Below are 228871 nucleotides of genomic sequence, written 5' to 3' on the forward strand. Positions count from 1 at the left end.
GATCACGTGGGTCACCGCGTTGATCAGCGCCAGATGGGTGAAAGCCTGGGGGAAATTGCCCAGGTGCCGACCGGTGCGTGAGTCGATCTCCTCGGCGTAGAGCCGCAGCGGGCTGGCCAGGCCGAGCAGTCGCTCGCACAGATTCGTGGCCCGTTCGAGTTCGCCGATCTCCACCAGCGCCGAGACCAGCCAGAACGAGCAGATCGTGAAGGTGCCCTCCTCGCCGTCGAGGCCGTCGTCGGTGGTGTCGGTGTGGTAGCGCAGCACCAGCCCGTTGACGGTGAGATGGTTGGCGATGGCGAGCACCGTCGCCCGGATGCGCGGGTCTTCCGGCGGTAGGAACCGGGTCAGCACCACCAGCAGCAGCGAGGCGTCGAGGGTGTCGCCGCCGTAGGTCTGGGTGAAGATGCCCTCCTTGTTGACGCCGAATTCGAGGACGTCCTCGCGGATCTCCTCGGCGATCGCGAACCACTCGGCCGCGCGCTCGTGCTGGCCGTGCAGCTGTGCCAGTCGGGCACCACGATCCAGCGCCACCCAGCACATCACCTTCGACGAGGTGAAGTTCTGTGGTTCGCCGCGCACCTCCCAGATCCCGCGATCGGGTCGGCGCCAGTTGGCGATGGCCGCGTGCACGGTGCGTTCGAGCAGTGGCCACAGCGATTCCGGCACCTGCCCACGCGATTTCACGTGCAGGTACACCGCGTCGAGCATGGTGCCCCAGATGTCGTGCTGGTCCTGGTCGTAGGCGGCGTTGCCGATGCGGACCGGACGCGCGCCGTCGTAGCCGGCCAGATTCGGCAGCTCGTATTCGGTGATGTGGCGTTCGCCGCCGATCCCGTAGAGCACCTGCAGGGGGACCGCGTCCCCGTTTTCACCGGTGGTGACGTCGTCGAGGAACGCGAAGAAGTCGTTGGCCTCGCGGTCGAGACCGAGGGTGTACAGGCCCCACAGCGCGAAACTCGCGTCGCGCACCCAGGTGTAGCGGTAGTCCCAGTTGCGTTGTCCGCCAGGGGTTTCCGGCAGTGAGGTGGTGGAGGCGGCGAGGAGCGCACCCGTCGGCGCGTAGGTGAGGCCCTTGAGCGTGAGCGCGCTGCGCTGCAGGAAGCTGCGCCACGGATGGTCGGGGAAATCGCCCTGGGTGATCCAGCGTCGCCAGCACTCGGTGGTCGCCCACATCTTCTGCGCGGCCTCGTCGTAGGTGGCGGGCGCGGGCAGTTCCGACCAGGTGAGCGCGACGAACACCTGGTCGCCCTCGGCCATCCTGGTGCGGGCGCGCGCCTCCCTGCCCTCCAAGCCGAGGCGCAGATCTGTGGTGAGAACCAGTGACGGCCCGCTCTCGGGATCGCTCGACGCCCGTGCGGTCGCCTGCTCGTAGACCTTGCCCGTGTACTCCCACTTGGCTCCGCCCCGGTGATAGTCGAACGAGGGCTGGCAGCTCATTTCGAGCTCGACGGTGCCGCTCACGCACTTGACCGTGCGCAACAGGACGTGTTCGGCGTCCCAGTCCATCGGGGTGCGGCGGTGGGTCTTGGATCGGGCGATGTTGTTGTGCCACGGGCCGAGTACCAGTGTGTCTCGCACGATCAGCCAGCCGGTTTCGGTCTGCCAGGTGGTTTCCAGGATCATCCCGCCGGGCAGATACCGCCGTGCCGCGGGCACATTCTTTCCGTAGGGGCCGATCCGGAAATGCCCGGCGCTGCGGTCCAGGATCGCGCCGAAAACGCTGGGGGAGTCGGGACGTGGCACACACATCCACTCCACCGAGCCGCTGCTGGAGATCAGGCAGCTGGTTTCGCAGTCGGACAGGAAGGCGTAGTCGTCGATCGGTGGAAACGCGCCACGGCGGCCGATGGCGGAGACCGGACTCAGAATCGGCAGGCTGTCAGCGCTGGAAGACTCCATACCCCATCATCACGGCGGTACGGTCGCCCGTCCACCGCTGCGAACGGCGATCTCGGTGGAACGGCTGGTTGTGGCCCGGAATTCCCTCCGCACCCTATGCGGAGGGCGAGGGCGTTCACGGTGACCGACTAGGCTGGTCGACGTGCAACGCATCGCAGGTTGGTGGGACGGCTTCGAACTCTGGGTAGCCGGGCTGCCCTTCATTCCCCAGTTTCTCGTGGTGCTGGTCGGCATGGTCCCGATCAGCTTCGCCATCGCCTTCCTGCTCGATCGCGGCTTGCGTATGGCCTTCCGCGTATTGCGCCGCGACGATCGCACCGAACCGCCGATGCCGGTCACCCTCGCCGAACGCCCGGCCGTCGGCAGCGGTGCCCGCTGATGCCACGTTCTCGCGTTCAGCTCGCGCTCATCGCCCTGCTCGTTCTCGTCGTCATCGCCTGGTTCTTCACGCGGTAACCGGCGCGGGCGATCGCCCGCGCCGACCCAGCGACTAGTTCTTACGCCAGTCGTCGAACCGTTTGCCCAGGTCCGATACCGTCCGGCCGAATTCCTGGCCGACCGTGTTCACCGCCGAGCCCACGTCGCGACCGAGATCACGGACCGTGCGAACCAGCATGTCCTCGGACTGATCGAAGGTCTCGCGATAGTGCCGCGCGGCCTCCTTGGCCTCGTCACCGATGCTCGCGTTCTTGTCCTGCCCACGACGCGGGTAGCTGCCGCCGAGCACCCGCTCGTAGTCGCCGGACTGGATCCAGCGGCGCAGCTCGGCCGCGCGCAGCACCGAGAACGGGTGGGACTGCAGCTCCAGGTTGAGCAGCTTGAGCACGCCGTCACGCAGGTCGCCCGAGCGCATGTAATCGTCGGCCTGGTCGAGGAACGCGCCGTGGTTCATCTCGTGCAGCCACGCACCACCAGCGGTTTTCATGTGCACCCGGACCGAGGCCTCCACGTCCTGGCAGCACAGCAGCCCCGCCCGGTCGCCGGACAGCTCCGACTTGCGGCTCCACTCCATCAGCGCCGCCACGATCGCCCGCAGCGCCCAACCGCCGACCGGCATCCAGCCGACCGAGGCCGACAGCCGCATCAGGTGCATGAGCATCGTGCGGTACACCGCGTGCCCCGACAGCGCGTGGCCGAGTTCGTGGCCGACGACGAACCGCAGTTCCTCGGTGTCCATCAGTTCGAGCAGGCCGGTGGTGAGCACAATGAACGGCTTGTCCATCCCGATGGTGAACGCGTTCACCGACGGGTTCTGCAGTACGAACATCTCCGGGGTCGACTGCGCGTCGAGCACGCCGACGCAGTCCGCGCGCAACTGGTGCAGCGTGCGGAACTGTCGATCGTCGACCCGCACGGCGGTGGCCAGATACATCAACCGGTGCTGACGCTCGCGCAGCAATCCCGACAGCGTCCGCAGCACCGTGTCGAAGCCGCTGAGCGAGCGCAGCGCCACGAGCGCGGTGCGGTCGGCCGGGTGTTCCCAAGCGCGCGTGCTGATCTCCGGCAAACGCGTGCGAACCCGGTCTGGAGCCATGGTCATAGGATGAAATCCCCCCTGGTTAGAGAACTCTCGTCGATTGCGATCATCATGGCGCAATCTGCTACAGTCTGCCTGTGTCGTCGAGTGTCGCCCCGCAGATCCGCCATGAGTTGGCGTTGATCGCTGTCGGCAACCTCGCGGTCGCAGACATCCTCTGTCGATGATCGGCTACCGGACTCGTCTGCGCGTTTCTGCCCAGTAGACTGGCGCGCGCTTTCCTTTCGCAGTCGTTGTCCGTAACTCCGGGGGCCGATGGGCCCGAGTCGCGCCAACTGTCGTGTATCCATACGCGGCAGGTCTACCGATCGACATGAGCACTCCCTGCAGCCACGAAAATCGATGTGCCGCAGGTCCTTTCCCGAAAGGTTCACCCCGATGTCTCGCAACACCTGGATCGGCTCGCGCCGCCGCGCCGCCGCCATCGCTGTCACTGCTGTCGCCGCGGTCGCCCTGACCGCCTGCGGCGGTGGCGCCAGCGACTCGACCGACAGCGGCGCTACCGTGGCCGACGGCAGCGGGGGCACCCTCAACCTCTACGCCTACGCGGTCCCGAAGCCGGGCTTCGACAAGGTGGTGCCCGAGTTCAACAAGACCGACGCGGGCAAGGGTGTGCAGGTCCAGGCCTCCTACGGCGCCTCGGGCGACCAGTCGCGCAAGGTCAAGGACGGCGCCGAGGCCGACGTCGTGAACTTCTCGGTCGAGCCCGACATCACCCGCCTGGTCGACGCCGGCTTGGTCGAGTCCACCTGGAACGCCGACGCCACCAAGGGCATCCCCTTCGGCTCGGTCGTCACCCTGGTGGTCCGCAAGGGCAACCCCAAGGGCATCAAGGACTGGGACGACCTGCTGAAGCCGGGTGTCGAGGTCGTCACCCCGAACCCGTTCAGCTCGGGCTCGGCCAAGTGGAACCTGCTCGCGCCCTACGCCGCCAAGAGCGACGGCGGCAAGAACCAGCAGGCCGGTCTGGACTACCTGTCGCAGCTGGTCTCGCCCGAACACGTGAAGGTGCAGCCCAAGTCGGGCCGCGAAGCCACGGAGACCTTCCTCCAGGGCACCGGCGACGTGCTGCTGAGCTACGAGAACGAGGCCATCTTCTCCGAGCGCAACGGCGACCCGATCGAGCACATCAACCCGCCGACCACCTTCAAGATCGAGAACCCGGTCGCCGTGCTGAAGAACTCCAAGAACCTGGCCAAGGCCACCGCGTTCCGCGACTTCCTGTTCACCGCCGAAGGCCAGAAGGCGTGGGCGCAGGCCGGCTTCCGCCCGGTGGATCCGAAGGTCGCCGCCGAGTTCGCCAAGGACTTCCCGACCCCGGCCAAGCTGTGGACCATCGATGACCTCGGTGGCTGGAAGGCCGTCGACAAGGATCTGTTCGCGCAGGGCACCGGCAAGGTCGCTGTCATCTACGACAAGGCCACCAAGTAGTCGGTGACCCGGCTCACACGTGATACTGGAAAACTGTGACTGACAGCAGTGGGCCCGCCGGGACCGGGGAAACCCCCGATCCCGGCGTGGCCGTGAAACTGGACAAAAAGCCGCCGACCCCGCGCGGACCCCGCTGGTCGTGGCTGCGCGTCACCGGCTCGGTTGGCCCGTTCGGGATCGGTGTCGCCGTGATGTGGCTCAGCATCATCGTGCTGTTGCCGCTGGCGGCACTCACCGTCAGCTCCTTCGAAGACGGCTGGTCGGGCTTCTGGGACGCGGTCACCGCGCCCTCGGCGCTCGACTCGCTGCGCATCACAGTCGGCGTCTCGGTGATCGTCGCCGTGATCAATGTCGTGATGGGCACCCTGATCGCCTGGGTGCTGGTGCGCGACGAGTTCCCCGGCAAGGGCATCGTCAACGGGCTGATCGACCTCCCCTTCGCGCTGCCCACGATCGTCGCCTCGATCGTGCTGCTCTCGCTCTACGGCCCGAACAGCCCGGTCGACATCCACCTCAACGCAACCCAGGCCGGTCTGGTGGTGGCGCTGGCCTTCGTCACGCTGCCGTTCGTCGTGCGGTCGGTGCAGCCGGTGCTGATCGAGGTCGACAAGGAAGTGGAGCAGGCTTCGCTTTCCCTCGGCGCGAGCAACTGGGTCACCTTCCGCCGCATCGTGCTGCCCACCCTGGCTCCGGCGATCATCTCCGGCGGCGGCCTCGCCTTCGCCAGGGCGATCGGGGAATACGGCTCGGTGGTGCTGATCGGTGGCAACATCCCGCGCGAGACCCAGATGACCTCGCAGTACATCCAGCAGCAGATCGAAGTCGACCGGCCGGTCAACGCGGCCGCGGTGTCGGTGGTGCTACTGGCGATCTCGTTCATCAGCCTGCTCGTGCTGCGCATCCTCGCCGAACGCACGTCGCGCAAGGAAGAGGCGGCTCGATGAAACTGTCCGCGTTCACCAGGATCTCGCTGCGTACGGTCGCGCTGGGCTACCTGCTGATCCTGCTGGTGCTGCCGCTGGTGATCATCCTGCTGCGCACGTTCGAGCGGGGGATCGGCGCGTTCATCGAGTCGATCACCACGCCCGCGGCCATCTCGGCGTTCCAGCTGTCGATGATCATCGTGATCATCGTGGTGCCGTTGAACGTGGTCTTCGGTGTGGTGACGGCGCTGGCGCTGGTCCGGAGCAAATTCCCCGGCCGCAGCCTGATGCAGGGCATCGTCGACCTGCCGTTCGCGGTGTCGCCGGTTGTCGTCGGTGTATCGCTGATCCTGCTGTGGGGTGCGGGCGGCTGGTTCGGTGGCTTGGAATCACTCGGGTTCAAGGTGATCTTCAGCCTGCCCGGCATGGTGATCGCGACCATCTTCGTCACGCTGCCGTTCGTGGTGCGCGAGGTGGAGCCGGTGCTACACGAGATCGGTGACGATCAGGAACAGGCCGCGGCCACCCTCGGCGCCTCGCGCTGGCAGACGTTCTGGCGCATCACCCTGCCCGCCATCCGCTGGGGTCTGACCTACGGCGTCGTGCTCACCGTGGCCCGCGCGCTGGGCGAATTCGGCGCGGTGATCATGGTCTCCACCGCGCTGCCCGGAAAATCCCAGACGCTGACCCTGCTGGTGCACGGCCGCTATATCAACGACCACAACACCTTCGGCGCCTACAGCGCGGCCACCCTGCTGATGGGTATGGCGCTGATCGTCCTTCTCCTGATGACTCTCCTCGAACGCAAGCGGGGCACCGAATGATCACCGTGACCAACGGGCGCAAGAACTACGGTTCCTTCGCCGCCCTCGACGATGTCAGTATCGATATCCCCGCAGGCCAGCTCACCGCGCTGCTCGGCCCTTCGGGCTCGGGCAAGTCGACGCTGCTGCGCTCGATCGCCGGACTCGAGGCCCTCGACTCGGGTGTGGTGGTGATCGCGGGCAACGACGTCACTCATGTGGCGCCGCAGAAGCGCGATATCGGCTTCGTGTTCCAGCACTACGCCGCGTTCAAGCACATGACCGTGCGCGACAACGTGGCCTTCGGCCTGACCATCCGCAAGCGGCCGAAGAAGGAGATCGACAAGCGCGTCGACGAACTGCTCGGCATCGTCGGCCTCGACGGTTTCCAGCACCGTTACCCGGCACAGCTCTCCGGCGGTCAGCGTCAGCGCATGGCGCTGGCCCGTGCGCTGGCCGTTGACCCGCAGGTGCTGCTGCTCGACGAGCCGTTCGGCGCGCTCGACGCCAAGGTGCGCACCGATCTGCGGCAGTGGCTGCGCAGGTTGCACGACGAGGTCCACGTGACCACCGTGCTGGTCACCCACGACCAGGAGGAGGCCCTGGATGTGGCCGACCGGATCGCGGTGATGAACAAGGGCCGTATCGAGCAGGTCGGTTCGCCCGAGGAGGTCTACGACCGGCCTGCCAACGAGTTCGTGATGTCGTTCCTCGGCGCGGTCGCCCGGCTCAACGGTCATCTGGTCCGCCCGCACGACATCCGTGTCGGCCGCGACCCGAGCATGGCGCTGGCCGAACACGAAGGCACCGCCGAATCGGCGGGCGTCACCAGGGCCACGGTCGAGCGGATCGTGCGCCTCGGTTTCGAGGTGCGCCTGGAACTGCGTAATGCCGCGACCGGCGACCAGTTCGCCGCCCAGGTGACCCGTGGCGACGCGGCGGCGTTGCGCCTGGCCGAGGGGGAGACGGTCTATGCCCGTGCCACCCGGATCCCGGACCTTCCCCACGCCTGATCCACCCTGCTGCGATCGGGGCCCCGCGACAGACGTCGCGGGGCCCCGATCGCGTTGTCGAGGGATTCGCCGACGGTCCGCGATCCGTCGCTGGACGCGGATCGGCGCAGGTTAACCGGTACCGGCGGTCCGTCGGCCGACACGCCGCGCTCGGCGGACAACTATTTTCCGCGTCTCACAACAGACCTTCGCAGATTGTGCATGACGCAGTGTCACAGGTAGAAGCGCTTTTACTGGCCAGTAGCTTTCTCAACAGGGCTTTCGGCGCGCCGAACACGCAAAATCGGGCACTGCACGGAGTTGACGTGACTCGCTGTAGGTGTAACCATTGGAAACAGTAAACGTCCCTAGAGGAGAGGCAGTGACGACGATGTCTGCGCCCACCACCCCTGACGTCGATCCTGTAGTCGCGGAGGCTCAGGCGTACGCCGAGAAGTTGCTGATGCTGTCCGAGGCATCGGTCGATCGCCACTTCGACCCGTTCGAGGACATCGACTGGGACGCCCCCGACTTCGATCCGAACTGCAAGCCCGAGCGCTGGGTCCTGGTGACTTCGGCCGACCCCATCGGTCGCCACCCCTGGTACCAGGCGCTGCCGCTGGAGCAGAAGATCGAGATCGGCAAGGTCCGTCAGGCCAACGTCGCCAAGGTCGGCCTGCAGTTCGAGGCCATCCTGATCATCGGCATGATGCAGCACATCTTCAACCTGGACAACAACGACCCGGAGTTCCGGTACTGCTCGCACGAGATGATCGAAGAGCACAACCACACTCTGATGTTCCAGGAGATGGTGAACCGCGTCGCCGACGTGCCGGGCATGAACCCGCTCGTGCGTCAGCTGCGTCACCTGGCCGCCCCGGCCGGTGCGCTGTTCCCGAACTTCTTCTTCATGGCCGTGCTCGCCGGCGAAGAGCCGATCGATCACATCCAGAAGGACATCCTGCGCTCGGGTGACGACATCCATCCGATCATGCGCGGCGTGATGGCGATCCATGTGGCCGAGGAAGCTCGCCACATCTCCTTCGCCCACGAGTTCCTGAAGAAGAACGTGCCTGCCCAGCCCGCGCTGAACAAGGCTGTGCTCTCGATCGCCATGCCGATCGTGATGTTCATCCTCGGCCGCGCCATCGCCACGCCGCCGAAGACCTTCTTCAAGCAGTTCGACATGCCCGCCGAGGTTCGCAAGGACCTGTTCTACGGTTCCAAGGAATCCAAGCGGACCTTCGCCGACTACTACGTCGACGTGCGCGCGCTCGCCGAGGAGATCGGGTTGATGAACCCGGTCGCCCGCAAGGTGTGGAAGCTGCTCGGCATCGACGGCCCGTCCAGCCGGTACCGCTCGGAGCCCAAGCGCTCCGCGAAGCACGCTGCCTGAGCCGGTAGATCGATGCCATACGTTGTCACCCAGTCGTGCTGTAGTGACGCCTCGTGCGTCTACGCGTGCCCGGTCAACTGCATTCATCCCACCCCCGATGAGCCGGATTTCCGTACCGCGGACATGCTCTACGTCGATCCGGCGTCCTGCGTGGACTGTGGTGCCTGCGCCACCGCGTGCCCCGTCGATGCCATCACCTCGTCGAAGAAGCTGACCGACGAACAGAAGCCGTTCATCGAGATCAACGCCGACTTCTACCGCGTGCAGCGGGACCGGCCGACGTTGGCCGTACCGGTGATGCCGCCCGCGATCGACACCCAGCGCTCGCCGCTGCGTGTCGCGATCGTGGGGTCGGGTCCGTCGGCGATGTACGCCGCCGACGAGCTGCTCACCCAGCCCGGCGTCGCGGTCACGATGTTCGACCGCCTGCCGCAGGCCTACGGTCTGGCCCGCCTCGGCGTCGCGCCCGATCACAAGCACACCCGCAAGGTCGCGGATCTGTTCGACATCATGTCGAAGCAGGACGACTTCGGTACCTACCTCGATGTCGAGATCGGCAAGCACATCAGCCATGCCGAGCTGCTCGAGCACTTCCACGGGGTGATCTACGCCGTCGGCGCGTCCTCGGATCGCAAGCTCGACATCCCGGGCGAGGGTCTGGCGGGCAATGTGTCGGCCACCGACTTCGTCGCCTGGTACAACGGCCATCCCGACCACGTCGAGGACCGTTTCGATCTGGACCAGAAGCGGGTCGTCATCGTCGGCAACGGCAACGTCGCCCTCGACGTCGCCCGCATCCTGACCGTCGATCCGGCTCTGCTCGCCGACACCGACATCGCGCCGTACGCGCTGAAGGCATTGCGCGAGAGCAAGATCGAAGAGGTCGTGATCCTGGGCCGTCGTGGTCCGGCCGAGTCGGCGTTCACGGTGCCCGAGTTCGTCGGCCTGCTGGCCGCCGACATCGACATCGCGATCGAGGGTGAACTGCCCGCGGTCACGTCCGATCTGCCCTACAAGGTCGAGCAGAAGCTGCGCCTGCTGCACAGCGTCGCGAATCGCCCGTTCGGTGCGCGCAAGCGCATCGTGTTCCGCTACCTGTCCTCGCCGGTGGAGATCGTCGGCACCGACACGGTGACCGGGGTGCGGGTGGAGCGCAACGAGCTCGTCACCGACGCCGAAGGTCGCGTGGCCGCCAGGCCGACCGGCGATACCACGCTCCTCGAGGCCGGTGTCGTGCTCACCTCGGTGGGTTATCGAGGCGTGCCGACCGTGGATCTGCCGTTCGACGACGCCCGCGCGGTGATCCCGAACGACGCGGGCCGGGTGCTCACCGCGCCCGGGGGCGAGATCTTCCCCGGCACCTATGTGACCGGCTGGATCAAGCGTGGCCCGACCGGCTTCATCGGTACCAACAAGTCGTGTGCGCAGGAGACCGTGCAGCAGCTCGCCGACGATTTCAACGGTGGCACGCTGCGCGAGCCCACTCGTGACGCGCAGGAGTTCGACCGACTCGTGCGCGCCCGTCGCCCGCAGGCGGTCGCCGGTGGCGCCGCGGTGCCGCGCGAGCGCTCGGTGCGGCGACTGTTCGCTCGCAGCTGATCATCTGAAACAGAAGGCCCGCAACGTCACTGGACGCTGCGGGCCTTCGGTTTTCTACTGCGCCGTGAAGCCGCCGTCCGCGGCGATGGCCGCGCCGGTGACGAACGATGCCTCGCGGCTGAGCAGGAAGGCGCACAGCGCGGCGATCTCGTCGGGCTGTGCGATCCGGCCCAGCGGGTGCAGCGCCGCGATGGCGGCCTCGCCCTCCGGTGTCGCGCCCATCGACGCGCGGAACGCCGGGGTGTCGACCGCGCCGGAGACCAGGGCGTTGACCCGCACGCCTGTCGCCGCGGTCTCGAGCGCCACCGATTTCGTCAGTCCGACAACGGCGTGCTTGGCCGCCACATATGGCGCCACCTGTGCCATCCCGACCACGCCCAGGTTGGAGGCGTTGTTCAGGATCGCGCCGCCGCCGGAGGCGGTGATGGCCGGAACCTGGTGGCGCAGACCGTAGAAGACGCCGTCGAGGTTCAGATCCATGTCGGCGCGCCATGAGGCGTCGTCGATCTCGGCGATCGGCCCGAAGGCATTCACCGCGCCCGCGTTGTTGAAGGCCGCGTCGAGGCGGCCGTACTCGGTGAGCGCGGCCTGGGTGAGCCGTTCGGCATCGGCGTCGACGGTGACATCGGTCGCGACGAACAGCGCGCGTCCGCCGGTCGCTCTGATCTGCTCGGCAACCTGCTCGCCCTGGTCCTTGCCGCGAGAGCCGAGGACAACGGCCGCACCTTCGGACGCGACCCGCAGTGCGACCGCCTTGCCGATGCCGGAGCCGGCCCCGGTGATGAGTACGACCTGGTCGGCGAATCGAGTGGACATGCGTAGTGCCTGCTTTCCCTTGGTGTTTCGAAGAAACGGTCGGTATCTGTCCGCTCTTTCAGTCAACCGGCGGGCGCTGGGCCGTGCTGGCGGGAATCGGTCGCTGCGTTGACGCGTCACCTACTAAGGGGTCTATTTCGATGTGAGGGAATGTGATTCGTCGTCAGGGAAATCATCCGGGTAGTAAACGAATTGGTTACCGGTCGGTAAGTGCACGTATTGGCGGGGATAACAAACCCTAGGAATGTATTAATTGGGCGCTCTGTCCGATTACTCACAGGTAGCTGCCTCTCGGAGTATGCACATTGCTGGTGGTGTGTTCAGGGGGGTGGATATCTAACCTTCAACCATCTCACCTGCATGAATCACCTTGTGGCGGCGCGTGGTTGCGAATTCCGTATCAATCTGGCAGCAATTCGCGGACGTGCCAGTTAATCTAGGCGAGCTGTTTGGAAAACGACCGCGGCCACATGGTGCGCTCGCGTGCTGGACGTGGTCACGGTGCGTTGACGGGATAGCAAAAACATGACCAGAGGTCTGGGCTTGAGTATCGGTGCGGTCAATGCGATTTCGGCGGTCGTCGCCGATGATCCGGCCAAACCGGCGGTGCGCACACGACGCACCGCACTGACGTTCGACGACGCGGGCAGGCCCCGCATCGGCGCGATCAACGAATTCGCCTCGGCGATCACGGATTTCGCGGATCTGACCCGCGAGCCGGAGCCGATGGTGATGGGTGGGCGGTTCTACTCGGCGACCAACCTGATCGCCGCGGTGGTCACCGGTCTGATCGAGCTGGCCGAGACGCCGGCCGGGATCGTCTTGACCTATCCGGCGGTCTACACCGATAAGCAGGTCTCGTTACTCGGCCAGGCGCTGCATCTCGCGGGCGCCGGCGAGGTCCTGCTGGTGCCCGAACCGGTCGCCGCCGCGGAATGGCTGGAGATCGATCGCGGCCCCTTGGCGCCGGGGTTCGTGCTCGTCTACGACCTGGGTGCCACCAGCCTCGACCTCACGGTGTTGCGTGTCGGTCCCGACTGGCCGCACCACCCGATGGTCGGAACTCCTACGCGGTCAACCGATTTCGGTGGCAAGCCGCTCGGCGAGATGGTCGCCCGTTACGCGGGCGAACCAGGGCTCGGCCGCGCGACCCAGACCCTCACCTCCATGGTGAACATCGACGCGCTGCGGGCCGAACACATCCGCGACACCTTCCCGCTGGTCAGCAAGAGCGTCGCCGCGGCAGGCCTGCGGCTGGCCGACCTGTCGCGCATCCTCGTCGTCGGCGGGGCCTCGCGCCCACCCGAAGTCGCTCGCACCCTCGCCGAACTCGGCGTTCCGCTGGTCACCGTGGCCGACCCCGGCCAGGTGATCGCCTCAGGCGCAGCGGGTTTGGCGGCTCGCACCTTCGCGCCCGAGCAGCAGAGCGGTGGTCCGGTGCCGCACGTCGCGGTGTTCTCCAGCGCGGCAGTCGTTTCCGCGCTCGCCATGTCGGCGATGACGGTGTTCGGCAGCCCCTTCGATCCCGGCCTGATGCCGGTCCTCGACCGGTTCCCTGTTCTCGGCGCCCCGGTCGACGCGCTGCTCTACGACATGAGCGCCGACCTCCTCGCCGCTCGAACCGCAGGCCTGGTCAGTGAGGTCGACCCGGTCACCGGCCGCATCCAGGTCGCGGGCGTGGCCGCGGCCCGCAGCGCCTATGAGAACTTCATCGCGCCCGCGACAGCGCCCGTCGGTAAGTCACGCCCCGGCGCGCACAACGGTAGTGGCGCCGACCGTAGCGGTCTCGGGCGTCCGGACGTCCGCGACGACTGCAAGTCGCCGTTCCTGGCCCGCGCCACCTATGGCGACCCGGCCCGCTTCATCAACCCCCTACCCTTCGGTCAGCAGGCCGCCCAACCCAAGAACACCCCGACCGAATCCGGCGCGCCCGAACTTCCCCACAGCGGGCCGATCTCGACTCCCGGCACGCCGGAATCCCCGAGCACTCCGACCGCACCCGGTGCGACAGACCCTGGCACTGTTCCGGCGGCCGGTACCGCGCACGCGCCGGGCACCGCTCCGACGGACGGCACGTCCGCATCGACCGGCGGGCCATCGACGCCGAGTACGGGTGGTGCCTCCGGCGAAGTCGGAGGATCTGCGTCGACGGGTGGAACGAATACCGGCACACCAGCTTCCCATCCAGGTGGATCGGGCGGAAGCACCTCGGGAGGAACTGCGACCGGCGGAACCACTGACGGCGGTGCCTCAGGAGGCTCGACCGGCGGTGGAACCACCGGCGGCACAAGTCCTTCCGGCGGTGCTGCCGGTGGTGGCGCATCCGGTGGGGGTGCGTCGACCGGTGGCGAATCTGATGGAGGTGGCTCCGGTGGCGGCGCATCAGGTGGTGCCGGGGCCGGTGGTGCGTCCGGCGGTGGAGCCGGCGGCGGTGCGTCCTCCGGCGGTGCGTCGGGTGGTGGTGCGTCCGGTGGTGGCGCATCGGGTGGCGGTGCTTCCGGAGGCGGTGCGTCCGGTGGTGGTGCCTCGGGTGGTGGTGCGTCCGGTGGTGGCGCATCGGGCGGCGGTGTGTCCGGTGGCGGATCGGACAGTGGTGCGTCCTCCGGCGGTGCCTCCTCGAGCGGTGCGTCTTCTGGTGGAGCCTCCTCGGGCGGCTCCAAGGGTGGAGCTTCTTCGGGCGGCTCCGCAGGCGGTGGCGGTGGCGGTGGCGGTGGCGGCGGTTCTCGCCGCTGACTAGCCGGTCACGCTGGCACATCGGTGTTGCCACGACGGAACATGCTGGCGCGCAACGGCAGTTGTTGTGTCACTGCGAGTCGGTCTCAGGTCTTCGGTCATGACCAGAGGCTGACAGCAGTAGTGCGTTGATGGAGTGCCGCCGATCAGCGATCAGGCGCTTGCCTCCATCGTCGTGACGAACGTGCTTGTCTGATTCCCGAGCCAGTAACGATGTGTCGTCAGGGTCGACGAGACGAGCCCTTCCAGCGTCAGGCCCGGTGCACCAGGCCCGCATCAGAGAGATAATGCGGGCACTGGGCACTTCACCTGCGGCCCGGCAACTACCGGTGCCGCGGCGAGTACCGTCGCGCGCGTCCTCGGTTCGGGTCCGCGCTAGGCAATCGCCGAGGCCCGCGACGGCAAGTGCCGCACCGGATGCCGAGTTGTCCGCATCGTGGCGGTGGTGAATCGGCGGTGAGTGTCGGTGGGGGCGGGCACAATAGGACAGTGGCTGAACTCGGGGGAGCGCCGAAGCTGATCGCGCTCGATGTGGATGGGACTCTGCTGGCAACAGGGTTCGAGATCAGCGCGCGGGTGGGGGCGGCTGTGCGTGCGGCGGTGTCGGCGGGGGCGCATGTGGTGGTCACCACCGGGCGAACTCTGCTCACCACACGTCCGGTGCTGAGCGAGCTCGGGCTCGCCGAGGGTCATGCGTTGTGTTCCAACGGTGCTGTGCACATCGACGTGGCGCGGGGCGAGCCGGTCGCGGTCCAATCCTTCGATCCGGGACCGGCGGTGCTCGCTCTGCGTGCGTTGTTCCCGGAGATGGTCTTCGCCGCGGAACGGGTCGGCATCGGGATCTGGGCGACCGGGCACGGGCCGGGGGAGTTCTCGATCGGCGACTTCCAGCTCGTCGACCACCGCGAGCTCAGCAGTGTGCCGACGCCGCGCCTCAACGGCTGGTGGCCCGACGGCAGCCCCGATGAAATGCTGCGCCTGCTGCAGGCCTTCGACGTTCCCGATGCGTCCTGGGTGCACGGTGAGTACGGCCCCTGGCTCACCGTCTCCCGCCGTGGGGTGTCCAAAGGCTGGGCGCTGGAACAACTTCGGCTACTTCTCGGCATCGAGGCCGAGGCGACCTTGGCCATCGGCGACGGCTTCAACGACCGCGAGATGCTGCGCTGGGCAGCACATTCGGTGGCCATGGCCGGATCGCCCGATGCCGTGCTGGCCCTGGCCGACGAAGTGACCGGTCACGTCAGCGAGGACGGTGTCGCCACCGTCCTCGAACGCTGGTTCGTCTGAGTTCCTAGGTCGTCATCGCCACGAAGTGCGGGTTGGCCATGATCCCGAGCACATTGCCGAACGGATCGAGTACCGCCGCGGTCGCGAAACCCGTGCCCTCCCCGCGTTCGGTGATCGGCTCGTACTCGGTGGCGCCCAGCTCGAGTAGCCGGGCGAAGGTGGCAGCGAGATCGTCGACCTGCCAGAACACCACTCCACCCCCGCCTGGTGCATTGCGCGCGCCCGCCGGGGCGTACGCGCGATTGATGATTCCCAGCTCGGCCTGCAACGGCCCGAGCCGGAACTCGTAGTACCCACCGGGAACCTCGTAATACGGCGCGATGCCGAGGAATGCGCTGTACCAGTCCTTGGCGGCGGTGAGGTCGTCGGCGTAGTAGGTGGTGGTGGCCATTCCGCGCAGCATGTCTGCTCCATTCGGTTGTCGCTTCGGTGTGACAACGACTTTGCCAGGCAAAGTGCTCACCGAATGAGCACTTTGTTCGGCAGAATTACCGAGTATGCGAGCCGATAGATTGGTAGCGACCCTGTTGTTGATGCAGGCGCGCGGGCGGGTGACAGCCGCCCAGGTCGCCGCCGAGCTCGAAGTCTCGGTGGCGACAGCCCGGCGTGACCTGGAGGCCTTGTCGGCCGCGGGCATCCCGGTCTACCCGCAATCTGGTCGCGGGGGTGGTTGGTCGCTGATCGGCGGCGCACGCACAGACCTGTCCGGACTCACGGCGGGGGAGACCAGGGCGCTGTTCCTGCTCGCGGGTCCGGCGGCCCAGGCCGCGCCCGAGCTGAAGTCGGCGCTTCGCAAATTGGTTCGGGCCCTCCCGCACACCTTCCGTGCCGATGCGGCCGCCGCGGCCGACGCCGTCGTCGTCGATCCGGCCCGCTGGGGGCGCCCCGACCCGCAAGCACCCGCGGTGCTCGAGACTGTGCAACGGGCGGTGGTAGAACGCCGCCGCGTCCGCATCGACTATCTGAGCAAGGGCGAACGCACGGTCCGCACGATCGATCCATGGGGCCTGGTCGAGAAGGAAACGGTCTGGTACCTAGTCGCGGGCACCGAACGCGGGCAGCGCACCTTCCGGCTGGACCGTGTCGTCGAGGTGATCACCCTCGATGAAACAGCTGACCGCCCAGCAGATTTCGATCTTCAGGCGCAGTGGTCGCGGATTGTCGAGCGGATGGAGGGCCGCCGCGCCGCCGTCGCCGCGACGGTCCTCGTCTCCGCCGGTCTCGCCCCCATCCTGGCCGACCAACAGGGCCGCAATTGCACCCTGCTCGGCCCGGCCCCGGACGGCCGGGTGCGAGCGCGGATCACCGCCGACACCGCGAAAATGCTCGCCCGCCAGCTGGCGGGCTGGGCCGGGGACATCGAGGTCGTCGGCCCCGCCGAGGTAAGATCAGAACTGGTAGCACTCGGCACTCGATTGGTGCGCGACAACAGGTGAGTGTCCCGCGTGGTGCGTCCACTACGCCCTGTCGATGCGCGCGGCAAGCGACCTGGCCACCTCACCGGCCACGACCGCGTGCCCGCTCGTGGTGAAGTGGATGAGATCGGCGCTCATCAACTCGGGTCGCGACCGCAGTGGATGCGTCCAGAATTCGGTGAGTATCGCATCGAATTCGTCGGCCACCGCCCGCAGCACCTCGTTGAGCACCATCATCTGTGACCGCATGGGTCGCATCGGCGCCATCCGTTCGACGTCCCACACGTCGGCCATCGTGAAAATCGACAGCTGTGCCCCCGTGGCGGCCAGCGCGGTGAAAATCGTCGACAGATTCTCCCGCAGCTGATCGACATTGCCGCAGACCGTGAACAGATCGTTGCCGCCGCAGCTGACATGCACGAGGTCCGGTGCGAAATCCAGGATTTCGGACAGTTGCCGGTCGATGACCTGACCGCTGGTCGCACCGATCCGACCCGTATTGCGGTAGGCCAGTGTGGGATTGACCGAGGTGAGATTCGCCGCGACCCGGTCGGCCCAGCCGGTCGGGGCGTAACCGGGGCTCCGATCCCCGGTCCCCGCGGCGATGGAATCGCCGAGCACCGCGAAACGCTGCCACGGTGCCCCTGCGAGGAGTGCGGTGATCTGCTCCGGCGCCGTCACCAGCGGGTCCTCGGCCTCGACGGTGAATTCTACGGACAGTGGTGTGCTGGTAGACATGTCGATCTCCTGGTTCAGTCGGTCGAACGGGCCTGCGAAGGCAAGGCGAGTACCACGGCGACGGCGATATTGATCCCCGCGCACACGGCGAACAGGATGTGGAAACCGCTGAGTGGGTCGTCGGAGGTCGCCGAGAAGATCGCCGCCAGTACGGCGATGCCGAGCGCGCCGCCCACCTGGCGAGCGGTGACGTTCATCCCGATGCCCGCCGCGAACTGCTGCGGTGGAACAGAATTCGCCGCCGCTGTGCCGAGCACCGTCACGACGATGCCGATCCCGCCGCCACCGAGCACGCCGGCGGGAATCCACGCCGTCCACAGCGCGGGTTCGGGCCCGAAGGCGTCGGTGCTCATCCAGGCCAGCGCGGCCGTCGACATCAGTCCACCGAGCACTCCCACCCACCGTTGGCCACGCGGTGTCGTGATCCGTCCGGTGACAACGGCGGTCACCATCGATGCCACGGCGCCGACGGTCAGCGCCGCCGCCGACTCGAGTACGGAGTAGCCCCAGATCGCGTTCAGGAAGAGCGGCCCGGCCAGCAGCCACGCGAACATCGACGCGCCGAACAGGAACGAACCCGCGTTCGCGAGCGCGAATTGCCGCTCACGCCAGAGCTGGACGGCGACTGCGGGGTTGGTATGTCGACGCGAGCGAACCAGTGCGAACACCGTCAACGCGCTACCGCCGAGCAAGGCGACGAGCGTGCCGGGAGCGGTCCAACCCCATGACTGACCTTCGGTGACGGCGGCGACGATCGCGCCGAGTCCGATCGCGATGGCGAGCGTGCCGAGCGGATCGGGCAGTGCCGCCTCGCCCGCAGCCTTGTCGCCGCCGGGCAGTCGCAGCCCCGGCACGATCAACGTCACGGCGATCGGCACGTTGATCAGGAAGACCGCACGCCAGCCGAACACCTCGACCAACGCGCCACCGAGCGCCGGACCGACCACCGCCGCGAACCCGCCGGCCGCCGACCAGGCGCCGATGGCGGCGCCGATCTTTGCCCGAGGCGTGGCCTCCAAGACCAGTCCGAGTGCCGCGGGCACCATGAATGCCGCTGCGATGCCCTGCAGAACTCGTCCCGCGATGAGCCAGTTCGCGCCGGGCGCGAGCCCGCACAGCAGTGAGGTGACGGCGAATCCGGCCAGTGCCAGGGCGAACAGACGCCGACGGCCGAGGGCGTCGGCGATGCGACCGGCCGGGGTGAGCAGGGCGGCGAACCCGATCGCGTAGCCGCTGACGATCCAGGTCAGCGTGCCGGTGGAGGTGCCGGGATAACTCAGGGCGATCGTCGGGAACGCGATATTGACGACGGAGAGATCGAGGAAGGCGATGAATGCGGCACCTGTCGCGACTGCGAGGGTGCGGCCCGCGGCGCTGGAGTCGGGAGTCACGGTGTCGAGCGGATCTTCGGGCCGAGCTGACACGTCGGTCATGCGGAGTCCTTCGAGTGGGAGAAATAAGAACGTACGATCGTTCGTAAATAAAAGTACGACCGATCGTTCGCCTTTGCAACCCCGTGGTGGAACAATGATTCCTATGACCCAGCTGACGGAACCGAGCGACCAGCGGTTGGCCAAGGGCGCCCGCGCCCGCGCCACCATCGCCCGCCGCGCCGCCGAACTCGCTTCTGTCGAAGGCCTCGACGGCCTCAGCATCGGCCGACTCGCCATCGACCTCGGCATCAGTAAAAGCGGCATCGCCACCCTCTTCGGCACCAAGGAGGCCCTGCAACTCGCCGCCGTCCAGGCAGGCCGCGACATCTTCATCGAACGAGTCGTCGCCCCCGGCCTGCGCACCCCGCGCGGCGGAACCCGGGTCCGCGCGATGATCGACGGTTGGTTCGCCCACATCGAGGATCCCCCTTTCCCCGGCGGCTGTTTCCGGGTGGCCACCCTCACCGAATTCAGCAGCAAGCCCGGCCCCGTGCGCGACGCCGTCGTGGCCGACCACGACAGCTGGCTGTCCTTCCTTGCCGACGAGGTCCGCAAGGCCCAAGCCATGGGCGACCTCGCCGCCGTCGATCCCGACCTGCTGGTCTTCGAGCTGGATGCGATCGTGAGCGCCGCCAATATCGCTCGCCAGACCGGTGACTCGGTCCGCGTCGATGCGGCCCGCACCATCGCGACGCGCTTGTTGTCGGACGCGTCGAGTGGGGCCTAGCCGGGCGCCCTCGCGGTATGTCGGCGCGCGTATTCAGCTCTGACGCGACGGGAAACGCTGCTTCGTCGACCCGCTTCGGTCAGTGATTCCGGAGAGCATCGGCCACTCGCCGGGAACTGGCGAGCTCGCCTGTGTTGCCGAGGTAACGCCTGATTCCGGCCGGAATATGCGGCGCGGAATTCTGCGATGGTGGTGGCTGGGGATTTCAGGGTGGTCGGGCCGCAGCGGGAGATGGCACTGTTCCGACGGGGAGGCGGAACAGAACGGCGCCGCCACCGGTGAGGGTAGCGGCGCCGCCTGTGCTCCGTGCGATGAGCCCGTGTGGTGCGTGGGTACGGCCGGGGTCACTGGTGGTGGTTGTGCTCGGGGGCGTGCTGGGGAGCGGTGGTGAGAGTGAAGGCGGCGGTGCGGACGACGTCGTCGTGTTCGAAATCGAGGAACAGTCGATAGGCGCCGGGGCCGGGAACTGCTGTGTGGAAGGTGATTTCGGGGCCCGAGGGGGTGACGCCGTCGCCGGGTTCGCCGTTGGGGTGCACGTGGACGTAGGCGAGGTCTCCCGCGCGAAGGATGACGAGGTGGCCGAAAGCCGCCAGGTAGGGCTGTAGATCGGTGACCGGCTCGCCGTTCTTGCGCACGGTGAGCGTCAACAGATCGCCTTCGGCGCGCAATTCGCCGTCTACGGTCACCTCGTAGCCGTCGACCTCGGTGACGCGAGCTACCGCTGGAACAGGTTGCGGCGCATAGTGTCCGGCGATGGCCAGGTCCGCGCCGATCGTGATCGTCCGGCCGAGTGCCCGCGGGGCGATATCGGTGAATACCCGGTAGGCGCCCGCCTCTGGCAGTTCCAGCTGGATCGCCCAGGTGCCGTCCGCTTCCCGCTGCGGATGCACGTGCCAGAACCCGGTCAACTCCCGTCGCGCCACGATCAAGTGCAGTTCCCGATCGTGAATCGTGTCGAACTCGGTCACGGCTGCTCCGTCCGGTCCGAGAATCCGAAACCGGAAGTCGATCCTGCCTGGTTCGGCGATCGCGGTATCGAGATCGAGCGTGTATCCGTCCTGCGTGATCTGAAGTCCGCCGGGTGAGCCTGCATCGTGCCCGGCGTGGCCGGCTGTATGTCCTGCGTGCGCGTGCGTGGCTTGCTCGGCGGCCGCATGTCGGCCGTGGTCGTGGTTGTCGGTAGGGGTTCCGTGAGCGGCGTGGTTCAGGTGATCGCCGTGCGCGGGCTCGGCTGCGGTAGCGGCGTGGTCGGTGTGTCCGGCGTTGGCGTGGGTGGTCATTGTTTCGCCTCTCTCGGTTCGCTGTGCGTTGACTCGAACATATACCCCCAGGGGGTATTCAGTAAAGAGGTGGAGGCGTGTGAGCTGCGGCACTGGAGTGCCGAACGCTCGGAGCTATAGATCAGCCGCGCTACAAGCTGCTCTGCGAATGGTGGCCTCGGTACGAGCGGCCCTGCTGCCGACGGTGTCCATCAGAGGGGCGAAGCGGGTCGTGGGAGGACTTGGATGGCCTCGCACTCGCCTCCGCGGTTCGGCGTAGAACACGGTCGAGCTACGACTCGTGGGGAAGTCGGCAGCCGGGATCGCGCTGGAATCAGGCGGAGAGATCGAGATCGGCGGCGACGCCGTCGTCGTAACGGGTCCAGATCACGTCGACCAGCGCGGTGTGCGCGCCGATGACGTCGGCATGTACGACCTCGGGCGCGGCGGCGACCAGCCGATCGGTCAGCAGCCCTGGCGCCAAGAACCACGGCGCGACGACAATGCGTTCCGCGCCGCGGGCGCGCAGTCGATCTACGGCCGGGGCGAGGCCGGGTTCGACTGTCGCGAAGCAGATTTCGGTGGAGCAGCCGGTGACGGCCGCCAGTCGGCGCGCCACGACGGCGGTCCGCCGATTGGCCGCGGCATCGCGCGATCCGACAGCGGCGACGGCGATCCCCAGCGAAGGTTCACCTCTCGGTCCGGTCGCGGGAGTCACCACGCTGAGCGGCGCGAGCCACGATGGTCCCACCGAGGCATGAAGTGTGGTCGCCGTCGAGCCATGGTCCGCTGAGAGCTGCACCGCCGGTTGCGAATCCGCCGCCATCGGGGCAGTAAGTGACGGGAGCCGGCACGCCGTCGCGACCCGATCGGCGAGTGCCGAGATGAGGAGCGGATCGGGGCCGAGAACAGGTGCCTGGATGAGTTGTAGCCGGGAGTGCCGACGGGTGGCATCGGCCAGTAGCGCCGGGAGGTCGACACGCGCGTGAAAAGCGTTGCCCAGTAAGAGAGGAACGACGATCACGTCGGTGTGCCCCCGCGCGGCGAGATCGTCGACAACCTCGTCCACCGACGGGGCGCTGAGATCGAGGAAAGCCAGCCGAACCGGGATATCGGGCCGGGCGGCGGCGACTTCGGCGATCACGGCCGCCATGGTCGCCGCCGAACGCGGATCACGGCTGCCGTGGGCGACCGCGATCAACGCGGGCCCGCCTGCGCCGCGTGGCGCCGAAACGGCACCACGCGGCGGGGCGGACAGGCGATACATCAGACCGCGGTACCGACCTCGACCGAAGCCAGCACGTCGCCGACCAGGCCGGCGGCGAGGGTGTTGCCACCGGCCGGGTCGATCAGCAGGAACGATCCGGTGTGCCGGTTGGTGCGGTAGTCGTCGGCCGGGATCGGCTCGGCCAGCCGCAGCGAGACACGACCGATGTCGTTGAGCTCCAGCGATTCCGGGTTCGGCTGCGCGGTGAGCGTCTGCTCGTCGAACCGCTCCACGAGCGCGCCGACGATGGCCTGCGTGGTCTTGGCGCCGTGCTTGAGCAGCAGCCGAGCGCCGGGACGCAGACCCTTGTCGCCGAGCCAGCACACGGTCGCGTCGAAGGCGTCGATGGGCTCCGGCGCGTCGTGCGCCGACGCGATGATGTCGCCACGCGAGATGTCGACCTCGTCGGCCAGGATCAGCGTCACGCTGCGTCCGACCTGCGCCACGGCCAGTTCGCCGTCGGGGGTGTCGATGCGCTCGACGGTGGTCTTCTTGCCCGAGGGCAGCACCACGATCTCGTCACCGGGCGAGACCGAACCCGCCGCGATCTGACCCGCGTAGCCCCGGTAGTCGGGGTACTCGGCGGTGCGCGGGCGAATCACGTACTGCACGGGGAAACGCAGACCCAGCGCGTGCGTTCCGGTCGAATCCGCGTCCACCGGAACCGATTCCAGGTGCTCGATCAGCGAGGGGCCGTCGTAGTACGGGGTGTTCTCGGAGCGGCTGGCGATATTGTCGCCGTGCAGCGCCGAGACCGGGATCTCGATGACGTCTTCGGTGGCCCAGCCCAGCTTCGAGGTGAGATCGTTGAACTCGGCGGAGATCTCGGCGAACACCTCGGCCGGGTTGTCGACGAGGTCGATCTTGTTCACCGCGAGCACCAGACGCGGCACACCGAGCAGCGCCAGCACGGCCGCGTGGCGACGGGTCTGCTCGATGACGCCCTTGCGGGCGTCGGTCAACAGAATCACCAGCTGCGCGGTGGACGCGCCCGAGACCGTGTTGCGCGTGTACTGCACGTGCCCCGGGGTATCGGCGAGCACGAAAGACCGCTTGGGCGTAGCGAAGTAGCGGTACGCCACGTCGATGGTGATGCCCTGCTCGCGCTCGGCGCGCAGGCCGTCGACGAGCAGCGACAGGTCAGGCGTGGACAGCCCACGGTCGACCGAGGCGCGCGTGACGGCGTCGATCTGATCGGCCAGCACGGACTTCGTGTCGTAGAGAAGGCGTCCGACCAGGGTGGACTTGCCGTCGTCGACAGAACCGGCGGTGGCCAGCCTCAATAGGTCGGACATCAGAAATAACCCTCTCGCTTGCGGTCTTCCATGGCGGCTTCCGACACGCGGTCGTCGCCGCGGGTCGCACCGCGTTCGGTCAGTCGGGACGCCGCGACCTCGGCCAGAATGGCCTGGTTGTCGGCGGCGTCGGAGATGATGGCGCCGGTGGTGGAACCGTCACCGACGGTGCGGTAGCGCACCGAACGGGTTTCCAGGACCTCGTTCTCGTTCGGGCCGCCCCACACGCCGGGGGTCATCCACATGCCGTCACGCGAGTACACCGGACGCTCGTGCGCGTAGTAGATCGACGCCAGGTCGATGTCCTCGCGGGCGATGTAGCGCCAGATATCGAGCTCGGTCCAGTTGCTCAGCGGGAACACGCGCACGTGCTCTCCCGCGGCGTGCTTGCCGTTGTACAGGTTCCACAGCTCGGGCCGCTGACGCTTCGGGTCCCACTGGCCGAAGGCGTTGCGCAGCGAGAAGATCCGCTCCTTGGCGCGCGAACGCTCCTCGTCGCGGCGCCCGCCGCCGAAGACCGCGTCGAAGCGGTGTTCGGTGATGGCGTCGAGCAGCGGCACGGTCTGCAGCGGGTTGCGGATGCCGTCGGGGCGTTCGGTCAGGCGGCCGTCAGCAAGGTACTCCTCGACCGAGGCGACGTGCAGGCGAAGGCCGTAGCGCTCGACCACCTTGTCGCGGAACTCGAGCACCTCGTCGAGGTTGTGCCCGGTGTCCACGTGCAGCAGCGTGAACGGCAGCGGCGCGGGCCAGAAGGCCTTGAGTGCCAGGTGCAACAGGACGGTGGAGTCCTTGCCGCCGGAGAACAGGATCACGGGGCGCTCGAATTCGCCCGCGACCTCACGGAAGATGTGGATCGCCTCGGATTCCAGCGCCGCGAGGGTGTCGAACTCGGTCAGGCCGAGTTCGCGTTCGGTGGTGTTGGTACTCACAGGCTCACTCCCAGTGGTGGTGATGGTCATGATTGGTGCAATCCGCATTCGGTCTTGGCGATACCGGCCCAACGGCCGCTGCGCGGATCGGATCCCGGCTCGGGCTTGCGCGTGCACGGTGCGCAGCCGATGGACGGGTAACCCTCCTCCACCAGGGGATTGACGAGAATGCCGTTGGCCTCGATGTAGGCCTGCATCTCGTCGTCGGACCACGGTGCGATCGGGTTGATCTTCACCAGGCCGAAAGCTTCGTCGAACGAGATCAGCGGCGCGTTGGCGCGGGTGGGCGCCTCGACGCGGCGGATGCCGGTGATCCACGCGTTGTAGCCGCTCAGCGACCTCTTCAGCGGGACGACCTTGCGCAGCCGGCAGCACTCGGCGGCGTCACGGGAGAACAGATCCTTGCCGAGCAGTTCGTCCTGCTCGGCGACACTGGCCTCGGGGCGCACGTTGACCACGTTCACCCCGTACACGGCCTCGACCGCGTCGCGGGTGCCCATGGTCTCGGCGAAGTGGTAGCCCGTGTCGAGAAACAACACGTCCACACCGGGTCGGGTCTGCGCGGCCAAATGGACCAGCACGCCGTCCTGCATATTCGAGGCGACGATGTAGCCGTTGCCGAAGTTGCGGTCGGTCCACGCGATCAGGTCGGCGGGCGAGGCATCGGGGCCCAGCTCGGCCGCGCCCTGCTCGGCGAGCGTACGCAGTTCTTCTTCGGACATTCTTGCCGCGAGATTCGTTGTCACAGTGGGGATCTCCTCATCGACTATCGGAGGTCGGCCTCGTCGGCGCGCACAGCCCACACCGCGAAGCGTTCCCCGGATTCCCGGTTCTTGACGAAGTTGCGGACGACGCGATCGATGTAGTCACCGAGCTCGACGCTGGTCACCTTGTGCTGACGCAACTTCCGGCCGAACGCGCTGTCCAGGCCGAGGCTGCCACCGAGATGAACCTGGAAACCCTCCACCTGATTCCCGGTGCCGTCGTCGACGAGCTGACCCTTGAAGCCGATATCGGCGATCTGGGACCGGCCGCACGAGTTCGGGCAGCCGTTGATGTTGATGGTGATCGGCACATCGAGTTCGGCGTTGATATCGGCGAGGCGCTGCTCGAGCTCCGGTGCGAGCACCTGCGAACGCTTGCGGGTCTCGACGAAGGAGAGCTTGCAGAACTCGATGCCGCTGCACGCCAGCAGGTTCCGCCGCCAGACCGAGGGGCGGGCCTGCAGACCGAGTGGTTCGAGCTCGTCGATCAGCGCGTCGACCTGGTCGTCGGGGATGTCGAGGACGATCAGCTTCTGATACGGGGTGAAGCGGATGCGGTCGGAGCCGTACTTCTCGGCGGCGTCGGCGACCTTGCTCAGGATGGTGCCCGAGACGCGACCGGCGATGGGGGAGAACCCCACGGAGTTCAGGCCGTTGCGCAGCTTCTGCACACCGACGTGGTCGATCGGCTTGGCAGGCTGCTCGGGGGCGGGGCCGTCGATGAGCTTGCGCTTCAGGTACTCGTCCTCGAGGACCTGACGGAACTTCTCGATGCCCCAGTCCTTGATCAGGAACTTCAGCCTGGCCTTGGTGCGCAGGCGGCGGTAGCCGTAGTCGCGGTAGAGCGCGACGACCGCTTCCCACACATCGGGCACCTCGTCGAGCGGCACGAACGCACCGACGCGCTGGGCCAGCATCGGGTTGGTCGACAAACCGCCACCGACCCACAGATCCAGACCGGGGCCGTGCTCGGGATGGTTCACGCCGACGAAGGCGATGTCGTTGATCTCGTGCACCACGTCCTGCTGGCCCGAGATCGCGGTCTTGAACTTGCGGGGAAGGTTGGAGTACTCCTTCTTCCCGATGTAGCGCTTGACGATCTCGTCGATCGCCGGGGTCGGGTCGATGATCTCGTCGAGCGACTCACCGGCCAGCGGCGAACCGAGGATCACGCGCGGGCAGTCGCCGCACGCCTCGGTGGTGTGCAGACCGACCGACTCGAGCCGACGCCAGATCTCCGGGACGTTCTCGACCTCGATCCAGTGGTACTGGACGTTCTCGCGGTCGGACAGGTCGGCGGTGTCGCGGCCGAACTCGGTGGAGATCTGCCCGACGGTGCGCAACTGGGCGGCGCTGAGCGCGCCCGCGTCGCAACGCACCCGCATCATGAAGTACTTGGCTTCGAGCAGGTCGATGTTGTCGTCGTCGGTGAAGGTGCCGTCGTAGCCCTCTTCACGCTGGGTGTAGAGACCCCACCAGCGGAAACGGCCACGCAGGTCGGCTTTGTCGATCGAGTCGAAGCCGCCCTTGGCGTAGATGTTCTCGATGCGCGCGCGCACGTTGAGCGGGTTGTCGTCCTTCTTGGACTGTTCGTTCGGGTTCAGGGGCTCGCGGTAGCCGAGGGCCCACTGGCCTTCGGAGCGGCGGCGGACCGGCTTTCCGGTGCGGGCGCGCGGTGCGACCGGGGCATCGGTGCTCGGGCGGGCCGGGCGCTTGGCAGCTGAACGCTCAGTGCGGGCCTGCGCCGTCGACTGTTCGGTCGAACCGGCGTCGGTGCTCGACGTCATGGTGGGGTCGCTCCTGCGGGGTGGTTGGACATCCGTGCTGAAGGCGCGAGGGGCTGGCTCGCGTCAGGCGGTCAGCGGGCCGATGAAAGTCGAAGGCACCGGGGGATACCCGGGCGTGGACGCCGCTGCGCTACCGGTGGAAACCGGGCCGACAACAGGCGCTACAGACACGCTGGAAGTCGACGTGGCGACGGGCCACGAGTCGTACTCCAGTTGCGTGCATGTGCCTATTGTGCCACGTCAGCCGGGTCGTTCCGACCGCAAGGAGATATTTCCCGCACTTTTGGGGGAAATTCCCTGGACGGCCGTCCTGTTCTGTGACGGGGGTCATAGCCCACCGCCCGGAACCGGCCTGTGATACGCCCGGGCGGGCGCGTGTGCGGTGTCGCACAGCTCGGTTGACCTGGAGCGTGCTCGAGGTTGCACAGTAGTCGCATGAGCAACGACGCCACTGCCACCGGTCAGACCCCCGCCGATCTCGACGCCGAACTCACGGCCATCCGCGCCGTCGTCGACACCATCGCGCACGCCCAGGCCAACGAACTGGCCGAGGAGTTCGTCGCCGTCTTCCGCGAAGACGCGATCTGGACCACCGGCCATGGCAAGCGCCTGTTCGGCCGCCCGGCCATCGCCGAGTTCACCGCTCAGGTGCTGCCCGGCGCGACGACGCACGGCTCCGCGACCTACGACGTCGAGCACGTGCTCTTCCTGAGGCCCGATGTCGCCGCCGTCAAGATCCGCCAGAGCTACTTCACCCTCGACGGCGAGCTGTCCGGTCAGGGCACGCCGATGTATGTGATGACGAAGGAGGACGGTGCCTGGGTGCTCACCGCCAACCAGAACACCCCTGTCGTGACGGACTGACGCGAGAGGGGTCGCGCGGGGCGCGGCACCAGGGCCCGGCAGACTGGAGGGGTGACTACCAGCGCTGCTTCCGGGGCTCCCGGCGTGACACCGGCCGATGCCGATCGGCCGGTGCTGCGCGATTTCGGGGGCGGCGCGTTCGGGGTGTACGTGCACGTGCCGTTCTGTGCCACGCGCTGCGGGTACTGCGACTTCAACACCTATACGGCGGGGGAGCTGGGTACTTCGGCTTCTCCGCAGTCGTGGCTGGAGGCGTTGCGCGGCGAGCTCGCGACCGCCGCGGCCGAGTTCGGTGCCCTGCCGAGCGCAACCCCCGAAGTATCGACGATCTTCGTCGGTGGCGGGACGCCGTCGCTGCTCGGTGGGGACGGTCTGGCCTTGGTGCTGGATGCGGTGCGGGCGAACTTCACCCTGGCCGCCGGCGCCGAGGTGACCACCGAATCCAACCCGGAATCCACCTCGCCCGAGTTCTTCGAGCGGCTCCGCGCGGCCGGATACACCCGGATCTCGCTCGGTATGCAGTCCGCCGCACAGCACGTGCTGAAGGTGCTCGACCGCACGCATACCCCGGGGCGCGCGGTCGCCGCGGCGAAAGAAGCGCGCGCGGCCGGGTTCGATCACGTGAACCTCGACCTGATCTACGGCACTCCCGGTGAGACCGACGCCGATCTGGACCTGAGTCTGGATGCGGTGCTGGCGGCCGGTGTCGATCATGTCTCTGCCTACTCCCTGATCGTCGAAGACGGGACCGCGCTGGCACGCAAGGTCCGCCGTGGTGAACTGCCCGCACCCGACGACGATGTCCTCGCCGCCCGCTACGAACGCATCGATGGCCGCCTCGCCGCCGCCGGTCTGACGTGGTACGAGGTATCCAATTGGGCCGCAAACGATTCCGCCCGCTGCCTGCACAACCTCGGCTACTGGGACGGTGGTGACTGGCTCGGCGCGGGCCCCGGCGCGCACAGCCACGTCGGCGGCGTTCGCTGGTGGAATGTCAAACACCCCGCCCGTTACGCCGACCGGGTAGCTCTGGGCGGCCTCCCCGCCGCGGGCTGGGAAGCCCTCACCGACGACGAGCGCTACACCGAACACCTCATGCTCACGGTCCGCCTGCGCACCGGCCTGCCCCTCGCCGACCTGGCCCCGTCCGCCGCCCCCGCCCTCGACCGCATCCTCGCTGACGGCCTCGCCCGCATCACCGGTGACAACCTGGTCCTCACCGACCGAGGTCGTCTCCTCGCTGACGGCATCGTCCGCGACCTTCTCGACTGATCATTTCGCCCGCTGAGGAATCGCCCGGCGGTGATGTCATCGTGATCTGAATTTCGAGATTTTTCACCCTTGGGATCGGTACCAGAGAAAGCCCGGTCATAGTGGGGGAACAATCCGATGCACACCTGATGAGGGGTCCGGAACAGTGGGGTGCTCTAAGGGTATGTTCGGTGGGTTCGGGGTGGAAGATAACGATTAGGGGCGTAGGCTTCAACTCGATCCTAGGGAGTTATATGTCCACCGAACGGCACATCACCCTCGTCCACGAGCAGAGCGAATTCGCTGAAGCGCGCTCCGCTGAGAAGGCGGAGAACGCGCGTCAGTGCGCGGTCGCCGCGAGGACGGTCGCGTCGCATTCCAACGACGCCGACGACTGCGGCTCGCTTCTGGCGATGCTCGGCCTGGATGCCCTCGCGGGCAAAGAGGTCGGCGCTCCCGACTCGGCCGCTCGCTGCGGCGCGGCTGCCCGAGTCTGATTCGGCATCGGCCGCCCGACCGGGCGGCCACTGCTGAAGAATCCCGTCGACTCGCTGACATCGCCGTCAGCCCCGAGTCGCCGGTGAGCGTTGCTCGCCGGGCACGAAGTCATCGCCACCCCCGATCACGCCACCTGCTACTGCCGGTCGTGGCTCGCCGAGCAGTTCCGCGGTGTTCGCCAGTGTGATCAAGTACTCCGGCAGGCCACGCGTGGTATCCACGCCTGGTGCTGTCGGCAGTGCTCTGCCGCATTGGAAGTAACGATCGCCCGACCTGGTTGGGGTATGCCCTGGCGGCGGGTTGGCGCCGATTACGGGGCCGGTGGAACCGGGGATGCTGTTCCCGATCCCTGGCCTGGAAAAGTCACGCTGACCGGGCAGTCGATACTGCGCGGAGCTACCCGGCGTTCGGCCGCGGGCCCCGCTCGGGTTGACGTTCGGCCACGCACGCCCAGCCACTGAGTCAGCCGATGGACCGCGCCCTGTCGAAACGACCGCGGGGTCGATGGCTGGGGCGGAAGTCCCTGTAGGCGCGGTGAGTAATCCGGAGCCGCCAGGTGTTGTCAACGCAGGCGTACCGCCCGGCTGAGTCATGCCGGTGGCAGCAGTCGATGTCGAGGTCACTGTCGTAACGGTGCCGGAACCCACCGCCCCGTCATCGGATTTCGCCGACAGGTTGTCGAACCCATCCGAACCATCGTTCGGAACGTCCGTTCCGCGACCATCGCGTCCCATCGTTTCCGAATCCCCGATCACCTCGTGCAGCGCAGAGCCCGTCCCGGTCGCTGTGGTCTCGTTCTCTGCGCCGCCGGTCGAAATCTCGTCCGGCGGCTGTATACGTCTCTCGGCCCGCGACTGCCCGGCGGTGCCGATCAGCAACTGTCGATCACCTGTCGCGTCGGAGTCGAAGGACCGAAGCGGCATGGGCAGCAAGGGAATGCGAGTGACCAACTCGGCGAACGGCAACACATACCGCTGCCGCATCGCGGCTCGCGCATCCTCCTCCGCGGCCGAAGCCGCACCGTGCGCCGCTGCTGATCCCGTGGCATGAACCGCCTCGCTCACCGACCACGCCGCAGCGTCGGATTCCTCGACATCCGGCGACCCGACCGCGTATCTGGTCGCCGCGATCGCCTCGGCCGCCGCCCGAACCACGCCCGGCAACTCCTCCAAAGCGAGCGTCAGATCGTGCGCTCGCGCGACATAGCCTGCGACCGCGGAACCTGCCGCGGCGGCGCCCACGCCCGACCAAGCCAGTGCGAGCGATCCCTCCGCCGCGTGCCGGAAGGCGCGTAAGCCGTCGTCCCACCATCGCGCGATCTGCTCGAACCTGTCCGCTTGCGTCAACGCGTCGGTCACCTCGAGGGCCGCGAATGCCGCGACGATCTCCCGGTGTCGCCAAGAATGTGTGTTCTCTCCTCCGCCGGGAACACCCGATTCCATGGCGTCGCTCGAATAATTCGAATACGTGTTCCCGTCGCCCCGAATACCGCTCGGCGCGTGGCCGGTCACACTGGCTCCGTGGAAATCTGGTGTCCGGCAAAGGTTTCCGCCGACCGAAGTCGATAAGCCCACTCTTTGTCGGCAACCACCATCACATCGCGCGCATCCCGGAACGACTGGCGAATATCGCTGACGACCCGCGAATGCGCATCCGAGACGGCAACGATGCTGTTCTCCTTCGCCGCTGCCACGGAACGCAATCGCGCCACCAGAGCGGAACCGGATATCAACCGCGCCTGCCCCTCGCCCAATCCCCACTGCGTCTGATCGCCGACTTCCACGGCAAGTGCCCGAATCCGCGCGATCACCCGCAGAAATTCCGCACACGCATCGTCGATCCGGGCGAACTCCGCCGGCCGCACCGCGACCGCGCTCGACCCGATATGCCACGCCTCGCCGATCCCACCCTGGTGCACCACAGTTCCCTCCCCGCGCCACGTGCCGATAGTTGAAAATCGCTGGTATATCCCCTGATCCAGTCCCGAAACTACGCCCGCCCCCCGACCCCGACAACCCCCGGAACCGCATCTGTGGACAACTAGGGCCTGTGGATAACTCGCCGCCGCGCTCGACCGAGTCGGCGGGCCGGACGCCGCCCCCGCAGCCGGATATCCCCGTGTGACAGTTCGATGCCGGACAGCCGTTGGGTCCGGGGATCGAGAACAAGACAATTAGACTGGAGAACAAGACGCTGCGAGCGTCGACGTGCGACCCTGTGCGAACGCAGCACGGCAGGCGTGACGTACCAGGCACGAGCGAGGAAGGTGGGGTCGATGGCGTCGAGTACCGAGGATCGACGTTTCGAGGTCCTGCGAGCGATCGTCGCGGATTACGTCGCCACCAAGGAACCGATCGGCTCCAAGTCCCTCGTGGAACGGCACAACCTGGGTGTTTCCAGCGCCACCATCCGCAACGACATGGCGGTGCTCGAGGCCGAGGGCTACATCACCCAGCCGCATACGAGCTCGGGGCGTATCCCCACCGACAAGGGCTACCGCGAATTCGTCGACCGGATCGCCGAAGTGAAACCGCTCTCCGGCGCCGAACGCCGGGCGATCATGGAGTTCCTCGAATCCGGTGTCGACCTCGACGACGTCCTGCGTCGCGGCGTGCGCCTGCTGGCCCAGCTCACCCGCCAGGTCGCCGTCGTGCAGTACCCCACCGTCTCGGCCGCGATCGTGCGCCACATCGAGGTCGTCGCACTCAACCCGGCTCGTCTGCTGCTGGTGGTGATCACCGACACCGGCCGCGTCGACCAACGCATCGTCGACCTGGGCGCGGTGATCTCCGACGAGGACCTCGTCGCCGTGCGCGGTCTGCTCGGCGGCGCCATGGACGGAAAACTGCTCTCGGTGGCCAGCGCCTCGGTGGCCGGGGTGCCGGAACGCGCACCGGCCAAGATTCGCGACGTGCTGATCCGGGTCTCCACCGTCCTGGTGGAGACGCTGGTCGAGCATCCCGAAGAACGGCTGGTCCTCGGCGGTACCGCCAACCTCACCCGCAATGTCGCCGATTTCGGCTTCCCCGGCTCCCTACGCACCGTGCTGGAAGCCCTGGAAGAACAGGTCATCGTGCTCAAACTGCTCGCCGCCGCGCAGCAGCCGGGTCAGGTGATGGTGCAGATCGGCGAGGAGACCCAGGTCGAGCAGATGCGCGGCACCTCGGTGGTCTCCACCGGCTACGGCGCCGCCGGTGCCGTACTGGGCGGTATGGGCGTGCTCGGCCCCACCCGCATGGACTACCCGGGCACCATGGCATCGGTGGCGACCGTCGCCCGCTACATCGGCGAGGTGCTCGCCGAAAGGTGAAGCCAGCGCGGGAACGACAACAACCGGACTGTTAAGGTCGATACTTCGGCCGGTAAAGTTGAGTGGATTCGACTAAAGGATGCGCCCGGCGCTCGGCCGGCCCACACCGACCAAGGACTAGAGAACTCACGTGGCACGGGATTACTACGGACTGCTCGGCGTCGGCAAGAATGCCACCGACCAGGAGCTCAAGCGCGCTTACCGCAAACTGGCCCGCGAACTGCACCCCGACGTGAACCCGGACGAGGGCGCGCAGGCCCGCTTCAAGGAAGTCTCCACCGCCTACGAGGTGCTGACCGACCCCGAGAAGCGCCGGATCGTCGACCTCGGCGGTGACCCGCTCGAAAACGGCGGCGGCGGAGCAGGATTCAACGGTGCCGGCTTCGGCGGTCTCGGCGACGTCTTCGAAGCCTTCTTCGGCGGGATGAGCGGCCAGGGCGGTGGCCAGCGCAAGCCGCGTGGCCGCGTGCAGCCCGGCGCCGACTCGCTGATCCGCACCAGGCTGAGTCTGGCCGAATGCGCGGTCGGCGTCACCAAGCATCTGACCGTCGACACCGCGATCCTGTGTGATGTCTGCGTGGGCTCCGGCACCAACGGCAACTCCAAGCCGATCCGCTGTGAGACCTGCGACGGCGCGGGCGAGGTGCAGTCGGTGCAGCGCTCGTTCCTCGGCCAGGTGCTCACTTCGCGTCCCTGCCCCACCTGCCGTGGCGCGGGCGAGACCATCCCCGACCCCTGCAACAAGTGCGGTGGCGACGGCCGAGTGCGCGCTCGTCGCGAGATCGCCGCGCCCATCCCGGCCGGTGTCGCCAGCGGTATGCGGGTTCGCCTGGCCGCTCAGGGCGAGGTCGGCCCCGGTGGCGGCCACGCCGGTGACCTCTACGTCGAGGTCGTCGAGCAGCCCCACGACACCTTCGTCCGCGACGGCGACGACCTGCACTGCACCGTCCGGGTGCCGATGGTCGACGCGATCCTCGGCACCACCGTGGTCGTCGACACCATCCTCGACGGCCCCACCGAGCTCACCATCGCGGCGGGCACCCAGCCCGGCGAGGTCATCCAGCTGCGTGCCCACGGCATGCCGCGCCTGCGTTCGGGCGCGCGTGGCGACCTGCTCGCCCACCTCGACATCGTGGTGCCGAACAAGCTCGACGGCAGGCAGACCGATCTGCTGCGCAAGTTCAAGGGCATGCGGGACAAGGATCGCGCCGAGGTGATGTCGACCCAGTCCGAGCACAACAGCGGCCTGTTCGCCCGGCTGCGCGCGTCGTTCAGCGGACGCTGAGGCCGTGGCCGCGACGGTCTTCTACCTCGACGAAGTGCCCGAACCGGGGGCCGTCGCGGTGCTGGACGGTCCGGAGGGTCGCCATGCGGCGACCGTGCGCCGGATCAAGGTCGGCGAGCCGATCACCCTGTCCGACGGGCACGGTGTGCTCGCCGACTCCGAAGTCGTCGCGGCCCAGAAGGATCGCCTGGAGCTGGCGGTCCGTGACCGTCGACTGGCCACCCCGCCCACCCCGCAGGTGACCGTGGTGCAGGCCCTACCCAAGTCCGATCGCTCCGAGCTGGCCGTCGAGTTGATGACCGAGGCGGGCGCGGACCTGATCGTCCCCTGGCAGGCCTCGCGCTGCGTCGCGAACTGGGAGGCCAAGGCCGGCAAGGGAATCGACAAGTGGCGCGCGGCCGCCAAGTCCGCGGCCCGGCAGTCCCGTCGCGCCTACATTCCCGAGATCGCAGGCCTGCACCGCACCCGCGATCTGGTCGAGTTGGTGCGAAAAGTGAAGGCGGACGGCGCGATCGTCGCGGCCCTGCACGAATCCGGCGCGGGCAAGTTCACCGAGCTTCCGCTGGCGCAGGCGCGCGAAGTGGTCCTGATCGTCGGCCCCGAAGGCGGCCTCGACAACGCCGAACTGGCAGCGCTGGAAGAGGCCGGTGCCGACATCGTGCTACTCGGCCCCACCGTGCTGCGCACCTCCACCGCGGCGGCCGTCGCGCTCGGTGCGCTGGGAGCGTTGACTTCGCGTTGGTGAGCAGGAATGGGCCGCCGCATACCACGGGCACCTTTAACCACTGTGCGGTGTCAGTGCTCGGCGGTAAACTGATCTCATCGAACACCAGGTCGAAACCGGAAGCAGGCTGTAGCCACTTTTGAAGAACTCAGGCGAGATCGGCAACCCCACCAACCCCGTATCAGACATCGGCGCAGGCGGTAACAATGCTGGTCCCGCGGCGCGGACCGTGCGTTCCAGCATCGAGCTCGCCCCGGAGTCGGTTTTCGGTTTCCTCGGCTCGGCCGACCAGAACCTGCGTCAGCTGGAGAAACTGCTCCCGGCCGATATCCATGTCCGCGGCAACACCGTCACCATCACCGGTAAAGCCGGCGACGTGGCGCTGGCCGAGCGGGTTATCGAGCAGCTCGTGGCGCTGACCGGCCGCAACCGGGTGATCACCCCCGAGGCGGTTCGCCACACCATCTCGATGCTCACCGACGAGGGCGTGTCCGAATCGCCCGCCGAGGTGCTGAGTCTGGACATCCTGTCGCGGCGCGGCAAGATCATCCGCCCCAAGACGCTCAACCAGAAGCGGTATGTCGACGCGATCGATGACAACACCATCGTGTTCGGCATCGGCCCCGCGGGCACCGGCAAGACCTACCTGGCCATGGCCAAGGCAGTGCAGGCCCTGCAGTCCAAGCAGGTCACGCGCATCATCCTGACCAGGCCCGCGGTCGAGGCGGGCGAGCGGCTCGGCTTCCTGCCCGGCACGCTCAACGACAAGATCGACCCGTATCTGCGTCCGCTCTACGACGCTCTACACGACATGATGGACCCCGAAGCGATTCCCAAGCTGATGGCGTCCGGTGTCATCGAAGTCGCGCCGTTGGCGTACATGCGTGGCCGCAGCCTCAATGATTCGTTCATCATTCTCGACGAGGCGCAGAACACCACGGCCGAGCAGATGAAGATGTTCCTCACCCGCCTCGGCTTCGGTTCGCGGATGGTGGTCACCGGTGACATCTCGCAGGTCGACCTGCCCAACGGGCAGCGCTCGGGTCTGCGGGCGGCCGCGGAGATCCTCACCGATATCGACGACATCCACTTCTCGGAGCTCACCAGCGCCGACGTGGTGCGCCACCGACTTGTCTCCGACATCGTCGACGCCTACGACCGCTTCGAATCCGAGACCCGCGCGGTCCCTGGCCCGCACTACCCGGGCAATCGAGCCCAGCGCCGGGCAGCGGGCCGCACCGACCGTCGCTAACCGGCGGAACCGGGGCGGGACACGATCAAGCTGGCCCGATGCCGCTCCCGGCGGCGTCGGGCAGGCACCGTACCCTGAACAGGTGAGCATCGAGATCGCCAACGAATCGGGTATGGACGTTCCCGAAGAAGACCTGGTCAGCGTCGCGCGTTTCGTGATCGCTCGGATGGACGTCCATCCGGCTGCCGAGCTGTCGATGGTGCTCGTCGATCTCGACACCATGGCCGACCTGCACGTGCGCTGGATGGACCTGCCCGGTCCCACCGACGTGATGTCGTTCCCGATGGACGAGCTCGAGCCCGGCGGTCGTCCCGACAGCCCCGAGCCCGGCCCGTCCATGCTCGGCGACATCGTGCTGTGCCCGGAGTTCGCGATGGGTCAGGCGCAGAAGGCCGACCATTCGCTCGACCACGAGCTGGCCCTGCTCACCGTGCACGGGGTGCTCCACCTGCTCGGCTACGACCATGCCGAGCCGGAGGAGGAGAAGGAGATGTTCGCGCTGCAGGCCCAGCTGCTCGAGGAGTGGTACGTGAGCCTGCGTGAGGAACAACGCCGTGCGGAACTGGCCGAGCGTGACGACCGACTACTCGGCAAGGCAGGTTTCACCGCACCCGGTGAAGGCCCCGCGTGACAGTACTGACCCTGATTTCGCTGGCGATCGTATTGATCGGCATCGGCGGGGTGTTTGCGGGCGTCGACTCGGCGCTGAACACGGTGTCGCGGGCCAGGCTCGACGACATGGTGCGCGAGGAGCGCTCCGGTGCCGCCCGGCTGCGCACGATCGTCGACGACCGTCCGCGCTATGTGAACCTCGTTGTCCTGCTGCGTATTCTGTGCGAGATCACCGCCACCGTGCTGCTGGCCGCGGCGACCTTGGAACTGTGGAACGAGACCACCGCACTGCTGGTCACCGCCACGTTGATGGTGGTGGTTTCCTACGTCGTGATCGGCGTCGGCCCGCGTACGCTCGGCCGCCAGCACGCCTACTCGATCGCGTTGGCCGCCGCCGTGCCGTTGCAGATCATCGGCGCGGTGCTCAGCCCGGTCAGTCGTCTGCTGATTCTGCTCGGCAACGCGATCACCCCGGGTAAGGGATTTCGCAACGGCCCCTTCGCTTCCGAGATCGAGTTGCGCGAGGTGGTCGATATGGCCCGTGAGCGCGGCGTGGTGGCCGACGACGAACGCCGGATGATCCAGTCGGTCTTCGAACTCGGCGACACTCCAGCTCGCGCGGTGATGGTGCCGCGCACCGAGATGGTGTGGATCGAGGACGACAAGACCGCCGCCCAGGCGATGTCGCTGGCCGTGCGCTCCGGCCACTCCCGGATCCCGGTGATCGGTGAGAACGTCGACGACGTGCGTGGCGTGGTCTACCTGAAAGACCTGGTGCCCTATGCCGATCGCGCGCGCAAGGTATCGGTGCGCGACGTCATGCGGCCCGCGATCTTCGTCCCTGATTCCAAGCCGCTCGACGCACTCCTCGACGAGATGCAGCGGCGGCGCAATCACATGGCGCTGCTGGTCGACGAGTACGGCGGCATCGCGGGGCTGGTAACCATCGAGGACGTGCTGGAAGAGATCGTCGGCGAGATCAACGACGAATACGACACCGATGAGACTCCGCCCGTGGAGGACCTCGGTGACGGCCGCTACCGCATCTCGTCGCGGCTGTCGGTAGAGGACCTGGGGGAGCTGTACGGCCTCGACATCGAGGACGACGACGTCGACACCGTCGGCGGGCTGCTCGCGCACGAGCTGGGCCGCGTCCCGCTGCCCGGCTCCAAGGTGACCGTCTACGGGCTGGTGCTGCGCGGCGAGGGCGGCGCCGACGCGCGCGGGCGCATGCGCGTCAACACCGTGCTGGTGCGCCGGGCCGCCGACAAAGTCGACAAAGCAGAGAAGAAGACCGACAAGCCCCGCAAGGGCGCTACCGACGAGGCAACCGCCGACACCGACCAGGTGCGCGTGCCCGACGACAACGGAGAAAACCATGAGTGAACTCGACGCCGAGGACAATAAACTGCTGGTACTGGCGCGTGGCGCGCTGGGCCGCACCGGAGGTGCGAGCGGCGCCGCGGTGCGCGACACCGACGGGCGCACCTACGCCGCGGGCGAGGTAACGCTGACAGCCCTGCGCCTGACCGCGTTGCAGGCCGCTGTGGCCGCCGCGATCTCGAGTGGCGCGGAGGGATTCGAAGCGGCGGTCGTCGTCGCGGGTGACGCCGACGACGCGGGTATCGACGCGGTCCGTGAGGTCTCGCCTTCGGCCTCGATCGTCCGCACCGATCGCACCGGCGCCGTGCTGAGCGAGGTGCGCGGTGGCTGACTCCGGCAAGGAATTCCATTCCGGCTTCGTCTGTTTCGTCGGCCGCCCGAACACCGGCAAGTCGACGCTCACCAACGCGCTGGTCGGCACCAAGATCGCGATCACGTCCTCGCGCCCGCAGACCACCCGCCACACCATCCGCGGCATCGTGCACCGCGAGGACGCCCAGCTGATCCTGGTCGACACCCCCGGGCTGCACCGCCCGCGCACCCTGCTCGGCCAGCGCCTCAACGACCTGGTCCGCGACACCTATTCCGAGGTCGACCTGATCGCGCTGTGCATCCCGGCCGACGAGAAGATCGGCCCCGGTGACCGCTGGATCGTCGAGCAGATCAAGATGATGGCGCCCAAGACCAAGATCCTCGGCGTGGTCACCAAGATCGACAAGGTGGGCCGCGACGAGATCGCCCATCAGCTGATGGCGCTGGTGAAGCTGCTCGGCCCCGAGTCCGAGGTCATTCCGGTCTCGGCCGTGAAGGGCGAACAGGTCGAGGTGCTCGTCGACCTGATCGCCTCGCAGTTGCCCGAGGGCCCGGCGTTCTACCCGGACGGCGAGATCACCGACGAGCCGGAGGAAACCCTCATGGCCGAGCTGATCCGCGAGGCCGCGCTCGAGGGCGTGCGCGACGAGCTGCCGCACTCGCTGGCCGTGGTCATCGAAGACATCGAGCCCTACGCGGCGAACGAGGACATGCTCGAAGTGCATGCCCTGCTGTATGTCGAGCGGCCCAGCCAGAAGGCGATCATCATCGGCAAGAACGGCGCCCGCCTCAAAGAGGTCGGCACCAACGCACGCAAACAGATCGAGCACATTCTCGGTACTCGCATCTACCTGAACTTGCACGTGAAGGTCGCCAAGGATTGGCAGCGCGATCCGAAACAGCTGGGGAAGCTGGGCTTTTGACCGTTTGAGTGTCAGCGGTTCGGGGTATCGTTCGGCGAACACGCCGGTTCGTTCGGCGTGGTTCGCTGAACGTCCGGGGGAGGCCGTGGAAGTGCCAGATGCCAATGATGTCGGCAAGCTGCTCGAGCTGCTGCGGGCGCTGGAGATTCCCGACGCCCGCCCGCGCGTGCTGCGCACCCTGGTACGCAGGCGGCGTGCGCTACCCCGCCCGATCGTCGAAATCGTCGGCGTCACCGGGCATTCGGCGTTGGTCGGCGAAATCTACAGCTGGCTCAGTGAATCCGGTGGCAGGCGGGCGACCCCGCGCGTCAAGATCGACCTGCACGCGCCCGACCTGCCGCGTACCCAGCTCACCCCTGACCTCAATGCGATCGACGCGGGCCCGCACGCCAATGATCAGGAGATCCCGGGCCACTGCCTGCCGATCATCCAGCATTTGGTCGCCGGTTTCGCGGCCGACGACACCGCGATGGGTGCGATCAAGTTCCCGCGCTATCGCACCGCCGACTGGCTGACCCGCCAGCGGGTGACCTCCGACGAATCCGAGGCGCCCGACGAATTGCGCCGCAGGCTGCCCAAACTGCTGCGCAGCGGTTCGCCGACGAGCCGGTCCGACACCGCCGAAGGTGTTGCGGGCGACACGATTTCACGCGTGGTCTTCGGCGTGCTCGCCCTGTGGCCGGTGCTGCGGTTGTGGCTGTGGGTGTCCGGGCGCATCCCCGGTATGTCGAAGGTGACGCGGTGGTTCCTGCACCAGCGCTACCTGGCGCCCGAATTGTCGGGCAGCTTCCTGGGTTTCGCGTCCCGGCTCACCGCGTCGCACCGGGTCGACGAGAACGAGGAGCAGGTCGCCAAGCTCCTCGTGCACGCGTTTCTCGAGGACCTGCGCGACGCCTACCGGCGCCGGATCTGGCGCCCGTCGAGCTGGCGGCGCACCGCATACCCGGTGGCGCTGCTCGGCGGTCTCGCCGAGGGCAGCGACGGTGCGCGCATCCTCACCTGGATCAACGAAATCCGCAACGAGACGGGCCTTTTCGATCCGCTGGTGGTCGTGGCGTTGCGGGACGAGGGGCCGATCCGGGAGGTCGGCGAGCTCTCGCACATCAGTGATCTGCGCCCGCTGCGCACCCTGGAAAGTCTCGCCGACACGCCGTCCCCACAACCGCCCGATCCGCTGCAGGAGTGGGTGCGCGAGATCGACAACCGGCGCACTCATCGTCAGGCCGACGCGTGGTTCCTGCCGTTGCGCGCGATCCTGCCGCCCGACACCACCCCGCGCGTGAGCGACGCCCGATTCCGTGGTCTCGCACTGCCGCCCGCGCCGCCGCTCGCCGCGCGCAGCTGGTTCGTCGGTCTGTGCGTGCTGATCCCGATCGTGATCGCCGCGGCCGCGACGCTGGTCTATTTTCCGCCGTTACGCGGTGCGCAGTGTTCGCATTGGCCGTGGACCGGCGGTGTCTCGGTGAGTCTGCGCGGCGGCGAATGTGTCGGCTACAGCGACAACCCCCGGCAGACCTTCGCCGACGACCCCGAGTTGTCGGCGATGCAACGAGAGGTGTTCCGGCTCAACGCTGCCGCGTCCGACGCGCGCGCGAGCAATCCGAACCGCCCCTTGGTCTCACTGGTGTACTTCGCCGGCCTCAGCTACGTCGACACCAACGTGCGTTATCCGCACGCCCAGGTGGAGGAACTCGCCGGTCTGGCGGTGCAGCAGCGTCGCGCGTTATTGGCCTCCGACGAGTCGGAACCGTTGCTGCGCATCATCATCGCCAATGGCGGCTCCGATATGCGCCATGCGGGGTGGGTGGTCGACAATCCGCTGCGCGAGCTCGTGGCCGATGACTCCAGCGTGCTCGGCGTCGTCGGGATCGATCGCAGCAACGACGAAACCCGCAGAGCCATCACTCGTCTCGGCGAGCTGGGTGTGCCCGCAGTAGCGACAACGCTGTCCGCGGATGGTCTCGAAGAAGCCTCTCCGCTGTATTTCCAAGCGGCCCCGAGCAACAGGGTGCAGGCCCGCCTCGTCGCCGACTATGTGCAGGGCGCTCGCGATCTCAACGGCGCGCCCCGCTACGACAAGGTGGCGATCTATCACCCCGAGGCCGCCGGTGACCTGTACGTGACCACCTTGGTCGAGGACGTGCAGAAAGAACTCACCGACCGCGGGGTGGCGCAGGAGAGTATGAGCTGGCGCGAACAACAGCAGCTCTACCGTTTCCCCGCGCCGTGCGAAACCGCCGGATTCAACCGCCGCACCCTGCTGTTCTTCGCGGGCCGCAACGACGACTTCCCGACCTTCGCCAAATCGGTGAGTCGCGGCTGCCTCAGCGGCGCGGGTCCGGCGATCCTCGGCAACGACGCGGTGACCAGGCTGATCACCGATCCGAAAGCCACCGCCGCACTTCCCGCCAACCTCACCGTGCGCTACGTGTCCAAGGCCTCGCCGGTCATGCTCGGCGGGGCCGACTGTGTCAGCGGCATCGGCAAACTCGGCGGCCAGCCGGTGCCGTTCGAACACGAGCAGCTGTGTACCGAACTGGCCGGGTTGATCGAAGACCTCCGTGGCTATGCCGGGCTCACCGACTACCGGCCCACCTGGGCCGGCGACCGCACCGGTCTGGCTTTCGATGTGAGTGGCCTGTTCGTCCAGGCTGTGCGCAACAGCCGTGGCGTCCTCGCCGACCTTCCACCGAACCGAACCGCCATCGCGGTCCAGCTGCGCGAGTCCGACTATCGCGGCGTCACCGGCACGCTCGGCTTCTCGACCAGTCGCGTCGCCGACGGCTCGTCGATCGCGGTCTTGGTCACCACCGCGGTCGGCGGATCGGGCCCGCAGCGCTGCCTGGTGATGTTTCCTCGGCAGACCGGCCAGGACGGTTGTCCGTCGGGCACGAAGAGCGATCTCGAAGGGTGGATCGAACCAGGGCGTTAGAGCACCCGGTGGATCACCACCACCGCACGGGACGGTTGCGGTCCCAGTGCAGTTCTGATTCCAGCTGGGCCGCAAGCGAAATCAGCAGTGGTTCACTGTCTGCGGTGCCCATCAATTGCGCGCCGATCGGCAGCCCGGATTCGGTGAAGCCCGCCGGTACGTTCACGCTCGGCCAGCCGAGCACGTTCCACGGCCACGTATACGGGCACGCGGCGGTGATCAGGCTGTTGGTCGCGCCGACGCCGATGCCATCGATCTGTTCCACCTGCGGGGGAGGGGTCGCGGTGGTCGGCGCCAGCACGAGGTCGTAGTCGTCGAAGAACGAACCGATTCGTTTGTGCAGCAGCGGTTCCGCGAGTCGCGCCGCGGTGAGTGCGGGCCCGCTGAGTACTCGGCCGATGCGCGCATTGGCCGTGGTCCGTGGGTCGACAACGGCTCCGGGCATATCCCGGTGCACGCGGCTGATCCCCGCCAGCGAGCGCGGTAGGAAGGACGCGCCGATCATCAACCCGTAGTGCAGGTCCGTCACGGTGACGGTATGGCCGAGCGTGCGCAGAGTGCCCGCCAGCGCGTGCACGGCCGCCGCGATCTGCGGATCGAGCGCGGTCTTGGTCGCGGTGTACGGAATACTCAGGGAGAGAGCGATTCTGAGTCTGCCGGGATCGCGCCCGACCGCTGCGCTCGCATCGATCGGCGCGGGCCTGTGTCGATCGCCGTCGTGCGGTCCGGCGGCGATGTCGAGCAGCATCGCCGCGTCGCGCACGGTGCGTGCGAGCGGGCCGTTGACGGTGAGCCCGTTGAACGCCTCCGCCAGCGGCCAGGTGGAGATTCGCCCACGCTGCGGCTTGATCCCGACCAGGTTCGTCCACGAGGCCGGGATACGCACCGACCCCGCACCATCGGAACCCAGTGCCGCCGGGACCAATCCGGCCGCGACCGCCGCCGCCGATCCGCCCGATGACCCACCCGGCGTGCGCGTGCGATCCCACGGGTTACGGGTGTATCCGAACGCGTCACCACTGGTGAAGGGCAACTGCCCCAGCTCGCAGGTATTGGCCTTGCCGACGATCACCGCACCCGCCGCGCGCAACCGGCGCACCGATTCGGCGTCGGCGGTCTTCGGCGCGAATTCCCCACCGCACCCGAACGCGGTGACCTCGCCGCTGATGTCGGTGTCGTCCTTGACCGCGATCGGCACACCGAGCAGCGGCAGCCGCACACCCGCCGCCACGCGCGCGTCCGCCTCGGCCGCCTCCCGGAGCGCGGCGTCGCGACGCACGACCCGGAACGCGTTGAGCGTCGGCTGCGACGCCTCGATCCGCTCGAGCGCGTCGGCGACGGCCGCGACCGACGAGATGCTGCCCTCGGCGATGGCCGCGGACAGGTCGGTGAGACCGAGGTCGGCCGAGGAATTCGGCGCGATGTGGTCGGGCGCGGACATGTGAGCTCCATCTCTGCAGGTACTTGGCTCGACGGTAACCCGAAGCTGGTCACCCGTCCACATCCCCTAGGGTGGGTATAGACATACATACTGAATGTATGTAACAGTGGAGGAGTCCAGTATTCGACCAGGGGAGGACCCATGGGAATCAGCTCAGCACTCGGCCCGGCGCACGAGATCGCCCTGTCGTCCGGCCGTATCCGCTATCACGACACCGGCACCGGATCCCCGGTCGTCTTCGTCCACGGACTGCTCGTCAACGCCGATATCTGGCGCGGGGTGGTGCCCGGCCTCGCCGCCGCCGGACACCGCTGCCTCGCGCCCGACTGGCCACTCGGATCCCACACCATCCCGCTGCCCGACGCCGACCTGAGCCCCACCGGCATCGCGGACCTGATCGCCGAGTTCCTCGACGCCCTCGACCTCACCGATGTCACCGTCGTCGCCAACGACACCGGCGGCGCGCTCACCCAGATCCTGATGACCCGCCGACCGGAACGGATCGGTCGCGTCGTGCTGGCCGCCGTCGACTGCTACGAAATGTTCCCGCCGCAGCCTTTCCGTAGCTTGCTGAAGGTGGCGAAGATTCCCGGCGTGATCCGCCCGCTGCTGGCGCCGATGCGCTTCGAATTCATGCAGCGACTGCCGCTCGGATTCGGAATGGTCACCAAAAACGCACTGCCGCAGGAGATTGCGCAGTCCTATTTGGGGCCCGTCCGTCGCAACGCCGCTATCCGCGACGACCTGCGCCGCTTCGCCGCCGGTGTCGACAATCGATGCACCCTGGCCGCCGCCGAACACTTCGGCACGGTCGATGTCCCGGTGCTGGTGGTCTGGTCGACCGAGGACAAACTGTTCCCGATGGCGCTGGCCGAACGGCTGGTCGCCGACCTACCGCGGGCGAGCCTGCGCACCCTCGACAATTCCTACACTTTCGTCTCCGAGGACCGGCCGGAGTTGCTCACCGAACTGATCGTGGAGTTCACTCGGCTGCATGCAGCGCCGTAGTCAGGAGGATCGTTCCCGCACTACCCGAGCCGCGCTCGAGCAGGCAGGCCGCAGCCTGTTCGCCGAGCGCGGCTTCGCCGGTACGTCGGCCGAGCAGCTGGTGGCCGCCGCCGGCGTCACCCGTGGCGCCCTGCACCACCACTACGGCGACAAGCGCGGACTGTTCCTCGCCGTCCTCGAACAGGTCGAGACCGAGGCCACCGAGGAGATCGCGAGCGCCGTGGCCGCTGTCGACCGCGCCGACATCATCGGCGGCATGACCGCTGGTCTGGCGCGGTTCCTCGACATCTGTGCCCGCCCGGAGATGCTGCGCATCGTGTTGATGGACGCCCCGACCGTGCTCGGCTGGCCCGCCTTCCGTGAATTCGAAGCACGCCACGGACTCGGCCTCATCACCGCCGAACTGCAACGCGCCACCGACGCGGGCCTGATCCCGGTCGCCCCGGTCCCGGTACTCGCGCAACTACTGCTCAGCGCCATCACCGAAGCCTCGCTCATCGTCGCCCACGCCGATGACCCCGACCGCGCCCGCCTCGAAACCCAGCAATCGCTGCTGCTGCTCATCGCCGGCCTGCTCCGATCCTGATCCGTGTCCGTGACCGCGGTGTCGGGCCCGCGTGCAAGACTGGCCACGTGCGGTTGTATCGGGATGAGGCGGTAGTGGTTCGCCAGCACAAGCTGGGCGAGGCCGATCGCATCGTCACGCTCCTGACCAGGCAACACGGGCTCGTCAGGGCGGTGGCGAAGGGGGTGCGGCGCACCAAGTCGAAGTTCGGGGCGCGGCTGGAGCCGTTCTCCTACATCGACGTGCAGTTGCACCCGGGTCGCACACTCGACATCGTCACCCAGGTCATCACCGTCGAGGCGTTCGCCGCCGACATCATCGACGACTACGGCCGTTACACCACCGCGTGCGCGATCCTCGAAACCGCCGAACGTCTCGCGGGCGAAGAACGCGCACCCGCCCCGAAGCTGCACGTACTCACCGCGGGCGCCCTGCGCGCCATCGCCGCCAAGCAGCGCCCGCACGAACTGATCCTCGACGCATACCTGCTGCGCGCCATGGGCTTTGCCGGTTGGGCGCCCGCGCTCGACGAATGCGCCCGCTGCGCGACCCCCGGCCCGCACCGCGCCTTCCACGTGGCAGCGGGCGGCGCGGTCTGCGTGCACTGTCGCCCGCCGGGCGCGAGCACGCCTGTCACCGGGGTGCTCGATCTGCTCGTCGCCCTGTTGAAGGGGGAGTGGGCCTATGTCGACAGCGTCCCCGACAATGTCCGCCGCCAGGCCAGCGGTCTGGTCGCCGCCCACCTGCAGTGGCATCTGGAACGTCAGCTGCGCACGCTGCCGCTGATCGAGCGATCCCGCATCGAATCCCCGTCCACGGACCGGTCCGACGCCGCTGTCGTCGGCCGGGTCAGCTGACAGGTCGACGCTCCACACCCACCGCCGCGCTCCTCAATCCGGAGCCCGTGCAGCCCGCACCTGGCGATCAGGCAGGATGGATGCCGTGATCCTGCGTCGTGACTCTTCTCCCGCGAGCAAGCCGGACGGCGGCACCCGCACCGTGCGCCCGCCGTCCCAGCATCCCTCCGGCGCGCGCCCGCCCGCGATCCCGCCGGAGCTCGTGCCCAACCACGTCGCGCTGGTGATGGACGGCAACGGCCGCTGGGCCCAGGAACGTGGTCTGCCGCGCACCGCCGGACACGAACGCGGCGAGGCCGTGCTCATGGACTCCGTCGAAGGCTGCATCGAGATCGGCGTCAAGTGGCTGTCCGCCTACGCCTTCTCCACCGAGAACTGGCGGCGCAGTCCCGACGAGGTGCGCTTCCTGATGGGCTTCAACCGCGACGTGATCCGCCGCCGCCGTGACGAGATGCACGAGATGGGTGTGCGCGTGCGCTGGGCCGGTCGCCGACCTCGTCTGTGGCGCAGCGTGATCAAGGAACTCGAGGTGGCCGAAGAGCTCACCGAGGACAACGACGTGATGACGCTGACCATGTGCGTCAACTACGGTGGCCGTGCCGAAATCGCCGACGCCGCAAGGGAAATCGCGCGCCGGGTGGCTGCGGGCGAGATCGACCCGGAGAAGGTCGACGAGGCCACCGTCGCGAAATATCTCGACGAACCCGATATGCCCGACGTCGACCTGTTCCTTCGCCCCTCCGGCGAGTTCCGCAGCTCGAACTTCCTGATCTGGCAGGCCGCCTACGCCGAATTCGTCTACCAGGACACGCTTTTCCCCGACTTCGACCGGCGTAACCTGTGGGACGCGTGCCTGGAATACGCCAAGCGCGATCGTCGCTTCGGTGGCGCCAAATGAGCGACAGTCAAGACGGAGCCGACATGGATGCGCTACTCACCCCGGAACTCGACCTGCAGGCGCGGGCCGGTGCCTGCTTGCAGATGCAGGACATCGAAGTCCGCGTCGACGCCGACAGGTCGCTGGGTTTCGAATACGACGGCGCGCTGTGCTCGATCCGCGCCGTCACCCTCGCCCCCGGCCTCACCGTGCTGTCCCTGACCAGCGTCCTGGCCTGGGATCGTCCGCTCAAGGCGGCCCTGCACAAGCGTGTCGCCGAACGCAACAACGAGATCCAGTTCGGCTCGGTCACGCTGATCGCCCGTGGCCAACTGGGCGATGTCATCCTGCGCTACACCTTCCCCGCCGAAGGCCTGGACGACGGGGCACTCACCACCATGCTGCTGCTCGCGCTGTCCGGTGCGAGCCGAGCCCGTCAGGGGTTGCTCGCGCCCTAGCCCGTGACACCTGTCATGGGCGAAGGGTGACAGTCGGCTCAGGTTTCGCGGCCCCGTTCGCGCGAATCTTGAACCATGCCTTCACCACGAACGACCCGCGCGGCCATCGAGCTGCGTGACCTGCGCAAATCCTTTCCCGGAACGACGGATCCGGTCCGTGCCGTCGACGGTCTCGATCTGACCGTCGCGGCGGGGGAGATCGTCGCCTTCCTCGGCCCCAACGGCGCGGGTAAGTCGACCACGATCGACCTGCTCCTCGGCCTGGCCACCCCCGACTCCGGCACAGTCACGGTCTTCGGCGAAGCACCCGAGGATGCCGTGCAGGCCGGTCGGGTGGCCGCGGTGCTGCAGTCGGGCGGGCTGCTGCCCGACCTCACTGTCGGCGAAACCGTCCGTCTGGTCGCCGCCCTGCACGCCCGGCCGCGGCCGGTGGCGGAAGTCCTCGAGCGGGCAGGGATCGCCGATATCGCCGACCGCCTCGTCGGCAAGTGCTCGGGCGGCCAGCAGCAGCGGTTGCGGTTCGCGCTGGCACTGCTGCCCGACCCGGACCTGATCGTGCTGGACGAACCCACCACCGGCATGGACGTGTCGGGCAGGCGCGATTTCTGGGCGGCTATGCGCGAGGACGCCGGGAGCGGCCGCACCGTGCTGTTCGCCACCCACTATCTCGACGAAGCCGATGCCTATGCTGACCGGATCGTGCTGGTGCGCGCCGGTCGCATCGTCGCCGACGGCAGCGCCGCCCAGATCAAGAACCTGGCCGTCGGCCGCACCGTGGCGGCCACCCTGCCCGGCGCCGACCCGGCGCACCTGTCGGCGCTACCCGGTGTCGAGCAGGTGGAGCTGCGCGGCGATCGAATCCTGCTGCAGGCCAGAGACTCCGATGACATCGCCCGTTTCCTGCTCACCCACACCGCGGCCCACGACATCGAAATCACCACCCACAACCTGGAATCGGCGTTCCTCGCGCTGACCTCCGCACCCGAAGGCGAGCGCTGACATGATCGAGACAACCCGCACCGCGACGAAACCGATGAGCACACCTAGCCTCGGCGGCTTCAGCCCGGCCTTTCTCTCACTCGAACTCCGCCGCATGCTCCGCAACCGGCGCACCCTGATCTTCACCCTGATCATGCCGCCGGTCTTCTTCGTGATCTTCGGTCTGCAGGGCGGAAATCGGGACGAATCCTTCGGTTCGGGCAACATCACCGGCTACATCATGGTGTCGATGGCGCTCTACGGCGCCCTGCTCGCGACCACCAGCGGTGGCGCGATGGTGGCGGTCGAACGTGCCCACGGCTGGACCCGCCAGCTACGGCTGACGCCGCTGCGGCCGGTGGCCTACGTGGCGACGAAGGTCGCGGTCGCGATGTCGCTGGGACTGGTGGCGGTGGCGACGGTGTTCGTCGTCGGCGCGTTCTCCGGCGCCGTTCTGACGCCGGTGGCGTGGGTGGCCTGCTTCCTGCTCGCCTGGGTCTGCTCGCTGGTGTTCGCGGCCTTCGGTCTGCTCATGGGCTACCTGTTGCCCTCGGAGAACGTCATGCAACTGCTCGGCCCCGGACTGGCGATGCTGTCGTTCGCGGGTGGGCTGTTCTTCCCGATCCACGGGTGGTTCGCCACCGTGTCGAAGGTGCTGCCGACCAACGGGGTCGCCACGCTGGTGCGCACCCCGTTCGGTGGCACCGGTGCGGGCACCGTCGCGCTGGCCGTGGTGAATGTCATCGCGTGGACCGCGGTGTTCGTCGTGGGCGCGGCCGCTCTGTTCCGCCGGGACACCGCCCGTTGAACGAACGATCACGCGGGCCGATTCGTGGGTACCGTCGGTACTCGCCGGGTCGGCCCGCGTGGCTGCGCAAGTGCTGTGAGAAGGGGAATGCTCGTGAGTTCGGGTGACTTCGTCGACCGGGTGTTCGGCACCGGGGCGGCCGACGCCAGCGGCATGCGCCGCGGGTGGTTCGGTGCCGCGCTCGCGGCGGGATGGTTGCTGTACCTGGTGCCGCAGATCCACGACAGCTGGGTCGAGCACGGCACGGTGCGGGCGGTCGGTGCGACGGCAGCCGTGCTCGCGTTCGGCGGGCTGATCGTGACGGCGTTCGTCGTCTTCCGCAGACTCGACTGGGACGAGCAGGACGATCCGCGATCCGTCGATCCGCGGATCTGGCCAGTGCTGGCCGGCATGGCCGCGTTGTCGGTGGCCATGATGGCGCTGCTCGGCGCGTCCGCGCTCCCGACCGTTCTCTACATCGCCGTGGTCGCGATATTCTCGCTGCCCACCCGGCTCTCGTCGGCCGTGGTGGTGGCGGTCTCGGCGGCGATGGTGGCAGTACCCGTGTTCGCGCCGGGTTGGTGGCTCGGCGGCACAGCGCTGGTGCTCGCGGTGATTCCGCCGGTGATCTGGCTCGCCAGAGAGATCGGCCTGCGTGGCAGGCGACTCCAGGCGATTACCCGCAGTCAGCGCGCCGACCTGGCGATCGAGGCCGAGCGCAATCGGGTCGCCCGCGATGTGCACGATATCCTCGGCCATTCCCTCACGGTCATCACCATCAAAACCGAACTCGCACAACGCCTTATCGATGTCGACGTGGCGCGCGCCAAGGCCGAACTCGCCGACGTGGAACGACTGGCCCGCGAGGCGCTCGCCGGGGTACGCGACACCGTCGGTGGTCTGCGCGAGGTGAGTCTGCACCGAGAACTCGCCACCGCGCATACCGCGCTGACCGCCGCCGAAATCGTTGCTGTACTGCCTGATTCGACGATGGTGGACACGCAGCACGGCGAGCTGTTCGGCTGGGTACTGCGCGAAGCGGTGACCAACGTCGTGCGCCACAGTGCGGCCGAACACTGCACCGTCGTCGTCACCGAGAACAGCATCGAGATCATCGACGACGGCTGCGGCTTCGATGTCACCGCCTCGTCCGGCGCGGGTTTGCGCGGACTGGCCGAGCGACTGCGCGCGGCCGGTGGCACGCTGACCGTGTCCACGCCACCGGGCGGCGGCGTGGGCCTGCTGGCGGCGGTGCCCGCGGAAGGGAGTGCCCGATGATCCGGCTGCTGCTCGCCGACGACCAGGCACTGGTGCGCGGCGCGCTCGTCGCCCTGCTCGGTCTGGAATCCGACCTCGAGGTGGTCGCCGAGGTAGGCCGCGGCGACGAAGTCCTGGCCGCGGTGACCCGCACCAGCCCCGACGTGGCACTCCTCGACATCGACATGCCCGGCCTGGACGGCATCGAGGTCGCCGCCCGCCTGCACGCCGAACACCCGCGTGTGCGGATCCTCATGGTCACCACGTTCGGGCGCCCCGGCTACCTACGTCGCGCTATCGATGCCGGCGCGAGCGGCTTCGTCGTGAAGGACACTCCCGCAAGGGAATTGGCCGACGCGGTTCGCCGGGTACACCTGGGACTACGCGTCGTGGACCCGGCGCTGGCGACCGAGACCCTCACCGCCGGAACCTCTCCGCTCACGGCGAGGGAACGTCAAGTGCTGGCCGCGGCCGCCGACGGTTCGGCGGCCGGGGTCATCGCCCAGCGTTTACACCTCTCGGAAGGGACTGTGCGCAACCATCTTTCGGCCGCGATCGGCAAGACCGGCACCCGCAACCGCGCGGAGGCGATCTTGGCGGCGCAACGTCAGGGCTGGTTGTAGCTCAGCTCTCGGGCTTCCAGGTGATCTTGCCGCCCGTGAAATCCTGGGCCTTGCCGCCCTGGTAGTCGTATTCGTCGCTGGTGGGGTAGCCGTAGCGGCCGTTTTCGCCGCCCGCGCGGATCCAGTCGGCCTGGATGCTGCCCCACACCGCGTGCGCGCCGGTCTTCGCCGTCCAGTAGATGGCGCCGGTCGGGAACATGGTGAACTGGCCGTCGCCCTTGCCCGCCGCGGAGACGTCGGTGAGCGGGAAGCCCAGCGGGCTCGACTCCCAACCGAGTGCAGCCCACTTGTCGCGGATCGGGCCGCTGATCTGGTGCGCGCCGGTGCCGACGGACCAGTAGATCGAGCCCTTCTGGAAGTGGTTGTAGCGACCGCCGCCGACCGGGGTGCTCTGCTCGCGGGTGGTCGGGTAGCCGAGCTTGCCCGACTCGTTGCCCGTCTCGGCGAACTTGTCGCGGATCTGGCCCGCGACGGTGTTGGCGTTGGTGTCGGGGTGCCAGTAGATGGCGGCGTTGTTGGCGAAGGTCTGGTACTTGCCACCGGCCGCCGCGTCGGCTTCCGGGGAGGTCGGCTCGCCCAGCGAAGGTCCGCCCGCCTGGTCGTATTCGGCCTCGATCGCGCCGCCCACCTCGAATCCGCCGATCATCCTGGCCTGCGCGGTGCCTGCCATGGCCGCGGGCAGCGCGGCCGCGACGGTAACTGTCGCCAGTGCGGCCAGGCCGCGTGATCGAAGGGTTCGACGGTGCAATGTCACAGGAAACTCCCTGGTCGGATCGGTATTCAACGATGTCCGGCGCTCGGGACCCCCTCCGGTGCCGCACCCGAACCTACCCGTTGGGCGCCGGTGGCAACAGTGGCGTTGCTCACCTGGGGTGATGCGGTGGTCCCGGCAGCATGATCGCGAGCCCGCGGGCGAAATCGTCCGGTTCGACATCACCGAGCAGGAGGTGCTGCAGGATGAACCCCGGCAGCAAGCCGATGATCGTCTTGGCGATCACGTCGGAATCCGTGCCTGGGGGCAGCCAGCCTGTTTCGCACAACCGGTCCGCGTACTCGAACCACAGCTCGCGCATCGCCGCGATGGCCGCGCGCACCGGGACGGCCGCCTCGGGCGAGACCAGGGCCAGCGCCCACGCCTGCGGGGCCAGTCGCAGCGGCCCGTCGGGTCCACTCCGCTTGACGATCTCGGTGGTGAGCAGGCGGATGACTTCTGCCGGGGGAGGCAGGGTCTCGCCGCGGATGATCTCGGCGAGCCGCTCGCGCAACGGCCCCATCGTCCGGTTCACGAGCGCGCCGATGATCTCGTTCTTGCTGGTGAAGTACCGATAGACCGCACCCGCCGACATCTGTGATTCGGCGAATACGTCCTGCATCGAGGACTCGTGGAAGCCCTTGCGGGCGAAGCACAGCTGCGCGGCGTCGAGGATCTGCTGTCTGCGGCGTTCCAGGTGTTCTTCACTGACGCGGGGCATGGGTCAAACGTAAAACGAATGTCCGTTCTTGACAAGCGAGGTGGGCAGTGTCACGGTAGAAACACCAAAAAGAACGAACATTCGCTTTAACGGGAGAAACCGCATGACGATCACCCGCCGAGCCGTAGCTCTCGGCCTCGCGGCCACCGCGATCCAGGCCCTGATGCTGATCGCCTTCGCCTGGCCCGCCGTCAATATCAGCCCGCGCGATCTGCCGATCGCCGTCGCGGGCCCCGCCTCCGCTCAGGTCGCCCAGCAACTGCAGCAGCGCGATCCCGAAGCCTTCGAGATCACCACCGTCGCCGACGCGGAGCAGGCGCGAAAGGCAATGGTCGACAACGAGATCTACGGCGCCATCGTCACCGGCAACGGCGCACCGCAGGTCCTGGTCGCCTCCGCCGCCTCGCCGGCCGTCGCCCAGCAGCTCACCGCCGTCGCCCAGCAGCTCAGCGGTGTCCCCGCCGCTGCCGTTCAGGACGTGATCGCCATCGATCCCGACGACCAGCGCGGCGCCGGTTTCGGCTCGATGGTCTTGCCCCTGGTCATGTCCGGCATGGCCGCAGGAGTTCTGCTCACCCTGATGATCCCTGCCTTCGGGGCCCGCTTCGCCGGATTGGCCGCGTTCGGCATCGCAGGTGGGCTCCTGAGCACCCTCATCTTCCACACCTGGCTCTCGATCCTGCCCGGCTCCTACCTCGAACTGGCCGCCATCGCGGGCCTCGCCTCCTTCTCCGTCGCCGCCGTCATCGTCGGCCTGGCCGCTGTCATCGGCCGCCCCGGCATCGGCATCGGCGCCCTCACCATGCTGCTGATCGGCAACCCCTTCTCCGCCGCCACCTCGGCCCCCGAACTCCTACCCCAGCCCTGGGGCACCATCGGCCAGGTGCTCCCCCCTGGCGCCGCCGCCTCGCTCCTCCGCTCGGTCGCCTACTTCGACGGTGCGGGCGCCATCGCCCCGCTCGCCGTCCTACTCGCCTGGGCGGCAGGCGGTGTCGCCCTACTCGGCCTCGGCGCCTTGCGCTCCCGCCAGACGAGTGCCTCTACCGCAGCTCCTGAACCGGTGGCAGTTCCTGCCTGACCATGCCCGCGAAAACGCTCCACACGAACGACTTTCGTGCGGAGCGTTTCGCTGTTGAATCGTCACCGCGACAGCTATATCGCAAGTCTTCGTGGGCATCGGTATGCGGGGATGGTTCGATACGGTATTCGCCCGAACCGGCGGAGATGGTTGTTCGACAGAACTGAGAACACGGATGCTCACTCCTTCCTTGCTGGACACCTCAGTGCTGTTTCGGCTCGCCGACGCCGAGCGTGTCCTCGTGGTAGGTGCCGGTGGCGGCTTCGATCTGCTCAGCGGGTTGCCGATCGCCTTCGCTCTGCGGGAGCGGGGCAAGACCGTGTACCTGGCGAATCTCACATTCACCGCCGCCACGCGCACCACTGCACGCTCGGTCGCACCGGGTCTGTTCGAGGTGGATGCCCACACGGAGGGGCAATCGGAATATTTTCCGGAGAAGCATGTTGCGACTTGGCTTGCCGACCACGGTCACGCCGACACGGTGTTCATGATTCGTAAGGGTGGCACCGTCTCGGTTCGTGCAGCCTACGAATGGCTGGCGCGTGAGCTGGACCTCGACAGCATCGTGCTCGTCGATGGCGGTACCGATCTGCTGATGACCGGTGACGAGGCGGGACTCGGGACCCCGGTGGAAGATGTCACGAGTTTGCTGGCCGCCTCGGCGCTGGACTTGCCGGTCAAGCTCGCAGTCTGCGTCGGATTCGGTGTAGACACCTTCCACGGTGTCTGCCACGCCCACTTCTTGGAGAATGTGGCCGCCCTTGCCAAAGCTGGTGCCTACCATGGTGTTTTCGCGCTTATGCCGACGATCCCGGCCGTGGACGCTTGGCTGGACGTCGTCTCCTGGGTGCAGCGCCATACCCCTGGCCGCGAGAGCATCGTGTGCGCGTCGATCACCGATGCGTCTTGCGGAGAGTTCGGCAACCATCATTCGATCGCCCGCACGCGAGCCGACGGTGCTGAACTGTTCATCAACCCGCTGATGTCGATGGTGTGGGGATTCGATCTCGATGCTGTCGCCCAGCGCGTTCTGTACCGCAGCCATATCGAGCACGTTGCCACGCCGTTCGAAGTCGCCGCTGCCATAGAGGCCTTCCGGAGCGAGGTACCACTGCGCCCGTGGCGAAGCATCCCGGTGTGAGCCGAGCGGGCAGCGATGGTGCCTCTATTCGCTGCAGAATGTGCAGCGAATAATCGCGCATTCGCTGCACCGGACGCTGGCCGACTATCCGGTGCGGTAGTCGTCGGTGCCGAATTCCTGGTGGTAGCGCTGGGCTCGGGTGAGCATGCGGTGGACGCCGGCGATCATGCGGTCGGTGGGGAGGGGTTCGGCGATGATGGGATCGCCGGTTTTCACGTAGTAGCGGCCGTCGGGGTAGTCCATCCACCAGAAGGTGCGGGCGGGGGTGGGGCGGGAGTCCAGGGCGGGGCCGGAGAGGGCGGAGATTTCGCCGAAGGCTCGGCGGGGGCGGTGGAAGATGCGGTTGAGTTGGTCGACGGAGCTGAGGCGGCCTGCTCGGTATTCGAAGTGGTCTTCTTCGGCGGCCAGTTGGTCTCGGCGGACCTCGACCGGGGGTTTCTTGCCCGGTTTCGTGCGGGGGAGCGCTGCGACGGTGAGGGCGGCTACCTGGATGGGGGTGCAGTAGGTGAGGGTGACGTCGGCGCCGGTGTCCTCGGTGGTGCCCGGTGCTTGTTGCAGGGTGGCGCCGACCGTGCCGCGGACCGCGCCGTGGAAGCGGATGATGTTCGCGTTGTCCTGGCCCACATAGCCTTTGGACTCGACCCTGGCTTCGGGGTCGAGCAGGACGGACAGTGCGCGCTCCACCGCGGGGTCGTACTTGCGGAGCAGCGTGTCGACGGCCGCTTCTCGGTGCTGCTTCAGCTCGTCGAATGCGGCTATGTCGCTGCGGTATTGGAGGGGGTAGGGGAGGCGGTCGCGGCCGTAGCCGGACCACAGGATCTCGAACTCGATTCCGGTGAATTCAGTTCGGTGCACTGTCGCCGTCTCCGCCGAGCACGGGGGGTACGGTCCTGATCTCGTTCGTGCCGAGCAGGAGCTCACCGTTTTCCTGGGTGATCAGGTAGTCGGGGATGTCTTTGGTCCGGTCCTCGTCGGAGGTGCCACGCCTCGCGCCGGGGGCGCCCATGCCACCCATACCCGCCGCGCCGCGACCGCCGCCGGCAGTTGTGCCCGAGCGTGTTCCGGCTGCCGCTGCCGCTGCGGGGGACTGGCCGCCCGGTACTGCTTTGCCGGGGGACGCGTTGGTCGGGGTTCCGCTGCTGCTCCGGGGAGAGCCGCTCCCGCCCTGGCTGCTGCCACCAGGGCGGCCGACGGCCGAGCCGCCTACGCCGAGACTGCCGACCGGCGTCGCCGCGCCGGGGCTGGTCGGCGTTGTGGCGGTCGGCGCTGTCGTGGTTGGTGTGATGGATTGCGGTGTAGTGGTTGTGCTTTGGGGTGCGGTCGAGCCGGGGTCGGTCGAAGACGTTGTGGTGGTAGATGGTTCGGTGCCGAATTCCTCGGACGTCGCGCCGTCGCCGGGCGTTTCCGTTGCCGGGTCTTCGGCTTTGCTGCCGTCAGTGGTCGAATCACTTTGGTTACCAAAGGTGTTCGTGTCGCCATTGCTGCCGGGGCCGCCGTCATCGCCGGCGATGATCGGTGCTGTGGGCAGGAAGGGGACGCCGTTGTCGGTTTGACCGGCGACCTGGCCGTACACCGAGCGCAGGATCCGCCTGCCCTCCTGGGTGGCCTCGTCGCGATTGTGGTCGTCGACCTTCATCACGCCGTCGGCGGGCAGCGACTTGCCGGTGACGTTGGTGCGCTCGGTGAGGCCGGGCATCAACGCTTGGGTCTGTTCGATTCCGGTGCGCATCTCGCTCAGTTTAAGACTGATCGCGGTCGCGGCCTGAGACAGCGGAATCGATTGCTGTGCATAGTTGTTCACAGCGGCGACAGCGGCGGAAGCCGCCGCACCTGTCCACCCGCTGTGCCCATCGGCGCCGGTGACGGTGCGCGCGAACTGCTGGTTGAAACCGGCGAACGTGCCCATCAGCGCACCACCGATGTTGGCCCACGCGGTGACGGCGTCATCGACGAGTCGCGGTTTCATCGCCGCTACCGCCGCCTGCATCTGCTCGAGCGTCATGCTGTCGTAGTTGTCAGGGGTGGTGATATGCGGCGGTTGGATGTCGCCGTCGAAGATCGTGGAGTAGTTGCCCGCGATCTGTCGCTCGTAGATCTTGGCCCGTTCGGTATTCCACTGCTCCTGTGCGGCGATCACCTTGCTCTTGTAGTCCTCGTAGGTCACAGGTGTTCTCCCGTCGCGGAGATCTCGGCGCCGGTCGCTTCGTCTTGGGCGACGAAGTTCGCGATCGCCTTGGCGACAACCGCTTTCGCTGTTTTGACCGTTTCGATGTGCTGCCTGATCACTGTATCCAACGCACGATCACCTCCGGCCGCGGTGAGTGAGAACTTGTTCTCGAGGATCTTGCTCGAGTCGAACGAACCGAACCCGCCGACCCGCCGAACACTTTCGACCATCTCGTAGACCTCCTCGAGTCGGTCCAGGTGGTCGTCGCACACGCGATCCAAGCCTTTGCCAGTCTCGGGATCGAGTGACAGTTGACCGGCCTCTGCCTGGCCTCGCAACTGGCTCCATTGAGTCGGGTCTATGCCGCGAACCATTAGATGTCCCCTCAGCTTGCGGGCAGGTACTGAACCAGAGCAGTGCTCAGTCGCCGTGCCTCGCCGCAAGGCTCGCCGGCCCCTTCAGCACTAACACGGTTCTGCACCTTGAAATCGACCGACCCGGCTGGCACTTCGACACTGATGTAGCAAGCGACGTCGTTCGCGGAGCCGATGGGTCGGAACTCGAGCGCATTGTGGGACCCGACCTGCAGGTCAGCCCATCCGGTGTACTCGCTGGTTCGCTGCCTGGATTCGGCAAGCGTGTGCTCAGACGACATCACCGAGAAGGTGTATTTCTTGGCGGAATCCGTCCAGTTGCAGACCTTCCACCCAGTGAAGTCCACCCCAGCAACATCTTTCTTCTTACTTCCCAAATTCATCCCGACCGCGGCAACAGCCGAGTCCGGCAACGAACACGGATCCCACACCTTCGCCTCGGCATCCACCGAGGTAGGACTCGCCGCCACACTGCCACCGCTCGTCTGCGCGGTGGCAGTCCCTTGTTCGCCGTCCCCACACCCCGCGACAGCCAACCCCACCGCCACGACAACGCCGACCATCCTCGCCGCATGACCTCGAACTGCCATACCTTCGTCCCTCCCACAGAACCGGTCCTTGTTCATGACGCCCCCACTCCCGAGATCGTAGTCAGTCCGACGCGTATCGCGACAGGTCCTACTCCGCCGCACAGGGGGAAGACGCGGTCATCGAGAACCGCACGTCGGTGGGGTCCCCTCCCGGCAAGAGCCGAAACGACGAGACGGTGTAGCCGCGTGAGTCGCGATACACCCGATTCGCTGGGTCTTTGTCCGGCCGCTGGCTGGGTTCGAGGGTGAACCCGCGTGCGGTCATCGCTTCGAGATTGGACATCGCTCGGTCGATGAACTCTTGGGACGGGTTGACCTCCTCCATCACGTACCGTGGCCGCCACGGCGGGCCTTCGGAACGCAGCGAGTTCGGGTCGGTTCGACAGCCCGTGCCCACGGTGGTCACATCGCCGATGTCGACCGACACCGGTATCGGCCAGATGAGTCCGAAGTTGTGCGCGACTATCGGGCTCGCCTCGGCGACGGTCAGCCCTGTCCGGTCTTCGATCTGCTGATTGGTCGGACCTTCGTGAATGAAGGAGCCGCAACCGGCCAGCGTCGCAGCGGTCAGCGCAGCAAGAGCGGTTCTCGTCGCCGTTTTCATTTGATGTCGATCGTCGAGCCGAGGCCGGGGTTGTCGGTGATACGCGGGTTCGCGTACGGGTCGAGGTCTGGGTTGCCCAGGGCAGCTGCGAGTCGCGCGGCGGCGGCGGCTTTCGCGGCGTCGAAACCTTCCTTACCGCCATCGCCGTTGTCACCCAAACCGATATCGACATAACTTGTTTCGATCCCGCGCTCGACGTATCCGGTCGCCTCTGAGCCTTTGATGACCCCGACAATATTCTGGAACGCCGTCGACTTCGGGTCGTCCCAGTACTTGCCGTGCCCGTCGGTGCCGAAGACGACTTCGTTGCGGTGTGCCTGGGAACTGTCGCTGTAATAGCCGGTGTCGAGCCGAACAACTCCGGGCACTTCATCAGGATCGCCGCCCAACGACTCGGACGCATGGGGATTTCCGGGCAACGCCACTCCACCCGGAATACGCAGTCCCCCTTCGGGATACGACTGCACTACACCGATCAGATCGCCGGGTGCTGTCATCGAATAGCGTTGGACGTTCGGGTTGGCGTTGTTCCACCCGGTGTCGAACACCCCGGTGCCCGCCGATGAGGCGTGCAGGATGCGGTCGGCCCGCAGACCCAGCTGCTCGGCCGAGCCGACGATCGAACCTCCATAGGAGTGCCCTACATAGGAAACCGGCGTGCCAGGTGCGGACGCGGCTACCTCCCGGTCGATCTCGCGGCCGAAGTCGACGAGCCGAGGCGCCATGTCGGCCGCGAATTTCGGGCTGGGCGCACCATCGGAAAGGCTGGTCAGACTCTGCGGGAAGTCGCCCTCCATGTACAGAAAGATCGGGCCGCCGGTCTGATCGGCGAGATTCCATGCGGCTACGTGATTCGACCCCGAACCGTTGAGATTGGTACTGGTGCCGGGCACATACACCCCCACCCCGGGCGCACCCGACTTCATCTCACCGACCATCTCGATCATTCGACCGTTGCCTTCGGTGCTGAACATGACGAACTTGCGGTCGACCATGCCCAATTGTGGTGTCGCCCTGTCGCCGGTTGACGCCGCGGTGGTGTCGAGCGTGCTCGCACCTTCGGGATTCGGGACCGGCGCCAGCATCGCCTCCAACTGCTTGATCCGGGATTCGTCGCGGTTCGGCTTCGCCTTCTCCGATGTCAGCGCGTTGCGGACGTTGAGCTCGTTGGCCTCGATCCGCATCACGAACGGCACCCCGTTCAAATTGCCCAGCTTCTCCGGCGCCGCGATCGCCAGCTGGCGTTGCGCTTCGAGACTCAATCCGGCCAGGAAGGTCGCGCGTTCATCCGGCGACATCGCTGCCAACTGGATCGCCACGGCATCCGGATCCCGGACCGACCCGTCGGCGAGAGTGATGTCGGGTTGACCGTCGCGCATCGCGCCGAGGTCGCCCACGGACTCGCGCAGTCGCGCACCGAACAGATTGTCCAGGCGCTCGATTTCGTCCAAGCCGCTCAACAGGTTGAGCTGGAAAACCCCAGCGTCGCCTTCCTTGCCCGGATCGGGATGAGTCACCCGCCCGTCGGCGCCGACCGCGAAACCCTGCGCGACCGCGAGGTTCTTCTGTTCCAGCACATAGGTTTTGGAGTGTTTCAGGCCCAGATAGGCATCTTCGGCATCGTCGGCGACCCGCAGTAGCACGGTGCGCACCTCGTACCCGTGATCGACTTCCTCATCGATGCGTCGCGAGGCCGCGTCCTTGGTCTGGCCGTGCCAGCTACCTGCCGCCGAGACCGCGCGTGAGCAGTCGTCGACCGAGGTCGAGAGGACATCGGCATTGGCGCGGGCGGCTTCGGCCGCGCGGTGCAGGCCCTCGAGATTCCAGGTGTCGAGTTGGGGGATCGTGGGCCGCATCAGCGGGTACCGAGCTTCCCGATCTCGCCTGCGGTCTCGACGTCCTCGGCCTGGATGTCGGCCGAGAATTTGTCGACGAGGTCGGCCAGCGTCGTGTACCGGGTCGCGATCGAGTCCATCGCCTGCGAAGCCGGGTCGGACAGCCCCCGCACCGCGGCGAGCACGTCACTGCCGTCGCCGGTGGCCTCGGCCGAAGCCGCCCAGCTCAGCGCATCGACTTCGCCTGCCTCCCGACGCCAGGTCGTCGCCATGGTCTTCAACTGATCGGGCTCGACGCCCAGAATCGGACTCACGATGGCCCCTCCTTCGATGCCGAAGGACTACGCGCCCGTGCGGGCCGGTCCCTTCGTGAAGGTTGGACGGGGCACACGAAGCGAAGGTTCCATCATGTGAGGTGAGTCACACAGAGGCGGGCGCGTCCTCGTCCGCGTCGGTCCGGCTGTGCACGCACTCGCGGCAGGTGCCGAAGATCTCGAGCGTGTGGCTCACCTCGGTGAATCCGTGATCGCTCGCGATCTTCTCGGCCCACGCCTCGACCGTCGGACCCTCGACCTCGACGGTGCGCCCGCAATGGCGGCACACCAGGTGGTGATGGTGCCCGCTCGAGCACTGGCGGTAGACGGATTCGCCGGTGTCGGTGCGCAGCACGTCGACCATGTTCGCGTCGGCGAGGGACTGGAGGGTGCGGTAGACGGTGGTCAGGCCGATGCCCTCGCCGCGTTTACGGAGCTCGTCGTGCAATTCCTGTGCTGAGCGGAACTCGTCGGTATCGCTGAGCAGGGCCGAGATGGCACTGCGCTGGCGGGTGCTGCGAACCCCGACCTGCTTCGCGGAGGTGTTGTCTGCCAACGGTTTATCCTTCCTCGGCATGGGCGACGGCATCGACCACGATATGGGCCAGATGGTCGTCGACGAGTTCGTAGAGCACCTCGCGACCCGAGCGTTCGCCGTGTACGACGCCCGCCGATTTGAGAATGCGCAGATGCTGGCTGACCAGTGGCTGGGTGACGCCGAGTGTGTCGACCAGCTCGTGCACGCAGCGCGGCGACTCACGCAACTGCAGCACGATGGCGATGCGTACCGGCGCGGCCAGTGCCCGCAGCAGCTCGCCCGCGTCCTCGAGCACCGTGCGCGACGGTACGGCGGCGGGCGCGGGGGAGTGGTACGGGTTGTGCGGATGCGCGGGCGCGGCCTCGGTGGTCATGAACCAACTCCTTATTGGAAACAGATTCCATTTTGATATGCATAATTGCGCATGTCAAATGACGCGCCGCGCGGACACCTCGGCTGCTGCAAACCCACTGGACGGGTCCCGATACGCTGGACCCACTTACGTACGGTAGGCCGCATCGAACACCGGTACGGCATGCCGAACAATTCCGACTCGCAGTGGATGGAGAAATCTCGCGTGGCACCCAAGTCGAAGGTGGACACCGTTGCCAACCTCGCCAAGCGCCGGGGTCTGGTCTACCCGTGCGGTGAGATCTACGGAGGCACCAAGTCGGCGTGGGACTACGGTCCGCTCGGCGTCGAACTGAAGGACAACATCAAGCGGCAGTGGTGGCGGACCATGGTCACCAGCCGCGACGATGTCGTCGGCCTCGACTCCTCGGTGATCCTGCCGCGCCAGGTCTGGGAGGCCTCGGGCCACGTGGCCACCTTCTCCGATCCGCTGGTCGAGTCGCTGCACACGCACAAGCGTTACCGCGCCGACCATCTCATCGAGGCCTACGAGGCCAAGCACGGCCACCCGCCCGCCAACGGCCTGGCCGACATCAACGATCCCGACACCGGTCAGCCCGGCAAGTGGACCGAGCCGCGTAACTTCTCCGGCTTGCTCAAGACCTTCCTCGGCCCGGTCGACGACGAAGAGGGCATGCACTACCTGCGTCCGGAGACGGCACAGGGCATCTTCGTCAACTTCAAGAACGTCCAGGAGACCGCGCGCAAGAAGCCGCCGTTCGGCATCGCCCAGATCGGCAAGAGCTTCCGCAACGAGATCACGCCGGGCAACTTCATCTTCCGCACGCGTGAGTTCGAGCAGATGGAGATGGAATTCTTCGTCAAGCCGGGCGAGGACGTGGAGTGGCACAAGTACTGGATCGACACCCGTCTGTCCTGGTACACCGACCTCGGCATCGATCCGGAGAACCTGCGCCTGTTCGAGCACCCGAAGGAAAAGCTGTCGCATTACTCGGCGGGCACCACCGACATCGAGTACCGCTTCCGCTTCCAGGGCAGCGAATGGGGCGAGCTCGAGGGCATCGCCAACCGCACCGACTACGACCTCAAGACGCACTCGGAGCACTCCAACGTCGACCTGAGCTACCGCGACCAGGCCAGCGGTGACCGCTACACGCCCTACGTCATCGAGCCCGCGGCCGGTTTGACCCGTTCGCTGATGGCCTTCCTGGTCGACGCCTACACCGTCGATCAGGTGCCGACCGCGAAGGGCACCACCGAAGAGCGGATCAGCCTGCGTCTGGATCCGCGCCTCGCGCCGGTCAAGGCCGCGGTGCTGCCGCTCTCGCGCAACGCCGACCTGACTCCGAAGGCCAAGGATCTCGCCGCCCAGCTGCGTCGCAACTGGAACGTCGACTTCGACGACGCGGGCGCCATCGGTCGCCGCTACCGTCGTCAGGACGAGATCGGTACGCCGTTCTGCATCACCGTCGACTTCGACACCATCGACGACCAGGCGGTGACGATCCGCGAGCGCGACTCGATGGCCCAGGAGCGCATCGCCCTGGACAAGGTCGAGTCCTACCTGGCAGCCCGTCTGATCGGCGCCTGATTCTTCAGGTCGAACGAGCCCGCACCGGCAACTCGGTGCGGGCTCGTTCGCGTCCGCGGTGTGGGCGGTTGATCACACCGCGTCGCTGACGGTTTGCGTTGGCTGCGCGCTTGCCTCACGATCTTCGTTGTGCTGTGGGAACCGGAAGATGTGGTGCGGGTGCTCGACCCGTCGGAACAACGATTCGTGCGGCACGCCACCTTCACCGGACGGTCGGTCACGGTGCTCGGGGAACTGGACGCGGCCGGGCTCGGCGCGGCCTTCGCGGCCCTGCAGCGGAGGTTCCCGATTCTGGTGTGCCGGATCGTCGAGGATGCCGACGGGAACGGAATCCTGTTGCGTCCCGGGGACATCGAGGCCGTCGGGGCGTGGGTGAGTTTCGGTGATCCCGACGAGGTTCGGGTTCCGGCCGAGTCCATGGACCCCGGAGATCAGCTGGCCTATCTGGATGTTGTTCTCGCCGAAGAGGATCGGGCACGGGTCACGTTGTTCGTGCACCACAGCGTGGCCGACGCGGGGCACTGTGTGGAACTGTTCGCGCGGTTGTGGGGCTATTACACCGACTACGTGGAGACCGGGAAGATCGCGGTTCAAGCGGACTCGGCGACCGGCGGCGTGACAGGGGAGTATCCGGTGTCGCTCGAGGCGTTGCTGGCACAGCGCGATATCCGGCGTGCGCGGCGGTCGGGGCTCGAGCCGGTGACGCGTCCGCTCGTAGCCGCCGACTCGGTGAGCGGGGCCGAGCGGTCGGAAGCGGCTCCGGCCTCGCTGGCGCGGCCGGAGCGGATTCAGCTGGACACCGTCGCGACCGCGCGGGTGCTCGACCTGGCTCGTGCGCACGCGGTGAGCGTCAACGGATTGGTCACCGCGGCGGTGTTGCGAGCCTATGCCGATCTCTCCGGTGCGGACAGCGTCTCGTGCGTGTATCCGGTCGATCTGCGCAGGCGACTCGACCCGCCGGTCGAGGCGGTAGCGGGCACCAACCTGTCCGGCCTTGCCGCGTTCCGCGCTGACGCCGCCGACACCGAGAACCTCGTCGTCCTCGCTCGCCGGATCGGCACGAGCCTGCACGACGACCTGGCCGAGGGCGTGATCGAACAATCCGTCCTGCACTTCCCCGATTTCTTCGGACCCCACCGGATCCACTCCACCGCAGGCCACATCGCCCTCACCAACACCGGAACGGTGCCGACGTTCCGCGCCCCCGCCGGAGTGATCCTCGACGACTACGAGATCGTCTACCTCTCCGCACACCCCCGCCCGTCGACGGGGGCGTCCGCGGCCGTCACCTTCCTCGTTTACACCTATCTCGGCAGGCTGACCATCGGCCGTTTGGGCGGCGGCGCGCTCGCCTCCGAATTGCTGGATGCCGTGGCGTCAGAGCTGTCCTGGTCGTCTGCCGGTCAGGAAGCCGCGACTGCTTGAGTTCAGCGGTCGCTCGCCCGCGTCACCGCGGAGCGAGAGGCTCCTGCAGTTCGGTGACCCAGCCATCGGGATCGGGCGTCCATTGCAGGGTGACCTCGCGGACCGGTGCGCCGGTGCGATACCCGTTGTCCTCCACCCAGCGGCCGAGCGCCTGCCACGCCGAGCCGATTCCGCTCACATTCCCGTGATGGACGGTGGTCGCCACGTGTTCGAGCGCGGGCAGATCGACGATCGAGAAGTCCGGGGCCGCAGCGGGTTCCACGTTCACCGGCACACAGGCGTGCACCTCCACCGTTCCGTCGTCCCGCGCGTCGTAGTAGGCGATCGCGGGACCCGCGATCGTGATCCCGGCCTTCGCCAGCCGGTCGGACAGTTCGCTGAACAGCGGACCGATCACCGGGCTGATCGCCTGGGGTTCGAATCCCGAAGCCCAGCTGGACGATTCGGCCACCCTGACCGTGGGCACCGACTTGATCACCACATCCTGATCGGGCATGACGCCCTCCTTTTCGATGATTCGGAGTCTCGCTTCGACCTCGGTCAGCCGCGAACGGTCGGCCGCGATCCGCTGTTCCAACTCGGCTCGGCGCAAGGTGAGCATGCCGCGTAGTTCTGCCGCGTCGGGCCCCGGCTCGAGCATTCTGCCCACCTGCTCCAGGGTGAACCCGAGCTCTTTGAGCGCGATGAGCCGGTTGAGGCGAGCCAGTTGCGCCGCCGCGTAGAACCGGTACCCGGTGGCCGCGTCGACCCTGGCAGGCGGCAACAAACCCACCGCGTCGTAGTGGCGCAGCATGCGCACCGACACCTGACCGTGCCTGGCGAAATCTCCGATACTGAACATGACGCCTTCCGGTGTACGGCCTCACACAGTGAGAGAGTCAAGCGCTCAGAATCTGCCGCCCCGGCTGACCCGTCGTGATCCCGACGAGCCGCCGTAAGAGCCCGGGCGGTAGCCACCGCCGCCTCCGCCATAGCCACCACGGTGCGAACCGCCGCTCATCGCGCCGCGGAGTAGTTCGTTCAGGAGGATTCCGCCCAGCACCGCACCGGTCTGGGAGCCGCCGCCCGACATCGGCTGGCGCGTCTCCCATGCCTGCACACTGGCCTGCGCCTGCTGCATGGCCCGACCGCCGAGCTCGGCGGCGGTCTGTGCGCTGACGAGTGCCCGTTCGGGGTCACTGCCTGCGAGTCCGCGTGCCTCGGCGAGGTGGCGTTGCGCCTCGGAGAGCCGGGTGCGCGCCTCCGCGTCGACGCCGCCGCGCCGAGTGGTGATGAACGACGACGCCGCATCGATGCGTGCGGACGCGTCGGTGAGGGTGCGATCGAGTCGGCGTCGCAGATCCTCCACTGCCAGTTTGCGATCCGAGGCCGCCGCGATCGCATGGTCCAGTTCGGCATCAGCGGTGACCGCAGTGTGGAAGGTGCCGAGGGGATCGCTGTCAGCGTTCGGGGCATCGAGGGCTGCGGTGGCGGACGAGACCGCAGCGGCGAGGTCGGGGGCGCCGAATTCGGTGAGGCTCTTGGCCGTGCCCAAGTCGGTGCGCAGTTCCTCGAGGGCGGCTGGGAGACCATCGCGCGCTTGCTGGATATTCGTCGCGGCCTGGTCGACCGCATCGAGCAGAGCCCTGGCCTGCCCGATCGCACCCTCCGCCGCACGGATCGCCGCGACCGCACCACCCTGCTGCCCGACAGGCTGGGTGAGCGCTGTGCGAGCGGAATCGATGTTGTTCTCGGCGAAAGTGATCCGCTCCTGCGCCATCCGCACGTTGTCGTGAATCGGCGCGATCACCGAGGGCGGATAGGTCGAACCCAGGCGGGCGAGTTCGGCTTCGGAGTCCGGCATGCGCGCGGTCAGCTCGACGATGTCGCGGGTGAGCGTGTCCAGCCGAGCGGGCGCGTCGATGAGCAGATCGCGCATGGCGTCGAAATCGGCGACTTGCGAGTCGAGTTCGCGATCGGCCTTGCCCGCCGTGGCGATCAGCTCGATGAGCATGGCGCGCTGCTGGTCCGGCGTCTCCGGAATCGCGTCGTCGAGTTGCTGACGAATCGTGAACGCCTTCGCGGTGGCGGCGCGGGCGGCATCGAGCGCGGAGCGGAACGGCGTCACCGCGGTGTCGCCGAATTCGCTGGTGGCCAAGGTCAATTCCTCGGCGCTGGTCCGTACGGCATCGTCGATCTCGACCAGTCGCTCGCGGGAGAGCGCGTGCAGGGTCGGCAGCGACAATCTCGCCAGTGCTGCGGAGTCGGTCGGGTCCACCTCGCGCGCGGTGGTCAGCTCAGCGCGAGCCCTGTCGCCACGGCGCTTGCGCGAGAACAACATCAGGCCACCGGCCACCACGATCACAGCCAGTCCGATGAGGATCAGCACACCCCACGGGACCCCACCGCCCCGTATCGCCGAACCGATTCCCTCGGCGGTGTCGACCGCGGCCTGTGCCCACTTCTGTTCGCGCAGATCGGGTTCCACCGAACCCGCGAGCAGCGAGTCCAGTTCGGAATCGCTCACCCCTTCGGGGAGGGTGCCGTCGAGCCAGTAGCCGCGGTCGTCGACGGCCACTGCCAGCAGCAGATCGTGATCGCTGAAGCCGGAGAGGTCGGAAGTGCGGGCAGCCCAGTCGCGTGGCGCCATCGACCCGAAGGTACGCACATAGTTCACCCACAGCTTGACCTGGTGATCACGGTAGAGGGTGTCGACCGCGTCGAGCACGCGCTCCTCGTCGCCCGCGCCGAGCACGTTCGCGGTGTCGACCACCTGCGGACCCATCCGCGCGGGCGGTTCGGCGACGGCACTCGGCGCGCACAGCAGACTCAACACGGCGAACACCGCGCAGAGCACGGAAACCGAACGTGGGGCCGAACTCGACAGCGGCATGTGTCGAATCTAACCGTCGCGACCGACACGAGCGCGACATCGCAGCGCGTGGCTTCTACGATCGGACGCATGGTCACAGTCGCTCGCCAGTACACAGGTCACGTCACCGCGGGCGAGGACGCCCAGCAGCGCGACGTCCCCGGCGCCCGCATCGTGAAGATGTCCGTCGGTCCGATGGACAACAACACCTATCTGATCCAGAGCACCGCCACCGGCGCTGCCGTGCTGATCGACGCCGCCAACGACGCCGAGCGCATCATCGAACTCACCACGCTCGAGACCCCCGGCCAGATCGAACAGCTCGTCACCACCCACCGCCACCCCGATCACTGGCAGGCACTGACCGAGGTCACCAAGTCCCTCGACGTCCCCACCGCCGCCCACACCCTCGACGCCGACCACATCCCGGTCCGCCCCGACCGCCTGCTCGAGGACGGCGACACCCTCGAAATCGGCGACCTCGTCCTCCACGTCATCCACCTGCGCGGCCACACCCCGGGCTCGATCGCCCTCGCCCTCACCGACAACGCAGGCCACACCCACCTCTTCACCGGCGACTCACTTTTCCCAGGTGGAGTCGGGAAAACTCACAGTCCCGCCGACTTCGACACCCTCCTCACCGACGTCACCATCAAACTCTTCGACCGCTACCCCGACGAGACCGTCGTCTACCCGGGCCACGGCGACGACACCACTCTCGGCGCCGATCGCGCGAATCTGCCCGAATGGCGTGCGCGGGGTTGGTGAGGCTCTTCGGGAGTCAGCGCAGCGTGAGAGCCGGTCCGGTGAGAGTCAGGCCCAGGTCGGCGGTGTAGGCGAAGACCGCGAAGAAGGTCAGCGCGGCACCGGCTAGGGCGAGGTCCTTGTTGAAATGGACCATCTCGTGTTGCTTGGCCTCGGCATCGGTCTCCTTCCAGAAGGCGTGCATCAGGAAGGCCGTCGGCACCAGGAACACCACCAGGACAAGCGATCCGAGATCGCCCCACGCCCCGAGTAGCACGCTCGTTCCCGCGACCAGCATGGCCGCACCCGAGGCGTACACCGCCAGGGCGGGCGACGGCACTCCACGGCTCGCGGCATACTGCGCGGTGTCCTTCGCCGCACTCAGATGGCCGACAGCCGCGCCGATGAACAATGCGGAGAACAGGATTCGCCCGATCAGGACTATGACGCTCATGGCTTCCACCTGACCATCGGGAGACGGACCACGTCCAAGTCCGATCCGACGTGGCCGATACCGAGCGGGTATCGTCGCAGCTCATGGACCTCCGTCTCCTGCGATACTTCACGACGGTGGCCGAGGAACTCCACTTCGGTCGCGCCGCCGCTCGGCTGTATATGACCCAGCCGCCGCTGAGCAGGGCGATCAAGCAGCTCGAGGCCGACCTCGGCTACGAACTGCTGCGCCGCTCATCGACCGGCGTGGCCCTCACGCCCGCCGGCGCCGCGCTCTACGACGAGGCCCGCGACCTGCTGGTCCAGGCCGATCGAGTGCGCGCCAAGGTCGCAGTCGCCGCAGGGGCGGACACCACCATCACCATCGGCACCTTGGCCGAACAGGCAGGCGCCCGACTGGCGGCCGCTTACCGAGCCGCGCACCCGGACGTGCAGGTGCACATCAGAGAAGGTGACTTCGCCGACCCGACAGCGGGACTGCGCGCCGGACGCGTCGACGTAGCTCTCACCCGCACGCCCTTCGACGAAACAGGCATCACCACACAGGTTCTGCGCACCGACCCCGTCGGCGTCGTACTGCGCGTCGATGATCCGTTCGCCGACCGCCCGAACCTGCACCTGCGAGAGCTGGCAGATCGACACTGGTTCCAGCTGCCCCCCGACACCGACCCGATCTGGCGCGGCTACTGGTCGCACCCGACCGATCCCGACACCGGGCCGGTGGTGCGGACCGTCCACGAATGTCAGCAAACCGTCCTGTGGAACGGCACCGTGGGACTCACGCCGCTCGGTCATCCGGTTCCGGACGGCCTGGTGGTGGTCCCGCTCGTCGACAAGCCGCCCAGCAGCCTCGTGCTGGCCTGGAACAGCGCCGCACACACCCCGCTGATCCGCTCGTTCGTCGACGTCGCAGCGACGATCGCGTGGACACCGATCGGTAGTTCACCGGAACGGAATCCGCTGGTGACCGCTGACCACACGGCGCGTCGGACCGACCTGGCAGACTGACGAGGGTGAAATCGGGTTTCTCGCGAACGTCAGCGCCCGCCCCGGATGTCAGGCATCCGCGCGGGCTGGTGTCGACGGTCTCGGTGTGGTTCGTCCGGTTGATCGCCGGGGCGGTGCTGATGGGGTTGGCGTTGGTGGCCGGGACGGCGGTCCGGGTCTGGCAGGTCGCGCGGATCGACGACTACACCCCCGCGAACGCGATCGTGGTGCTCGGCGCGGCGCAGTATTCGGGGACGCCGTCGTCGGTGTTCGAAGCGCGGTTGTATCAGGCGTGGCGACTCTACGAAGCCGGTGTGGCGCCCACGGTGATCACCGTGGGCGGCAAGCAAGAGGGCGACCTCTACACCGAAGCCGCCTCGGGCAAACAGTATTTGGAGGACAAAGGCGTTCCGAGCGAGAACATCCTCGCAGTGGAGACCGGGTCCGACACCCTGCGCAGCATCGAAGCCGTCGCGACAGCGATGGGGGAGCGCGACATGTCATCAGCCGTACTCGTGAGCGATCCATGGCATTCACTGCGAACCAGGACGATGGCTCGCGACGCAGGCTTGGAGGCGTGGACCGCACCTACCCGCACCGGACCGGCCGTCTACACGAGGGAGTCGCAATTCCACGGCATCGCCCGCGAAACCGGCGCGCTGCTCTGGTACCAGCTCACTCATTTCTCGGCAGATTTCTCTTATGAGGCGGGACAGTGAGATGACACGGACCTATACCCCGCACGACCAGGAACGCATGGTCCACGAGCCGGGCAAGACCGCGTGGCCAGGTGCCGCGGACAAGGGCCATCGCAGTGAGTTCTCCCGTGATCGTGCCCGTGTGCTGCATTCCGCCGCGCTGCGTCGTCTCGCCGATAAGACCCAGGTCATGGGCCCGCGCGAGGGTGATACCCCGCGCACCCGCCTGACCCACTCCCTCGAAGTGGCCCAGATCGGGCGCAGTATCGCCGACGGTGTCGGCGCCGACCCCGACCTCGTCGACCTGGCGGGCCTTGCCCACGACATCGGCCACCCGCCCTACGGTCACAACGGTGAACGTGCGCTCGACGAATTCGCCGACGAATACGGCGGTTTCGAAGGCAACGCGCAGAACCTGCGCATCCTGACCCGCCTCGAACCCAAGATCCTCGACGCCGACGGCGAAAGCTTCGGGCTCAACCTGACCCGGGCAGCCCTGGACGCGACCCTCAAATACCCCTGGGGCAGAAGCGGTTCCGGCACCAAGTTCGGCGCCTACGACGACGACCTCGAGCGCCTGGCCTGGGTCCGCAAAGACGCGCCCGACCGCAAGCAGAGCCTGGAATGCCAGATCATGGACTGGTCCGACGACGTCGCCTACTCGGTGCACGACGTGGAGGACGGCGTGATCGTCGGCCGCATCGACCTGCGCGCCCTCGCCGACCCGGCCGAGCAGGCCGCGCTCGCCGAACAGGGCCACGGCCAGCACCCCGACCAGTCGATCGAAGCGCTCGCCGCCGCCGCCCAACGGCTCTCCGAACTCGACATCGTGGCCGACGCCGCGACCTACGACGGCAGCTTCGCCGCCTCGGTGGCGTTGAAGCGGCTCACCAGCGAACTGGTCGGCCGCTTCGCCACCGCCGCGATCTCGGCCACCCACGAGCGCTACGGCCAGGGCCCGCTCATCCGCTACGAGGCCGATCTGATCGTGCCGCCGATCGTGGCCGCCGAGGTCGCCGTCCTCAAGACCGTGGCGTTGCGCTACGTGCGCTCCGACCCCGGCCACCTCGCCCGCCAGCAGACCCAGCGCGACCGCGTACAGGCCGTCGCCGACCGCCTGCTCACCACCGCGCCCGCCCACCTCGACGATCAGATGCTGCCCTGGTTCAACGCCGCCGCCACCGAGGCCGCGCGCGTGCGCGTGGTGATCGACCAGATCGCCTCCTACACCGAGAGCCGGTTCGAACGCGTCGCCGCCTCGCTGGACTGCCGCTGAGCAGACCCGACTAGACTCGCTCATCGTGGCCGGACGAATCCCAGATCGCGATATCGCGGCGATCCGTGAACGTGTCCGGATCGAAGATGTAGTCGGTGAGTACGTGGCGCTCAAGCGCGCGGGCGCCGACTCGATCAAAGGTCTGTGCCCGTTCCACGACGAGAAGTCGCCGTCGTTCCATGTGCGTCCCAACCACGGGCTGTTCCACTGCTTCGGCTGTGGTGAGGGCGGGGACGTCTACAAGTTCCTGCAGCAGATGGAACACATCGGTTTCGTCGAGGCCGTCGAGCAGATGGCTGATCGCATCGGCTACCAGATCAACTACGAGGGTGGCGGCACTTCGGTGCAGCGCGACCGCGGTACCCGCTCGCGGTTGGTCGCCGCCAATGCCGCCGCGCACGAGTACTACATGGCCTTGCTGCACGAACCCGAGGCCGAGGCCGCCCGCACATATCTGACCGACCGCAACTTCGACAAGGCGTCCTGGCAGCAGTTCGGTTGCGGTTACGCGCCCGCGGGCTGGGACGGCCTGACCAAGCATCTGCAGCGCCTCGGTTTCGAGTTCAAGGAGTTGGAAGCGGCGGGGTTGTCCAAGCAGGGCAAGCGCGGTCCGATCGACCGGTTCCATCGGCGCCTGCTGTGGCCGATCCGCAATCTGGGCGGTGAGGTGATCGGGTTCGGCGCGCGCAAGCTGTTCGACGACGACACCATGCCCGGCAAGTACGTGAACACGCCGGAAACGTTGCTGTACAAGAAGTCTCAGGTACTGTTCGGACTCGACCACGCCAAACGCGACATCTCCAAGGGCCATCAGGCTGTGGTCGTCGAGGGCTACACCGACGTGATGGCCATGCACCTGGCCGGGGTGAAGACCGCGGTCGCGTCCTGCGGCACCGCTTTCGGCGAAGAGCATCTGCAGGTGCTGCGCAGGCTGCTGATGGACGACAACTTCTGGCGCGGCGAGATCATCTACACCTTCGACGGTGACGCGGCGGGCCAGGCTGCGGCGTTGAAGGCGTTCAGCGGTGATCAGCGGCTGGCCGGACAGACCTACATCGCGGTCGCGCCCGACGGGCAGGATCCGTGCGAGTTGCGTCAGCACTCCGGTGACAGTGCTGTGCGTGATCTGGTGGCACGGCGAACCCCGCTGTACGAGTTCGTGATTCGTGGTCTGCTCGCCGAACACAATCTCGACGATGTCGAGGGTCGCGTCGAAGCGTTGCGCCGTACGGTGCCCGTGGTGGCCCAGATCAAGGACAACGCCACCCGCAAGGGGTATGCCACCAAGCTGGCCGGCTGGGTCGGCTGGGACGACATCCAGCTGGTCGTGCGCCGGGTCGGTGAAGAGGCGAAGAAGAACCGGGCGGGCGGCAATGCCACGCCTGCCCTGAAGTCGGGCGCCGCGGCGCTTCCCGCGCCCCGCGTCGAGGAGAGTTCCTCGGTGCGGCCTGCCCCCAACGATCCGGTGCTGTTCGCGCAGCGCCAATCCCTCAGCGCCGCACTGCAATACCCAGGCATCGCGGGCGTCGCCTTCGACGCCATCGACGCCGCCGCCTTCACCCACCCCGCCTACGTGGCGGTGCGCATCATGATCGACCGAGCGGGCGGCACGGCGGCCGGGCTCAGCGGCGCGGAATGGGTCGCCGCCGTCGCCGACCACACCGACGACCTGATGATCCGCGCCCTGGTCTCCGAACTGGCCAACGAGCAGCTCCCGGTGCGCACCCAGAACGACACCCCGCGCTTCATCACCGGCATCCTCGCCCGCACCCAGGAAGCCTGGGTGGGCCGCCAGATCGCCGAGCTCAAATCGAAGCTGCAGCGGTTGTCCGCCAGCGAGGAGCCCGACACCTACATGGCGTTGTTCGGTGACCTGGTGGCGCTGGAGCAGTACCGCAAGAGCCTCGCGGCCCAGGCGATGGGCAACGAGGGCTACGCGGCCGGAGCCTGACAGCTCGGTGGGTCATGGTTTGGTGGCCTCGGTGAGTGTGCGGCTGGAATACGCGACGAACGGCCCCTCCTGCTGGATTCGATCATGGAGCCGACGCAACTGATCGCGGTAGCCCTCCACGGTGAACCCAGGGACCATCCAGATCACCTTGCGCAGGAAGTACACGACGGCACCGATGTCATCGAACTCTGTGCGCAGGCGCTCGGTCCGCTGGCTGATGATCTCCAGGCCGGCGGCGCGCGCGGCAGCGGCTTCGTCGTCGGGGTGGCGCCCTCGCCGGGCTTCCGGTTGCGGACCGAGAAAATACTCGACCAGTTCGAACACACTGGCAGGCCCGACGTGCTGCGCGAAATACGTTCCGCCCGTTTGCAGTACGCGGGCGATCTCGGTCCACCAGACGGTGGCCGGATGCCGACTGGTGACCAGGTCGAACGCGTTGTCGGCAAACGGCAACGGTGGCTCGTCGGGTGCGGCCACGACAACCACACCGCGCGGGTGCAGCAACGCCGTCGCCTTGGCGATATTCGGCGGCCACGACTCGGTGGCAACCATGGTCCGCGGAAACAACTCCGCCTCACCCAGAACCTCGCCACCACCGGTCTGAATGTCCAGAGCAGCGGAGGCGGTCTTCAGCCGACCACTCATCAGCCGCTGATAACCCCACGAAGGCCGCGCTTCGCTGGCCCGCCCATCGAGCCAGGAGAAGTCCCACCCCTCCACCGGCGCCGACGCTGCTTCATCGACCAGATCCTCGAAAGTCCGTCCCATGTGGAATCACTATGCCAGCGACGACCCCAGACCACGAATGCATAAACCGCGGGTCGAATTAGGACGTTTGCCCTGGTAGACGCATAGACGTCAATGGCCCGAGATAGCCTCGGGCCATTGATCTTCGGAGTGTTGGGAGCGGCCGCCGTGCGGGGACTTCGAGTACGTAGCTACTTGACCGAACTGGCCAACTGATCGGCATACGGGGCAATGAATTTCCCGACGATGGGAAGCTCTACGCGGGCACCGCCGCTGTTGTTTGCCCCGACCATCGCCATGATCCAGACCACGACCGCGAAGACCGCGAGCGCTAGTCCGGCGAGGCTGAAGATGATCCCCAGGACTCCGAGTAGCGAGCCGACGATGCTCAGAACAATATTGAGCACCGAGACCGCGCCGAAGAAGATGATCGATTGTGCGGCATGGAATTTCACATCGGGATCAGTCTTTCCCACGAAGAGGAAGATGATTCCGGTGAGCCAGCCCAGCGCGTACGACAGGATCGCGCTGGTCTTCTTGTCCAAGCCAGAGGGCTGTGTGTGGTTCGAGGGAGAAGATGTCATGGGGTAAGTAGATGCCGCACTCGCCCCCTACCGATCCCAACTTTCAGCACGAAATCGCAGGTCGCGCGCCAGCCGAGGAAGGTTCTGTTCTGGTTTGGAGTGGCAGACGGAGGACTGGCGGCGGTGTGAACGGTCAGGGCTCGGAGGCGGCAACGTGCGTGGGGCACGTCGCGGCCGCCGGTGGCTTGCTCGTGGCCGTGCCGGACGACCCCGAGGAGCCCGGCGCGGACAATGTCGCTCCGCGCACCAGAAACACCCAATAGCCCACAAGGACAGCGCAGTAGAACGACCGTGCCACGGCGGCGGTGACGCTGCTGTGGGGCGGCAACTCCACGGTGAAGGACACGGGGAAGACCGGCACCGCGAGCGCCATGGCGGTGATCTCGCCGCGGCCGAGCGTGATCAGCACAAGCACGCCCGGCCACAGCAGCATCAGGTAGTTGTGCCACGCGATGGGCGAGAACAGCAGGGCTGCGGCGAGTACCGCCCACAGAGCGGTGCCGCCCGGGTCGATGCGGTCGCGGTGACGCCCACACCACCACAGCGTGCCTGCCAGCACCGCCAGCCCGAGTGCCGTCCCGATCTCGGAGGGCAATCCGAAGCGCACCGCGAGCCCCGGCAGCGATGCGTTGTCCACCCAGCCCGGCACCGGCGCGGAGAAGGCGATGCGCAGCCAGCCCTCCGCGCTCGACGGTCCGGCGACGAGCACCCCGATCAGCGAGGCGACACCCGCGCCGGCGATTCCGGCCTTGAACGGCAACCACTGCCGCTGCACGGCCGCGAGCAGCAATATCGGTGCCAGCGACGGCTTGAGCGCCACCACGATGCCGAACAGAACGGACGCGAGCACCGCCCGCCCCCGCCGCTGCGCGATCCATCCGGCAACGAGCCCGACCAACAGCAGCGGGTAGATCTGGCCGAGCATCAGCGTTCCGTACAGCGGCGACGACGCGAGCACAGCCAGCGTGGCCAGCGCAGTGACAGCCGGGCGCAGCCGCAGTTCCGAGCACACCGCCAACACCGAGCCCACCATCATGAGCAGTGTCAGCACCGCGAAGACGCGATAGGCCATGACCACATCCAGCGCGGCGAACGGTGTGAGCAGCATCGAGACCAGCGGTGGGTTGAGATTGCTCAGCTTCGCCGGGGTCTCGTAGATATCGGTGCCGTGCGTGAGGGCAACGGCCGAGTTCCAGAAGGTGTCGAAGTCGACGTGCACCTCGTAGACATCACTGGATAACAGCGGCGCCACCAGCGGGTAGGGGTTCGATAAGCGCCGCACCACCTCGACGATCGACGCGAGTACGAGCAGACCTGCCATCACCCGTATGGAAGCGGTGAGATGGTTGGACTGCGCTACTTTTTCCGGTGACACGGCTCCCGACGCTATCCGTACCTGTCCGGTTTTGTAGAACTGCTCTTTTCCGCAAACGCGAGTAATGACCACCGCGATCACAGGTAAGACCCACGTCAATGCTGGAGTGCGGTTGCCGCCGTGCCACGATCAGGGAGTGACCTCCGGCGCCGGCACCACCGACCTCGCGGCCCTGCGCGTCCCGCTCACCGGCTACTGCTACCGCATGCTCGGCAGCTCCGCCGACGCCGAGGACGCTACCCAGGAAACGCTGCTGCGCGCCTACACCCGTCTAGACACCTTCGACCCCACCCGCGCCCGGTTGTCCACCTGGGTGCACGCAATCGCCACCAACATCTGCCTGGACATGCTGCGAGCCGCCCAACGTCGCATGCTGCACTGGGAGGGCCCCGCCGCCGCGTTCGACCCGGACGCCGTCCTCCCCGACCAGCACTGGATCAGCCCCGCCCCGGACAGCCACACCCTCGGCGCAGACCCGGCCGACATCGTCACCCGCCGCGACACCGTCCGCCTGGCCTTCCTCGCGGCCCTGCAACACCTGCCACCCACACAGCGCGCGGCCCTGGTCCTGCGCGAGGTACTCGCCTTCACTGCCGCCGAGACCGCAGACATCCTCGACACCACCCCCGCTGCGATCAACAGTGCCCTGCAACGCGCCCGTGCCACCCTGCGAACCACCCGCGACACTCCGACCGCGCTGGACCCCGACGCACCCCACGACCGTGACCTGCTCCAGCGCTACATCGCCGCGTTCGAAGCCCACGACATCACCGCACTCACCGCCGTCCTACACGAGGACGCGCGAGTGTCGATGCCGCCTTTCGGTTGGCGTCTGGACGGCGGCGCGTCCATCGCGGCCGTCATGTCCACCTCCGACGACTGTCGCGGCGACCGCCTCCTGCCGGTCACCTTCAACGGGGCAGCGGGCGCGGCGCAGTACCGGCTCGACGAGGACGGCGTGGCGCGCCCCTTCGCGCTGGTCGCATTCGAAACATTCGACGGTCGGATCGCCCGGCTGATCACCTTCTTCGGCAGTGGCCCGAGATTCCCCGAATTCGGGCTGCCGACCGTTCTGACCTGACCGATGAATTCCGGCGGCCGCGCACGTACCACTGGTGACACTGCCGATCGATCAAGGACAACTCATGCCCGACACCAGTATCCTCGACCACTCCGTCGCCGAACGTGCCCGCCTCGCCGACCTGCTCGCCGACCTGTCCGCCGACCAGTGGGGGACACCATCTCTGTGCGAGGGATGGGCGATCCGTGAAGTCGTCGCCCACATCACCGTCCCGTACCGCACCAGCGGGCCCCGGATGATGCTCGGTTTAGCCCGCGCCCGCTTCAACATCAACCGCTATTGCGACATCGCCGCCCGCGCCGACACCGCCCGCCTCAGCGACGCCGAACTACTCAACAGCCTGCGCGACAACATCACCCACCCCTGGCGACCCCCGGGCGGCGGCACCGCGGGCGCCCTGTCCCACTACGTCATCCACGGCCTCGACATCACCGAACCTCTCGGTCTGCCCGCCGCCCCGACCGACCGAATCGCCACGGTGTTGGCCCACGTCGAGCCCAAGGGCTTGTCCTTCTTCGGCGTCGACCTCACCGGAATCCGACTGCAGGCCACCGACGCCGATTACACCATCGGCGAGGGAGCCCCGATTACCTTGCCCGCCAAGGACATTCTGCTCACAATCACCGGACGACGCCTACTGCCGCAGTGAATGACACCATGGGATTCGCGCTCCAAGTTGAGACAGTCTGCCGGCTGCGGCACGTTCCGGCCCCGTTCGTTCCCATGGCGGCTCGGCCAGTAGATTCTGTCAGCTGGCCTGAGCTCGAATGCGCTGACCAACTGTCGGCTCGACGTCATGCGAGTACTCGTCCTGACAGTCCGGTGTTCACCGATCGAGACGGCGGGTGGATGAGCCTTGCACCATCTCGCGCTGACTGGGCTGATGGTTGTCGCCACGGTGGCGTTCGGCCGGGCGCCTATGGGTCGTCCTTCGTGCGTGACGGCAAGAGCATCGTCGCTGAAGTGGTCAACAGGTGGTCTTATCCACGGGGTCAAGCCAATTCGAGCGGTCGTCCAGCAAAAGTGTCGGTCGTTTGCGTTATGTTCCGGACTATGGCTCTCACGAATGTAACAAGAGCAGCAGTAATCGCGGCGATCCGCGAGTTCGATGACGTGGGCCAGACTGAGTTTCTGGACAAGTACGGGTTCGGTCGTGCGCGCTCGTACTTCATCCTCTTGGAGGGCCGCCGGTACGACTCGAAGGCCGTCCTCGGCGCGGCTCATGGGTTCCTGCCAGATCGTGATGCGTTGCGACCGAAGGACTTCAGCGGTGGCGCAGCGACCGTGGCGAAGCATTTGAGGTCGCTAGGATTTGAGGTATCGCGGGCTGAGGATGCACTCACCGCCAATGCGGTGCCGGTTCGGGTGCACGCCGAGCAGACGGAGCGGAAGAAGCGACCTCCGGTGTGGGCTTGGACTGAGCTGGTGCTCGCGTGTGATCTCACTGCTCGCAACAACTGGCACGAGATCGATGACAAGGATCGACGTGTCGTCGAGCTGTCCACACTGCTGCAGCAATTGCCGATCCACCCAGCGGCTGATCGCGGTGACAACTTTCGTAGCCCAGGCTCGGTTCGCTTGAAGATGGCGAACCTTGCCGACTGCCATCCTGACTCACGTCGGACGACGAGCAACGGAAGCGCGCTGGACAGGGAGGTAGTCGCTGCCTTCCTCGAACGGCCGGAGCAGATGAACGCGCTTGCTCTCGGGATTCGTGAACAACCGGGGGTGCATCGACGCGACGTCGAACGCGTCGATTCGACCGCGGATGAGCCGTTGCTCGATGACGTCGGTTCTGCTGCTTCCTCGGGAGATGTCCTAGCTCAGTTCAAGCCGAAGAGCGATAACGCGTATGTCGCTGCAGTCAAGGCGCAAGTCCAGGTCAAGAATCGCCACCACGAGACCCTGGTTCGTGACTACGGTCTGGCCGCTCAGAGATCTGGCTTCATCGCGGCAACCAACGTTCATCCGCGTGACCTCACGCTAACTCGAGGTGGTCGGCATTGGCTGGTGGAGGTGAAGATCGTCTACGGCGGCAACGCGACGGAGGCGGTGCGAGCGGTCCTAGGCCAGCTGTACCAGTACCGCCACTTCTTATACAAACGGGGGACTGCGGTCGATCTTGTCGCGGTGTTCAGCGAATCGATCGGTGATGCCTACGTTGAGTTCCTCGAATCGGTTGGCATACATGCGATCTGGCGTGTGAGCAGCGATGCGTGGGCCGGGTCGAGTGCTGCTGCTGGCAAGGGGCTCATCCCTAACGAAGCAAGCGAATAGCCACAGGCAGGCAGCGCGCCGCCGCACTGGACAACCGATTCCCGGCTAAGCAGCTACGGGCCATGACCGATCCGAGAGGGCACATTGCGGGACGTCACGACGGATGGTCCGCGGCCGAAACCGTGTCCTTTCCGTGTCGCCTCTCGCATGAGTCCAGACCCGGCGCGAACCTCCCAGCTCAGGGGCACTTTATTCGCCACCAGAGGGCTCGATCCTGAAACCCTGAGTGCACTGATCGGGTTCAGAAGGCCAGGTCGGACTGTCAACGTACTCGGCTCCACGCAAAATAAGGTCCCAACCTGGGTGAATAACCGCAGGTCGGAACCTCTTTTTACTGCTCCCCCATCTGGACTCGAACCAGAAACCTGCCGCTCTAGATATTCTGTGTCCCAACGGTTTTCAACATTGCTCAACGTAGCCTATGACCTGCAGATTTGGTGTTCGAGGTGTTCCCGCTGGATCCCGATAGGTCCTGGTGTTTCCCGTTGAATCCGTGTTGTTTCCGTGTTGTGGGTCAAGTCAGCGGTAGCCGCGACCGACCAACCGAGGTGAGATCACCGATGTCCTGGCGGGACACCACAGCCCAACCGGTCCAAGACGCTATGGACGACCTACTTGACGCCGCGCTGATCCTGGCAGGAGAGCAGACGACCCAACGTGGCGAGTTCTACCCCTTAGGTATGGTGATCGATGCTTCGAGCAAGATGTCGCCGACGGCCGCGCGGGTCCGTGGAACCCGCCAGCGAGCCCGCTGACCGGGCCATCCCGTCACACGGTTACACCGCCGGAACGGCCGTGAACTGGCAAGCTCGGACCCGCCGGGCCAGCACGCTAGATCAAAGAAATTTTTGAGCTAAATATCATCCTCGATCACCGGTATACAAGGAGACAGGTTTGTATCGCGTGTGGTCGTAACCTTTCCGCGTTTCATCACCATTACTTGAAATTCATTGTCACGCCCCGTTGAATCCTCGTCATCCCTGATATAAAGAAGCCCATACGATCCAGCTGCAACGCGGCCGACGCGCACAAAGCAGTCGATAACCTGCTGTCCCTCATCTCCCCGATGATTCAACAGCCCGGACAGGCTGAGCTGAGCGGCCCCATTCACCATCCGGGTGTCGATCAGCCCCGCACCACGTCGTAGTTCAGCGACAGCATCCTGAGCAGCGCGATACGCAGCTTCCAATTCAGAATCGGTCTCGTCGCCAGCAGAAGACTGAATGCTGACCCAACCATGATATTCGAACACAATTCCCTTTCATGACTAAAGCGGATCGGTGTCGATGACGACTTCTACACCATACTCATCCGAGTAGCGCCTCAGAGTTCGGATAACATCATCACTAGGCGGGCCATCGAAATGATAGTACACCTTCTTATCATTGGCCTCGGCGGCTTCGAAGGTGGCGCGAGCCTGAGAACGAAATTTCTTGTTACCGGCAAAGTTGGCAGGCTTGGCCTGCGCGACGTACTCGTCACTCACCGCATCGAACTCGCGCCCGCTTGGGTCGTTCTTATATTTCACTCGGGACTCGCCACCGATACGTTCGGCTAATTTGTCGGCGTCAGGGTCAGGCTTGTTGACCTTCACCAGACCGCCGGAGTACCGGTCCTTCGGCGGGATCTCCGACTTGCCTTCCTTAGTCGGAACTCTGCCTTGCTCAGGATCAGTGGTCAGTATCGGGAGTCCGATAATCGTTGGCAGTCCGCCCGTAGTGAGGACAGCCGTAGTAAAGGTGAAGCCGCTGAGCGCGGTGAGGAATGTGTTGGCGGGACCAGCCAAAGCTCCGGCGGCCTGGTTCAGGAAGTCGATGTCGTCTTGGTGTTCGCTGGGTGTCTGTTGCTTGCTCGGTGTCTTTTGCTTCGTTGGTGGCTCTTTGACCCGCACCATCGAAGTCCCGATCTGAATGGCGGTGACGACCACCACCATGGCGAACTGGGTGTTCATGTCCGAGCGCATCGTTGTCAAAGCGACCTTGTGGGCGTCGACTGCGGCCGCGATGTCGCGGGCAGCGGCTTCGATGTCGCCGATGCTGGTAGCCAGCGTGCGAAGGTGGACTGTGAGGTTCGGGATGTCGTCCGGGACGTCGGATCCGTAGCCACGCTCCAGTCCGGAGGCGACCATCAACAGTCGTGCCTTGCCGCCGTATACAGGGTCTGACTGGGCGAAGGTCCTCCATGCGGTCGCGGCGCGCGCGAGCTTGTCGGTGTCCCCGTCGGGAACTTCGCCACCAGCGACAAGCGCGGTGACCTTGTCTTGCAGTTCGGTCCAGTCCGTCTCGAGTCCGCGACTGTAAGTCCCCGATGACGCGACGCCGGTAACTGTGCCCGGGCCGTAGGGTAGTTCCGAGGGGAAACCGCCAGGCAACGATGGCGGGTCACCCTTGTTGGGGTCGCGGTTGGCTTTGTACTCCCCGCACTTCCAGTTGTAGCCAGCCGCAGTCAATATGTCCCCGAAGTGTTGCAGGGCCTGCGCGAAGTTGGTCGCTACCAGCGTCACTGCGGCGGCGCGGTCGTCGTAGGCTTTCGACCACGTCTTGACCGCCTGGTAGCCGCCGGCCATCGCGCTGGTTTCTAAAAGGACGGTTTGCAGTGAGTTGTAGACGGTTTGGAATTTCTCCGACAGGTCGTAGCATTCCTTGGCCGCGCTCTCATAGGACTGCGGGGAGATTGAGCCCACTGAGTTCAGCCACCGCTCATTCTCAAATTAATCTCCGCTGCCGCACTGTAGGCGTCGCGGGCAGTGACTGCGGCGTTGTACATCTCAGTGATTCCTTCAACCACTGCGGCTGCCCCGGTTGCCCATTCGCGGTAGGCTTCCTCCTGGGCGGTGGCAGCGGCTCCCTGCCAGTTTTGTTGGATGGTCGCGATTCGGTGGTTGAGTCCGTCGAGACTTTCGGTGAGGAACCCGATGAATCCATTGGTGCGGGTGACGAGCTGGTCCAACTCATCGATGTCGAACGTGAAGTCGCGGGAGTTGTCGACCATCACATGTTCAGTTCCGGTAGGTCGAGCGAACTCAGGTTGATGGAATTCGAGATGTCTTGGTTGGCAATGGTCTTGCTTGCGACACCCAAGAGTCCACCCATGGTGTTGAGGGCGTTCAACACGTCGGCGGCGCCCTTCTTGGTTCCAGTCCAGCCGTCCCCGAATGCATCTGCCGCCGCGCCACTCCAATTATCGAGGACGCTCGATACCTCGCGGTCAAGCGAATTCAGTCCGTTGATCAGAGAATCCGCGACTTGCTGGATGTAGACACCGGCATCAGTCACCTCGCCTGGAACCATCGCGAAATCTGTTCCGGGCGTACCGTTATCACTTGACACGCGAGCCCCCTCATCAAGACAACGGGTCCAGCCTAGTCACGACAGAGTTTGAAGCGCAACAACCGAGGTGCCAACCAAGTGGACTGCGGGATCTGCTGTTCTCCGACCTCGACGATCAACACTGGACCACGGGCAAATCGGGTGCGGGGTCGTAGCGCCAACGCCGGTCCCAGGTCCTCGACCACTCGTCCGGGGCCGGCGTCGAGACACGTTCAGCCCACGCCGGCCAATCACAGACGGCATTCGGGGCAAGCGTCACGTGCCGTGCTGGGCACACCGAAAGCTAGGTAGCAGCGCTTCGCTCTTTGTAGCGTTCTGACTGTGACCGTCGAAATCGATTGGGACGAAGTAGAAGTCGAGACAACAGTCAGCACACCAGTCAGGGATACCGGCCAGGCCGGACCAGGGATCTCCTCAGCATCACTCTCCGAGACGAGGTTGCCAGCGAGCTCGAAATGCCAGCGTCACGAGTAGTGCAGCGTGAAGTTCCTTGTCGACGCGCAACTCCCGGCGCGGCTCGCACGGTTCCTGCACGACGCTGGGCACGACGCGCGCCGCACAACGCAGTTGCCCGCAGGAAACCGCACCGCCGATGACAGGTAGCCAAGGTCGCAAACACTGAGGACCGTGTAGTGGTCTCCAAGGGCGCCGACTTCCGGATCTCACACCAACTACACGGCCAGCCCGCCGCCTTCTGGTCGTAGCCGTGGGCAACATCAGCAACAACGATCTGCTCGCCGTGTTTGAGACACACCGGGATGCCATCGTGGCAGCGTTCGACCATGTCGACCGAATCGAGGTCCGACCCACCCGAATTGCGGCCTGGCAGCGAAAGTCCCCGGAACAGGAGTAGCAACAAGCGGGACGCCCGCGAATCTGTGCTCAACGATCCGGATCAAGATGCGGCCACCAGGGTTGCGGTCGACCAGTGCAGGAACGTCACGGGCGCTCTTGCCGATGCTGAGAGCGGCAACACGCAATCCAAAACGTGTTGATTCCGTGTCGTCCTTCTCGGAAGACCTCTCACGTCGGAGCGATTCCGCAGATCAGAGGGCAGTTTCCCAAGCGCAATCAGACTTGACCCCGAAACCGTTCTTTTCAGCCCTGGTCTGGGCTATTGGCGGTGAGGCGGGTCTCGCCGGGCCTGAGCAAGCGCAAGACCGGTCGCTCCAGGCCGAGCTTCGCGCTCGACTGGGTGATGGACTCACGAAGATAGGGGTAGACCGCCATAACCCCGACCCTCGCTGCGAAGTCAGTAATGGCCTCCTCGGTGGCTTCGATCGGTTCTTGAAAGGCGAAAACCGCGGACGCATCAGCGATGTATTCGCCCCCAGCGCCAGAGATAGTCGCCCTGCATCGAACCTCCAGGCCGAGTTCTTCCCTACCCAGTGCGATCTGTATAGACAGCGGCGACTCTTCACCCCCCGGACTGCGTCGACCGCTGCATTCGTAGAACACGATGTCGACGAGTTCAGCAAGGGCGAGGAGCTCGCTCGCGTCTGTAGCCCTACCAGTCGGCGAGATGCTGTCGCTCATACGGCGAGGGCGTATTCCGCCTGGAAACTGACGTCCGCCCAGGCATGATGCGCATTGGCCTTAGATGGGGCGTACATCGTTTCCGCTCGTTCGCCGGTCATCTCGACATAGCCCATGATCGCGGGGGCAACGCCTGGAAGGCTCAAACTTGCAGGCAGATCGATGAGCGCACTGTCGATGCGGGTGTGATCACTCATCGAAGGAAACCCGAGGTCGTCCGTCTCGTGGCCTTGCCGCCGAAGCCAGGCAACAACGCTGCCCCACAGCCAGACACCTCCACCGACTAGATTTGCCGGGGCGGGGAAGGGATCCGTACGCATGCGGTCACCCCGAACCCAGTTCCCAACTGCTTGTCGGGTGACCTCGGCTCGGTCGGCGATGTCCTGGCGGGTGACTAGGTCCGGATGGGATCGCACAGGTCGGAGACCACATGCCGTTAGTACCCTTGCTGCATTGAGCGCTGCAGTGACTACTCCGGGCCCTTCTGCAGTGACGGTTGCCAGCGTGAGGCCGGAGTGAGACTGGACAACGATGTCTAGGTGCTCCGCGACCTTCTCGATCCGCAGGTCGCCTGGACCGGAGATCTCTGGAACTTCAAAAGTGAGCTCAAACTCGGTCGGGGACATGCCACCAGCATGAGGCTTTAGCCAGCTGTTGTCAATTGACAACAGCTGGCTACTTAATCAACTCGTGGCGGTCGGGGCACTTCAGCGCAGACCGTTTGACCCGCTTGGCGGCGTTTCCGGGGTTCTTCGAGGTTCCCGGGACTGTGACGAAGTCCCCCATCTCGCCGGCACAAGGACAGTAGATCGCGTAGCTGTGGCCTTGCTTACGAAGACGCCAGCCCACTTTCTTCACGAAGTGCTCGACCACCTTGTAGACCTCTGGGTCGACTGATCCACGGAGGTCTTTTAGGCGAGCCTCTGGCCATGCCTCACCCATTACTCTGCCTTGGAGACGCCACTGACGGGGCAATACGTCGGGCGTTCGCCTTCGAGTAGGCATATTCGCTGGATAGAAGCTTGATCGGGGCCTCCCCTCGTCGACGGCACGATGACCGAAAGATGAGCCGGTCATCGTGCAGCGGAACGAGTTTAGATGCCGGAGGCTCCACTGTAGTCCTGTCGAGCGAATACCTCGCGAGCATGCCTGGCGTTCGCTCACGCAGCACTTCCGCCTGCTCTGCAATTGATCGTCTTACAGCCTGGCCGGTGGCCGCCACGCCGACTAAGTACCGAGCTTTGCAGCAAGACCAACGCCGCCGCGCCGATAGGGCCACGGCGAGCACGCCCAACGAGATCGCCTGGCCTGCCAGGCAAGTGAGCCAGACGATCACCCCGCCGACGGAGGCTGCGACGATCGACAGGATCGAGCCGTGCAGGGTGGCCAACATCGCGACGTCGGGTGTACGAGCCTGGCGATGGTTCCAAGGAAGGCGATTGCTTGATGCCTGAGCCGCCCAAACACCGAACGATACGGACGGTTCTTGCCGGTGCTGAGAGCGGCAACGCGTAATCCAAACGCGTTGATTCCGTGTCTACCTTCTCGGTAGGCCTCGCATCTTCGGCGATTCCGCAGGTCACAGGCATTTTTCCAAGCGCCGTCAGAGTTGGCATGGAAAATCCTGAGCTATCCAAATGCCTTGCATCCCAATGAGTTTCAGCGCTTCCCGTAACGGCTTATCGCCTGCAGGGTTGCCGCGCAAGGTGTTCCCGTGATGTCCCGCCATTCCCGGTTGATTCCCGTTGAATCCATGTTGTTCAGTGTTGTCGGTCGAGTCGGGACCGGCCGTAGTGACCGCCTACGGGGGCGCACGAGCAGCAGTATCTCGTGGACGCAACGTAGCGTTGGCGTGGAAGTGTCGAACGGTTGGAGTGCCCAAGCGCGCCGCCGGATCGCATACCGCCGGGGAATGGGTCTCAGTGAACATGCACCCGAACGGCCATGTGCGCAGCAGCGTCGAGGTCGCCGTGGGTTTGTGAGCGATCGTGCACGGGTGGTCTTCAGCCAGGGCTGAACTCCACTACACCATCATCGAGAGATCGTTGGCTGCGGATGAGTACCCGCCAAGTCCGTCCCGTGGCACCGGGCCGACGATTTCGGGGCACGGAGTTCACTGGAGGTGCCGCTCAAACCGAGCTACCTCACGCAGTACCGCGATATCACCAGTTTTTCGCCACAGGCAGTAGGCCAGAACGTAAGCACGGGACTTGAGAACCAGAGTCACGAACGAACCAACCAGCATGAGAGCCATCGAAAACCACGTCAGCATGCACCCAAGATCGATCAAATCCTGTTCATCCACAATGTCGTCGCCCAACTTCGCGAACCTAGGCCGCACCTGACCGCTCTACCTGCAGTGATGCCTGATTAATCTAGTCAGGGAAACCTTGACAGGATGAGGCGATGCCACGCAAGTATCGCAACACCCTCAAGTCCCACGCTTACGCCCAAGCGAGCCTCGGACGGGCCCTCATCGACCTCGCATCGTCGCATCGTCGCATCGGGCCAGCGCCGCAGCAGCTGAACGCGACGGTGCGGCAGTTACGATCACTGGGCCAGCGCAATTCTCAGAGTGGATCGCTACCTCCTGCGAGATCGCGGCCGCGGCTGAGTGTCTGCTTGCACTAGAGGTCGAATTGGCACGTCGGTATGGCATGACCTGGGAAGGCGTCGCCGAAGTTCTGGGCGTGAGTAGGCAATCAGCATGGGAGCGGTTCCGGTCCCATGACCGCTGGTCTCAAGCTCGGAGCGTTTCCCAGCTTCGTCAGCGCTACAGCGCCTCCCTTTTCCGCAAAATGGCGGTGGGCAAGAGCGAGGAAGAGGTGGCCACTCTAAGGAGAATGCTGCTCCGTCGGCCACCGACCAAATGATTCGCCCAAAGATGAACCGTACAGGTCCAGGACCGCTTCGGCCCGACCTTCGGGCACGTACTAGCTGGAGATTTGCGGATTACTTGGCAAAGGATCGACGCCGTCAACTCCGTGGGCTGATCCCCACTGCGGGGCGACATCCGGTGGCTCGTACCATCTTTGACAGCCGCTACAGGTGGGGCGGTCGCGGATACCTGCGCACATCAGAGCGTAGGGCCGGTCACAGGGGAGCGCCGTTGTACTTGTCGTGCGTGCGTGCTGAAAACTTCCGAATCTTCGGTTCGGGCCCAGGAGAACGCGGTGGCGAAGACGGCCGCTTGGAGCTAGAGCTCGATCAGGGCACGAACGTCCTGGTCGGAGAGAACGACAGCGGAAAGTCCGCGATCATCGATGCGGTCCGAATATGCCTGCTCACCACCGCCGCGGACTACTACCGGGTCAGCCGCGACGACTTTCACGTCGATCCTGAAGGCAGAGCGACAGCATTTACCATCACCTGCGGCTTCGCCGAACTCACAATGGAGGAGCAGGCCACTTTCCTAGAGCTCGTCACAACCGACTCCGACGGCACTGTGAGACTGTTTGTCACCGTCCACGCCGAAGTAATGGACCCGACCCGCCCGCAGCGTATCTCGGTCACGACCAGAACCGGCCCGGATGGCAGCGGCCCGGCACTGGACGGCGCGGCGCGCGAGCTACTCAAAGCGACCTACCTGCGTCCGCTGCGAGATGCTGAAGCCGAATTGCGTTCGGGGCGGGGATCGCGGCTGTCGCAGATCCTGGCGGGTTACCCAGCTATGAGCGACCAGGGGGAGGATGACTTCGATGAAGAAGCCGATTCCGCGAGCACCTTGGTGGGGATCATGCGCCGTGCCCAGCACCATCTGGCCAGGAACACTTCGGTGGCGGCGGCGCTGGACGACATCAATGCCGAATATCTGAACAAATTCGCGATCGGTTCGGATAGTTTGCGAGGCCAGATCACGGTGTCTGGGGACGCCACGCTGGCGCGAGCGTTGGAGCGGTTGGAGCTGGTGTTGGCACCGGAAACCGGTGAGTGGACCCGGCGCGGATTGGGGTATAACAACGCTTTGTTCATGGCCGCCGAGCTGCTATTGCTCGGTAACAGCGACATCGCGCCCCTGCTATTGATCGAGGAGCCCGAAGCTCATCTGCACCCCCAACTGCAGGCGCGGATCATGGACCTCTTGCAAGACCGCACCAAGGCTGACCCGGGCAGCAAGCGCTCCTCTGGTCCGGTTCAGGTTCTCTTGAGCACCCATAGCCCGAACCTGGCGTCTGCGATTCCGGTGCAGCATCTGACGCTCGTGGCAAAGGGACGCACTTTTCGCCTCGCCTCGGGCCAAACCAAACTAGCCGACGGCGACTACGAGTTTTTGACCCGTTTCCTCGATGTCACCAAAGCTGGCCTGTTCTTTGCCCGTGCTGTTGCGATCGTTGAGGGCGACGCCGAAGCGATCCTTCTACCCGCGCTTGCCGCGGCGATAGGGCCCTCCTTCAACGCAAGCGGCGTCACCGTCGTGAACGTCGGCACAGTGGGCTTGTTCCGATACAGCCGCATCTTCCAGCGCGACGGCGAGCAGATCCCTGTGTCGGTCGCCTGCATCCGCGACCGCGACCTGGCGCCGGCTGGGACACCCGAAGACATGCGGAAAAAGTTGAAATCCGTCGAAGAGATGACACCGGACGCGATCGCCGCGTATGTAGATCGGTTGACTGCCCGCGACAGCGGTCATGTGCGAACCTTCGTCTCCGACCACTGGACCCTTGAGTACGATCTTGCCGCCGCGTCCTGGGAAATGGCAACGCTAATGCATCAGGCGGTGCGTGCAGCGGTCGCATCGAAGTCTGTCTGGCCCAAAGCGAACGTCCTCGAAGACTCCGATACGTCGGCGGCCAAGGAGGTCGCCCAGTGGCGGGCCGAACGAAAGTCGTTGGAGGCCGCTGCCATCGACATCTACAGGCCCCTACGCATGGAGGACGCGAGTAAGCCGATCGCCGCACAGCACGCCGCACGTCTCCTCAAGACCACTCCCATCACAGAGGAACAGCTACCCGAGTACCTGGTTCACGCCTTCGCCTACCTGTGCGCGGATGCCCCGCGATGACAACTCTGTACCGCGCTGACGCGTTCACCCGCGATCGCATTCAAGCGTGTGCCTCTGAACTAGGAATGCAGCTCTCCAACCAGGAACAATGGGACTTTCTTCAGAGTGTCGACACGTTGGACTTGCAGGCTGCCCCTGGCTCAGGGAAGACGAGCCTTGTCGGCCTCAAGCTCCTGCTACTCGCCGAACATTGGACGAGCACGACCCGCGGCGTCTGCGTGCTCTCGCACACCAATACCGCGAAGGACGAGATCCTCGCCCGCATCAGGAATTCCCCCTCCGGCGCTAGGTTGCAGCGGTATCCCCATTTCATCGGCACGATCCAGTCATTCACCAGCACGTTCCTCGCGATGCCCTACCTCCGTGGGATGCGCAAGCAGGTCCAGATCGTCGATGACGACACGTACGCGGACCGCGCCAAACGTACCGTTGCAAGCGACAAAGCCTTCAAAATATTGAGATCCTCGCTGGGCCGCCAGCAAGACGGCGACGAGTTGGTTGCGCGCGCCGAGTTCAAATTCGAGTCGGGCGAACTCATCGTTCAATCTACGCGGACGTTGCCGTTCGGCCTCGACAGCGCCAGCGGTACGCAGTTCACGGCCCTGAAGAAGAAGTTGGCTAACCAGGGCATCTTCCGCTTTGCGGACATGTTTGCCCTGGCCGAACTCCATCTCAACCGGCGTCCGGCCCTGGGGCGTGCAGTCGCGTATCGCTTCCCGTTTGTGCTCGTCGATGAAGTGCAGGACACAAGCGCGCTACAACAAAAACTGCTGGATCAAGTCTTCGGTGACCCGTCGACCAGAGTGCAGCGCGTCGGCGACGTCAACCAGCGAATATTCACCACCGAAACCACCACCACCACCGCCTCCTCCTTCCCGCGCCTGGACAGCCTCGAACTGCCCGTCAGTCGCCGATTCGGCAAGAGCATCGCCGAACTCGCCAGCTCACTCACAGTCCACCGCGACCAACGTATCCTTGGCACTGGTCCCACTGGAACGATCGCGATTCTGCTGTACGACGATTTATCCGTGACAGAAGTCGTTCCGGCCTTCGAACGCATCGCAGGAGAGGTCGTTCCATACCCGCTGCTCAAGGACCGTCCACCACGAGTCCTGGCCGCACGGCTGCGCCCCACCAATGCGAAAGCATTTCCCCAGTCTCTTGCCTGCTACGTACCGGAGTTCGCCGCAACTATCCCGGGCGATCGCCAAGGCTCACTGCTCGTCACTGCACGCGCGGCACGAATCCAGTGGCGATCTGGAGCAAGCGGCGCCGCGGTCGACATGCTTTGGGAAGCCGTGAGAGTCGCTACCGGGTCCGCCGCGAATGGAGTTCTACCAACACTACGTGCCCTGAGCCGAGGCATCGAGACCCCGGGCGGCCGAATGAGGGCCTTGCTCCTGACCATCCTGATCGCACAGAACGACGACGAGACCAGTTGGGACAGTCTGATGGTCCGTATGGCTAGCCTGCTGTCGGAACTCTTGAGCCAAGCCGGTCCAGTTCGAATAGTGCTAGGTGAATTCGCCTACTACGTTGCGCCGTCCGCAGCTACCGAGGCGGTGGGTGTTGGTGAACTGGACGAAGCCGCGGCGGCGACAGTGCATAGTGAGCTCGGATCCATTCAGCGTGCCAAAGGCGAAACGCACAGCGCGACACTAATTTTGGAGTGCTTGAACCGAACGGGAAAGAAGCACGACGTCCACGAGGTGCTTCGGCTTCTAGCAACGGAGGGGGACCTCGCCAGCGCATCGCAGACCGTTCGAGACATCGTCCAATTAGTATTCGTCGGAGCAACACGACCCACCCAGCTACTTGCATTCGCAGTTCACCGAGATCGAGCATCGTCATATCTGGACTTCTTCGTCTCAAACGACTGGGTCGTGCACGACCTCACCCTTCGAAGTGATCCCGGTTGAGAATCTACTGCTGACGGGGCTCGCAGTTCGGAGGGACCCCATGACCGACGCCGAGACACCTGAACTGGCTGATACCGCCGCTGTTTTGAACTTGGACTTATGCGGTACGCAGCTGACCCAGCTGACCTCGAGGTAGGCGTAGAGCCGGAAGTGGAAGTGACCTTGGCTGCTGGCGATGACGTTGTCAGCGCCGCCCAGATCCTCGTCAGCTATCTATGGAACAACGAATACGAGGGCAATGGCGAAACCCAGCGCGGCCATGTCTGAAGCGAACCCTGACGCGCTGGCTGACCTCCTCGCCTGAGGGCTGGCCTCAGTCCTAGAGCTTTGGTGGCCCAGGACCGGTGGCTCACTGTCAGCGAGGACTGCGGCCTCGGGGGCACGCACATCGTCGATGTTGGTTTAGGTGAAGTGTTAGCTCGCGGTTCATTTGCCTGAGGCCTCCGCACCGTTTCCAACAAAGAAAAGAACCGTGTAGTCACGTCCGCGCCAGTAATCTCCTACTACCATTTACCTCGGGGGGACGGCTCCTTATATCTGCGATCGGAGTTTTTCATTCAGCCAGAGCAGCGGCTCTAAGACATTGATCGGATGGACCTTGGCCCTTATTCTCGCACTCCCATCGTCCGGGCTACGCAGCACGTTGAATGGATCCTGCGCGCGGAACAGTCCATCAGGAGCATGGAAGCCGACAGCTGAAGTGGCAAAGAACTCGATGTTATCCGGGTAAAAATAAGTTGTGAGTCCTTCGTATACCAGCCCTGAAGATTCATGACCACCGCGGCACAGTTTACGGAAAAATTCGCGCGCTTGATCAGGGCGAACCACTGGCGCGAATGGTGGATTTACGTCGCGGCTCGCAAAACCACCGACATACGCCGCCTTGTAAACGGTGGGATTGTCGAACTTGGTAATGCATACCGCGACGTGATGAGGGAGCCGCGTCCCGGTGTAGCCACTCTCCATAACCCGCGCAGTCAACTGCTCCAACACCGGGTAGAGGTAGGAGAACGAATCACCATGACGTGTGTCACGGTCGGCGTCGAAGAAGTATATAATTCCCTGACAGCTCTGCAAATGGTCGAGCAGGCGTGTACGGTCGTCATCTGCCCCGTCCAGATAGCTGAAACTGCCCTCTTTCATCGGATCATCGTCGGAGAACTCGAGATCTAACAAATCGTCGTCTAGGCGGTCGGTGCGCGAATCGTAGTTGCCTCCGGGAGTATCGAGGACATCAATGTAAAACTGGTCGCGCTCCACCGTGGGAATCGGCATCTGTGATTCAGCACTCCGTCGGCGCCACCTTCGCTTCGGCGCAGGCGGTGGCGGCTCAATCAATCGCTCGCCGGTGAATTTAAACATCATGTGGTGCTGCCGATGGGTAGCGGCCGGGAAGATCTTCTGTTGGACCAGCTGGTGCGTCGACTCAGCGAGGAACTCGCTCGACGCTGGATCCGATCCGCTCATCACCCAGTTACCGGGCAGTTTGCTTCGGAGCGCTGCGATCTTTAGCGCAGCCAGAAAGGTTGTTTTACCACTACCCGGCGGACCCCAAAGGCCAAGTTTCACCTGCGTTGGCGCACGCGGCGGCGCGTACAGGACCGGACCATTCCTTAGATCAGAACTCACAGGTTTTGAAGCGGGTGTGTTTGGCGACGTCTCGTATCTCTTCGGTGGTTCAACAACGTGAAGTCGAATCGATTGCGTACCGTATTCCGTGAGAACCTCTTGGCGAGGAAAATTTCCAAACTCTCGCGTCACCCATTCGGGGGAAGAAGAGTGAATCGCACCAAATGCAGCATCGGTAATTGCGATCAACATCCCCCCGGTAGCAGACCGAGGTGCATGCAGTGTTGAAATGGAATTCAGAATCAATGCCGCATTTTTGATCGGTGTACCAAAAACGCCGTGAGCGCTTATATCGAGTCTGCCGAGGTGTACAACCAATCGCAAATCGAGCCGGTCTGCAAACTTTGAATTATGCTCAACGACCGTCGTTCGTACCCTTTCGATGAACGTCGGCAGTGTCGCAGCCAAACGAGGGACAGTAAAGGCTAGGGAGCGATTCCCAGGGGGGCGCTGATTAGTTGGAATTGGGGAAAATTCGGTTAGCCGATGATCGAAGGCGATACTCCCGATGTATTGATCCAGTATAGAAAACTCCTCCGGTCCATTACCGCACTCCAATACGACTACGAATCGCACGGCGCTGGTGACCACATCCACTTCGTGCATGTGCGGTTGCGCGGTGAGGAACGCAAGAAGCGCCGCTTCGTGGAGTCCGTCGAACTCAACTTCGGATTGTTCCGTCCACGCTCCGCCAATACGTAGTGCTTCCTCGCTGCTTGTCTGCATGTTTAGGCTGCGGATTTCTGCAGCCAATGCGTCGAGTTCGGCCTTCGCGATGTCGACGCAAACCAACACCGTCGGTGACGCGCGGTAGTTCCGGGATCGCCGACGTAGCGCATGCTCAATGACGTCGGCCCCCACCGCAGGATCGAACATCAGAAGTGCACGTCGATGGCTTCGTGCGCGCGCAAGCCAGTCGAGTGCTTCCTGTAGTTCGTTGGTCGCCTCGAAGCCTCCAGGTAGATGAGCGAGCAAGTCGCGAGCGACACGAGCGAACGGTGGAGCATCGTCGCCCCCCGCCGTTCCGATCAGTGCGCCAGCAGGGTCCGCGAGGACTGCTCGGAAATCGACGTGACCTCCAAGCATTTCGTTCACATACCTACCTACCCGCTGTTCAATGAGAAAGGCGTCAGCGCGTGTCATGTGGTCGCGCAGGGCGTCTCGCACGCCGGGGAGGAAATCGTACGCGAGGGAATCCGGATGGCGGTCCCCCTCCGGTGAGTACGGTTCAAGGACCCCGCTGAGCATCACCTCGGCGAGGTGCGCCACCTCCGACGTCGGCAGCATGGTGTGCTGGACCAAACGCATGATCGGCGGCGTAAGCGGAACTGTTGAGAAACAGCAGGCGAGGCGAAAGGCGGTCGGTGACACGGCGGCGCGGAAGTGTGCCACCGCTTCCATAGCCGTGCGGGTGATCTGAAGCGGCGCAACCGTTGACTGACGGCGGGCCGCAAGTACGCGCAAAGGATGTGTAGCCGGGCCGATAGTCGTCACTGCGGACCAATTCCGTAAACCCCACGGTGCGAGCTCGAACACTGGCACCGCTATCGTATCGAGGCTGCTCGACGCCCATATCCGCCATTTGAAGTTTGGTGCGCCGCGTTCGGGGACCGCTGCCTCGGCTCGCACGGTGTGCAGCCCTGTACCCGACCACATTCGGCGAGGAAGGACCGTCAGCACGGCAGTCGGCCTGAACTGCCCCCACCGCTGTAACGCCTGGCTCGCCTGCCCGTTGTGCCAGGGTGTATCGACACCGTCTGTCACGACCAAGATCAGCTGTCGATTAATCGGCCTGTCCGACAACGGATCACTGCTCGTCGCGCCGTCGAATGGGTGCCTGGTGACGACACGGAACAGACCGGTCCAGAGCAACATCCGATTGAATTCGGACACCGTGTCCTCCCACACCGCCATCGACGGGGCAGTGTCGACGAGCAGCGCCACGCTCAGCCACCGCTCTCGCTCTGGACGCAAGACCACAGTCCACAGATCTTCGTCTGCAATCTGTGCCGCAGTAGCCTCGTCGTCCACTTCAAAATAGTGGGCGCTGTCGGCACGACGGCCGAAGGCACGTAGTGCACGGGCCAGTTCGAGCGGATCACGAAGTGCGGGCACCGAGGGAGCACGAATGCCCTTGCCGCGGCGAAGCACTGCGGACTGGCCAGATCCGGCCGGGTATAACGGAGCATCGCTCGACGTCGATGCCGGCAGATCCTGAAGATTCGGAGCTGGAGCCGATCCGTCGGACTTGTTCACACGCTGCTGCGCCCTGGTAATGGGCGACTTAACAGGTCGGTTCGGAGGTCGGTGGGGTCGGGCAAAACTTGACGAGGGAAGATGCTCGACGAGCCAAAGCGCATCCAGCAGTTCGCTCGGTGTGGGATGGATACCGCCGACCGAGAGCCGCCGGATCAGATCATCAGTCATCGCGGTGATCCAAGTGGCCGCATCAACGCTTCGGCTACTTGGTCGACGGACCGGTATGCGCGTTGTGACGTTGCAATGTAAATCGCGTTGAGTAACTGGTCCGTGCTGACCTCCTCTCCCTGATTCTGTCGCTCGAGAAATGCCTCGATGCGATGTGCGGCGGCGGTGGCAGCCTGAGCTCCGAGATGGGAAGCGATAATCTCGGTAAGGGTTTCGATGTCGGGAGCGGCGAGATCAAGTTGCAGGCAGCGGCGTAGGAAGGCAGGCGGAAAGTCTCTCTCACCGTTGCTCGTGAGGACGACGAACGGGAATGCTCGACATCTAACCTTGCCGCGAAGCACTGGAACCGGAGCGCCGCCATCAGCGGTCCGCACATCAACTCGCCGAGTCTCGAGAGGTAACCGAACGAGTTCGTCGATTTCGAACTCCCCTTCTTCGAAGACATTGAGCAGATCGTTCGGCAGATCTATGTCGCTCTTGTCGATCTCATCGATCAACAGCACCCGAGGACGCTCATACGGCAACAATGCAGTTCCGAGGGGCCCGAGCCTGATGTGTCTGCCGATCTCGGCATCGCCGTCGATATCCGCATTATCGATCGCTGTGTCGGAACGGCGGCGCAGATTCTCTTCGCGCAGTCGCCCTATCGGGTCATAGTGATACAGCCCATCACGCAAGCGCGTCCGACTCGTGATCGGCCAGCGCAACACCTGCCCCAATTTAAGCTCCCACGCTACCCGATAAGCCAGTGTCGACTTGCCAGTGCCAGGCCTGCCGGTGATCAACAGCGGCCGCCGCAGAAATAGGGCCGCGTTGACCATCTGTTCCTCATCAGGAGTGGGGGTACGGTGGAAGGGCCCGGAGCCAAGGCGTCGAGAGAATGCCGCGCTATCGCTGTCAGACACAGATGGTCGCGTAATCACCGGTCCACCGTCGAATTTTCGCCAGTTTGGCGGTTCAGGCAAGTCATCTATACCGTCATGCGGGGAGTCGGCACCGTTGTAGATCGGCCATGCGGTCATTTGTAATCTCCGTTTGTGGATATCGGGTAGCGGTAAGTGATCCGTTCGGGCCGCGGCCTGCCCGGATCGTCCCACAAGAGAACTAGATCGGGATAGGCGAGTGCCGCGGAACGAGTAGCCGCGGCTCTCGCAGCACAGCGGTGTCGCAGTACAGCATGTGGCAATTCCGACATTATCGGCGTGCGACCGATGAGGGCGAGCAGCGCTTGCTTCGCTTCACCGGCAGTATACGAACAGGAGTGATGGATCCAGACCGCAGCGGGCACGCCGTAGTCCAACCACTGCTCCATCACCTTCGCCGACAGGATCTTCGGCTCGGTCACCGCAATCCATACATGGCGCCCGTTTGCTAGGACATTCTCGCTTGCACCTACTTCTGCGTAGTCCCCGCTCATCCAATGAATACGTTCGTCCTCGGGGCCACTGTGTCGGCTGCCGATATCGGCACCTCTACGCGTCCATCGTTGTATCCGCGCAGCGGTACGCAGATCTTCGTGGTGACGTTCAGCGGGGCTGATTGTAACTACCGCAATCTCTCCCAATGAACGGATGGAGCCATCTGGTCCCGGGACTTGAATCTTCTCAAACTGTTTGTCCCACTGCGAATGGTGGACCATGAATTCGACGACCGGAGGTTCGCCGAGTGGTCCCGCGTTCAGCACGCGCCCTAACTCCAAGGCGAATTTCGCACTCCAGACGCTGTCGCCCACTTCGTCGATCGGCTCACCTTTGCCGGTCCCTCGATAGACACTCGCGAACAATCCGAGTGGTTCACCGAAAGTTTCCAGAGATTCTACAATGTGAACAAGTATATACAGGGACTCCGGTGCTCGGATCGCCCGCTCTAAGATATCTTCTACTTCGGCCTTAGGAAGGTCCCAGTGTGCTCCTGCCTTTTTGATCCAGTTAAGCATCTGCAGTTTTATCTCACGATGCGTTCCCGGATTTGCAGCCACAAATCCAGAAAATCGTAGGATGGATCGAGAGTTAGAAGCAACATTCAGGTTCTGATACCATTCCTCGCCCAGAGCGGTAGGCAGGTCAGCCCGCGACAGAGCGGCATCCCGCGCTGATGGAGAGATTTTCGTCAGGATATCAAGTAACTCGCGAACGCACGAGTCATCAGAGATAGCGAGATTCTCAAAGAAGAATTCAACCTCACCCCTGCCGTCGAAACGACCGAGAACAAACGGCGTCTGGAGGGTGCCGTTTGCTCGCATTACGTCGAATGCGCCCCGCACATCACTTTCCAGGGACGCGAACCGAGGTGGCCAACTGCGCAGCTCGGAAAAATGCGTGAAAACAATGTTCGAGAATAGCCCCCGACCATTCTTCTCCATGGCGCGCTCACCCTGCGATGCCGCGAGTAGGGCAATTTGCTGCACTGGCGCACTAGTCCGGCCGGTTGGTGATGTGAAGAGCATCGGAGCTAAGGACTGCCTGGCGGAATCATTTGTCATGCATGCGTCGATCAGCAGGAGTTGGCGTGGGTGCTTGCTCGCGTAAGCATTCGACTTCATGCGACTTAATAGGGAATGTAGGTCGACCACATTTCTATTGGAAAATTTGTAATCTGCACACAAAAGAAATCGTTCGTGACTTCCCAACTGCAGCCCGTGCCCACCCCAATGGATGATCAGTAGGTCGCTCGCATGCGCGGGAATCTCGCTCTCGAATAGATCTTTGAGGACGCCGAACGTGGGGGAGCGGACATCGATCCCCCTACTTCTTGCCATCGCGACGTAGTCGACAGTCGCCGTTTCATTCTGTGCCGCCAGAAATATGATTCGATTCTCGGGCACCCCCTTGGTCAATAGCATATCGATGAACCGATATCCGTCAGGCACCGGCGCATCTAGCGTTCGCGGTCGACCATATTCATCGACAGCAGCGCCTGCGGGACCCGTGCCGTAGACATCGATGCTGACAACGACCGCAAAAGTATTGGCAGCATCGGCTATCACCGCAGGATGCCATCCAATACGTCGTAGAATCCCTTGTTGTCACGGGAGAAATAGGCGCTGTGTGCCGCGGGGAAGGGCACGCGGTTATCCACCTCGATATCGCGTATGCGGGCGCCAAAGAGACCCGAACCGCGGTAACCCAACAGGTCTCGGCGATCGTAGATATTGGTCCAGCGAGGGACCGACGCAGGTAGCGGGAGCGGGTAGGGCAGTGTCGGCAGCGCGTCGAGTTCGTAGAGGAACGGTGCCTGCGAACCAACCGTGATCAGGTGAGTCACCTGCCGCAATGGCCGCGCGGCCAGCAGCTCGAGTGCAGCGATGCCACCAAGGCTGTGCGCCAGCACTACCACGGGCCCGGTCAATGAAGTGATCCGGTCGGCGATGTAGTCGCGTATCCCAGCACCGCGGGCAAGGTACTTGAGCACATCACCAGCCGCAGGCGCGGCTGAGGTGGTCCAGCCCATCCGGTTGTGATCAACCCATCGGCTCCCGCCAGCGCGCATCGCCAATTCGATCAGCGCACGACTCATGATCGCTCCGCCGCTTCGTACGTTGCCACCGAGCGCGTCACGCACGGCGTCCAGGAGATCGTCGCGTATAGACCCGGGTAGACCGAATCCTGCTGAAGCACTCGCAGCATGCAAGGTCGCTGCAACGATCGCACGGACCAGCGGTTCCGAGTCGATGTGGTCGGGCGCGTCCGGAGGATCGAGGATTGCGTCGAACTCTGGCGCCTGACACACCATCGACAGCCCTGCAGTCAGCGCACTGGACAAACTGTAACGATCTAAAACCTCAGCCAACTCCGGTGTCGGCAGCGCAACGACCTTCGCCCGCAGGGCGTCCCCGTCGTGGATACCGAACGGGTTCGGCGGCACCGATCGGTTGCGGTCCGAGATCGCACGCAGTTCAACCAGAGGGTCGTACTCGAGTGCCCACCAAAGGGCCATCTCCAGATCGGCTTCTTCGAACGGTGTACCCGGCACGCTCACCCCCCCAGCCATCAGTGCCGCGCCGTGTTCACCTGCCCAATAGCACGGCTCGACTCGCCAATCAGGACGTATACGCGCGATGGCAGCAGACACCTCGGCCAGCCGGGAGTCGTAACTGGGCTGACGAACACCGGTGCCATGGACGAAGAGGATCGTCGTCCGACTGTCGCTTCCGGTCGCCGTCGGCAAGTCTTGCGCAGGCAAGATACCCCCTGTGTTGCGTTCGTCCTGATGATCGTAATCAATACTGCGCGAATGTACTTGACGAATGCCAGACGACCTGGAGGAGTCCGCGATGGGGCATACACCTAACGCAGATCATCGACACATCAACAGCGGCAGTGTCCTTCACCAGAGGTCTCCAGTAGATGGTGCAGCGACCAAACAGAACCGGAATACCGAGACCTCGTGGCCAGCGTAGCGGTGACGGGGCAGGCGGATCTGACTGACGCGCAGTGCCGAGCGTCTGCCGCCGTTGCTGAATCGTCAGCAAGCAGCCAAGGTCGACGTCGTTGTACCCGGCTCATCGTTGCGGGCACGGATGGATTACTCGAACTGTCTGGTGTCGCACCGGTGATCGACGAGCGCGGCGTCACCCTGACCGACGGGTCCTACCTGCCCACGGCGGTCGCTGACACGCAGTTGGCGACCAAGCTCAAGATCCCGGTCGGCTATCTGAAGTGGTTGCGCGAGCAGCAACGGACCGATCTCGACGACGCGAACGTCAACCAGCCTGTTGCATGGCCACGACGATCCCCGCTTGCGGGTTGATAGCCAGGATCGGTCGTTTCTGTTGCGGCTGTTTACTTCTGGCGAGGCCAGCGAGGCTGGGGTGCTGCGGGCATTCCTGTCTGATTGGTACGGCATCATCGACAACCTCGACGTGCTGACCGCGGTGCTGGACGGCATCACCGCCGCTGATGCCGAGGTCGTGGTGCGGTCGGCGGACTTGAGCGAGTCCACGATGCACTGCAAGGTGTATTCGCCGAAGATCTCCGCGTTGGCGCCAACGTTTCTGCGCAACTACGCAACCCGTTCGCCCACCCTGAGCTTGAGGCCGAACGGCGCAGAGTCGCAGGCGATCTGGACCGGGGACGGCGGATGGCGGCTCGTGATGGAAAAGGGTATCGGTCAGGGCGTGAGCCGGTGGTGTTCGCCGGGTTCCGTTTCTCCAATTCCGAGGTCGGTCATCACGCGGTGACGTTGAAACCGGAACTGGTCGTGAAGATCTGCAGCAACGGACTGACCCTCCCGTTGCTCGCTTACACCAAACGCCACCTCGGTGACCGCCTCGACATCGGCGCTGTCGACACCTGGTCGCACGACACCTACCGCAAACGGTTGGCGGTGATCACCGCCGAAACCCGCGACAAGGTCACCGAATGGTCTCGCCGACATTTCTCACCGCACAAGTAGGTGAGCTCGAACGCCACGCCGGGACCCCGGTGGGTCAACCGGACAAGGCGATCGAGGTCTTGGCGGGGAAATTGGGTTTCAGCGAGGACGAACGCGCCGGGATCTTGTCGCATTTCATTGCCGCCGGGCAGCTCACGGCGGCGGGGATCGCGAACGCGGTCACCAGCTTCTCCCAGACGATTCCTGACCCCGACCGCGCCGACGCACTCGATGACCTCGCCTTGAAAGCCATGACCCTCGTGTGACAAACCGGTGCGCTCCTTGACCGACCAGCCACTGCTGGTCTCCTCATCCACGCGTGGGCACCGCACTAGATCTGTCTACGCCCATGACTTTTCGGAGGTTTCTCTTATGACCGACTCAGTGACCCACCCCGCATTCGATCTGGCGGTCCATCACGGCGTCGCCGGCCCTGCGACCGACCTGACAGCCACCACGGTCGCGCAGTGGCGCGAGAGCGATCCGGGTTGGAAAGCCAAGCACTGGGCCTACACCGACCCCGACAACTACGGCGCCCGCAGGTTGCGCCCGATCAACGTGACCACTCGTGCCATGACCGCGGACTGACCCCACCGACCGGTCCCGCACCGAGACCATGCTCGCCATCGAAGGCAGGCACCGAACCGTGCAATCGGTCGGTGCCTGCCTTCCTCGCCATTCAGGAGGATTTTCGATGACCCCGATCCCACCAGCCTCGAACCCGACAACACCGCAGCGCAGCAGCAGAGTGCCCGCCCCGTGAACGTGGTCGCGGTATTCCGTGACCCTCACACTCTCATCATCGACAACAACGTGCGCGAAACGTTCAACCTCGACGACTTTCCTGAGCTCGCGGACTCGATCGCCGAACACGGGGTACTTACACCGATCACCGCCTACGGTCATCCCGAAGACCTCACCGCGACAGTCCGTGACGGGCAGCTGCGTACCTTGACCGCGATGGCTGTCGGGATCGAGCAGGTCCCGGTCTGGTTGATCGAACCCGACGAGGCCCTCGCCGCGAAAGATGCCGAGATCTCGCGGATCCTGACCCAGATCACGGTCAACGATCGTCGGATCGCGCTTACCGACGGTGACCGTGCCGCCGGAATCGCGCTCGCACTTGAACTCGGAGCGTCGGTTACCCGCGTCGGTAAAGCGCTGCAGACCAAACGCGATGAGATCAAGCAGGCCGGAAAGATCGGTGCCTCGGCTACCGCCCGCAAAGCTGTCGACGGCGGCCAGCTTGACTTCGAGCAGGCAGCGATCTTGGCCGAGTACGAAAACGTGGGCGACACCGACGCGGTGCGGCAGCTGCTCGACACCGACCGCGGGTACTTCAGCTACGAAGCGCGGCTGATCGCCAACGATTGCGCCGAACGGCGTACCTACTTCACCGCGGTGCTGCCCTGGGCTGAGGCCGGATTCGGCGTGCTGCACGACTACCCGGACTGCGATGGTTCCGACCCAGTACTGGTCCACGCGAACGATCTGGTCGACGCCAACGGTGACACGATCGACGTCGATCAACTGACGGCCGACGCGGGCTGGTTGGTGCGGATCGAGCTGTGCAGCACACCGTTGGCCGTCGAACGCGATACCGGCTCGATCGTCGATGCGGCCACTGTCGACTGGAACACCGAACACGATCCCGACCGCGAACCCGCAGACGGTTTACGCCACGCTCGCGAAGTCACCCAACACGATCGCTGGCAGGCCGACTACTTCCTGCCCACCGACCAACTCGACGCCGCGGGTCTGCGCCTGATCAGCGATCTGCCCGACGCCGAACCCACCGCCATCGGCATCAGCGACGACCCCGACAGAGAAGTCGACGATGTTCTGGCGCGTGAGGAGCTCGCCGCACGACGAGCCGAAGCTGAGGCCGAAGCTACAGTGCGACGCGAGCAGGAACGGTTGGCGGCACGGCGGGTACGTGAGCTCAACAAGCAGGGACTCGCCGCGATGGAGGTCCGTCGGGAGTTCGTCACCCGGCTCCTCGCTCGCAAGACGTTGCCGCCGGAGGCCTCGAAGTTCATTGCCGAAGCGTTGGTGGCAGAGCCTGCCCTGCTCGGTGAGTACAACGCCTTCGAGACCGCGGCCGAGTTGCTCGGCGGCAAGGGAACGTGGCGGCGCGAGCTCCAGCAGGTGGTCGAGACCGCGAAACCGGCGCGCTGCCAGGTCATCGTCCTCGGACTTGTTCTCGGCGCCCACGAAAAACGCGCCGTCAAAGATTCTTGGCGCTACGCCGATGCCGGTGTCAACCGCTACCTGCGGTTCCTGCAGCAGGTCGGCCACGAACTTGTCCCTGTCGAACTCGCCGCGGTCGGCGACCTCGACTACGAACGCATCGATATCGACGCCCCCATCAGCGAGCCCGACGCACACGCCGCATAGACGCACTCAAGGCGGGCCGAGTCCTTTGTCGCACCGGGGATCTCGGCCCGCCTTGTCCTGCCCGCCGAATACGAAAGGAACTCTGTTGTGGAAGCCAGCGACGAAATCAGCAGCCCGGCGTTTGGTGAGTCCGACGCCAACCCTGGCACTACCGAGAACAACGTCCCGCGCCTGCGCGTCGATGACGCTGGCGAGTTGATCGCGGCGATACCCGCGATGCTCGGATTCGTTCCCACCCGGTCGTTGGTCATGGCGTTGCTCCGCACCGACGCCACACCAGAAGGTGCTCAGTCGATTCGGGCGGTGATGCGGTTCGACATCGACGTCGCCGCCGACCCGGCCGGAGTTCACCACCTGGCGAACGTGGTCGAATCGGTATGTCTGCGCGAGAACCTGCCCTCGACCATGCTGATAGCCGTCGATGACCGGCCAAACGCGTCGACGGTTGCCGAGGAAGTCCTGCACCGCCTCAACCAGGTGGGGATCGAACCCAGTCACGCCTGGTGGGCCGCGGAGATCGCTACCGGCGCCGAATACCAGGACCTGTTGACGCCCGGTCGCGATGGTCGGGTCGATGACCCTCGCGCGTCGACGGTGGCGTTCGCTCACGTCCTCGAAGGCAACCAGATCTACGGGTCCCGCGACGAACTCGCCGACCTACTCACCCCGAACGCAGACCTCGCCGCCCAAATACAGCCCCACATCGGCGCTGCCGCTGCCCACTACCGCGACAACCTCGCCAAGGCGACCGACACAGAACACACCAACGCCTTCCGCCGCGGGGCCACCGAATGGATACTCGCCCAGATCAGCACTGCCAACCAAACGCCGCTCACAGCTGTGTCTCTCGCCACGATCGTCGCACTCGTGCGCGACAGGATGATCCGCGACATCATGTTCGGGCTCTCCGCTACCGAACACCGTGCTCCAGCGGAAGCACTGTGGCGGCAGATCGCGTCCGCGACCGAGGGACCGGACCGGGCTGAGGCCGCCAGCTTCTTCGGATACAGCGCGTACCACTACGGCGACACCGTCGTGGCCGGCATCGCGATCGCCGCGGCCCTGCACGCCGACCCCGACCACACGATCGCGAACCTGTTGGACCTCGCACTGCGCGAGTGCATTCGACCAGACCAGATCCGCAGGATGGCCAACACCGGACGCGAGATCGCGGCGGAGCTCGGCATCGACATCACCACGACCGCCTGACCCTGCGGCAGCGATAGCCGTCTATCGCGACATCGAGAGCCGGGCGGTGGGCCAGCAGCGGCCGCGGCGATTCCTCACCGATACACCGCGTGCGTCGCACCATCGCAGGTTCCGGGCGCACCGCCGTCGGATCCGTTCCAGCGAACACAGCAACCGCGCGGTCGCATTGCGCTGACACGTGCCCGTTCTGTCCCGACCTCCTCTCAACAACGGAAGGCTTTGTCATGTCCGGAGATACGAATCTGCAGATCGTAGGAAATCTCTGCTCCGACCTCGAGTTGACCTACACACCAGCAGGGGTGGCGGTAGCGCACTTCACCGTCGCGTCCACTCCCCGCTACCGCGACCCCAAGACCGGCGAGTGGCGTGACAAGGACCCGCTGTTCCTGCGCTGCAACCTGTGGCGCGAGGCCGCGGAAAACGCCGCAGCCTCGTTGTCCAGAGGCTCGCGGGTGATCCTGATCGCCCGGCTCAAACAGCGCAGCTACCAAACCCGCGAGGGCGAGCAACGCACCGTGTTCGAACTCGACATCGACGAGATCGGCCCGAGCCTGCGCTGGGCCCGCGCAACCCTCACCCGCACCTCTGGCAACCGCCAAAACAGCAGCAATGAAACCAGTTTCGATCATCGTGGCGGTACCCGCACCGGTGCCCAAGACAGTGACAGTGGTGGCACTTCCATTGACAGTTGCGAACAGGACGATCCGTGGTCGAAGCCCGGTCCGACAGGCTCTGAGGACTTCGGTGGCGACGAACCCTCGGCGACCCCGGTATTCGCCGTCGCCGCCGCCGGGGTGTTCAGCGGTGAACCCGACTTCTAGCGGTGTAGCCGGATTCTCCGAACCGCGGGTCGCCGATCGGGTCACCGGGACGGGGTCCGGGGTGACGGTCTGGGGTGGGCCCAGCCGCTCGAGGGCTACCAGGCCAGCGCGCGCCACGGCTACGGGCCCGCGCCCGGCGGAAACGAGCTCCCCGCGCCCGAACCAGCCGCAGCCACCGGTTCGGTCGGTCAGCGCGGGGAACTCGCCCCCGCACGCAGTGGCGCGTTCCCTCCGCCGTGTCGCCCACTGGCCTGGTCGGTAGCCCTCGGCTGGGCCCACCCCAGCCCGGCACCCCTCATTTGTGAAAAGTGTGGCAGTTCCAGCGCGCCCGGGGTGTTGCCGTCATCTCTCGACCACGTCAGGAGTTCCGCTGTGTCCACTACCGCTGTCATCGAATCGGTTGTGCCCGATACGAATCTGTTCATCGATGCGATCGCCGACATCAGAGATACGTTCCTCACCCTCGACCGCGACCACCGTGGCGCGCTCGAAGCGCTGCCCGCCGCGCTGGCGTTGGCGACCGAGCACGACTGGAAGCTGCTCGACTACATGGTCGAGGTCTTCACTCTCTTTCCGCTCGACGCCGCACTGAGCCGGCTCACCTCTCGGTTCAAGACCGCCGACGACCTCGAGCGGCTCCGGATGCTCGAGTTGGTGCCCGACACCGACCCCGGCCTCCACAGCCATGAAACCGCCGACCTGGCCGGAATCCTCGAAGCCCGAGCGCGCCGCAACAACTCCACGGTCGCCGACGAGTTCGCCAAGCTGCATGCCCAACTCCAGACCGCCGAGATGCCACGCCAGTCGATCCGACTGTGGCGTAACCCGTCCTCGCGCCTGGTCGTACCAGCAACCCGACGCATCGATGCCTCCCGCCTCACCCCGACCCAAGTACGCGCACGCGTGCTCGCCCGCGAGAAGCGCCGCCCGGTTGAAATCGAACCGTCGCAGGTAGCCGACTACGTCCGAGAGAACCTGTTCGTCGACACCGAAGTCGATGACCAAGCCCGCCTGCGTCGTCGACTCGCCGAGCTCGCCGCCCGCGGCATCGTCATCGGCAACCGCGCTCCCCGCGGTTGGACACCGCGCCGCCCCGGCGAGTTGCCGCCACGTCCCGCCGACCTTGCCTCCGCGATCTGGGATCACGAATACTGCCTCTACGTCGCCGATCAACGCGACCACGCCCACGCCGTCGCCGGGGGAGCGACAACGTCACAGGAAGACTCCATCTCCTGGGCCGCACAGCGCACCGGCCTACGCGGCCGGGCCGACCGCCGCGACACTTTCCTGTTCCAAGGCAACGGCCTCGACGACTTCCGAACCGCCATGGCGCCCACCTTGGGGTGGCGGTGCGTGTCCTGCTTCGTCGAACGCTCCCACACCGACCGCCATCCGATCCATGCCCGCGACAACACCTTCCGCAGCGACGATGGACTGTGCGACTACTGCCGCAGCGACAACCATCCCGGGCTACCCGCACTGGCGGCCGGGTTCACGTTCATCGATCTGGCGACCGCGTACTGCCGGTTCTTCGCCGAGCACTACCCAGACGCTGCGTGCGGGCTGCTCGCAGAAGTTCGGCGTCGCGCACCCAAGTGGCTCACCGCCACCATCGATGGGTTCCTGCTCGAACACCCAGAGTTGCCCGGTGCTCCGGAACCGGGCGCCGAACAACAGTCCGATACCGCGGCGGCGTCTGCGCGTCCGCGCCGCCGTCGTGAGCGTGTCCTGCCTACAGGCCTGCGTCAGGCCCGGTGTGAAGGGTGCACCGAATACAAGCCCATTCACGACGACGGCTTCTGCACGGTGTGCCGCGTCTGGCTCGAACTCGAGGTTCCCGCACCCCGGGTGCATCGCGTCCCGGCCTGACCGACCTGTCGTTGCTCGGTGCGCGGCTGGGGGATCGCTTGGCGCCCCAGCCGCGCAATCTCACCGACCGACCTCACCATCGCCCGCAATCTCACTGTGCCGCTAGCTCCCTGCGCTCTTACCCGCACCGCTCCCACGAAGCGCCTCGACGCACCTCGCCCTCCACCACCTCCCACAACCCCCTTTCTCATCGCCCCAATTTCATGCAAACGTCTGGCATCACGGAATTATGATTTGATTACGTTGCCCCCCAATGTTTCTCAACGTTTCCCAGCACTTCCCGCAGCGAAATTCTTCCCTTGCCACAAGCGATTTCATCGGCGACAAATGGATGCATGGTCGCAACAATTCACCGAGTCACTGCAGGCAACGGATACCTCTACTACTTACGCAATATCGCCGCCAACGACACCACCGCACGCGGGCGCTCGTCGCTGGCCGACTACTACTCAGCCCACGGCGAAGCACCCGGACGCTGGCAAGGCAGCGGCCTCGCCGCGCTCAACATCCCACCGGGCGCGGAAGTGACAGAGTCGCAGATGAAGTCACTGTTCGGACTGGGCATCCACCCGAACGCCGAACAGATCGAAGAGCAGGTCTACGCCCACCAGATCACCCTCGGCGCAAACGATCGCGAAGCCACCCAGGCCGCCGAGAAAGCATCGAAACTGGGCAATAAGTTCGCCGTCTACGGAGCCCACTCCCAGTACCGGCAACAGTGCTCAGATGCTTTTCGCACATACAACTCCGAACAGAACCTCCCACCCACAACCGCAATCCCGTACGACGAACGCGCAGGAATCCGCACTGGCGTCGCGACAGAAATGTTTACCTCCGAGTACGACCGCCCACCGTTGAATGCCCGGGAATTGTCGGGGTGGGTCGCGAAGAACTCGCGCCCGAAACACGCGGCAGTCGCCGGTTTCGACATCACCTTCAGCCCGGTCAAGAGCGTCTCAGTCCTATGGGCACTCGCGTCACCTGACGTTTCGCACCGGATCGAGGCCGCGCATCAGCGCGCGATCGAGGATGCGTTGACCTGGTTGGAGCACAACGCGATCTTCACCCGGTTGGGCCGCAACGGGATCCGGCAGGTCGACGTCGACGGAATCGTCGCCGCGGGGTTCACCCACCGCGACAGCCGCGCAGGCGATCCCGACCTGCACACCCATGTCCTGATCGCCAATCGCGTCCGCACCCTCGACGGCAAATGGCGCACCATCGACTCCAAAACCCTGCACGAAGCCGTTGTCACCGCCTCGGAAATCTTCGACTCCCGCATCGAGCACCACCTCGAAACCGACCTCAATCTGCAGTTCGAAGCCCGGCCCGGACGCACCCCCGACCAAGTCCAGATCCGTGAAATCGTCGGCATCCCCCTGGAACTGATCGAAGCCTGGTCACAGCGGGGCGCCGCGATCGTCGCCCGCCTCGACCAGCTCACCGCGGCATTCCAGGCAACGTTCGGGCGTGAACCATCGCCGAAAGGAGATCTATGACCTCTACGATCGCGCGACGCTGGAAACCCGCCCGACCAAACACCTCTCGACCTCACTCGCCGAGCAACGCGACACCTGGGCGGCACAGGCCGGGCAACTATTCGGAGGCCGTGACGGCGTCGAAGACATCGTGGCGCGCGCGGTGTCGGTATCGCCGACACCACGCCCGGAGCCCGATGCCGCGTTCATCTCCTCGGCTGCCGAACGTGCACTGGCCGGGGTCTCCGCCAGGCGTTCGACCTGGGGGATCTTCAACCTCCGTGCCGAGGTCGAACGCCAACTCCGCGGCCAGATCGCGTCCGCCGACTGGAACTGGATCCCGGAAAAGGTTGTCGCCGAGGCACTGTCACCGCCGTCCACAGTTGCGCGCGGAGACCCCGACCTCACCGAACAACCAGTATTGCGGGCCGTCCCGACATGGTTGCGTCGCAGCGACACCACCGGTGTCCACGTGCGCGCGAACTCGCAGGTCTACACCACCGAATCCACCCTGGACGTCGAAGCAGCGTTGATCGAGCTCTCGGTCGAACCTGGCGCCCGTGTCCTCGACGCCGAGTTGGTGGCCAAAGCGGTCTCGTACTACAACACCGCGAACCCGGATCGCCCGCTGAATGCCGGCCAGATCGGCGTCGTCTCGTCGTTCGCCACCTCCGGGCTGCGTGTCCATACAGCTAACGCCCCGGCCGGAACCGGCAAGACCACCGCGATGCAGGTCCTCACCACCGCATGGCATTCCGGTGGCGGAACTGTCCTCGGCATGGCGCCCACCGCTGCTGCGGCCGCTGTTCTGGGGGAGTCGATCGGCACCCGCGCCGAGACCGTCGACAAACTTCTCAACGTCATCAACCGCCACACCCCGAGCCCGAACAATCCCGTCATCGCCGGAGATCATCCGTCGTCGTTGCCCCAATGGGTACTCGACATCGACGACAGAACCTTGGTGATCGTCGACGAACACGTCAAACTCGGCAACACCAAACGCCTACAACTGCTGCGGTTCCTCTCCGCTCGCGGGGCGACGGTGCGTTGTATCGGCGACGACAAGCAGCTGCCGGCGATCGAAGCCGGTGGCGCCGACGCCGACATGAACGCCGCCTCGCCTGAACAAACCCTGACGCTCTCGCACGTCGTCCGGTTCGCATCCACGGGCGAAGCGACCGCCTCGATCGGGCTACGCGAGGGCGACCCGTCCGCGCTGGCCTGGTATCTGGACAACGATCGCATCCACGCCGGGCACACCGGATCGGTCTACGACGACACCTACCAAGCCTGGGCCACCGACGACCTCGAAGGTCGCGACGTGATCATGCTCGCTCCCACACACGATGTCGTGACAGCACTCAATGCTCGCGCCCGCGCTGACCGACTCGCTCGAACCGACACTGAAACCGGTCCAGAAGTGGTTCTCGCGGACGGTCTGTGCGCCTCGGTCGGTGACACCGTGCGCACGCGACGCAACAACCCGAAGCTGCGTTTCGGAGAACACGACTGGGTTCGCAACGGCTACTCCTGGACCGTCACCGACGTCCACAACGACGGTTCACTGACCGTTTCACACCGCCACCGTGGCACCGACAGCGACAAAACGGTGCGCCTCCCGTCCGAATATGTGCGCACGCACGTGCGCCTCGGATACGCGTCGACGATCGATTCCGCCCAAGGAATCACCGCCGACACCTGCCATGTCGCGTTGTCCGGACGCGAATCACGCCAACAGTTCTATGTCGCGATGACCCGCGGGATCCACGCCAACCACGTCCATATCGTCACCGCGCTCGACGGCGCCGAAGGCGCGATCTACACCGAACCCGCCACCTACCCGCGCACAGCAATCGAGATCCTGCACCGCGTAATGGCACGCGACGGAGCACAAAAGTCCGCGCACACCGCACTGCGTGATGCCCTGGACCCTGCCTTGCGGATCGGGCGCGCGGTCGATATTTACCTCGACACCCTCGGCCTGGCCGCCGAACACGCATTCGGCACCGACCGACTCGAAGCCCTCGACCACGCCGCCGACACCCTCCACCCGAACCTGACCGACCGCCCCGCCTACCCGATCCTGCGCCAACACCTCGCTCTGATCGCGCTCACCGGCACCGATCCCGTCACCGCGCTCCGCGCCGCAGCCGACAAACGAGAACTCGACACCGCCGATGATCCTGCCGCAGTTCTGGACTGGCGCCTGGACCCCACCGGTGCTCATTCCGCCGGCACCGGTCCGCTGGCCTGGACACCTGGACTCCCGGACCAGATAGTCGATCGTGCTGCCGCCGAACCCGTTGCGGCACGCGAAAAGATCGTGGTCGACCTCGCCGCACAGATCCGAGCCACTGCACAACAGTGGACACCGAGCACTGCACCCGCGTGGGTACGACCACTGCTGGGCACCGACCCAGCGTTGCTCGGCGAGCTTGCGGTGTGGCGAGCCGGACTACACGTACCCGACACCGATACCCGACCGACCGGACCACCCCGCCACACCCACCTCGAACGCCACCACCAACAGCGCCTCGAGCACCGCGTCATCGACGCCAACGGCGATCCGACGCTTCCGCGCAACAAGTGGGCCGAGATCGTCGACCAGATCGATCACCGCATCACAACCGATACCTACTGGCCCGTCATCGCTGACAAGATCGACCTCGCACACCGCGCCGGCATCGATATCGCCACGCTGCTCACCGATGCCGCCGCACACCACCCATTACCCGATGAGATGGCGGCCGCCGCTCTATGGGCACGCCTGGAACTCGAGCCCTCCGCTCTCGACACCACCGGCACCGACCTCCTCCGGCCCGAATGGCTACCTCACCTCGAAACAGTCCTCGGCACGGCCACGGCCGAACAAATCGTCACCGAACCGGCATGGCCACGCGTCGTCGCCGCAGTCGAACGCGCCACGAGTACCTGGTCCTCACACGATCTGCTCAGTACCGCCTACGAACTCCTGCAAGGCGCCCAACCCGATGACGCCGCGCCGCTGCGACCCGCTCAACTCGCCGCCGCGCTGGCCTGGCGCATCGACGCCCTCCATCACCACACTTCGTCGCCCCCGCCAGCCACACGACCCTCGACACCCACCGTCGCCAAAACAGGCACAACAACCGCCGATTACGAACAATCGTCGGCGCCCGACGCCGCCGAGAACCGCCGACCTCCGAGCACGGACGAGCCTGCCAGGTTGGACAACACCGGCCATCCCACCGACGGCGACCCGACGTCCGGGATCGAGGACATCGCAAGAATGTTCGCAGCAGGGCGGATTACCGATGCAGTCGAAACGTTCCGACGGTTCAGCAATGCGCTGTCGGAGGAAGAACGCGGCGTATTGACCACAGTCGCAGACACCCTGTACCAGTACAGCTTCCCCGTCGCGCAGGCTCGATTGCGATGGGCTGCGGACCAATCTCCGCACCATCGGGCCCTGATCCGAGCGTCCATACCGAAGACCGATCCACACACCTTCAACCGCGACACCGACCCGGATCGCGAACGATCGCACCCCGTCTACGACCATCGCGAGCACTCCGACCCCACCCTCACACCAACCGTGTTCGACCCGATCCAGGCAGCTGGCGACGACGCCTTCGATACCTATCTCGCTGACACGGAATCGTCCGATAGCCCTGAACGGGGGACAGTCGAGCGACCTCGGACAGCCGGTGTCGGGTTCCCGATCGACTACGACCTGGCCGCGATGCCCACCGTCGCGGGACTCGTGTGTGTCGACTGCAGCATCGAACGCCCCCGCAACGCGAGCATTCCTGTGCCGCCGCGGCACTCCGACGACGGTCTATGCCACTCCTGCCGCGACAACGCCCGACCGCCAATCCCCGACCACGACCCCGCCGACCACATCACGGCCCGATGCACTCACATCACCGAAACACACCCTGCACCTGCGGCATTAGCGATGCTGCGCCGAGATTGGCGGGCTCTCGACTTCACCCGGCGCGCGATCATCGAACAGTGGCTCCACGACCACCCGCTCCTCGAACAACCACTGCCTGTGCTCGATTCGCTGCAGCGCCTCACCGATCACGACCTCACCCAGGCGATCGAAGGCCTGCGTCAACGACTCGGAAACATCGCCACTGAGGCCGACTTCTTCGTACCCATCCGACACGCTGAAGTCGACGTCGAACCCGATCCGGCCGTGGCCGAACACCAGAAAGCCGCCGACCGTGCACAACAAACCGCCCGGCAGTGCGCTGACGAACTCGACACCGCCATTCGTCGACTCCACGCCACCTCTGTCGCACTTGACGCCGCGCGCGAGGAAATCGATGCGCTTTCGGTGACGCGGCGCCGCCAGCGCAAAACCTTGCAAGAACACATCAACACCCTGACCGATAAGCACCGCCAGCACACCGAAGCACACGAACAGGCCCGTGCCGCCGCGCGCGCTGCCAACCGCACCTCCAACGAACTGGCAGCCCGTGCCGAACACATCGCAATCGAAGGCGAACACCGCCGACTCGCAGATCAAGCCCAAGCCGCCGACAACGACGACGCAGCACGCGACGCAGCTGTCATAGCGCTACAGCAGGGCATCAGTTCAGAGCTCGCCGACCACCGTGCAGAACACCAGCGACGACAAGCGCTGACGCCCTCGCAACGACGTCGGGAAGAGCGTGCACGCCTCGAATGCACACTGGCGGCCGAGAATTTTGGTCCCGAGGAGTATTTCGAACCGGATACCAACCAACCGATTCGCCGAAGGGAATTGGGTCTATAGGCGATCGATCTGACAGGGATCCGGACCAAATGACCTGTATGTACACCAGTGGCATGGATCACCAAGACCGGACGGGGTCGGCGGTCTGGGCGCGATCGGTGAGCATTCTTATCATCGGGCTGCAGCCGATGCCCGCGGGAAGCAGCACCAGCGGGAGCGTCGTCGTGTAGCACGAGCAGTCCCCGGAGATCCGCCCGTCGAACGCGGACGTGGACGTGATCTCGTCGAATCCGTTAGTTTCTCTTGAAGGCGATTAGTCGCCGAGAGTATCGCCACGTGACGCTAGACCTCCGTCGGCCGGAACGGCGGGGTTTCTTGAGGCCATCTGCTCAGCAGGAACCCGATTCGGATGAGAAAGCCGGGCCGAAAGCCTGCCAGCGAGGCGGGGCGGAGCCGTTGTCAGGCGCCGCCCCGTAACGCGGGCCGGTCCCTTACCCTTCCGATGGAGACCCTTCCGGTAGAGCGAGGCGAGCCCGCGGACTTACAGGATCGGTCCGTATCCGGTGCAGGTGGGTTTGAAGTCGGGAGTGTTGGGGCCGAGTGCATTCAGGATGTTCTGCATCGTCGGGCTGTCGAGGAACAGCCCGATGTGTCCGACGGGGTTGTCGGGGCATTGGTCCTGGAGCAGGATGTTGGTGACGTCGTCACCATTGAGGAATGCCTGCGTGTACGGGGTGATGACAAGGTCTTTTCTCGTTTGGATAACGACATAACGCACCCCGGGGACAGTGTCGCCATCAGCATAGAGTTCGGTTGCGACCGGTGATCCGATGACCTGCTGTGTGAGAGCGGGCATTTGGAGGAATTGATAGAGATTCCCGGTCAGACCCATCAGGCCGAGCGCGTTCACCAGGTTGCCCAAACCGTGCGAGGTGGTGCCGTGGTTGCTGGGAGCCATTCCGACGAGTGTGCGCACCTTTGCCGCGCCACCGAGGCGCTTGATGTAGTAGTTGGGAAGCATGCCTCCGCCCTGGGAGTGTCCGACGACATCGACTTTGGCTGCTCCCGTGGTCTCCAGCACCTTGTCGACGAAGGTGGCCATGGTGCGAGCCGAGGTGGGGATGTCGCCGAGCCCATAGAACACGCCGGCGGAAATCATGGTCGCGCCGTATTCGAAAGAGAAAACACAGTAGCCCTCTCGGGCGAGCATGGGCGACAATGTCATCCAGTTGAGAGCGGCAGTGCCACCGGTGCCGTGTACCAGGACAACCGGGTTGGGGTGTGCGGCGCTGGGTTTGCAGGACCAGTCGTTCGCGCCGGGCGGTTGGGTTTCTGCGGCGGCGGGGGCGGCCGCGATTCCGGTCATCAACGTGACGGCGGCAACTGCGGTGAGCCAACGGTGGAGTGCGGGGTGTTTCATGTGTCTCCCACGAGATGGTGAATTCGGTGCCTCGATCAGGCATCGGGTCGAACACAACCTCGCCGCAGTTGCGGCATGTGTTCTGGGACACACATATGAAACACCTAAGTGATGTGTTACGCAAGGGCTGATCGAATCGCACCTCCGGTGCTACTCCTGCCGCGGCACCTGTAGGACGCCCTCCACCAGCTGTTGAATCAAGATCATGGCCTTGGGAAAATGCTCGGTGTGGCCGGCCATGACGTCGGAGTAGAAGATCGCGTCCCCCATGCGCACGACGGCGAACGCGAGAGTCTCGAGATCGACCAATGGCACGAGTCCGCCCTCGGCGACATCGCGCCTGAGCAGCGTGAGGTGCGCGGCGATCAAACGCGGCTCTACCGAGCCATCGGGATCGGTCAGGGCCCGCATCGCCACCGGCTGTTCGTTCTCGAGCAACCATGCCAAGCCGGGCTCACGCACTGCGGCGTTGCCGTAGTGCTCCAAAATTCGTAGGTATCGCAGCCAGCCCTTCTCGTCGCGGACCGCCGTACCGTACTGCTCCAACCAGTGGGTTTCCGCGCGCCGAAGCGCTCGGCTAGCCAGCCACCACACTGCCTCGCCCATGAGCTTCTCCCGGTTGCCCACACGCCGGAAAAGCGTGGTCCGCGACATTCCGAATCGGGTCGCGATTTCGCTGGTGTCCAGCCGTACTCGCTTGTGAATCAGTCCGGCGGCGTAATGGATGATCTCATCTGCGGGGGCATGCACAATCGCACCCTACGACGCGGCGCACCGTATCCGGCGAAGGGGTTCCGATCCCACTCCGAGGCTGGCCGCCGAACTGGCTGCGGGATGCTCGTGTTCAAACCGATCGCTCGGCTGTGTATGTGGAACTGGAACGTCGATGCTGTGTGGAACGGCTATCTCGCACGCAGCTGGCTGGCGCGTGGAAGCGCAGACGCTGTCACCGCGCCGAGGCCGCAGCTGCAGTGCCGGGTCCCTGCTCTACCTTGACGTCTGCGTCGACCTGTTTCACTCTATGCGCCATGCCTGTTGTCAGATCGGCTGCCTTGCGTGCGTTCCGCGCGACGATCGTCGAACTCGGCGGCGACCCCGAGCGCTATGCCTCCGATTCCGGATTGCCAGTACGTGCATTGGATGAGGACGATCTGCTGGTACCGGAGCTTGCGGTGGCTGCCACGCTGCAGGCTGCGGCAGTGAGCCTGGACTGTCCCGATCTTGGATTGAGAGTTGCGGCCAGGACCGACGTCGGGATGTTGGGGACGCTGGGGTTGGCTATGCGCAATTCCGCGACCCTGGGCGAAGCATTGGACTGCGCGTCGCGGTACGTATTGGTGCACAGCCGCTCCTTGCGTTTGTCGGTCGTCAGCGATCCATATGCAGCCAAGGGAGTGGTCGCGCTGCGATACGGTCCCATCGTGCAAGATCCGATGTTTGCGCAGGTCACAGACCTCGGTCTCGGGTGTCTGCACCGATTGACCCAGTCGCTGGTCGAAGGTGGCTACGGATTGCGGAGCGTGGAGTTGGCATATCCGGCTCCGGCTCCGCGGTTGGCCTACGAACAGTTCTTCGGGGCGCCGGTGCGTGATCGTCGGCCATCGGCACTGTTGCGGTTGCCAGCCGCCGTACAGGCGCGACCGGTCGTGGGCTGCAGCGATATCCAGGTCCAGCAACTCGCATTGGCGGTGCTCGCGCAGCAGATTCCGGGATCGGTCACCAGCACGACGCGCCAGGCGCGGTCCGCGGTGCTGAAACTGCTGGGTGTCACGCTTCCCGATGCTGCCGTGGTGGCCGACATGTTGACCATGCATCGCCGGACTTTGCAGCGCCGGCTCGAGCAGGAAGGGACCAGCCTGACCTCGATCATTGATGATGTGCGTCGCGTGGAGGCCCGGCGCTACCTGTGCTCGACCGATCTGTCGTTGCAGCGGATCGCCGGGATGTTGAGTCTGTCGCATCAGTCGGCGCTAACCCGCTGTAGCCGACGATGGTGGGGCGTGGCCCCAAGCGTGGTGCGCGCCGATGCCAGAGCTGCCCGCGAAGGTGTCGCCTGAGGGTAAAAAGTTGTCGCCTCGGGATCAATATCGGTGTGCTGGTTGCTCGACACTTATCACGATCCGCGTTCGGCAATCGAAGGGGTACCGATGGCACACCTGAGTTCATTCCCATCCAATGTGGCCCCCGCTCGCGGCAACAACAATTTCGGCGCTGAAGTTTCCGGTGCGGTATCGCCGATAACCGATCCGAAAGGCAGGGCGTTGCGCGGAATGAATCGCCGAACAGCTGTGGTGCACACCATTGGAAGAGCGGCGTTGGGGGCGGTCTTCCTGCTGACGACTCAAACTGGTGGCGGTATCGGGCATGCCACACCCGGCAATGACGATTGCCGCCCCTGGGCAGTGACGCCGATCGCACGAGACCTCGGCATGCTCGAGAATCTGGCCTTCGACGGCCGCGGCGGAATGTTGCTGTCGCGTCAGGGCATCACGCAACTGGGATCGCTGGATCGACTGACTCCTGACGGGAACGTGCAGACCCTCGCCTCCGATATCGATGCACCCGGTGGCATCGCGGTCCAAGGCCGCACGGCTTATGTGACCGTGGGCAATTCACCTACCGCCGCCGTGTTGGGGACCCGTGACGGCACCGTGGACAGCGTCAACCTCGACACCGGCGCCAGGCACACCGTCGCGACCGGTCTGACCATGCCCAACGGGCTTGCCATCCTGCCCGACGGAAATCTGGTGGTCAGCAGGAACACGGGCCAGGCGGGATTGAGCCTGATTCGCACAACCGATCCCAGCCCGATCCCTTACGCGGTGCAGGGACCAACCACCAACGGCCTCGCACTGGACCACACCGGACGATGGCTCTACACCGACACGAGTTTCGACAGCACCACCCAACTGCTCGCCATCGACACCCACAATCCGAGCTCACCGCCACGCTCGTGGGCCATTCCGGGGGCAGGCCCACTGAACATCGCGGACGACCTCACTGCCGACGATGCCGGAAACGTCTATGTCGCACTCAATCTCGCTGGTGAAGTAGTCCGAGTCGATACGATCAGCGACGCTACCTGCGTGGTGGCGCGCGGACTGGTGGGCATCTCCTCGGTTCGGATCGGCGACGGGACCGGATGGGATCCAACAGCGCTCTACACCACCGGATTCGACGGGACCGTCCACCGACTCGACCGACCTGTAGGTCGCTGAACCTCAATTCTGTTGCTCACTGACCTCTGGCGGATACGACTCCTCGGACAGGGCTCGCAACGGTTGCAGAGGTCCTTACTCTCTCGTCTTCCCATGTGTCAGATGCAGTAGCCGACTCACGCAGCGCACAAGCGGTTGATCCAGCGTGCCCGCGGGTCGGTTCGCACCACTGAGCCCCGGATGTCTCCCGACATGTCAACGCGAAACGGCTGGGCTCCGCGCCAGCACGAAGCCCGATGAATCCGCAGCACTGGGAGCGGCCCGGCGATTCATCCCCGAAACTGCCGAAACAAACGTCACCGACGATCCACTCATTCTGCGCTGACAGAGGCTGACAATTCACCGGGCACTTCGCAGTGCTCACGTTGCACAAAGGAGTCTTATGTATCTCACACAAGGCCTGCACCGGGCAATGCAGCAGAACCCCGACGGCATCATGACCATTTTCGGGAATCGCACCCGAACCTTCGCGCAGGTTATCGATCGCGTGGCACGTCTCGCTGACGGACTGCACCGACTCGGAGTGTCCAGCGGCAGTCGGGTGGGAATCCTGGCCCTGAACTCCGACCGGTATCACGAGTACCTGTTGGCGGTGCCGTGGGCCGACGCCGTCGTCAACCCTGTCAATATTCGTTGGAGCGCCGCGGAGATCGCCTACTCCCTGATGGATTCCGACACCACCGTCCTGTTCGTGGACGATGCGTTCGTGCCATTGGTACCTGCCATCCGCGAAGCCGCACCTACCCTTCACACGATCATCTATTGCGGCGACGGACCCGCACCGGTGGGGACGCACGCATACGAAGAACTCATCGCCACCGGGCTGTCGATACCCGACGCGAGTCGCAGCGACGACTCGATCGCAGGCATCTTTTACACCGGCGGCACTACCGGGCATCCTAAGGGCGTCGCCCTGAGCCACGCCAATCTCGCCACCTCCGCGCTCGGCGCATTGGCAGCCGGATTCGTACTCGAGCCCGGCGCGCGATTCTTGCATGCCGCACCCATGTTTCACCTGGCAGCCCTCGGTGGCTGGTACGGCCAGTTGATCCTCGGCGGCACACACGTGATCATCCCGGCCTTCGATCCGGTCGCCACTCTGCGCGCGATCGAACAGCACCAAACGACAGTCTCGCTGCTGGTGCCGGTGATGATTCAACTGCTCGTCGATCATCCCCAGGTAGCAGATCACGACCTGTCGAGCATGCAGACGATCGTGTACGGCGCTTCTCCGATCGCAGAGGCAGTCCTCAAGCGCGCGATGACCGTATTTCCGCAGGCCGGATTCGTGCAGGCATATGGAATGACGGAACTGTCACCTATTGCGACACTGCTCAGCCCCGACGACCATCGGGCAGGTCGGCTGCGGTCGGCCGGACGCGCAGCTCCCCACTCGGAGGTACGCATCGTCGACCCCGACGGCAACGATGTACCGCGTGGCACCGTCGGTGAGATCACGGTGCGAGGGGGAAACGTCATGCTCTTTTATTGGAACAAACCTGATGAAACCGCGGCAACCATCCGCAATGGGTGGTTGTACACCGGCGACGGCGGTTACATCGACGAGGACGGCTACCTCTACATCAGCGACCGCATCAAGGACATGATCGTCTCCGGAGGAGAGAACGTATACTCCGTCGAGGTCGAGAACGCCCTCGCTTCCCACCCTGCGGTTGCCGCTTGCGCGGTAATCGGGGTACCGGACCCGCACTGGGGTGAACGAGTACACGCGGTCGTGGCGTGCCGGGCCGGAGCCACTCTCGAACTCGCCGACGCTCGCGCACATCTCAAGGACCTCATCGCCGGATACAAGGCGCCACGCAGCCTCGACATCGTCGACGAGCTTCCGGTTTCGGGAGCAGGAAAAATCCTCAAACGTGAACTGCGCAGACGGTATTGGAGTGATACCGGCCGACAGGTCCATTAGGCAGTGGACCGGGTGACTTTATACGGATGGAAGTAGTCGTCGAGCTCGCCGCGATGCCGCAGAAGGATGAAGCCGACAGCGTTGCTCTTGGGTGGCTCGCTCAGTGAGGTTGTGGACGGAGCCAGGTCACCGCTAGATCTGCGTGCTGATTCGTCGCCTCGGCGTGGGTGGATTCAGGTCCAACGGAGCGGGCGCGCGCGAACCGTTGGGGGCGGTGGCAATCCCTATCTCCTCCACGAGGGTGCGGTATGCACTCACTTGTCCAGATACCGTGGTGCGGATCCTTCGGCGGACGTCCGCGCCCCACCTGGACGGTCGCGCGCGCCTCCGCTGGCCGCAGGGCTACCGCGGGTATCGTCCGGCGGACCTGCTGGCGAGATTCGATGAGATCAGGAGTGGGGATGGCAGCTTCGCTGACGCCGGACGAGGCGCGAAGCCTCGCGCACGACGGGTATGTGTGGGGTCTACCGCTGATCTATGTCGCGACGCAGTCCGATGTCCTGACCCACGTCACCTCCCCCACCGGCACGCGCTCGCCGATCAACCAGTTCGCCCATTACAGGGCGTTCCCGGATGCGTCCAACAAAACGGTCGTCGGTTTCAACGTCGACACGCTCTACTCGCTCGCGCAGACGGATCTCGCCGCTGAGCCGTTACTGCTGACAGTGCCGCCGATGGGCGACCGCTACTGGATCATGCAGATCATCGACGGCTGGAACAATGTCCCCGCCGCCCCGGGCTCACGCACGGTCGGCGGCACCGGTGGTGTGTTCGCACTGGTTGGGCCAGGTTGGGAAGGCACGCTGCCCGATGGGGTTATCGAGATCCGTGTCCCGACCAGCATCGCGATCATCGGTGGTCGTATCTACACCGCCGGCCCGGACGACTACTCGGTAGTCCACGCGATCCAGGACCAACTCTCGCTCGTGCCCTTGTCCGCATGGGGAACCCATTACACGCCGCCCGTCGAAGTTCCGCTCGTGCCCGGGGTGCAGGACACACCAGTTCCTGCACAGATCAACGCCCTGACCGCTGAGGAGTTTTTTGCCCGGCTCAACGAACTCCTCGTCACGAACCCACCCGAACCGGCGGATCCGGAAACGGTAAGGAGGCTGGCAGCTCTGGGCGTAGCACCAGGCGCCCCCTGTACGATCGACCAGCAACCCACCGATGTTCAGACCGCGATCGAGGAGGGGATCGCCTCCGCTCGGCGGGCGATCCTTTCGGAAGAGCCCGACCTCGGTGAGCATGTCAACGGGTGGGTAGTTGCGCGCGACCTCGGGCGATACGGTACCCGTTACCTGTACCGGGCGGCGTGGACCTACTTCGGTGTCGGCGGCAACCTCGCTAAGGACGCGATCTACCCGCTCGCTGTCGTCGACGGCGAAGGACAGTTCCTCGAGGGTGCGCACCGCTATGCCCTCCTCTTCTCCGGCGACGAGCTGCCGCCCGTGCACGCGTTCTGGTCAGTGACCATGTACGACGCCGACTCCTATCTCGTTCCGAACGCGGTCGGCATCTACGCGGTCGGCAGCCGAAGTGGGCTCCGCTACGCCGACGACGGATCCCTCACCATTGCCGTCCAAGCTGAACAACCCGACGGCTTGTCGTCGACCAACTGGCTGCCCGCCCCGGCGAACGGCCGATTCAAGCTGGCGCTGCGTCTCTACGGTCCCCGCGACGAAGCCGTAAAAGGTCTCTGGCAGCCCCCTGCTATTCACCGCCTCGGGTAGTCACACAGCTGCGTGCGCCCGAGCCGTGCCCTCACCAGCGGCGTACGTCGGCACTGTTCGACCCGCGAGAGTGCGTTCAGATGGCAAGTGTGCAGGTGAGTGCGCGTCAACGCGTATCGTTGGTGCCTTAATCGCCATTCACTTTGTCGAGAGGTGCGCATGTCCGGTCCTGAGGTTGCGGTTCGTCGTCGGCCGAAGGATCGAAAAGCGCAGATCCTGGAGGCGGCTCATACGCTGTTCGTCGAGCAGGGGTACCGAAATGTGTCAATGGCGCAGATCGCGGATCGCGTCGGGATCACCGCCGGCGCGCTGTACCGGCACTTCTCCAACAAAGCGATGCTGCTGAGCGCGGTGATCGGATCGAGTTTTAGTGAGGCCGTCCCGGCGTTCGATGCCTCCGCGTCGCTCCCGGAGGTCCTGGCAGACAGCTGCCGCTACGTCGCGGTCAGCCGAGACGGGGGAGTGTTGTGGTGGCGCGAGGCACGACACCTGCCGGGTGAGATGCGTAGTGAACTCTGGGACCGCCTGCGGGCGATCAACCGGCGGCATGCCGAGCTCATCCGATGCGAACGGCCGGAACTGGAGGAGTCGAGTGCCGAGGTTCTCGCGTGGGGTGTGCAGGCGGTACTCGGCACCCCGGGATTCCATTCCTCGCAGCTCCCACCACTAGAATTCGCGGCCCTGTTGACCAGGGTATGCATGGCGGTCTGCGCCGCAGAGGTGACAGCGTCACCGCATGTGGTGGCACGCCGCCGGTCCGGACTGTCGGCGGTGTCCAAACGGGAGGAGATGCTCAGGTACGCCGTTGTGTTGTTCGACGAGAAGGGTTACGAAGCCACCAGTTTGGACGATATCGGTGTCGCGGTTGGCGTATCCGGGCCGAATCTGTACAGCTACTTCGCGAGCAAGGCTGACCTTCTACAGGCCGCGGTCGAGCGTGGGGCGAATGCGCTCTGGTTGCTGCTGCACGCTGTGCTGCGGGAGAACGACGAGCCGCAGCGCGCCTTGGTGGAGCTGGTGCGGGGCTATACCAGGCTGGCTGTGGACCAGACGATCCTCACCTCGTTGTTGCTGACCGAGCAGGCGGCCTTGTCGAACGTCGCGCACGCTCGCCAGCGTGAATACGTCGCGGAGTGGACCGCCCTGCTCCGCGCGGCCCGGCCTGAGCTGGAGGAGATGTCGGCGCGAATTCTCGTGCACACGGCGCTGGGCGTCATAAACACGATGGCCAGGATCGAACATCTTCGGGCCCTTGAATCGTTCCAAACCGATCTTGCGGTGCTCGCCGTCGCGGTGTTGCTCTCCGCCTGACGTCGGCGGCAACGGAACCGCGCGAACCCTTCCCATGGAAGTGAATATGTATTAAGGTGAAATCACTCCCTTGGTGTTGAAGGGGCGGCATGACCCATCAACACTCATGTGTTCGGCGTAGGGAAAATTTCCGGAGCCTCGCGAAGCAATCGCCTGTCGGCGTGAGGATTCACCGCTGTAGCCGCGAAGACCCTCGTCGATCGTGGGACTGTGCGACCTGGCCGTGTGCTGTCTTCGGGGCATCTATGTATATGGCGATTCAATCTCTGCCCGGCCGATGTCGGCCAGGGCACGAAGAAAAAGGAGGAAGCGAATGACCGCAACGTCCACTTACACATCACCTTGGTGCGATTCGGAGACCATGGCACTCGGCAATCTGGCCGAGAAGTTCTTCGCTCGGGAGATCACCCCCCATCGCGAGCGATGGGAGCAGCAGCACTGTGTGGATCGGGTGGCCTGGACCAAAGCCGGCGAACTCGGTTTGCTGTGCTGTTCCATTCCTGATCAATACGGCGGTGGCGGTGGGACTTTCGCCCATGACCTCGCCGTCCTCGAGGCGCAGGCTCGCGCGCTGGACACCGGATTCGGCAACATGGTCCACAGCGGCATCGTGGCGCACTATGTTCTGGGGTACGGCACCGAGGAGCAGCGCCGACGTTGGCTACCGAAGATGGCGACCGGCGAGATGATCGGTGCCGTTGCCATGACCGAACCCGGTGCCGGTTCGGACCTGAAGAACATCAAGACCACAGCTGTGCGCGCTGGCGAGCACTATGTGATCAATGGGGCCAAGACGTTCATTTCCAACGGCGCGCTGGCCGACCTCATCGTGGTGGTGGCCAAGACTGATCCGGCGGCGGGCGCCAAGGGAATATCGCTCGTTGTGGTCGAGACCGCTGACTGTCCCGGATTCACCCGCGGGCGAATCCTCGACAAGGTGGGCCAGCCGACCGCCGACACCTCCGAACTGTTTTTCGAGAGTGTTCGGGTGCCCGCATCACACCTCCTCGGTGGCGAAGAGGGCCGCGGATTCGGTCAGCTGATGACCCAGCTCCCGCAGGAGCGGCTGTTGATCGGCATCAATGCGGTAGCGACGATGGAGGCCGCAGTCGCCGAGACCATCGCCTACACCAAGTCGCGCAACGCCTTCGGACAGTCCATCTTCGACTTCCAGAATACGAAGTTCGTCCTCGCAGAGTGTGAAACGGTTGCCCACGCGGCGCGGGTATTCATCGATTCGTGTATCGAGCGGCACCTCGCCGGAAACCTTGACACCACAACCGCCGCGATGGCGAAGTGGTGGCTCACCGAGCAGCAATGCCAGGTGATCGACCGATGCGTGCAACTCTTCGGCGGCTATGGATATATGCGCGAATACCCCATCGCCCGTATGTACGAGGATGCCCGGGTTCAGAAGATCTACGGCGGATCCAACGAAGTCATGAAAGACCTTATCGCGCGAGCCCTCTGAAACCGCGGCGTCTATTCGCCGCGCAATCCGGAAGCGGTAACCCCAAGACTTCGCCACAGCCAAAGGATCGGGAATGTATCTCACCCAATCGCTGCACCGGAATGTGCAGCAGCGCCCACACGCGATGGCCACCATCTGCGGCGACCGAACCGTCACCTATTCCCATAGTCTCGACCGGGTGAGTCGGCTGGCGGGCGCACTACGCCGCCACGGTGTCGCCTCGGGTGACCGGGTCGCCATCTTGGCGCTCAATTCGGACCGCTATCTCGAGACCATCCTCGCAACTGCCTGGGCCGACGCGGTCACCCTTCCCGTCAACACACGGTGGAGCGTCAAGGAGATCGCCTACTCGCTGAACGATGCGGGAGCACGGCACATTTTCCTCGACGACACGTTCGTCCCCCTTGCTGACGAACTCCGATCCGCATGTCCACAATTGGACGTGGTCGTGCACTGTGGAGACGGCCCAACACCGGTGGGCATGCTGTCGTACGAAGAACTGATCGCCGACGCGACCGGCGTACCTGACGCGCACCGGCGCGGCGACTCGCTCGCAGGCATTTTCTATACTGGCGGCACAACTGGGTTTCCCAAAGGCGTGATGCTCAGCCATCGGAACCTGCTGACGTCGGCCACCGCTTGCGCCGCGAACGACTCCTGGTCGACCGAAGGTCGAGTTCTTCACGCCGCACCGATGTTCCATCTCGCCGATCTGGCCTCGGCAATCGCGCATTCGCTGTTAGGTGGCACCCACGTCATGATCCCGGCGTTCGAACCGATCGCGACTCTCACCGCGATCGTCGAACACCGGATCACCGATACACTGCTCGTACCGACAATGATCCAGAGGGTCGCCGACCACCCGCGGCTCGGCGAGTTTGACACCTCGAGTCTATGTACCGTCATGTACGGAGCGTCGCCGATCTCGGAGGCCTTGCTCGAACGAGCCCGCTTTGCGTTTCCCTCCGCGTCGTTTATTCAAGGCTACGGAATGACCGAACTGTCGCCGGTGGCCACACTTCTTGACGACACGGACCACGATGACCCGGTGCGTCGTCGATCGGCAGGCCGGGCGGCGTTGCACGCCCTTGTCGCGATCCTCGATTCGGACGGACATGAGGTCCCCCGCGGTGTCGTCGGCGAAATCGTCGTCAGCGGCGAGCACGTGATGCTCGGGTATTGGAACAGGCCTGCCGAGACCGCGGAGGCGGTCCGCGACGGATGGATGCACACCGGCGACGGCGGATACATGGACGACGAGGGGTTCGTGTTCATCGCTGACCGCATCAAAGACATGATCATCTCCGGCGGCGAGAACGTGTATTCGATCGAAGTCGAGAACATCATCGCAAAGCTTCCAGGCGTGACCCAATGCGCGGTGATCGGTGTCCCGGACCAGCAGTGGGGAGAACGTGTGCACGCAATCGTGAGTCTGGCCCCCGGCGCCACACTCACACTCGACGAACTACGTGAACACAGCAAGAAGGAAATCGCCGGCTACAAGGTCCCCCGCAGCTTGGCCATCGTCGATTCATTCCCCACCTCCGCCGCAGGAAAGATCGTCAAACGCGACCTTCGGCAGCAGCACTTGTGACGTCGAACCCGAACGGCTATCCCATCCACCGGTCCGGGCAAGGACTCGGCTCCCATCACTCTGTAGAACAGGGACATCGACCCTTACAGGCACGTGCCAGATCCTGGTCCTGAACGGTACCGACCTCTCGTCACCGTTTCCGAGCTTCCCGGCTTGTGGCTGGCCACTCGGCAGCCGCACCGTGCTGATTCGACTCCCAGAACAGCCGAACACTCACTGGCCGTTGCGGCTGGCCGCTTCATCGCGTGCACCTGTGTACGTACTGGATGGGGGTGGGGTCATGGCGGACAGCTATCAGTGATAACTCGGGCGGTGGAGAACGCTGCCGGGTCCTGCTCGTGTAGTGAGCGCTACACGCGTTATCGTTGACTGCAGGAACACGAGTCTGGTCTGAAGAGAGGTCGACATGGGTAAGCGGGGTGCGCCGACGAAGCGCGAGGCGAGCCAGAAGACCATCGAGACCCGTCAACGAATCCGAGCCGTCGCTACGCAACTCTTTGCCGAGTGCGGATACCATGCGACGGGAGTAGCGGAACTCAGCACAGCGGTGGGACTGGGGGTGGGAGCTCTCTATTACCACATAGGATCGAAAGAGGAATTGCTTCTCGATATCTGCAGATCTCATATCGACGATATTGTTGCTGTGGGAGAGGATCTGCTGCGCCAAGATATGCTGGCCGCGGAAAAAATTCGACGCCTTGCACGGCGGCATATGTTTAATGTCGCGGAACGCACGTTGGAGTTGCGCGTGGTCATGCGTGAGATAGATTCGCTCACGGGAACTCCGCGAGCCGAGATGCAGCAACTGCGTGATCGAACCGAGGAAATATGGCAAGAAATCGTTCAGCAGGGTAAAAAATCGGGGGAGTTCGAGAACTTGGATCCGCTCTTCGTCAAGCTGATCTTGGGGGCACTGAATTACGCCGTTCTATGGTACCGCAGTAACGGGGAATTGTCTCCGGATGAGATCGCCGACCGCACCGTGGACCTTATGCTAGGAATCCGGAAAAAGGCACAGGTGTAGTTCGCGGTATCCGGCTTCGAATGTCCCGCAGAGACCACATGCGCCCCGATGATCAATGCCTTCTCGTGTGTACCATCGGCGAATGCTTCCTGTTCTTCGCCGATCCCAGGTAGCGCCGAGTCTCGTCCGAAACGCCGGCGCTCAGCAACGCACTGATGAGATCGGTCAGATGGCTGGCGAAAAGCTTGTCGTCGGTCCCGGTCCGGACGCTGGCCCGGCGTCCCAATTCGATGTATCCGAACCGGATGACCGCGAAGCGGCGGTGCAGCGGTGGTCCGACAGTCTCGGGTGGAAGGAAGGGCTGTACGAGCAGGCTCCACCGTTCGAGGCTTCCGTCGGAGTCGTAGACCAGCGCACCTGTCGGCTCAGCAGGATCGATGATTTCGGTGGTCCGATTGACCAGTTGGGCTGCGATCTGGAGGAACTCCGGGCCTCCGTGGTCGTCACGCAACTTGGGTATCAAAGGCAATAGGAACGCCGATGCGAGGTCGCGAAGGGTGCCTTCACCACGGACTTCGATCTGGTCGAGTATCGCGTGACGCCGTGTCGAGACGTCCGATTCGTGCTTCTCGAGCACTGCGCGGAGCAGGCCATCGCGGTTCTCGAAGTGGTATTGCAGGGAGGTGGTATTGCGCTGGCCTGCCTCGCGCATGATCTCGCGCAGTGATACGCCATCGATGCCCTGGGCGGCGAACAAACGCTCCGCCGCCGAAACGAGGGTCGCGCGTGCGTCTCGTGGGGTGTCGCGACTGCCTGATCGAGTCATGCACATGACTTTATCCGAGGGTCGCTATTGGTTGCCGACGACGAGTTCGATGCGTCGGGCAATGTGGGCTTCGGCAGCGACTCGACGGGTGGGCAGGTGCCCGGTGGGCCACAGTCCCGGAGTCGGGCTGTAGTGCTTCAAGATCTCACGAGCCACCATGATCTTGTGGACCTCGGTGGGACCGTCGGCAATCGCCATGATCTCGGACTCCACCATCATGTCGGAGAACGGCATTTCGTTCGAGATCCCGAGGGAGCCGTGTAAATGCATCGCCCGCTGGGCCACGTCGTGCAGCACCTTCGGCATCGCGGCCTTGATGGCAGAGATGTCCTTGCGCACTGCCCGGTAGTCCTGGTGCTTGTCGATCAGCCAGGCCGTGCGCAACACAAGTAGCCGGAACTGCTCCATTTCCACCCAGCTGTCGGCGATGCGCTCCTGGGTCATCTGCAGTGTTCCCAGAGTGCCGTTCTTGGTCTCGCGCGACACCGCCCGTTCGCACAGAAGGTCGAATGCCTTGCGGACGAGCGCGATGGTGCGCATTGCATGGTGGACCCGCCCGCCACCCAGTCGAGTCTGGGCGACTGCGAACGCCTGTCCCTGTCCACCGAGCATCGCGTCCGCCGGAATTCGGACGTCGGTGAAGCGGAGATATGCGTGGTGCCCGTCTCGGGTGCCCGTTCCGACGTTGCGCACGATCTCGACTCCAGGCGTCGTCGGGTCGACGATGAACATGGACATGCCGTGGTGCGCACTCGCGTCCGGGTCGGTCACGGCCATGACGATGAAGAAGCTCGCAAACGCGGCCTCGGAGGCGAACCATTTCTCGCCGTTGATGACCCAGTCGGTATCCGCTCGAGTCGCGGTGGTCGTGAACAGGGTCGGATCGGCACCGGCGTGTGGCTCTGTCATCACGAAACACGACCCGATATCGCCGTCGAGCAGGGGCTGGAGATACGCCGCCTTCTGCTCGACAGTGCCGTAGTGTGCGAGGATTTCGGCGTTCCCGGAGTCCGGCGCTTGGCATCCGAAGATGGAGGGCGCCCATTTGGAGCGCCCGAGGGTCTCGTTGAGCAGCGCGAGTTTGACCTGTCCGTACCCGGGGCCGCCGAGCTCGGGTCCGAGGTGGCATGCCCACAATCCGTGCGCCTTCACCTCGTCCTTGAGGGGTTGGGCCAGCGCCATCGCCCGCGCGTCACTCTTGTCGTACGGATTGTCCAGCACCAGGTCCAGCGGCTCGATCTCCTGACGGACGAAGGTGTCTGCCCAGTCGAGCTGCTTCTGATACTCCCGATCGGTCTCGAAATCCCATGCCATGAGCACTCCTCGCGCGTTGGCTCGATGTAAGCCAAGTGAATTAAATCAACATGCAGATGGTACATGTGCTCGGTCGCGTGCGCTAGACAGTTGTATTGAGTGATCGCTACAATTTTGGGGTGAGCAACATACCGAATACCCCAAGCCCCGCCGAAGCTGTTCATCCCGCTGCGGTCGACGTCGATTCTCTGCGGGAGTGGATGGACTCCGAGGGGCTCGGTCGCGGCGCGATCGAGCGGGTAGCGCCTATCGGTGGCGGCACGCAGAACATCATGTTGCGCTTCGAGCGCGGCGGACGCTGCTTCGTCCTGCGCCGGGGGCCGAAACATCTGCGACCCAACACCAACGACGTGTTGCGACGTGAGATTCGGGTGCTGGGTGCGTTGAGTGGCACCGAGGTCGCGCATCCGCGACTGATCGCGCCGTGCGTCGACGTCGATGTCCTCGACGGGGCCGTGTTCTATCTGATGGAGCCGATGGACGGATTCAATGCGTCGATCGGGTTGCCCACGCGGCATACGCACGACGCGGGCATCAGGCATCGAATGGGGCTGGAGATGGTCGACGCACTGGCTACGTTGGGGCAGGTGGACTACCTGGCCGCGGGCCTCGAAGATTTCGGGAAACCAGAAGGGTTTCTGGATCGGCAGGTAACACGGTGGCTGAGCGAACTCGAATCGTACGCAGCCTTCGCCGACTACCCCGGTCCAGGAATATCTCATATCGACGACATCGCGGACTGGCTCGAGCGAAACCGCCCCGGGGACTGGGCGCCGGGGATCTTGCACGGCGACTTCCACATCGCGAACGTGATGTTCTCACACGCCGGACCCGAGGTCGAGGCCATTGTCGACTGGGAGATGTGCACGATCGGTGACCCGTTGCTCGACCTGGGGTGGATGCTCGCAACGTGGCCGGAACCGGACGGCGCGCGGGACCCGATCGGCAGCGCTATAGCCCGCGCCGGCGGACTGCCGACGCCCTCCGAACTCGTCGCACGGTATGCGCGACGCAGCGACCGTGACCTGTCGGCTGTCGCCTGGTACACGGTGCTCGCCTGTTTCAAACTGGGCATCATCCTCGAAGGCACCTATGCGCGTTCCTTCGCGGGAAAGGCATCGAGGTCCACTGGTGAGCGCCTGCACGCCTCGGCATGTGAGCTGTTCGAAAGTGCGCGGCGAAGGATCGTGCAGGCATGAATGATGCCCCCGCCCAAGCGGATCGGGCTCCGATACCGCGCGGGCGGGTTGGCCGGTGACCCCGCCCGCAGCGACCCTTCTCCGCTTTCGCCTGTCGATGCGCGGTGCGCGTGTTCTTCCTCTACAGCCGCGGATCCAAAACCACTTTGCTGACGGCATCGGATCGCGAGCGGTAGATGTCGTAAGCCTTGACTCCAGCGGACATCGGAAGTCGATGGGAGACCACTGTTTCCGGATGCAAGCGGCCGCCTTGCGTGAGCGCGAGCAGCGCTGGAAGCTCGGCCTGGACCGAGCAGAGCCCGATCGCGAACTCGAGTTCCTTCACCTGTGCCAGCTCCATCGGAAAAGGGAACCGCCTGTTCTGACTCACACCGATGACGCTCACCCGGCCGCGCGGCCGTACCGCGCGCAGCGCAAGTGTGATCGTATTGTCGGCGCCTACCGCCTCGATGACCGCATCGGGGCCGATACCCTTGGTGAGGTCACGGATCTCGACCTTCGGATCGTCCGCGCTCTCGACTGTCCTCACCCCCATTCCCTGCGCAAGCTCACGACGCTCTCGTACCGGGTCGACGCCGATGACCTGCGCGGCGCCCATCGCGAAGGCGCACTGCGCCGACATCAGGCCGACCGGTCCGAGGCCGATCACCAATACCGATTCGCCTGGACCGATCCGAGCCCTGCGGCACCCATACCAGGCCGTTGGGGCGTTGTCGGTGAGCACCACGCCGGCCTCATCACTCACGTCGGAGGGCAGCGCGACCAAGTTTCCATCGGCCTGTGGAACGCGAACGAACTGCGCCTGGCTGCCCGGAAGTCCGCCACCGAGGCCATAACAGGACTCGAGCGCTGACGGCTTGTCGACGCAACTCAACACTCGTCCATTAACACAGGGAGGGCATTTCGAGCAGCCGACCGAGGCGGGAATCAAGACCCGATCACCGACAGAGAAGCGGGTGACGTCACGACCGACCTCGCGGACGACGCCGACCGCCTCATGCCCCATCGAGTATCCGGTGGTGGCACTGAATCCGTGACCATCGAAGATGTGCAGATCGCTTCCGCAGATGCCGGCGAGGCTGACCTCGATCAGGGCCTGATGGGACTCACGGATCTCGGGTGCGGGTATGTCGGAGTACCTAACCTCTGTCGGGCCCTCGTAGGTAAGGGTTTTCACGCCACGCCTCCGTCTATCCGCAGAGTTGCTCCCGTGCAGAACGAGGAGGCCGAGGTGGCGAAAAAGAGGGCGGCATCGACCACCTCGCTCGGCTCACCGCAACGTCGCAGGGCCAGTGTTTCGCCGAAGTGTTCGCGCGTTCCTGCAGGCCAACTCTCGGCTATATCGGTCAAAAACGGGCCACATTGAATCGTGTTGACCCGCACGGTGGGGCCGAAGGCACGGGCGAAGCCTTCGGTGAGAACGTTCAGTCCCGCCTTGGCGGCAGCGTAAGGCAGTGAGTGGACGCTCGGCCGGATCGCCTCGATCGAGCCGATGTTGATGATCGATCCGCCCGAACCCTCCGCCATGCGCGTTCCGATGAGTGCCGAAAGCCGGAAGGGACCACGCAAGTTGACCCCGATGACCTTGTCGAAAAGAGCTTCACCGACCTCCGCAAGACTCGGATACAGCGGTGAGATGCCAGCGTTGTTGACGAGAACATCGACCTGTCCGAACTCCGCGTACGCGGCCTCGGTGAGGGCCTCGCATTGATCCCACTCGCTCACGTTGCACGCGATCGGCAACGCGCGGACACCGTACTTCTCCTGCACTTCATCCGCCAAATCTTTACAGCTATCGAACTTTCGGCTCGCGACGACCACACGCGCACCGCGAGCGGCGAACCCCTCGACCATTGCCCTGCCCAAGCCCCGGCTGCCGCCGGTCACGACCACTACCTTGTTCTCCACTGACACTTGCTCCCCGTTCCCTCAGCTGTTGACCACTCTCGGCATCGGCACAGAACTTGGATGCACAGAGATTTGCGGACACGGTAGCAGTTTGTATTGAGTGATCGCTACAAGTTGAACGGAAGCCTGGACGACCGCACGTGGATCTATCGAGGCGCCAAGCGCTCGTAGTCGTCGGCGCACTCCGGCGAAGCCCGACGAGCTGGGCGAGCGCTCCCCTCGGAGCCTGAGGCGTGGACCAGCGGGCGTAGACGTCCGCACCCGGTTGCGTGCGGGCCGATGATTTCCGGCTGAGTCGGATCGGAGCCGACTCTTCCCAAGTAAGTAAATATCTATTAAGTTGATGTCGATCGCTTGATGCTTGGAGGATGGCAATGACGAACGAAGTTCGCGTGGCAGGCGTGGGGATGATTCCCTTCATGAAGCCCGGAAAAAGTGCTAGCTACAGTGATATGGGTGAGGTGGCTGCGCGAGCCGCGCTGACCGATGCCGGTCTTGACTACTCGGTGGTGCAGCAGGCCTACGTTGGCTATGTATATGGAGATTCAACTGCAGGTCAGGCTGCACTGTATGGGCTGGGCCAGACGGGCATCCCGATCGTCAATGTGAACAACAACTGCTCGACAGGATCTTCCGCGCTGTGGCTTGCTCGACAGGCGGTCGCGACCGGCGCGGTCGACTGCGCCTTGGCACTGGGCTTCGAGCAGATGGTGCCGGGTGCGCTGGGATCGGTGTTCGCCGACCGACCAGGGCCGATGGCACGGTTCGAGGAGGCCCTCGACAATGTGCAGGGTGTCGACCCGCACTCGCCGATGGCGGCCCAGTTCTTCGGTGGCGGCGGCCAAGCGTATGTCGATGAGTTCGGTATCGACCCGGCCGTCTTCGCCGAGATCTCGGTCAAAGCCCGCAAACATGCCGCCAACAACCCCAATGCTGTGTTCCGCGATCTCGTCACGGTCGAGGAGGTGCTCGCCTCACCGAAGATCTACGGACCGCTGACCCGACTGCAGTGCTGCCCACCCACGTGCGGCGCCGCCGCGGCGGTGATCTGCACTCCGGACTTCGCGAGAAAACACGGACTGACCGCCGACATCGCAATCCGGGCTCAGAGCCTGACCACTGATACTCCGAGCACCTTCCAAGCCCACGACATGCGCAAGGTCATCGGTTACGACATGTCGGTGGCTGCGGCGAACAACGTGTACGAAGCGTCGGGCATTGGTCCCGAAGACATCCGCGTCGTCGAACTCCACGATTGCTTCACCACCAACGAATTCATCACCTATGAGGCACTGGGCCTGACCCCGGTGGGCACTGCCGAAAGGTTCGTGCGCGACGGAGACAACACATACGGCGGGCGTGTGGTCACAAATCCATCCGGCGGCCTACTCTCCAAGGGGCACCCACTAGGCGCGACTGGTCTGGCCCAGTGTGCGGAACTGGTGTGGCAACTCCGCGGCCGAGCCGGAGCCCGGCAGGTCGAGGATGTCGAAGTGGCGCTCCAGCACAACCTCGGCTTGGGCGGCGCCTGCGTCGTCACTTTGTACCAGAAAGTGTTCGCCCGATGAGCTTGGACCGGTCGGTGATCGGCTGGAAATCGCCCCCTGTATCACTGTTGGTCACCCGCAGTCGGCTACGGAATTTCGCGAAGGCCACCGGACAGCCCGACCCTATATATATCGACGTCGATGCCGCGAAACAGGCGGGTCATCCTGACCTTCCGGTGCCGCCGACCTTCGTATTCGGAATTGAACTCGAATCGTCGAACCCGTTCGCCTTCCTCGAGGATCTCGGCGTGGATCTGCGCACCGTTCTGCACGGAGAGCAGCAGTTCTCCTACCACCGAATCGCATACGCCGGTGAGGAACTGATCGCCACCAGCACAATCATCGACGTCTACCAGAAGAAGGGTGGTCTGCTCGAGTTCCTAGTCCGGGAAACCACGGTCACCGACCAGGACGGTGGCACGGTCGCGGTGATGCGCGGCGTCACCGTTGTCCGGAACCGGCCAGGAGGGGCCGCAGAATGACAACTTTCGCACTTGAGGTCGGCGACGAAATATCACCCCTGCGAATCGACCCCATCTCTCGCACCACTCTCGCCCTGTTCGCCGGCGCCTCGGGCGACCACAACCCGATCCATATCGATTTCGACGTCGCTACGAGCGCAGGTATGGACGATGTTTTCGCGCACGGAATGCTCTCGATGGCATACCTCGGTCGCCTACTGACCACTCTCGCTCCGCAGCAACGACTTCGCTCCTACCGCGTGCGCTTCGCCGCGATCACCCCGGTGTACGGGCAACCGACCTGTACCGGCACCGTGACCGCGGTGGACCAGGTCGGCGGTGAACGTCTTGCCACGGTCGACCTGAAGGTCGCTCTCGCCGACGGCACCGTCACCCTGCTCGGTGACGCCGTCCTCGCACTCGACTGAGTAGGAGCAAACCTCATTAGCGGCTGTTGGCGCGGTGCTGCGTGCCCGCGTCCGACTCCGCTTGCGCCACACATCAGATCCCCACTCTCGACAAGGAATAACGAATCATTATGGGCAAATTGGACGGCAAAACAGCGATCGTGAGCGGATCTGGACGCGGCATCGGCCGATCCATCGCGCTCACCCTTGCCCGCGAAGGCGCCAACGTCGTGATCAACGACCTCGATCCCGCGCCCGCCGAGGCCGTGGTCCAGGAAATCACCGCTGTCGGCGGCAACGCCGTCATCTGCGCGGGCAACGTCACCGCGCCCGATTTCGGCGAGCGGTTTGTCGGCACCGCGACGGATTCGTTCGGCGGCCTGGACATCATCATCAACAATGCCGGCTACACCTGGGACACAGTCATCCAGAAAATGGGTGACGACCAATGGGACGCCATCCTCGATGTACATCTGAAGGCCCCCTTCCGGATCCTGCGCGCGGCACAGCCGGTGATCAGCAAGGCCGCCAAGGCGGAGGGGGAAGCCGGAACTCCAGTGCACCGAAAGGTTGTCAACATCTCTTCGATCGCAGGTCTTTACGGCAACGCCGGTCAGGTCAACTACTCCTCGGCCAAGGCGGGCATCACCGGGATGACCCGCACACTAGCCAAGGAGTGGGGCCGCTACAAGGTCAATGTCAACGCTGTGGCGTTCGGGTTCATAGAAACCCGACTCACCGAGGTCGCCGCTGATGGTGACGTCACGATCGATATCGAGGGCCGTGAGATCAAAGTCGGAGTCAATCCGCATCTTCTGAGCATGATGAAGGCGATGATCCCGCTCGGGCGCGCGGGCACCCCGGACGAGGCTGCAGGGTCGGTCGTGATGCTGACCTATCCCGAGTCCGACTATGTCAGTGGCCAGGTCATGACGGTCAGCGGCGGATACGAAGGCTAGGCAGACACGTCGACGTCAACCCGGTACCCGGTGCGATGGTGACGCTCGAACACCCTCGCGGAGAACAAGAAGTGGACCGCTGGCTGCGAAATGAGTTCTGTCTCAACAGTATTCAGGCGCAACCCTTCCTACCGTCCGACACCTCGCGCGCGGGTGTCGGCGGGCTGACATCCCACGGAACGCATCACAACGAACGAACAGGAGTACCTCGATGACCAGGACATACATCCGCCGGGAGGACCCGGCGCCGGGCGTGGCCCGCATCGTGTTAGCCCGGCCCGAGACTCGCAACGCCCAGAGTCCGGAACTGCTCTACCAACTCGACGCCGCCTTCGCGCTGGCAACCGGTGACGATGATGTGAAAGTGATCGTCCTCGCCGCGGACGGCCCGGACTTCTCCTCCGGGCACGACCTGAAAGCCGGGCTAGATCTGCCCTGCGCACCGGTTGCGACGCTGCAGGCGGGTATCGGGGCGCCGGGCGTCGAGGGGCATTACGCATTCGAGTGCGAAGCGTTTCTCGGGCTGTGCAAACGATGGCGCGATATACCGAAACCGACTATCGCCCAAGCCCAGGGCCGCACCATCGCTGGCGGTCTTATGCTGCTGTGGCCTATGGACATCATCGTTGCGACCGAGAATGCGACGTTCTCCGACCCTGTCACCGCTTTCGGAGTCAACGGCGTCGAATACTTCGCGCACGCCTGGGAACTCGGCGCGCGGAAGGCCAAGGAGATCCTGTACACAGGACGGGCCTTGAGTGCCGCTGAGGCACGAGAGGTCGGGATGATCAACCACGTCGTTGATGCCGCAGTCCTTGAGGAGTTCACCACCCGGCTTGCGGTCAGCATCGCTGCTCGACCGGCGTTCGGACTGCGCCTCGCAAAGGAAAGTGTCAACCGCAGCCTCGATGCACAGGGGCAGTCGACGGCAATGGATTCAGCGATTGCTCTGCACAACCTTGGCCATGCCAACAATCTTGCCCGCTACGGGCAGATCCTGGACCCAGCCGGCGCCGATGTCATCCGGGCCGGTGCGGTCAGTGACGACCACCGCTGTTGAGAAAGCGCGACCGCCGAACGGCGACCCTCGCCCTCGACCGTCCCTGCGTCGGCCGCGTGAACTGCAATCGGGGAGATTCCGAGAGGCGCGTGCTACACCACTGGAAACGCGGTGGATGGCGATGTCGAATCCGACCTCACTCTGGCCGCTGGCACCAAGGCCCATGCCTCGAGCACGCCCACGGCGAGACCGCGACGCAAGCGACGATCGCCGTCGTACTGCGAGTAAGTGTGATCGCTTCTCCTACAAAGCAATCGAGTCGAGAGGGGAGTTTCACCAGATGCTCACAGTAACTGTCGAAGCCCTGCGATCAGATCGCCCGTGAGCTCGAGCCGCACATCGTCACGAAACGCCGACACTGATCAAACCTGATGGGATTCAGTTTCCGTGAGATCAGCTGACAGGACGGTTGCTATACCAGCCGACAGGGAATTCGACACGTAACATCCGGATTTCCTCGATGAGATCTGCATACCCTTGCTGGACCTGCGCCAGGCGCTGCGCAACCATGTGTCGATGCTCTGCCCCCTCGCTGTGGCGCAGTCTCCACTGCGCTTGCGCGTAGTTGTCGGCAACATGGCTGATCACCTCGCCAAGAGTGTGGGTGTGACAACGTGCGGTGGTTGTGCGGGGAAGATGGTACATCGACCATTGGTCGATCATGCCGATCACGTCGCCGATTCGAGTGCGGGTGGCTGTGTCGTCGAAGTCGGCTGGTCGGCATGCCAGCGATACCGACGCGGACATGAGTGTCGCGTGCAAGTCGCCGAGCTCGCGTGCCCACTCTGCGAGTGGTGTTCCGACGCAGTCGAGGTTTCCGGCGACTGCGAGTAGAAGTTGTCGGGCTTCCAGCAGTCCCGTGGCGTGACTAGCGCGGCGACCACCTTGCAAGTGGACGTTCACTACCGGGACGGTGCGGGTGCCCGGTCTCCTGCTGTCCATCCTCTACCTCTCTATCTCCTGAAGTGGGTGGGCCGAAGCCCAGTTGACGAGCCGGGATGGAAACGTCAGCAGGGCGCCGCCCCGCGTGGAGCAGACCGTCCGCTGGCTGTCGTCATCGCCATAAGGCGCGGTTGCCAGTGGTGACATGTGTTCTAGGGCACATAAATGAAACACCTAAGCAAAGTGTTACGCAAGGGTGCTCGGAACTTCTCCGGTAGTTACTTTTGCCGCAGTACTCGTGAAATGCCCTCCACCAGCCTGGCGTTGGGGAGTTGCTCGGTGTGGCCAGCGTAGAAAATCGCGTCCCCATGCGCATGACCGCGGTAGCCGCCGATGGTGGGGCTTCGTACCGAGTGTGGTGCGCGCCGACGCGAGAACTGCCTGCGAAGGTGTCGCCTGAAGGTAAAAGGTTGTCGCTTTGGGATCAAAATCTGTGCGCATATTGTTCGACACTGGTCACGATCTCGCGTTCGGCAATCGAAGGGGTACCGATGGCGCACCAGAGCGCATACCGATTCAGTGCCGTGACTGGCGTTGCCGGCGCTATCAGAGAGCGCCTGGTCGACCAACTAGCCGCTGGCAGTGGCGACGTGGCGATGATCAACCGCACCGATCGAAATCCCGCCGGACTCGCCTCGCCCCTTCGCTCCACCTTCACCCTGGTGATGGCGGTAAATTTCTCACAGTCAGTTCAATTGACCCGAACCTTGCAACCCGGATCGGCCGCCTTTCCCGCTGGCCCTGCCACCAAGATTCCGAACGTGGTCGATGTAACCGAGACGCAGAGCCAATCCAACTGTGTGGCAAATAGATTCATGCAGCAGGGCTTCGCTGACGTCATGTGTCTGGGTCAGGGTTCCTGCATCAGTGTCGCCACCGTTCGTCATCTATGTGTGCGTACCGGGTTGGGAACCGGCGCGAGTAGGTCACAACGTCGGCAGTTCTGCCACTGACCATGTCCGAGTGAATGCAATATGGGCGTAAATCCTTGGTAGCCCGAAGTTGGGCATGGATATTCTTAGTCGCATCTTCTCGTCGTCTCGGTGGGCGCTGATGAATCACCGCATACTCCTGTCTTTATAATTCGAAATTCAGGGATGCGCCCGGCGTGGACGGTCCTCGGGATGGAAAATCAATCGGTCTCGCCTCGCTGGGCAGTCACTCAAGCCAGTCCGGGAAACATGCGAGAATCGAACAGGAGTGTACGGGTCGGTCGACGCGAGCGATGTCGATCTCGAACCGTTGCCGCCTGACTTAATCATTCGAAACACCTCTCTAATTCGGAGCAAAATATGTCACGATTTCGTCGATGGCCGATGATCTTGATCGCGCTGAGCGTGCTGTTCGTTGTCTTGTCCGTTGTCACGCAATTCGTCATCGCCCCAGCATTGACGAAGCTGCCCAGCAACCTGGACAGCAGAGTGCACTACGCAGGTACCGGTACCCTGCTCGATGCCGACGCATTGGCGAAAAACGACACAGCTCACATCCTTGCCAAGGATGTGCCGGTCACCATCGACCGTCACGTCTACGTATCCAGGACCTCAGGTGACGTCGCAATCGCTCACGACGAAGTCACTCTCTATGCTGCCGGGCACGCGGCGGAGGTTGACAACCACGTATATGCGATCGACCGCGAAACGATGCGCACTCAGACAACGCTTGCAGGATCGGTCGTGGAAGCTGCCTCGGGTTTGGTATTCACGCTTCCGCTTCATCCAGAAATGCGTGACTACGACTTCTACGACCCGAGCACACAGAGCTCGATACCGGCGAAGTACACGGGCGAATCGAACGTCAACGGACGTGATACCTACTTGTATGCGCTGTCCGCCCACGGACGACTGAAGAACCCCAAAACTCTGGATTCACTGCCGCACGCCCTGCCCAAGTCGGTGATCACCGAGATCATGCGACTCCTCCCGTCAGAGAACCAGCGTGCTCTCGGCGCAGCGATCGACAAGCTGCCGAACCCTGTCCCGCTTGTCTATACCGTCACGACGAACGTAGAACTGTCGGCCGACAAGACGCTGGGCACCCCGCTGAACAGCACCCTCGCAAAGCGGATCGTCGCCAGCGTGGCCGAGACCGACACTGCGATCCCGCTGCTTCCAGTCTTCGACATCAAAACTGCACTCACCCCCGAATCGGTGCAACGTTCCGTCGACACCACAAATGTGCAAGCACGCCGACTCCTTGTCATCAGTCAGGCCGTTCCAATCGGATTGGCCGTATTGGGCCAAGCTCTTGTTCTCACCCTCGCGATCACGGGGCTGGGATTGCGCCGCAGAACGACTGTCGCGCCTAGAAATCGGCACTTCGGCTGAATCAACCAGCTGCTCCGAAACCTACCATTGCACACTGCCTTGTCTATCCGATGACCGCAGGAGAATCTCAATGATTGGACTGTCTAGCGAGATCTTCGACGACAGTGGCGAATTAGGCACCGGTCTCAACGTCATAGCAGCCGGGCGGCGAGGTGGACGATCCTGATCCTGCGAGATGGGTTTGGTCGCGGTCAACCCGGGGCGGGATTCTTCGATAGCACGACATCGCCGAAGGCGGGCCCAGGGTAGCAGCGGCGCGACGATGGCGGCACCGGAGTCGCCGGGAGCAGGGGGCACGTGCACTTCGTCGAACAACCCGGAATCGACGACCTTGGCGATCGAATTACGACATCGGTTCCCATCCGCGCCACGGCCGCGGGCCGAGGCGTCCGCGCAGACAATCGAGGCGGTGTAGAGCTTGCGCGGCATGCTCAGGTTCAGACCCAGCCGCTTGCACTGCCATGCATGTCATCCGCAACTCACGGATATCGCGCAACAGCGTGAACCCGAACCCGGTGGTCACGTCATAACCGTATGCGCGCCAGAATAATTCGTACCGCTGCTCCGGGATCCATGCGAACGAGCTGTGCTTGATCGCAGTGGAGGTCAGATCCCAGTCCGGTGGCCCGATCGAAGCGCGCTCCAAGTCGAGGAACGTAGTAACCCCAGCGTCCGTGGTGACCACGTTGCCTGCCCATGCATCACCGTGGATCGGGCCCCACGTCAGGCGCGGCGCCAACTCCGCCCAGGCCGTTCGCAGCTCGGCTAATCGGTCACGTAGCCATTGTCGCTCTTCTGGCGTGAGAGTGGTTCCACCGTTGATACGTTCGTCAAGCCGGACGAAAGGCTCTATCTCACTGAGGAATTCGGGTGTCGGTAGGTGGTGGAGGATCCGTAAGACAGTGGCGATCTCCTGCTCGGTGCCCGGTCGATGAGGGCCCAGTTCTCGCCAGAACGTGACCGGCCGACTGTCGACGTCGACGAAATCAGCGCGGCTGCCTGCTGGTTCGATGGCAGCGACACCGTTGGATTGGAGCCATCGGGCGACCGCGAGCTCTCGGGCTGCAGCCTCGGACTGTCCGGCACGGGCAACGCGCACGACCACCTGCTGGTCGGCCAGTCTATATATCGCGTTCTCGGCGATCTTGATCGGCACTAGACGTGGGTTATCGAATCCTGCAGTGGCGCAGGCCTTTTTCACCACCTGCTCGATATCTCGTTGACTCACGCGGGTGTCGCCGTGACATCGACTCCCGCGCGGTGAGCGTACCGGTGTAGCTCTTGGACGTCCTGAGCTGCGCGACGTGAATGCAATGCGTTAGCGCGTGTGAGGGCTGCTGATCCGATCGAGCGCGCCTCGTCGGGGTCGCCCGTGGCCATGACCAGCGATGCGAGTTTGATCGATGACATCGTGCGTGAGCGTGCCGCCAGGTCAGTGTGTCCTCGGACGGCGGCGAACAGGCGGTCTCGTGCTTCGCCAGAGAAGCTGCCCTTCACCGCGATATCGAATAGTGCGTGCCCGGTGTCGCCTGCGTGCTGGGCGCGGTCGTAGTAGCGCATCCAGACTGGATCGTTGGCCGGTGAGGAGTTGGCGAATTGTTCGTCTGCGCGGCCAACGGCAGTGAGTACCGCCTGTACGTCACCGAGCTTTGCCCGAACGCGAGCTTCGGCGGTGTACAGCATCGCCCGCTCCGTCGCGGTCAGTCGCGGTGCCAACGTGAGCCCTTCCTGGATATAGGCCAATCCGTCGTAGTTCTTACCGGTCCAGATGGCATGGCGAGTCATCGAGGAGAGCACCTTCGCGTGCAGGTGCACCGCGTCGACCTCTTTGGCGCAGTCGCGTGCGAGCCCGAACATCTGCTCGGCGTCGTTGTGCGCGCAGGCGTCGAACGCCATGAACGCTGCGGTGTGGGCCAACGAACCGACGGCCAGATACAAGTCGGCTCGGTCGCAGGGCGCGCACTGGGCGGCGAGGTAACCTTCGGCAATTCGTAGCTGGGTCGCTACGACGTCGCGTACCAGGGCGCCGCCGTAGGTGGCATCCCACTTGGCGAATAGCTGTGCGGCGTCCCGGATTTGCGCTATCTCGACCGCGCCCACCCGGGTAGGAATTGGCGTGGCTCTGGTCTCGTCCAGCAAACGCAGCATCCTGCCAGGCGTGACCACGGCCGCGGCGGTCGCCGCGGCCACACGCAGAAATCGTTGGCGGTCCACCTCGTCCACGGTATCTCTGCGCGGAAGGCGGAACCACAGCAGTTCCTCCGGGATGCGCAGAACCGTCGCCCACCTGATCAGCTTCGACATGACCTCTGGCGCGTCACCCGTCTCGATGCGACTCAACGTCGCTTGGGTGATGTCGAGCCAGTTCGCGACATCGAGCTGCGTGATCGAGGTCTGATGCATGGGGTGGGTGCGGAACGCATAAATGACTCGGCCCATGTGCCAGGACCCGAGGGCGTCTCGCATGTGGTCGCTGGCCCAGAATTCGGCCGGCATCGTCGGCGGGCCGGCGGGAAGCAGCGGCGTTCGGGCGCAGCTGCTGCACGAGGTGCCGGTGTTGTATCGACTCAGTCGGCTCCTGCACGACGTGCAGTGCCGTTCGTTCTCGCTCGTTCGCGTCATCCGCCCCGCTCCAGCGATCTCGCCGTCCCCAAACGATTTATCGGACCGTACCACCGGCAATACCCAGCGCGTATACGACCGCCGTATATACGTAATCGTCTGATATCCGTTGCGCGTATAGCTCTTTGGCGCCCTGCACGGCGATTGTCGTGGTGTCCGCAACGAAATCTGCGAAAAGGGGCGACATGGCGCTATCCCTGCTGGTGCCGATCCTCGGACCACCCGCGTCCGGCAAGACCACACTGACCCTCGCACTCGGCAAAGATCCCGACCGGCATGTGTTCCGGCTCCGCGAACATGTGCCACCAGAAGCCGTCATGGCGACCGCTAGCAACGGTCCGCGAAACCTCGGCTGGATCGACGAGTCCGTCGTAGCGCCTGCTGTTCGCGCCTACCTACACACCGTGGCCGAAGATCGGCTGATCCACACCGTGCTCATGGACAACTACCCGGGCACCGCCGTCCAGGTCCGCACATTGCTCGACATCGTCGAAACCCTGGCACCCAGGTGCGCGGTCGAACCGGTCGAACTTGTACTCGACCCGAAAGTCCGCCGTAAGAGGGCACAGAGCCGACGCGTCTGCCACCGATGCGAGCACGACCCGGCAGCGGATCCACGTATGCCGGCCAAACCGTCCAGGGTCGGCGGATGGATCTGTGCGAACTGTAAGTCGTTGCTACACACCCGACGTGGTGACGCACCATCGCTGTTCGCCGCCCGCACCCGCCGTCACGACGACACCGCCGACCGAGTGCGTACTGCATTTAGCAGCGCCGGTATCGCCACGAACACCCTCGACGCCATCGCCCCCGTATCCGTGGTCGCTGGTCTTGTCGAGCCACTGCTGATCGCTAGGAGCAAGACCGCGTGACCACCTCCAGCACAACACCATTGCCGTTCCCGGCAGTACGACCATTCCGGCCTGAAACCTACGGCCAGGACACCTACGGTCACGCCAGAATGCCACGCAACACCACCCAGCCCGAACCCCATCGCGTCGACAAAGTCGACTACGGCCGCTTCCGTAATCTGTATCTCTACATCACCGAGGCCTGTCAGCTGCGCTGCGACCACTGCTACATGGGCGAACGCCTCGAGCGAGCATTGAAGATGACACCCCAGCAGATCGTGGACACCCTGACGACCTGGCGCCAACTCGGCAGCGACAAACTCACCATCCTCGGCGGTGAACCCACCCTGCATCCGTGGTACGTCGACGCCATCAAAGCCGCCCGCACGATCGGCTACCAGCACGTCATCACAACCACCAACGCACAAAAGATCGCCCAGAAGAAGTTCGCCAAACTCACCCCCGACGACTTCGCCTACGTCCAGGTCAGCATGGACGGCGGCAGCGACCGGACACACGACGCGGTCCGCGGTGCGGGAACTTTCGACCAGGCAATGGAAACCAGTGCCGAGCTGTGTGCACGCGGGTTCGACACCCGCATCATCTGCACAGTCAACACGGCCAACGAAGGCGATGTTCTGCGGCTGCTCGACATCGCCGACGACATCGGCGCGAGTCTGGTGAAGTTCCACGTCTTCTCCACCATCGGCACCGGACACGGAAACGCCGACATGGCGATGACACCGCCCGAATGGGTCGACTTCTGCGAGCGGCTCGAACAAGTTGCGCCAGAACACAAGTCGCGGGTGTGGTTTCAACCCACCTATGCACGCGTCGACCAGATGAGCCGATACGCCGACGAGGGCTACCAGGGCTGCATCGGCCGAACATTGGACCGGATCTCAGTGTTCCCAGATGGGCGCGCCTACATCTGCTCCTACCTGTTCGACACCGACATGTACTTCGCGAAAATGCAGGACGGTCAGGTCCTCATCAACCGCGACGCCTCGGGCAACGAGTTCGATCTGTTCACCCTGCCGCTGACCAACAGTGCCTGCGGAGGATGTAAAGCCGCCGCGTGCATGGGCGGGTGCCCCGCCGAAGAAGTCGTCATGGGCGAGTCCTCATGCTCGGCCTACCCCGACATCGTGCCCGTCTGCCGACTGTGGAAGTCCAGCGCCAAACCCGAATAGGAGACACCCGTGCACACCATGGAAACGATCATCGAGCCGCTGCGCGCGCTGGACTGGAACGACGTCGAGGCCGTCGACTCCGCCACCCGAAAAGCCTTCGACCTCCTGGCCGCAAGCAAATACCTGCTCCGCCGAGCCCTCAATGCCCTGCCCGACAACCCCGACCTCACGCCGCTGTGCGAGCACTACGACATCCTCGACAAGATCGTCCTGCACGACGACCCCGAATCCGGAATCCGGTTGCGGCTGCATATCTTCGGGCCCGGCTACCACGACCGACCCCACAACCACCGCTGGACCTACGCCAGCAACATCTTGCGCGGCGAATATCGCCACCGGATCTACGGGCAAGCGAAAGTCGACACCGGCGTCGACGTCTCGACGTTGCGCGCCGTCCATGTGCGCGACGAACAGGTCGGCGCCAGCTATGCCCTGCACCACAGCGCGATCCATGCCGTCGTCGCAGAACCGGGCACCGTGTCGTTGGTGCTGCGCGGGCCTGCGATCAACGACCGATTCCTGGTGATGGACGCCAAGACCGGTCGGTCGTGGTGGCAGTACGGCGCCAACCAGGAATCACTCGAAGACGCTGCGAAAAAGTGCATGTCGCCGCAGCGGCTCGAGCAACTGATCACCTTGCTCGGACAGTGGGATCTCATCTGAGCGAGGCAAGGGAACGGTGGGGTCGTCGAGACAGCCGTGAGAGGCGGCGCCCCCACCGGGACCACTACCAGCCGTACATCGACATGAGCTCCCCGGAAGCGATGCGATCCAACGCTTCTCGGCAGTAAGGGATCATCTCGGCTGGCAACGAGTCGAGGCCGAACCACTCCAGTGCATCGCACTTGTCCGGCTCACGGTTTTCCGGCACACCCTGCCACCGAGCGACCTGGAAGAAGAACGCCACCCGCCCGCCCGATGAGGAGTTGTGCATGACGTGCACGAACTCGACATCGCCCGGAGCGATGGTGACACCGATCTCCTCGTCCGCCTCCCGCACGAGTGCATCGACCACCGACTCCTCGGCCTCGAGATGCCCGGACGGCGGATGGTAGGCGCCATCGGCATATCCGGTGTTCGCGCGCCGACCGAACAGAACTCGTCCCTGATCATCGGTGAGCAGCAAATGCACGTCACCGATCAATTTGTGCCGCTCAACGCTGGCCACAGCCATTCCGACCCCTTTCTCGATACGCCCGACCTGAGCGCGAGCCGACCCTAGGTCAGCCACCACCAGATGGCTATGCGCCCGACGTATATCGCACCCCGGAGTACTCCATGACAACGCAACCCATGCTCTACCGCCGCGGTGACCAGCTGCGCATCCTGCCCCGTCGCGCCCCGGACAGCGTCTTGGCCGTGATCACCTTCGGCCAAGCGGCAAGACTCGGCCGCCGCGACTCCCGCCTGCCCGAACGTCAACGCACCGGATATCACTGCCAGGATCTCGCTGGCGCTTCCGGCCGACATCGATTGGGGCAGTGACGATATGGAGTCGATCGACGCGTTGGACTTGTACCGCACGGATACCGAGCCTGCGGAGTTCAGGCCGCTATTCGATCTCGACCGCGCCATTCATGGGCTCGCCGAACACGGCCTATTGGCGATCATCGACGACCGGTCTCAAGGAGTGTGACGTGTTCTGGGTATTCATCAGCGTTCTTGCACTTGCTGGTGGCGCCGTCGTGCTGCTCGCCAGCATTCTGCCTGTAGCTCCCGACGATCTCGATCCCAATAGTCTCCTCGTCGCCCGCCGTCGTCGAGTACGACCACTACCCGACCTGGCGCCGCTCGACCACTCCGCGCCCGAAGCTCTGTTGACCGTCGCCCAGGCACATCGAGCGCAGCAGGTCCACGTGGCTTGTCCGCCCTGGCTATGCCCGGCAAAGGCGATGGCGATGACAATTCTCGAGGCCAACCACCGCCGCTCTCATAGCAAGACGATCCTTTGACCGGCAACGACGAGCCACCGATCCTGCCTCAACGCAATCCGTTCGTGGGTCCGCCCGCCCTCCCGGAACCGCAGATCTACTATCGAACTAATGCAGCGATCCTGACCGACCTGATCGCGGCGCTAACCAGCCTCGATCCGCCCGAATCTGTGTGAGCACCCCTGCGAATCCGAGACCGCCACCCCCACAAGCCGACTTTCCCACTGGCCCGACGGCCCGTAACTCCGCGCATCGGTAGTAGTTGTCTGGAAGAGGAACGGCGGTCGCATCGGATGCTGAGAGCGAAGCGTTGCTCCGGCCGCTCGGTCGGAGCGACGATCCTCTTCGTAACGTCTGTCGAATCATGTTTCATCAGAGGGTATTCCAGCTGATCTGTCTGCGGACAGAGGCCAGAATCTATAGCGTCTTCATGGTGAATCCGCCTGACACCGGAACGGCACCGACTGGCAAGCCCGGTCCACTCGAACAGGTTGAGCTGCGGGATTGGTGGGACTGCGACGATGCGGTACAGCGGACGGTCCTCGACTGGGCTGACCACCCAATGGTGCCATCGCATGCCGGCAGATCGATGATCGCCTGGGTTGTGTTCAACTCCAGGAGCTCCGAGTCCGATGACGCTGCCCAGCAATCAGTTCACAGCTGGGTCGTCTACGCTCACGGCGCGCCGATTGCGTTCCTCGGGACATCTATCCGGGCTCGATGGAGCACTCCTGATGAGTTCACTCCGGTCGGATCGGACGTTGAAGTCCCCGGTCCCGTGATGTCCTTCAACACACTCGTCGACCCCGCCGAATGGGGAAAGGGCTACTCGGCCGCAGCCAAATCCCTGGCAGTCCACCACCCGGCAACCCGCCATGTCGTGACCTGCCACGCCGAAATCCGTACGGACAACGATCGGAGTCTTAAGGCCCTGAACAAGATTCGCGGAGTCCGCACCATTGGTACGGCGGTTTCAAACGGATATCTGTGGAGCCATTTTGTGTGGCCGCGGCACCTGTGAGTTCAACACTGATGTCACCCCGTTTCGACTTCCTGCGGCTGTTCAGTGACGGGAGCAGTTGCCGCTCGAACCGTCCGGCGGGTCGTCGGCAGCGTAGCGCGGACCTCGCGCGGCCGGATTCCGTCCAGATCGTGAGCGATGGCGAATGAATCTGTATCACTGCGGACGCTGAAAGTATATTCGCACTAACGTCTTTCGGTCTGATGAGCCGAGATATGAGTCGACGCCAGTACATTCTTGTGGCGGAATCTCGTCTTTTGAGGTTCCATGGAAGTGGAAGAGTCGCTGACAGGGGCCTACTTAAGGCTGCCTTATGAACAACGATCGACAGCAAGACTCTCTCGATTCAGTCCGCTGGCTGTACTGTGCGGGCTACCCACCTGATAAGCCGAAGCGGTCCCGGCTGCACCGCGCCAGTCCGAACGGACATGCGCGAGGTGCGATCCAATGACCAGCGAAGAGGTCTGGCTGACCACCGACGAGGTCGCCGCGCGACTGAAGATTCCGCCAAAGACATTGGCTACGTGGGCATCTGCCAACCGCGGTCCACGATTCGCCAAGATCGGTCGGTACCGCCGCTACCTGCTGCGTGATGTCCAGCGATGGGAGCAGGCGCAGCTCGACGCTAATCGGCCTGAGTCGCCGCCCGGCGTCGGCCATTGACTGTACGCACCACCGTTCGACCGCTCGCGGTCGCGCCTGTCTGTGGGTGAAGCATGCCCAGGCAGTTTCGCCGTCGCGGGGATAAGTCAGCCCTCGCCACATCCCATGCCCCGGATAGGAGGCTTAGACTTCGATGCCTCGCCACGCCCTGCCGATCGGTACATACGGCAAGATCAGCTCCAAGCGGCAATCCAACGGCAGCTGGCGGTCAGCGACCCGCTACCGCGACGAGGATGGGGCAACTCGTCTTGTTCACCGCTTCGGCCCGACGAAAGGCCTCGCGGAGGATGCGCTCCGCCGCGCGCTGGCAGAACGCACCGGCGCGCGCGGCACGCTGATCACCCGCGAAACGAAGCTCACCGAACTGGCCGACCTCTGGCTCGCAGAGAAGGCCCTCCAAGAGGGCGTGACGCCACAGACCTTGGATCTCTACCGTCGAGAAATCGATGTCTCGACCGACAAACGCGCCAAGCCTGACGCCATCAAGATCAAATCAGCGCTAGGTGGTCTGCGCGTCTGGGAAGCCTCGACCTCGCGGCTGGATGCCCATATCAAGCGCATCGCGCTCAACGGTCACCGCGAGAAGGCGCGCCGTCAGCGAGTCATCCTGTCAGAAATGATGGGGATGGCCGTCCGGCATGATGCGATCGACCGCAACCCCGTTCGTGAGGTCGCTGACCTGCCGCGCAAGCACGCCAAGCCCCGTTCCGCCGACATGGCGACTCTTGCCCAATTGCGGGCTCAGCTCACCGATTGGGTCAATGGTGCTCCACTCGACGGATCGGCGGGCTATACGTATGGCCCCAAGCGCAACCAACGAGTCCTCGATGTCGTCGACGTCGAACTCGGTACAGGTCCGCGCCCGGGCGAAACTCTGGCGCTCCGCTGGTCCGATGTCGACCTCGAATCGCAGCCCCCGCGAATCACCTTCGCCGGCACCATCGTTCGCCTCAAAGGTAAGGGTCTGATCCGCCAACCGCGAACGAAGACCGATTCGGGCTATCGGACCGTGTTGATCCCGCCATTCGTCGTCGAGACCCTGCGTCGTGTTCTATCCGAAGCAGTTCCCAACGATCTCGACTTGGTGTTTCCCAACCGCGCCGGCGGCATCTGGGACCCGCACAACTTCAACCGCTTGTGGAAGCAGGCCCGGGGCGAGAAGTTCGCCTGGATCACCGCCAAGACCTTCCGCAAGACCGTTGCCACAATGATCGCTACCGCGCACAGTCCCGAGGACGCGGCCCGCCAACTCGGTCACTCGGGCGACGCGGTGACCCGCCGCCACTACATCGATCAACCGACTCAGGCTCCCGATTTCACGGAGACTTTGGAGCGGCTGAAACGATGAAAGTGTGACGTTTCCGTGTCATGATGACCCCGAAAAGCAGAAAACCAGGGTCAAACTATGACGTTTGCCCTGGTAGATGCTCCCCCATCTGGACTCGAACCAGAAACCTGCCGATTACTTGTCTCGAGTGCGGCGCGGTAGGGGCTTCACGCGACCCCGTCAGACGAACAGACCGCATGGTCTGATCTCGGGGGCCACCCGCTGGCTGAGCACGGTGCAGGACGTCGGCTAGCCGGGGAGCGGGGCGGGGGTTCCTACCACATGAAAGTTACTACAAGTTCTGCACTTTTCGGGCAAAACGCCCGCATCATGATCAGCTACTGCTCACACTCGGCTAGTACCACGGGGTTTCGGAACGTACGCCTGGGACAGCAGGCGACCGCATCCCGGTGGCTACTGGGGAGTGCATCATGAGACAACGGCGTCACTTGACTATCTCGTGCGAATGGGCTTGTGCCATCAAGCAATTCGGCGAAGAACTTGCCATCGCGGAGCGGCCGCGGACCACGCAGAAACTACGCAAATATCAGCTGAAATCGTTCGCCCACGACCAGGGCGAACGCGGGCCGTGGGAGATCACCCGCGCCGATGTGGCCTCGTGGCTACTCGCCCAGGACTGGAAACCCTCGACGCGCAGCAGTTATCGCGCGGCGCTGCGGACCTTCTACGAATTCGCACACGCGGCTGGTCACATCGACACCAACCCGACGGCGACACTGCCGAAGGTTCGTACGCCGATCGGGTTGCCACGACCGGCGCCTGACGATGTCGTCGACGTCGCGCTACAGAGCACGCACGAGCTGGCGCGGCTCGCGGTCTGGGTGATGGTGATGACGGGTGTGCGTCGCGCCGAATGTTCTGAGATCAACAAGGATTCGGTGATCAACGACTTGCGCGGCTGGAACTTGCGAGTGGCAGGCAAGGGCGACCGCATCCGCGATATCCCGCTGGATCCCGACATGGCACAGGCGCTACTCGCGCGGCCGGGCCACTGGGTGTTCCCGGGCGCCATCGACGGGCACATGTCGGCGGACTGGCTGGGAAAGCTGGTCGCACGGGCGCTGCCCGACGGGTGGACCGCACACACGCTGCGGCATCGTTTCGGGACCTTGACGTACGCGGAGGGTCACGACATCCGCGCAGTGCAAGAACTTCTCGGGCATGCCCGCGTCACGACGTCGCAGGTCTACACGTTGGTGGACGACGGGGCGAAGCGGGCGGCGGTCGTGGGTGCCCGGCGTGGCTTGCGAATATCGGGGGCTCACATGAGCCACCATCACCGCGTCGCCGCGGCGTCGCCGTCGTGGCAAAAACACGGGTGAAATACGGACATTCCTGACAGCCGATAAGTCAACCTTATCGGCGGTCAGAACTAATTTGCTCGAAACCTACTGATACGAAACAGGATTGATTCACATGACAACCACTGAATCGGTCGTCGAGCCGACGCCGTACTGGGAACGCGTCTACATGAGCGATGATTTCGTACCCCCGATCACCGAGACCACAGCCACCGATGCCGACTATCTGGCCACCCGGCTACGCCTGGCGCTCAGCGATGCCGCGCGCATGGGCGCAGAACCCGGAGCGCACGACATCACCGAGGGCATCCGATTGCGCATCGACGTCCAGCAGCTCGTCGACGAGCTCACCGTGTTCGGGCGCGTGGGTACTGAACTGCTCGGCACGCTGCGGCGTCAGTGCCCCGGCATCAGCTGGGAACGCAGCCTGGGGCATATCGGCGGCACCCCATCAGTGTGGGCGCTGGTCGATCCCGTCGAGCCGAGTGCGCTACGGCTACGGCTACGGCCGTGCGACGAGCCAGGGCGCTGGTCCGGGGTGATCGAGGGAGTGAAGGTCGTACTGCTGGGAGCGTCTTCCGCGGCGTCGGTCGCGCGAGTGCGGCGTGAGATCGGCGACGATGCCGCCGATTTCCTGCACAAAATCGGTCCGGATCTGCCCCCGATCCCCTGGCACCGCACCGGCCGGGAGCTGGCCGGGCACGCGATGGATCACCCCGGTATCGACGAGCACACCGTGGCCGGCCTATGGGCCGCGGCGCTCGGCGTCACCGATCTCACCCAGCAGTACGACGGGCTCAGCGCGTACACCGGCGAGACGCCGGTGGGCCCCGTGCGCCTTACGTGGGTCTCGGATGCGGTGCGCTGGGCGGCCAGCGTCGCCGCGTCGCGAGAAAGGCTGGGGTAGCCGATGGAATGCCCGACTATCACGTGTCCCCAGTGCGGCAGCGTGTCGTATCACCCCGCTGATATCCAGCAGCGCTACTGCGGGGGCTGCCACCAGTTCCACGACTACATGACCCTTTTCGCGGCTGCGGCCGCCGAGACGAAGGAATGACCATGGATTGGCTGTATGCGATGTACCTGTTGATTTTCGGCACCCCGGGCGGATCCGTTCCGCCGATGCGCCACGAGCCGTGACCGTGCTCGAACCGCTGATCACCGCGACCCGGTGGGAGGTGTCATGCCTACCGGAAGACCATGTGGGCTACCGCCGGTCGATCGTCACGATCGACCGGCGCGGCCCGGACAGCTACGCCGTCGCCTATGGCGGGTTCGTCCATGATGCCAAGGGCACACCGGAGATCGAGCCACCCGCGTCTGAGCGGTCACCCGAATGGCTGGCCCGATTCCGGCACGACTACCCAGCGGCGGCCGCGCTCGCCTCGAGGATTGCTCGTGTAGTGGCGGTCAGCCTCACCGGCTCGTCCGACTGATCACCACAGATCACCACAGATACGACAACGGCCCCCGTCCTAGGACGGGGGCCGTCATCTCGTCTCCCGGGCCCGCAAGCTGCTGGAAAGTGGGCCCGGCGGTTCGAACGCGTCGACGATACTTCGGCGCGGGGGCGAGCCGGAGCAGGCTCGCCAGGGCCTATTTCGCGGTCAGGTCGGCTGGTGGAAGAAATCCGCGTGCTGGCGTGCGCCCGGCGAATCCGATCGATGCTGGCGGTGGCCGGCCTCGCGAACCTCGGCCCACAGCGCAGAAAATTCAGGATGCTCGGTGCGCGCTTCCTCGACCGGAATGCCGTCCGGCCACTGATGGACGGTAACGCCGTCCTCCTGCACGAGAGTGACGCATGGGCGGCTGTCCCGCATTTCCCACGCTGCCCGGTAGTGCTCGACTGTGGTGGATTGCATCAGTCCTCCTGTGGCCATTCGGTGATTGGTCCGTCGTGGTCGATGAGTGTCTGAATCAGTCGATTCGCGCGGTCCTGATCGCGGGCGAGGACGCCGTGCCCCGCGCCGCTGATGCCGTCGACCCACTGGCCACTCCAATGGCCGATGAGGGCGCCGTCGCCAACGTGGAAGTGCAGGGCCCCGCACTGGGACCGGCCCCGCTCGATTGCCCGGTAGGTACCGATGATCGCGCCATCGACCGCATGGCATGTGCCGGTCCATAGGTAGTCGCCGTCGGCGTCCAATCTGATGGCTTCGCCTGCCTGTGTCGCGTTGATCAGGTGGCGATTGATCACCGGCTCATGGTCGCGGGTGGTCTGCCACGCCGCGTACCAGACGCCCGCCATGTCTAGACCCATTGCCACCTCGCCCGACAGTTCGGCGAGGGTGATTCCGAGGGCTCGCGCGAGAACGATTGCGTTGGGAAGTGTGGGGTCCTGTATGTCTTTTTCCCAGCGTTCGACCTGCTTGGCGCTGACGCCAGCTCTGTCGGCGAGTTCAGCTCGGGACCAATTCAGAGCCTCGCGTCGAGCAAGGGTGATGTCGCCGTGCACGCTCATCGGTCTACCCCTAGTCCATCGGATTAGACCCCAGTCTGACAGATCCCGCGCGCGGCGTGGGCTCCTCGCTTATGGTCTAAATCATGCGACCCTAGTCTAACTAAATGGACTAGGGGTAGATCGAAGGGGATGCCATGGCCTCACTGGAATCGAAAGTGCTGGACGCACTACGCCCGACCGGGCGGCTGCTCTACCCGCATACGCTCGCGGCGATCCTGGGGCGCCCTCAACCGGAGATCGAGCGGGCAGTGGAATCGTTGCGGACGCAACAGCTCGCGTTCCGGAACAGGGCTGGCCAGTGGTACGCCTACCGTGGTCGGTCGTCATGAACGACGGCCAGGCGCGCGCCCTCGCGGCGCTGGACAACGGCGCCCTTACCGCTGTCGAGATCGCCGACCGGGCGGGACTGACGGGCGAGCAGGTCTCGGAACATCTCCGGCACCTGACCCACATCGGATTCGTGCGCGGCAATTCCGCCCGGCCGAGAGTGTGGGGAATGACCGGGCTCGCCCGGGGGTGGGCGAACAGTACCGCCACCGGACCGGGGGTTCAAGCATGACCGCTCTACCTACGCGGGTACGAAAGACGTTGCGCGAGCGGATGATCCGTGAGGTCATCGGCAGTGGTAGCCCGTACGTGCCCGCGATCATCTGGTACGTCGACGATCACCCCGCGCTGTCGTGGTCGGAGGTCGGCGGGATGGTTCCGGCAAACCGGCGGTCGCCGCGGGCGCAGGCGATCACCTCGGCGTGTTTTCCCCAGCGGTACACCCAGCGGTTTGAGCAGCGGCCCGACGTGCTGCGGCGCGTGCTTGCCGGGTTCAAACAGTGGTCCGGGACCAACCAAGGGGGATACTGTGACACCACCTCGTAAAGCGGTCGGGCTGCTGAATTCTGCTGTCGGGCACAAGGATCGAACAGTCGATGTGCGTTCGATCCAAGCGATCGCCCGCAAGCGCGGCTACGAACTGCTCCCCGAGGTGTTGGTGATCAGCGACGAGACGTACATGCCGATCACGTTCATCGCCTTTGAAGCGTGCAACCGGGGTGCGGTGGCGGTCGTCGCGCCGAGCGCACAACATTTCGGTGAGCAGGGGGAGAAGTTGGCGCACGCGGTCACGCTCGAGACGTTGGCGGGCACGGTGCAGCGCGTCGGATGGGACGCGACACGATGATGAAGAACAGGGGAATCATGCGAATTGCAGCCGTATTGGTGATCGCGGGCGCGATCGTTGCCGGATCGGGCGGTGTCGCTGCTGCGGCGCCGAATATCGAGCCGATCGCCGCGGGGCGATGCGAGTTCCGTTTCCATCTTGGGGCCGCGTACCTCAAGGATGGGGCGATGATCGGGGGCGGGTACGTCGACTGCAAGGTACCCGGTCCGCCGGATGCGTTCAGCGTCGCGCTTCGGCTGCGATACAAGGGCGGGGCGGGGTGGGTTACCCGAAGCCTCGAGGCGTCCGAACGGGTGCCCGCGCCGGTGCTCAATCTCGCGACGTGGGCGCCGTGCGAGCGCGGAGGCTGGGTTGTGGCGGTCGAGATGTGGGAGACTCGCGGCAGCACGACAGCTCACTACGTCGACGAATCAGCCGCCACGATTACGGGCTGCTGAGACAGGGGTGATGATGATTCATCAGACCACTACAACGCTGCGATGGCGACTGACTCGCCTGGCGATGGCGTTGCGCGATCGACGCGAGCACCGAAGCGACCCCGGCGCGTACCCGCTGCGGCGCGAGTATGGCGGCTGGACGGTGCGCCCTTTCAGCGGGTGGCGGTCCGTGCGCGGCGTGACGCCGCCGCTGGCCTACACCCGGCATATCCCGGCCACCGATCGCGACGCGGCGATCGATTGGGCAATGGAGAAAATGCACCTCGGCTGACGGGGTGATCGGCGCGTCAGCCAAGGGCGTACCGACTTTGTCGGTGTGGACCGCTACCATTTCGATCGTGTGAGCTGACGTCTGGTTATCGCTGGATGGCACGCGTACCCCCGGAACACCGGCAACCCCCCCTGCCCGATGCCCGGGGGTTTCGCGCGTCAGGGGGTCGGCGGCGGTGCCATCTCGACGTGCCAGGTTTCTTCCATCGCCTCGAGGCCGGCGGCCAGTGTCGACGACGGTACGACCCCGGGCGGGTACGGCTCGGGGTCGATGCTCTGTTCGGTGCACCACTTTTCCCACGCGATCGACTGCATGAAGTCGAACCGGGCGCGGTACAGCGTGGTGATGTCGAGGGTGCGTGCCATGGCGGATGCCCTTTCTAGGCTGCGAGGTCGTAGGCCCAGAACGCATCGATCGATGCGCTGTGGAACTGCTGTTGGAAGACGGGGAAATTGCCGCTCACGCCGATACGCACCCGGCGTTGCGTCGCGCCGGTAGGAACGATGGCGCCGGTGTCGGTCCAGGTCAGATGTGTGGAACCGTTCACCAGGAGGGTGAACACGTTGGCGCGCCTGCGGAATTGGATCAGGGCGTTGGTCGCGACCTGGGTGGTGGTGCTTGCTCGAACGGTGCCGGTCGCGCCGGAGCCGGTCGCGATCGTGCACGCGGTCGACCCGCCGGAGTACAGCGCCGCGGCCACGTTGATGCCCGTGGCGTTGGTGCCGTTGTCGCCTGCCAGGTAGATGAGAACCGGGTTGTTGGTGGCGAGGGTGTACCCGCTCGGGGTGAGCTGCACCCGCACCTCATGGTTATCGGTGTACATCTTCCCGTCGTTGCCGCCCCCGCGCCACGTGTTGACGTAGGTGGCCAGGTTCGCGCCCATGCCCTGCGGGGTGATCCGGAACTTGTTGCCGTTGATCACCATCGGTGAAGCCGTGTCCGTCGACCAGTTCGACCCGATCGCGCCGTTGGCCCGGTCGGCGTCGTCGGCGTAGTAGGCCATCGGCGGCTGGAACACCGCGGTCATAGCTGGTAGCCGATGATCTCGGCGACCAGCTGCACGCCCGCGGTGGCTTGGATCGCGGATTGATACACCCAGATCAGATCACCGGTGTCCAGGTCGGCGCTGGGGGTGGCGGTGGTCGGTGTGGTGACCGCGGGTGTGGCGCTGCTACTGGTGATCGTGTTGCCGCCGGCTATGCCGTTGAGGCGCAGCTCGGCGACCGAGGCGCCGACACCGGAGCCGGCGGTTTTGCACCAGTACCGCACCCCGGTCACCCGCATCGGATGCGAGACCGGGTACCCGATGTCTTGCTGGCCGATGCCGACGGCCTGTATTCCGTAGTTCTGCCAGATCACGATGCTGACGGCGCGCGCGTCGGTCGACAGATCGGCGACGGGGATACCGCCGCCGGGCAGGGTGTATTTGGCTTTGAGCTCGGTACCGATCCGGGTGGCCAGCGCGCTGATCTTGTCGACGAGCGTCATCAGACCAGCGCTGCCTCGAGCACGGCCACGAAATCGGTGGTGGGGTCGCCGAGCTGGGCGCGGCTGTACACGCTCAGGTTGTCTTGGCCCTGGGTTTGCTGGGTGCCGTTGAGACCCTGGGAGGCGTCGACGCGCAACCGGTTACCCAGCGCGGTCGCGGTGGTCGCCGCGTAGTTCGCGTCGTCGCCGAGGGCGGCGGCGAGCTCGTCGAGCGTGTTCAGCGCGCTCGGCGCCGACGCGACAACGGCTGCCGCGGCCGCGGCGGCCGCGGCGTCGGCCTCGGCGACGGAGTACACGTCGATCGCGGTGCGCGCGGCCGCCGCGTTCGACGCGGTGACCAGCGCCCGGCCGGTGGTCGTCGAGTCCGAGATAGCCGCGGCGTTGGGCGCGTAGTCGCCCGCCTTGGCCGTCGTCGACGTGGTGCCCAGGGCCAGGTTGGAAGTGCCGGCGGCGATCGCGGTGCGCGCGGTCGTGGCGTCGGCGGCACGGATCAGGGCCTTACCGATGGTGGTGGCGTCGGTGATCGAGTCGGCGTCGATCGTGCCGCCGGACCCGACCGCGGAAAGAACCTCGTTGATCGCGGCCACCAAGGTCGACTTGTCGGTGGTCGCCAGTGAGGCGAGCGCGCCAGTGATCGCGGCACGTTCGGTGCGGACGGCTTTGAACTCGGTGCCGATCCGGGTGATGACGTCGGATAGCTGGGTGACCAGAGACATGAGGATTCCTTTGCTGATCAGGCCATTCCGTTGAGGAACAGCTGAGTGAGGGATACCGGGGGCTCGAGTTCGTCGATGACGTCGTCGACGACGTCGTCCAGGTCCTCGGGCGAGATCTCGCCGGGCGGTCCCGGTGGGCCCGGGGTGGCCACGACGATCACCTGGGCGCCACTGGAATCGGTGACGATGTCGACCGCTTCGGCCTCGGCGACGATGTCGGCGGAGTCAGGAACGGTCACCTCGATTACCAGGTCGGTCACAGCGCGGCCGCCAGACCGTCGAACCGCTCGATGATCCCGTTGACCACCATCCGGTCGTGGCCGTCGACCAGCTGGCCGTCGGGGTAGATCAGCCGGAACGACCACAAGGTGGTCGATTTCAGCGGGTTGATCTGGGTGGCGTCGACTTTGACCACGCAGTGACTACCGGCAGGGGTCGCCGAGACCGTGATGCGTGATGCGTCGGCGCTCTTTCGCTCGGCGTAGATCACGAACCGGGCCATCACCCCCTCGGGGTAGTCGAGGTAATCGCCCAGCGGACCGCCGGGGGTCGTCGCCGGTGCTCGCCGGCGGAAATCGACCACCAAGTCGCCGTCGAGCGACACTGGCAGCACACGCGCCGGTGTCGATGGGATCAGTAGGCCCGTCACAGTCGGTCACTTCCTCTCATACCTTGACCTGCACTCGGAAGTCGTTGAACGCCACGGAGTTCACGAACGCACCGCGTTTGAACCGCACGCCGTAGCCGCGGTTGCTTTCCGCTGAATGCGCGTTGATGCCGTCGACGTAGAGCAACACTTGCCCGGCGTACTCCACCCATGCCTCATCACCGGTGATGACGTAGTCGAGGACGTCGCCATTGTTGAGGGTGAGCGCATCCATACCGAGGTCGGTAAACGTCGGGCTACTCAGGGTCCCGGTGAATTTCGCGATATAGATTTTGTTGCCGAAGATATTCAAGGCGATCCCCAGTGTGCCAGTGGAATTCATGCGACCGATGACGGATGAATCCTGTGCATTCGACAGACCATGAGCGCCGCCCAGGGTCACCGATAGGCGCATGTTCCCCGTGCTCAGCGGGGCGCCGGATCGCCACGCACCACGGTTTCCGTCACTGAGCAGACCACCCGCGAGCCCGAGAGAGTTCGAGTTGATCACGACATCACTGCCTACCGTGGTCCACCCGTTCCCCGGTGCCCCGTTCGACCTGTTGAAATTGTCGTAGAAAACATCGGAGCTCCACACCGGTGCCGTCCCGACGTAGTCGTAAACGAACCAGTTCTCGATCTCGGTGTCGCAGAATGCCGACCGCATAGCCTGGGCGCGCAGTCCGGGCCCGCGCAGGAATCCGCCGCCCTCGAGGCTGGCCGGGATGGTGTAGACCCAACGGACGATGCCGTCCATCCACAGGACGAACGTGTTGTCGTTGATGCACTTCACCCGCCAGTTATGGGTGGCGTAATAGGTTCCGGTGTTGACCATGTCGAACGCGACTTTGCGTTCGACATCGATGCCGGAGTCTTTGTCGTCGAGCCACATGCTGGCGACGAAATGGTGGTCGGTGGTGTCGCCGCTGGTGGTGACGTAGTGCTCCCATTTCAGCGAGACTTGATATTTGGTGGCGGTGGGATCACCACCGTAAACCCAGTTCTTGCCGAGGAAAATGGTGAAATAGTCTTGCGAGACAATCGAGGTATCGGTGATCTTCATCGTCCATTCGATCCCCCAGTTCGCGGTCAGGGGGAAGTACTCAGACCCCCACCCACCACGCGGCCCGAGACCGAAAAAGCTTGCGCTGTCACGAATGTACAACTTGCCGTCGGTGATATCCGCCGGGGTCATGTCACCCCAGGGGCGCCACGGTTGTTTGGGCGGGTTCTCGTTGGACCGGTTGAAATCGTCTAGTCGGCCCTGCTTGGATCTCGGCCTACTCCTCTTGCGGTAGTACATTACGTTTCCTCGATGATGGACTCTATCCAGCAACTGAGACCGTTGACGACTCCTCCGATGGCAGTCACATTGCAGTGGTACTGATCCAGATCCGTCACGGTGTAATCAATCGAGCTGTCCGGATGGACCAGAGCGCCCGAGGCGACATTCGTAGTAAGCACAACAGTTTCCGTGCCATTCAACGCTCGCCGAATCAATTGAAGGGTGATCGTGCCGGTGTTGGCATTCGCCGTGTAAACCACCCGCGTGATCTTGCGAGTTCTGCCAGCAGGCACCGTGAGAAGGATGCCGAGATTCTCCTCATTGATTCCGAGATTGAGCCCGGCCGTTGAGACAGAGAATCCGTCTCGGTCGTTCTGCGCGTTGGCGTAGGCGACGTCGGCTACGTCTTGAGCTGCGGCGGCGACCGAAGCGGCGTTGCTGGCTGCTGTTTGGGCTGCGGTGGCAGTGGTGTACGCGGCGTTGGCGTTGCCGTAGGCCACATCGGCCGACGCCTGCGCCGTTTCGGCGGTCGCCTCCACAGCGTGGATGAAGTCGGCGACTCCGTTCAGGGCGTCCTCGAGGGCATCGCCGAAGACGGGCACACCGCTCAGGATCTCGGCGAGATCGCGCAGCGCACCGGCGATCCATCCCAGGATGAAGTCGCGCACCCCGCCGAACAGGCCGTCGACCAGGTCATCGAACCCCCATGCGCCGACTGTCTGGCCCTGGCTTTCGGGGGGAATCGGGGCGTGATCGGGTGAGGTCATATCAGCACCGTTCCGGCGGGGTGGGCTGTGCGCGGCGGCGTTCCTCGAGGGCGGCGCGTTCGCCGATGAGCCGATCGCGTTGCACGTCGATACCCGCGATCGTGTGGTTGTAGGTGATCAGCAGCGCGCGCGCGTCGATCCGTTCGCCCGTCGCCGGCGGGGTGGCCAGGGCCTCGACAAGGTCGCCCAGGGTGTCGTCGCGGGCGTTGCGTAGGACGTCGTCCTGGTTTTCCAGGTTCCGGTCCTCGGTGGCGATGCGCCGCAGTTCCAAACTGGTGGTGCGGAATTCGGCGTTGCATTCACGCTGATGGCTGGTGAATAGTGCGGCTTGCACCTGGGCGTAGATCACCGCGGCCGCCATGACCGCCACCAGCGCCATCACGGTGGTTGACTGGCCATCGAATCGACTGAACCAGGCGCGCACTTTGTGTACCCAGCCGAACCGCTGTGCCAGCGGTGTGCGGTCGATTTCGGGGACCAGCGCGGTGCGTTCGCCGCGGCGCACACGCCGGAACCCGAGTAGGTACATGCTGCACGCCGTGATGGCGCTACCAGCAGCGAGCCCGAACAGCAGTGCCGTCCAGTAGCTAGTCGGCATTGTCACCACCCGATTCCGTGTTGTCGTCGGTGTCGTTCTTGGGGTCCTTGGGGTTGCGGGCCTTGTAGTAGGCGGCGCCGAGGCTTCCGGCCAGACCGGTGAACACGCTGCCCATCAGCATCGTGATTTCCGGTGCGGGCTGGTACTCCCTCCGGACCGCGGGCAGGATGATGAACGCGACGAACCAACCCACCGTGACGGTCACCGCCATGAAGGCCAGAACCTTCACCAGTACCTTTTCGTCCACGCCGCACCACCTTTCGATTCCTCCTGGTCCGCGCGGCTCAGCCCAGGCGCTCAGACACCGCGGTGCCTGGGGCTGGTGTGGTCTGGGGCAGCGTGAGCTTTCTCGATCTCTTCGCGCGCCTGGCGCAGCACATTGGCACCCGAGGGCCCGAACGTGGAGGTGATGACGCGTTCGACGTCGTCGAGCACCGACCGGGCGGCGGCGGCCGCGGCCGCGGGTACCCGGTCGCGTGGGGTGACGCGACCGCGGGCGGCCTCGATAGCCGGCACTCCCAGCATCAGCGCGATCACGGCGATGATCACCTGGGCGAAATCGTCGCTGATCGTGCCGTTGACCACCAGGTACCCGACCAGCGCGACGATCGCCGGATACATGAGCAACCTCACCGGTTCGTTCGCGCGCACCCACGCCAGGGCCTGCATCACCCGCGTCACCGGGGGCCCAACTTGTCGAGCTTGGCCATGATCGCGCGAGTGTTAGCCGCGATCTCGAGCACCCAGCCGGCCAACGATTTCGCCTCGTCGTCGACGGCGCCGGGCAGCTGGAACCCGTCCCAGACCGTCTCGTTCCAGATGTCGGCCCACATGTCGTACGGCCACGGCTCATCCGGGGACCCGGTCGAGCTGTTGACGTGCTCGGGGTGGCGGATCTGGCGCAGCTTGGCGGGGAACGGGTTGAGCTGGCCAGCGCCAGCGGTGACTGGATCGGACACGGGGTTTCCTCCTGAATGGTTGATGCCGAGCTCGGCCAGCAGCTCGGGCAGATCGAGGGCGGATAGGTTGAGGTCGACCCCGTGCGGCCACGGGGTGCAGTGGCCGCGGTCGGTGTACTGCTGGGCGATCGCGGCGTCTTGCATCCACTTCGGGGGCGGGGTCGCGGCCCAGGCGCCGGGGGTATGGCTGTAGGACGGGGTCACGAACCGCAGACCGGCCGGTCTGGTCTTCCACAGTCCGGCATTGGCGACGGCGTTGAGGTAGCCGAACACCCGGCGCGAGTCGCCGTACCAGCCACTGATCCGGTCGATCTCGTCGTTGACTTCGGCGCTCTGGTCACCGCGGATCGCCCCGCCCGCGTCTTCGACGTCGACCATGGTGGCGGTACGCGGGTGCAGCCACAGCCCGGCCTCGATCAGCACCTCACGGTGTAGATCGCAGTTGGCGCCGTCAGGCCTGAAAAAGTAGTACGGGAACACCGCGGCCAGGTCGCCGGCCTCGAGCATCGCGCGCGCCTGGCGGGCGTTGTCGAGCGCGAGCTGGTCGCGGATGTCGCCGCTGTTGGTGCGGAACGCGAATATCCGGTGCGGGTAGGTGCCGTCGATCGGTCGGCCTTGATGGTGACTCACATCGGCCCAGGTGGTCGTCATCGCGGCCGCCTCCTCGGGGGTAGAAGTTGCGAGAATGCTTGCCGCACAAGGGGATCAGTGCGGGGGTCTGGTCGAGCGGGGGCAGGGTTCAGGATCTGGTCGACGACGTCGGCCAGTGCCGGATCTCCCTCGGGCAACCCCATCTGAAAGTGCATCTCATCGGGACGCAGCCACTGCCGACCCCAGAACACGGCGCCGTCGTAGCAATCCACCAGCGCCTCGATCCGGGCGATCAGATCGGCCTGCATCTGGTAGTAGCCCCATGGCCATTGCGGCGCGTTGATGTCGAGCGCGGTACCGCTCAGGTGGTTGCTGTTGGGCACCGCGTTGGTCGGCGACCAGCCCCACACCGGCGAGATGATCGGCGCGCACTCGGCGTGATAGCGGCGCGCGAAGTCGCCGAGGATGACCGCGGGGGCCCCGCTCCGGAGCGGGGCCGTGTCCATGAACGGGCCGTCCACGGTCTCACATTCGTCGCGGTTGCAGATCTGCCAACCGTTCTCGCTGCGGGCATAACCCGCGTATGTCCGGAATCCCATAACTGTTATCCGCCTTTGCTTTCCAGCTGTGCGTCGATCCGTGCGCGTAGCTCGAGCAGTTCCGAGGGCATCAGCGCCTCGGACGCGGCCGCCACCACGTCCACCGGTTTCACATCCGGCACCGGGGCGTCGCTATCGACCCACGTGCCTGGGTTGGTGATCGAGCGCCCGCCGCGCAGCGGGTCGATGCGCTTGATCAGGGCGCGGTCGGGATCGAGCACGAACCCGACCAGTTCGGCGTGCTCGGCGATCCGGGATGCGGTGGCGGGCAGCGTGATCGCCCCGCGCGCGGTCGGGCGCCAGATCCGCGATTTCTTGCCCTTGCGGTCTCGGGTGGTGATGAAGTGCCCCGACACCGGGATGTCGCGGAACAGGTCGGTGTGCGGGTGCATCGGCTCGTCGGCGAAGTTGGTGCCGTCGGGGTAGTCGGCCATCAGACGTCGACCCCCTGCTGTTGCAGCAGCGACATGATGTTCTCCTTGTATCGCATGAGCTTGGCCGCGGGATCTTCCTCGGCCTGGTCGGACCCGATCGAGATTTCCCACGCCGGGAGGGTGGCGCGGTCGCCGCGGTTGCGGATCGCGTGGACGTGGTCGACGTACCAGTCACCCCCGCCGAAATCGAACCCGATTCGGTCCATCAGCCCGAAGTGCTTGCCCGGCACATACGGTGCGTACGCGTCGATTTCGGCGGTGAACGATGTGTAACCGCGGGTGTCCCAGAACCCGGTTATCAGGCTTTGCAGAGTCGACAGGGTGAACCCGACGCCGGGGCCTTGCACCCAGTGCTCCATCCACGCATCGGGGCCCATGTCCGCCTTGCGCAGCGGGTTCGGGATGCGATGGAACGCCAACAGCGTGTCCTCGATCAGGAAATCGAACACACCCAGCGCCAGGCCGGGATTGCCGATCAGCGCGCCGAGGTAGCCCAGGGCGGCGTTGGCGGCGAGCTTGGCCGCGGAGTTGACCCACTGGGGTGACTTGCCGCCGGTGACCATGGCGTAGGCGAGCGCTTTGTGGATGGTCATGGTTTGCGATCGGACGGTGGAGAACCGGCCCGAGGGGAAAACGACCCACGGCGCGGCCTGCACGGTGCCGAACCAGCCGGGCAGTTTGTATTCGTCGGGCTGTTCGCGCGCCAGCTCGGTGATGATCTGGTTGATGAAGTCTTCGGCGACCGTGCCGACCAGATTCAGCAGCCCGTCGACCATGGTTCCTGTCGGTCCGGCGTACCCCGATTTGTCGAGCACGCGGAACACGCGCGTCGAGTGCTCGAGGGTGTAGAAGCTTCCGGCTGGCTGGGGCTCGCCGGGCATCCATCGCTGTGGCTGTAGCAGCAGCCCGGCCGACGCCAGGGTCGGCGCGACCAGGTCATGCCAGTACGGGAAACGCGCCGATAGCACCGTCCATTGGCTGGTGTCGGTCAGCGGATTGATCGGCACCATGGTGGTCCACCAGTGCGAGGGGTCGATCATGCCCGCCCACTGTGAGGGGTTGAAGATGTTGTCCGGGATCGCATTCAGGCTTTGCACGCGCCAGAGGTTCGACAGGCCGTAGAGCGAGACGCCGGTGGCCGACGGGCCCGCCCAGGGCATCGCCTTGGGTATCTGGATCTCGGCGGGCGTGGCCGGGTTGGCGAAGCAGATCAGCCGTTTGGCCGCGTGGTAGTCGTGCAGGAAATGGATGCGCACCGCGACCATTTCCCCGGCCTTGTAGATCCGCTGGATGATGTCGCACTTGCCCGCCCAACGCCACCACGGGGTGTCGACGGTGATGTGGACGTCGGTTTTGCGGCGCGCGGGATCGAGCAGCCACGACACCAGCAGGTGGTCGCCGGGAATGGTGACCTCACCTTCCCCGGTGTCGTTGGCGATCTCTTGGAAATCCCAGGCCAGCTCACCACGCAGGTGGCATACCGTTTCCCAATACTGATCACGCACAACCATTTTCGGGCGTGCGACCGCGTCGGCGGCCTCCTGGCGGCGCCGCGCGAGGATGTGGTGGCGGACGTCGTCGAGGGTGAGGAATTCCGGCGGTGCCGTCACGTCATCACCCCCACGGCCGTCGGTGTAGCGGGGTCATGTACGCGATGACCTGGGTGGTGGTGTCGCCGCCGGTCACGCTCACCGTGCGCGCCACGGGCACGGTGGTACCGCCCGGGATCGGGTGTTGGAACAGCATTCCGGCCATCCGCGCGGCCGCCTGGGTGTTGGTGACGGTGTCGACCTGTACCCCGGTGGTCATGTCCGGATCTACCAGCCAGTGCTCACCGTCGGCGAACTCGGGCATGGGCACGATGGCGTCGCCGATGCCGTCGGGCAAGGTGACCCGGGCGCCGTCCTGTCCCCAGCCCGCGTACTGCGGCCATATCTCGATGTCGCCGGGGTTGGCCAGGTTCAGTACACCCGAACCCGACCCGCTCGAGTTCGTCCACGTCGACGTCAGCATCGGACCGCGCCAGCCGGGGCTGTAGGCCACGATCGGCAACACCCATTCCATCTCGGTGTCCGGTTCCCAATCGAACGGTTCCGACGGGTACCGCTGTAGCCGTACCGGCTGCTCGCGCTCTTGGCCGTTGCGGTCGGCGGCGACCAGCGTCCCGTCGGCCTCATCCGACCAGGCGTTCCACCAGTCCGATTCGACGTTCTCCCAGTCCTGCTCGCTGGCCGCGCTGGTGAACATCTTCATGTCGATCACCGACGGGTCAGTCTTGGACGGGCCGGGTTTCGCGCCACGCATGTAGGCCGGTGTCTGCACCATCGGCACCCGCACCGGGTGATAGAAACCCGCCAGGCTGGTGAGGTACACCCCTTCCTCACCCATCAACTCGCCGTGCAGATGCCAGACCGAATCGTCGACCCCGATATAGCGGATGTTGCGCCCCGCTGCCATTACCAGCCCTTCCCGTCGTAGCCGCCGGTGCGCGCCCACTGGCGGCGCTGCCACTCGGTGGCGATGTCGCCGGCGGTGAAGCCGTAGGCGTTGTAGGTGTCGCCGCCGCGGGAGACACTGCCGCGGCCGCCGCCAGCGGTGACCGCGGTGACCAGGCGATCCACGGCGGCGATGTTCGATTCGGCGATGTCCCACTTATCCGCGGGTAGCAACGGTTCCGGCTTGGTGAGCATCGACACCGCCAGCCCGCCGGGGGCGAGCATCCCGCCGGTGTCGAAAATGCCGGCCTTTCGCACCCAGCCGCGCGCGTCGTCGAGCCGCGCGCCGTATTTGTCGGGGAACGCGGACCGCTGCACGGCCTGTGCGGCGGCGCCGGGGTCCATGGATTCCCAATCGGGAATGTCGCGTAGTGCGTTGAAAAACAGCTTCGCCGATATCGGGGAGCTCATCCGGTCGGCGACCGACCCCCACGGACCGCGCTGTTGCAGCGTCCCGAGGCTGTCGGAGTCCGATCCGACCGCATCGTGGGGGAACGAAAGCGATTCCGGCACAGTCGAGTTCGCGTACATCTTGAGTTCGGTTTCGACCAGCCCGACCGCGTTGCCGATGACGGCGGCCGCCTCACCCAAACCCATGTCCTGGGCAGCTCGCGCGATGTCGTAGCTGTAGAGCGCGGCCCCCTTCAACGATGACCGGGGATCGACGGGCACGGCGGTGTTCGCGTCGCCGGTACCGGCGCCCGTCGACGACGATGGGGCTACGGTTTCCGCCTCCGGTGCCGCCGGGTTGGTCCCGCTCGAGCTGGCCTGATTGTCGGTGGTACGGACGTCGTCGCCGGTGTCGCCGGTGAGCCATGCCTGGGGGTCGGTCCATATCCCGCCGTCCAGGCCCACTGTCTCGAGTAGGCCGTCTCGGAAGATGGTCGAGAACTCCGAACCCAGCTCGTCGAACGTCTTGAGCCGCGAGACGGTTGTGGCGCTGGTCGTGGTGTCGCTCGATGTGTCGGTGTCGGTGCTCGGCGACGTGCTCGAGGGAGGTGTGGTCGCGGCGTTGGTGCCCGCGCTCACACCACCACCGGCGAACATCGACGCGGGGAAATGCGCGTGGTCGGTGAACGCGCTGGCGTTGGCCAGCTTCGCCGCACCGCCGAATTGGCCGTTTCCTCGATCGCCACCCATTTCGAACCCGGTGCCACCGGGCAACGACCCAGCGGCGTGGCCACCCCACTGGCCGCCGTTGTACCAGCCGAGGCTGTAGTCATCGGGCCCGCCGAGCCCGGGCAGCGCGCCCCGGTCGGCCAGGGCGGTGGCCATGGTGCCGGTGCCGAATCGTCCGCCGGTCTCGGTGTCGCCGTAGGCGATCAGGTTGGCGGCCTTGGCTTGGGCGCCCGAGCAGTCGGTAACCCAGCCGTTGCCCCAGCCGCCGAAGTCGTAGACGGCGCCCTCGATGCCGCGCATCTGATCGAGGAACGCGGCGCGGGTGACCTTGCCGCCGGTGGCGTAGCTGTTGAGCTCGGGGAACAGCGCCGCCAGCGCGGCCGCCGACGGTGTCCATCCGGCGTTGAGCGCGGCCACCAGGCGGTCGCCACCGGCTGCCATCGCGGCCGCGTGCACCACACCCTCGTCGGTGGATACCAGCGCGGTCGGGATACCGGCGGCGTCGATACCCAGGATCGAGTCCGAGGTGGGTGTACCGGGGCCCCACAGCCGCCCGGCGCTGGTCCGCCCAGCGATGCCACCACCGGCGAGCAACGGCAGATCCGGGGTGTCGATCTGGAATTTTACGTTCGTTCCGACCACGGGGATCGTGAAATCGAACCCCAAAGAGAAGTTGTTCCACTTGCTGATCAGCCAGTTGATCGCCGCCCGGAAACTGTCCATGATCGGGTCGAAAAGACCAGCCGTCGCCGACCGCACCCGATCCGGCAAACCGGTGAAGAACCCGATCAGGTCGGAGAACTTGCCGGTGACCCATTCCTTGGCCTCGGTGCTCTTGTCGATCACCCAGCCGATCCCGGTAACGATCCCGGTCAGGGCAGGTTTCAAGGCGTTGTCCCACAGCCAGGTTCCGGCCGCGCCGATCCCGTCGAACGCCGGTTTCAGGGCATTGTTGTACAGCCACATCGCGACGTCACCGGCGGTTTGCAGATTGCCCATCCACCACGAGAAGAACGGCTGTAAAACGTTCTCCCACAGGAACAGTGCCGCTGTTTTGATGCCCTCGAACGCGGCATGAACGATATTGCGGAATGTCTCGGAGTTCTTGTAGGCGATGATGATTCCAGCGACCAGGGCCGCGATCGCGATGACGACCAGGCCCAGCGGGTTCGCGCTCATGGCGGCGTTGAACAGCCACTGCGCCGCGGTCCACGCGATCATCGCGCCTTGGGCCACCTTGCTGGCCACGGTATGCGCGATCGTGGCCACGGTGGCGCGCGCCGTCGCGATCACGTTGCCGCTGGTCGCGAATGTCCATGCGTTGATCGCGGTAACACCGACCCAGGTAGCCGCGGTCGAGATACCCGAGGCGACCGCGGTCCGCATCCGCGAGATCGCCGAGGCGTTTTCGACTGGCAGTGCGCCGCCGTTGGCGACGGTGTTGGCGTTGAGGGCCAGCGTGTGCGCGGCCATCGCCCGGGTTTGGGCCCACGACGCGGCAACGGCGGCGTACTGGGCCGGGACGCGCACGGCAGTAGCGATGTGAAAGGCGGTGGTTGCGGACTGGCCGACGGCGTACGCGGCGGCCAGTCCGATGAGGATCGGCACGACCAACTCGCTGTGCTCGGCCAGGAATCCCATCGCTGTGCCGAGTGCGCCGGTCGCTTCACCGAGCACGGTCACGGTGCCGATGGAGATGCCGGCCAGACCGGTCGCGAACGATGACAGTGCGGACCCGACACCGCTGGCACCGCTACCGGCGGCCCCGGCGGTGTCGAGCTCGCCTATGGTGCCCTTGAAGGCGTCGATGGTGGGTTTGCCGTCGCGGAACGCACCGACCAGGCCGGTGACCGCTTCCCTGATGGTGAACAGGAAATTGACTTGGCTCGAATCTTCTTCCCAGCCAAAGGTTTTCGCCGCACCGGCGAAGTCTCCGGCCGACAGGATCGACCACACACCTTGTATGCCGGTGCCGACACGCGAGAGCGTTTCGGGCAGAGTGGCCAGGCTGGCCACGAACGACTTGACCCCGTCGCTGGAGGCCAGTTTCGTCGAGAACGCGTTCACCTTGGGTGCGATGCCGTCGAGCCCGCTGGTGATGTTGCCGAAAGTCTGGGTGATCAGCGGCATGAACGGGCCCAGGAACGCCGCACCGAACCGCGCGATCGAGGCTTTCATGCCGCCGAGGGCGCCGGAGAATGTGGTGCGCAGACCGGCCATGGTGCCCGCGTATGCCTTGGTGGCACCGGCCGCGCCATCGCTGCCTTCCATGATGCCCTTGGACAGCAGATCCATCGCCTTCTCGGCGGGCACGGCACCGTCCGAGATCATTTTCTGCATCTCGGTGGTGTTGACGCCGAACCCGTTGGCGAGGATCTGTAGCGCGGGCACACCAGCCTCAGAAATTGACCACACCTGATCGAGAGCAACTTTGCCGGTGGCTGCCATTTTTCCGAACGTGGTGGTGATGTTGTTGACACCCTCGGCGCCCTTGCCCGAGGCCGCGGCCGCTTCACCGATCGCCGTCAGGTACCCGGGCACCTTTTCGGCGGGGACGTTCATCGCCACGAGATTCTTTCCGGCAGTGGCGAATTGGTCGAGATTGAACGGCGTGCCCGACACCGTTTCCTTGATCTTGCCCATGAGATCGGCGGCCTTACCCGCGTCGCCCATGATGGTTTTGAGTGAATTGGTCGCGTCCTCGATGGTGGTGAGTCGGTCGAGACCGGATTTCAGCGCGGCGCCGCCGAAAAGGGCCAGCCCGACACCGCCGGTCTTGACCACCGATTTGAAGCCGGTCATGATCGACGCCCCGATGCCGCTGCCCGACTTGGAGTAGTCGGTCGAGGCGATACCGGAGTTGATCGCCGCCCCGGCCTGAGTGCCCGCGGTACGCCCGGCCGCGGCGACCGGGCCCACGATTCCGCTGCCCGCGCGCGAGTAGTCCGCGCTCATCACCCCGGTTTGGATGCCCGAACCGGCCTGAGTGCCCGCGGTACGCCCGGCCGCGGCGACCGGGCCCACGATGCTTCGGCCCGACTTGGAGTAGTCGGTCGAGGCGATGCCGGAGTTGATCGCCGCCCCGGCCTGAGTGCCCGCGGTACGCCCGGCCGCGGCGACCGGTGCCACGATCTGGCCGCTTACCTGGGCGGAGATTCCGCGCGCGGTCGGGATGATGACCAGCGTGGCGTACCCGATGTTCGGCAACTACTCCTCCTTTCGTCGGCGGCGTGCGATGGCGGCCCGGCGCCGCTTGGCGGCTTGTAGTCGGGCGGCGCGTTCCGGGGTGACCGGGCGCGGTGACCCCTTGGGGCGTCGGGGGTGATCGAGCTCGCGTGGGGCCTTCTTGCCCATGCCCTGGCGCGCGGTCAGAGTCCACAAGTCGGCCACCAGGTGATCGGTGAGACTCCACGGGACGCGCCCGCCGGTGGCGTCGATCGCCAGCGCGGACTCGGCGGGTAGGTGGATGATCCGCACGTAGACCATGCGCAGGGTCAGGCGGCGGCGGCCGTGGCGATCGAATCGCCACAGGTCGCGTATATCGCGGTTGTAGAACCGGTCCAGATCCGCCTCCACCAGATTCGCTTTGTCGCGCAGCAGAATCAGGAGGCCCCTTAGTTTCCCGCGGTCTCGAATCCGCCCGCCTCGGCGAGCAGCCCGAAAAGCTCGGAGAACTGGCGGTTGGTGTAGTCCTTGGCCAGTAGCGCGCGGTATTGGGCTGGGCCCAGCAGCCCACGAATCGCGGTCAACACCTTGCCTTCCTCGAACGCTTGGGTGACCGGCAACGACCAGTCCAGCGGATCGGCCGCGATCGTGTAGCTTTCGCCGTCGAACTCGACGGTTTCGGTCTCGATGCCCGCGGCTTCCCGCTGGGCGGGGTCGCTCGCGCGACGCTTGCGCTTCTTGGCCTTGCGTGGCTTGAGGTGATCCTGTGGCCGCGGCGCATGGGGCGGGACGGTAGACCGCGGTGCCAGCGGCTTGGGTCGCGATACCCGAGGCTTACCGCGGTCGTCGTCGAAGTGGCCGCGGTCGTCGACGGCGTCGACGGCGTCGACGTACTCGGTGGCGACATCGTCAGATGGCGGGTCGTAGTCCGACGGCTGGTAGCCGTCATCCAGGCTGATCGCGTCGTTGCGGTTGTGGGGCATCGTCGATCCTTTCGGGGTGCGCGGTTCGGTAGATCATTGGGGCGAGTGAGGCCGTGACGGTGGCCGCGGCCTTGGTGCCGATGGCGTCGGCCAGGCGGTGGTGCAGGTCAGCGATTTCGGCCACGACGGTGTCGATGCCAGCGGATCGGGCTGCCTGGCGTTCGTCGTCTGCCACGGCCTCGAGCAGCGCTTTCGCTACGCGAGAGCGCAAGCTGGGTGGACAGACACCGTTGTCGTCGGCGCAGCCCATTTGCTGCGCGGCGGTGTTGATTTCGTCGTCGGTGGGCACTCGCATACGGCGTTACTCCTGGGTGCGCGGTACGGGTAGGGCCCGCCCGCCGGGTGCACCGCGCGGGCACCCGGACGGACGGGGGTCGGGGAGACACCACTCAGGCGGGGGCCACAATCGCGGTGCCACCGGTGAGACCGGCACCGTTGGCCGACAGCGTGCCGGGCACGGTGACGGCGAACACGCCACCGGAGCCGGTGACGGTGGCGTTTCCGGCACCCACGTTCGACAGCGCCTCGATCGCCGTTTTCAGCGCACCGAACGTGATGTTGTACGCCAGGCCGGTCGCGGTCTGGGCATCGCCCGCCACGGTCACCGTCGCGGTCCAGGTGCCCGCGCTGCCGGTGATGGTGACGGTGTAGTCGTTCTCGACACTGACACCGGTTTCCTGCTTGAGGAAACGGCGCTTCTGGGAATCGGGGAAGATCGAGGCGGTGTACTCGACAGACGCCATGTCCTGCTCGTTGTCGGTGCGCCCGCCGGACTTGACCTTGGCCGGAACCGTGGTGATGCGACGCTTGACCTTGCCGTCATCGGTGCGGACCTCGAAACCGATGAACACGTCGGCGGGCTTGGCGTCGATGACGTAGTCGACGGTGTCACCCGGGCTCTCGAGGTACTCGGTCACGGCGTTGCGCTCGAGGGCGCTGAACTTCCGCTCGAGGCGCCGGTTACGGTACGACTTCTTGATCTCGCCGTAACCCCAAGCGTTGTAGGAACTTTCGTCGAACTCGACGGTTTCGGGGAACCCGTCCTCACCGTTGAGCAGCCCGACCAGCTCCCACACGGCACCGGCGACGTCCTCGAACGCCTCGTCGACATCGGCCGGTTTGATCTCGGCGAGCGTCCACGGTGTGCCGTCGACCTTGGTGGCACGGTGGATCCAGACATCGGCGTTATCCCAGATGTCCACATTCAAAGGCTGTCCGCCCATGTCGAACCCCTCTCAGGTTGTGATGAAGGCACGCGGTGTCACCCCGCCGGGCGGCGAGGTGGTGAATTGGGTGACCGGCTCAGGTGGCCGGGACGGTGCGAACGCGAGTGCGCACGGTGAAGCTGCACATCAGTCCGCCGTTGCTGTCGTCTCGCGCCTCGAGTAGCGCGGTGCCCGGCAAGATCTTGGCGATGCCGGGTACTCGACGGCACAGCAGCAACCCGAGCGCGTAGCCCGCGATCGAGTGGGCGGTGGTGTGCCCATCGGCCCAGACCGTGCCCCGAATCTGGGGCTGTGTCTCGACGGGCCAGTTCATCGGGCCCGAATCGTCGAACAGCACGAGTTCGGGCAGCGACGTCGGGGTCCATCGCGGCGACAGATTCGCCGCTACCCGCACGCCGGGGAATTTGGCCGGCACTCGGTCGGCCAGGAACACACGCACCAGACCGACCGCGTCGGCAGGCACGTACAGGCCCGGGTCGGTCACCGCGGCCGCACCGGTAGACCGGCGGCCGCGGCCGCGCGGGTCAGTGCGCCCTGGCTGGCTTGCAGTCGGGCCGGTACCGACACCGACGCGGCGGCGCGGTCGGTGCGGTAGGTCGACACCCGCGCCCGCGCGCCCGTACTCGATTGAGCGTGATCGCCGATCTGTTTGGCCACCGAGGCCACCCAGGCGGTCACCTCGGGGGAGTTGAGCACCTGGCGCACGCCCTTGCGGTCGAGTTGAAACGACACCGAGGCCATCGCCTTATCCCCTTCCTGTCTCGCACACCGCGACCATGCCGGTGCGCCCGGTCCCGTATGCCGATTCCCAGACGTGAGTGCGGACCGGGTACCAACCACCACGCACGAACAACTCGTGCGCGTCGGTGAGCTGGGCCGGGCTGGGCACGAAATAGACGCTGTAGGCGACTTTTTCGCCGTCGTGGCCCAGCGCGATCACGTGGGCACTGGCGCCCGGTTCCACGCCGCGGGCGGTGATCGGTGTGGCCGGGCCAGCGGGCATAGCGTTGCCCGCGTCGTCGAGCGCGCTCCGGAGCCGCATCTGTAGCCGCTCGGTCACAGCGACCCCGACGACGCCGGGCCCGATGAGGTCGCCTGGTAGCGGTACAGCACCGCCAGCTGGTGAGACTTGAAAGCCGTTCCGCCGCCGCCGAATTCGAACGGGCCCATCTTCTCGGGCACCGTTCCCAGTGGTACGGCCATCGCGTCGGCGACCACGTCGGCGATCACACCGATCACACCGGCCGGGGCCTGGTCGTAACCGTGGGTGAGCGTGACCGTGATGCCGCGCCACCGGTCCGTCCACAACCCGGACCGGTGGCGCAGCATCCCCTTTTCGGACCAGTCGAACTGATCCGCTGGTACTGCTGTGCCGTCCTCGGTGACCGCGGTGATCGCGGTGACATACAGCGATGGCAGCAGCAGCGTTCGGCGACCGGGACCGTCGAGGGTCAGCGTTTCGGTGATCGACGGCGCGATGTGCCACCCGCAGAGATCGCGGATGTCCTGGATCACGGAGTCGAGCCGCATCGCCTTGACCTTGTCGCCGTCGCCCAGCTCGTCGAACTGGTCGACCGACAGCAGCGGTCCCGGTGTGCTCACTTGGTCGGGACCGTCCCGGACTCACCGGCGGCCGCGCCGGTCTCGGGCACCTTGGCCTTGTTCTCGGTCGCGCGCTTGGCCGGGGCCTTCTTGGCCGGGGCTTCACCGTCGGGCGGTTTCGGTACGTCCTCGGGCCGGTATCGGACACCGTCGACGACAACCATGCCGTACTCATCGGGGGTGTTCTCTGCCATGGCGAATCCTCTCGTATCAGGTGTCAGATCAGGCGGCGGGCTTGACGATGACCAGGCGGTTGGGCTTCCAAATGACTTGTCCCGCACGCAGTTCCGCGCGCACGTAGGTCATGTTCCTCTGTGCGTAATCCTTGTGCTGATTGAAGGCCATCACCGACAGGCCCTCACGGTCGAGCAACGCGATTTGCTTGAAATCGCCGAGCAGGGCCTGGACGTCCACCAGGCGCTCCGAGGTCACGCGGGGGCGGCCCCACAGCGTGCCCGGACCGGCACCGAACGGACCCTGGCCGTAGAAACGCTCGTTCGCGTCCTGCAACAGGTCGATCGCCTCGTCCATCTCCGGAGACAGAACGACGGCGTCGACCTTGCCGCCGGGCAGGCGAACAACCTTGGTGATCGCGGACCGTACGGCCTTGACGAACGCCATGGCAGTGGTCGCGTTCACCACCGCGCTCGCGTTGATGTAGGTCTGTTCCTGCACGCCGGTGGTCGTGAGAATGCCTTTCGGCTCGCCGCTGGTGCCGGTGCCGTTCAACAGCTTTTCCTCGACGACGTTGTCGAGGGAGTACTCGAGCTCGGCGTTCATGTACGTGGCGAAAGCGGCGGCGTCGCTCAGCAGCTGATTGGTCACGTCGTAGCCGTCGGCGTAGGTGTACGCCTTGCAGTCGGCCAGGGTCGTGGTCATATCCGACACCGGCTTGAGTGCAGCGGAGTCAGACGGCCCGGTCGATTCCGGCACGATCGCGGCGTTGCGGGTGACGCCGGTGATCTGCACGTACTCGAAGTTGCCGTCCATCTGGCCGTGGTGGATCAGGTCCAGCAGGGTGAGCCGGTTCCGGTCGACCATGTCGATAGTGGGCATACGGATCGGCTGGATACGCGCGACCGGGGTGCCCAGCGTCGCCTTGCGGCCGCCGCGGCGCGAAAGCCAATCGCCCATCGTGCCGACCTTGACGCGGCCGATCTCGATGGGCGTGCCGGTGCCGACCCCGCTGGGGTGTTCCTTGCGGAACGCCACGTACGCCTCGGACTTGGTGAAGCGCTCGCCGAAGGTCTTGACCGCGTCGGCCTCATCACGCGGACGGGAGCGAGCCCCGCCCTTGGTGCCGGCGGGCTGGTCGTCCTCGTCGTCGTCCTCATCGCCGGGGTCATCGTCGGTGACCGACTTGAGCGCGGCCGCGGCCGCGTCCATCCGCTTGATCTTGGTTTCCAGATCGGTGATCGACGATTTCAGGGTGTCGATCTCGGTGAGCTCGTCCTCGGTGAACTCACGCTCGGCGCCCGCCTTGGCCAGCTCACCGGCCCGCTTACGGAATGCCGCAAGTTGCTGCTTGGGATTCATTGTGTACCAGGTCCTTTCATCGTCACACGGTGACCATTTCGAGCCACCCGCGCGCCTGGGCGGACCTGATCACCGACGACTGAGCGGCCGACTTTTCAGAGTCGGCGGCCGCGTCGGCGCCAGGCTGGCCGGTGCCGGTGGAGGGTGCGCCCTGGGCGGGCGCGTCCGGCGTGGCGCCGGAAGACTTGGGCGGTGCGGCGTTGGCCAACACCTCACCGATCGCGGCGTGAGCGGCGGTCAGTGACTCGACGTTCTTGGTCGAGAGCACCCGGCCGCCGCCGAGTCCGCGCGCGAGCTCGGCCGACTTCACCGCCAGCAGCTCGGTTTCCTCGTTCGCGCCGACCAGGGTGGGGCCTACCTCGATGATGTGGAGCTTGCGCAGCTCATACACCTCGTACTCTTTGCCGGTTGCCTCATCGGTTCGCTTGGCCCAGCCCGCATCGAGAATGTCGTACGCGAACGAACTCTGGGTGACTCTGCGGCCCTTGAGCAGCCGGTACACCTGGGCCGCTTTGGCGTTGTCGAGGTCCATCTCGTAGAGCGTTTCCAGCCCGGCCTCGGTCTCTTTCGCGTCGAGCACGACACCGACGTGGGCGAACGGGTCGCGCCAGTCGTGCGACCAGATCGCCGGGATCGGGTCACCCTTGGCCGCCCACGCGGTCAGATCCTCGGCGAACGCACCGGGCATGACGATGTCGCCGACGGAGTCGACGTTGCCGAACACCGACACCAGCGCGCGCACCTGGCCGTCCTTGAGCCCGTCGGCGGCACCGGCGGCCTTGACCTGGGATCGAAATTGCTTGATATGCATGGCTTTTCAGTCCTCCCTAGTGGCCAGTACGCCGCGTGCTCGGAGTCCGCGTAGCACGTAGTCGGCGAATTCGGGGTCCCGTAGCGCCTCGTCGATGGACTTCGGTTCGGGCGCGGAATCGGTCGGTGAGGCTTGCCCACCGATCAGCACGTTCAGCGGCACCACCAGCTCGTCGCCGCCGTCGACCGCGGGCAGGTTCGCGCGGGCCCGGGCCTCGTTGCGGGTCAGCCACGGTGCGCCCGTCGAGGTCTGCATCACCCGGGCTTGTTCCTCGAAACTGCCGCGGAGCTTGGCCTCGATGTTGGCCTCCACGTACAGACGTCGGCCATCGGCGAACGGGGGCACCAAGTGGATGTTCAGCGCCTGATCTCGCGCGGTGATCCACGGGCCCAGCGAATCCCGGTACAGCATTTGCCGGAACGCCTCGAGATTGCTGTACGTACCCTCACGGGCACCGACCAGTTCCGGAGCGATGAAGTACGCGGACGCTACTTCGGCATCGGTGAGGCGGCGGCCTTCCAAGTCGAGAGTGTCGCGGGGGCGGAAACTGGTCACTTCCTTCATCGTCATTCCGTCTTCGAGTACCGGTATGCCGCCCTCGGCGCCGCCGCCGCGCCGGAAGTTCCCCATGTCGGCCTTGAACCGGTCGCGCGCGTAGTCTTCCCACTTCGGCCCGGCGGGACGCTCGATCACCTGGGGCACCCGGGCCCCGTTGCGCCACACCGAGCGCCGGTACTCGACGGCCTCGGTGGACTCGGCGAGCAGGTGGCGCAACGTGTCGATCGGCGACAGCCCGTTGTGCCCGCGCGGGGCATACCCCGCGTCATAGATACACACCGCCGGATCGAACGTGACCCGCTCGCCGCGCAGATTGGTGTACCGGATCTCGGTGATGTCGAAGTCGTTGCCGATCAGCCGGGTGCGGTTGGCGGGCAGGCGAGTCAGCACCAGGTCACCGAGATCATCGAGGGTGAACGTGATGGCGTACCGGTCGTGCAACAGCCAGTCCATGATCGTGTCGTGCCAGAACTTGTACTCGGTGACCTTGGGCCGCGGCGTACCCAACGGCTTGGCCAGCGGGTGATCGGTGATCCGGCGCCGGTCGGTATCGCTGATGCGTTCGTGAAGGTGCAGCGGGATCGATGACAGGTTGCGCGCGATGAAACTGGTGACCTTGCGCACGGAGGGCTGGTTGCGTAGCACGTTCTCGGCGTTGATATCGGGTGCCTGGCCCAGCGGGTAGCCGGGGTCGACCAGCTCGATCGCGGGGTTCGCGCTCGCGATGTACTCGCCGAGTTGGCCCAGCGTGGCAAACGCAACCATCAGCCCAGCACCTTGGCCAACACCTGCACGTAGTGGACCTGCAACGCTGGAATGACGATGCGCCCATCGGCCGGGGTAGGACCGACTACGCCCGCGGATGCGTGGGTCAGCTCGAGGTGGTCACGTCCACACGCAGACAGCGTGCCGGACCAGACGACATCGTCGAGCTGCACCACAACCCGCGAGCCGATATCGCGCCGTAGGTACCGCAACGGCCACCATCCTTTCGTCGATTCCTCGTCACACGACCAACAGCCCGTCGTGCTCGTATGCGCTTTCCTGGGGCGGTTCGGACTCGATCGCCCGACCCAGCGCCATGATCAGAGCCACCCCGGGGTCGATCTTGTCGGCGGCGTTCTTCTTGTCCGGCTTGACATTTCCGGCCGGGTCCATCGAGATCGCGAAGTTATCGATCGTCCACCGGACGGCGGGATTGCCACCGTGACGGATCACCGGCTTTTCCTCGGTGCCCAGCAGGATCAGCCGTTGCAGCTGTTTGGTGGGCGCCGACATCGAGGCGTAGCCCTGGCCCATGGTCACCATCGGGGCGCCGTCGGAGACCAGGTCGTTGACCAGCTGCGACGAGTTCCACCGGTCGTAGGCGATCTCCGCAACGTCGAACTTGGCGCCGTCCTCGCCGATCGTTCGCCGGATATATCCGTAGTCGGCGACCTCCCCGGGCGTGACGTTCAGGATTCCGCGTTTCACCCATAGCGACGCGGCCTTGGCGGTGCGCCGGTCCAGACTCGCCACCGCGGCCTCGGGCACCCACAGCCGCCACAGCGCATCGAACCCGCCATCGTCGTCGGGGAACAGCCAGCACAGCGCCGTAAGGTCCGACGTGCTCGCGAGGTCCAGACCGCCATAGCAGAGTCGACCGACCAGCCGGGACTCGTCGACGATCGCCGCGTTGCGATCCCACGCCGCGATGTCGAGAAAACGCGTCTCCTGCTTGGTCCGGATGCCCAGGTGCAGCCGAAGGTACGACGCGTGATCGGCGGGGGATTGCGCCGCGCGCGTCGCCGCCGATCGCAGGTATGCCCGCGTCGGCGAGATCCCGAAACCCGGGTTGGCCGAACGCTGGGTTTCCTCGGCGTACGGATCGGCCTCCGGATCGGCGGCCCAGATGACCCCGTACACCGACGGATCGGTGAGCGCGCCGCGCGCCAGCTGCTCGACCAGCGTGCGCTTGCGGTCGTACGGCGTCTCTTTTCGGCTCGCATCCGCGGTCGTGATGAACAGAATCAGCGGCTGGCTACGTGAACCGGTGCCGGTCTCGATCGCCTCCACCAAGTCGTTCGTCCGGTGCAGGTGCAGTTCGTCGACGATGCCACCGTGCAGGTCGGCGCCGTGCTGGGCATCGCCGGCGGACGCGACCGGCTGGAAGTAACTCCCGGTCCGGCTGTGCACGATCTTGGCTTTGTACGGCTTGACGTGCTTGGCCAGCGCTGGCGATCGCTCGGCCAATTGCTTGATCGGTGCGAAGACGAACGCGGCCTGTTCCAGCCGGGTCGCCGCGGCGATCACCTGGGCGCCTTCCTCGCCGTCGGCACAGGTGAGGTAGATCCCGATGCCACCGGCGAGGGTGCTTTTGCCGTTCTTGCGCGGCAGCTCGACGTATATCGTCCGCGCGATCCGGACATAGATGCCCAGATCCTCGTCGAGATGCACCCACCCGAACGCTGGCGCGATCACGTAGGCGACCTGCCACGGGTCCGGGATCAGCGGCCGACCGGCGAGCCGGCCTTTCGTGTGCCGCAAATTGCGGAACGTGTTCAGCACCCGGTCGACCCGGTCCGGGTCGAACCGCGCGCCGGGCTGGTCGCGCGGTTCCGGTGTCTTCCACCGAGGCGGGCAGTCCGGCAGCGGAATGCCGCGGCTGAGCAGGTACCAAGCGACCTCGGGGCTGAGTTTCAGCCGATCTAGCTCGGCGGCGTCGGGTAGCTCGACATCGTGGGGCCCGGCCCTACTCGAACGGGTTGTCCGGGTCATCGATTTCACCGGCGCCGCGCGTCACGCGCGCTTCGGCCGACGGGGTCAGGCCGAATTCGTGGCACCACGCGCGCAGGATCTTGGACGCTGCTTCGGCGACGGCGACGGCGGGGTTCTTGGTCAGCCAGACGGTCTCGGTTCCGTCCTTCTTTACTGAGCGGTTCTCGACGACGATGCCCTGTACTCGCACCTGGCGGATCGCGTCGACGTAGGTGGCCCAGGTCTCGACGTAGTTCGACAGGGCCGCCCGGTCTTCCTCTTTCAGCAGGTCGAGGCGGGCCAGACCGGGCACCACGCGCCGCCACTCGGCCTTGGCCTCACGGCTGAGCCACGTCGGCGGTTTCGGTGGGATGCGCCGAAAGTCCGGTGGTGGCAACACTTTTCGGCCACCGGAGTCGCGTCCGGGGGCGCGTCCGTTCAGCAATCGCAGGTTGGCGGGCTGCGGTGACGGTGCTGGCATCGATACCCCCCATGTGTGCGGAGTTGAGCGCGGAAAAATGGAGTTACCAGGCCGTGGTCCGGCGGCCGCATCCCTCGTGATGCGAACCCCCCTACCCCTAGGGCAGGCGGATGAACGGCGAATCGCCGCTACCCGGCGAGCCAGGGTTGCGGATCGTGACGGCGTTGCGGTTGTACAGCTCGCCGGCCTGCTGCTCGGCGAGCTCACGAAGCCGTGCCGCGCGGTTGCGCACGGCCATCGCCGCTCGCCGGTGCGCGCTGCCCACGATGGCGGAGTGCAGACCGTCGACCGTCGCCGCCATGTTGTCGAGGTAGGCGGCGATCGTGTCGCACTCGTCGGCGGCCACCTGCTGCTCGCGGGCGGTCAGATCAGGCAACGGCATCGGGGTTCACCTCACGTACTCGTTGCGGCCGCGCGCGCGGCCTTGGCTTCCTGCTGTGTCTTGTGCTCGTGGTGCGGGTGGCACAGCGACTGCAAGTTGGTCGGGTCGTAGCGGTCGCCACCTTGCGACACCGGCTTGATGTGGTCGACCTCGACGGCCAGGCGCTGACACCCGCGCCACTCGCACAGCGGATCAGCGTCGAGCTTGGCCGCGCGGGTGGTGCGCCATCGTCGAGTGCTACCGCTTCCGGTGTAGTCGTTGCGGTTGCTGTTCCACGCTGGCGAGCACGAGCACCGTTGCCGGGCGGGCACTGTCTTGCGGCACTTGTTGCACACCCTGGGTGGCCGAACGGGCATCGTTGTCGGCCTTCCCGTGGGTGTGGTTCGGGCATGAAAAAACCGCCCTTGACGACTTCCGGGGTCGGGTCGTCAGTAGCGGCGGTTGTCTCACGACTATAGCAACCGGTCGGTTTGTTAGTGGTGTTGTGCCTGGTAGACGGGGCGTTTCACCCTGCATGGACTGGATTGTGCCGCCAGTCCAGTACCTCGACTACGGACACGATCAGCCCTCGGTCTTGCAGCGTGACCGACAGGTCTGCTGCGGTCGTCATCGCGGTCCGTAGGTCGGGCCCGGCCTGGTCCACCCAGACGTTCACATGCGCGATCGGTGGTACAGCCTTGGGTGTGTGCGAGATGACGGTACGTCCGCCATGCGGGGTGACGACAGGGTCGGCATCTGAGGCGAGATGGCGCAGCAGAACAGCCGTGTGCTCGGGGTTGCTGTTCTGCGTGATCAGGTAGTCCGGTTCGAGAACGATGCAGATGCCGTATCCCATGGTGTGATCTTTCTGTTGGCTTAGAAGTCGGCCCATTCCTGCTCGTAATCAGCGTGGCCCGACCAGATCCCCGCGATTTCGCGCAGGACCGCTTTGTATCCGTGCCACTGCCCTAGCCGGTAGCTCGGATCACTGCCTGGCGTCTCCGGATCAGCGATCTTCTCGGCCCATTGGGCGAACACAACGATCTTGCGTTTGGCCATGCAATCGGCCAGCACGTCAGGCGCATTGCTGGCGGCGGCCTCAACGTCGTCGACTCGCGCCAGGATGAACTCGTGGATAGTCACGCTCACACCATTCCCCATTCGTGGCCGCACAGCCCACAGATCCGGATGACCTCGAACCCGGACTCGTCGACGGGCGGCGGCGGTGTGTGCCGGATGGCGACAGGCTCGAGGTTGCCCCATTCGTAGATTTCTTCGGTGTCGTGGTCGCGTTCCCAGGCGGCGACTGCCTCGGGGTCGGGTGCGGGCAGGGGTGGGCGGATCTTGTGGCATTCGTGGCGCCCGCATATCGGGCACGACGCCAAGGCCGTGAACGGCTGCGGGCCGCGTGGCTCGCGTCTGATTGGTCCCAGATCCATCAGACGCCCGCGCGTTTGTTCGCGCCGGGCGGTGTGCCGGTGCCGTCCCACACCCGCGCGGCCGCGACGGCGGCTAGGAAAGCGGTTCGCTTGGTGCGGGGCGTGCCGTTGTCGTCGGTGCCGAATCCGTAGTAGCACCAGCCCTGTTCGATCGACTCGCGCCCGTTGTGGGGGTTGTCGGCGGGGCGTTCGGTGACGACCAGGCGCTGGTTGTACAGCTGCTCGACGACGTCGAGGCACCGGTGTTCGTCGAGGCGGCGCACGCAGTAGCCGCCCACGAACGGGGTTAGCTCCGTGTCGATCATCGGGTTCCCTTCTGGGGGATGGTGGATGCACACCCGCGTTCCCACCGGTCGCCGTGTCTGGTCCAGCGGCACCACTTGCCAGGTTTGGGCTTTGGTGGCTTCGACAGGGTGATGGTGCCCTTGCAATGGGTGCATTGCCCGCCGGTGAGTAGTCGACGGGCCAGCGCCTCGACGGCCTCGACGGGGCCGGGGTGGTTCTCGGCGGTGATCCGGGTGCCCTGATATTGGGCATGGGCGTACCAGCCGGCCTTTTCCGTGGGTACGTCGTCGTGTAGGTAGCCGATCTCGAGCCCACGGGCGCCCGTGCGGGGAATCAGGGTGATCGCGGCGTCGAACGCGTCCTGGTCCATCTCGATATCAGGCGTCATCGTGCACCCTTTCGGCGGCGGGGAGTGCGGGCTGGTAGTAGGGATTGGTTCGGCCTCGGGCACCGCGGGCTTGAGCGTCCTCGAGGGCGAGGTACCAGGGTCGGCGAGGAATCGCGGTGCGCGTCGCGCTGCGGGCGAGCGCGACGCGCACACGGGCGGCGAACGTCGCGAGCGCGGCGGGCAGCTCGATGCACAGGGTCTGCATCACTCGGACCGCTAGGACGGTGGATATCCAGCGCACGCAGTGGCGTTTCCATGCCCGGTACTTCATGTTCGGGAAATGCTCGGGGGTGCGGGCGAGCTGGCCGCGGCTCACCGGCCGCCGCCCTGGGCGAGCAGATGCGCGAGCTGGTAGCGCGAGTATCGGCCGGTCGGATAGTCCCCCCGCACAACGGGCAGCACGTTGACCAAAGTGGGCGGTTGGACGGGCGGGCGGCGGCGGTGGAGGTAGCGGCGGATGAACTGGGACAGCAGTTTCATGACGTTGCCTTTCGTGAGGCGGTGTTGTCGCGGGCGGCGGCGGCGAGGACGTCGCCGAGGCGGTAGACCTCGGGGTCGCCGGGCCAGAGCTGGCGGTCGGTGATGCGCCCATCGCTGCTCATGTGCCCGCGCGGCGGCACGATGCGTTTGTGCGTCCACCGGTAGAGCGTCGATCGGGCGATGTGGTGGCCGATCGAGGGCAGGACGTGTTCGAGCAGTTCGGCGGCGGTCCATAGCCCGTCTTCGGCGCGGCGCAGCGCGGCCGCCTCGATGTCGGCGACGACGTAGCTGGTGTGGCATCGGGTGCATCGCACGGTTGTTCGGTCGGGTGCTGCGAGCAGCCGGGCACCACAGGTTCGGCCCGCGTCACCGACCTCGGTAGGACAGGGTCCGAGGTAGCGGCGCCGTTCGGGGTCGATCGCGGCCTCTATGCGACGTACCGCGCTACCGATGCGCCGGTACATGATGGCGGCGTCGGGGTGGGTGCGTAGATCCTTCGGGTGGCACGCGCACCAGAGAGCGGCCATCTCCATCGGGGTCGCGGGGGTGGATTCGAGCCGGACCCGGTCGATCCCGGTGGCCCGGGTGGCGGCGCGGTTGTTGAGTACCAGCTGGGCCAGGCCGGGACCGACGGGGGCGCCGGCGACCCCGAGGGCGGCGGCCAGGCGCTGGGTGGTGTCGATCACCGCATCCCGTAGCGCGACCAGTTCTCGGTCCCCGCGGAGCTTGGGGGCGCCGTCGCGCGGGATGAGCTGGACCGGGATGCGGGGTACGGCGGTCAGGTGCACGCGCGGGGTGTCGGGTGCGCCCAGACGCTGTTCCCCGGATCGCATGACAATCAGGTCAGCGACGAGTCCGGGCACCGATTGCAGACGTGCGGTCAGGACACGGGCGCACTTCTGGCACAGTGTCGCCGAACCCCGCACTCGGCACCGGCAGCGGCCACAGGTGCCCCTCATGCCGGGGTCGTCCCCAGGATGCCGACTAGCAGGTTCAGCGCGGTGTCGACGGCGGCGGCGCGCTCGGTGATGTCCATGGTGGCGGCAGCCTCGAACATCTGTTCGTTTCCGCCGTCCACGCCGGTACCGGCCAACACGCGGAACGCTCGCGAAGCGATGGCGTCTATGTCGGGGTCGGTGAGGTTGTCGGGCAGCCCGCCGGTCGTCTTGTGGACGGCGATGCACGCCAGCTCGACGATGCGGGCGGTGCTCGGCGGGTGATCGGCGACGGCGGCGAGTAGGTCGGTCTGGCACGGTGCGCAGCCGTCGAACGCGGCACCCATGAGGTGGCCCAGTAGCGGCCCGTCGACGCCGCGGTCCATCGGGTCGGTGGCGGTGTCGAATCCGTCGTGAACGTGGTCGCGCGTCATGGGGTCTCCTGGGCGTGGGCGGGCTGGTGAACGGGCTGCCACCCGTCGGGGGTGTGCTGGACCAGTTCGGCGGTGGCTGTGCCGCCGTACTTGCGTTGGACGGTGCGGCGTTTCTCGACGTGGGCGTGGGCTTGGTCCGGGCCCAGCCCGGGCAGCTCGAATACTCGAGAGCCCGGGCTGTACCGGTAGCCGTAGGTCATGCAGGTTCGGCGACCGTGGCCGCGAGGGTGGATGGGTGGCTGAGTCGGGCGGCGGCCGCGGCGACGGTCATGAATCCGAAGGTGTCGCCGAGGGCGGCCAGGGCGGCGTCGAGACGGGCGGTGTCGGCGGGGTGCAGTTCGGCGACGATGGACAGGTGGCTGGTAGTCATAGTCATCAGGCTGGCTCTTTCGTGGTTTACGGCGTGTGGGCGTGAAGGTTGATCACTTGGGCACCGGTGCCGCGGATGTTCTCGGCGGCGGTGAGGATGCGTTTGACGGTGTTGTGGCCTACTCCGGTCGCCTTGGCGATGACGGTGTGGCGCGGGCGGGTGTGCCCTGCCTTCGTCTCGGCGTCGGCGGCGGCGATGATCGCGGTGACTTGGTCGATGGGTGTGCGGATGCCTCCTTGTTGGATGAGTTGTTCGGCGAGGTCTCGCACCGGTGTCCGTGCGTGGACACGGACCGGTGCGGGTGTCGGGTTCGCGGCGGGTGCTGTGGCAGGTGCCGTGACCGGGGCGGATGCTGCGGCGGGTGACGTCGTCGCGGCGGGTGCCGTAGCGGGTGACATGGCTGCGGCAGGTGTCGTAGAAGCGGCGGCGGGTGCTGCGGCGGGTGTCGTGATCGGGGTCGGTGCCGTGGCGGGTGTCGTCGCCGTGACCGGTGCCGCGGCGGTGGCCAGTGCGGCCGCGACGCGGGTGGACATGGCGTGATGAATCGCCAGCGCGATCGCGATCATGGCCGGGGCGACGGCGTGCACCGCGGCGTCGTAGAAGTGCCCGGCGGACAAATGCGGGTAGGTGTTCAGCACGACGGTCAGCGTCAGCAGCGCGAGTTCAGCGGCGGTCAGGGTGCGCCGTGACACCGTGATCCCGTGCCCAGCGAGCCGCGGCGCACCGGCCATCACCACGATCAGACAGACGCTGATCATGGCCTCGATCAAGTAACTGAACCAGAACAGCGGATCGCTCATCCCGACCCCGCCGGCGATGTTCTGTTGGACATTGACCGCCGACCAGCCCATGCCCGCGGCGACGACACCACCGAGTGCCCGCCCGGCCCACACCCGGTACCGGTGCAGGTCTGCCAGTTGGGCGGTCGGGCTGGCGGCGCGGCGGTGCGCGGCCAGGGCGGCGGCCGCGGCGAGTTCGTCGCGCAGCTCGATCGCGGCGATCGCGTCGGTGGTTTTGCGGACACGGGCGGCGGCCGCGGCCGCGGTGGCCGCTTCGGCGCGGCGCTGCTCGCGGTCGAGCCGACGAATGGACTCGGCCAGGTCGCGTTCAGCGTCGAGCTCGGCGGCGCTGTAGGCGGCGGTCAGCGCCGGGTCGTCCTGGTATGCGACGTGTTCGCGGGCCCGGGCGACGCGCTCGGGCAGGTCGTCGACGGCGGTGGCGCTCATGTGGTCGGCCCCGTGCTCGGTCCGGCCGCGACCCATTCCCCGATCGGCACCACGCCGCGCATCTGGCGCGTGACGACAGCGGCATCGGGGAGGGCGCCGAGGTCGGTCTGGATGCTGCGCAGCATCGCGGCCAGGGTCGGCGCGATGGTCGCGGTAAAGGTGTGGTGTACCTGGACGGTGCCGGTTTCGTCGGTCCAGCGCACCCCGTACGCGACCCATTCGGGGCTGTAGGTGACCCACGGGAAGGCCGGAAGTACCCCGCCGGTGTCGTAGGCGGTCGGGCGTTGGCTCATCAGCGGTTCACCTCCATCGGGGTGATCGCGTCCCACCAGCGGCGCATCCATCGCGCGTCGCCGAGGGCGGTGTGCGCTTCCTCGACGGTGGGCGGGGCGACTTCGCACAGCTCCGAGAGTCGTCCGGAGTGACGCGGCAGCGCGGTGAGCTCGGCGAGCAGAGACGCGGCGGTGCCCTCGATGGTTTCGACGGTGGATAGTTCGTGCTCGCGGGCGGTCGTGGCGAGGAACCCGAGCACGAAATGCACCTTGGCGCGCAGCCACCCGGCGGCCTCGGTGGAGATGTTGGTCAGGCGGTAGTGCCATGGCTGGTAGTGGTAGCCGTGGCGGTCCAGCATCAGCGAGAGCGTGAGCATGTCGAACTCTGGGTTCAGCCCGACCACGTGGGTGTCCCGGGTCCAGTGCGCCACGATCGCGGCGGCGTCGGCCTCGGTGACGGCGATGACCGTGCCGGGCTCGCTCACCTCGGCGATCTGGTCGACGAGCGCGATCACGGTTGAGCGGTGCTTGCGCAGCTCGTCGCGATGGTTGAGGTTCATCGTCGGCAGTGGCGGGGCGGGCGCGAACCAGACCGCGGGGTGAGTGTCGTCGTCGAGCCGGTGTTCGATGTGGCGCTGGTAGAACCGGTTGATCTCGAGGGCTTCGACCTGGGCATCTGCCATGTCAACACCGGTGATCTGGATCAGGATCTCGCGGTCGACAGCCGGGGCGTCGCCGTCGGTGACGCGCTGGATCAACGCGATCTCCCAGGGCCTACGACGCAAGAAGTGGAGCGAGGTCGTTTCGATGTCCAGGAACGTCGTGGTCTGCTGCGGCATGGGTTCGGGTCCATTTCGTCGACGTGGAGGTTTTGCGGGAATTGCGGGAGGGCCAGGCGCCGGGACGGACAGCCACGGGGGCGATAGCGCGGCGGCGCCAGTCGTCGAGCGTGAGCGGGGTGTGATCGCAGCGGATCGCGGGCAGGCTCAGGGCGACGAGCTCGGGCGGCTCGAGCCGGTAGCCGTGTTCGCACAGCCCGCACCCGTCGCGTTCGGCGGTGTGGGTGGCCAGGTCGGTGATCGTGGCGCGGGCGGTGTCGGCGCACGGACCACAGGGGACGGTGGCGCACTCGGGGCCGGGGACGTGCTCGGGCGGGGCCGGGGGGCGCTCGGCGCGGTCGTCGATGACCGACACCACCGATGGCAGCTCGCTCGTTTCGCGACCACCACCACACGTAACTGGTCGCGTTAGGTGTTCTTTTTCTTTGAACTGGTCAACAACAGAACTAGACGCAACCTCAATAGCAACTACAACACAGGGTGTCGCAGACCCTTTCGAAAAAGCGGGTTCGACGACGGAGTCGGCCCGGTCAGAGTCGGTTTCGGGGGTGGGGTCGGAGACCCTTTCCGAGACCCTTTCCGAGACGGTCTCGGGTGCGGCGCGATCCGGTTCAGGATCGGGGTCTGAGATCGGGGTGGCCAGCCGGGCGGCGCGCTCGCGCAAGTGGTTCTCGGCGGCCATCAGCTCGGCGTCCAGGCGGGCGCACAGCTTCGGATCGGCAGGTCGGTGGACGTCGACGCGCGCCAGCTCGGCCAGCAGCACAGCGGCCAGCTTGGGCGAGCGGACTTGAGCCGCGGAGCGGGCGGCGTTGATCAGGACGAACGGGCGATTGCCGATCTCGTCGGAGAACATGAACTCGCGCACCAGGAATTCCTCGGTGTCGGCGTCGGCGTAGATGTCGCCGGTCACCTCGAGCGCGGCCAGCGCGGCCCACACTTGGGCCTCGGTGGCCGGGGACAGCTTGACCAGCCACCGGCGCACGGTGAGGCGGCCCAGGCCCGCGTTGGTGCATTCGTCTCTCTTGTGCAGGACCAGGAACAGCAGCTTTTCCAGCCACCCGTGCTGGCGGCAGAAATCGTCATCGTCCATGCGGTGTTCCCAGTTCTTGGTGTATTTCCGTCCCATGCGAATGCCTCTCGGGGTGAGACCCGCCGCGCGTAGCGGGGGTCTAGGTCGGTGGGGTGGACGGGTCTGCGATGTCGAACAGGCCGGGCTCGGCCAACCGTTCGGCGCGGCGTGAGGCGGCGCGTTCATGCCGGGCGCACACCGGGCCGATACGTTCGGCTACCGAGGCCGGCGAGGTCATCCAGCCGTGGCACCGGCGGCACTGCACGGCGAGCCGCACCGGCGTCCCGTCCTCGAGGGTCGTGTCGTCGGCGTCGTCATCGGCGTGCATCGCTACCCGTCTCGGTCTGTGCCCTCGGCGTCGTCGACGTCGAACAGGGCTAACTGGTTGTCATCGGGCCGACAGGCCCGGCACAGCAGGTCCCGCGGCACCGGTGCGTCGCTCCGGAACGGGGCCCGGCAGGTCCGGCACTCCATCAGCACCAGCGGGCCGTGGCGCCCGACCCGGTATCGGTGGGGGACCGGGGCCCTCGGGGTGCGTTTCACTCTCACCGGCGGCGGCTCAGGGCCGTCGGGACCGGCGATCACTGCGCGCACTGGGGCCTCCTGGGGGTGTCAGTGCCGGGGTGCGGCCCGGCTCGATGCGGCCATGCGGCCGGTACGGCAGTGGGCGGGAGCGGTGGCGGGGCGCATCACAGCGCGGTACCGACCGACCGGTTCGTGAATCCCGTTGCGCGGTAGTGTGATTCGCGTTTCATGGGTATACTTCCTGGTCGTAGTGGTTATTTCTGTTCGCTGGTTGCCCCCGGTCGGCCGATACCGTGCCGGGGGTTCTTGCTCGCTACACTCGCTCCGGTACGAGCGAGGTTGGGAGCCGAGGGGGTGGCCCGGAAACTGGGCCTTCCAGCCGCTTTCGGGCGGCTCGCGGGGCCACCCCCTCGGACGCCTCACCGCGAGCACGGGAGCCATCCCGCGGTGAGGAAACTCAGGCGATCACCAAGGCTGCGACCAGAACCCGGTCGGCGTCTCGTAGGGGATCGGCTGGGGGGTCAGGTGCAGCAGAGAACGCACCCACGCGCATACGTCGAGATCGAACACAGGAATCACCCCCTCCCCTTGGGTCGTGCCCAGTGCGAGCGCTGAGCGGCGAGATAGGCGGGCGCGATCAGATCCGCGCACCGGCGCAGCGCGGGCACGAACGGATCGTTGATCGCCGTCGAGTCGGGATCAGCGGCCGAAATCACCGTGTCGTCGTCGCCGTTGATCCCGCGGCGCTTGATCGCCGACCAGGTGCGCCCGGCGACATCGCAGGCGAAAACCGTTGCGGCCTCGATGCGGTGCGGCAACGCGTGAACTTCGCCGCGCTCGATCGCGTCCTGTTCTTCGGGCAGCAGCGGGTGATCGGCGTCGAGCTCGAGCCGGTAGCCCTCGACTTGGAACAGGCACGCCACGACCGGGGGGCCCGGTTCCGCGAGCGCCTGGGCGAGCATGTCCGGCATGAGCTTCGCCAGTAGCGTGGGGTACTGCTCGGGCGGGTAGGTAGGCACGATCGCGGCGATCGATCGCGGAAACACGCGGCCGGTCTCGGGGTCGCGGACCAGGAGCATGAAGTGGAACAGCGAGTCCCACTCGTCATGGGCGGTCAACGCGTAGTCGACCGCGCGCTCCATCTCCTCGGCGGGTGGGGCGTGCTCGCCGATCCACCCGAGCTCGTGTGTGTCCGTCACGCGCGCCACCTCCGTGCCAGTTGGATCACCGCACGCCGTGCGAACAGGTACAGGTGCGCGACCGCCACGGCAACACCCAGCAGGATCGCCCACAGGCTCACGGCGAGGAACGCTCCGACATCGATCCAGCCGCTGAGGAACCCGACCCACCCGGCGAGCAGCGTCAACGGGGCGGCCGCCCTGGCCGTGGGACTGGTCAGCGTGAGCCACGTCGAGCGCGGCGCGATGCGGGTCACTGCCCGGCCTCGGTCCGGTGGCGGCCGCCGGTCATCCGGACAGCGATCATCAGCGGCTCAGTGTCGGGGTCGGTGGTCATGTGCAGCCGGTACCGGCGCAGCGCGACCAGGTCCGATACACGCATCCATACGCACACCCCAGCACCGGCGGCCGCCGTCATCGCGACCATGAACATGGCGGTCCACACGACCATGTCGAACGCGAGCGGGGTGGAGTATCCCGCGGCGAGCTGCACGCGGGTAGCGGCGATCACAGCGAACCCGCACACGATCGCGAGTAGGACAGCACGTAGGGAGCGCTGGGTGGCTTGCGAGTAGGTCAGCATGGAATCCCTTTCGGGGTGTGAGCGGCGGTTGCTATCCGGGTCAGTGGGTTTCGCCGCGCGGGTCACGGCGCACCCGTGCTGTTTGCTCGGCGTAGTCGAGCTCATGCAGGGGGCGCACACGGTGAGTGCGGCGGCCGCGGAGCGGGGTCACCGTGGCGGGTACCTCGGCGGCGGTGGCGGCGGCCGCGGAGTCCAGCCGACGGGTCGCCGAGTGGAACTGGCGCATGTCGCGCTGTAGACGTCCGTGCGCGCGCTTCATCGAGACGAGCACCACCACGAAGCCGAGGAACAGGACCAGCCACGCGACGAACGACACCGTGGTCAGCATCGAGCACCGGCGACGGCGGTCATGACGCTGCTCGCTCCGTCTGGGCGGCCTGGGCGGCATCGCGGTCGTCGAGAAACTGCTGTACGGCTTCCCGGTCGAACACGTACGACCCGGTCTCGCCCGGCAGCTTGCCGACAACCGGGACCTGGCCTTTCTGTGCCCAGCGAACAACGGTGGTTTGGTGCACGCCAAGCATCTCGGCGGCCTGGCCCGCCGAGAGTAATGCTGTAGTTGAAGCATCTATTGCCATGGGGCTCAGAATGCCTTAATTACAGCTTCTAAGCAAGCACATACGCAGATCTGGTTTTCGAGTTGCCTTGCCGCAACTACCGCATCCGTTGCTATAGTTAGCGCATGAAGGACCACAGTGGTGACCACCTGGTCAACAACGGCGTAGGGGCGGGCACCAACGAATCCGCCCGTGCGCGAAAGCGTTTCCTTGCGAAGCACGCAGGGAAGACCGACATGGGCCGCGATGAGATGTTCCGGCACCGCGCCGGGACCGTGCCCAAAAGTCAGCGGGTACGGCTCGATGAGCCCGCCGGCGAGCGAGAGGGGCAGCAGGGGAAATGACCAGTGTCATAGTCGGCGTCGTGCCGGAAATCAAGATTCATCAGCGGCTGATGATCGCCCGCCAGTTCGTGAACCAGACGCAGGGGGAGTTTGCGCGCAGCCTCGGCGTTACGACCAGCACCGTTCAGCGCGCAGAGTCCGGGTCAACTCAGCCACGGCGCACCACGCTGATGGCGTGGTCGATGGCGACCGGCGTAAATCTCGAATGGTTGGAAACGGGTCAGGCCCCCCGTCCAGCGGACGAAGGGCCTGACACGAATTCCTTGCTCCCCCATCTGGACTCGAACCAGAAACCTGCCGATTAACAGTCGGCTGCTCTGCCAATTGAGCTATAGGGGATTGCCCTGGGTGGTTAGACTCAGGCGGTCTGCCTTGGCGGGCTGACCGAGATGAAACTTTAGCGCATCGTGTCGCGGGAACCCAAATCGGGGCGCTACCTGCGGACATGCGGCGTATAACGATGTGCTGTCGAACTGTGGCCGGATCGACAGGGGTGGGGCGGCTGGGGCAGGATGGACCCGCACACAGACGTGGGAGGAGCTCCAGGAGATGCTGCGGTTGATCATCGGCGTAGCGGCCGGTTATGTGCTTGGTACGAAGGCCGGTCGGGCGCGCTACGAACAGATCACTGCGGCCTCGCGAGCGGTCGCGGGTAGTCCGGTGACCAGGAAGCTGGTGTCGGTGAGCCGGCAGAAGCTGTCGGACAAGTTGAGCACCCAGCCGAAGCTGGAGCCGATGGAGCCGATCGACGAGCGCACCACGGTGCTGATCCCGCACAACCAGCTGCGCCGCTGAGCTCACTCGGGCAGATGTCGGATCTGGTGGCCGGGTAGCGTCGACACCAAGAGAACTTCGACGTCAGGAACGGCTCGACCTGTTTCCGCACGCCTAATGGTCGAACTGTCTGATCAGCGCCGTGGTTTCACGAGATTCCTTGCGGTTCAGTGCGTTTGCCAGGCAGAGTCGCGCGAGTTCCCGGCCTTGGGTCTCGGGGCCCGGCCACCGGGTTTCGAGTGAGCCATTGCGTGAGCACCGTGATGACCTCGGGGGAGTTCTGCAGGCGGTTGCCGATTTCGGCGATCGTGTCGGTGGATCCGGCCACTCGGCGGTAGTCCGCGAGTAGGCGGGTTGCGGCTGTGTCGTCGGTGGGTGTCAACTGCGGGGGAGTCACTCCACTAGGCTCGGCGAAACTACAGCTCAGACAAACCGATACACGGGGGAATGGTCATGACCGATCCGCACATGAACGCTATCGGCACCGCGACGGTGTCATTGTTCAGCGCCCAGAATCACAGCGACGTAAGTACGGAGCCCGTCGAGACGGTCCCCGGCAACCACCTGCCGACCTTCCTGGCCGCCGCTGTCGAAGACCCAGACCTCACCTGACCGGCCAGCTACGCGCGGAGCGCACTGTGGTAGGTGTACGGCTCGGCGCCGATATCGATGAGCCGTGGCCGCGCGGTGACGACATCGCGCGCGTTCACCCCGTATAGCCGCACTGTCCGGCCATCAGCGTCCACCCGTCCTTCGCCGGGTCGCGGACTGCGAGAACACCATCTCGCTGGAGAACGCGAGCTGGATGGCGAAATGGGGCGAGCGCGCGGAGATCTGACGCCGAGGGTCATCCACTGCGGGTGGCGCTCGTCGGCGCAGGCGAATCGACTTCCGGCAGTCGTGGGCCTCGGCGGATAGCCTGATCGCAGTCACGTGGGTGGTCGTGACGCGAAGGAGCGGTGATGGAGTTCGGGCCTGGGGCGATCCTCGCGGGGTATCGCATCGAGCGCAGGGTCGGCGGTGGGGGGATGGGGGCGGTGTATCTGGCCCAGCATCCGCGGCTGCCGCGCAAGGACGCGCTGAAGGTGCTCGACGCGCGGCTGGCGGTGGAGCCGACGTTTCGGGCGCGGTTCGAGCGTGAGGCCGATCTGGCTGCGCGGCTGCGGCATCCGAATGTTGTGCAGATCTTCGATCGGGGGGTCGATGGTGACCGGTTGTGGATCGCGATGCAGTTCGTGGACGGGCTCGACGCGGCGCAGCTGCTGCGGCACGGGTTGTCGGTGCTCACGCCGGAGCGGGCGGTTCGCATCGTCGCCGAGGCGGCCGCGGGGCTGGACTACGCGCATCGGCAGGGACTGCTGCATCGCGATATCAAACCGGCCAACCTGCTGATCGCGCGTGCCGACGACGGCACCGACGAGGTACTGGTCACCGATTTCGGGATCGCTCGAAGTATGGGGGAGACGACCAGTCTGACCTCCGTGGGATCGGTGCTCGGCACGCTCGCCTACGCGGCGCCCGAACAGCTGGAGGGGCATCCGCTCGATGTGCGCACCGATGTGTACGCACTCGGCGGCACCCTCTACGAGCTGCTCACCGGGTTCGTTCCGTTCCGGCGGGAGAGTCCGGCCGCGTTGATCAGCGCGCATCTGATCGAACCGCCGCCGCGCCCGTCGGCCGGTAATCCGGCGCTGCCGCAGGCCATGGACGCGGTGATCGCGCGGGCGATGGCGAAGAACCCGGACGACCGGTACGCCAGCTGTGGCGAGCTCGCCGACGCGGCGATCGCCGCCCTCACCGGCAGGCCGGTGATGGGGGATACCGCTGTGCTGCAGCGAGAAACGCGACTCTCGCGTGCTTCCGGCACCTCGCTGACGAGGAAGGTCCTGCTCGGGGTGGGCGGCGCGGCGGTGGTGGCCGGGGTGACCGCGTTCGCCGTGCTCACCGCCAAGGATCGGGGCGGATCGGACGCGCCGATGACTACGCCGGTCGCGCAGATCGGTGCGGTCCCGGGCAGTCCGAAGGCGGCGACGGTTCTGCGTCCCTGGCTCGACGATGTTCTCGCCGGGGATATGAGCGTGCTGATCCGCAAGTGCTGGACCCAGTCACCCGCCGAGATCCCCGGGATGTACGGCGATGTCGAGCAGATCGTCGATGCTGTGCGTCGGCCCGGCGTCCTCGGCCAGTTCGGACCGTATTGGGAGAACGACGCGCTGCACGTCAGCTTGCGTCCCAGCGAGTTGCGGTCCGGCTACGGCTGCCCGATCGTCAGCGACCGATCGGCGACCCGGCCCACCGAGGAGCAAGCCCGCTATACCGCCGAGCGCTATCTGAGCCGAGTCGTCGGTGACCCCGTGAACCCGGCCGACAGAGAACCGGACTACCCGCTGCTGTGCAACGGCGCCCAGCCGGGCGACACCCTGTCCGGAGTGCGGCGCTTCGAGGACAAGGCACTCACGATCCGTAGCTCCACGGGCTCGGTCGTGACCGTCAGTGCGCCGGTGACCAGCGCCGACGGTGTGACGTCAGCGGTCGATCTCACTCTCGACCATGCCGCGAACGGATTCTGCGTGTCCCGCATCGACCGGGCAGGTTGAGCGTCCGGTGGCAGGCGCAGCTCATCCGAAAAGGGTGATCCGTCCGACTCGCCGACGCGGCTAGCGTGAATAGACATCCACGCTGAATCCAGTCAGGAGTTGCCGTGCCGAAGTTGGAGATCAAGAGGAAATCCGAGCTCTCCCGCAAAGAGGTAGGCGAGCGGCTCATCACGATCGGCCGAGCTATCGCCCACGGTTCCGAAGTGGAATTCGAGACCGGTGGCGACTCGATCGAGATCGTTGTCGCCGACCGGGTTCGATGGGAATTCGAGATCGAAGTCGACGGCGACGAGACCGAAATCGAAATCGAGATCAGCTGGCGTGACGATCCCGCCACCGCATCGGCCGCCGCGGCACCGAAGTCGGCACCGAAGTCGGTAACGAAGTCGGCGGCACCGAAGTCGGCACCGGCCAAGACCGCGCGCCGCCCCAGGGCGCGCAAAACGACCGCCAAGTGATCCGCCTCCATGACCAACACCGACACCACCGGTAGCCACGCCCGACGCTGGTGGGCGCGGCTGGCATTCGTCTGCGCCGCCGCGGCGGCGGTGGTGCCCGTGCTCGCCGCGGGCGTCCTCGGCGCCATGGCGCTGCTCATCGTGGGCACCGGCGGCGTCGTGGTCGCGGTGGCGGCGCTCTACTCGTTTGTCACCCGGTTCGGAATACTGCGATGGATCGCTCTCGGCGTCGCACTGCTCGCGCCGATCGTCGTCGTGGTCTCGTTCGTGCGGGCGAATCTGCTGTGGGTCGTTCTGGTCTCCGGCGTGCTCGCGCTGGTGACGGTCGTCGCCGCTCGCATCGCCCTGCGCGGCAGCGGCGCGGACACGACGATGCCCGAATACTCCATTGCACCGGCACAGCGTCCGTTCCTGATCATGAATCCGCGCTCCGGTGGCGGGAAAGTGTCGAAGTTCGACCTCGTGCGCAAAGCCGAAGAGTTGGGCGCCCGAGTCGTTCTCCTCGAAGGGCCGGAGGAAATCGACGTCACCGCGTTGGCCCAACGAGCGGTCGCGGAGGGGGCCGATCTGCTCGGGGTCGCGGGCGGCGACGGGACCCAGGCGCTGGTCGCGGCGGTGGCCGTCGAACACGATCTGCCGTTCCTGGTGATCAGCGCCGGAACCCGCAATCACTTCGCCATGGACCTCGGACTCGATCGCGCCGATCCCACCCGGTCACTCGACGCGCTGCGCGACGGTGTGGAGTTGCGCGTCGACCTCGGCATCGTCAACGGGCGTCCCTTCGTCAACAACGCCTCGTTCGGGGTGTACGCGGAGATCGTGCGCAGTCCGGCTTACCGAGATGACAAGACCGCGACGGTGCTGGCGCTGCTGCCCGATCTGCTCAACGGGCACAGCGGCCCGAGACTGGTCGCCCGGATCGGTGAGATCACGGTGGAGGGACCGCAGGCCATTCTGGTGAGCAACAACCCGTACGGCAGCAACGATCTGGCGGGACTGAGCCGTCGTGTCCGTCTCGATCGCGGTGTGCTCGGCGCGGTCACGCTGTCGGTCACCAGCACCAGGGACGCGGTCGGTCTGCTGCGCCGAACTCGCCTTCGTGGCCTGGCGCAGGCAACGGCGATCGAGCTGACCGTCGACGCGGACGCCCCCGAGATTCCGGCAGGCGTCGACGGCGAATCCTTGCTGCTCGACACTCCGGTGCGGTGCACCATCCGACCGGCGGCATTGCGAGTGCGAGTACCGAGGAACCGACCCGGAGTGCGTCCGCCCGCCGCGGCCTTCGACTGGGCCCGACTGTGGCGAACGGCTCGCTCCGGGTCATAGCGCGGCCACCTTGTCGTCGAGCAGAGCCAATCGCCTGTCGAGCTGTGCGGTGTGCTCGGGCAGGGCTCGCTCGCGTACTCGCCGTAGCGCGTCGCGCAGACCTGTGACGACCATCGGCGAGCTGACGACGAACGCGATGTCGTCGACGCTCGTCCGCAGGAATTCCTCCCATCCGGGCCGATGAACGACGAGTCTTTCGACGCCGTCGTGGTCGGTGTGACGCGTCGGTTCCAGACGTCTCGCGGCCACCCAGCCGAGCAGATCTTCCAATTCGTCGAAGGCCTGTACAGCAGTCGCCGGGTCGTTCACCGCCGGGGACAGAGCACGGAGCGCGATATCGGACAGCAGTCGAAACGCGAGCAGCGGATCCTGGTCGAAAATCCGTTCGTCGCCGACGACGAGCCTTCGAAGCACGGTCGTGGCGGACAGTTCGCCGCCGTGTACGTCCGCCACGGGACTGCCGTGATGCAGTGTGGCGCCGGGAGTCGCACGCAGGACGATGACCGCGTTCGCGGCTGTAGCGGCATCGATCAGCCGGGGCACGTCGACCCGCTGCAGCACCACGGGGGGTCGCTGCCAGACGATCGTCGTCGGTGACGGCGGCAGGGACTGCGATTCGAGGTGGTGCCCGGTGTACACGGCGTCGAGCACGATGCGCCCGCGGTCGGCGATCGTGCCGAGCGCGGGCGCCAATTGAATAGCGGAGAAGGCTCTCAACTGCAGGGTCCGCAACTGCTCGATCAGCAAGAGCAACAGCAGCATCGCCAAGATCGGTACGAATACCGATACCTCGGGATTTCTGCCGATGGCGATGGCGGCGGTCACACAGAAGGCGACCAATCCGAGGGCGAAGCCGAAGGTCCGCCAGACGATCGGGTCGTCGCGGAACAGCATCAACCGGGGTGTGAAAGTGGTGGCCACCCACTGCACCACCAGGAAAAGCATCGAGAAGATGAGCGCAACCGCGCCGAGTAGGCCGATCCCGATCGAGAGCAGCGCGCCCGCCACCTGGGCGCTCGGCGCGCGCGGTCCCGAGTCGATTCTCGGGACGACAAGTCCCATCCCGAGCCCGACGAGCATGAAGGCGAGCTGGGACAGGCCGGCTCGCAGGCGGCGGGTGCGGATTATCCTGGCGCGCACTCTCAGCTCCTGTCGGCACAGAAGGACAATGCGGACTCTGCGATGGTCACACATCGACCATCGGGATCGACTCACCCGAAACGGATGACCCCCTCCGCGCTGTTGTGGCTACAGTGGCCCGGTGCGACGGTGGCGGGGCGAGAGCGGGTCGGGTCGACCCACCTCAGGGGTAACCCCTGGGAGCGTCTTGTCAGTTGGGCTCAGCGTCCGGAGCAAGGGCGCACGCTTCGCGTGCCTCGCAGCACCGCGGACGAAGGATTCTGGTCGCCCCGCCACCGTCGCATGCCGATGAGCCGGGCGATCGGGCTCGAGCTGGCTGTGCGGCTGGCGCGCTCGTTCGAGTTGCTCGACGACGACTGGGGTCTGTCGCCACTGGCTGAGGCATTCGCCGATGTGATCGAGCCAGGTCCGGCACAGGAGATCGCGGGACGGGTGATCGACCTCATCCCGGTCGAGCCGGTCGATCCGGTGAACACGCTGCGCCGGGTACTGGTCGACCTGCCGAAGCTGCCGACGACCGTCGTCGCTCTCGATCCCATAGTGGTGCCGATGCGATTCGGCGCGGTCGAGATCCCGGATCTTGCCGCGCTGGCCCTGCTGCTGAATGTGACGCCGGCCGAGCTCGACTGGTTCGCCGATCGGGGCGGCTGGTTGCGGCGCGCGTCGCAGCCCTTGTCGCACTACCGATATCGGCGGTTGCCGAAGGCGATCGGGGTGCGATTGGTCGAGGCGCCGAAGGTGCGATTGCGCGAGATCCAGCGACGGATCCTGCATCGGGTTCTCGCGGGTATTCCCGTCGACCCCGCGTGCCACGGCTTCGAGAAGGGCTGCAACGCCGCGACTTTCGCCACTCCCCATGCCGGAGCCGCCGTGGTGATCAGACAGGATCTCCGTGACTTCTTTCCGACGATCGCGGTAGCGCGGGTGCGCGCGGTGTTCGCGGCTTGCGGCTATTCCACCGTGGTTGCCCGCGTCCTCGCCGAGCTGTGCACCACCGCGTCACCGGTGGCCGAACTGCGAGGACTCGACTACTCCCAGCGCACCTTGCTCGGTACCCGCCACCTACCTCAGGGTGCCCCGACCTCGCCCCGCCTGGCCAACCTCGTCGCGCGTGGGCTCGACCGCCGCCTGACCGGCTACGCGAACCGTCACGGCCTGACCTACACCCGCTACGCCGACGACCTCGCCCTCTCGGGCGACGCCGACCTCGACACCGCCCGGCTGATCTGGACGGTGACCCGAATCGCGGGCGACGAGGGCTTCACCGTGCACACCGGCAAGACCCTGATCCGTCGCGCCCACCAGCGACAGGTGCTGGCCGGTCTGGTCGTCAACGACCGTCCGGCCGCACCCCGCGACCGCTACGACGCGGTCCGCGCCCTGCTGCACAATTGCCTGCGCACCGGCGCTTCCGCACAGAACCGCAACGAACACAACGACTTTCGCGCTCACGTCTACGGGTTGATCTCCTGGATCGGCGAGACGAGCCCGCACCGCCGCGACAAACTCCTCGCCATGGCCGAGCGAGTCGACTGGACCGGCTGACCGGCACGGGACCTAGTGGTCGACGAGATCGGGCGCGGAAATCCGGGTGAGTTCTTCGGCGAGGGCAGTGACGGTCTCGCGGATCTGCTCTTCGGTGTGGCAGGCCGTGACGAAGAAGCGGAGTCGGGCCAGGTCTTCCGGGACGGCCGGATAGATGATCGGGTTGACGTTGATCCCGCGGCGCAGCAACGCCGTGGACAGTTTCAGCGTCCGCATCGAGTCGCCGACAATGCACGGGATGATCGGGGTATCGAGGCTGTCGCCGGTATCGATATCCGCCTCGCGGGCAAGGCGCAGAAAGAGTTCGGAGTTGCTTCGCAGGCGGTCGAGTGGCTCGCGGTCGGCCCGCAACAGGCGCATCGCGGCCAGGGAGGCGGCGGCGTTCATCGGCGTCATTCCGACGCTGTACACGAAGCCGGGGGTGGTGTACTTCAGGAACCGGACCAGGTCCGCGCTGCCCGCCACATAGCCGCCGCAGCCCGCGAGCGCTTTCGACATCGTGCCGGACCACAGTTCGACGTCGCGGCGGTCGACATCGAAGTATTCGCCGATGCCACCGCCGGTCTCGCCGAGCACCCCGACGCTGTGCGCCTCATCGATCATCAGCAGCGCCCGGTGCTTCTTCTTGATCTCGATGATCGCGGGCAGATCGGGGATGTCGCCGTCCTGGCTGTAGACGCCTTCGATGAGGATCAGCACCCGGCGGTACTGATGACGGATTTCGGTCAGCAACGCGTCGAGCGCGGCGTGGTCGTTGTGGGGGAACGGTCTGCGGGTCGCGCCGGACAGTTGGCAGCCCTGCAAGATGCTGTCGTGGGCCAGGCTGTCGTGAATCACCAGATCGCGGGGCCCGACGAGATGGCCGATGATCGTCACGTTCGTCGAGTGGCCGCCGACCAGCGCGATCGCGTCCTCGGTGCCGAGCAGGGCGGCCAGTTCGGCCTCGAGTTCGCGATGGATCGGCTTCTCACCGGAGAGCAGGCGGCTGGCCGAGACCGAGCTGCCATAGCGAGCCACGGCGTCCTGGACGGCAGCGACGACCGCGGGATGGCCCGACATTCCCAGGTAGTTGTAGCTGGCGAAGTTGACCACCCGGGTGCCGTCGATGAACGAGGTATCCCTGGTGACGCCGTCGTTGATCAGGAAGTACGGATTGGACAGGCCGAGCGCTTCGGCGCCCGCGAGCCGGTCGGCGATGGCTCGCACCTCGGCGAAGTCGGATATCAGATATTCGGGTTCGACGGTGGTCGGCCTGGCTTCGGTTGCGGGGGAGACGGTTTCGGGCGGGTGGGTGCGCGGGGCGACAGGCGTGTTCGGCTCGGCGGGCGAATCGGTGAGTTGACCGGTGAAGTGGGCGATGACGTCGCCCAGCGTCGTTTCCCCCGTGATGAGGGTCGGATCGATGGTCGTACCGGGGAGTTGGCGGGCCAGACCGGCGAACAGGTCGGTGAGCATGAGCGAGTCGAATCCCAGTCCGTCACCGAGTGTTCGGGCGTCGTGCAGCCGGTCGGCGGGAAACCCGCTCACCCTGGCCAGTTCCGCGCGGACGATCCCCGCGACCGCGTCCGGCGCGAGAGCACCGCGCGCGGTACCGATGTCGATATCCGGGACACGTCCCTCGGCAGGAGCTGCCAGCAGACTTGCCAGCACGGCGTTCTGTTCACGGAAGAGCGCGATCAGTGGATCGATCATGGTTGCCTCGGTCTGTGCTTGCGCCGGTAGGGATTTCGGATCGAATGCCGAGGCGCCGATCTCGCTGACAGCGGGTGGTTCCACCCAGAATCGGTGCGCGACAGAGAACTCGTACACCGGCAGGCGCCGACGGACACGCTGCCCGGGTTCGTAGAGTTCGTTCCATTCGGGGTCGAGACCGTCGCAGTAGAGCGCGGCCACGGTGGCGGCGAGTTCGTCGCCGGTCGCGCTCGGGCCGGGACTCGGAGACAGGTAGCGCGCGCCGAGCTCGGGATCGATCCTGCGCACCGACGCGGCGAGTACGCGGCGCGGTCCGATCTCGACGAGATGGGTCGGGTCCGTGTCGAGCGCGGCGTGCACGGCATCGCCGAAACGGACTGTGGCGCGGACGTGTTCGGTCCAGTATTCGGCATCCATCACCTCGTCGGGGCCGAGAGCTCGGCCGTGCACGGTCGAGTAGATCGGCAGGGCGGCGACGCGGTAGGCGCAGGTACTGGCGACGGCTTCGAACTCGGCCAGCATCGGCGCCATCAGCGGACTGTGGAACGCGTGCGACACGGTGAGCGGCTTCGCGATCACCGAACGCGCGCGCAGTGCCGAGCTGATGCGGGACAGCGCCTCGGCCTCGCCGGAGAGGACGAGATCCTCCGGGCCGTTGACGGCGGCGAGCACCACAGCGGGTTCGGCGGCGAGCAGGTCGGCGATCCGCTCGGTGGTGGCGCGGACGGCCAGCATCGCGCCACCCGTCGGCAGACGTTGCATCAGCCGACCGCGCGCGGTGACCAGTTTGCAGGCGTCGTCGAGATCGAACACACCGGCTACGGCGGCGGCCGCGAATTCGCCGATGCTGTGCCCGATCAACCAGGCGGGCCGAATGCCCAGGTCGGCAAGGGTCTTGGCGATGGCGTATTCCATGGCGAAGATCGCCGGTTGGGCGAGCGCGGTGGGGTCGACGTCGGCGTGCTCGTCGAGCAGCAGCTCCCGGATCGAGCGGCCGAGATAGGGGGCCATAGCGGCATCGACCAGGTCGAGCGCCTGTCGGAACCCGCGGCTCGCCTCGTGCAGCGTGCGTCCCATGCCGGGGAATTGGGACCCCTGGCCGGTGAACATCCAGCCGATGCGGGTCGGCCGCGCGACACCGGACAGCGGACCGGCGCTCAGCTGTGCGATCGCCTCGTCGCGATCGTGGGCGACGACGGCGAGCCGGTGGCGGCCCGACGACTTCACCTGATTGCTCGTCCAGCAGAGCTGGTCGAAGTGGTTGTGCCGCAGTGACTTCAACTCCTCGGACATCCGAAGCGCATTGCGCCGCAGGCCGTCTTCGCTGTCCGACGAGAGTGTGAGCACCCCCGCCCCGGCTGTCGTGGGTGTCTCGGTGGTGCGGGCACTCGCCAGCACCATGTGCACGTTCGTGCCGCCGAGGCCGAAGCTGCTCACACCGCAGTGCGCGGGTCCGTCGAGAGGCATCGGGTCGGCGAGCAGACGCAGGCCCTGCTGTGTCATCTGTAGGCGCGGATTCTCCTGGTCGGCGAATCTCGACGGCGGGACCACTCCGTGATGCAGGCTGAGGACAGCCTTGATGAGTCCGGCGACACCGGCGGCCCCCTCGGTGTGGCCGAGGTTGCCCTTGATGGATCCGATTGCGCAGGGTCGCGCCCGGTTGCTCGCGTGCAGCGTGCCGAGCGCCTTGACCTCGATCATGTCGCCGAGAACTGTTCCGGTGCCGTGCGCCTCGATGAAGTCGATGTCATCGGGTTGGACGCCGGCCCGCTGATACGTCTCGCCGATCACCTTCTGCTGGGCCCACCGGTTCGGCGCGGTGATGCCGTTGCTGCGCCCGTCGGAATTGACCGCGCTGCCTTTGATCACCGCGTAGATCGGCAGCCCCTCGGCCTCGGCATCGGCCAGGCGTCGCAGGACGAGTACCGCGACGCCTTCCCCGCGCACGATCCCGTCGGCGTTGCCGCTGAACGGTTTGCACCGCGCGTCCGGGGCCGAAAGACCTGCCTGGGTATAGAACACGCCGACCGCCGGGGTCAGCACGAGATTGACGCCACCGGCGACAGCCTGGTCGCAATCGCCCGCCGCCAGGGCGTTGCACGCGAGATGGACCGCGACCAGTGAGGAGGAGCATGCCGTGTCGACAGCGATACTCGGCCCCGCGAGGTCGAACTGATAGGACAGCCGGTTCGCGGTCATGAAATATCCGTTGCCGGATCCGTGCTGCGGCGTGATCGCGGCGTAGTCGCTCATCTGCAGGTTGGCCCATTCGTTGGCCATCACCCCGACGTAGACCCCGGTCCGGGAGCCGGCTTGCGCGCGGGGATCGAGCGTGGCGTCCTCGAAGGCTCGCCAGGTGGCCTGCAGGAGCAGGCGTTGTTGCGGGTCCATCGACTCGGCTTCGTGGGTGGTGATGCCGAAGAATTCCGCGTCGAACGCGTCGGCGTCGTCGATGAATCCGCCGCTGCGGGTGTTGATGGTGCCGGGTGCGCCTGCCGGGTCGTGGAAGTCGTCGGCATTCCAGCGGCTAGAGGGGACCTCGGAGATCGCGTCGCGGCCCTCGATCAGCAGCTGCCACAACTGCGCCGGGTCGGCGGCGTGGGGGAAGCGGCAGTCGAGGCCGACGACAGCGATGTCGGTCATGCCGCGACGGCGATTTCGGCGGTGAGGTAGGTGGCGATGGCCGCGATGGTGGGGTATTCGAAGACCAGGGTCGGGTCGATGTCGAGCATCCAGCGGTCCTCGATCTCACCGCACAGGGCCACCGCCGACACCGAATCCATGCCGAGTTCGGCGAGCGGGATCGTGGGGTCCACCTGGTGCGGTGCGCGTTCGGTGTAGTCGGCGACGCGGTCGATGAGCCAGTCCTGGACGGTCGTGGAGTGGGTGTCGATGGTGCTGAACATGTTTCGGCTCCTCAGCGGGTTGCGGTCGATGATCGGCTCAGGGCCGGTTCGAGATCTTCGTGCAGGACGGTCGAGATGCTGTCGTCGAGAAAGGCCTCGCGCATCGAGGCCCGTTGGACCTTGCCGCTGGTGGTGCGGTGCACGGAACGGCTCTCGATGAGGACGACGCTCGGCGCGGGGACGTCGAAACCGCGGGCGACCGCGATCTTGATCGTCGAGGTCAGCTCGGCGAGGGTGGTACCGCGCAGCAGCGCTGTCTTGATGCCCTGCACGACGACGAGTCGTTCCCGGCCACCGGCCTCGACGGAGACGGCGACGCCGGTGGTCAGCGCGGGGTGCACCTGCTCCACCGCTTCCTCGACATCCTGCGGGTAGAGGTTGCGGCCGTTGATGATCATCAGGTCCTTGAGCCGTCCGGTGACGAACAGTTCGCCCTCGCGCAGCATTCCGAGATCGCCGGTGCGCAGGAACGGCCCTTCGGAGCCGAGATGCGCGTCGAAGGTGTGCCGGGTCTCCTCGGGCCGGTTCCAGTAGCCGGCGGCAACGCTGTCGCCCTGGACCCAGATCTCGCCGACGGTGTCGTCGCCGGCCTGCTGCCCCGTCTGCGGGTCGACGATGCGGACGGTGAGACCGCGCGCCGGTTGTCCGCAACCGACCAGCGAGCTGTCGGTCCCCTCGGTGACGACAGCCTGTGCGTCGATCGGTCCCGCGGTGACGAGCAGCGTGGCCTCGGCCAGGCCGTAGGCGGGCAGCAGCGCGGTCGGGCGCCACCCCGCGCTCGCGAATCGTTCGCGCACCGCGGCGACGGTGCGTTCGCGGACCGGCTCGGCGCCGCACAACGCCACCTCGAGGGTGGACAGGTCGAGGGTGGCCAATTGCTCGTCGGTGACGCGCTTGGCGATCAGTTCGTAGGCGAAGTTCGGGGCGGCGGTGCAGGTCGCGCGGTACTTGTCGATCGCCTGTAGCCAGCGCACGGGGCGTTTGAGGAAGGTGGTGGGCGACATGAACACCAGGTTCGCGCCGGCGTAGATCGAGGCGAGCAGCGATCCGATCAGGCCCATATCGTGAAATTGCGGGATCCAGGTGACGCCGGTCGAGGCGTCGTCGATCCCGATCGAGGAGCAGATCGCGGCCTCGTTGTGCAGCAGGTTGCCCTGGGTGACGACGACGCCCTTCGGCGTGCCGGTCGAGCCGGAGGTGTACTGCAGGAACGCGATGGTCCCGGTGTCGATATCGGGCATCTGCCACGCGTCGGGGTCGCCGAGTTCTTCGTCGGTCGCCGCGACGACGGCGGTGGTCGCCGCCGCGACCATCGGCTGGAAGTTTGCGGTGGTGAGAACCAAGCGGGCGCCGGCATCGGCGATGATGCCCGCGACGCGTCGAGTGCTGCGCTCGTCGTGCGGCAGGGGGGCGGGCACCGCGATGACACCTGCGTAGAGGCAGCCGAGGAAGGCCCGCAGGAAGGCCATACCGTCGAGGTAGAGCAGAACGACGGGTTCCGACGACTCCGGGCGGGCGGCCAACCACGCGGCCACAGCCCTGGCGTCGCGATCGAGGTCGCGGTAGGTGGCGGTCTCCTCGACGAGCTCGCGGCCCGCCTCCCGGAGGTAGGTGTAGGAGCGGGTCTCTCCGTAGGCGAGAACTTGCTGCCTGACGTGGTGCACGTAACTGGGCTGCATGTCGCCATTCCTTCACAGGGGAGAAAGTCATAGGGGTTGACTATGACTATCCGCTCTCTGTGTCGACGGGGATAGTGCCCGCAGGTATCACCCAGCGAACCCAGGGGTGGCCGCTGTCCACCCCTGGGTGTGGCAGCCGAACTCGCGCCTCACACCACGACGACCCGCCGCCCACGGGAGTGGCCGGCCTGGCTGTCGATGTGCGCCGCGGCGGCCTCGGACAGGGGGTACGACTTCTCGACCGGGATGCGCAACTTTCCCTGCGCGATGAGGGCGGCGGCCTCGACGAGTGCGTCCGGCACACTCCCGGCGACCCCGGAGAATCTGACCCCGAGCTTCGGCGCATCGAGATCGGCGATGGTGACAACCGTCTGTGGGTCCCCGGTCAGCTCGACCAGCTCACGGATCACCCCCGAGCCCGCCAGATCGAGGGCCGCGTCGACAGGGCCGAGCTGCCGCACCCGCTCGACCCAGCCCTGGCCGTATGTCGTGGTGCGGGCACCCAGGCTCCGCAGATAGTCCTGGTTCGCGGCCCCGGCGATGCCGATCACCGCGATGCCGCGTTCGCGCGCGATCTGCAGCACCGCCGATCCGACGCCCCCGGACGCGCCGCTGACCAGCAGCGTCTGACCGCCCCGCACGCCGACCTCACCGATGACGCGCAGTGCGGTCTCCACCACGGAGGGGTATCCGGCGGCTTCTTCGAAGGTCAGGCCCTCGGGCATGCGCGACCAGGCCGACAGTACGGCGAACTCCGCGTAGGTGCTCGAGCCTTCACCGAACACCTGATCGCCGATCTCGACTCCGTCGACGCCGTCGCCGACCTCGTCCACCACCCCGGCCGCATCCAGCCCGACGCCGGCCGGCAATTCGATCGGATGAGCCCCGAGGACCTGGCCTTCGCGGAGCCTCCAATCGACCGGGTTGACGCCCGCCGCGCGCACCGCGATGCGTACCTGGCCGGGGCCTGCGTGCGGCTCCTCGGCATCTATGAGTTGTAGGACGTCCGGACCGCCGAACTCGGCGAAGCTCACCTTCTTCATGCCGCGAACATAACACTAACGGTTAGTGTTTTGAAACCGGTATGACTTCATAACTGATATAGTTTCGTAGCTGGTAGCCTCCTGGCATGACCGTGCCGACCGGACGTCGTGAACGCAAAAAGGCCGCGACCCGCCAGAAGATCGCCGACACCGCCCTGCGGCTCTTTTTGGATCGTGGGTACGACGACGTGGGCATCCGCGAAGTGGCGACTGAAGCCGATGTGGCCGTCACGACACTGTTCGCCCACTTCGCCTCCAAGGAGGCTCTGGTGTTCGAGCGGGACGAAGAGTTCGAGCAAGGGCTCGTGCAGGCGGTCACAGACCGGACGGCCGGCGAACCGCTCATCCCCGCGCTGCGTCGCGAAATCCATTCCATGGTGCGACATTGCACGGCGGACAGCGCCGCCCCGATCTGGCACATGATCGACGAATCGTCCGCGCTGCGCAGGTACGAGGAGTCGATGCGGCTGCGTCATGCGCGGGCGCTGGCAGCGGCCATCGCCGCCGATCCCGAACTGGCGCAGACCGTTACGGCGAGCGCGACGATCGCGAGATTCGTGATCGACGCTTATTCGGTGGCGAGGGAGGCCGCCGATCCGGAAGCCGCGGTGGATGAGATCTTCCGGATGATCGAGGCGGCCTGGGAGATCGCCCACGCCGGAGTTCCTTCATAGTTCCCGGGGCTCAGCCTCTGTGGAACAAGCCGACCGTGGGCGTGCATGCCCACGGTCGACCGGATCGTGGCGGTTACCCGACGGCGGCCGGGGCGAACGTCGAGCGTTCGAATCGGCTGGCCGGCGCGAACTTCGCCAGCAACTCGCCCGCGTCCGCCCCGGTCACCTCGGTGATGTAGGCGGCGGCGTCGGCGGGGGAGTCGATGGGCAGGAACGGCTGTGGACGGTGCAGCAGACCGACCAGGGCCGAGGCGAACTTCGGGTCGACGGCGGCGGTGGCGAAGAACTGGCCGCCGATGTCGCCGAATTCGGGGTCGCTGAGGAACAGTCGGGTCACCTTGGCGGCGGCGTCGCTGCGGGCGGCGAGGAACGCGGCGTACTGGTCGGTGATCCACTGCTCGTCGAACGGTCCGTCGTGCACAGCGGCGGCCGCGACCAGGCGCTGGGCTTGGATCAGCCCGCTCTGCGCGCCCTGGCCCGCGACCGGGTCGTAGGCGACCGCGGTGTCGCCGAGGGCGGCGACCAGATGGCCGCCCGCCGTGCGCCCGACCCCGGCCCGCACGACCGGTCGGACCGCGCCCTTGAGCCAGGAGTGCGGGTCTTCGGGGATAACCTGGGTGGCCTGAACTTCCGGCAGGTCCCAGTCGATGTAGTCGCGGTAGAGATCCTTCACGATCTGCAGCGCCGACTCGGCGGAATCGGCGGCGGCGAAACGGGTTTCCCAATCGCTGCCGGGTCGGGCCCAGCCCAGGAACGCCCAGCTCGGGCCCGCGTCCTTGTGCAGGTACGGCCCCCACCACGCCTCGCCCTGTTCGGCGAGAATGGAGAACAGGCTGTGCGCGCCGCCCGCCGGGCTGCGGTGCGCGAACACCCCGGAGTCGAAGCCGAGGCCGGTCACGGTGACCGTGAGCAGCGAGCGCTGCGGCTTGTCGTATACCGTGCGCTCTTCGTCGATCGGGAACAGATCGGCCAGTCCGCCGCGGCCGGTGGCGACGAGGGTGAGCTCGTTGGCGGCGGCGATCGCGTCGAGGGATTCGACGGTGACCGGTTCGACGACGAAATTGCCGCCACGCTCGATGAACGCGGTGAGCCGTTCGTCGGCCTTGAGGCGGGTGTCGACGGCGACGCCGACGTAGCCGTCGAAGGTGCCGTCGAAGGCGATCAGTTCGGCGTTCTCCGGTCCGGCGATGCGCACGCTGAGCCCGGTGTGGCGGGGTGCGCGGCCGGTGTAGCTGTCGAGTCCGAGCGCGGCCTCGGCCTGCTGGGTCTCGCCGAATTCCAGGGCGGTGCCGGTGGCGGGTACGTCGTTACGAAGGGAGCGTTGATCTCGGTCGCTGTAGAGGGTGACGGTGAAACCGGCGTCGAGAAGTCCTAGCGCCGCAGTGACGCCGGCTTGGCCGGCGCCGATTACCGCGGCCGAACGAATGGAGCGGGAAACGGGAGTCTGCGATGTCATACCGGAATGGTGCACTTACGTTCGCTCGATGATGAGTGTTGCAATCAGCGGGAATCGATCCGAATACTCGGTGCCGCAATGTATTTGGACAATTGACCGGCACGCGACGATCGCGCCGGGACGGTCGGTCCCGGCGCGATCATCGGCGGAGACGGCAGGCTAGCCGGCGGGTGCCTCCACGGATTCGGGTCGCGCCTCCGAGTGCGGTAGCACAGTGGAACGGGGGCCGCCCAGACGATATTCGGCGCCGCGATGTTCCGGCGGGAGCCGATCCCCGGCCCCGAACAGGGCGTTGCGCAAGGTACCCGGCTCGTACTCGGTGCGGTAGACGCCACGTTCGGTCAGCACCGGAACAACATGGCGCACAATGTCTTCGAATGTTCCCGGCGTGATCGCGTAGGCGAGGTTGAACCCGTCGAGGTCGGTGTCGGCGACCCACTCCTGCAGCAGGTCGGCGACCGTTTCGCCGGATCCGGTGAACACCGGACCCATCCCGCCGATGCCCGCCCAGCGGCCGATATCGCGCACCGTCCACTCGCGGCCGTCGTCGTCGAATTCCTGGAATGCCGCGACCGCCGACTGGATGGCGTTGCTCTGCACGTCGCCGATCGGGTCGTCGAGGTCGTACCGCGACAGGTCGATTCCCATCCAGCCGGACATGAACACGAGCCCGCCTTCGATGCTCGCGTAGGACAGATACTCCTCGCGTTTGGCCCGCGCCGCCTCGTCCGTCTCGTCGGTGATGATGGTGGCCAGCGCGTAGATCCTGGCCGCGTACCGGTCACGTCCTGCCGCCTCGAGCGCGTCGCGCACGCGTGAAACAGTCTGCGCCAGTACTCGTTTCGACGGACCGGCGATGAAGATCGCCTCGGCGTTCTCGGCGGCGAACCGCACACCGCGCGGTGAGGCGCCCGCCTGATAGATCACCGGTGTCCGTTGCGGCGACGGTTCGGCGACGTGGATCCCCGGCACCGTGTAGTGCTTGCCGAAGTGGCCGATGTGGTGCACCTTCGCCGGATCGGTGTAGATGCCGCGTTCGGCATCGCGCACCACCGCGTCGTCCTCCCACGAACCCTCCCAGAGCTTGTAGAGCACCTCGAGGTATTCGTCGGCCTGGTTGTAGCGTTCGTCGTGGTCGAGTTGATCGTCGGCGCCGAAATTCCTTGCCGCGGAGGGTAGGTACCCGGTCACCACATTCCAGCCGAGCCTGCCGTTGGTGAGGTGATCGAGGGTGGACAGACGACGGGCGAACGGAAACGGATGCTCGAAACCGGTACCGGTGGTGATCCCGAAACCGAGGTGCTCGGTCACCGCCGCCATCGCCGACACCAGCAGCAGCGGATCGGCGACGGGTGTCTGCGCGCCCTGGCGCAGCGCGGCGATGTCGTTGCCGCCGTACACGTCGTAGGTGCCGAGGACGTCGGCGATGAAGATCCCGTCGAAGCGCCCGCGTTCGAGGAGTTTCGCCAACTCGGTCCAGTAGCCGATGTCGGTGTAGCGGTGCGACTGGTCCTCGGGGTGCCGCCACAGCCCCGGCGACTGGTGGGCGACGCAGTTCATGTCGAAGGCGTTGAACCGGATCGGCCTGCTCATCGCGATGCGGCCTCGGGACGCACCGTGCTCGAATCCTCCGGCTCCGGATTCGCGGAAGCCGGTGTGCCGGTGTTCCGCTCGCCCGCGCTCCAGCCGAACGGCAACTCGGTGCCGTTGAGCAGGTAGTCGCCGACCGCACGGGCTTTGAAGATGGCGGGATTGTGCACCGAGATGGTGCGGGCATTGCGCCAATGCCGATCCAGGCGCAGCTGTTCGGACACGATCGAGGCCCCACCGAGTTCGAACAACTGCGTGGTGGCGGCGAGCACGATGTCGATCACGCCGAGTTGTGCCTGCGCGGCGGCCAATTCGGCGGCCACGAGATCCTGCTCGTCCTTCGCCCCGGCGTCGAGCACCCGGTCGAGCACATCCGCCACTGCGAGCACCGCCGCGCGCGTGGTGAACGCCGCGGCCGACAGCTTGCCGATCACCTGCTGGACGAGCGGGTCTTCGCGCGGCAGATCGGCGGAGCCATGGGTGTAGGTGCGGGTGCGCGCGCTCACCCATTCCCTGGCATCGCGTTCGGCGCGCGCGGCGATCCCCGCGAGCACCGCGAGCTGCACCAGTTGCAGGTAGGCGGTGCCGTAGGTGGGGCCCGCGACGCCGTAGCCGGGGCCGAGGACACGGTCGTCGGCGACGACGACATCGGTGAACTCGGTGGTGCCGCTCGCGGTGAGCCGCTGCCCGAAACCGTCCCAGTCATCGTGTTGCACCACCCCCTCGGCATTCGCGTCGACCAGCACGCCGAGCCGCTCGCCGTCACGGTCGGCCGCGACGAGGATGTGATCGGCGAACAGCGATCCGGTGCTGTAGTACTTCACGCCGTTGAGCAGCAGCCGGTCACCGTCGCGGGTCAGCCGAGTTCGATACCGGTCGACCGCGCCGACCCCCGGCTCGGTGATCGCGTTGCCGACGAGAGTGCCCGCCGCGACCGCCCGCAACCACCGCTCCCGCTCCGGCCCGGCCTCCGCCAGGATCTGATCCTCGACGAACGACCAGTGCACCCGCAGTGCCTGCGGCAGATTCGACTCGGCCGCGGCCAGGTCGATGAGCAGCCGGAACAGCTGCCGCACGCTCACGCCGTACCCGCCGAACTCGACCGGCACCCGCAACGCTCCGAATCTGGCTTCCTTCAGCCAGCCCACCTCGTCGAACGGCAGCCGCCGGTCGACCTCCCGCTCGACCGCGCCCGTGGCGATCCGGTCGAAGATCGGGGTGAAGATGGCGTCCAGCTCGGAATCGGTGGTCGATGGCGCGGCGGTGGAAGTCATCCACCCACGATCGCGCAGGGGGATGCCGGATTCACGGGTTGCGCGCAGCGCGATCACAACGGACGCGCGCCGGCGGGCACCGGTGAGAGCGTTGACGTGGCCCTGTCACTGCGGACAAGATCTATCATTGATGACGAAGTGTCTGCGTGGACGAAGTGAGAGGCAAACATGTCGACACCCGACGACGACCTGAGCGCGATCTTTCGCCGATACCTGAGTTCGGTTGTGCTGCATGCTCAGGCGGGCGCGAAGGCGGTCGATCTGCACGCGACAGACCTGTACGCGCTGAATATCCTCGCGCTCGCCGGCGCGATGACACCGGGTGAGCTCGGCACCCGCACCGGACTCACCACCGGCCCGACCACCCGTCTCGTCGACCGTCTCGAGCAGGCCGGATACGTACGCCGCGCCGCCGACCCGGGCGACCGGCGCAAGGTCATCGTCGAACCGATCGATCAGCCTGCCGAGCTCGACAAGGTGCTGGCCCCCGCTCGGCGTCGCATCGGCGAGATCGTCGCGAGCTACACCCCGCAGCAGCGCGAAGTGCTCTTCGACTATTTCGAGCGCGCGGCCGTGGCCTACCAGGAGTCCGTGGCCGACCTCCGCGACTGAGCTTCACGGAGGTCGCTCGCCATCTTCGCCCGCCGCCGATCACGCGGCGTCAGGTCAGTGTCCTCGGGCGATCCACTCCGCGAGCGCGGGCCGCTCCGTGCCGATGGTGGTCGTGTCGCCGTGGCCGGTGTGGACCGTCGTCTCCTCCGGGAGCGTGAGCAACCGGTCACGGATCGAATCGATGATCGTGTCGAAGTCGGAGAACGAGCGGCCGGTAGCGCCGGGGCCGCCCGCGAAGAGGGTGTCGCCGGTGAACAGGGCAGCGAGATCGGGGAGGTGCAGGGAAACCGAGCCGGGGGAGTGGCCGGGAGTGTGCAGGATGTCGATATCGATGCCCGCCACCGTGATTCGCGCGGTGTCCGCCAAGGAGCGGTAGTCGGCGTTCGGGTGGGTCATGCGCCAGAGGGGCTCGTCGCCGGGGTGGAGGAGGACCGGGGCGTCGAGCCGCTCGGCCAGTTCCGGGGCGACGGTCACATGGTCGTTGTGGCCGTGCGTGCACAGGATGGCAGTGACCTGACGGTTGCCGACCGCGGCGGCGATGGCGTCGGCGTCGTGGGCGGCGTCGATGACGAGCACCTCGTTGTCGTCACCGATGAGCCACACATTGTTGTCGACATCCCAGGTACCACCGTCGAGCGCGAAAGTGCCCGAGGTGACGACTCTTTCGATGCGAGTCACCAGACCACCACCGAACGCAGCACCTGGCCCTGAGCCATCGCGGCGAAGGCCTGCTCGACCCCGTCGATGTCGATCCGTTCGGTGACGAACCGGTCCAGCGGCAGTCGGCCCTGGCGGTAGAGGTCGATGAGCATCGGGAAGTCGCGCTCGGGCAGGCAGTCGCCGTACCAGGAGGATTTCAGCGCGCCGCCGTGCGAGAACAAGTCGATGAGCGGCATCTCCAGCTTCATGTCGGGAGTCGGCACCCCGACGAGCACGACCGTGCCCGCCAGGTCGCGCCCGTAGAACGCCTGCTGCCAGGTTTCCGGTCGGCCGACCGCGTCGATCACCACATCCGCGCCGAAATCGTCGGTGAGTTCCTTGATCCGCTCGACCACGTCCTCGCTGGTCGCGTCGATGGTGTGCGTGGCGCCGAAATCCTTGGCCCAGTCCAGCTTTCGCTGATCACGGTCGATCGCGATGATCGTGCCCGCACCGGCGAGGCGCGCACCGGCGATGGCCGCGTCACCTACGCCGCCACAGCCGATCACCGCGACGCTGTCACCGCGTGAGACATTGCCGGTATTCATGGCGGCGCCGATCCCGGCCATCACGCCACACCCGAGCAGACCCGCAACGGCCGGATCGGTCTCGGAATCGACCTTGGTGCACTGCTTTTCGTGCACGAGGGTCTTGTCGGCGAAGGCGCCCACCCCGAGGGCGGGGGTGAGCGGGGTGCCGTCGGTGAGCGTCATCGGGACGCTGGCGTTGTGGGTGTCGAAGCAGTACCAGGGGCGTCCGCGCCGGCACGCTCGGCATTCACCGCAGACCGCGCGCCAGTTGAGGACGACGAAGTCACCCTCGGCCACGTGGGTCACGGCGGCGCCCACGGTCTCGACCACGCCGGCAGCCTCGTGACCCAGCAGGAACGGAAACTCGTCGTTGATCCCGCCGTCGCGATAGTGCAGGTCGGTGTGGCACACACCGCAGGCCTGGACTCGGACGACCACATCGTGGGGTCCCGGATCGGGAATCACGATGTCGACGGTTTCGACGGGCGCATCCTTCGCGCGGGCTATGACTGCGCGGACGGTGTCTGGCATGCGGACCTCCTCATGGTTGACGTATCGACGTCAACGCTAGCGGTGCCGCGCGCCCGATCAGTCCGGGATGGGTGGGATCTCGCCCGTCGGCGGGCCGAGTTCTTCCTTGACGTGGTGCTCGACGAGCAACGGAACATAATCGCGGATGTGTACCTTGCCGAACGCGTCGTACACGTGGTGCACGATGTCTTCGAGTTCGGCGGGCGCGATGGTCGGGTACCGAATGATCAACCGCTCGATGACCTCGTCGAGTTGGCGGTTCTCGTGAGTAGTCATATTCCGGGGTTACCCGGAGACGACGTCGATCAACGGGTCGTTGCCTACTTTTCGTCGCATCGAAGGGGTTCGGCGACGGTGGCCGGATAGCGCAGGTGCCGAAGTTCTGGCGTCACCGCCAGAGAACAGGCGCGATGGCCGCCTTCGACGTGGACCTCCGACAGCTATCCTCGCCCCATGGCCGAGGACTCGTTGTTCCTGGATCCCACGATCGGTCGACCCACGGGCAAGGTCGGATACTTCGCCGATCGGCGGGGCTTCGACCGATTCGCCGCCGCCTACGCGGACGGCATGGCGCTGCTGCCGAAACCCGATGCGATGGCCGCGATCGCGACCTCCTTCGGCCCGGTCCGCGCGTATCGATTCGGACCCGGCGGTGACATTCCCGTCGTGCTCCTGTCCGGGCGCCAGGCCTCGACACCGATGTGGCGGTCGAACCTGGCGAGTCTGGCGCAGCGGCGCACGGTGTGGTCGGTCGACAGCATCGGCGAGCCGGGCGCGAGCACCCAGCGGCGCGAGCTGACCGACGGGGCCGGCCATGCGGAATGGATAGCGGAAACGATTGCGGGACTGGGTGTTCCGCGTGCGCACCTGCTCGGCGTGAGCATCGGCGCGAACCTGGCCGTGCAGACCGCGCTGCACCGGCCCGAGTGCACGGCCTCGATCACCCTGCTCGATCCGGCCAATACCTTCGCGTCGTTGAGCTGGAAGATGATCGTCGTCTCGCTGGGCAGCGCGATCCCGATGATGCCCGCGAGTCTGCGCAACAAGCTGCTGAGCTGGATCTCCGGTGGCGTCCCGGTCGACGAGTCGGTGCCGGAAGGTCGGCTGATCGCCTCCGGAATGAAGGACTACCGGGGCGCTCAGCCGTTGTTGGCGCGCCCCACCGAGGACCAGTTGCGGGGACTCACGGTGCCGACTCTCGCCCTGTTCGCGGGCCGCAGCATCGTCCACGACTCGGCGAAGGCAGCCGCTACGGCACGCCTGATCCCCGGCGCGCAGGTGGAGGTCTGGCCGGACGCGTCGCACGCGATCAACGGTGAATACCCCGAGCGGATCGCCCGGCGATTCGCCGAATTCACCACGGGACTCTGACGGTCAGTTCGCGCCGCGCTCTACGGAGCGGGTCGCCTTGCCGTCCGGTCCGATCCGCGTCAGTACCGCGCTGATCACCAGACACCCGCTTTCGACGACATCGGTCAGCGGTTGGCGGTACTCGTCGAGCACCCACTTCTGGGCGATGATCACGATGGCGCCGACCAGTCCGAACAGCACCGTCCGCACACTGACGGCGGGATGGGTTTCCAGGTCGACGTGCGGGGTGACCAGGGCCATGCAGATGTCGACCAAGGCGTCGAGAACGCCGTAGTAGGCCCGGTCGACCGCGGGGCTCACACCGAGGATCTCGAAGAACGCGATCCGGGGAACCCGTGGGTCGTCGCGGATGAGCTGGAAGTACGCGGTCAGGCCGACGCGCACCTGGGTATCGACATCGGCGTCGGGATCACTGAGCCCGGTATGGATCGCCTCGATCATCCTGGCGGCCGTCTCGCGATACACCTCGAGCAGCAGATCTTCACTGTCGGTGAAAGATTCGTAGAAGTAGCGTTTGCCGACGCCGGCCGCCGCGCAGACCGTGGTGACCGTGGTGTTGCGGTAGCCGTCGACGCCGAAGGCCTCGGTAGCCGCTTCGATCAGCCGAGCGCGGCGTTCCTGTTGACGTTGCCCCGGTGCGGCGCCGCGGTAGCGGCGACCGTCGTCGAGTTCGGACGCTGTCACAGTGTCAATTGTTTCAGGCGGCCGCGGCAGGGTGCGCGCGGGCGCTTGATCGTGGATCGCCCAGAACATGTTCTTGCGATCGAACGTGACCCACGCTACGTTACTTCCCGGTACGGGAACGTTGTGGTTCCCGATGGTGGAGGGCTGAACCGAAGCATGATCAAACATCGTGGGCGACTGGCCGCGCTGGCCGCGTCCGTCGTCGTCTTGGCGGGCGCCGTCGCATCCGCGCCGCTCGGGCAGGCATCGCCGAACGCCGAGGGTCTCGACGCGCAGTTCGTCGCCACCCACAACGGGCCGCAGCAGTACCCCAACGTCTTCATCGAGTGGGACGTGCCGATCACGATGAGTGACGGCACCGTATTGAAAGCCAACGTCTATCACCCCGCCGGTGCGGACGGTCAGCCCGTTGCGGAGCCGACGCCCACCATCGTCAACATGACGCCCTACACCAAGCTGGTCTCCAACCTCGCCGACTCGGCGCTCGCGGTGCCCGGCCTGTCGGACCTGCTGATGCCGGTGCTGCAGAACCTGGACTTCACGCCGTTCGGTTTCAGCAGCCTCAGCGACATCATGCACGCGCTGCCCGGCGGCGCGGCGCGCACCTTCGGCGTCGATCGGAACCTGATCCGCGGCGGTTACACCCAGGTGGTCGTCGACGTGCGCGGCACCGGTTTCTCGCAGGGCACCTGGCAGGTGTTCGGTGAACGCGAGCAGATCGACGGCGTGGAAGTCGTCGACTGGGCGGCGAAACAGGGCTGGTCCGACGGCAAGATCGGGATGAGCGGCATCTCCTATTCGGGGATCAACCAGCTGCAAACCGCGCAGCGTCATCCCGAGGCGCTCAAGGCGATCTTCCCGGTCGTGCCGGGCAGCGATCTGATCCGCGATGTCGCGGCCCCCGGTGGTGCGCTCGGGATCGGGTTCATCCCGGCCTGGCTGCTCGCCGTCGACGGCGCGAAGCTGCTGCCCGACCTGATGTCGATGCTGAACGGGAAATTCGACTGGGTCTGGCTGCGCGACCGGGTGACTGATCCGTTCACCTTCTTCAACGTGCTCATCGCCGCGCTGACCACCCCGAACATCGAGCAGATCCCGCCGGAGATGGCCTCGATCCTCGACGACGAGAGCCCGCTGCGGACCGCCTGGGTCGGCGCGCCCGAACAGGTGCAGGTGCCGACCTTCCTCTACGGCGGCTGGCACGACATCTTCACCTACTCCACCCCGCGCATCTACAACGCGGTGGACGTGCCCGCCGAGCAGAAGAAGCTCATCATGGACGACGTCTACCACGTAACGGTGAGCTCGGGCCTCGGTCAGCCGGGTGCGCCCGCCCCGCTGGAATCGTTGCAGCGCGCGTGGTTCGACAAGTGGCTCAAGGGAATCGACAACGGCATCGATCGCTACGACCCGGTCACGTTGTGGCAGCAGGGAAGTAAGCAGTGGACCACCGACGTCGCCTTCCCTCGGCCCGGCATGCAGCACCGGCGGATGTACCTCGACGCGGCCTCCTCCGGCACCGCGCCGGGCGCTCGCCACGACGGCAGCCTGCGCACCGCTCCCGGCGCCGCACAGCGTCTCTCGGTGGACCCGAGCCTGATCACCATCTGCGCGCGTGACGCCGCACAGGGCACGGCCGGAATTCTTCCGCTCCCCGACGTCTGTTCGAAGGACGCCCGGATCAGTGAAGGGGCCGCGCTCACCTTCACCACGGCGCCGGTCTCGCAGCCGACGAGGATCTCCGGGCCGATCGCCGCACACCTGAACACCGTGCTCGACGCCACCGACGGCTACTGGACGGTGACGGTGAACGATGTAGCGCCCGACGGTACTTCGACGGTCTGGTCACAGGGTCAGCTGACGGCGTCGTTGCGCACGGTCGACGAGCCCAAGGCGACCCGCTCGCCGAACGGCGACTACACCGACCCGTATCCGTACCTCACCCTGGATACCCGTCAGCCGATCGTGCCCGGCGAGCCGACGACGATCGACATCGGCGTCCGCGCCACCGACGGTGTCCTGCTGCCCGGCCACCGCCTGCGCGTCGACGTCTTCGCGAGCAACTTCCCCAGCGGAATCCCGCTGCGCCCGTTGCTGAACGAAAGCGGCCTCCGCACCCAGCACCTCGAGCTGGACCCGTCCCGCCCGAGCTGGATCAACGTCCCCTTGGACACCGATCCCGGCTGGTGACATCCGGTCGACCCCGCCTCCGACCGCGCGACGGATCCTCGATCGCGCGGCCTCGAGGCGGGGTTCGCCGTTTATCCTGCGGTCGCGTGTACTTCGGGCACTCGAGTCGCATCCGCGCCCGCGCCCGCGGCCAGGTGGGCGAAGGTCACGGCGTCACGCACCGCCGCGCCGCCGTGATCGTTGTTGAAATAGACGTAGCTGTCGGCGTCGGGTGACCAGGTGTCGAGCAGCCGATGTGCCCAGCCGCTCAACGCCTGCTTGCCGTAGGACGGCAGGGGAGTAGCGCGGCCCGCGTGCAGACGTAGATAGGCCCAGTCGGTGGTCCGCCACAGCGGTGTGATCGGCCGGGAATCGCGGTCCGCCCAGGTCAGCGCGGCGCGGTGGGATCGGAGGACGGCGCGGGTCTCGTCCGTCCACCACGATTCGTGGCGCGGTTCCACCGCCACTCGCACCGAGTCGGGGAAGCAGCGCAGACAGTTGTCGAGCAGATCGGGGTCCGCGCGCAGGGTCGGTGGCAGCTGGAGCAGGATCGGACCGAGACGCTCGCCCAGCCCCTCGGTCCTGTCGAGCAGGCGCCGCACCGGTTCGGCCGGATCCCGCAATCGCTTGATGTGGGTCAGGTAGCGGCTCGCCTTCACCGCCATCACGAAGCCTGCGGGCGTGCGCTCCCGCCATGCGGCGAAGTTCTCCCGGCTCGGCAACCGATAGAACGCGCTGTTCGACTCCACCGTCGCGAACTCCTGCGCATAGTGCTCGAGCCACTGCCGCACGGGCAGGCCCCGCGGGTACAGCACGCCGCGCCAGTCGCGGTACTGCCAGCCGGACGTGCCGACGTGCATGGTCATTCGGCTTGCCTCCCTCCGGAGCGCGGGTCAGATCTCCGAACGCAACAGGGGCGCGAGTTCGCTGCTGTAGAAGTCGAGGAACGCGTCCATGTCGGGTCCCGCGTTCATCAACACCACATGATCGAAGCCCGCGTCGGTGGCCTTGCGTACCGCCTCGACGTAGCGTTTCGGATCATTGCCGCAGACAAAGGATTCGAGCATGTCGTCGACTCGCACGGTGCTGGAGGCGGCGGCGAAGTTCGCGGGATTGGGCAGCTCGCTCATCACCTTCCATCCTCCGGTCGACCACCGGTTCGTCGACAGCGCGGCTTCGGCGCCCTCGCGATCGGTCTCGGCGAAGGCGACACCCACTTCCACATAGCGTGGGCCCGAGCCACCCTCCTGCTGAAAGGTCCGCACGAGTTCGGGATCCGGCTCGGTGGCGAACAACCCGTCGCCGAGTTCGGCGGCGATCTTCGCCGCGCTGGGCCCACCCGCGGCCACCGCGATAACCGGCAGGGTCTGCGGCAGATCGAATACCCGCGCGTCCGACAGCTCCAGGAACTCGCCGTAGTAGCTGCGGTAACCGCCGCGCCACAGCAATCGGATGATCTCGAGCGCCTCGCGCAACATCCGCTGCCGGATCGCCACCGGCGGAAACTCATGGCCCACAATGTGTTCGTTGAGCCGCTCGCCCGAACCGATTCCCAGGGTGAACCGCCCGTCGGACAGCAGCGCCGTGGTGGCGGCGGCCTGAGCGATGATCGCCGGGTGATAGCGGATGATCGGGCAGGTCACGCCGGTAGCCAGCCCGATCTGCTCGGTGCGGGCCGCGATCGTTCCCAGGACGGTCCACGCGAACGGTGAGTGGCCTTGATTATCGAGCCACGGGTGGAAGTGGTCGCTCATCTCGACGAAGTCGAAACCGGCCGCTTCGGCCCGAACTGCCTGTCGAACAAGCTCTTTCGGGCCGAAAGCCTCGGCCGCCAACTTGAATCCGAGCTGCATGGCGCACCTTTCGCAGTGGGGTCAGCTGCGGCCGAGAGCGTTGGCCAATTCCTGCTTGTTCATCTTGGAGCGGCCGTCGATATTGCGGCGGCGGGCTTCCTCGTAGAGCTGATCGCGGGTCTTGCCGCTGCCCTGGGTCCGTTGGCCGCCCGAACCCTTCGTCTCGCCGTGCTGGGCGCGAGTCTTGTTCACCGTCCGCGCGGCGATCTCCTCGGCGCGTTTCTCGCCGCGGCCACGCTCGCGTTCCGATTTCTTGATGTCCTTGTACTGCCGTTCGCGCTTGTCGCTCCACGCTTGCTGGGGCATGACCTGCTCCTCCTCCGATCGGGATGTCGACTCTGATGGCCGCCTACCCGCAGATTCGCCGAGGAAACAGGAGTCCACAGCAATGCTGTGGCAATCCGCGCCTGGCACACTGTTCTGGTGGGCGCACCGAGCAGGATGGCGAACCGCGGGTGGCGGTGGATCCGCAGCGCGCCCGGTACCTACCTGTGGCTGGCCGCTCTCGCCGTGACCACGGTGATCATCGATCTGCTCCCGCCGGAGGAAGCCAGGCAATGGCTCGATCACCGGTCGACGAACCTGCACCACCTCGGCCAAGATCCCGTGCGTGTGCTGATCACCAGCGCGTTCTGGACCGACGGCAGCGGATGGCTCGCCTACGCGGTGCTGTTCACGATCTTTCACGCCAATGCCGAACGCTGGCTCGGCACCCTGCGCTGGCTCGTGGTCGTGGTGCTCGCGCACGTGGGCGCCACCTATCTCAGCCAGGGCGTGGTGCTGTGGGCGATCCGTAGCGAGGACGCGCCCGAACGGGCGATGTACATCCTCGATGTGGGCGTCAGCTACGCGTTGGCCGGTGTCGCCGCGGTGCTCGCCTACCGGTTCGTGACGCCGTGGCGCTGGGTGTACGTGCTCGGGGTGCTCGCGGTGGTGGTTCCGCCGATCTTCCTCAACCGCACGTTCACCGATATCGGGCACGCGAGCGCGGCCGCCATCGGGTTCGCCTGCTACCCGCTGACGCGAGGTCGCGGACGCCGGTGGAATCCTGGCGTACTGCTGAAACGACGGTTCGCCGCCGAGCGATGATTGCTTGTTATTAGCTGGTCAAGTCCATCTTCGTGTTTCGCTCAGGCCACCCGTCGAGGACTGGCGATCGCTGCGAGCCCCGTGCTCACTAGGGTGGGCTGGTGATCTTGCTGGCGATAGGTGTGGTTCTGCTCGGTGTGTTCGCGCTGTGTTTCCGTCAGGAGCGGCGCCGATTCAGCAACGGAGTGTTGCTGCTGCTCGGAATCCTGTGTGTCGGCGCCGCACTGATCGGTTCGGGCGTCGAAGGAGCTGCACTGGGAACTCTGGTCTTCTTCGCACTCGCGTTGTCGCCGCTGCTGGTGTTTGCCCTGGCCGGGCTGTTGATGCTCAACGGCGTGGTGATGTTGCGCCGCGAGGGCGTACGCCTGGCGAATCTGCTGTCCCTCGGTCTCGGCTTCGCGCTGCTGGTTCCGTATGTGTTGTTGCTGATGGCGGTGATCGCCGAGGGGGCGGTGTTCGGCGTGTTGCTGCTGGCGGTCGTGCTCGTCGCCGCCTATCTCGGCTTCGTACTGGTCGCGTTCCTGTTGTACTCGGTCGTTTACGGCGGGGTGACCCGTACCGACGACGCCGTCGCGATCGTCGTGCACGGCTCCGGCCTGCTCGGTGACCGGGTCCCGCCGCTGCTGGCGAGCAGGCTCGACCGCGCGCTGGGCATCTGGCGCGCCGCGCACGGCCCGTCGCCGCTGCTGGTCACCAGTGGCGGCAAGGGTTCCGACGAGAGGGTCGCCGAAAGTACCGCGATGGCCGACTACCTGGTCGAGCACGGTGTCCGCGACGACGAGATCCTGCGGGAGGACCGCTCGACGACCACCCGCGAGAACCTCCTGTTCAGCCGGGAACTGCTCGCCCGGCGCGGGGTCGACAGCCGCATCCTGCTGGTCACCAGCAATTTCCATGTCCTGCGGACCGCTGTGCTCGCCCGTCAGGTCGGGCTCGACGCCCAAGCCGTCGGCGCCCCGACGGCACGCTACTACCTCCCCAGCGCCGTCCTGCGCGAATACGTCGGGATTTTGGTCGAGTACAAGGTCGTCAATGCCGTGATATGCGCGTTGTTGGTGGCGGCGCCGGTCGCGCTGGCGATCTTCGGTGAAGCCGCTTGACAGATTTAGGTGTTACGTAAAGTTATGGATAGTTGTATCATCGGAGCTACCGAGTAGGACGCAACGGCGCGACCTGGTGCGCGGGTAACCGTGCGCGGTTGATCGAGGAGTACCGATGAAGCTATTTCCTTGGGGAAGAGAAAGTCCGGAGATCGATCCGGGCGTGGTGGCGTTGCACGCGCGCAATGTCACCTTCGACTGGTCCGGCGTCGACCTGCAGTGGATGTCCGCCGAACCCATCGCCAGTCATCTGATCAGCGCGCTGAACATGCTGCTGCCCGAGGGTGAGCGCATGTTCATCGAGACCTATCGCGAGGCGTTGCCCTACGTCAAGGACGAGAAGCTGCGCGAGGACATGCTCGGTTTCATCGGCCAGGAGTCCATGCACGCGCAGACCCACGGCAAGGTGCTCGAGGATGTCTTCACCGCGCACGGCGTCGACGCGGACCCCTACCTGCGGCAGATGGAATACCTGTTCCGCATCTCGCTCGGAGCGCGCGGCGACGATCGCGTCGGCCGCCAGATGCTGGTGGAACGGCTCGCCTTCATCGCCTGCCTCGAGCATTTCTTCGCCTGGCTCGGCGACTGGATCCTCAACGCCGACCTGGAGAAGTTCGGCGCCGACCCGCGAATGGTCGACCTGTTCCGCTGGCACGGTGCCGAAGAGGTCGAGCATCGCAATGTCGCCCACGATGTCGCGGAGTACTTCGGGGTCGGGTACGTGCGCCGGTGCGCGGCGATGACGCTGGTTTTCCCGATCTTCCTCGTGGTGTTGGTGCGTGGGGCGCGGTTCCTCGTGCAGCAGGACCCGCAGCTGTCCGATCGGGGCTACACGCGGCTGCTCGGCGGGGTGTTCGCGGCGATGTGGCGTGGTGCGCTGCCCGGCGTTCCGTCGTTGCTGGTGAGTGCGCTGTCGACCTTCCAACCCGGGTACAACCCACAATCGGTCGGCTCCACGGCGCAGGCCATCGCCTACCTGGCCGCTTCGCCGGGTGCCCGCGCGGCCGCGTCGTGACCACTCGCGACATCCCGGCCGACCTCTACGGCAAGCGTCGTCACGACCCGGCGATCAGGATCATCGATGCCGTCGCGACCGCCCGGCTGCGCTGGACCGCGCTGGTCAACCGCAATGATCTGCGACCGCGCGTCGACGACCGCCGCCTGCCCGTGGTGGTGACCGAACGCCGGATCGAAGCGCACGACCAGGACGTGGTGAGCCTGCGCCTCGAGGCACCCGACGGCCGAGTCCTGCCCCGCTGGCGGCCCGGCGCGCACCTCGACCTCGAATTGCCGTCGGGCCGGCTGCGGCAGTACTCGCTGTGCGGCGACCCCGCGGACCACCGCGCCTACCGGGTCGCGGTGCGCCGGATTCCCGGTGGCGGCGGCGGCTCGATCGAGGTGCACGACGCACTGCCGGTCGGCAGTCGATTGGTGGTCCGCGGGCCACGCAATGCCTTCCCGTTCGCGGTGCCGGGGCATGGATCGCCCTCGCGGCGACTGCATTTGATCGCCGGTGGCATCGGCATCACGCCGATTCTGCCGATGGCCCGGCTCGCGCATCGGTTGGGTGTGCCGTGGACGCTGGTCTACAGCGGACGCAGCCGCGACACCATTCCGTTCCTGGCCGAGATCGAGAGTTTCGGCGCGAATGTCGTCGTGCGCACCGATGACGAACACGGTCTGCCAGTCGCGGCGGATCTGCTGACCGGCGTCGGTCCCGGCACCGCCGTCTACGCGTGCGGCCCGACTCCGATGACCTCGGCGATCGTCACCGCGGTGCGTGAGATGCCCGAAGTGGAGCTGCATTTCGAGCGGTTCTCGCCGCCGCCGGTCGTCGACGGCACGCCGTTCGAGATCGAATTCGCCTCCAGCGGCGAGGTGGTCACCGTCGATGCCGACCGCACCGTGCTCGACACCATTCTCGATACGCGCCCCGACCAGCCCTATTCGTGCAGGCAGGGTTTCTGCGGCACCTGCGTGGTGCGGGTCCGCGCAGGCGTTCCGGATCACCGCGAGACCGTGCTCTCCGCTGCCGATCGTGCCGAGGGCGCCATGCTCGCGTGTGTATCGCGTTCCCGCGGTGAGCGATTGGTGCTCGACCTGTGAACCTTTTCGGGGACAACTCAGTGGACAGGGAGTCCGACAGATCATGACGAACGACAGCCCGCAGCCTGCGAACCAGCGCACCGTCCGCAGCGGTGATTTCGACATCGCCGTGTTCGAATACGGCGACCCGACCGCCGACACCATCGTGCTCGTGCACGGCTGGCCCGACACCCATCACCTGTGGGACAGGGTGATTCCGCTGCTCACCGAGCGCTTCCATGTGGTCGCCTACGACACCCGTGGCCACGGTGAATCCACCCGCACCCAGCGCACCGACGACTTCCGTCTCGACGAACTCGCGCGCGACTTCTACGCCGTGCTCGACGTGGTGAGCCCCGACCGTCCCGTGCACGTACTCGCCCACGACTGGGGTTCGGTACAGGTGTGGGAAGCGGTGTGCGAGCCGCAGGCCACCGCGCGCGTCGCCTCGTTCACCTCGGTCTCCGGCCCCAACCTCGACCACCTGTCCAGCTGGGTGCGCGACCGGCTCTCCCGCCCCACCCTGCGCAATGTGTGGCAGCCGATGACCCAGCTCGCCTCCTCGGCCTACACCTTCTTCTTCATGACCCCTGGGCTGCCGCGCGCCACGTTCAATGCCATCGGCACCGAAAAGGTGTGGCAGCGCGCGGTTTCCCTCATGAACGACACCCCCGCCGCCACTGTGAAGCTCGGCCCGACCTTCCGCCGCGACATGGTCGACGGGCTGCTCATCTATCGCGCCAACATCGTGGCCAGGATGCTGTCCCCGCGCGAGCGCCACACCGAGGTGCCGGTGCAGTTGATCGTGGCAGGACGCGATGTCGCCGTGCGGCCCGCGGGCTACGACGATTCGAGCAAATGGACCGACCGGCTCTGGCGTCGTGATGTTCCCGCCGGGCACTGGATGCCGTTCTCGCATCCGGAGCTCCTCGCGACCGCGACCACCGAGCTGATCGACGCGCTCGACGGTGCGGGAGTCTCGCGCGGACTGGCCAGGGCCGAAGTGGGCACTGCGCGCAGGGAATTCGAGCACAAGCTGGTTGTCGTCACCGGTGCGGGTAGCGGCATCGGCCGGGAGACCGCACTGGCCTTCGCGCGGCTCGGTGCCGAAGTGGTGGTCTCCGATGTCAACGAGCTCGCCGCCAAGGCCACCGCCGAGCTCGTCGCATCGGAAGGTGGTGTGGCGCACTCCTACCCGCTCGATGTGTCGAACGAGGACGCGGTGCGCGCGCACGCCGACCTGGTGATCGCCGCGCACGGCGTGCCCGATGTGCTGGTCAACAATGCCGGTGTCGGCCAGGCAGGCGGGTTCCTCGACACTCCGTCGGAGGAGTTCGACCGCGTGCTGCGGATCAACCTAGGCGGTGTCGTCAACGGCTGCCGGGCTTTCGGCGCGGCGATGGCCGATCGTGGGCTCGGCGGGCACATCGTGAACCTGTCCAGCATGGCCGCCTACAGCCCGCAGCGCGACATGGCGGCCTATGCCACCAGTAAGTCGGCGGTGTTCATGTTCTCCGACTGCCTGCGTGCCGAACTCGCCGACCGCGGCATCTCGGTATCGACCGTGTGCCCGGGCATCGTGCATACGAATATCGTCGCCACCACCCGCATCTCGGGTGTCTCCGCCCAGGAGGAGGCGGCCGCGCAGCAGAAGTTCGACAAGCTCTACGAGCGGCGCGGCTACACCCCCGACCGGGTGGCGGCGCAGATCGTGAAGGCGGTGCGGACCGGACGCGACATCGTGCCGGTGACGCCGGAATCGTGGGTGCAGTACCGGATCAACCGGATCGCACCCGGCGCGGTGCGGTTCGCCGCCCGCCGGATGAAGCTGGTCTGAGTCGGCTACGCCCGGCGCAGTTGCTCCTCCACGGCGGCAACGTGCCGGGCGTCCACGCCCCACGGGTCCTCGACGCCGACCTTGCGGTCCAGGTCCCACAGCACGCACTCCTCGTCCGGTCGCGCCACCAGCGACCAGGCGACCACGGTGCGGCCCAGTTGTTCGACCATGGTGCCGTGATTTAGCGTGCTGTCTCCGACGCCCTCCGGGAAATGGTGCAGGAAACGTCCGTAAGCCTGCTCGCAGAAGCTCGCGTAGAGCTGGGTGCAGAGAATGAAGCCGTGCCACGCCTCGTCGACCGCGTGCGAGGGCATGCCGATCACCTGGTCGTCGCGAATGGCGGCGCCGCAGCACCGTAACCATTGGCGCAGGCCGGTTTCCACGAGTTCGCGAGGTTGCCAGGGTGAGGTCTTGAAGATCGCTTCGGGCAGACGCAGGGCGGCGACGGTGCGGTCGACGGTGGGGAGGTCGACGTGCCGTGTGCCGGGCCGGAGGAAAGAGAACGCCACAATTCACTGTAAGGCCACTGGAGGTGGGGATGCTGTGGGCGGGTTCGGGGATTAGCCTGCGGGCATGGTGATAATGCTCCTGCTCGGTTTCATAGTGGTGTGTATCGGCGCGGTGGTGACGACCATCGTGTGGCTGATTCAGCGGTCGATTCAGTCGCAGGGTGCGCCCCCGCTGGATCGGCGATGGGTGGCCGGGTCGGCCGGGGTGACCGGATACGTCGACGGGACCTCGGGTCAGCCGTGGGATCCGGGCAGTCCGTCCGGTGGCTGCGGTGGGGGTTCGAACAGTAGCTGCGGTGGCGGTTCGAACAGTGGCTGCGGTGGTGGGAGCGGCAGTAGCTGCGGCGGCGGAGGAAGCAGCAGCAGTTGTTCTGGGGGGAGTAGCAGCAGCTGCGGTGGTGGGAGCAGTAGCAGCTGCGGCGGCGGTTCCTGATCGTGTGACCTACGTCCTAGTGCACTTGACCTGAACTCGGCTCGAGGTTTCATCCTTGACTCGTTCGGACAACGTCACGAAGGAGTCGCCATGCGTGCAGTGCAGGTCAAGGAATTCGGTGGGCCAGAGGTCCTGGAAGTATTGGAATTCCCGGCGCCACAACCGGATTCGGCCGAAGTGGTCGTCGACGTCGAGGTCGCCGACGTGATGTTCCTCGACACCCGGCTGCGCAGCGGATGGGGTCAGGACTACTTCCCGCTGAGCCTGCCCTACGTGCCCGGCGGTGCGATCGGTGGCGTGGTGAGCGCGGTCGGCGCCGAGGTCGACCCCGGCTGGCTCGGCAAGCGCGTCGTCACCGAGACCGCCGCGAGCGGCATCGGCGGAGGACTGCCCATCGGCGGCTACGCCCAGAAATCCCTTGCCAAGGCCGCCACTCTGACCGAGATCCCCGACGCGCTCACCACCGAGCAGGCCGTCGGCCTCGCCCACGACGGCCGCACCGCCTTTGCTGTCTTCGACAGGGCTGCGGTGCAACCGAATTCGTGGGTTCTGATCACCGCCGCCGCAGGAGGACTCGGCACCCTGCTCATCCAACTGTCCGTCGCGGCGGGCGCGCAGGTTGTCGCCGCTGCCCGCGGTCCGGAAAAGCTGGCGCTGGCAACACGATTGGGCGCCACCGCGGTAGTCGACTACTCCGCCGAGGGCTGGGAGCAGCAAGTCCGCGAGATCACCGGCGGGGGAGCGTCGATCGTGTTCGACGGTGCGGGTGGCGCCATCGGTGGCGCTGCGTTGATCGCCGCCTCCGACAAGGGTCTGTTCCTCGGATATGGTTCCGCCGCAGGTGATTTCGCGCAAGGTGACACCGATGCTGCAGCCGGGCGCGGCGTCACGGTACTCGGCCTGTTCGATATCGTCGGCGACGACGTCGATTGGGTCGGCATCACTGCCCGCGCTCAGGAAGCGGTAGCCACCGGCTCGCTCGAAGTCGTTATCGGGCAGACCTTCCCGATCGAGGACGTGCGGCAGGCTCATGCGGCGATCGAAGGCCGCTCCGCCCTCGGCCGTACCTTGTTGACGATCGGCGCGTCATTGTAACTTATTGTGCGCCGCAACGGAATACACGTTAAGTTATGTTCGTGCAGGGACTGATTATCGTCGCAGTGATAGCTGCGGTTCTGTTGTTGGTAGTAGGAGTCATCAAGGTGGCCAGCAACCCAGGGGGCAACATCGAGCGTCGCGAACGCGAAGTTCGAGTGCGGGGAGGCCAACGAGCCGAGCGCTCGTAACCCTTACCCTCGGGTACAGCACACAACGGCGATCGGTCGCCGCGTCTTCCTCGGAAGCCGCGCCCCGATCGCCGTTCCTGTATCAGCTCGACACGACCACCGCGCCAAGTGGTCAACCCCGCACTCCGCCGGGTACCATGCGACTCGCCCGCGGAGACCCCCGCGGCGAGGGGCGGTAGCTCAGTCGGTTAGAGCCGCGGACTCATAATCCGCTGGTCGTGGGTTCGAGCCCCACCCGCCCCACTTCCCCTCCTGAACTGCCGATATTCTCCGATTCGTCGGCTCGGGCCCCGCGTCGCGCCTGTGCACCAACAGACTCTCGCGTGCTGACGGCAGCCCCCGCCATCCCGACGGCTTCGTCGAAATCAACTACTCACATTGACGGTTCGATCGCGGTGCAACAGGGCTTCGGTAACGGCCCGAAGGCGGTCGGCCGCTTCGGGGTCGAACGGGTCGCCATTGGTATCGACCCGGTTGTCCTGCATGAACGCGGACAGCGGGACGGCTGGTGGGTTGTCGAGGTGGTGGAGAATTCGGCGAAG

The 228871-nt window shown here is 65.7% G+C and carries 236 protein-coding genes and 2 tRNA genes (2 of these 238 cut by a window edge); 111 read left to right on the forward strand and 127 right to left on the reverse strand.

Features of this window, described 5'->3' with window-relative positions; genetic code table 11:
- Positions 1–1902 carry the 5' portion of a glycoside hydrolase family 15 protein gene (locus OHS03_RS01395; protein ID WP_328660088.1) on the reverse strand. Its footprint begins 66 nt before the window's first position, so the window shows 1902 of its 1968 coding nt (coding positions 1–1902); the start codon lies at positions 1900–1902; the stop codon falls past the left edge of the window.
- A gap of 142 nt (positions 1903–2044) precedes the next feature.
- On the opposite strand from OHS03_RS01395, the gene OHS03_RS01400 reads away from it, so the two are divergent.
- A complete protein-coding gene (locus OHS03_RS01400; protein WP_056821441.1) occupies positions 2045–2281 on the forward strand; it encodes a hypothetical protein in 237 nt (78 codons plus the stop codon).
- 111 nt (positions 2282–2392) lie between these two features.
- On the opposite strand, the gene OHS03_RS01405 is transcribed toward OHS03_RS01400, so the two are convergent.
- Positions 2393–3442, reverse strand: a complete 1050-nt coding sequence (locus tag OHS03_RS01405; protein ID WP_328660089.1) for a M48 family metallopeptidase — start codon at positions 3440–3442, stop codon at positions 2393–2395.
- Between the two features lie 74 nt (positions 3443–3516).
- On the opposite strand from OHS03_RS01405, the gene OHS03_RS01410 reads away from it, so the two are divergent.
- From OHS03_RS01410 to OHS03_RS01440, 7 genes are all read left to right on the forward strand, one after another.
- A complete protein-coding gene (locus OHS03_RS01410) occupies positions 3517–3606 on the forward strand; it encodes an Ms4533A family Cys-rich leader peptide (RefSeq protein ID WP_019045829.1) in 90 nt (29 codons plus the stop codon).
- A gap of 211 nt (positions 3607–3817) precedes the next feature.
- Positions 3818–4870 carry a sulfate ABC transporter substrate-binding protein gene (locus OHS03_RS01415; RefSeq protein WP_328660092.1) on the forward strand — a complete coding sequence of 351 codons (1053 nt, stop codon included), beginning with the start codon at positions 3818–3820 and terminating at the stop codon, positions 4868–4870.
- 86 nt (positions 4871–4956) lie between these two features.
- Positions 4957–5814: a sulfate ABC transporter permease subunit CysT gene (gene cysT, locus OHS03_RS01420; protein WP_405151535.1), complete on the forward strand. Its 858-nt coding sequence runs from the start codon at positions 4957–4959 to the stop codon at positions 5812–5814.
- On the forward strand, positions 5811–6617 hold the full coding sequence (gene cysW / locus OHS03_RS01425) for a sulfate ABC transporter permease subunit CysW (RefSeq protein ID WP_328660094.1): 807 nt from the start codon (positions 5811–5813) through the stop codon (positions 6615–6617). The genes cysT and cysW overlap by 4 nt, the downstream gene beginning before the upstream one ends.
- On the forward strand, positions 6614–7609 hold the full coding sequence (locus tag OHS03_RS01430) for a sulfate/molybdate ABC transporter ATP-binding protein (protein WP_062988280.1): 996 nt from the start codon (positions 6614–6616) through the stop codon (positions 7607–7609). Before cysW ends, OHS03_RS01430 begins: the two co-directional genes overlap by 4 nt.
- 370 nt (positions 7610–7979) lie before the next feature.
- Entirely contained in the window at positions 7980–8984 is a 1005-nt protein-coding gene (locus tag OHS03_RS01435) for an AurF N-oxygenase family protein (RefSeq protein WP_063003487.1), read from the forward strand.
- A gap of 12 nt (positions 8985–8996) precedes the next feature.
- Complete coding sequence (locus OHS03_RS01440; RefSeq protein ID WP_328660095.1) at positions 8997–10583, forward strand: FAD-dependent oxidoreductase; 1587 nt, start codon at positions 8997–8999, stop codon at positions 10581–10583.
- Between the two features lie 54 nt (positions 10584–10637).
- Here OHS03_RS01440 and OHS03_RS01445 read toward each other — a convergent pair whose 3' ends face one another.
- Entirely contained in the window at positions 10638–11399 is a 762-nt protein-coding gene (locus tag OHS03_RS01445) for an SDR family NAD(P)-dependent oxidoreductase (protein ID WP_063003485.1), read from the reverse strand.
- 525 nt (positions 11400–11924) lie between these two features.
- Between OHS03_RS01445 and OHS03_RS01450 the strand changes: the two genes are divergently transcribed.
- Together OHS03_RS01450 and OHS03_RS01455 are read left to right on the forward strand one after the other, a co-directional pair.
- Complete coding sequence (locus OHS03_RS01450) at positions 11925–14132, forward strand: Hsp70 family protein (protein ID WP_328660098.1); 2208 nt, start codon at positions 11925–11927, stop codon at positions 14130–14132.
- Positions 14133–14621: 489 nt separating this feature from the next.
- Positions 14622–15419, forward strand: a complete 798-nt coding sequence (locus OHS03_RS01455; protein WP_328660100.1) for an HAD family hydrolase — start codon at positions 14622–14624, stop codon at positions 15417–15419.
- A 4-nt stretch (positions 15420–15423) separates the two neighbouring features.
- On the opposite strand, the gene OHS03_RS01460 is transcribed toward OHS03_RS01455, so the two are convergent.
- On the reverse strand, positions 15424–15822 hold the full coding sequence (locus tag OHS03_RS01460) for a VOC family protein (RefSeq protein WP_056821415.1): 399 nt from the start codon (positions 15820–15822) through the stop codon (positions 15424–15426).
- 94 nt (positions 15823–15916) lie between these two features.
- On the opposite strand from OHS03_RS01460, the gene OHS03_RS01465 reads away from it, so the two are divergent.
- Positions 15917–16855, forward strand: coding sequence for a helix-turn-helix transcriptional regulator (locus OHS03_RS01465; protein ID WP_328660102.1), 939 nt, complete (start codon positions 15917–15919; stop codon positions 16853–16855).
- A gap of 21 nt (positions 16856–16876) precedes the next feature.
- On the opposite strand, the gene OHS03_RS01470 is transcribed toward OHS03_RS01465, so the two are convergent.
- A complete protein-coding gene (locus OHS03_RS01470) occupies positions 16877–17572 on the reverse strand; it encodes an SGNH/GDSL hydrolase family protein (RefSeq protein ID WP_328660104.1) in 696 nt (231 codons plus the stop codon).
- A 14-nt stretch (positions 17573–17586) separates the two neighbouring features.
- On the reverse strand, positions 17587–19005 hold the full coding sequence (locus OHS03_RS01475; protein WP_328660106.1) for an MFS transporter: 1419 nt from the start codon (positions 19003–19005) through the stop codon (positions 17587–17589).
- 103 nt (positions 19006–19108) lie between these two features.
- Between OHS03_RS01475 and OHS03_RS01480 the strand changes: the two genes are divergently transcribed.
- Positions 19109–19732: a TetR/AcrR family transcriptional regulator gene (locus OHS03_RS01480; protein WP_328660108.1), complete on the forward strand. Its 624-nt coding sequence runs from the start codon at positions 19109–19111 to the stop codon at positions 19730–19732.
- Positions 19733–20076: 344 nt separating this feature from the next.
- Here the strand turns inward: OHS03_RS01480 and OHS03_RS01485 are convergent, their stop codons facing one another.
- From OHS03_RS01485 to OHS03_RS01510, 6 genes are all read right to left on the reverse strand, one after another.
- Positions 20077–21012 carry a DUF8832 domain-containing protein gene (locus OHS03_RS01485; protein WP_328660109.1) on the reverse strand — a complete coding sequence of 312 codons (936 nt, stop codon included), beginning with the start codon at positions 21010–21012 and terminating at the stop codon, positions 20077–20079.
- A gap of 313 nt (positions 21013–21325) precedes the next feature.
- Positions 21326–22258 carry a sirohydrochlorin chelatase gene (locus OHS03_RS01490; RefSeq protein WP_328660111.1) on the reverse strand — a complete coding sequence of 311 codons (933 nt, stop codon included), beginning with the start codon at positions 22256–22258 and terminating at the stop codon, positions 21326–21328.
- Positions 22258–23553 carry a sulfate adenylyltransferase subunit 1 gene (locus OHS03_RS01495; RefSeq protein ID WP_056821403.1) on the reverse strand — a complete coding sequence of 432 codons (1296 nt, stop codon included), beginning with the start codon at positions 23551–23553 and terminating at the stop codon, positions 22258–22260. The genes OHS03_RS01490 and OHS03_RS01495 overlap by 1 nt, the downstream gene beginning before the upstream one ends.
- A complete protein-coding gene (gene cysD, locus OHS03_RS01500; protein ID WP_228537684.1) occupies positions 23553–24530 on the reverse strand; it encodes a sulfate adenylyltransferase subunit CysD in 978 nt (325 codons plus the stop codon). The genes OHS03_RS01495 and cysD overlap by 1 nt, the downstream gene beginning before the upstream one ends.
- Positions 24509–25204 (reverse strand): phosphoadenylyl-sulfate reductase, encoded by a 696-nt coding sequence (locus OHS03_RS01505; RefSeq protein ID WP_328664042.1) that lies wholly within the window; start codon positions 25202–25204, stop codon positions 24509–24511. The genes cysD and OHS03_RS01505 overlap by 22 nt, the downstream gene beginning before the upstream one ends.
- 44 nt (positions 25205–25248) lie before the next feature.
- Positions 25249–27033: a nitrite/sulfite reductase gene (locus tag OHS03_RS01510; protein WP_328660113.1), complete on the reverse strand. Its 1785-nt coding sequence runs from the start codon at positions 27031–27033 to the stop codon at positions 25249–25251.
- A gap of 435 nt (positions 27034–27468) precedes the next feature.
- On the opposite strand from OHS03_RS01510, the gene OHS03_RS01515 reads away from it, so the two are divergent.
- The 3 genes from OHS03_RS01515 to OHS03_RS01525 all read left to right on the forward strand — a co-directional run bounded on the left by OHS03_RS01515 (position 27469) and on the right by OHS03_RS01525 (position 29645).
- Entirely contained in the window at positions 27469–27897 is a 429-nt protein-coding gene (locus OHS03_RS01515) for an SgcJ/EcaC family oxidoreductase (protein WP_328660114.1), read from the forward strand.
- A 51-nt stretch (positions 27898–27948) separates the two neighbouring features.
- The gene (hemW, locus tag OHS03_RS01520; RefSeq protein WP_407942450.1) at positions 27949–29169 is read left to right on the forward strand and encodes a radical SAM family heme chaperone HemW; all 1221 of its coding nucleotides are present in this window, start codon (positions 27949–27951) and stop codon (positions 29167–29169) included.
- A gap of 233 nt (positions 29170–29402) precedes the next feature.
- Positions 29403–29645, forward strand: a complete 243-nt coding sequence (locus OHS03_RS01525) for a hypothetical protein (RefSeq protein WP_056821395.1) — start codon at positions 29403–29405, stop codon at positions 29643–29645.
- A gap of 66 nt (positions 29646–29711) precedes the next feature.
- Here the strand turns inward: OHS03_RS01525 and OHS03_RS01530 are convergent, their stop codons facing one another.
- Together OHS03_RS01530 and OHS03_RS01535 are read right to left on the reverse strand one after the other, a co-directional pair.
- Positions 29712–29867 carry a hypothetical protein gene (locus OHS03_RS01530; RefSeq protein WP_328660115.1) on the reverse strand — a complete coding sequence of 52 codons (156 nt, stop codon included), beginning with the start codon at positions 29865–29867 and terminating at the stop codon, positions 29712–29714.
- A 1286-nt stretch (positions 29868–31153) separates the two neighbouring features.
- Entirely contained in the window at positions 31154–31567 is a 414-nt protein-coding gene (locus tag OHS03_RS01535; RefSeq protein WP_328660117.1) for a hypothetical protein, read from the reverse strand.
- A 354-nt stretch (positions 31568–31921) separates the two neighbouring features.
- On the opposite strand from OHS03_RS01535, the gene hrcA reads away from it, so the two are divergent.
- From hrcA to OHS03_RS01580, 9 genes are all read left to right on the forward strand, one after another.
- Positions 31922–32956 carry a heat-inducible transcriptional repressor HrcA gene (gene hrcA, locus OHS03_RS01540; RefSeq protein WP_056821832.1) on the forward strand — a complete coding sequence of 345 codons (1035 nt, stop codon included), beginning with the start codon at positions 31922–31924 and terminating at the stop codon, positions 32954–32956.
- 130 nt (positions 32957–33086) lie between these two features.
- Positions 33087–34241, forward strand: coding sequence for a molecular chaperone DnaJ (gene dnaJ, locus OHS03_RS01545; protein WP_056821388.1), 1155 nt, complete (start codon positions 33087–33089; stop codon positions 34239–34241).
- A gap of 4 nt (positions 34242–34245) precedes the next feature.
- Entirely contained in the window at positions 34246–34986 is a 741-nt protein-coding gene (locus OHS03_RS01550) for a 16S rRNA (uracil(1498)-N(3))-methyltransferase (protein ID WP_328660119.1), read from the forward strand.
- 166 nt (positions 34987–35152) lie between these two features.
- A complete protein-coding gene (locus OHS03_RS01555; protein ID WP_056821830.1) occupies positions 35153–36217 on the forward strand; it encodes a PhoH family protein in 1065 nt (354 codons plus the stop codon).
- 82 nt (positions 36218–36299) lie between these two features.
- Entirely contained in the window at positions 36300–36848 is a 549-nt protein-coding gene (gene ybeY / locus OHS03_RS01560) for an rRNA maturation RNase YbeY (RefSeq protein ID WP_056821384.1), read from the forward strand.
- Entirely contained in the window at positions 36845–38215 is a 1371-nt protein-coding gene (locus tag OHS03_RS01565; RefSeq protein ID WP_328660121.1) for a hemolysin family protein, read from the forward strand. The genes ybeY and OHS03_RS01565 overlap by 4 nt, the downstream gene beginning before the upstream one ends.
- Entirely contained in the window at positions 38208–38543 is a 336-nt protein-coding gene (locus OHS03_RS01570; protein WP_328660123.1) for a cytidine deaminase-like protein, read from the forward strand. The genes OHS03_RS01565 and OHS03_RS01570 overlap by 8 nt, the downstream gene beginning before the upstream one ends.
- The gene (gene era, locus OHS03_RS01575) at positions 38536–39447 is read left to right on the forward strand and encodes a GTPase Era (RefSeq protein WP_056821377.1); all 912 of its coding nucleotides are present in this window, start codon (positions 38536–38538) and stop codon (positions 39445–39447) included. Before OHS03_RS01570 ends, era begins: the two co-directional genes overlap by 8 nt.
- 85 nt (positions 39448–39532) lie before the next feature.
- Complete coding sequence (locus tag OHS03_RS01580) at positions 39533–42379, forward strand: type 1 periplasmic-binding domain-containing protein (RefSeq protein WP_328660125.1); 2847 nt, start codon at positions 39533–39535, stop codon at positions 42377–42379.
- Positions 42380–42392: 13 nt separating this feature from the next.
- Here OHS03_RS01580 and OHS03_RS01585 read toward each other — a convergent pair whose 3' ends face one another.
- The gene (locus OHS03_RS01585; protein WP_328660127.1) at positions 42393–43820 is read right to left on the reverse strand and encodes an amidase; all 1428 of its coding nucleotides are present in this window, start codon (positions 43818–43820) and stop codon (positions 42393–42395) included.
- A 141-nt stretch (positions 43821–43961) separates the two neighbouring features.
- On the opposite strand from OHS03_RS01585, the gene OHS03_RS01590 reads away from it, so the two are divergent.
- The 9 genes from OHS03_RS01590 (at position 43962) to OHS03_RS01630 (ending at position 51230) form a co-directional block, all read left to right on the forward strand.
- Positions 43962–44828 carry an alpha/beta fold hydrolase gene (locus OHS03_RS01590; RefSeq protein WP_328660129.1) on the forward strand — a complete coding sequence of 289 codons (867 nt, stop codon included), beginning with the start codon at positions 43962–43964 and terminating at the stop codon, positions 44826–44828.
- A complete protein-coding gene (locus OHS03_RS01595) occupies positions 44815–45414 on the forward strand; it encodes a TetR/AcrR family transcriptional regulator (RefSeq protein ID WP_056821372.1) in 600 nt (199 codons plus the stop codon). Before OHS03_RS01590 ends, OHS03_RS01595 begins: the two co-directional genes overlap by 14 nt.
- A gap of 47 nt (positions 45415–45461) precedes the next feature.
- The gene (recO, locus tag OHS03_RS01600; RefSeq protein WP_056821370.1) at positions 45462–46250 is read left to right on the forward strand and encodes a DNA repair protein RecO; all 789 of its coding nucleotides are present in this window, start codon (positions 45462–45464) and stop codon (positions 46248–46250) included.
- Positions 46251–46326: 76 nt separating this feature from the next.
- Positions 46327–47148, forward strand: a complete 822-nt coding sequence (locus OHS03_RS01605) for an isoprenyl transferase (RefSeq protein ID WP_328660131.1) — start codon at positions 46327–46329, stop codon at positions 47146–47148.
- An 83-nt stretch (positions 47149–47231) separates the two neighbouring features.
- Complete coding sequence (locus OHS03_RS01610; RefSeq protein WP_235569852.1) at positions 47232–47585, forward strand: YbjN domain-containing protein; 354 nt, start codon at positions 47232–47234, stop codon at positions 47583–47585.
- A gap of 75 nt (positions 47586–47660) precedes the next feature.
- Entirely contained in the window at positions 47661–48584 is a 924-nt protein-coding gene (locus OHS03_RS01615) for an ABC transporter ATP-binding protein (protein WP_328660133.1), read from the forward strand.
- Between the two features lies 1 nt (position 48585).
- Complete coding sequence (locus OHS03_RS01620) at positions 48586–49371, forward strand: ABC transporter permease (RefSeq protein ID WP_328660135.1); 786 nt, start codon at positions 48586–48588, stop codon at positions 49369–49371.
- 87 nt (positions 49372–49458) lie between these two features.
- Positions 49459–50628 carry a sensor histidine kinase gene (locus tag OHS03_RS01625; RefSeq protein WP_407942452.1) on the forward strand — a complete coding sequence of 390 codons (1170 nt, stop codon included), beginning with the start codon at positions 49459–49461 and terminating at the stop codon, positions 50626–50628.
- On the forward strand, positions 50625–51230 hold the full coding sequence (locus OHS03_RS01630) for a response regulator (RefSeq protein ID WP_328660139.1): 606 nt from the start codon (positions 50625–50627) through the stop codon (positions 51228–51230). The genes OHS03_RS01625 and OHS03_RS01630 overlap by 4 nt, the downstream gene beginning before the upstream one ends.
- 1 nt (position 51231) lies before the next feature.
- Here OHS03_RS01630 and OHS03_RS01635 read toward each other — a convergent pair whose 3' ends face one another.
- On the reverse strand, positions 51232–51984 hold the full coding sequence (locus OHS03_RS01635) for an LGFP repeat-containing protein (RefSeq protein ID WP_328660140.1): 753 nt from the start codon (positions 51982–51984) through the stop codon (positions 51232–51234).
- A gap of 109 nt (positions 51985–52093) precedes the next feature.
- Positions 52094–52702, reverse strand: a complete 609-nt coding sequence (locus OHS03_RS01640) for a TetR/AcrR family transcriptional regulator (protein WP_328660142.1) — start codon at positions 52700–52702, stop codon at positions 52094–52096.
- 103 nt (positions 52703–52805) lie between these two features.
- On the opposite strand from OHS03_RS01640, the gene OHS03_RS01645 reads away from it, so the two are divergent.
- Positions 52806–53780, forward strand: a complete 975-nt coding sequence (locus OHS03_RS01645) for an ABC transporter permease (protein ID WP_328660144.1) — start codon at positions 52806–52808, stop codon at positions 53778–53780.
- A gap of 175 nt (positions 53781–53955) precedes the next feature.
- Entirely contained in the window at positions 53956–54921 is a 966-nt protein-coding gene (locus OHS03_RS01650) for a DUF1152 domain-containing protein (RefSeq protein WP_328660146.1), read from the forward strand.
- An 84-nt stretch (positions 54922–55005) separates the two neighbouring features.
- On the opposite strand, the gene OHS03_RS01655 is transcribed toward OHS03_RS01650, so the two are convergent.
- From OHS03_RS01655 to OHS03_RS01695, 9 genes are all read right to left on the reverse strand, one after another.
- Positions 55006–55776 carry an ESX secretion-associated protein EspG gene (locus OHS03_RS01655; protein ID WP_328660148.1) on the reverse strand — a complete coding sequence of 257 codons (771 nt, stop codon included), beginning with the start codon at positions 55774–55776 and terminating at the stop codon, positions 55006–55008.
- Positions 55763–57085, reverse strand: a complete 1323-nt coding sequence (locus OHS03_RS01660) for a hypothetical protein (RefSeq protein ID WP_328660151.1) — start codon at positions 57083–57085, stop codon at positions 55763–55765. The genes OHS03_RS01655 and OHS03_RS01660 overlap by 14 nt, the downstream gene beginning before the upstream one ends.
- Positions 57082–57360, reverse strand: a complete 279-nt coding sequence (locus OHS03_RS01665; RefSeq protein WP_328660153.1) for a hypothetical protein — start codon at positions 57358–57360, stop codon at positions 57082–57084. The genes OHS03_RS01660 and OHS03_RS01665 overlap by 4 nt, the downstream gene beginning before the upstream one ends.
- 113 nt (positions 57361–57473) lie before the next feature.
- Positions 57474–58088: a DUF3558 domain-containing protein gene (locus tag OHS03_RS01670; protein ID WP_328660154.1), complete on the reverse strand. Its 615-nt coding sequence runs from the start codon at positions 58086–58088 to the stop codon at positions 57474–57476.
- 52 nt (positions 58089–58140) lie between these two features.
- On the reverse strand, positions 58141–58656 hold the full coding sequence (locus OHS03_RS01675) for a hypothetical protein (RefSeq protein WP_328660157.1): 516 nt from the start codon (positions 58654–58656) through the stop codon (positions 58141–58143).
- Complete coding sequence (locus OHS03_RS01680; RefSeq protein WP_328660158.1) at positions 58653–60512, reverse strand: alpha/beta hydrolase; 1860 nt, start codon at positions 60510–60512, stop codon at positions 58653–58655. Before OHS03_RS01680 ends, OHS03_RS01675 begins: the two co-directional genes overlap by 4 nt.
- Positions 60512–60805: a type VII secretion target gene (locus tag OHS03_RS01685; protein WP_328660160.1), complete on the reverse strand. Its 294-nt coding sequence runs from the start codon at positions 60803–60805 to the stop codon at positions 60512–60514. The genes OHS03_RS01680 and OHS03_RS01685 overlap by 1 nt, the downstream gene beginning before the upstream one ends.
- Positions 60806–60911: 106 nt before the next feature.
- A complete protein-coding gene (locus OHS03_RS01690; RefSeq protein ID WP_328660162.1) occupies positions 60912–61361 on the reverse strand; it encodes a Fur family transcriptional regulator in 450 nt (149 codons plus the stop codon).
- A gap of 4 nt (positions 61362–61365) precedes the next feature.
- Positions 61366–61716: an ArsR/SmtB family transcription factor gene (locus OHS03_RS01695; RefSeq protein ID WP_056821345.1), complete on the reverse strand. Its 351-nt coding sequence runs from the start codon at positions 61714–61716 to the stop codon at positions 61366–61368.
- A gap of 189 nt (positions 61717–61905) precedes the next feature.
- Here OHS03_RS01695 and OHS03_RS01700 point away from each other — a divergent pair, with 189 nt between their 5' ends.
- Both OHS03_RS01700 and OHS03_RS01705 read left to right on the forward strand, forming a co-directional pair.
- On the forward strand, positions 61906–63306 hold the full coding sequence (locus tag OHS03_RS01700; RefSeq protein WP_407942494.1) for a glycine--tRNA ligase: 1401 nt from the start codon (positions 61906–61908) through the stop codon (positions 63304–63306).
- Between the two features lie 129 nt (positions 63307–63435).
- Positions 63436–64731, forward strand: a complete 1296-nt coding sequence (locus OHS03_RS01705; RefSeq protein ID WP_328660166.1) for a phthiocerol/phthiodiolone dimycocerosyl transferase family protein — start codon at positions 63436–63438, stop codon at positions 64729–64731.
- A 22-nt stretch (positions 64732–64753) separates the two neighbouring features.
- On the opposite strand, the gene OHS03_RS01710 is transcribed toward OHS03_RS01705, so the two are convergent.
- Both OHS03_RS01710 and OHS03_RS01715 read right to left on the reverse strand, forming a co-directional pair.
- Positions 64754–65572: a MerR family transcriptional regulator gene (locus tag OHS03_RS01710; RefSeq protein WP_328660168.1), complete on the reverse strand. Its 819-nt coding sequence runs from the start codon at positions 65570–65572 to the stop codon at positions 64754–64756.
- A 45-nt stretch (positions 65573–65617) separates the two neighbouring features.
- Positions 65618–67603, reverse strand: coding sequence for a TPM domain-containing protein (locus OHS03_RS01715; protein WP_328660170.1), 1986 nt, complete (start codon positions 67601–67603; stop codon positions 65618–65620).
- A gap of 69 nt (positions 67604–67672) precedes the next feature.
- On the opposite strand from OHS03_RS01715, the gene OHS03_RS01720 reads away from it, so the two are divergent.
- Positions 67673–68350 carry an MBL fold metallo-hydrolase gene (locus OHS03_RS01720; RefSeq protein ID WP_328660172.1) on the forward strand — a complete coding sequence of 226 codons (678 nt, stop codon included), beginning with the start codon at positions 67673–67675 and terminating at the stop codon, positions 68348–68350.
- Between the two features lie 13 nt (positions 68351–68363).
- Here the strand turns inward: OHS03_RS01720 and OHS03_RS01725 are convergent, their stop codons facing one another.
- Complete coding sequence (locus OHS03_RS01725; RefSeq protein WP_328660174.1) at positions 68364–68780, reverse strand: DoxX family protein; 417 nt, start codon at positions 68778–68780, stop codon at positions 68364–68366.
- 83 nt (positions 68781–68863) lie between these two features.
- Here OHS03_RS01725 and OHS03_RS01730 point away from each other — a divergent pair, with 83 nt between their 5' ends.
- The 4 genes from OHS03_RS01730 to dnaG all read left to right on the forward strand — a co-directional run bounded on the left by OHS03_RS01730 (position 68864) and on the right by dnaG (position 73691).
- Positions 68864–69787, forward strand: coding sequence for a LysR family transcriptional regulator (locus OHS03_RS01730; protein WP_328660176.1), 924 nt, complete (start codon positions 68864–68866; stop codon positions 69785–69787).
- Between the two features lie 119 nt (positions 69788–69906).
- Complete coding sequence (locus OHS03_RS01735) at positions 69907–70485, forward strand: YdcF family protein (protein WP_328664046.1); 579 nt, start codon at positions 69907–69909, stop codon at positions 70483–70485.
- Position 70486: 1 nt separating this feature from the next.
- Positions 70487–71740: a deoxyguanosinetriphosphate triphosphohydrolase gene (locus OHS03_RS01740; RefSeq protein WP_062988205.1), complete on the forward strand. Its 1254-nt coding sequence runs from the start codon at positions 70487–70489 to the stop codon at positions 71738–71740.
- Between the two features lie 25 nt (positions 71741–71765).
- Positions 71766–73691: a DNA primase gene (gene dnaG / locus OHS03_RS01745; RefSeq protein WP_328660177.1), complete on the forward strand. Its 1926-nt coding sequence runs from the start codon at positions 71766–71768 to the stop codon at positions 73689–73691.
- Between the two features lie 12 nt (positions 73692–73703).
- Here dnaG and OHS03_RS01750 read toward each other — a convergent pair whose 3' ends face one another.
- From OHS03_RS01750 to OHS03_RS01760, 3 genes are all read right to left on the reverse strand, one after another.
- On the reverse strand, positions 73704–74459 hold the full coding sequence (locus OHS03_RS01750) for a class I SAM-dependent methyltransferase (RefSeq protein ID WP_328660179.1): 756 nt from the start codon (positions 74457–74459) through the stop codon (positions 73704–73706).
- Positions 74460–74629: 170 nt separating this feature from the next.
- The gene (locus OHS03_RS01755; RefSeq protein ID WP_328660181.1) at positions 74630–75022 is read right to left on the reverse strand and encodes a DUF4870 domain-containing protein; all 393 of its coding nucleotides are present in this window, start codon (positions 75020–75022) and stop codon (positions 74630–74632) included.
- Between the two features lie 133 nt (positions 75023–75155).
- Complete coding sequence (locus OHS03_RS01760) at positions 75156–76343, reverse strand: glycosyltransferase family 87 protein (RefSeq protein WP_328660183.1); 1188 nt, start codon at positions 76341–76343, stop codon at positions 75156–75158.
- Positions 76344–76461: 118 nt separating this feature from the next.
- Here OHS03_RS01760 and OHS03_RS01765 point away from each other — a divergent pair, with 118 nt between their 5' ends.
- From OHS03_RS01765 to OHS03_RS01775, 3 genes are all read left to right on the forward strand, one after another.
- On the forward strand, positions 76462–77478 hold the full coding sequence (locus OHS03_RS01765; RefSeq protein ID WP_328660185.1) for an RNA polymerase subunit sigma-70: 1017 nt from the start codon (positions 76462–76464) through the stop codon (positions 77476–77478).
- A gap of 64 nt (positions 77479–77542) precedes the next feature.
- Positions 77543–78127, forward strand: a complete 585-nt coding sequence (locus OHS03_RS01770; protein WP_328660187.1) for a maleylpyruvate isomerase family mycothiol-dependent enzyme — start codon at positions 77543–77545, stop codon at positions 78125–78127.
- A gap of 404 nt (positions 78128–78531) precedes the next feature.
- The gene (locus tag OHS03_RS01775; protein WP_328660190.1) at positions 78532–79755 is read left to right on the forward strand and encodes a ScoMcrA-related endonuclease; all 1224 of its coding nucleotides are present in this window, start codon (positions 78532–78534) and stop codon (positions 79753–79755) included.
- A gap of 853 nt (positions 79756–80608) precedes the next feature.
- Here OHS03_RS01775 and OHS03_RS01780 read toward each other — a convergent pair.
- The 6 genes from OHS03_RS01780 to OHS03_RS01805 all read right to left on the reverse strand — a co-directional run bounded on the left by OHS03_RS01780 (position 80609) and on the right by OHS03_RS01805 (position 84940).
- Positions 80609–81007, reverse strand: a complete 399-nt coding sequence (locus OHS03_RS01780; protein ID WP_328660192.1) for an Imm7 family immunity protein — start codon at positions 81005–81007, stop codon at positions 80609–80611.
- Between the two features lie 15 nt (positions 81008–81022).
- Entirely contained in the window at positions 81023–82438 is a 1416-nt protein-coding gene (locus tag OHS03_RS01785) for a restriction endonuclease fold toxin (protein WP_328660194.1), read from the reverse strand.
- A gap of 5 nt (positions 82439–82443) precedes the next feature.
- Positions 82444–82746, reverse strand: coding sequence for a WXG100 family type VII secretion target (locus OHS03_RS01790; protein ID WP_328660196.1), 303 nt, complete (start codon positions 82744–82746; stop codon positions 82444–82446).
- Positions 82746–83084: a WXG100 family type VII secretion target gene (locus OHS03_RS01795; RefSeq protein WP_328660197.1), complete on the reverse strand. Its 339-nt coding sequence runs from the start codon at positions 83082–83084 to the stop codon at positions 82746–82748. The genes OHS03_RS01790 and OHS03_RS01795 overlap by 1 nt, the downstream gene beginning before the upstream one ends.
- A 1098-nt stretch (positions 83085–84182) precedes the next feature.
- Positions 84183–84620, reverse strand: coding sequence for a hypothetical protein (locus OHS03_RS01800; RefSeq protein WP_328660199.1), 438 nt, complete (start codon positions 84618–84620; stop codon positions 84183–84185).
- On the reverse strand, positions 84617–84940 hold the full coding sequence (locus OHS03_RS01805; protein WP_328660201.1) for a hypothetical protein: 324 nt from the start codon (positions 84938–84940) through the stop codon (positions 84617–84619). The genes OHS03_RS01800 and OHS03_RS01805 overlap by 4 nt, the downstream gene beginning before the upstream one ends.
- Before the next feature lie 2804 nt (positions 84941–87744).
- On the opposite strand from OHS03_RS01805, the gene OHS03_RS01810 reads away from it, so the two are divergent.
- Together OHS03_RS01810 and OHS03_RS01815 are read left to right on the forward strand one after the other, a co-directional pair.
- Positions 87745–89622 (forward strand): ATP-dependent nuclease, encoded by a 1878-nt coding sequence (locus tag OHS03_RS01810; RefSeq protein WP_328660204.1) that lies wholly within the window; start codon positions 87745–87747, stop codon positions 89620–89622.
- Positions 89619–91541: a UvrD-helicase domain-containing protein gene (locus OHS03_RS01815; protein ID WP_328660207.1), complete on the forward strand. Its 1923-nt coding sequence runs from the start codon at positions 89619–89621 to the stop codon at positions 91539–91541. Before OHS03_RS01810 ends, OHS03_RS01815 begins: the two co-directional genes overlap by 4 nt.
- 531 nt (positions 91542–92072) lie before the next feature.
- On the opposite strand, the gene OHS03_RS01820 is transcribed toward OHS03_RS01815, so the two are convergent.
- From OHS03_RS01820 to OHS03_RS01835, 4 genes are read right to left on the reverse strand one after another with little or no spacing between them, the layout of a single operon-like run.
- Entirely contained in the window at positions 92073–95597 is a 3525-nt protein-coding gene (locus OHS03_RS01820) for an SAV_2336 N-terminal domain-related protein (RefSeq protein ID WP_328660208.1), read from the reverse strand.
- Positions 95594–96619, reverse strand: coding sequence for an AAA family ATPase (locus OHS03_RS01825; protein WP_328660210.1), 1026 nt, complete (start codon positions 96617–96619; stop codon positions 95594–95596). Before OHS03_RS01825 ends, OHS03_RS01820 begins: the two co-directional genes overlap by 4 nt.
- Positions 96616–98583, reverse strand: coding sequence for a VMAP-C domain-containing protein (locus OHS03_RS01830; protein ID WP_328660212.1), 1968 nt, complete (start codon positions 98581–98583; stop codon positions 96616–96618). Before OHS03_RS01830 ends, OHS03_RS01825 begins: the two co-directional genes overlap by 4 nt.
- Complete coding sequence (locus tag OHS03_RS01835; protein ID WP_328660213.1) at positions 98580–99779, reverse strand: hypothetical protein; 1200 nt, start codon at positions 99777–99779, stop codon at positions 98580–98582. Before OHS03_RS01835 ends, OHS03_RS01830 begins: the two co-directional genes overlap by 4 nt.
- A gap of 204 nt (positions 99780–99983) precedes the next feature.
- On the opposite strand from OHS03_RS01835, the gene OHS03_RS01840 reads away from it, so the two are divergent.
- From OHS03_RS01840 to OHS03_RS01890, 11 genes are all read left to right on the forward strand, one after another.
- A complete protein-coding gene (locus OHS03_RS01840) occupies positions 99984–100346 on the forward strand; it encodes a hypothetical protein (protein ID WP_328660215.1) in 363 nt (120 codons plus the stop codon).
- Complete coding sequence (locus OHS03_RS01845) at positions 100336–100776, forward strand: hypothetical protein (RefSeq protein ID WP_328660218.1); 441 nt, start codon at positions 100336–100338, stop codon at positions 100774–100776. The genes OHS03_RS01840 and OHS03_RS01845 overlap by 11 nt, the downstream gene beginning before the upstream one ends.
- Positions 100773–100991, forward strand: coding sequence for a hypothetical protein (locus OHS03_RS01850; RefSeq protein ID WP_328660220.1), 219 nt, complete (start codon positions 100773–100775; stop codon positions 100989–100991). The genes OHS03_RS01845 and OHS03_RS01850 overlap by 4 nt, the downstream gene beginning before the upstream one ends.
- Positions 100958–101236, forward strand: a complete 279-nt coding sequence (locus OHS03_RS01855) for a hypothetical protein (RefSeq protein ID WP_328660222.1) — start codon at positions 100958–100960, stop codon at positions 101234–101236. The genes OHS03_RS01850 and OHS03_RS01855 overlap by 34 nt, the downstream gene beginning before the upstream one ends.
- 106 nt (positions 101237–101342) lie before the next feature.
- Positions 101343–101558: a hypothetical protein gene (locus OHS03_RS01860; protein WP_328660224.1), complete on the forward strand. Its 216-nt coding sequence runs from the start codon at positions 101343–101345 to the stop codon at positions 101556–101558.
- Positions 101559–101729: 171 nt separating this feature from the next.
- Positions 101730–103367, forward strand: a complete 1638-nt coding sequence (locus tag OHS03_RS01865; RefSeq protein ID WP_328660227.1) for a ParB/RepB/Spo0J family partition protein — start codon at positions 101730–101732, stop codon at positions 103365–103367.
- 87 nt (positions 103368–103454) lie between these two features.
- Complete coding sequence (locus OHS03_RS01870) at positions 103455–104576, forward strand: DUF4192 domain-containing protein (RefSeq protein ID WP_328660229.1); 1122 nt, start codon at positions 103455–103457, stop codon at positions 104574–104576.
- Between the two features lie 224 nt (positions 104577–104800).
- The gene (locus OHS03_RS01875) at positions 104801–105397 is read left to right on the forward strand and encodes a single-stranded DNA-binding protein (RefSeq protein WP_328664048.1); all 597 of its coding nucleotides are present in this window, start codon (positions 104801–104803) and stop codon (positions 105395–105397) included.
- Positions 105398–105769: 372 nt separating this feature from the next.
- Positions 105770–107266 (forward strand): hypothetical protein, encoded by a 1497-nt coding sequence (locus OHS03_RS01880; RefSeq protein WP_328660232.1) that lies wholly within the window; start codon positions 105770–105772, stop codon positions 107264–107266.
- Between the two features lie 335 nt (positions 107267–107601).
- A complete protein-coding gene (gene mobF, locus OHS03_RS01885) occupies positions 107602–108765 on the forward strand; it encodes a MobF family relaxase (protein WP_328660234.1) in 1164 nt (387 codons plus the stop codon).
- A complete protein-coding gene (locus OHS03_RS01890) occupies positions 108737–113506 on the forward strand; it encodes an AAA family ATPase (protein ID WP_328660236.1) in 4770 nt (1589 codons plus the stop codon). The genes mobF and OHS03_RS01890 overlap by 29 nt, the downstream gene beginning before the upstream one ends.
- 481 nt (positions 113507–113987) lie before the next feature.
- Here OHS03_RS01890 and OHS03_RS01895 read toward each other — a convergent pair whose 3' ends face one another.
- Positions 113988–114866: an esterase/lipase family protein gene (locus OHS03_RS01895; RefSeq protein ID WP_328660240.1), complete on the reverse strand. Its 879-nt coding sequence runs from the start codon at positions 114864–114866 to the stop codon at positions 113988–113990.
- A gap of 150 nt (positions 114867–115016) precedes the next feature.
- Complete coding sequence (locus OHS03_RS01900; protein WP_328660242.1) at positions 115017–115616, reverse strand: QsdR family transcriptional regulator; 600 nt, start codon at positions 115614–115616, stop codon at positions 115017–115019.
- Between the two features lie 278 nt (positions 115617–115894).
- On the opposite strand from OHS03_RS01900, the gene OHS03_RS01905 reads away from it, so the two are divergent.
- The 8 genes from OHS03_RS01905 to OHS03_RS01940 all read left to right on the forward strand — a co-directional run bounded on the left by OHS03_RS01905 (position 115895) and on the right by OHS03_RS01940 (position 127144).
- On the forward strand, positions 115895–116923 hold the full coding sequence (locus OHS03_RS01905) for an AraC family transcriptional regulator (RefSeq protein WP_328660244.1): 1029 nt from the start codon (positions 115895–115897) through the stop codon (positions 116921–116923).
- A 372-nt stretch (positions 116924–117295) separates the two neighbouring features.
- Positions 117296–118084, forward strand: coding sequence for an NHL repeat-containing protein (locus tag OHS03_RS01910; protein ID WP_328660246.1), 789 nt, complete (start codon positions 117296–117298; stop codon positions 118082–118084).
- Positions 118085–118466: 382 nt separating this feature from the next.
- Complete coding sequence (locus OHS03_RS01915) at positions 118467–120011, forward strand: long-chain-fatty-acid--CoA ligase (protein ID WP_328660249.1); 1545 nt, start codon at positions 118467–118469, stop codon at positions 120009–120011.
- A 401-nt stretch (positions 120012–120412) separates the two neighbouring features.
- Positions 120413–121744 (forward strand): DUF1254 domain-containing protein, encoded by a 1332-nt coding sequence (locus OHS03_RS01920; protein WP_328660251.1) that lies wholly within the window; start codon positions 120413–120415, stop codon positions 121742–121744.
- A gap of 99 nt (positions 121745–121843) precedes the next feature.
- Positions 121844–123055, forward strand: coding sequence for a TetR/AcrR family transcriptional regulator (locus OHS03_RS01925; RefSeq protein ID WP_328660253.1), 1212 nt, complete (start codon positions 121844–121846; stop codon positions 123053–123055).
- Positions 123056–123368: 313 nt separating this feature from the next.
- Positions 123369–124526, forward strand: coding sequence for an acyl-CoA dehydrogenase family protein (locus OHS03_RS01930; RefSeq protein WP_328664050.1), 1158 nt, complete (start codon positions 123369–123371; stop codon positions 124524–124526).
- A gap of 73 nt (positions 124527–124599) precedes the next feature.
- Complete coding sequence (locus tag OHS03_RS01935; RefSeq protein WP_328660255.1) at positions 124600–126120, forward strand: acyl-CoA synthetase; 1521 nt, start codon at positions 124600–124602, stop codon at positions 126118–126120.
- A 406-nt stretch (positions 126121–126526) separates the two neighbouring features.
- On the forward strand, positions 126527–127144 hold the full coding sequence (locus OHS03_RS01940; protein ID WP_328660257.1) for a TetR/AcrR family transcriptional regulator: 618 nt from the start codon (positions 126527–126529) through the stop codon (positions 127142–127144).
- 52 nt (positions 127145–127196) lie between these two features.
- Here OHS03_RS01940 and OHS03_RS01945 read toward each other — a convergent pair whose 3' ends face one another.
- Both OHS03_RS01945 and OHS03_RS01950 read right to left on the reverse strand, forming a co-directional pair.
- Entirely contained in the window at positions 127197–127916 is a 720-nt protein-coding gene (locus tag OHS03_RS01945) for a TetR/AcrR family transcriptional regulator (RefSeq protein ID WP_328660260.1), read from the reverse strand.
- Positions 127917–127934: 18 nt separating this feature from the next.
- Entirely contained in the window at positions 127935–129224 is a 1290-nt protein-coding gene (locus tag OHS03_RS01950) for an acyl-CoA dehydrogenase family protein (RefSeq protein ID WP_328660262.1), read from the reverse strand.
- A 200-nt stretch (positions 129225–129424) separates the two neighbouring features.
- Between OHS03_RS01950 and OHS03_RS01955 the strand changes: the two genes are divergently transcribed.
- Positions 129425–130423, forward strand: coding sequence for a phosphotransferase family protein (locus tag OHS03_RS01955; protein ID WP_328664051.1), 999 nt, complete (start codon positions 129425–129427; stop codon positions 130421–130423).
- Between the two features lie 121 nt (positions 130424–130544).
- Here OHS03_RS01955 and OHS03_RS01960 read toward each other — a convergent pair whose 3' ends face one another.
- Positions 130545–131600 (reverse strand): alcohol dehydrogenase catalytic domain-containing protein, encoded by a 1056-nt coding sequence (locus OHS03_RS01960; protein WP_328660264.1) that lies wholly within the window; start codon positions 131598–131600, stop codon positions 130545–130547.
- Positions 131597–132337, reverse strand: coding sequence for an SDR family NAD(P)-dependent oxidoreductase (locus OHS03_RS01965; RefSeq protein ID WP_328660266.1), 741 nt, complete (start codon positions 132335–132337; stop codon positions 131597–131599). The genes OHS03_RS01960 and OHS03_RS01965 overlap by 4 nt, the downstream gene beginning before the upstream one ends.
- A gap of 368 nt (positions 132338–132705) precedes the next feature.
- Here OHS03_RS01965 and OHS03_RS01970 point away from each other — a divergent pair, with 368 nt between their 5' ends.
- From OHS03_RS01970 to OHS03_RS01990, 5 genes are all read left to right on the forward strand, one after another.
- On the forward strand, positions 132706–133899 hold the full coding sequence (locus OHS03_RS01970) for a lipid-transfer protein (protein ID WP_328660269.1): 1194 nt from the start codon (positions 132706–132708) through the stop codon (positions 133897–133899).
- Entirely contained in the window at positions 133896–134360 is a 465-nt protein-coding gene (locus OHS03_RS01975; RefSeq protein ID WP_328660271.1) for a MaoC family dehydratase N-terminal domain-containing protein, read from the forward strand. The genes OHS03_RS01970 and OHS03_RS01975 overlap by 4 nt, the downstream gene beginning before the upstream one ends.
- The gene (locus tag OHS03_RS01980) at positions 134357–134767 is read left to right on the forward strand and encodes a MaoC/PaaZ C-terminal domain-containing protein (protein ID WP_328660272.1); all 411 of its coding nucleotides are present in this window, start codon (positions 134357–134359) and stop codon (positions 134765–134767) included. Before OHS03_RS01975 ends, OHS03_RS01980 begins: the two co-directional genes overlap by 4 nt.
- Positions 134768–134877: 110 nt before the next feature.
- Positions 134878–135705, forward strand: a complete 828-nt coding sequence (locus tag OHS03_RS01985) for an SDR family NAD(P)-dependent oxidoreductase (protein ID WP_328660274.1) — start codon at positions 134878–134880, stop codon at positions 135703–135705.
- 211 nt (positions 135706–135916) lie between these two features.
- Complete coding sequence (locus OHS03_RS01990; protein ID WP_328660276.1) at positions 135917–136765, forward strand: enoyl-CoA hydratase; 849 nt, start codon at positions 135917–135919, stop codon at positions 136763–136765.
- A 393-nt stretch (positions 136766–137158) separates the two neighbouring features.
- Here OHS03_RS01990 and OHS03_RS01995 read toward each other — a convergent pair whose 3' ends face one another.
- Positions 137159–137668, reverse strand: a complete 510-nt coding sequence (locus OHS03_RS01995) for a hypothetical protein (RefSeq protein WP_328660277.1) — start codon at positions 137666–137668, stop codon at positions 137159–137161.
- A 530-nt stretch (positions 137669–138198) separates the two neighbouring features.
- Between OHS03_RS01995 and OHS03_RS02000 the strand changes: the two genes are divergently transcribed.
- Positions 138199–138660 (forward strand): hypothetical protein, encoded by a 462-nt coding sequence (locus OHS03_RS02000; RefSeq protein ID WP_328660280.1) that lies wholly within the window; start codon positions 138199–138201, stop codon positions 138658–138660.
- Positions 138661–139023: 363 nt separating this feature from the next.
- On the forward strand, positions 139024–140034 hold the full coding sequence (locus tag OHS03_RS02005; RefSeq protein WP_328660282.1) for a porin PorA family protein: 1011 nt from the start codon (positions 139024–139026) through the stop codon (positions 140032–140034).
- Positions 140035–140377: 343 nt separating this feature from the next.
- Here OHS03_RS02005 and OHS03_RS02010 read toward each other — a convergent pair whose 3' ends face one another.
- The gene (locus OHS03_RS02010; protein ID WP_328660284.1) at positions 140378–141190 is read right to left on the reverse strand and encodes a phosphotransferase; all 813 of its coding nucleotides are present in this window, start codon (positions 141188–141190) and stop codon (positions 140378–140380) included.
- Between the two features lie 68 nt (positions 141191–141258).
- Positions 141259–142473 (reverse strand): helix-turn-helix domain-containing protein, encoded by a 1215-nt coding sequence (locus tag OHS03_RS02015; protein WP_328660285.1) that lies wholly within the window; start codon positions 142471–142473, stop codon positions 141259–141261.
- 368 nt (positions 142474–142841) lie between these two features.
- Between OHS03_RS02015 and OHS03_RS02020 the strand changes: the two genes are divergently transcribed.
- Genes OHS03_RS02020 through OHS03_RS02030 form a run of 3 tightly spaced genes read left to right on the forward strand, consistent with a single transcriptional unit; the run spans position 142842 to position 145363 of the window.
- Positions 142842–143528: a hypothetical protein gene (locus OHS03_RS02020; RefSeq protein WP_328660288.1), complete on the forward strand. Its 687-nt coding sequence runs from the start codon at positions 142842–142844 to the stop codon at positions 143526–143528.
- Positions 143525–144700 (forward strand): radical SAM protein, encoded by a 1176-nt coding sequence (locus OHS03_RS02025; protein WP_328660290.1) that lies wholly within the window; start codon positions 143525–143527, stop codon positions 144698–144700. The genes OHS03_RS02020 and OHS03_RS02025 overlap by 4 nt, the downstream gene beginning before the upstream one ends.
- Before the next feature lie 18 nt (positions 144701–144718).
- Positions 144719–145363: a hypothetical protein gene (locus OHS03_RS02030; protein ID WP_328664053.1), complete on the forward strand. Its 645-nt coding sequence runs from the start codon at positions 144719–144721 to the stop codon at positions 145361–145363.
- Positions 145364–145427: 64 nt separating this feature from the next.
- On the opposite strand, the gene OHS03_RS02035 is transcribed toward OHS03_RS02030, so the two are convergent.
- Complete coding sequence (locus OHS03_RS02035; protein ID WP_328660291.1) at positions 145428–145874, reverse strand: NUDIX hydrolase; 447 nt, start codon at positions 145872–145874, stop codon at positions 145428–145430.
- A 104-nt stretch (positions 145875–145978) separates the two neighbouring features.
- Between OHS03_RS02035 and OHS03_RS02040 the strand changes: the two genes are divergently transcribed.
- The 10 genes from OHS03_RS02040 to OHS03_RS02085 all read left to right on the forward strand — a co-directional run bounded on the left by OHS03_RS02040 (position 145979) and on the right by OHS03_RS02085 (position 152400).
- Complete coding sequence (locus OHS03_RS02040; protein ID WP_328660293.1) at positions 145979–146185, forward strand: hypothetical protein; 207 nt, start codon at positions 145979–145981, stop codon at positions 146183–146185.
- Positions 146186–146189: 4 nt separating this feature from the next.
- Entirely contained in the window at positions 146190–146336 is a 147-nt protein-coding gene (locus tag OHS03_RS02045) for a hypothetical protein (RefSeq protein WP_328660295.1), read from the forward strand.
- 1 nt (position 146337) lies between these two features.
- Positions 146338–146652, forward strand: a complete 315-nt coding sequence (locus OHS03_RS02050) for a hypothetical protein (protein WP_328660297.1) — start codon at positions 146338–146340, stop codon at positions 146650–146652.
- Positions 146649–146807, forward strand: coding sequence for a hypothetical protein (locus OHS03_RS02055; RefSeq protein WP_328660298.1), 159 nt, complete (start codon positions 146649–146651; stop codon positions 146805–146807). The genes OHS03_RS02050 and OHS03_RS02055 overlap by 4 nt, the downstream gene beginning before the upstream one ends.
- A 257-nt stretch (positions 146808–147064) precedes the next feature.
- Positions 147065–147652 (forward strand): hypothetical protein, encoded by a 588-nt coding sequence (locus OHS03_RS02060; RefSeq protein ID WP_328660299.1) that lies wholly within the window; start codon positions 147065–147067, stop codon positions 147650–147652.
- Between the two features lie 447 nt (positions 147653–148099).
- Complete coding sequence (locus OHS03_RS02065; RefSeq protein WP_328660301.1) at positions 148100–148315, forward strand: helix-turn-helix domain-containing protein; 216 nt, start codon at positions 148100–148102, stop codon at positions 148313–148315.
- 133 nt (positions 148316–148448) lie between these two features.
- Entirely contained in the window at positions 148449–149663 is a 1215-nt protein-coding gene (locus OHS03_RS02070; RefSeq protein ID WP_328660303.1) for a tyrosine-type recombinase/integrase, read from the forward strand.
- Between the two features lie 410 nt (positions 149664–150073).
- On the forward strand, positions 150074–150985 hold the full coding sequence (locus OHS03_RS02075; RefSeq protein WP_328660305.1) for a tyrosine-type recombinase/integrase: 912 nt from the start codon (positions 150074–150076) through the stop codon (positions 150983–150985).
- 94 nt (positions 150986–151079) lie between these two features.
- Complete coding sequence (locus OHS03_RS02080) at positions 151080–151871, forward strand: hypothetical protein (RefSeq protein WP_328660308.1); 792 nt, start codon at positions 151080–151082, stop codon at positions 151869–151871.
- A gap of 229 nt (positions 151872–152100) precedes the next feature.
- Positions 152101–152400, forward strand: a complete 300-nt coding sequence (locus tag OHS03_RS02085; RefSeq protein ID WP_328660310.1) for a hypothetical protein — start codon at positions 152101–152103, stop codon at positions 152398–152400.
- A 171-nt stretch (positions 152401–152571) separates the two neighbouring features.
- Here OHS03_RS02085 and OHS03_RS02090 read toward each other — a convergent pair whose 3' ends face one another.
- Both OHS03_RS02090 and OHS03_RS02095 read right to left on the reverse strand, forming a co-directional pair.
- Positions 152572–152826, reverse strand: a complete 255-nt coding sequence (locus OHS03_RS02090; protein ID WP_328660311.1) for a hypothetical protein — start codon at positions 152824–152826, stop codon at positions 152572–152574.
- Entirely contained in the window at positions 152826–153425 is a 600-nt protein-coding gene (locus tag OHS03_RS02095) for a helix-turn-helix domain-containing protein (RefSeq protein WP_328660313.1), read from the reverse strand. Before OHS03_RS02095 ends, OHS03_RS02090 begins: the two co-directional genes overlap by 1 nt.
- A gap of 325 nt (positions 153426–153750) precedes the next feature.
- On the opposite strand from OHS03_RS02095, the gene OHS03_RS02100 reads away from it, so the two are divergent.
- From OHS03_RS02100 to OHS03_RS02120, 5 genes are read left to right on the forward strand one after another with little or no spacing between them, the layout of a single operon-like run.
- A complete protein-coding gene (locus tag OHS03_RS02100) occupies positions 153751–153984 on the forward strand; it encodes a helix-turn-helix domain-containing protein (RefSeq protein ID WP_328660316.1) in 234 nt (77 codons plus the stop codon).
- The gene (locus OHS03_RS02105; protein WP_328660318.1) at positions 153981–154298 is read left to right on the forward strand and encodes a hypothetical protein; all 318 of its coding nucleotides are present in this window, start codon (positions 153981–153983) and stop codon (positions 154296–154298) included. The genes OHS03_RS02100 and OHS03_RS02105 overlap by 4 nt, the downstream gene beginning before the upstream one ends.
- Positions 154299–154350: 52 nt before the next feature.
- On the forward strand, positions 154351–154599 hold the full coding sequence (locus OHS03_RS02110; protein WP_328660320.1) for a hypothetical protein: 249 nt from the start codon (positions 154351–154353) through the stop codon (positions 154597–154599).
- Positions 154581–155036: a hypothetical protein gene (locus OHS03_RS02115; protein WP_328660322.1), complete on the forward strand. Its 456-nt coding sequence runs from the start codon at positions 154581–154583 to the stop codon at positions 155034–155036. Before OHS03_RS02110 ends, OHS03_RS02115 begins: the two co-directional genes overlap by 19 nt.
- A gap of 10 nt (positions 155037–155046) precedes the next feature.
- Positions 155047–155307 (forward strand): hypothetical protein, encoded by a 261-nt coding sequence (locus OHS03_RS02120; RefSeq protein ID WP_328660324.1) that lies wholly within the window; start codon positions 155047–155049, stop codon positions 155305–155307.
- A 158-nt stretch (positions 155308–155465) separates the two neighbouring features.
- On the opposite strand, the gene OHS03_RS02125 is transcribed toward OHS03_RS02120, so the two are convergent.
- The 55 genes from OHS03_RS02125 to OHS03_RS02395 form a co-directional block, all read right to left on the reverse strand.
- Complete coding sequence (locus OHS03_RS02125; protein WP_328660326.1) at positions 155466–155672, reverse strand: hypothetical protein; 207 nt, start codon at positions 155670–155672, stop codon at positions 155466–155468.
- Between the two features lie 14 nt (positions 155673–155686).
- Entirely contained in the window at positions 155687–156334 is a 648-nt protein-coding gene (locus OHS03_RS02130; protein WP_328660328.1) for a DUF7257 domain-containing protein, read from the reverse strand.
- Positions 156331–156795: a hypothetical protein gene (locus OHS03_RS02135; RefSeq protein WP_328660330.1), complete on the reverse strand. Its 465-nt coding sequence runs from the start codon at positions 156793–156795 to the stop codon at positions 156331–156333. Before OHS03_RS02135 ends, OHS03_RS02130 begins: the two co-directional genes overlap by 4 nt.
- On the reverse strand, positions 156795–157511 hold the full coding sequence (locus OHS03_RS02140; protein ID WP_328660331.1) for a hypothetical protein: 717 nt from the start codon (positions 157509–157511) through the stop codon (positions 156795–156797). The genes OHS03_RS02135 and OHS03_RS02140 overlap by 1 nt, the downstream gene beginning before the upstream one ends.
- A gap of 17 nt (positions 157512–157528) precedes the next feature.
- A complete protein-coding gene (locus OHS03_RS02145) occupies positions 157529–157771 on the reverse strand; it encodes a hypothetical protein (RefSeq protein WP_328660333.1) in 243 nt (80 codons plus the stop codon).
- Complete coding sequence (locus tag OHS03_RS02150) at positions 157768–158124, reverse strand: hypothetical protein (protein ID WP_328660335.1); 357 nt, start codon at positions 158122–158124, stop codon at positions 157768–157770. The genes OHS03_RS02145 and OHS03_RS02150 overlap by 4 nt, the downstream gene beginning before the upstream one ends.
- 52 nt (positions 158125–158176) lie before the next feature.
- Positions 158177–159352, reverse strand: a complete 1176-nt coding sequence (locus OHS03_RS02155; RefSeq protein ID WP_328660337.1) for a hypothetical protein — start codon at positions 159350–159352, stop codon at positions 158177–158179.
- Between the two features lie 107 nt (positions 159353–159459).
- Entirely contained in the window at positions 159460–160209 is a 750-nt protein-coding gene (locus OHS03_RS02160) for a hypothetical protein (RefSeq protein WP_328660339.1), read from the reverse strand.
- Position 160210: 1 nt separating this feature from the next.
- Entirely contained in the window at positions 160211–160813 is a 603-nt protein-coding gene (locus OHS03_RS02165; RefSeq protein WP_328660341.1) for a hypothetical protein, read from the reverse strand.
- Positions 160797–161054, reverse strand: coding sequence for a hypothetical protein (locus OHS03_RS02170; RefSeq protein ID WP_328660343.1), 258 nt, complete (start codon positions 161052–161054; stop codon positions 160797–160799). Before OHS03_RS02170 ends, OHS03_RS02165 begins: the two co-directional genes overlap by 17 nt.
- Positions 161055–161104: 50 nt before the next feature.
- Positions 161105–161488, reverse strand: coding sequence for a hypothetical protein (locus OHS03_RS02175; protein WP_328660345.1), 384 nt, complete (start codon positions 161486–161488; stop codon positions 161105–161107).
- Positions 161485–162417, reverse strand: a complete 933-nt coding sequence (locus OHS03_RS02180) for a hypothetical protein (RefSeq protein ID WP_328660347.1) — start codon at positions 162415–162417, stop codon at positions 161485–161487. Before OHS03_RS02180 ends, OHS03_RS02175 begins: the two co-directional genes overlap by 4 nt.
- Complete coding sequence (locus OHS03_RS02185; RefSeq protein ID WP_328660349.1) at positions 162414–162956, reverse strand: M15 family metallopeptidase; 543 nt, start codon at positions 162954–162956, stop codon at positions 162414–162416. Before OHS03_RS02185 ends, OHS03_RS02180 begins: the two co-directional genes overlap by 4 nt.
- Positions 162957–162961: 5 nt before the next feature.
- The gene (locus tag OHS03_RS02190) at positions 162962–163390 is read right to left on the reverse strand and encodes a phage gene 29 protein family protein (protein WP_328660352.1); all 429 of its coding nucleotides are present in this window, start codon (positions 163388–163390) and stop codon (positions 162962–162964) included.
- On the reverse strand, positions 163390–165000 hold the full coding sequence (locus OHS03_RS02195; RefSeq protein ID WP_328660354.1) for a Gp37-like protein: 1611 nt from the start codon (positions 164998–165000) through the stop codon (positions 163390–163392). The genes OHS03_RS02190 and OHS03_RS02195 overlap by 1 nt, the downstream gene beginning before the upstream one ends.
- Before the next feature lie 4 nt (positions 165001–165004).
- Complete coding sequence (locus OHS03_RS02200; protein WP_328660356.1) at positions 165005–165847, reverse strand: hypothetical protein; 843 nt, start codon at positions 165845–165847, stop codon at positions 165005–165007.
- Positions 165847–170211, reverse strand: coding sequence for a tape measure protein (locus OHS03_RS02205; RefSeq protein WP_328660358.1), 4365 nt, complete (start codon positions 170209–170211; stop codon positions 165847–165849). The genes OHS03_RS02200 and OHS03_RS02205 overlap by 1 nt, the downstream gene beginning before the upstream one ends.
- On the reverse strand, positions 170212–170580 hold the full coding sequence (locus OHS03_RS02210) for a hypothetical protein (RefSeq protein WP_328660360.1): 369 nt from the start codon (positions 170578–170580) through the stop codon (positions 170212–170214). It abuts the gene before it with no gap.
- A gap of 38 nt (positions 170581–170618) precedes the next feature.
- Entirely contained in the window at positions 170619–171152 is a 534-nt protein-coding gene (locus OHS03_RS02215) for a hypothetical protein (protein ID WP_328660362.1), read from the reverse strand.
- Positions 171115–171447 carry a hypothetical protein gene (locus OHS03_RS02220; RefSeq protein ID WP_328660364.1) on the reverse strand — a complete coding sequence of 111 codons (333 nt, stop codon included), beginning with the start codon at positions 171445–171447 and terminating at the stop codon, positions 171115–171117. The genes OHS03_RS02215 and OHS03_RS02220 overlap by 38 nt, the downstream gene beginning before the upstream one ends.
- A gap of 94 nt (positions 171448–171541) precedes the next feature.
- Complete coding sequence (locus tag OHS03_RS02225; protein WP_328660366.1) at positions 171542–172354, reverse strand: hypothetical protein; 813 nt, start codon at positions 172352–172354, stop codon at positions 171542–171544.
- A gap of 100 nt (positions 172355–172454) precedes the next feature.
- Complete coding sequence (locus OHS03_RS02230; RefSeq protein ID WP_328660367.1) at positions 172455–172862, reverse strand: hypothetical protein; 408 nt, start codon at positions 172860–172862, stop codon at positions 172455–172457.
- The gene (locus OHS03_RS02235; RefSeq protein ID WP_328660369.1) at positions 172859–173119 is read right to left on the reverse strand and encodes a hypothetical protein; all 261 of its coding nucleotides are present in this window, start codon (positions 173117–173119) and stop codon (positions 172859–172861) included. Before OHS03_RS02235 ends, OHS03_RS02230 begins: the two co-directional genes overlap by 4 nt.
- A 4-nt stretch (positions 173120–173123) precedes the next feature.
- The gene (locus OHS03_RS02240) at positions 173124–173420 is read right to left on the reverse strand and encodes a hypothetical protein (protein WP_328660371.1); all 297 of its coding nucleotides are present in this window, start codon (positions 173418–173420) and stop codon (positions 173124–173126) included.
- 14 nt (positions 173421–173434) lie between these two features.
- Positions 173435–173980, reverse strand: a complete 546-nt coding sequence (locus tag OHS03_RS02245) for a hypothetical protein (RefSeq protein ID WP_328660373.1) — start codon at positions 173978–173980, stop codon at positions 173435–173437.
- Entirely contained in the window at positions 173977–174174 is a 198-nt protein-coding gene (locus OHS03_RS02250; protein ID WP_328660374.1) for a hypothetical protein, read from the reverse strand. The genes OHS03_RS02245 and OHS03_RS02250 overlap by 4 nt, the downstream gene beginning before the upstream one ends.
- Before the next feature lie 28 nt (positions 174175–174202).
- The gene (locus OHS03_RS02255) at positions 174203–175516 is read right to left on the reverse strand and encodes a phage major capsid protein (RefSeq protein ID WP_328660376.1); all 1314 of its coding nucleotides are present in this window, start codon (positions 175514–175516) and stop codon (positions 174203–174205) included.
- A 22-nt stretch (positions 175517–175538) separates the two neighbouring features.
- Positions 175539–176327 carry an HK97 family phage prohead protease gene (locus tag OHS03_RS02260; protein ID WP_328660377.1) on the reverse strand — a complete coding sequence of 263 codons (789 nt, stop codon included), beginning with the start codon at positions 176325–176327 and terminating at the stop codon, positions 175539–175541.
- Between the two features lie 6 nt (positions 176328–176333).
- Positions 176334–177650 (reverse strand): phage portal protein, encoded by a 1317-nt coding sequence (locus OHS03_RS02265; protein ID WP_328660379.1) that lies wholly within the window; start codon positions 177648–177650, stop codon positions 176334–176336.
- Positions 177650–177862, reverse strand: coding sequence for a hypothetical protein (locus OHS03_RS02270; RefSeq protein ID WP_328660382.1), 213 nt, complete (start codon positions 177860–177862; stop codon positions 177650–177652). Before OHS03_RS02270 ends, OHS03_RS02265 begins: the two co-directional genes overlap by 1 nt.
- A gap of 28 nt (positions 177863–177890) precedes the next feature.
- Positions 177891–179642, reverse strand: coding sequence for a terminase large subunit (locus OHS03_RS02275; protein ID WP_328660383.1), 1752 nt, complete (start codon positions 179640–179642; stop codon positions 177891–177893).
- Positions 179617–180102, reverse strand: coding sequence for a phage terminase small subunit P27 family (locus OHS03_RS02280; protein ID WP_328660385.1), 486 nt, complete (start codon positions 180100–180102; stop codon positions 179617–179619). The genes OHS03_RS02275 and OHS03_RS02280 overlap by 26 nt, the downstream gene beginning before the upstream one ends.
- A 97-nt stretch (positions 180103–180199) precedes the next feature.
- Positions 180200–180484 (reverse strand): hypothetical protein, encoded by a 285-nt coding sequence (locus OHS03_RS02285; protein WP_328660387.1) that lies wholly within the window; start codon positions 180482–180484, stop codon positions 180200–180202.
- Positions 180485–180495: 11 nt separating this feature from the next.
- Positions 180496–180840 carry an HNH endonuclease gene (locus OHS03_RS02290; protein WP_328660389.1) on the reverse strand — a complete coding sequence of 115 codons (345 nt, stop codon included), beginning with the start codon at positions 180838–180840 and terminating at the stop codon, positions 180496–180498.
- Positions 180841–180989: 149 nt separating this feature from the next.
- Positions 180990–181319, reverse strand: coding sequence for a hypothetical protein (locus OHS03_RS02295; RefSeq protein ID WP_328660390.1), 330 nt, complete (start codon positions 181317–181319; stop codon positions 180990–180992).
- A 20-nt stretch (positions 181320–181339) separates the two neighbouring features.
- On the reverse strand, positions 181340–181726 hold the full coding sequence (locus OHS03_RS02300; protein WP_328660392.1) for a DUF6221 family protein: 387 nt from the start codon (positions 181724–181726) through the stop codon (positions 181340–181342).
- Positions 181609–181902: a hypothetical protein gene (locus OHS03_RS02305; RefSeq protein WP_328664538.1), complete on the reverse strand. Its 294-nt coding sequence runs from the start codon at positions 181900–181902 to the stop codon at positions 181609–181611. Before OHS03_RS02305 ends, OHS03_RS02300 begins: the two co-directional genes overlap by 118 nt.
- Positions 181902–182207 (reverse strand): hypothetical protein, encoded by a 306-nt coding sequence (locus OHS03_RS02310; protein ID WP_328660394.1) that lies wholly within the window; start codon positions 182205–182207, stop codon positions 181902–181904. The genes OHS03_RS02305 and OHS03_RS02310 overlap by 1 nt, the downstream gene beginning before the upstream one ends.
- On the reverse strand, positions 182204–182575 hold the full coding sequence (locus OHS03_RS02315) for a hypothetical protein (protein ID WP_328660396.1): 372 nt from the start codon (positions 182573–182575) through the stop codon (positions 182204–182206). Before OHS03_RS02315 ends, OHS03_RS02310 begins: the two co-directional genes overlap by 4 nt.
- Positions 182565–182891, reverse strand: coding sequence for a hypothetical protein (locus OHS03_RS02320; protein ID WP_328660397.1), 327 nt, complete (start codon positions 182889–182891; stop codon positions 182565–182567). Before OHS03_RS02320 ends, OHS03_RS02315 begins: the two co-directional genes overlap by 11 nt.
- On the reverse strand, positions 182888–183055 hold the full coding sequence (locus tag OHS03_RS02325; protein WP_328660399.1) for a hypothetical protein: 168 nt from the start codon (positions 183053–183055) through the stop codon (positions 182888–182890). The genes OHS03_RS02320 and OHS03_RS02325 overlap by 4 nt, the downstream gene beginning before the upstream one ends.
- Positions 183052–183888 (reverse strand): hypothetical protein, encoded by an 837-nt coding sequence (locus tag OHS03_RS02330; protein ID WP_328660401.1) that lies wholly within the window; start codon positions 183886–183888, stop codon positions 183052–183054. Before OHS03_RS02330 ends, OHS03_RS02325 begins: the two co-directional genes overlap by 4 nt.
- Before the next feature lie 122 nt (positions 183889–184010).
- Positions 184011–184424 (reverse strand): hypothetical protein, encoded by a 414-nt coding sequence (locus OHS03_RS02335; RefSeq protein ID WP_328660403.1) that lies wholly within the window; start codon positions 184422–184424, stop codon positions 184011–184013.
- Positions 184421–184624, reverse strand: a complete 204-nt coding sequence (locus tag OHS03_RS02340; protein ID WP_328660405.1) for a hypothetical protein — start codon at positions 184622–184624, stop codon at positions 184421–184423. The genes OHS03_RS02335 and OHS03_RS02340 overlap by 4 nt, the downstream gene beginning before the upstream one ends.
- Positions 184621–184794, reverse strand: coding sequence for a hypothetical protein (locus OHS03_RS02345; RefSeq protein WP_328660407.1), 174 nt, complete (start codon positions 184792–184794; stop codon positions 184621–184623). Before OHS03_RS02345 ends, OHS03_RS02340 begins: the two co-directional genes overlap by 4 nt.
- A gap of 26 nt (positions 184795–184820) precedes the next feature.
- Complete coding sequence (locus OHS03_RS02350) at positions 184821–186020, reverse strand: hypothetical protein (RefSeq protein ID WP_328660409.1); 1200 nt, start codon at positions 186018–186020, stop codon at positions 184821–184823.
- Positions 186017–186313, reverse strand: coding sequence for a hypothetical protein (locus OHS03_RS02355; protein ID WP_328660410.1), 297 nt, complete (start codon positions 186311–186313; stop codon positions 186017–186019). Before OHS03_RS02355 ends, OHS03_RS02350 begins: the two co-directional genes overlap by 4 nt.
- On the reverse strand, positions 186313–187131 hold the full coding sequence (locus OHS03_RS02360; protein WP_328660412.1) for a hypothetical protein: 819 nt from the start codon (positions 187129–187131) through the stop codon (positions 186313–186315). Before OHS03_RS02360 ends, OHS03_RS02355 begins: the two co-directional genes overlap by 1 nt.
- The gene (locus OHS03_RS02365) at positions 187067–188257 is read right to left on the reverse strand and encodes a hypothetical protein (protein ID WP_328660414.1); all 1191 of its coding nucleotides are present in this window, start codon (positions 188255–188257) and stop codon (positions 187067–187069) included. The genes OHS03_RS02360 and OHS03_RS02365 overlap by 65 nt, the downstream gene beginning before the upstream one ends.
- Before the next feature lie 43 nt (positions 188258–188300).
- Complete coding sequence (locus tag OHS03_RS02370; RefSeq protein ID WP_328660416.1) at positions 188301–188528, reverse strand: DUF6011 domain-containing protein; 228 nt, start codon at positions 188526–188528, stop codon at positions 188301–188303.
- 772 nt (positions 188529–189300) lie between these two features.
- Positions 189301–189924, reverse strand: coding sequence for a hypothetical protein (locus OHS03_RS02375; RefSeq protein ID WP_328660418.1), 624 nt, complete (start codon positions 189922–189924; stop codon positions 189301–189303).
- Entirely contained in the window at positions 189921–190160 is a 240-nt protein-coding gene (locus OHS03_RS02380) for a hypothetical protein (RefSeq protein ID WP_328660419.1), read from the reverse strand. Before OHS03_RS02380 ends, OHS03_RS02375 begins: the two co-directional genes overlap by 4 nt.
- Positions 190157–190486 carry a hypothetical protein gene (locus OHS03_RS02385; protein WP_328660421.1) on the reverse strand — a complete coding sequence of 110 codons (330 nt, stop codon included), beginning with the start codon at positions 190484–190486 and terminating at the stop codon, positions 190157–190159. The genes OHS03_RS02380 and OHS03_RS02385 overlap by 4 nt, the downstream gene beginning before the upstream one ends.
- A 40-nt stretch (positions 190487–190526) precedes the next feature.
- Complete coding sequence (locus tag OHS03_RS02390; RefSeq protein ID WP_328660423.1) at positions 190527–190814, reverse strand: hypothetical protein; 288 nt, start codon at positions 190812–190814, stop codon at positions 190527–190529.
- A 19-nt stretch (positions 190815–190833) separates the two neighbouring features.
- Positions 190834–191064 (reverse strand): helix-turn-helix domain-containing protein, encoded by a 231-nt coding sequence (locus tag OHS03_RS02395; RefSeq protein WP_328660425.1) that lies wholly within the window; start codon positions 191062–191064, stop codon positions 190834–190836.
- A 104-nt stretch (positions 191065–191168) separates the two neighbouring features.
- Between OHS03_RS02395 and OHS03_RS02400 the strand changes: the two genes are divergently transcribed.
- Positions 191169–191387 (forward strand): hypothetical protein, encoded by a 219-nt coding sequence (locus tag OHS03_RS02400; RefSeq protein ID WP_328660427.1) that lies wholly within the window; start codon positions 191169–191171, stop codon positions 191385–191387.
- 50 nt (positions 191388–191437) lie between these two features.
- Positions 191438–191692: a helix-turn-helix domain-containing protein gene (locus OHS03_RS02405; RefSeq protein ID WP_328664055.1), complete on the forward strand. Its 255-nt coding sequence runs from the start codon at positions 191438–191440 to the stop codon at positions 191690–191692.
- On the opposite strand, the gene OHS03_RS02410 is transcribed toward OHS03_RS02405, so the two are convergent.
- Positions 191654–191726, reverse strand: a tRNA-Asn gene (locus OHS03_RS02410). The two genes, OHS03_RS02405 and OHS03_RS02410, sit on opposite strands and share 39 nt — an antisense overlap.
- A 210-nt stretch (positions 191727–191936) precedes the next feature.
- On the opposite strand from OHS03_RS02410, the gene OHS03_RS02415 reads away from it, so the two are divergent.
- The 5 genes from OHS03_RS02415 (at position 191937) to OHS03_RS02435 (ending at position 196542) form a co-directional block, all read left to right on the forward strand.
- On the forward strand, positions 191937–192182 hold the full coding sequence (locus tag OHS03_RS02415; protein WP_056821808.1) for a hypothetical protein: 246 nt from the start codon (positions 191937–191939) through the stop codon (positions 192180–192182).
- Positions 192183–192614: 432 nt separating this feature from the next.
- Complete coding sequence (locus tag OHS03_RS02420) at positions 192615–192773, forward strand: hypothetical protein (protein WP_328660429.1); 159 nt, start codon at positions 192615–192617, stop codon at positions 192771–192773.
- 350 nt (positions 192774–193123) lie between these two features.
- On the forward strand, positions 193124–194758 hold the full coding sequence (locus OHS03_RS02425) for a serine/threonine-protein kinase (protein ID WP_328660431.1): 1635 nt from the start codon (positions 193124–193126) through the stop codon (positions 194756–194758).
- A 104-nt stretch (positions 194759–194862) separates the two neighbouring features.
- Positions 194863–195216 (forward strand): amphi-Trp domain-containing protein, encoded by a 354-nt coding sequence (locus tag OHS03_RS02430; RefSeq protein ID WP_328660433.1) that lies wholly within the window; start codon positions 194863–194865, stop codon positions 195214–195216.
- A 9-nt stretch (positions 195217–195225) separates the two neighbouring features.
- Entirely contained in the window at positions 195226–196542 is a 1317-nt protein-coding gene (locus OHS03_RS02435) for a diacylglycerol/lipid kinase family protein (RefSeq protein WP_328660435.1), read from the forward strand.
- Here the strand turns inward: OHS03_RS02435 and OHS03_RS02440 are convergent.
- A complete protein-coding gene (locus tag OHS03_RS02440; RefSeq protein WP_328660436.1) occupies positions 196537–197682 on the reverse strand; it encodes a DUF2254 family protein in 1146 nt (381 codons plus the stop codon). The two genes, OHS03_RS02435 and OHS03_RS02440, sit on opposite strands and share 6 nt — an antisense overlap.
- 231 nt (positions 197683–197913) lie before the next feature.
- Here OHS03_RS02440 and OHS03_RS02445 point away from each other — a divergent pair, with 231 nt between their 5' ends.
- A complete protein-coding gene (locus OHS03_RS02445; RefSeq protein ID WP_328660438.1) occupies positions 197914–199227 on the forward strand; it encodes a reverse transcriptase family protein in 1314 nt (437 codons plus the stop codon).
- Positions 199228–199239: 12 nt separating this feature from the next.
- Here the strand turns inward: OHS03_RS02445 and OHS03_RS02450 are convergent, their stop codons facing one another.
- The 4 genes from OHS03_RS02450 to OHS03_RS02465 form a co-directional block, all read right to left on the reverse strand.
- Complete coding sequence (locus OHS03_RS02450; protein ID WP_328660440.1) at positions 199240–203562, reverse strand: type I polyketide synthase; 4323 nt, start codon at positions 203560–203562, stop codon at positions 199240–199242.
- Positions 203559–203825, reverse strand: coding sequence for an acyl carrier protein (locus OHS03_RS02455; RefSeq protein ID WP_056821273.1), 267 nt, complete (start codon positions 203823–203825; stop codon positions 203559–203561). The genes OHS03_RS02450 and OHS03_RS02455 overlap by 4 nt, the downstream gene beginning before the upstream one ends.
- An 11-nt stretch (positions 203826–203836) precedes the next feature.
- Positions 203837–205504, reverse strand: coding sequence for a fatty acyl-AMP ligase (locus OHS03_RS02460; RefSeq protein ID WP_328660442.1), 1668 nt, complete (start codon positions 205502–205504; stop codon positions 203837–203839).
- A 149-nt stretch (positions 205505–205653) separates the two neighbouring features.
- Positions 205654–206547: an NADP-dependent oxidoreductase gene (locus OHS03_RS02465; RefSeq protein WP_328660444.1), complete on the reverse strand. Its 894-nt coding sequence runs from the start codon at positions 206545–206547 to the stop codon at positions 205654–205656.
- Positions 206548–206633: 86 nt separating this feature from the next.
- On the opposite strand from OHS03_RS02465, the gene OHS03_RS02470 reads away from it, so the two are divergent.
- A complete protein-coding gene (locus tag OHS03_RS02470; protein ID WP_328660447.1) occupies positions 206634–207221 on the forward strand; it encodes a TetR/AcrR family transcriptional regulator in 588 nt (195 codons plus the stop codon).
- A gap of 73 nt (positions 207222–207294) precedes the next feature.
- On the opposite strand, the gene OHS03_RS02475 is transcribed toward OHS03_RS02470, so the two are convergent.
- The 3 genes from OHS03_RS02475 to OHS03_RS02485 all read right to left on the reverse strand — a co-directional run bounded on the left by OHS03_RS02475 (position 207295) and on the right by OHS03_RS02485 (position 211541).
- Positions 207295–208677 (reverse strand): styrene monooxygenase/indole monooxygenase family protein, encoded by a 1383-nt coding sequence (locus tag OHS03_RS02475; protein WP_328660449.1) that lies wholly within the window; start codon positions 208675–208677, stop codon positions 207295–207297.
- A gap of 159 nt (positions 208678–208836) precedes the next feature.
- The gene (locus OHS03_RS02480; protein ID WP_328660451.1) at positions 208837–210270 is read right to left on the reverse strand and encodes an LLM class flavin-dependent oxidoreductase; all 1434 of its coding nucleotides are present in this window, start codon (positions 210268–210270) and stop codon (positions 208837–208839) included.
- Positions 210267–211541, reverse strand: a complete 1275-nt coding sequence (locus OHS03_RS02485; RefSeq protein WP_328660453.1) for an acyl-CoA dehydrogenase family protein — start codon at positions 211539–211541, stop codon at positions 210267–210269. Before OHS03_RS02485 ends, OHS03_RS02480 begins: the two co-directional genes overlap by 4 nt.
- A 168-nt stretch (positions 211542–211709) precedes the next feature.
- Here OHS03_RS02485 and OHS03_RS02490 point away from each other — a divergent pair, with 168 nt between their 5' ends.
- On the forward strand, positions 211710–212153 hold the full coding sequence (locus OHS03_RS02490; protein WP_328660455.1) for a MarR family winged helix-turn-helix transcriptional regulator: 444 nt from the start codon (positions 211710–211712) through the stop codon (positions 212151–212153).
- Between the two features lie 54 nt (positions 212154–212207).
- Here OHS03_RS02490 and OHS03_RS02495 read toward each other — a convergent pair whose 3' ends face one another.
- The 3 genes from OHS03_RS02495 to OHS03_RS02505 are packed head-to-tail and all read right to left on the reverse strand — an operon-like array spanning position 212208 to position 214189.
- Entirely contained in the window at positions 212208–212834 is a 627-nt protein-coding gene (locus OHS03_RS02495) for an MBL fold metallo-hydrolase (protein WP_056821261.1), read from the reverse strand.
- On the reverse strand, positions 212828–213913 hold the full coding sequence (locus OHS03_RS02500) for an S-(hydroxymethyl)mycothiol dehydrogenase (protein WP_328660457.1): 1086 nt from the start codon (positions 213911–213913) through the stop codon (positions 212828–212830). The genes OHS03_RS02495 and OHS03_RS02500 overlap by 7 nt, the downstream gene beginning before the upstream one ends.
- A 57-nt stretch (positions 213914–213970) precedes the next feature.
- A complete protein-coding gene (locus tag OHS03_RS02505) occupies positions 213971–214189 on the reverse strand; it encodes a three-helix bundle dimerization domain-containing protein (RefSeq protein ID WP_056821259.1) in 219 nt (72 codons plus the stop codon).
- Between the two features lie 177 nt (positions 214190–214366).
- Here OHS03_RS02505 and OHS03_RS02510 point away from each other — a divergent pair, with 177 nt between their 5' ends.
- The gene (locus tag OHS03_RS02510) at positions 214367–215284 is read left to right on the forward strand and encodes an alpha/beta fold hydrolase (RefSeq protein WP_328660458.1); all 918 of its coding nucleotides are present in this window, start codon (positions 214367–214369) and stop codon (positions 215282–215284) included.
- Positions 215285–215287: 3 nt separating this feature from the next.
- On the opposite strand, the gene OHS03_RS02515 is transcribed toward OHS03_RS02510, so the two are convergent.
- Entirely contained in the window at positions 215288–215968 is a 681-nt protein-coding gene (locus OHS03_RS02515) for a TetR/AcrR family transcriptional regulator (RefSeq protein WP_328660461.1), read from the reverse strand.
- Positions 215969–216124: 156 nt separating this feature from the next.
- Here OHS03_RS02515 and OHS03_RS02520 point away from each other — a divergent pair, with 156 nt between their 5' ends.
- Positions 216125–218158: a CocE/NonD family hydrolase gene (locus OHS03_RS02520; RefSeq protein ID WP_328660462.1), complete on the forward strand. Its 2034-nt coding sequence runs from the start codon at positions 216125–216127 to the stop codon at positions 218156–218158.
- A 71-nt stretch (positions 218159–218229) separates the two neighbouring features.
- Here the strand turns inward: OHS03_RS02520 and OHS03_RS02525 are convergent, their stop codons facing one another.
- Genes OHS03_RS02525 through OHS03_RS02535 form a run of 3 tightly spaced genes read right to left on the reverse strand, consistent with a single transcriptional unit; the run spans position 218230 to position 220296 of the window.
- Positions 218230–219003 (reverse strand): DUF72 domain-containing protein, encoded by a 774-nt coding sequence (locus OHS03_RS02525; protein WP_328660465.1) that lies wholly within the window; start codon positions 219001–219003, stop codon positions 218230–218232.
- A gap of 27 nt (positions 219004–219030) precedes the next feature.
- Positions 219031–219990, reverse strand: a complete 960-nt coding sequence (locus OHS03_RS02530; RefSeq protein WP_328660467.1) for a TIGR03557 family F420-dependent LLM class oxidoreductase — start codon at positions 219988–219990, stop codon at positions 219031–219033.
- Between the two features lie 21 nt (positions 219991–220011).
- Complete coding sequence (locus OHS03_RS02535) at positions 220012–220296, reverse strand: plasmid stabilization protein (RefSeq protein WP_328660469.1); 285 nt, start codon at positions 220294–220296, stop codon at positions 220012–220014.
- A gap of 117 nt (positions 220297–220413) precedes the next feature.
- Here OHS03_RS02535 and OHS03_RS02540 point away from each other — a divergent pair, with 117 nt between their 5' ends.
- From OHS03_RS02540 to OHS03_RS02560, 5 genes are all read left to right on the forward strand, one after another.
- Entirely contained in the window at positions 220414–221079 is a 666-nt protein-coding gene (locus OHS03_RS02540) for a rhomboid-like protein (protein WP_328660472.1), read from the forward strand.
- A 101-nt stretch (positions 221080–221180) separates the two neighbouring features.
- Entirely contained in the window at positions 221181–222179 is a 999-nt protein-coding gene (locus tag OHS03_RS02545) for a YdcF family protein (RefSeq protein WP_328660474.1), read from the forward strand.
- Between the two features lie 115 nt (positions 222180–222294).
- The gene (locus OHS03_RS02550) at positions 222295–223194 is read left to right on the forward strand and encodes a metal-dependent hydrolase (protein WP_328660476.1); all 900 of its coding nucleotides are present in this window, start codon (positions 222295–222297) and stop codon (positions 223192–223194) included.
- Positions 223191–224285, forward strand: coding sequence for a PDR/VanB family oxidoreductase (locus OHS03_RS02555; RefSeq protein WP_328660477.1), 1095 nt, complete (start codon positions 223191–223193; stop codon positions 224283–224285). The genes OHS03_RS02550 and OHS03_RS02555 overlap by 4 nt, the downstream gene beginning before the upstream one ends.
- A gap of 43 nt (positions 224286–224328) precedes the next feature.
- The gene (locus tag OHS03_RS02560) at positions 224329–226101 is read left to right on the forward strand and encodes an SDR family oxidoreductase (protein ID WP_328660479.1); all 1773 of its coding nucleotides are present in this window, start codon (positions 224329–224331) and stop codon (positions 226099–226101) included.
- Between the two features lie 5 nt (positions 226102–226106).
- On the opposite strand, the gene OHS03_RS02565 is transcribed toward OHS03_RS02560, so the two are convergent.
- Positions 226107–226610, reverse strand: a complete 504-nt coding sequence (locus OHS03_RS02565; protein WP_328660481.1) for a UCP032817 domain-containing protein — start codon at positions 226608–226610, stop codon at positions 226107–226109.
- 523 nt (positions 226611–227133) lie between these two features.
- Between OHS03_RS02565 and OHS03_RS02570 the strand changes: the two genes are divergently transcribed.
- Positions 227134–228138: a zinc-binding dehydrogenase gene (locus OHS03_RS02570; RefSeq protein ID WP_328660482.1), complete on the forward strand. Its 1005-nt coding sequence runs from the start codon at positions 227134–227136 to the stop codon at positions 228136–228138.
- A gap of 360 nt (positions 228139–228498) precedes the next feature.
- A tRNA-Ile gene (locus OHS03_RS02575) sits at positions 228499–228572 on the forward strand.
- Between the two features lie 122 nt (positions 228573–228694).
- Here OHS03_RS02575 and OHS03_RS02580 read toward each other — a convergent pair.
- Positions 228695–228871: the 3' end of an SDR family NAD(P)-dependent oxidoreductase gene (locus OHS03_RS02580; protein ID WP_328660484.1), read on the reverse strand. The gene runs 672 nt beyond the window's last position; only the last 177 of its 849 coding nucleotides appear in the window; its start codon lies beyond the right edge, outside the window; the stop codon is at positions 228695–228697.

Origin of the sequence: Nocardia salmonicida (assembly GCF_036142455.1) — a bacterium.
Lineage (GTDB): Bacteria > Actinomycetota > Actinomycetes > Mycobacteriales > Mycobacteriaceae > Nocardia > Nocardia salmonicida.

Coding starts and splice junctions, on each gene's coding strand:
- OHS03_RS02395 (WP_328660425.1), bottom strand. CDS start 191,064: ATGGCAATAGATGCTTCAACTACAGCATTACTCTCGGCGGGCCAGGCC.
- OHS03_RS02065 (WP_328660301.1), top strand. CDS start 148,100: ATGACCAGCGAAGAGGTCTGGCTGACCACCGACGAGGTCGCCGCGCGA.
- OHS03_RS01970 (WP_328660269.1), top strand. CDS start 132,706: ATGACGAACGAAGTTCGCGTGGCAGGCGTGGGGATGATTCCCTTCATG.
- OHS03_RS01895 (WP_328660240.1), bottom strand. CDS start 114,866: ATGAAACACCCCGCACTCCACCGTTGGCTCACCGCAGTTGCCGCCGTC.
- OHS03_RS02400 (WP_328660427.1), top strand. CDS start 191,169: ATGAAGGACCACAGTGGTGACCACCTGGTCAACAACGGCGTAGGGGCG.
- OHS03_RS01445 (WP_063003485.1), bottom strand. CDS start 11,399: ATGTCCACTCGATTCGCCGACCAGGTCGTACTCATCACCGGGGCCGGC.
- OHS03_RS02265 (WP_328660379.1), bottom strand. CDS start 177,650: ATGGTTGCGTTTGCCACGCTGGGCCAACTCGGCGAGTACATCGCGAGC.
- OHS03_RS02360 (WP_328660412.1), bottom strand. CDS start 187,131: ATGCCGCAGCAGACCACGACGTTCCTGGACATCGAAACGACCTCGCTC.
- OHS03_RS02535 (WP_328660469.1), bottom strand. CDS start 220,296: ATGCCCCAGCAAGCGTGGAGCGACAAGCGCGAACGGCAGTACAAGGAC.
- OHS03_RS02505 (WP_056821259.1), bottom strand. CDS start 214,189: ATGACTACTCACGAGAACCGCCAACTCGACGAGGTCATCGAGCGGTTG.
- OHS03_RS02200 (WP_328660356.1), bottom strand. CDS start 165,847: ATGGCAGCGGGGCGCAACATCCGCTATATCGGGGTCGACGATTCGGTC.
- OHS03_RS02075 (WP_328660305.1), top strand. CDS start 150,074: ATGAGACAACGGCGTCACTTGACTATCTCGTGCGAATGGGCTTGTGCC.
- OHS03_RS02480 (WP_328660451.1), bottom strand. CDS start 210,270: ATGAGCAGGCCGATCCGGTTCAACGCCTTCGACATGAACTGCGTCGCC.
- OHS03_RS01750 (WP_328660179.1), bottom strand. CDS start 74,459: ATGGGACGGACTTTCGAGGATCTGGTCGATGAAGCAGCGTCGGCGCCG.
- OHS03_RS02335 (WP_328660403.1), bottom strand. CDS start 184,424: ATGACGCGCGACCACGTTCACGACGGATTCGACACCGCCACCGACCCG.
- OHS03_RS02155 (WP_328660337.1), bottom strand. CDS start 159,352: ATGACCCCGGCGGATATCACCGACGGCAAGTTGTACATTCGTGACAGC.
- OHS03_RS01875 (WP_328664048.1), top strand. CDS start 104,801: ATGTCCGGAGATACGAATCTGCAGATCGTAGGAAATCTCTGCTCCGAC.
- OHS03_RS02105 (WP_328660318.1), top strand. CDS start 153,981: ATGACCGCTCTACCTACGCGGGTACGAAAGACGTTGCGCGAGCGGATG.
- OHS03_RS01415 (WP_328660092.1), top strand. CDS start 3,818: ATGTCTCGCAACACCTGGATCGGCTCGCGCCGCCGCGCCGCCGCCATC.
- OHS03_RS01680 (WP_328660158.1), bottom strand. CDS start 60,512: ATGCGGCCCACGATCCCCCAACTCGACACCTGGAATCTCGAGGGCCTG.
- OHS03_RS02485 (WP_328660453.1), bottom strand. CDS start 211,541: ATGACTTCCACCGCCGCGCCATCGACCACCGATTCCGAGCTGGACGCC.
- OHS03_RS02160 (WP_328660339.1), bottom strand. CDS start 160,209: ATGACCTCACCCGATCACGCCCCGATTCCCCCCGAAAGCCAGGGCCAG.
- OHS03_RS01985 (WP_328660274.1), top strand. CDS start 134,878: ATGGGCAAATTGGACGGCAAAACAGCGATCGTGAGCGGATCTGGACGC.
- OHS03_RS01615 (WP_328660133.1), top strand. CDS start 47,661: ATGCCTTCACCACGAACGACCCGCGCGGCCATCGAGCTGCGTGACCTG.
- OHS03_RS02005 (WP_328660282.1), top strand. CDS start 139,024: ATGATCTTGATCGCGCTGAGCGTGCTGTTCGTTGTCTTGTCCGTTGTC.
- OHS03_RS02090 (WP_328660311.1), bottom strand. CDS start 152,826: ATGCAATCCACCACAGTCGAGCACTACCGGGCAGCGTGGGAAATGCGG.
- OHS03_RS02135 (WP_328660330.1), bottom strand. CDS start 156,795: ATGACGCTCGTCGACAAGATCAGCGCGCTGGCCACCCGGATCGGTACC.
- OHS03_RS01725 (WP_328660174.1), bottom strand. CDS start 68,780: ATGAGCGTCATAGTCCTGATCGGGCGAATCCTGTTCTCCGCATTGTTC.
- OHS03_RS02530 (WP_328660467.1), bottom strand. CDS start 219,990: ATGCAGCTCGGATTCAAGTTGGCGGCCGAGGCTTTCGGCCCGAAAGAG.
- OHS03_RS02095 (WP_328660313.1), bottom strand. CDS start 153,425: ATGAGCGTGCACGGCGACATCACCCTTGCTCGACGCGAGGCTCTGAAT.
- OHS03_RS01430 (WP_062988280.1), top strand. CDS start 6,614: ATGATCACCGTGACCAACGGGCGCAAGAACTACGGTTCCTTCGCCGCC.
- OHS03_RS01460 (WP_056821415.1), bottom strand. CDS start 15,822: ATGCTGCGCGGAATGGCCACCACCACCTACTACGCCGACGACCTCACC.
- OHS03_RS01585 (WP_328660127.1), bottom strand. CDS start 43,820: ATGTCCGCGCCCGACCACATCGCGCCGAATTCCTCGGCCGACCTCGGT.
- OHS03_RS01590 (WP_328660129.1), top strand. CDS start 43,962: ATGGGAATCAGCTCAGCACTCGGCCCGGCGCACGAGATCGCCCTGTCG.
- OHS03_RS01915 (WP_328660249.1), top strand. CDS start 118,467: ATGTATCTCACACAAGGCCTGCACCGGGCAATGCAGCAGAACCCCGAC.
- OHS03_RS02080 (WP_328660308.1), top strand. CDS start 151,080: ATGACAACCACTGAATCGGTCGTCGAGCCGACGCCGTACTGGGAACGC.
- OHS03_RS02070 (WP_328660303.1), top strand. CDS start 148,449: ATGCCTCGCCACGCCCTGCCGATCGGTACATACGGCAAGATCAGCTCC.
- OHS03_RS01905 (WP_328660244.1), top strand. CDS start 115,895: ATGCCTGTTGTCAGATCGGCTGCCTTGCGTGCGTTCCGCGCGACGATC.
- OHS03_RS01910 (WP_328660246.1), top strand. CDS start 117,296: ATGCTCGAGAATCTGGCCTTCGACGGCCGCGGCGGAATGTTGCTGTCG.
- OHS03_RS02455 (WP_056821273.1), bottom strand. CDS start 203,825: ATGTTCAGCACCATCGACACCCACTCCACGACCGTCCAGGACTGGCTC.
- OHS03_RS01525 (WP_056821395.1), top strand. CDS start 29,403: ATGTCCACCGAACGGCACATCACCCTCGTCCACGAGCAGAGCGAATTC.
- OHS03_RS02130 (WP_328660328.1), bottom strand. CDS start 156,334: ATGACCGCGGTGTTCCAGCCGCCGATGGCCTACTACGCCGACGACGCC.
- OHS03_RS01515 (WP_328660114.1), top strand. CDS start 27,469: ATGAGCAACGACGCCACTGCCACCGGTCAGACCCCCGCCGATCTCGAC.
- OHS03_RS01435 (WP_063003487.1), top strand. CDS start 7,980: ATGTCTGCGCCCACCACCCCTGACGTCGATCCTGTAGTCGCGGAGGCT.
- OHS03_RS02435 (WP_328660435.1), top strand. CDS start 195,226: ATGACCAACACCGACACCACCGGTAGCCACGCCCGACGCTGGTGGGCG.
- OHS03_RS01450 (WP_328660098.1), top strand. CDS start 11,925: ATGACCAGAGGTCTGGGCTTGAGTATCGGTGCGGTCAATGCGATTTCG.
- OHS03_RS02190 (WP_328660352.1), bottom strand. CDS start 163,390: ATGGCCGACTACCCCGACGGCACCAACTTCGCCGACGAGCCGATGCAC.
- OHS03_RS01765 (WP_328660185.1), top strand. CDS start 76,462: ATGACCACCGCGATCACAGGTAAGACCCACGTCAATGCTGGAGTGCGG.
- OHS03_RS02125 (WP_328660326.1), bottom strand. CDS start 155,672: ATGGCACGCACCCTCGACATCACCACGCTGTACCGCGCCCGGTTCGAC.
- OHS03_RS02295 (WP_328660390.1), bottom strand. CDS start 181,319: ATGGGATACGGCATCTGCATCGTTCTCGAACCGGACTACCTGATCACG.
- OHS03_RS02510 (WP_328660458.1), top strand. CDS start 214,367: ATGGCCGAGGACTCGTTGTTCCTGGATCCCACGATCGGTCGACCCACG.
- OHS03_RS01620 (WP_328660135.1), top strand. CDS start 48,586: ATGATCGAGACAACCCGCACCGCGACGAAACCGATGAGCACACCTAGC.
- OHS03_RS02325 (WP_328660399.1), bottom strand. CDS start 183,055: ATGAAACTGCTGTCCCAGTTCATCCGCCGCTACCTCCACCGCCGCCGC.
- OHS03_RS02365 (WP_328660414.1), bottom strand. CDS start 188,257: ATGGGACGGAAATACACCAAGAACTGGGAACACCGCATGGACGATGAC.
- OHS03_RS02255 (WP_328660376.1), bottom strand. CDS start 175,516: ATGAATCCCAAGCAGCAACTTGCGGCATTCCGTAAGCGGGCCGGTGAG.
- OHS03_RS02115 (WP_328660322.1), top strand. CDS start 154,581: ATGGGACGCGACACGATGATGAAGAACAGGGGAATCATGCGAATTGCA.
- OHS03_RS01715 (WP_328660170.1), bottom strand. CDS start 67,603: ATGCCGCTGTCGAGTTCGGCCCCACGTTCGGTTTCCGTGCTCTGCGCG.
- OHS03_RS01470 (WP_328660104.1), bottom strand. CDS start 17,572: ATGTCTACCAGCACACCACTGTCCGTAGAATTCACCGTCGAGGCCGAG.
- OHS03_RS02470 (WP_328660447.1), top strand. CDS start 206,634: ATGACCGTGCCGACCGGACGTCGTGAACGCAAAAAGGCCGCGACCCGC.
- OHS03_RS01670 (WP_328660154.1), bottom strand. CDS start 58,088: ATGAACAAGGACCGGTTCTGTGGGAGGGACGAAGGTATGGCAGTTCGA.
- OHS03_RS02280 (WP_328660385.1), bottom strand. CDS start 180,102: ATGCCAGCACCGTCACCGCAGCCCGCCAACCTGCGATTGCTGAACGGA.
- OHS03_RS01770 (WP_328660187.1), top strand. CDS start 77,543: ATGCCCGACACCAGTATCCTCGACCACTCCGTCGCCGAACGTGCCCGC.
- hrcA (WP_056821832.1), top strand. CDS start 31,922: ATGGCGTCGAGTACCGAGGATCGACGTTTCGAGGTCCTGCGAGCGATC.
- OHS03_RS02000 (WP_328660280.1), top strand. CDS start 138,199: ATGGCGCACCAGAGCGCATACCGATTCAGTGCCGTGACTGGCGTTGCC.
- OHS03_RS01800 (WP_328660199.1), bottom strand. CDS start 84,620: ATGAGCGACAGCATCTCGCCGACTGGTAGGGCTACAGACGCGAGCGAG.
- OHS03_RS01975 (WP_328660271.1), top strand. CDS start 133,896: ATGAGCTTGGACCGGTCGGTGATCGGCTGGAAATCGCCCCCTGTATCA.
- OHS03_RS02220 (WP_328660364.1), bottom strand. CDS start 171,447: ATGCGAGTGCCCACCGACGACGAAATCAACACCGCCGCGCAGCAAATG.
- OHS03_RS02415 (WP_056821808.1), top strand. CDS start 191,937: ATGCTGCGGTTGATCATCGGCGTAGCGGCCGGTTATGTGCTTGGTACG.
- OHS03_RS02350 (WP_328660409.1), bottom strand. CDS start 186,020: ATGAGCGCCACCGCCGTCGACGACCTGCCCGAGCGCGTCGCCCGGGCC.
- cysD (WP_228537684.1), bottom strand. CDS start 24,530: ATGCGGATTGCACCAATCATGACCATCACCACCACTGGGAGTGAGCCT.
- OHS03_RS01630 (WP_328660139.1), top strand. CDS start 50,625: ATGATCCGGCTGCTGCTCGCCGACGACCAGGCACTGGTGCGCGGCGCG.
- OHS03_RS01735 (WP_328664046.1), top strand. CDS start 69,907: ATGGGGTTGGCGTTGGTGGCCGGGACGGCGGTCCGGGTCTGGCAGGTC.
- OHS03_RS02525 (WP_328660465.1), bottom strand. CDS start 219,003: ATGACCATGCACGTCGGCACGTCCGGCTGGCAGTACCGCGACTGGCGC.
- OHS03_RS01805 (WP_328660201.1), bottom strand. CDS start 84,940: ATGCGTACGGATCCCTTCCCCGCCCCGGCAAATCTAGTCGGTGGAGGT.
- OHS03_RS01930 (WP_328664050.1), top strand. CDS start 123,369: ATGACCGCAACGTCCACTTACACATCACCTTGGTGCGATTCGGAGACC.
- OHS03_RS01755 (WP_328660181.1), bottom strand. CDS start 75,022: ATGACATCTTCTCCCTCGAACCACACACAGCCCTCTGGCTTGGACAAG.
- OHS03_RS02560 (WP_328660479.1), top strand. CDS start 224,329: ATGACGAACGACAGCCCGCAGCCTGCGAACCAGCGCACCGTCCGCAGC.
- OHS03_RS02260 (WP_328660377.1), bottom strand. CDS start 176,327: ATGCATATCAAGCAATTTCGATCCCAGGTCAAGGCCGCCGGTGCCGCC.
- OHS03_RS01490 (WP_328660111.1), bottom strand. CDS start 22,258: ATGTATCGCCTGTCCGCCCCGCCGCGTGGTGCCGTTTCGGCGCCACGC.
- OHS03_RS02300 (WP_328660392.1), bottom strand. CDS start 181,726: ATGGGGCAACCTCGAGCCTGTCGCCATCCGGCACACACCGCCGCCGCC.
- OHS03_RS01950 (WP_328660262.1), bottom strand. CDS start 129,224: ATGGCATGGGATTTCGAGACCGATCGGGAGTATCAGAAGCAGCTCGAC.
- OHS03_RS01980 (WP_328660272.1), top strand. CDS start 134,357: ATGACAACTTTCGCACTTGAGGTCGGCGACGAAATATCACCCCTGCGA.
- OHS03_RS02450 (WP_328660440.1), bottom strand. CDS start 203,562: ATGACCGACATCGCTGTCGTCGGCCTCGACTGCCGCTTCCCCCACGCC.
- OHS03_RS02235 (WP_328660369.1), bottom strand. CDS start 173,119: ATGGCCTCGGTGTCGTTTCAACTCGACCGCAAGGGCGTGCGCCAGGTG.
- OHS03_RS01440 (WP_328660095.1), top strand. CDS start 8,997: ATGCCATACGTTGTCACCCAGTCGTGCTGTAGTGACGCCTCGTGCGTC.
- OHS03_RS01990 (WP_328660276.1), top strand. CDS start 135,917: ATGACCAGGACATACATCCGCCGGGAGGACCCGGCGCCGGGCGTGGCC.
- OHS03_RS02500 (WP_328660457.1), bottom strand. CDS start 213,913: ATGCCAGACACCGTCCGCGCAGTCATAGCCCGCGCGAAGGATGCGCCC.
- OHS03_RS02215 (WP_328660362.1), bottom strand. CDS start 171,152: ATGCCCCACAACCGCAACGACGCGATCAGCCTGGATGACGGCTACCAG.
- OHS03_RS01570 (WP_328660123.1), top strand. CDS start 38,208: ATGAGTGAACTCGACGCCGAGGACAATAAACTGCTGGTACTGGCGCGT.
- OHS03_RS01945 (WP_328660260.1), bottom strand. CDS start 127,916: ATGTGCATGACTCGATCAGGCAGTCGCGACACCCCACGAGACGCACGC.
- OHS03_RS01815 (WP_328660207.1), top strand. CDS start 89,619: ATGACAACTCTGTACCGCGCTGACGCGTTCACCCGCGATCGCATTCAA.
- OHS03_RS02330 (WP_328660401.1), bottom strand. CDS start 183,888: ATGCGATCCGGGGAACAGCGTCTGGGCGCACCCGACACCCCGCGCGTG.
- OHS03_RS01935 (WP_328660255.1), top strand. CDS start 124,600: ATGTATCTCACCCAATCGCTGCACCGGAATGTGCAGCAGCGCCCACAC.
- OHS03_RS01505 (WP_328664042.1), bottom strand. CDS start 25,204: ATGTCCGAAGAAGAACTGCGTACGCTCGCCGAGCAGGGCGCGGCCGAG.
- OHS03_RS02290 (WP_328660389.1), bottom strand. CDS start 180,840: ATGCCCGTTCGGCCACCCAGGGTGTGCAACAAGTGCCGCAAGACAGTG.
- OHS03_RS02185 (WP_328660349.1), bottom strand. CDS start 162,956: ATGGGATTCCGGACATACGCGGGTTATGCCCGCAGCGAGAACGGTTGG.
- mobF (WP_328660234.1), top strand. CDS start 107,602: ATGGTCGCAACAATTCACCGAGTCACTGCAGGCAACGGATACCTCTAC.
- OHS03_RS02520 (WP_328660462.1), top strand. CDS start 216,125: ATGATCAAACATCGTGGGCGACTGGCCGCGCTGGCCGCGTCCGTCGTC.
- OHS03_RS01855 (WP_328660222.1), top strand. CDS start 100,958: ATGGTCTCGCCGACATTTCTCACCGCACAAGTAGGTGAGCTCGAACGC.
- OHS03_RS02345 (WP_328660407.1), bottom strand. CDS start 184,794: ATGACTACCAGCCACCTGTCCATCGTCGCCGAACTGCACCCCGCCGAC.
- OHS03_RS02180 (WP_328660347.1), bottom strand. CDS start 162,417: ATGACGACCACCTGGGCCGATGTGAGTCACCATCAAGGCCGACCGATC.
- OHS03_RS02285 (WP_328660387.1), bottom strand. CDS start 180,484: ATGCCGTTGCCTGATCTGACCGCCCGCGAGCAGCAGGTGGCCGCCGAC.
- OHS03_RS01860 (WP_328660224.1), top strand. CDS start 101,343: ATGACCGACTCAGTGACCCACCCCGCATTCGATCTGGCGGTCCATCAC.
- OHS03_RS02310 (WP_328660394.1), bottom strand. CDS start 182,207: ATGATCGACACGGAGCTAACCCCGTTCGTGGGCGGCTACTGCGTGCGC.
- OHS03_RS01465 (WP_328660102.1), top strand. CDS start 15,917: ATGCGAGCCGATAGATTGGTAGCGACCCTGTTGTTGATGCAGGCGCGC.
- OHS03_RS02460 (WP_328660442.1), bottom strand. CDS start 205,504: ATGCAGCCCAGTTACGTGCACCACGTCAGGCAGCAAGTTCTCGCCTAC.
- OHS03_RS01475 (WP_328660106.1), bottom strand. CDS start 19,005: ATGACCGACGTGTCAGCTCGGCCCGAAGATCCGCTCGACACCGTGACT.
- OHS03_RS01625 (WP_407942452.1), top strand. CDS start 49,459: ATGCTCGTGAGTTCGGGTGACTTCGTCGACCGGGTGTTCGGCACCGGG.
- OHS03_RS01480 (WP_328660108.1), top strand. CDS start 19,109: ATGACCCAGCTGACGGAACCGAGCGACCAGCGGTTGGCCAAGGGCGCC.
- OHS03_RS02570 (WP_328660482.1), top strand. CDS start 227,134: ATGCGTGCAGTGCAGGTCAAGGAATTCGGTGGGCCAGAGGTCCTGGAA.
- OHS03_RS02250 (WP_328660374.1), bottom strand. CDS start 174,174: ATGGCAGAGAACACCCCCGATGAGTACGGCATGGTTGTCGTCGACGGT.
- OHS03_RS01645 (WP_328660144.1), top strand. CDS start 52,806: ATGACGATCACCCGCCGAGCCGTAGCTCTCGGCCTCGCGGCCACCGCG.
- OHS03_RS02420 (WP_328660429.1), top strand. CDS start 192,615: ATGACCGATCCGCACATGAACGCTATCGGCACCGCGACGGTGTCATTG.
- OHS03_RS01790 (WP_328660196.1), bottom strand. CDS start 82,746: ATGGTCGACAACTCCCGCGACTTCACGTTCGACATCGATGAGTTGGAC.
- OHS03_RS02040 (WP_328660293.1), top strand. CDS start 145,979: ATGACAACGCAACCCATGCTCTACCGCCGCGGTGACCAGCTGCGCATC.
- OHS03_RS02315 (WP_328660396.1), bottom strand. CDS start 182,575: ATGACGCCTGATATCGAGATGGACCAGGACGCGTTCGACGCCGCGATC.
- OHS03_RS01640 (WP_328660142.1), bottom strand. CDS start 52,702: ATGCCCCGCGTCAGTGAAGAACACCTGGAACGCCGCAGACAGCAGATC.
- OHS03_RS02140 (WP_328660331.1), bottom strand. CDS start 157,511: ATGTCTCTGGTCACCCAGCTATCCGACGTCATCACCCGGATCGGCACC.
- OHS03_RS01700 (WP_407942494.1), top strand. CDS start 61,906: ATGGAGAAATCTCGCGTGGCACCCAAGTCGAAGGTGGACACCGTTGCC.
- OHS03_RS01485 (WP_328660109.1), bottom strand. CDS start 21,012: ATGACCACCCACGCCAACGCCGGACACACCGACCACGCCGCTACCGCA.
- OHS03_RS01825 (WP_328660210.1), bottom strand. CDS start 96,619: ATGACCGCATGGCCGATCTACAACGGTGCCGACTCCCCGCATGACGGT.
- OHS03_RS02475 (WP_328660449.1), bottom strand. CDS start 208,677: ATGACATCGCAGACTCCCGTTTCCCGCTCCATTCGTTCGGCCGCGGTA.
- OHS03_RS01650 (WP_328660146.1), top strand. CDS start 53,956: ATGCTCACTCCTTCCTTGCTGGACACCTCAGTGCTGTTTCGGCTCGCC.
- OHS03_RS02405 (WP_328664055.1), top strand. CDS start 191,438: ATGATCGCCCGCCAGTTCGTGAACCAGACGCAGGGGGAGTTTGCGCGC.
- OHS03_RS02465 (WP_328660444.1), bottom strand. CDS start 206,547: ATGAAGAAGGTGAGCTTCGCCGAGTTCGGCGGTCCGGACGTCCTACAA.
- OHS03_RS02340 (WP_328660405.1), bottom strand. CDS start 184,624: ATGACCTACGGCTACCGGTACAGCCCGGGCTCTCGAGTATTCGAGCTG.
- OHS03_RS01610 (WP_235569852.1), top strand. CDS start 47,232: ATGCAGGACATCGAAGTCCGCGTCGACGCCGACAGGTCGCTGGGTTTC.
- OHS03_RS02045 (WP_328660295.1), top strand. CDS start 146,190: ATGGAGTCGATCGACGCGTTGGACTTGTACCGCACGGATACCGAGCCT.
- OHS03_RS01760 (WP_328660183.1), bottom strand. CDS start 76,343: ATGGCAGGTCTGCTCGTACTCGCGTCGATCGTCGAGGTGGTGCGGCGC.
- OHS03_RS02355 (WP_328660410.1), bottom strand. CDS start 186,313: ATGAGCCAACGCCCGACCGCCTACGACACCGGCGGGGTACTTCCGGCC.
- OHS03_RS02020 (WP_328660288.1), top strand. CDS start 142,842: ATGGCGCTATCCCTGCTGGTGCCGATCCTCGGACCACCCGCGTCCGGC.
- OHS03_RS01775 (WP_328660190.1), top strand. CDS start 78,532: ATGGCTCTCACGAATGTAACAAGAGCAGCAGTAATCGCGGCGATCCGC.
- cysW (WP_328660094.1), top strand. CDS start 5,811: ATGAAACTGTCCGCGTTCACCAGGATCTCGCTGCGTACGGTCGCGCTG.
- OHS03_RS02035 (WP_328660291.1), bottom strand. CDS start 145,874: ATGGCTGTGGCCAGCGTTGAGCGGCACAAATTGATCGGTGACGTGCAT.
- OHS03_RS01720 (WP_328660172.1), top strand. CDS start 67,673: ATGGTCACAGTCGCTCGCCAGTACACAGGTCACGTCACCGCGGGCGAG.
- OHS03_RS02275 (WP_328660383.1), bottom strand. CDS start 179,642: ATGACCCGGACAACCCGTTCGAGTAGGGCCGGGCCCCACGATGTCGAG.
- OHS03_RS02390 (WP_328660423.1), bottom strand. CDS start 190,814: ATGCTGACCACGGTGTCGTTCGTCGCGTGGCTGGTCCTGTTCCTCGGC.
- OHS03_RS02550 (WP_328660476.1), top strand. CDS start 222,295: ATGAAGCTATTTCCTTGGGGAAGAGAAAGTCCGGAGATCGATCCGGGC.
- OHS03_RS01820 (WP_328660208.1), bottom strand. CDS start 95,597: ATGACTGATGATCTGATCCGGCGGCTCTCGGTCGGCGGTATCCATCCC.
- OHS03_RS01740 (WP_062988205.1), top strand. CDS start 70,487: ATGACACGGACCTATACCCCGCACGACCAGGAACGCATGGTCCACGAG.
- OHS03_RS02305 (WP_328664538.1), bottom strand. CDS start 181,902: ATGGATCTGGGACCAATCAGACGCGAGCCACGCGGCCCGCAGCCGTTC.
- OHS03_RS02385 (WP_328660421.1), bottom strand. CDS start 190,486: ATGCTGACCTACTCGCAAGCCACCCAGCGCTCCCTACGTGCTGTCCTA.
- OHS03_RS01940 (WP_328660257.1), top strand. CDS start 126,527: ATGGGTAAGCGGGGTGCGCCGACGAAGCGCGAGGCGAGCCAGAAGACC.
- OHS03_RS01595 (WP_056821372.1), top strand. CDS start 44,815: ATGCAGCGCCGTAGTCAGGAGGATCGTTCCCGCACTACCCGAGCCGCG.
- OHS03_RS02425 (WP_328660431.1), top strand. CDS start 193,124: ATGGAGTTCGGGCCTGGGGCGATCCTCGCGGGGTATCGCATCGAGCGC.
- OHS03_RS01405 (WP_328660089.1), bottom strand. CDS start 3,442: ATGACCATGGCTCCAGACCGGGTTCGCACGCGTTTGCCGGAGATCAGC.
- OHS03_RS02240 (WP_328660371.1), bottom strand. CDS start 173,420: ATGCGGCTCCGGAGCGCGCTCGACGACGCGGGCAACGCTATGCCCGCT.
- OHS03_RS01675 (WP_328660157.1), bottom strand. CDS start 58,656: ATGAAAACGGCGACGAGAACCGCTCTTGCTGCGCTGACCGCTGCGACG.
- OHS03_RS02120 (WP_328660324.1), top strand. CDS start 155,047: ATGATGATTCATCAGACCACTACAACGCTGCGATGGCGACTGACTCGC.
- OHS03_RS01605 (WP_328660131.1), top strand. CDS start 46,327: ATGGATGCCGTGATCCTGCGTCGTGACTCTTCTCCCGCGAGCAAGCCG.
- OHS03_RS01695 (WP_056821345.1), bottom strand. CDS start 61,716: ATGACCACCGAGGCCGCGCCCGCGCATCCGCACAACCCGTACCACTCC.
- OHS03_RS01510 (WP_328660113.1), bottom strand. CDS start 27,033: ATGACGTCGAGCACCGACGCCGGTTCGACCGAACAGTCGACGGCGCAG.
- OHS03_RS01920 (WP_328660251.1), top strand. CDS start 120,413: ATGGCAGCTTCGCTGACGCCGGACGAGGCGCGAAGCCTCGCGCACGAC.
- OHS03_RS02030 (WP_328664053.1), top strand. CDS start 144,719: ATGGAAACGATCATCGAGCCGCTGCGCGCGCTGGACTGGAACGACGTC.
- OHS03_RS02015 (WP_328660285.1), bottom strand. CDS start 142,473: ATGGGCCGAGTCATTTATGCGTTCCGCACCCACCCCATGCATCAGACC.
- OHS03_RS01495 (WP_056821403.1), bottom strand. CDS start 23,553: ATGTCCGACCTATTGAGGCTGGCCACCGCCGGTTCTGTCGACGACGGC.
- OHS03_RS02100 (WP_328660316.1), top strand. CDS start 153,751: ATGAACGACGGCCAGGCGCGCGCCCTCGCGGCGCTGGACAACGGCGCC.
- OHS03_RS01730 (WP_328660176.1), top strand. CDS start 68,864: ATGGACCTCCGTCTCCTGCGATACTTCACGACGGTGGCCGAGGAACTC.
- OHS03_RS02490 (WP_328660455.1), top strand. CDS start 211,710: ATGTCGACACCCGACGACGACCTGAGCGCGATCTTTCGCCGATACCTG.
- OHS03_RS01710 (WP_328660168.1), bottom strand. CDS start 65,572: ATGTTCAGTATCGGAGATTTCGCCAGGCACGGTCAGGTGTCGGTGCGC.
- OHS03_RS02370 (WP_328660416.1), bottom strand. CDS start 188,528: ATGCACGCCGATGACGACGCCGACGACACGACCCTCGAGGACGGGACG.
- OHS03_RS01955 (WP_328664051.1), top strand. CDS start 129,425: ATGGACTCCGAGGGGCTCGGTCGCGGCGCGATCGAGCGGGTAGCGCCT.